Genomic DNA, 230,686 nt, shown 5'->3' on the forward strand with positions numbered 1-230,686 from the left:
GATCTCGCCATGGAAATCGTCGGTGAAATTACCGATGAGCATGACGCAGAAGTCGGCGATGCCATCGTGTCTGAAGGGGAAAACACCTGGACAATGGAGGGCGACGTTCACCTCGACGAGGTCAGGCGCATTATTGGTCACGACCTGCCGCGCGTTGATGTTGAAACAGTGGCAGGTATGCTGATCGCTGAGCTTGGCGCACTGCCTGGAGAAGGCGACACAGTCACCGTTGATCTACCTATCGATGCTGCCGAGCTGGTCTCCGACGAGCCGGTGAGATATCGACTCGAAGTTGATGTACTGCGTATTGAACGACATGTTCCGACTGAAGTTCGCATACGGCTGGTCAAAGTCTCTATGGCGGAGGAAGGGCAATGAATGATCCGCTGATAGTCACGATAGCAACAGTCGCGCTGATCGCTCTGAGTGGCTTGTTTGTTGTCATCGAGTTCGCGTTGCTCGGCGCTCGCCGGCACCGCCTTGAAGAGCTGGCCGTCAACAGTCCGTCTGCTCGTGCTGCGCTGCGCGGCATGAATGATTTGACGTTGATGCTTGCCGGTGCTCAGTTGGGCATCACGCTGTGTACTTTTGCCCTAGGTGCGGTGACGAAACCTGCGGTCGACTTATGGCTCGGCCCAGTGTTCATCGCGTGGGGCTTGCCTGAGTGGGCTGCTGGTGGCGCAGCTTTCGGCTTCGCGCTTTTCCTGGTGACATTCTTGCACCTGGTTGTCGGTGAGATGGCGCCCAAGTCCTGGGCCATTGCACACCCGGAAAGATCCGCTCTGGCAATTGGCATCGTTTCGCGCATCTATACCTGGCCGCTACGTCCGCTGTTGCGCTGGGTGAATCGAATCGCCAATCGTCTCGTAAAAGCCTCAGGTGTTGAGCCAGTTGAAAGCGCCGCAGTGGGTGGTCAGGATATTGAGACCATAAGGCAGCTCGTTGAGCATTCGGCGAAGGTCGGCACGCTACAGCCGCAGATGCAGCAGCAGATTTCAGGCCTGATCGACCTGGGCACTCTACCCGTCGAAGCTCTGCTAATCGAGGGAGAGGCGCTGGTTCACGTTACGCGGGATGCGACGGTGGCGGATGTCCGCACTGCGGCCATTCAGTCCGGGCACCTGCGCATTCTCGTGCTGGGAACCGAGGGCATACAACCCTCGGTGGTTCACGTACGCGACACCTTGCTTGAGCCAGAGACTCGGTTTGCGCATGAGCTTGCACGCGAAGCTTTTGTGCTTGATGCGAAAACCCCCGTCTATGAAGCACTTGCGCGCATGCGTAAATCGAGCATTCAGCTTGCTTTAGTCGTGAGCGCGGATCGCTTGCTGGGCGTTGTTACGTTGGCCGACATCCTCAAACGAGTGCTTCCTGCTGCCTCCAATACCTAACGGTCGCATGTATGTCATAAATGTTCGGGTGTTCCCGTAACCACTTGGCAGGTACATCTTGCTTGGTATAGACAGTTTTCAGCTTAGCTTCGTTGCTGATCGAGCTCATGACCCTATGCGGCTGAGCACGTATTGAAGCTGCTCACTGGTTATCTCTGGTTTAGGGCTGAATGACTTGAACGGCTGCTTCTGGCCGTTTTCTGCCGGTCGCAACAGGCAGCAATCGACCCATTGCTGTCGTTCGAGTTTCGTCGACTATCGTCTGTTTCGCAGCGGTAGCAGTCACCCGTTATGACGAGCTGGACGTGAGGTTCGGCAGGTTCGTGATATCGCCTTGATCTTTGAGCACCTACGTTAATGTGAACAGATCCTAGTCCAATTTAACGATTCCACACGGTGCTCCCCCGCGCACAGTGACTTGTACCGGCGCAAAGCCGCCCATCACAAAGCGGAGACATCAGATGAAAAGACTGCAAGGCCGTGTGGCCCTGATTACCGGCGCAGGAGCCGGCATCGGCAAAGGCCTGGCCCGTCGTTTCGCAGCCGAAGGCGCTTCGCTATGGCTGGCGGATATTAATGCTGCAGCAGGTGAATCCGCTGCAGCAGAAATCCGATCTGAATTTGGTGTGAAGGTAGGCTTTGCTACCACAGACGTGAGCGAACGCGCTGCTGTACAAGACATGGTGGGCGCAGCCCAACAACACTTTGGCCGTGTAGACATTCTCGTTAACAATGCCTGGGGCCGCCGCCCAAATAGCCCATCCGGCTTTGCGAGTGTGGATACGCTGACCGATTTGGACGCCGACTGGGCCTGGCGCATTGGCACGCAATCAGCACTGTGGGCCATGCAGGCGACATTTCCCGGTATGAAAGAGCGCAGCTGGGGCCGGGTCATCAATATGTGCTCGCTAAACGGCGTCAACGCCCACCCCTATTCGGTGGACTACAACATGGCCAAGGAGGCGCTGCGCACTCTCACACGCTCCGCCGCGCGCGAGTGGGCGGCCTATGGTATTTGCTGCAATGCCATTTGCCCCGGGGCAAACACCGAGGCATATCAAAAGTTCGCAACCGCCCAGCCTGACAACGCAGCCGATATGCTGCGGCTGAACCCCATGGGCTATATGGGCGACCCCGAGCGCGACATTGGCGGTGCAGCATTGTTTCTGGCCAGCGAAGATTGCCGTTATGTGACAGGTAATACACTGTTTGTCGATGGCGGCAGCCACATCAATGGCGTGCCCTGGTTGCCTAAGCAAAAGTAAATGCTTCTATTTTGATAGCTTGATATGAGTTATCTAACAGAGCACCCAACCAATTGAAACGCCAGCACTGTTCTAGGCCTGTTCACGAAAATTATGAGTACCTGCGGGAACGCTGACAATCCAGCATCCGCATGCATATCACTCGCGTTCAGTTCAAGCGTATCGCGAGCGCAATGAGGTGGAGCGCTTGTTTCGTAGGATCAAGGCATATCAGTTCAAAGCCGACAATGTCTGAAATACAGCCTGAAGCGGTCACTTAGCCAGCAGTGGCGATAGTCGGCTTCTGGCCGTTTTCCGCCCGTGACCAAGAGCCGAAATCGGCCCAGGCTGCGTGAAAAGCATGCGCCATTTCGAAGTGTGCGTTGCTACGTGAAATCTGCCAACGTTTGGTTAACCAGCAGACTGGAAATTTGCATAGGAACGCGCTTTTCGCTCCAGTCCTGACGGTCAAACCTGCTCCAAAACGTTTTCACACAGCCTGGACCAAAAGCAGTCAGTAAGAGCGGCAGCGACAAGGTCGAACTTCATTGCAAGGTCTGCCGGTAGCAGCGCTAGCTCACTGGAGTTAATACAGGTTCCCCCGCGAAATGAGTTGTCAAGTTGTTGAAAGTCAGATCCAGCATTGCATGAACTGTCGCATGAGTAGAACTGGCCATATGCGGTGTCAGCACCACGTTCGGCAAAGCTAGCAATGCCCGAGAAACGTGCGGCTCATCGCAAAACACATCGAGCCCCGCCGCGAGAATCTTGCGGTCGCGCAAGGCCTCGACAAGGGCATCTTCGTCGACGATGGAGCCGCGCGCAATATTGATCAATACACCGCAGTCGCCAAGCTCTGCCAGCACGGCCGCGTTGATCATGCCGTGAGTGTCGGAGCCACCGCTCGCGCACAACACCAGATAATCGACACTCGCCGCCAATGTTTGTACATCGTTGCACCAGCGATAGGGCACATCAGCCTTTGGCGTGCGCCCCGTATACGCAATGCTCATACCGAACGCCAGGGCTCGTAAAGCCACTGCTCTGCCAATACGGCCCAAACCGACGATGCCCATTCGCCCGCCAAACACCCGCGCAGTCATCGGATGGCGGCCGACTGTCCATTCACCTCGTCGCACAAATCGGTCGGCGGTTAGCACTTGACGTGCGGTACACAGCAACAGCGCGATGGCGAAATCTGCAATGTCTTCGGTGGACAGTCCAGGGGTATGGGTGACCCGGACGTTGCGTTCGCGCGCGGCTTCAAGATCTATTCCATCGTAACCGACACCCATCACCGAAATGATTTCCAGCGCTTGCAGTCGAGCGATCAATACGCGGGGTACGCTGGATTCGGCAGTCGCAACAATGCCTCGCACAGTGGGGGCCAGTTCCATGAACCGCTTTTCGTCAAGAAGCGAATATGAGTGACAGTCGAAATGCTCGCCCATGCGGATGATGAAATCATCGGGCAGGCGGGAAAGCAGTAGCAAAGTGGGTTTCATCGCGTTGTCATGTCTCGGCAAAGTACGAGGTATCAGCGGCGTGGACGTTTGTCATGCCGCCGCGACCGGTGGGAGGTTTATTCAAGAACGGTTGGATCGCGCCGGATTTCCTCGCGAGCCATGGCTTCCCACAGGAATGGGAACCCATTGGCATCGGTGCGCCCTCCGGTGGCGAGCGCGACGCTGGCGGGCAGCGGTGAGCCGCCGCCGAGCGTTTCGACATGCCAGGCCAGACGGCTGCGCCACTCCAGTGTGATCGCGCGCAGGTGTGCCTGGCGAATGCCGTTGGCCACCACCAGGACGCCGTGGTTGGCGAGCAACGCCCACTTTTGCGTTCCGAGAGCGTCCACGACGGCGCGGCCTCGTTCGGTGTCTTCAACGGTGCCCTGATACTCGTCATAGAGCACCGGGTCGGTGTCAACCAGGGCGGACGTCTGATCATAGATCGGTGGAATACGCCCGGCCGCCGACCACACTGATCCCCACTGCGGATGGTTGTGGATCACCACGCCGACATCATGCCGGGCGGTGTGTACATCAATGTGCAGGTTGATGGCCGGCGTGATGTTCCACTCCCCCTCGATCACCTTGCCTTGCGGATCGAGGCGCACGATATCCGAGGCGGTCACTTCCCCCCAGGTGAGTTCCCACGGATTGGCCAGGTACGTGCCGTCGTCCTGGCGAACGGTGATGTGGCCGGCGATATGGTCGTTATAACCCTCGCGATACAACACCCGACACAGCAATGCCACGGTCTGGTGGGGCGTCAACTCGGGCAGCAGCGCATATCGACCTGGCTTGGGAGCGAAGCGGGCCAGCAAATCCTGGTTAAGCGAGTCCTTCAACATAGCTGTTTCCTCTTGAGCCACTGTCACAAGCGGTGATTGACCAATCAATGAATTAACCGTGGAACGACCCGCGGGCGAAAACCGAGGTGCGCTGCATACGCCGTTGGTGCGGTTGATAGTCGAGGATGGCGTTGTGGAGAACGCTACGGTTGTCCCAGAGCACCATGTCGCCGACTCGCCAGCGATGGCGGAAACCGAATTGGACGTGTTGGCAATGCGCATGCAGGTAGGCAAGGATGGCATCGCCCTCGGAGGTGGCCAGACCGTCGATATGGGTGGTGTAGGTCGGGCTCAGGTACAGCGCCTTGCGACCTGTCACCGGGTGCTGGATAACCAGCGGATGCAGGTGCCGTCGGTTCGCTTTTATGACCTCGACATAGCGCTCGTGCGTGACGACGTTTTGGCGCAGCGCTGCCGTCATGGGGCCGTTCATGTCGTGCCAGCCACTGAGGCCTTCGAGGTAGTGCTTCATGCGCTCGGACAGCGCGTCGTAAGCCGTGGTCATGCTGATCCAGCAGGTGTCGCCGCCACACGGCGGCAGGATCCGGGCGTGGGTCATTGTGACAATTGGTGGGCTGGGCAGAAAACTCTCGTCGTGGTGCCACATATCAGCACGATCGCCCAGCTTGGAGTCGATCACGGTGATCTGTTCAAGGCCCTCGCCCAGGTTGGGATAGAAGGTGTGTACTTCTGGCTCACCGAAATACCGTGCAATCGCCAAATGTTGCTCGGGCCTTAGTTCCGGGACGTGCAGCACGATGGCTTCATGTTTGAAAAGAGCCGCCTCAAGCGCCGCCAGCGTTGCTGGCAAAATCAATGAAGTCGGATCCAAGTCAAGTACCTCGGCACCCAGGTTTGGACCAAGGGGCCGGACGGTGAAAGATGAAAGCATGGACAATCTCCCGATAGGGTTGAAACATCCGATCTGATGGGGCGCATTACTACGCGTCTGGACGATGTCTGGTTGACGAAAACGATCATACTCACGTCGCGACGGCTGAGATATTCGCATTCAACAAGTGACCACATATGTAGTTAACTGATTGATTTAGTTGAACAATATTAGATTGTTAGTACGGCGATAAATGCAGCACTCGGATTTCCATAAACAAGTCAGGAGATGAAACCACGATGAGCACAAAGTCCTCGCCGGCGCAGCTTCCCGCGTTACGCAAGCGTCCGACCCAATCACGCTCTCGTGCACTAGTCGACGCTGTGGAGCAGGCGTGCCTGCGGATCCTTGATGAGGCAGGCGAGAACGCGCTGACCGTCGCCCGCATCGCGGAAATATCAGGGGTCGCCGTCGGCTCGATCTACCAATATTTCCCCAACAAGGACGCGATCGTTGCCTTGCTGTACGAGCGCGTTCTCGACGAGGAATCCGAGGAACTACTGAGGGTGCGCGAAAGGCTGGTTGGCGTGCCATTGAGATCGGCACTGCGCGATATTCTGGCCAACATCATTCGTGTCGAAACGCGCCTGTTCAAATTGAACAACGCCTTTCACTTGCGTTACCACTGCGCCTTGCACCTGGGAATGTGGCGCGGCCCTTACCGCACGACGGGTGAATTCATCGAAGCGACCTGGCTGCCGCTCCTGCATCTGTACGAGCATGAGATCACCACAGAGCACCCTGCCTTGGCGGCTTATTTGCTAGGACAGGGGCTGCGCAGTGTAATCCGGTCGGTGTTGGAGGATACACCGGCACAGCTGGAACATCCGGCCTTGCTCGACAGCCTGGTCGCCATGGCTATCGGTTGCCTGCGTCCATCCGCATTCGACTGACAGGCGGCCCATATAGCAACGGGATTTTGTCAACATTCCTCACGCCGTACTTACCCTATGCTCCGTTATCAGCAGCTTCGTTCGCTTGTTTGACTCGGTTTGGCCTTCAGACAGCATCGGCTGCGGGATCGAATCAATGGAAAATAACCCCCTCAAGGGTTCGCTGGGTAAATGCCTGCCGGCTACGACCGACCGCTTTGGGTCCAGGCTGTGTGAAAACACGCTGGATTCATTGAAAACCGGGATTTGCTTGGATTGCCTGCGAAACCAGCAGACGGAAGCGCGAATTGCCCCAGTAAGCTACATAGGTGTTCGTAATGCTGTTTGGGCCGCGCCAGCGGCCCAAACAGCCGCTCACGGACGATCAAACGGCGGGATTCACGCCCTGATCGCCTCAAGCAGTCCTGCGATGCCGAAGATGCTCATCATTCGTTTGAGGTTGTAGGCCAGCACATGAAGGCTCATCTCAGTGCTTACCCGCGGAAGGGTTTTGGTCAGGAAGTGGGTACTTCCCATCCTGTATTTGAGCGTTCCAAAAGGATGTTCAACGGTCTGTCGGCGACGCCTCATCATCGTTGGATCATTTTCCAGCCGTACCTGCATCGCATCGACTACGGCTTCATGTTCCCAGCGCTTTATCCGGCGCTCCTTACCCGTCGTACACTGCTTCTGCATTGCGCAGGACTGGCAACCCGAGAACCAATAACAGTGCAGTAGCATGCCGTCTTCCATCGAAGAATGCCGCCGGGTCAGTAACTGTCCCGCGGGGCATCGATACTCGTCCGATGCAGTAACGTAGATGAAGTCCTGCTTACCAAATCGGCCTTCGGCTTTGCTGCCGGAAGTCAGGGGTTTCGGTACGAAGGTGGTGATGCCCGCCTGCTCGCAGGCAAGGATTTCCAAGCCTTTGTAATAGCCTCGGTCGGCCACCACCGTCAGCGACTCAGCGCCGATCTCTTCACGCGCTTGGTTCGCCATATTGCTGAGTTGCGCCCGGTCATTACCAACGTTGGTCACCTCATGGGCGATGATCAGATGGTGTTTGTCGTCGACAGCTGTTTGTACGTTGTAGCCAACCGTTCCGGTGCCTCGGCCGCTTGTGGCCATTGAGCGTGCATCTGGGTCTGTGAGGGAGATCTGCTGGTCTGGACTTTCGTGGAGCTGCACCTCGATGTCCTTGAGTTTCTGCATCTGCTTTTTCAGTGTTTCTATCTTTTCTTTAAGCCGCTCGGTTTTGGCCTCGGCCACTTCGGGCATTGCCCGATCCGCCGAATCCATCGCCGCCAGATATCGATCAATGCTCTGCTCGATCTGCTGCATGCGTGCCTTCACTTTGCCCTGGGTGAAGTTACGGTCGCGGTTGTTCACGGCTTTGAATTTGCTGCCGTCGATGGCGATGATCGATTGGGAGAAGAGATTGAGATTGCGGCAAAGCACTACGAATTGTCGGCAGACGCTGCGAATGGCTTTGCCGTTGTCTTTGCGAAAGTCGGCAATGGTTTTGAAGTCCGGAGCCAAACGCCCCGTCAGCCACATCAACTCGACGTTGCGCTCGGCCTCACGCTCCAGCCGGCGGCTGGACTGAATCCGATTGAGATAGCCGTAGATATAGATCTTCAACAAGATCGCTGGATGATAGGCCGGACGACCCGTTGCAGCAGGATCTACGCCCTCAAACCCAAGTGCGCCCAGATCGAGTTCATCGACGAAAACGTCGACCACACGGACTGGATTTTCTTGGGTTACGTAATCGTCCAGGCACTCCGGCAGCAGCGTCACTTGCGTCCGGGCCTCGCCTTCAATGAATCGCTTCATGATCGTCCCCGCTACGATCTCGACGATCAGAAGATTAGACAATTGCAGGTGTTTTCACACAGCCTGGGTCCTAAGCAGCCGCTGGACAGCCTAGTGGCTGGTAGCGTAGTCAGGCGTATGAATTGGAGGCGTTGCAATGACAACAATCGATGTGAAATCCCGATTCGAAGCAAAGCTTCTTCGCCCGGCAAAGCCTGGTAATGATGCATCCTGGGCGTTCGTAGTACTGCCAAGAGACGTGAGTGAACAGCTTCCGAGGCGAGGAAGGACGACCGTTGAAGGCACAATCAATGGGCACCCTTTCCAGGCAACCCTTGAGCCGGATGGTCAGTTGAGCCATTGGCTGCAGGTAAGCAGAGAGTTACTCGAAGCCGCGGGCTCGGTTGTTGGGGATATCGTTATGCTGGAGCTAACCCCTGTGAAGAAGGAACCCGAGCCTGACATCCCGGCAGATTTTCAGGAGGCACTGGCAGCCGCTCCTGAGGCTCGTGACGTCTGGAACGATACGACGACCATCGCACGAGTAGACTGGATACATTGGATTACTTCAGCCAAGCAACTCAAGACTCGCGCAAAACGAATTGGTGATGCCTGCGATATGCTTGCATCCGGCAAGAAACACGTTTGCTGTTTCGACCAGTCCGGCTACTACAGTAAGGCCTTCCGTGCGCCCGAGGCAGATGGAACACTCCGTTGAAAACGCCTGACAAATCGCCGCGAGCTGACCATCATCGAAGCTGACCTGCCTTAATATTCAAGGACCGGTCGGGCCTCCTCGGCGAGGCCCTTCACGATTTATCAGCGCCACCCATCAACCTCCATACACCCGCGCCATCTCCCCTCGCCGTTTCATCCGCGAAACAAATCCGCTGTTTCCCCTCATCAGGCGTTACCTGAACAGGCACCGCGCGCTCGCGTTTTTCCGGGCCTCGCACGATCGATGTGCAATTTCGTGCCAAATAGGAAACCGCGTTTCATATCTGAAACGCTCAAAATAATCTGAAATCTCCTTAAACATCTAATAACAAAGGAGTTTTTGACAAAAAACAAAACGTCCACAGCTCTGGCATTGTTCATGCACTAAACGGCGTATCACCTATAAAACAGACCAGAGACCCTTCCCAATGGCTGTGAACGAGATGTACGCCGTCGCCCCGCAATGGAATAAGCCCGCTCCCAAGGACAATCCGGAGCCCACCGAAATTGAATTCCGCAATGTCGGCAAATGCTTCCCGGCCAAGGGAAAGTCCGAAGCGCCGTTTGCCATTCGCGAGGTGAACTTCAAGATCCGCCGCGGTGAAGTGGTGTCGATCATCGGCCCTTCCGGGTGTGGCAAGAGCACCATCCTGAACATGGGTTCCGGGTTGTATCGCCCTACCGAAGGCGAAGTCTTCGTCGGCGGCGAAGCCGTGACCGGGCCGGTCCGCCAGGTGGCGTTCATGCTGCAAAAAGACCTGCTGATGCCGTGGCGCAGTATTCGCCGCAACGTCGAGCTGGGCCTGGAAATCCAGGGTGTGCCGGCCGCCAAGCGTCAGGCGGTGGCCAAAGATCTGCTCGATCGCTGCCACCTGCAAGGTTTTGCCGACCACTACCCCTTCCAGCTGTCGGGGGGCATGCGCCAGCGTGCTGCGCTGGCCCGCACCCTGGCCATCGACCCGCAGGTGCTGTTCCTCGACGAACCATTTTCGGCCCTGGATGCGCAGACCAAGATGATCCTGCAGCAGGACATGGCGCGGATGCTGTTCGATGAAAAGAAAACCGCGCTGTTCATCACCCATGACCTGATCGAAGCCATCGCCATGTCCGACCGCTTGCTGGTCATGAGCGCCCGCCCCGGCACCATCATCGAAGAAATCAGCGTCGACCTGCCGTTTCGCGACAACCCGCTGGAGCGCCGCAAGCTGCCGGAGATCGGCCCGCTGGCCGGACGCCTGATGGAACTGCTGAAAGTCGGCGAAGACACCGAACTGCATTGATCAACGCCCTTGTGGCCATCAACCTTTTCAGGAGTACTCATGCTCAAGTCTCTGTTTCAACGCTTCAGCCAGGCCAGCGCCGTCGCGCTCGGCCTGGGCCTGGCCTTCGCTGCCCAGGCGCAGTCGACCGACGTGACTTACCTGTTGCCGGCGCCGCCGAACCTGCCGGCGTTCGCGCCGTGGATCATTGCGCAGCAAAAGGGTTACTACGCCGCCCAGAACCTGAACATGAAGTTCATCGCGGCCAAGGGCGGTGTGGACGTGGCAAAGCAGATCGGTGCGGGTAACGCGATGCTCGGTGGCGCCCTCGGTGATACGCCCATCGTGGTACGGGCCAACGGCATTCCGGTGCGCAACGTCGCGGTGCTGGGCGCCGGCGGCGTCACCATGATTGCGACCAATGCGGCGCAGAACATCAATTCGATCACCGACCTCAAAGACAAGACGGTGACCGTGATGTCCTACTCCGACACCACCTACTACGCCTTGCTCGCTTCCCTGCGTAAAGCCGGCCTGAGCAAGAACGATGTGAACATCCAGGCCGCCGGGCCCGCCGGTGTCTGGCAATTGTTCTCGGCGGACAAAGCCGTGGCAATGGCCGGCGTGCCGGACTGGGTGATCAACGCCGAGGAAGCCGGGGTGAAGATCAAGCTGATCCCGCAAGCGCAGATCTTCGACAGCATGGCTCAGTCGATCCTCGCCTCCGACGATGCCATCAAGCATCACCCGGACATTGTTCGCGGCACGGTCCAGGCAACCCTGCACGGAATGCGCGACATCATTGAAGACCCCCGCGCGGCCGCCGTGACCTTTGCCAAGGCTGTTCCCGCTTATGCCGGCAAGGAAGATTCGCTGGAGAAAATCTTCAAGCTCTACGTCGAGCACGTCTATGCCAACCAGACCGTACCGGGCCGAATCGATCCGGTGCGCCTGGAAGCGGTCCGCCAGTTCTATGTCAGCGAAGGCATCGTCACCCAGGAGCCGAAGCTCGACGACCTGTACACCAACCAGTTCATCGACACCCAAACCGCCGCGCAATGACGGTCAGTGACAACAAGGTAACGACACGATGAAAAACCTCAATAACTCCATGCTCGGCAGCGTCGCCCTGCTGATCCTGTTCCTGGTGCTCTGGCAGTGGGGCCCGGGACTGCTCGGCATGCCCGAATTCGTCATGCCGCAACTGAGCCGGGTGGCCCAGGAAAGCGTGGTGATGTGGCAGACCGGCGGCCTGTTGCAGCACACCTTGATCACCGCGTTCGAGATCATCGTCGGCTTCGGCCTGGGCGCCCTGCTCGGCGTGGCCATCGGCGTGTCGCTGGGCCTGTCGCCCGCCGCAGAAGCCATGCTCTCGCCGTACATCCTGGCGCTGCAGATCGCGCCGAAAGTCGCCTTCGCCCCGCTGTTCGTGATGTGGCTGGGCTACACCATCTACCCGAAGATCCTGATCGCGATCCTGATCGTGTTCTTCCCGGTGATGATCAACGTGCTGTCGGCGATTCGCACCGTGGACCCGGACATGATCAACCTCGTGCGGACCATGAACGCCAGCCGCTGGCAGATCTTCCGCCTGGTGGAATTTCCATCGGCCATGGCCGCGCTGTTCTCCGGCTTGCGCATTGCCTCGACCCTGGCCGTGATCGGCGTCACCGTCGGTGAACTGGTCGGCGGCAACCAGGGCCTGGGCTTCCTGCTGGTGGATGCCGAAGGCCAGGGCAATACCGCGGGCGTGTTCGTCGCCATCGTCATGCTCACGCTGATCGGTGTGCTCGCTTACGGCGCGGTGGTCTGGGCCGAGAAACGCATCCTGCACTACATGCCCAAAGCCATGCTGAGTACTCAATGATGACGACCCTCACTCGTTTGCTCGAAGGCCGTCGCGTGCTGGTCACCGGGGGCGCCCGCGGCCTGGGTTACGCCTTCGCCCAGGCCATCGGCCGCGCCGGTGCCCGGGTAGTGATCGCCGACATTCTCGCCGAGCGCGTCCAGCAATCGGCCGCCGAACTGGTCGCTGAAGGCCTGAGCGTTTATGGCGTGACCGTGGATTTGGCGCAACCGGATTCGATCGAGGCCTGCATCGCCGAAACCAGCCGTTTGCTCGGTGGGCTGGACGGCCTGGTCAACAACGCGTCGATCACCAATTCCGGCGGCAAGACCTGCGAAGAGCTGAGCCTGGATACCTGGGACCAGGTGATGCAGGTCAATGTGCGCGGCACCTGGCTGATGACCAAAGCCTGCCTGCCGGCCCTGCGCGCCAGTGGCCGTGGCGCGATCGTCAACCTGGCGTCCGACACCCCGCTGTGGGGCGCGCCGAACCTGTTGGCCTATGTCGCCAGCAAGGGCGCGATCATCGCCATGACCCGTAGCCTGGCCCGCGAGCTGGGTGGCGACAACATCACGGTCAATGCCATCGCGCCTGGCCTGGTGCTGGTCGAAGCCACCGCCTACGTGCCCGAAGCGCGTCACCGCTTGTACAACGACCAGCGGGCGATTCAGCGCCCACAACTTCCCGAAGACGTCAGCGGCGCCGTGCTGTTCGCGCTGTCCGACCTCGCCCGTTTCATCACTGGACAAACCCTGCCGGTCAACGGCGGGTTCGTCATGCCTTGATCAGGAGACTGCCATGACCGATCTATCCGCCAACTTGAATGCCCACGCTGCTTCAGAGCAGGCCACCGCGAAAAGCTGGGAACAACCCGCCGGCAGCGACCTTGCAAGCTGGATGCAGACCCGCATCGCCCGCTACGAGACGCGCAAGTACGACTGGAACGCGCTGAAGTTCCAGGCCGACTACGACCCGAAATTCCGCCGCGCGCAGATGCGCTACATCGGCACCGGCGGCACTGGCGTGAGCACCGACATGAACACCATCCCGTCGGAGAACTTCACCTTCTCCACCATGGTGATTCCGGCTGGTCACGAAGGCCCGCCGCACCTGCACACCGACGTGGAAGAAGTGTTCTTCGTGCTGCGCGGCAAACTCAAGGTGGTGATCGAAAAGGACGGCGAGCGTTTCGAAACCATCCTCACCGACCGCGACGTGATTTCCGTGCCGCCCGGCGTGTACCGCGAAGAGATCAACATCGGCGATGAAGACGCGTTGATGTGCGTGATGCTCGGCGCGAAAAAACCCGTCACCCCGACCTACCCGCCAGAACACCCCCTGGCCTCGATCAAGCGCGGATAAGCCCATGTTGCACGCCATCGATACCCTCGCCCCGCCGCTCACGGCCGACCTCCAGGCCCAGTTGGCGCTGCACTTCCCCCAGCGCACGCTGGAGCTCGCAGGCGCCCGCCAGGCCGTGCGCGAATGCGGGGCCGGGCCGGCCATCGTGTTGCTGCACGGGATCGGCTCGGGCTCGGCGTCGTGGCTGCAAGTGGCGCAGGAGTTGGGCCAAAGTGCCCGGGTGATCGCCTGGGACGCGCCCGGCTATGGCGACTCTACGCCGCTCAGGGCCTTGGCCCCGGACGCTTCGGACTACGCCGAACGGCTGCTGCAGATGCTCGACGCCCTGGACATCCAGCGCTGTGTGCTGGTGGGTCACTCCCTGGGGGCGATCACCGCCACCGCGTTCGCCAGCGGCGTGCACCAGCAGCGCATCAGCCGCCTGGTCTTGATCAGCCCGGCCCAGGGCTACGGCCATCCGTCGCGCGCCTTGCAACGCCAGGACGTGCGCAACAAACGCCTGCGCGCCCTGGAGCAACTGGGCATCCCGGGCATGGCCGAGCAACGCAGTGCCTACATGCTCTCGCCCCACGCCAGCCCCAAGGCACAGGCCTGGGTGCAGTGGAACATGGCCCGGCTCAATCCCGAGGGCTATCGCCAGGCCATCGAGCTGCTGTGCGGCGATGACCTGCTGCGCCACGCGCCGCTGTCGATGCCGTGCGAAGTGCATTGCGGCGAAGCCGACGGCATCACCGCGCCCGAAAGCTGCCTGACCCTGGCCAAGGCCCTGGGCGGCACGTTCAACCTTATCGCCGATGCCGGGCACGCCAGCCCCATCGAACAACCTTGTGTGGTGGCGGGCCGTCTGGCCTGTGCCATCAAAGAATCCCTGACAGGTGCATCGCTATGAACGATTCAGATCTGCTGAAGGACGCTCAGGACAAATACATCGTGCCGGGCCTGGAGCGCGGCCTGCTGCTGCTCTGCGAGTTCAGCCGGCGCAACCGCACGCTGACCGCGCCGGAACTGGCCCGGCGCCTGGCGCTGCCGCGCTCGACGATTTTCCGCTTGCTGACGACCCTGGAAACCATGGGCTTCGTCACCCGCAGCGGCAATGAATATCGCCTGGGCATGTCGGTGCTGCGCCTGGGCTTCGAGTACCTGGCCTCGCTGGAGCTGACCGAACTCGGCCAGCCGCTGCTGGCCCGCCTGTGCGACCGCCTCAACTACCCGAGCAACCTGGTGGTGCGCGACGGCCGTTCGATCGTCTACGTGGCCAAGGTCTCGCCGCCGTCGGTGTTCTCCAGCGCGGTGAATGTCGGCACCCGCCTGCCCGCCCACGCCACGGTCCTGGGGCGCATCCTGCTCGAAGACCTGTCGCTGGCCGAGCTGCGCGAGCTGTACCCGGAAGATCACCTGGAGCAGTTCTCGCCCTGCACGCCGAAAACCGTGATGGAGCTGTTCGACATGGTCCAGGCCGACCGTCAGCGCGGGTTTGTCAGCGGTGAAGGCTTCTTCGAGTCAGCGATTTCGACCGTTGCCGCACCGGTGCGCGATCAATCCGGGCAGATCGTCGCGGCCCTGGGCGTGACCATTCCGACCACGCAAATCGCCCACGTCAACTTCAACGAATTGCTCCTGCAGGTGCGTCGCAGCGCCGACGAGCTGTCGCGGTTGCTCGACTACAACAGCGCGGCCGGCCACGACGGCCAGCAGCGCGTGACCGCCCTGATGAGGGATTGAGATGAGCCTCTATCAACTGCAAGACAGCACGGCCATCGTGACCGGCGGCTCCTCCGGGATTGGCCTGGCCTGTGTCGAGTTGCTGCTCGAAGCCGGCGCCGCCGTGGCCTTCTGCGGTCGCGACGAAGACCGCCTGCGTAGCGTCGAAGCCGACCTGCGCCAACGCTTTCCCCACGGGCGGTTGCTGGCCCGGGTGTGCAACGTGCTCGACGCGGATTCGGTCAACGCCTTTGCCGCCGCCAGCCTGGCCGCACTGGGCCCGGCCAGCGTGCTGATCAACAACGCCGGACAAGGTCGGGTCTCGACCTTCGCCGACACCACCGACAGCGCCTGGACCGAAGAGCTGAACCTGAAATTCTTCTCGGTGATCAACCCGGTTCGCGCCTTCAAGGCGCAGCTGCAAGCTCAACCGAACGCGGCCATCGTCTGCGTCAATTCGCTGCTGGCCAGCCAGCCGGAGCCGCACATGGTCGCCACCTCGGCCGCCCGCGCCGGGGTGATGAACCTGGTGCGCTCGATGGCCACCGAATTCGCCGTCGATGGCATTCGGGTCAACGGCATCCTGATCGGCCTGGTCGAGTCCGGGCAGTGGCGCCGGCGTTTCGAAGCCCGCGAAGAGCGGGAGCTGGACTGGAGCCAATGGACCGCCCGCCTGGCTCGACAAAAACACATTCCCTTGGGGCGCCTGGGCCTGCCGATTGAAGCGGCCCGCGCGATCCTGTTTCTGGCCTCGCCTCTGTCGGCTTACACCACAGGCAGCCATATCGATGTTTCCGGAGGCCTGTCCCGCCATGCGTAATGAAAATACTGTCACCGTTGGCGCTGCCATCACCGCGTTCCTCGAGCAATGCGAGGTCAAGGCCGCGTTCGGCGTGATCTCGATCCACAACATGCCGATCCTCGATGCGTTCGCCGTGCGCGGCAACATCCGCTTCGTCATGGCCCGGGGTGAAGCCGGCGCCACCAACATGGCCGATGCCTATGCCCGCACCACCGGTGGCCTGGGCGTGTGCCTGACGTCCACCGGCACCGCGGCCGGCAACGCCGCCGGAGCACTGGTCGAAGCATTGACCGCCGGCACGCCGCTGCTGCACATCACCGGGCAGATCGAAACGCCGTACCTGGATCAGGAATTCGCCTACATCCACGAAGCCCGCGATCAGCTGACCATGCTCAAGGCCGTGTCGAAGGCCGCGTTCCGCGTGCGCAGCGTCGAGACCGCGATCAGCACCCTGAAGCTGGCCGTGCAGACTGCACTGACCGCGCCTACCGGGCCGGTCAGCGTGGAAATCCCGATCGATATCCAGTCGACCTTTATCCCGATGCCCACCGACCTGTCGCCATTGCCGATCCCGGTAGCCGTGCCCGCGCCCGAAGCGCTGGACCTGGTCGCCGAACGCCTGGCCAGTGCCACTCGCCCGCTGCTGTGGCTGGGCGGTGGCGCGCGACATGCCGGGCCACAGGTCAAACGCCTGCTGGACATGGGCGTCGGCGTGATCACCTCGACTCAAGGTCGCGGCGTGGTCAACGAAGACGACGAACGCTGCCTGGGCGCGTTCTCGCAAAACAAACTGGTCGAGCAGTTCCTTCAAAGCTGCGACGCCCTGCTGATCGCCGGCTCCCGCTTGCGCAGCAACGAGACCTTCAAGTACGCGCTGAAGTTGCCGCGCAACACCTTGCGCATCGACGCCAACCCGGCCATCGAAGGGCGCAGCTACAACAGCGAGCTGTTTATCTGCGGTGACGCGGCGCTGGCCCTCGAAGGCCTGGCCGACCGTCTCGAAGGTCGCCTGCAGATCGACCCGACGTTCCTCGCCGAGCTCAAGGCCGTTCGCGAAAAATCCCGCACGCAACTGATCGCCGACCTCGGCCCCTACTCGGCCATGGTCGAACAGCTGCAAGCCAGCACCGGGCGCAATTTCTCCTGGGTGCGCGACGTCACGCTGTCCAACAGCATCTGGGGCAACCGCCTGCTGACGCTGTACCACGCACGCGCCGGCGTGCATGCCCTTGGCGGCGGCATTGGCCAGGGCTTGTCGATGGGGATTGGCGCGGCGGTCGCGGCGGCGGAAACGGCACCGGAGCGCAAGGTCTTCGCCCTGGCCGGTGACGGCGGTTTCATCCTTAACCTCGGTGAGCTGGCGACCCTGGTGCAAGAGAACGCCAACGTGGTGATCCTGCTGATGAACGACCAGCGCTATGGCGTGATCCGCAATATCCAGGACGCGGTCTACGGCAGCCGTCACTGCTACGTCGACCTGCACACCCCGGATTATTCCAAGCTGGCCGAATCGCTGAACCTGCGCCACGGCCTGGTCACCGACCTGAAGGATTTCGGCAAGGTCGTCGACGGCGCGCTGGCGCAACCCGGTCCGTTCCTGCTGGAAGTCGACATGCTCGCCGTCGGCAGCTTCGCCACCCAGTTCGCCGGCCCGCCCAACAGCGAAACCAAAGCGCAGAAAGCCACGGCTTGAGGACTTCGTCATGTTGCACATCACCATGATCGGCTGCGGCGCCATTGGCGTCGGCGTGCTCGAACTGCTGGAGAAAGACCCGCAGCTGTGCGTCGACTACGTGATCGCCTCGGCCGGTTCGGAAGCGCTTGTCCGTCAACGGCTGGCCAGTTTCAAACAACCGCCGCAGGTGCTGACGGCGTTGCCGGCCGATGCGCGCCCCGACCTGTTGGTCGAGTGCGCCGGCCATCGCGCCATCGAAGAACATGTGTTGCCGGCGCTGGAACGCGGCATCGCCTGCCTGATCGTCTCGGTCGGCGCGCTGTCCGAAGTCGGCCTGGTGGAACGCCTGGAAGCGGCGGCCGAACGCGGCCAGACCCGCATCGAATTGCTGCCCGGCGCCATTGGCGGCATCGATGCGCTGTCGGCGGCCAAGGTCGGCGGCCTGGACTCGGTGAATTACACCGGACGCAAACCGGCGCGCGCCTGGAAAAACACCCCGGCTGATCAGGCCTTTGACCTGGACAGCCTTACCGAAGCCACGGTGATTTTCCAGGGCAGCGCCCGGGAAGCGGCCCGGCTCTACCCGAAGAATGCCAACGTCGCCGCGACCCTGTCGCTGGCCGGGCTCGGCCTGGATCGCACCCATGTGACGCTGATCGCCGACCCGCTGAGCGAGGAGAACGTGCATCACTTCGAAGCCCGCGGTGCCTTTGGCGGTTTCGAACTGAGCTTGCGCGGCAAACCGCTGCTGGCCAACCCGAAGACCTCGGCGCTGACCGTGTACAGCGTCGTCCGCGCCTTGGGCAACCATGCCCATGCGATTTCGATTTAGGGGACAGTCGATGACTCTCGAACAGACTTTACCGATCTGCATTGCCGGCGACTGGCGCCTGGGGCGCGGCGAGCGCTACGCCACCTGCTACCCCGCCACCGGCGAGGCCGTCGCCTGGCTCAACGCCGCCAGTGTCGACGACGTCGAAGACGCTGTACAAGGTGCGCACCAGGCGTTTTTGCACAGCGGCTGGGCCCAGCGCAAACCCCACGAGCGCGCCAGCGTGCTGTACCGCATCGCCGAACTGATCCGCGCACGCAGTGAAGAACTGGCGCAATTGCAGCGCCAGGACAACGGCAAACCGATCAACGAAACCCGGGCGCTGGTGGCCAGCGCGGCCGGCACCTTCCAGTTCTTCGCCGCGGCCTGTGAAACCCTCGAGGAAACCATCACCCCGTCCCGTGGTGACTTCGTCAGCATGAGCGTCTACGAGCCGATGGGCGTGATCGCCGCGATCACTCCGTGGAACTCGCCGATTGCCAGCGAAGCGCAGAAGGTCGCGCCAGCCCTGGCGGCGGGCAACGCGGTGGTGATCAAGCCGGCGGAAATCACCCCGCTGCTGGCCTTGCAACTGGCGCGCATCTGCGAAGAGGCCGGGCTGCCGAAAGGCTTGCTCAGTGTGTTGCCGGGCAAGGGTGCGCTGCTCGGTGATGCCTTGACGCGTCACCCGCTGGTCAAGCGCGTGTCGTTCACCGGCGGCACCAGAACCGGCAAACACATTGCCCATATCGCCGCCGACAAGATGATGCCGGTGTCACTGGAACTGGGCGGCAAATCGCCGACCATCGTCCTCGATGATGCCGACCTCGACCACGCGGTGGCCGGTGTGCTGTACGGCATCTTCAGTTCGTCGGGCGAAGCCTGCATCGCCGGCTCACGGTTGTTTGTCGCCCGGGCGCTGTACGAACCGTTCATGGCGCGCCTGGTGGCTGCTGCCGCCGAACTGCGCGTCGGTGATCCGGCCGATGAACGCACGCAGATGGGCCCGTTGATCAGCGCCGGCCACCGCGAGTCGGTGGAGCGTTATGTTGCTCTTGGGATCGCCGAAGGTGGACGCCTGCTGCTCGGTGGCGAGCGTCCGAGCGGTGGCGTGTACGACCAGGGTTATTACTACCCGCCGACCATCCTCGAAGGCTTGAACAACAGCCAGCAGGTGTGCCAGGAAGAGATCTTCGGCCCGGTGCTGGTGGCCATGCCGTTCGATGACGAAGCGCAATTGCTCGAACAGGCCAACGACAGCCTGTATGCGCTCGCCGCCGGCATCTGGACCCGCGATTACAAGCGCGCCTGGGCCCTGGGTCGAAAAATCCAGGCCGGTACGGTGTGGATCAACACCTACAAGCAGTTCTCGATTTCCACCCCGTTCGGTGGCTGGCGCGACAGCGGTTTGGGCCGGGAAAAAGGCCGCCTCGGCATCCTGCAGTACATGGAACAGAAGAGCCTCTATTGGGGCATGAATCAACAGCCATTGGCCTGGGCCGGTGTGCAAACGGAGGGTGGGTTATGAGCGTTCTAGGTATCGATGAAGTCACCTACGGCGTCGAGGACCTCGCGACCAGCGTGCGGTTCTTCAGCGACTGGGGCTTGAACAAGGTCAGCGAGCAGCCTGACGAGGTGATTTTCGAAACCCTCAACGGTTGCCGCGTAGTGCTCGCCGACATCAACAAGGCTGGTTTGCCGCCGGCGATCGAAGCCGGTTCGACCGTGCGCGAAGTGGTCTGGGGCGTCGAAAGCGCGGCGGACCTGAAGCTGTACAGCGAGCGCATCGCCAACGATCCCGGCTTCATCGAAGCTGACGGGCGCATCGGTTGCACCGACCCCAATGGCCTGGCGATCCGCCTGCAGGTGACGCGCAAGCGGGAACTGCAGATCGAGTGCAGCGGCCACAACACCTGGCAAACCAAAGGCCGGATCAACAAGGCCGCGCCGATCTACGACCACGCCACGCCGATCGAAGTCGGGCACGTGGTGTTCTTCGTCAAGGACGTCAATGCCTGCGAAGCCTTCTACCACGAGCGTTTCGGCTTCCAGGCCTCGGACCGCTATCCGGACCGCGGCGCGTTCCTGCGCACCGCCGAAGAAGGCGGGCATCACGACCTGTTCATGCTGCAACTGCCCGCCCCTCGCGCCGGCCTGAACCACGTCGCCTTCACCGTGCGCGATGTACACGAAGTGTTCGGCGGCGGCATGCACATTTCCCGCCGCGGCTGGGCCACGGAAATCGGCCCCGGCCGGCACCCGGTGTCGTCGGCGTTCTTCTGGTACTTCAAGAACCCGGCCGGCGCGCTGGTCGAGTACTACGCCGACGAAGACCAACTGACCGGCGAATGGCAGCCACGCACCTTCGAACCCGGCCCCACGGTATTCGCCGAATGGGCGATCGCCGGCGGCATCGATGGCAATACCCGGCGCCAGCAACATGTCGAAGCGCCCCAGGGCAAGTTCCTTACCGACAAGCCGAAATCCTGAGCAGGAGTTGCCCATGTCTTCACTCAATATTGCGATTGCCGGTGCCGGTATCGGTGGCCTGACCGCCGCCATTGCCCTGGTCCGTGCCGGGCATAACGTCACCGTATTCGAACAGTCGAAAGCCTTTTTGCGGGTCGGTGCCGACATCAATCTGACGCCGAACGCCGTGCGTGCCCTGGATGGTTTAGGGGTCGGCGCTGCGGTGCGTATTCCTGCCGCTCGCCCCACGCACCGGATCAGCCGGATGTGGGACAGCGGCGAGGAAACCTCGCGCCTGGAAATGTCCGATGCCGCCGAACAGAAATACGGTGCGCCGCAGCTGACCATCCACCGCGCCGATCTGCTGACCGCGCTGGCGGACGTCTTCCCGCAGGAGCAGGTGAAGTTTGGCAAACGCGCCGAGCGCGTCGTGCAAACCGCCGACGGCATCGAGTTGCACTTCAAGGATGGCAGCCGCCACGTCACCGACCTGTTGATCGGCGCCGACGGCATCCATTCGGTGGTGCGTAATGCGCTGTTCGGTGACGAGCAACCGCGCTTTACCGGGGTGGTTGCCTACCGTGCCGTCGTACCTGCCGAAAGCGTGGCTCATGTGCCGAATATCCAGGCGTTCACCAAATGGTGGGGCCCTACCCCCGAAAGCCAGATCGTGACCTTTCCGCTGAACCAGGGCCGGGACATCTTCATTTTCGCCACCACCGCCCAGGACAGCTGGCATGAAGAGTCCTGGACCAGCGCCGGCGATGTCGACGAGTTGCGCAGCCACTATCAGGACTTCCATCCGGATGCCCGCGCCCTGCTCGATGCGTGCAACGAGGTGCTCAAGACCGCGTTGTATGAACGCGACCCGCTGCCGTTCTGGTCCAAAGGCGCGATGACCCTGCTGGGCGATGCCTGCCACCCGATGATGCCGTTCATGGCGCAAGGTGCCGGCCAGGCGATCGAGGATGCGGTGGTGCTCGCTCGCCATTTGCAAGACCTGACCGGCACCGCGCAGATCGCCGATGCCCTGCAGGCTTATCAGCAGGCGCGACTGCAACGTACCAGCCAGATCCAGATCGGCTCGCGCGGCAACCAATGGCTCAAGGAAGGCGGCAACGCCGACTGGGTGTATGGCTACGACGCCTGGGCCGTGCCGACATCAGACGCGGCCTGAACCGGGACACGAACATGAGCGAAGCCCTGCGTTTGCCGCCGAGCCTTCTGCCGAGCCTGCTGCCGACAACCAACGTCGAGCTCGAACGCTCGGCCTGGGGCGTGTTCAGCAGCGCAGTGTTCCCGACATACGACTTTATTCCCGTGCGCGAAATGATCCGCGAACGGGTATGCAATGGAGGTCAATGAGATGAGCAATACCGAACCCTACCTGCAGCCCCATCAGGCTCGCAAACGGCCCAACACCCAGTTCGAAGAGTTGCTCGGCGACTCCATCGAACGCGCGTTCGGCCATGGCGTGACCGAGCTGCCCGACCTGCTCGCGCACCTGAACCTGGCCGGGCCGCCCTGCCCGCTGACCACCGGCGAGTGGACTGCGGATGCCTATAAAACCCTGATGGCTCGGCTGGGCGAATGACCCGCCGGAGGACAATAAGAAATGAACATGAATACAACCGTCGATCCTGTTGAAAACCTCTTGGCCAACGGCTTGAAGAACCTTTGGTTCCCGGTGCTGCCGTCCGATCAGCTGGGTGAAAAACCGCTGTCGATCCGTCGCCTGGGCTACAAGATTGCCCTGTGGCGCGACAATGACGGCAGCGTGCATGCCCTGGAAGATCACTGCCCGCATCGCGGCGCGCCGTTGTCCCAGGGCCCGGTGCTGGGTGACCGCCTGCAATGCCCTTATCACGGCGTCGAAGTGCGCTGCGATGGCACCGTGACCAAAGTCCCCGGCAGCCCGGGTTGCAAACTCGAAGGCAGCCGCCCGACGCGGATGTTCCACACCCGTGAAGCCGCGGGCGCGATCTTCCTCTACAACGCCGCCGACCCACACGAGGACAGCCCGCCGGAACTGGTGCTGCCCGAGCAACTGACCTCCCCGCAGTGGAGCAGCTTCCTGTGTTATGCCGAGTGGAAAGGCGATTACCGCTACGTCATCGACAACGTCATGGACCCGATGCACGGCACCTACCTGCACAAGATGTCGCACTCCATGAGCGAAGGCGAAGCCACGGCCAAGTTCGTCACCCGCGACACCGACCACGGTTTCTTCTTCGAGAAGGAAGGCCAGCGCGGGGTGAATTTCGACTGGACCGAATTCATGGACAATACCTGCCACTGGCTGCGCCTGGAAATTCCGTACCCGAAAACCGGCGGTCCCGGTGGCAACTTCACCATCATCGGCAGCTACACGCCGAGCAGCCGTGCCTTGTCGGCGGTGTTCCACTGGCGTTGCCGCCCGCTGACCGGCTGGCAGCGTGACACCTGGCGCTTCCTCTACAAGAACCGTCTGGAAGCCCGCCACTGGGCGGTGCTGGAACAGGATCGGGTGCTGCTCGAGTTCATGGAACCGGACGCCAACCAGCGGGAGAACCTGTACCAGCACGACCTCGGCGTGGTGCGCCTGCGCCGCTACCTGAAAAATGCAGCCAAGGCCCAGCTGGAGCTGATCGACGCGAAGCAGTTGCCATGAACGTGTCCAATTCCTCCCCCCTCACCGCGCTCGTGCACACCCTGCGCTACGAAGCCGAAGGCATCATCAGCGTCGAATTGCGGCCGTATGGCGACACCGTCTTCCCTCCGTTCGAAGCCGGCTCGCACATAGACCTGCACCTGCCCAACGGGCTGGTGCGCAGCTACTCGCTGCTCAATTCGCCGAGCGATCGCGGCCGTTACGTGGTCGGCATCCTGCGCGATCGCAACAGCCGTGGCGGCTCGGAATTCGTGCATGGGCAATTGCGGGTCGGCATGCAACTGCCGATCTCGTCGCCGCGCAATAACTTCCAGCTCGACCTCAACGCCAGGCACAGCGTGCTGGTGGCCGGTGGCATCGGCATCACGCCGATCTACTGCATGTTCCGCCAACTGCTGGCCCTGGGAAAATCCGCCGAGCTGATCTACTGCGCCCGTTCCCGGCAGGAAGCCGCGCTGGTCGAAGAACTCAGCGGCCTGAGCGCCAAGGTGGTTTATCACTTCAACGATGAAAAAGGCATGCCGCCCGACTTGAGCGCCTACCTGGCGGGCCAGCCGGCTGACACGCATTTCTATTGCTGCGGTCCGACGCCGATGCTCGATGCTTTCGAAAGCACCTGCGAAGGCCTCGGTTATCCCCACGCGCATATCGAGCGCTTCACCGCAGCGGAGTTGCCACCGTCTGAAGATGCGCAGAGCAGTTACAGCGTCGAACTGAAAAAAACCGGCAAGACCCTGTCGATCGAGCCAGGCTTGAGTTTGCTCGACGTATTGCTCGAGGCGGGTTGCGACATTGAATACAGCTGTCGCGAAGGAGTCTGCGGTTCGTGCGAAACCCGGGTCCTGGAAGGTGAAGTCGATCATCGGGATGGCGTGCTGACCAAGGCCGAGCGTGCGGCGAATAAATCGATGATGGTGTGTGTATCGGGTTGCAAGAGTCGGCGGTTGGTTCTCGACTTATAACCGCTGTTCTATTTCATCCATTGAACAGGCCGACACTTTTGTCGGCCTTTTTTATGCGAGTCCACTGGTTTGGACGCCACCTCATTATCCAGCATGGGCACGGTCCCCCTGTAGGAGCTGGCTTGCCAGCGAAAGCGGCGGCACATTCAATATCAATGGCGACTGACACACCGCATTCGCTGGCAAGCCAGCTCCTACAGGGGATCAGTGCCATGTTCGGATTGAAGGCTGGCGCAAGACCTGTAGGAGCCAGCTTGCTGGCGATGATCGTTAACGATAACGCGTGAGATCTGGTTAAACGCGGCGCACTTGAGTCCATCGCCAGCAAGCTGGCTCCTACAGGGTATTGCGTCATCTGTGTTTCCTCGTGAAAGGCCTTTTTGTAGGCGAGTCGAGTAAGTGCGCACACATAACGTGCAGTTTCGTTACTCCTTGAAGCCCTCGTTTCACGGGCAATACAAGGAAATGCGTTTCCCATATAAACAATTGTTTTTACTGGATTTTATTCGGCAAAGAAGCACCGCCCAACAGTGGCATGGTTTCTGCTCTATTCCCCTCAAGTTCATAGGTCAGACGCCGTATCACCTACGAAACAGCAAAAAACAACAACGCACTCCAATACCGCAACACCCAAAGTCACTCGCCCATTGCCACTTTCAAGGCAAGCGGAAAAGTGTTGCCGGTCACTTTGTAGCGCCCACTATTGCAGGGGAAGTGAGCATGAAGAATTACGTGATATGTCTCGGGCTGATGATGACCAGCTGCGTCAGTTTCGCCGGCGAACCCGGCCCTGCCGCGCCCGTGACCTCGACCACCGGTAAAAAGCCGTTCCCGCATATCGCCTGGCGCAGCGACGATGGCCAGAGCAGCCTGGACATCGGCGGCGCCTTGCGCACCAACTACCGCGACGAGCATTGGGACACCACCGAAAACAATGGCCGCTTGCTGTTCGACACCTTCCGCATCGACGTGCAGGCGACTTACCAGAACTTGTTCAGCGATGTCGGCTACTGGTTTCAGGACGACGGCAAACGCTCCATCGATCGCGGCTTCGTCGGCTACCGTTTCAACAGCAATTCGAACCTGCAACTGGGCGCGCCGTTCAAGCCGTTCGGCCTGGAACCCTACCCGCAATTCGGCTGGAGTTATCACCTGCCGTTCTTCATGGGCTATGGCGTCAGCGCCGGTTCGGGTTTGAAGTACAGCTACAAGGACAAGGACTGGGATCTGCAACTGGGGTATTTCCCGCGCATGATGCCGTCGGACATTCGCTACTCGCCGGAAGTCGGCCGCTACGCCGACCTCAAGGACAACGCGATCCCCTTCACCCAGTCGCGCCAGGACAACGAGAAGCACAACCAGATCAATGCCCGCGTCGCGCGGACCTTTGTCAACGACGGCTGGAAAGCCGAGGTCGGGGCCTCGGTGGCCGCGGCCCAGCTGTACAACGCCACCACCCGGGACGACGGTGATTACTGGGCCGCTGGCATTCACGCCGTGATCAATGCCGGCCAATGGACCGTCAGCACCCAGGGCATCCGGTACGAGTACGACCCGAAAAATCCCGCCGGCGTCAGCAACGACTCGGTGTTGATGGGCGGCAACGGCCTGACGCCCGCGTACCTGATTGCCTCCAAGGCAACCATTGCTTCGCTGAACATCGGCTATGACATTGCGACGCCGAAGCTGGGGCAGTTGAAGAAGATCAAGCTGTACAACGACTACAGCCGCATGATGAAAGACCAGAGCGGTTGGGACGACTCGCAGATGTACACCGTCGGCGCGCAATTCCTGGCGATGCCGATCATGGCGTGGGTCGACCTGACCTGGGCGAAAAACGCCAACCCCTACGGCGGCGCGGAAAACGGTAGCGGCTTCACTAACACAAGCTCGATCGGCAGCAACGAGTGGTACTACCGGACCAACATCAACATCGGCTACTACTTCTGAGGGGTGTTGCCCTCTCCCCCGCGGGAGAGGGCAACCGCCAGGCTCAGGTGTGATGGATTTCCCGATCCTTGGTTTCCGGCAGGAAGAAGATACCCAGGATGGCCGTCATCACCGCGATGATGATCGGGTACCACAGCCCGTAGTAGATATCACCCGTGGCTGCGACCATCGCGAACGCTACCGTCGGCAGGAAGCCGCCGAACCAGCCGTTGCCGATGTGGTACGGCAGCGACATCGAGGTGTAGCGGATGCGCGCCGGGAACAGTTCCACCAGCCAGGCGGCGATCGGGCCGTAGACCATGGTCACGTAGATCACCAGGATGGTCAGGAGCAGCAGCACCATTGGGTAGTTGGTCTTGGCCGGGTCGGCCTTCTCGGGGTAGCCGGCTTCCTTGAGCGAAGCACCGAGGGTCGCGACGAACGCATCGTTTTTGGCCTTGAAATCGGCGGCCGGCATGCCGGTGCCCTCGAAGCTCTGGATGACTTTTTCGCCGATGCGCACCTGCGCCACGGTGCCAGGTTCGGCCTTCACGTTCTGATAGGGGATGGCCCGCTTGGCCAGCACGGTCTTGGCCAGGTCGCAGGAGCTGGTGAATTTGGCCTTGCCCACCGGGTCGAACTGGAACGAGCACTGGTCGGGATCGGCGATCACCGTGACCGGGTTCTTCGCCTGCGCGGCGAACACGTCGGGGTTACCGTACTGGGTCAACCCATGGAAGATCGGGAAGTAGGTCAGCGCCGCGAGGATGCAGCCGGCCATGATGATGCCCTTGCGGCCGATGCGGTCGGACAGGCTGCCGAAGATGACGAAGAACGGCGTACCGATCAGCAGCGAACCGGCGATCAGCAGGTTGGCGGTCTGCGGGTCGATCTTCAGCGTCTGCAGCAGGAAGAACAGCGCGTAGAACTGCCCGGTGTACCAGACCACGGCCTGGCCGGCAGTGCCGCCGAGCAGCGCCATGATGACGATCTTGAGGTTGTCCCAGCGGGCGAAGGATTCGGTCAGCGGCGCCTTGGAAGCCTTGCCTTCAGCCTTCATTTTCAGGAACACCGGCGACTCGCTGAGTTGCAGGCGGATGTACACCGAGACGATCAGCAGCAGGATCGACAGCAGGAACGGAATCCGCCAGCCCCAGGCCTCGAAGGCTTCGGTGCCGAGGATGGTGCGACAGGCGAGGATCACCAGCAGCGACAGGAACAGGCCGAGGGTCGCGGTGGTTTGAATCCACGAAGTGAAGTAGCCGCGCTTGCCCTTGGGCGCATGTTCGGCGACGTAGGTCGCCGCACCGCCGTACTCACCGCCCAGGGCCAGGCCTTGCAACAGGCGCAGGGTGATCAGGATGATCGGCGCTGCGACGCCGATGGTCGCATAGCCGGGCAGGAAGCCGACGATGGCCGTGGAGATACCCATGATCACGATGGTGATGAGGAAGGTGTGCTTGCGCCCGATCATGTCCCCCAGGCGGCCGAACACGATGGCGCCGAAGGGGCGTACGGCGAAGCCCGCGGCGAACGCGAGGAGCGCGAAGATGAACGAGGTTGTCTCGTTGACCCCGGCGAAGAAATGCTTGGCGATGATCGCGGCAAGCGAGCCGTAAAGGTAAAAGTCGTACCACTCGAACACGGTGCCCAGGGACGAGGCAAAGATGACTTTGCGCTCCTCCTTGGTAAGCCCGTGGTGGGGGGCGCTGCGCGCCGTTGTATTGTCGATTGCGGGCATAAGTCTTCTCCGTCTTTGTTGTTATTTACAGGCCGGAGTACCCCACTACCTTCTTGCCGCACCCTGGCCCTGGGGCTGATTTTCATCGGATTACGGATTGCGCAAAGCATGCACACAGGTTGACGGCCTCGCATTGCTGCAAGGCTTCCTGAAGCATAATCGGCTTCGTGCAGATATCCACTCGCCGGCGACAGTTACTTGCGCGACCTCGACCCTTTGCGGCCAGACACCCACACGGGCGGTCGAAGCGTTTCACCGATCCCCGTGCTTGGTGTTAAATAGGACGCTCAGGGTGTCAGCCCGGCCCTGTTGCGTAAATGCACTGCCTAGAGAACCGTTATGAGCCCGCATTTTAAGAACATTGATGTCCTTGCCTCCAGGCCCCAGCCTGATGAAAACACTCACCGTGTCGCCCCTGCGCAGTCGGCGGTAACCCCATGATCGAGGTCACCGAAGTCTCCATTGCCGAACTGCGTGCGGCGCTCGAATCCGGCCGGACCACCGCGGTCGAGCTGGTCCAGGCCTATCTGGCCCGGGTCGATGCCTATGACGGCCCCGCCACCCCCACCGCCCTCAACGCGATGGTGGTGCGCAACCCCGATGCACTCGAGGAGGCCCGGGCGTCCGATGCCCGGCGGGCCAAAGGCGAGACCCTGGGTCCGCTCGATGGCATCCCCTATACGGCCAAGGACAGTTATCTGGTCAAGGGGCTGACCGCCGCCTCGGGCAGTCCGGCATTTGCCAACCTGGTCGCTTATCGCGATGCGTTCACCATTGAACGGCTGCGCGGCGCGGGTGCGATCTGCCTGGGCAAGACCAATATGCCGCCCATGGCCAACGGCGGCATGCAGCGCGGGGTCTATGGTCGCGCGGAAAGCCCGTACAACGCCGACTATCTCACCGCCCCGTTCGCCTCGGGCTCATCGAATGGCGCCGGGACTGCCACCGCCGCCAGTTTCGCCGCCTTCGGCCTGGCTGAAGAGACCTGGTCGAGCGGACGCGGGCCTGCGTCGAACAATGGCCTGTGTGCCTACACGCCGTCGCGCGGGGTGATCTCGGTGCGCGGCAACTGGCCGTTGACCCCGACCATGGACGTGGTGGTGCCGTTTGCCCGCACCATGACCGACCTGCTCGAGGTGCTCGACGTGGTGGTCGCGGAGGATCCCGACACCCGCGGCGATCTGTGGCGGATGCAACCCTGGGTGCCGATTCCGAGTGTCGCCTCGGTGCGCCCGGCCTCCTATGCATCGCTTGCGGCGAATAGCGTTGCGCTGGCCGGAAAACGCTTTGGCGTGCCGCGCATGTACATCAACGCCGATCCCGAAGCCGGTACCGCGGATGCGCCGGGTATCGGCGGGCCGACCGGGCAGCGGATCAACACCCGGGCCTCGGTGATCGGTCTCTGGGAAGAGGCGCGCCAGGCACTCGAGGCCGCAGGCGCCGAAGTGCTCGAGGTCGATTTCCCGATGGTCTCCAATTGCGAGGGTGATCGTCCGGGCGCACCGACGGTGTTTACCCGGGGGCTGGTGTCCAAGGAGTTCCTGCATCATGAGTTGTGGGACCTGACGGCCTGGGCGTTCGATGATTTTCTGCAAGCCAACGGCGATCCCGACCTGAATCGCCTGGTGGATGTCGACGGGCCGCTGATTTTCCCCCACGACCCGGGGACCTTGCCCAACCGCGAAGGCGACCTGGTTGCGGGCATGGACGAGTATGTGCGGATGGCCGAGCGCGGCATTACCCCCTGGGACCAGATCTCCACCGTGCCGGATGGACTGCGCGGGCTGGAACAGACCCGTCGAATCGACCTGGAGGACTGGATGGATCGGCTGGGGCTCGATGCGGTGATCTTCCCGACGGTAGCCGACGTCGCGCCGGCGAATGCCGACGTCGACCCGCAGTCTGCGGATATCGCCTGGAGTAACGGCATCTGGGTCGCCAACGGCAACCTCGCCATCCGCCACCTGGGTGTGCCCACGGTCACGGTGCCGATGGGGATCATGCCCGACATCGGCATGCCGGTCGGGCTGACGTTTGCCGGTCGTGCGTATGACGATTCGACGTTGTTGCGTTTGGCTGCGGCGTTTGAGTCGACGGGAACCAAGCGCATGATTCCGCCTCGGACGCCGCCATTGGCCCGTGGCGAAAAATAGCAGCGGTGTGTTGGCTTGCCCCTGTCCAGGGCATTACACCGATCACCTGTAGGAGCTGGCTTGCCAGCGAAGGCGTCCGTTCAGCGAAAAATTAGTCGACTGACCCACCGCTTTCGCTGGCAAGCCAGCTCCTACAGGTGATCGGTATGCTTCACACATGCCAGGGTCGACCGACCCACCGCTTTCGCTGCGGTGCGGCGATCCGACAAGCCTGCTCCTACCGTGTGATCTGTCCGCTCCCTCCCGTTTTCAAGCCGCCGCCACCCGCTCACTGCAATTACTCACCTCAAATTGCCCCACCAGTTTTTGCAGTTTGTTGGCATTGAGCCTCACGGTTTCGGCGCTGCTCTGCAGCACTACCACCGTCTGGCGCATCTCGGTGGAAGACTGGTCGACCTGCCGGATCGTCTTGCCATAATCGAGGCTGTGCTTGTTGAGCTGCTGAATGATCGCAAACATGCTTTCCACGGCTTGATGCAACTGCACGTTTTCCGAGGAGGCATCTTCGGCCAGGCGCAGGCTGTTATCGACGTCCTTGACCCCCGCCTCCATGAAGCTCACGGCTTTTTGCGTTTCGCCCTGCAGGCCTTCGACCATCTGCCGGATATCGTCGGCCGCCCGTGACGTGCGTGAGGCCAGGCTGCGTACCTCATCGGCCACCACCGCAAAGCCGCGCCCATGCTCGCCCGCGCGCGCCGCCTCGATGGCGGCATTCAAGGCCAGCAGATTGGTTTGGTTGGTGATGTCGCTGATCAGGCTGGTGATGTTGCCGATTTGCGTCATCCGGCTGTCGAGCAACTGCACGCTTGAAGATGAACGCTCGACCACATCGCGAATCGACTGGGTGCCGGCCTGCACCGCGAGAAACTGTTCACGGGCACGGGTGACGACTTCGTCCATCACCTGCTTCATCTGCTCGGCGCTGGCCGAGGCTTGCTGGATCTCGCCCAACTGGTCTTCCACGATAATCATCATGTGACGCACCGCTTCGGCCACCTCGGCGGAGGTGATGCCGGCTTCCTGGCTGCGGCCGAGCATCATCTGATTGGTGGTGCCGACGTTGCGACTGGCCTTCACCACTTGCCCGACCACCGAGTCAAGGTGGTCGATGAAACTGTTGATCCAGCGCCCCATGTCACCGGTCTCATCGTTGGCCATGGTCGCGGGGTCCAGGCGCTGACGCAGGTTGCCCTCGCCCTCGGCGATGGTCCTGATCACACTCGTCATCCCGTCCAGCCGGGCCGCCAGTCGCTTGGGCCCCAGCTGACTGAACAGCAGCGTGGCGCCGACCATGCTCACCACTTCGACGGCATCGATCAGGCCCTGGGCCAGGCCACTGTAGTGCTGGACCAGGTAATTGCAGGCAAACAGGCCGGTCATGGTCGCCAGATAAGGCTTCATCAGGCCATGGCTGAGCGAGCGTCGGCGGTACACCTCCTCCAGGTCGGCCTCACACATCATGCCCCAGCGGTCAGGGGAGCCTGGCAACTGGAAGGTGACGCCCTTGCCGACCACGGGCACGTGCCGGTAATCCGAATAACCGGGATAGGTCACGAACAGGTTGGAGCCCTTGCGGATGGTCTCGCGTACTCCCGGGTGCAGTTGCTGGGTCGCCGGGTCGGTAAAGCGCAGTTCCAGCTCGGTGTGGCGCTGGATCTGCACGGTCTTCCACGGCGTGTGTACGCCGCTCTTGAGGTTTTCACCGTGGGTAAAGGTGCCGTCCTCGAAACGTGAGCGCGACAAGGCGGTCCCCGGTTGGATGGCGGGATCGAATCGTGACTGCGCCATGAACAGGTAGTTGTCGCCGGACTCGGCAAAAATGTGCCCGGCCTCGCGCTGGATCAGGTCGCCCAGCACATCGTTGGGCACGCGACCACAGAGACAGCCAACGACCTTTCCCTCGGCCTTCAGCGGCTGATAGAACATCAAGGTGACTTCATCGTGGAAGCGTGAAGACGATGGACCGATGGGCAAGGTCAGTGGATCGCAGTAAGGCCCCTGGAGAAACGGCGCCTTCAAACCTTCGGCCAATGCGCGAGTGTGCTCGACCCGGGTATTGACCCGTCGGCTCCAAGTCGAGGCGATGACGCGGCCGGCAGTATCAACCACAAACAACTCGGAAAAATCTTCCGCCTGGCGCAGCTTGTCCATCAACGGAGCGCTGTCGAGACAGGCGAAATCACGGCCGAGATGGTCTGCCAGTTCAGCCAGGTGTTCCCACTGCTCGCGGGTCCAGTTGTGCAGCAACTGCACGCGGGTTTCAGCGATGGCTTCGAAGGTTTGTTCGATCACCGGGTACGCCGACCGATTGAGCCGGCACGACCAGCCCATGGCGATTTTTCCGGTTTTGCCGAACCAGGGTAACCAGCTTTTCTCGCTTGGGGATAACGCCATGGCATTACTTGATAGCGACATTCAATTCACCCGCTGCGACACTCAGATGGCAAATTGATAGCAAATACCAGGCCAATTCGTAAGCAGGCTAATCATTGTGCCGACGCGCAGACAGGCGTTGTTTTTTGGCGCCGATGCGCAGGACGGCGGGATGCCCGGCCCATGCTTCAACTCAGTGCGTCAACCGCCATACGCTCCAGAAAGGCGCTGATCTAGCTGCGAACCCAATAACCCGGGCGGCCGTAGACCTCCTTGAGAAAGGCGATAAAGAACCGCACCTTGGCCGGCAGGTAATGTTGCTGGGGGTACACGCCCTGGATGTCGTAGCTGGGCAAGGCGAACTCATCGAGCACTGTGATGAGTTCGCCGCTGAGCAGCTCGCTCTGGATTTCCCAGACCGAACGCCAGCAAATGCCCAGGCCGCGCTTGGCCCAGTCAAACAGCAGTTCGCCATCGTTGCAGTACAGATTGCCGGCCACTTTGACCGCTACCTGCCGGCCGTCTTTCTGGAAGGTCCAGCCCCGGTGTTGCCCGCCCTGCAGGCTGAACGCCAGACAGTTGTGCTGAGCCAGATCGTCGAGGGTGTTCGGGGTGCCGTGGGTGGCAAAGTAACCCGGTGCACCGCAGACCACCCGCCGGTTGGCGGCCAGGGTGATCGCCACGTAATTGGGGTCGAGCACTTCACCAATGCGAATGCTCATGTCGTAGCCCTCACGCACCAGGTCGATGACGTTGTCGGTCAGGTCGAGGGACAGCTTGAGATCCGGAAACCGCGCCTGGAATTCCGGCGCATGCGGGGCCACATGCCGTCGGCCGAAGCCGGCCGGCGCGGTGATCATCAGGTGGCCGCGCACCGCGCCGCGGTTCTCGCCGATGCTCGCATCAATCTCGTCGAACGACTGCAGCAAGACCTTGGCCTGCTCCAGGTAGGCCTCGCCCAATTCGGTGAGCGTCAGCCCGCGGGTTGAACGATGGATCAGCTTGACCCCGAGTCGCTGCTCCAGGGCGGTCAGGCGCCGCCCCATGATCACCGGCGTCACGCCATCGGCCAGGGCCGCGGCCGCAAAGCTGCCACGGGACGCTACGAGCACGTAGCTGCGTAATTCCGTGTAACGATCCATTCGATACTCCTGATACCGACAGAAACGATAAAAGATCCAATTCACAAAAGAGGCTAACAAATGGAGGCTATCGATGTACAAAAAATATCGAATCCAGGAGAGCCCCCAATGCCCCTCATGAAAGCTATCGAAGCCGCCGTTCTGGTGATGCGCCGCGAAGGCATCGACACCGCCTTCGGCATTCCCGGCGCGGCGATCAATCCGCTGTATGCCGCGCTCAAGGCATTGGGCGGCATCGATCACGTGCTGGCCCGTCACGTCGAAGGCGCGTCGCACATGGCCGAGGGCTACACCCGCGCCGTGGCCGGCAACATCGGCGTGTGCATTGGCACCTCGGGCCCGGCCGGTACCGACATGATCACCGGCCTGTATTCGGCGTCCGCCGATTCGATACCGATCCTCTGCATCACCGGCCAGGCCCCGCGGGCCCGCCTGCACAAGGAAGACTTCCAGGCCGTGGATATTTCCCGGATTGCCGCGCCGGTGTGCAAATGGGCCACGACCGTGCTGGAACCTGGCCAGGTTCCCTATGTTTTCCAGAAGGCCTTCCAGATCATGCGCAGTGACCGTCCGGGTCCGGTCCTGATCGACTTGCCCTTCGACGTGCAGATGGCCGAGATCGAGTTCGACATCGACGCCTATGAACCCCTGCCCGTGATCAAGCCCAAAGCCAGTCGCCAGCAGGCGGAAAAAGCCATGGCCCTGCTCAATCAGGCCGAGCGTCCGCTGATCGTCGCCGGGGGCGGCATCATCAACGCCGATGCGTCGGCACTGCTGGTGGAGTTCGCCGAACTGACCGGTATTCCGGTGATTCCGACCCTGATGGGCTGGGGTTGCATTCCCGATGACCACCCGCAAATGGCGGGTATGGTCGGCCTGCAGACGTCCCACCGCTACGGCAACGCGACGATGCTTGAATCGGACGTGGTGATCGGCATCGGCAATCGCTGGGCCAACCGGCATACCGGCTCGATCCCGGTGTACACCGAGGGGCGCCGGTTCATTCACATCGACATCGAGCCGACTCAGATCGGCCGGGTGTTGATGCCGGAACTGGGCATCGTTTCGGATGCCGGCAGCGCCCTGCTCATGCTGCTGGAAGTCGCCCGTGAATGGCATACGGCCGGTCGCCTGAAAAACTTCGCCACCTGGCTGGGCAGTTGCCAGGAACGCAAAGCCCGTCTGCAACGCAAGACCCATTTCGACAACATGCCGATCAAGCCGCAGCGGGTGTACGAGGAGATGAATCGCTTTTTCGGCCAGGACACCTGCTACATCAGCACCATCGGCCTGTCACAGATCGCCGGCGCGCAGTTTCTTCACGTCTACAAGCCCCGCCACTGGATCAATTGCGGCCAGGCCGGGCCATTGGGCTGGACGATTCCGGCGGCACTGGGCGTGGTCAAGGCCGATCCGCAGCGCCAGGTCGTGGCGCTGTCCGGCGACTACGACTTCCAGTTCATGATTGAAGAGCTCGCGGTGGGCGCGCAGTTCAAGTTGCCCTACATTCATGTGGTGGTGAACAACTCCTACCTCGGGTTGATTCGCCAGTCCCAGCGGGGTTTCGACATGGACTATTGCGTGCAGCTGGCGTTCGACAATATCAATGCCCCGGAACTCGAAGGCTACGGCGTCGACCACGTCGCAGTCGCCGAAGGACTGGGCTGCAAGGCGCTGCGCGTGACCGATCCGGCGCATCTGCAGGCCGCCTTCGCCGAGGCCCGCGAGCTGATGGCCCAGTATCGCGTGCCGGTGGTGGTCGAAGTCATCCTGGAGCGTGTCACCAACATCGCCATGGGCACCGAGATCAACGCGATCAACGAATTCGAAGAATTGGCGCTGGTCCGCAACGATGCGCCAACGGCGATTTCGTTGCTCGATTAACTGCTGAACGCTCCCCTGTAGGAGCCGGCTTGCTGGCGAAAGCGGTGTATCAGTTGACATTGATGTGTCTGACACACCGCTTTCGCCAGCAAGCCGGCTCCTACAAGGGGGGACCTCACAAATTCAAGGGAGACCACCATGCCCCGTTTCGCAGCCAATCTATCCATGCTGTTCACCGAACAGGATTTTCTTGCCCGTTTCGAAGCGGCCGCCAAGGCCGGCTTCAGTGGCGTGGAATACCTGTTCCCTTACGAGTTCGGCTCAGCCGAGATCAAGGCCAGGCTCGACGCCAACGGCCTGACCCAGGTGCTGTTCAACCTGCCTGCCGGCGACTGGGGCCAGGGTGAACGCGGTATCGCCTGCCACCCCGACCGGGTCGAAGAGTTCCGTGCGGGCGTCGACCTGGCGATCGAATACGCCAAGGTCCTGGGTAATACCCAGGTCAACTGCCTGGCCGGCATCACCCCGGCGGATGCGGACGCGGCAACCGTGCGCCAGACCTTCGTCGACAACCTCAAGTACGCCAGCGCCAGGCTTGAAGCCGCGGGCATTCGCCTGGTCATGGAGATGATCAACACCCGTGACATCCCGCGCTTCTTCCTGAACACCACGGCACAGGCGCTGGAGATTCGCGAGCAGGTCGGCAGCGCCAATCTGTTCCTGCAATACGACATCTATCACATGCAAATCATGGAGGGCGATCTGGCCCGCACCCTCGAGGAGCAGCTGGCGCTGATCAACCACGTACAGCTGGCGGACAACCCCGGCCGCCATGAACCGGGGACTGGCGAGATCAACTATCGTTTCCTGTTCGAACACCTGGACCGTATCGGCTACAACGGCTGGATCGGCTGCGAATACAAACCGCTGACCACCACCGAAGCCGGCCTGGGCTGGCTGAAAACCCATAACGCGCTCTGACGCAATCCCCCTGTAGGCGCTGGCTTGCCAGCGAAGGCGGCCTCAAGCCTTGCAACGCTAATGCTGACGCCTTCGCCAGCAAGCCGGCTCCTACACAGGGGTTTGGCGTTAACCACCATTCACCTGTACGCAGGTGATCCCTGTAGGAGCTGGCTTGCCAGCGAAGGCGGCCTCAAGCCTTGCAGCGTCAATGCAGACGCCTTCGCCAGCAAGCCGGCTCCTACATAGGGGTTTGGCGTTAACCACCATTCACCTGTACGCAGGTGATCCCTGTAGGAGCTGGCTTGCCAGCGAAGGCGGCCTCAAGCCTTGCAGCGTCAATGCAGACGCCTTCGCCAGCAAGCCGGCTCCTACATAGGGGTTTGGCGTTAACCACCATTCACCTGTACGCAGGTGATCCCTGTAGGAGCTGGCTTGCCAGCGAAGGCGGCCTCAAGCCTTGCAACGCTAATGAAGACGCCTTCGCCAGCAAGCCGGCTCCTACACAGGGGTTTGGCGTTAACCACCATTCACCTGTACGCAGGTGATCCCTGTAGGAGCTGGCTTGCCAGCGAAGGCGGCCTCAAGCCTTGCAGCGTCAATGCAGACGCCTTCGCCAGCAAGCCGGCTCCTACATAGGGGTTTGGCGTTAACCACCATTCACCTGTACGCAGGTGATCCCTGTAGGAGCTGGCTTGCCAGCGAAGGCGGCCTCAAGCCTTGCAACGCTAATGAAGACGCCTTCGCCAGCAAGCCGGCTCCTACACAGGGGTTTGGCGTTAACCACCATTCACCTGTACGCAGGTGATCCCTGTAGGAGCTGGCTTGCCAGCGAAGGCGGCCTCAAGCCTTGCAGCGTCAATGCAGACGCCTTCGCCAGCAAGCCGGCTCCTACATAGGGGTTTGGCGTTAACCACCATTCACCTGTACGCAGGTGATCCCTGTAGGAGCTGGCTTGCCAGCGAAGGCGGCCTCAAGCCTTGCAACGCTAATGAAGACGCCTTCGCCAGCAAGCCGGCGCCGACAAAAGCAGTCCCCCATTTGTTTGAAGCAGCAACAAAAACACGAGGATTTCCCCATGGCTAATATCGGATTTATCGGCACCGGCATCATGGGCCTGCCCATGGCGCAAAACCTGGTCAAGGCCGGCCACCAGCTGTTCCTTTCCAGCCACCACGGCACCCCGCCCACAGCACTCACCGACACCGGTGCCCAGGTGTTGGCGACCCCCCGTGAAGTGGCGCGACAAGCTGAGTTCATCATTGTCATGGTGCCGGACACGCCCTATGTCGAAGCGGTGCTGTTCGGCAAGGATGGCGTCGCTGAAGGGACCGGCCCGGACAACGTAGTGATCGACATGAGCTCGATTTCCCCGTCAGCCACCAAGGCGTTCGCGGAAAAAATCGTCGCCACCGGCGCGCGTTACCTGGATGCACCGGTCTCCGGCGGCGAGGTCGGTGCCAAGGCTGGCACCCTGAGCATCATGGTCGGCGGCGATCAAGCCGTGTTCGACCGCGCCTTGCCGCTGCTGCAATGCATGGGCAAGAACATCACGCGGGTCGGTGGCAATGGCGACGGTCAGACCGCCAAAGTGGCGAACCAGATCATCGTCGCCCTGAACATCCAGGCGGTGGCCGAAGCCCTGTTGTTCGCTGCGAAAAACGGGGCCGACCCGGCCAAGGTCCGTGAGGCGCTGATGGGCGGTTTTGCGTCGTCGAAGATTCTCGAAGTCCATGGCGAACGCATGATCAAGGGCACATTCGATCCGGGGTTCCGCATCGCCCTGCACCAGAAGGACCTTAACCTGGCGCTGGAAGGCGCCCGCGAGTTGCACCTCAACCTGCCCAATACCGCCAACGCCCAGCAGGTGTTCAGCACGTGCGCGGCCCTGGGCGGCAGCCAATGGGACCACTCGGCCTTGATCAAGGGGCTGGAACACATGGCCGGTTTTTCCATCCGCGACGCCAAGGGCTGAAGCCGGCGACAGTCTAACAATCCGCCGGACTGGCGAATGCGGATGATCCGTGGCGAGGGCGCTTGATCGAAGACATCAACGCCCGCCTGGCGCGCGGAGAAACCCCACAGGGTTCCTGACCGCAATACCCCCCGATTATCGGTGTTGGACATAACTTTATGTCCAACACCGATCCCTGTAGGAGCAAGCTTGCTCGCGATGGACCTGAACGATGACGCTTGCTACCTGAATCCCCGTGGCGCCCTCCGGTTTTTCGCGAGCAAGCTCGCTCCTACAGGACCACGAAATTCAGTAGCCGCGCACCAACATCGCCTCCAGCGCCCTCTCCAACACCGACAACCCAATCTCCGGCCCATCACCGCAACGCGCAGTCCGGCGAGCACAATCGATCACCACCCTCACCCCTGTCCCCATCCGATCCCCTGGATACTTGCGCAGCATGACCTCAAGCGACGTCGCGCTCAGCCAGGTGTCACGATCCAATGACCAGCGACGATCGGCAAATTTGAACAGGCAGGTATCCTGCTCGGTATCAATGATGTGCGGCAAATACACCCAGTGACTATTGCCTGCCTCCCAAACCGCTGCCTCAACACGATAACGCCCCCCGGGAGACAGCGACAAAATTTCAATTTCATCCATAAACAACCCTCAAACACGGTCCGCTGCAGGAGCAAGCTTGCTCGCGATGGACGTCAACGATAACGCGTACTGTCTGGATGTACCCGGCGCCTGTTAGTTTTTCGCGAGCAAGCTCGCTCCTACAACGAAAAAAGGCGACGGATTTATTTTTCTATTGGAATCTGGAAATTCGACAGGCAGCAATCGGCAAAAAGCAGTCGTTTGGCACCGGACGCTGTCTTAACAGCGAGTAGGCCAAGGGGGAAACCATGACAACGCACACATTAACCATTGAAGACTTGCAGTTGAACGTTTCAATCCGCGGCCAAGGCTCACCGCTGCTCTTGCTCAACGGCCTGGGTGGTTTGATCCGTACCTTCGATCCGCTGCGCGATGAACTGGTGGACTACAGGACCATCACGCTGGACGTGCCCGGGGTTGGCAAATCGCAAACGCCCCGCTGGCCGATGCGTCTGCCGCGCCATGCCGACCTGATCGCTAAGATGCTCAAGCAATTGGGAATCGACCAGATCGATGTGTTCGGCCTCAGTTGGGGCGGTGCGTTGGCGCAAGAATTCGCCCTGCGTCATCCGAGCATGGTGCGCCGGCTGATTCTCGCGGCGACCTCGGCCGGCCCGGCGATGCTGGTGAAGCCCGCCGACATCCTGGATTTTTTTGCCCGGAGCAAAAGCGCCAAACTGCACAAACAGGAAGGCTCGCGCAACTCGATACAGACGCTGCTGCGCTTCGGTAGGGTGAACGGCATGCTCACGGTCAACCCGCTAACCTATTACCACCAGCTCACCGCCTTGGTCGGCTGGACCAGCCTGCTGCGGCTGTTCCGTCTGCGCCAGCGCACGCTGATCCTCGCCGGCGACCGCGACACCCTGGTGCGGTTGTACAACGCGCACATCCTGCGCCGCGCCATTCGCCATGCCGAACTGCACGTCCTGCAGGGCGAGGGGCATTTTTTCGTGGTGACCAGCCCCAGGCGAACCGCCGAAGCGATACGCGAATTCCTCTGCACTAGCACGGCGATGAAGAGCCCGCGCCGAACAGCCTGAGGAAGCTAGGGCGTAAAGCCCTAGCAGACAGCAGATGTCACTTTTTCTTTTTCGCCGGCTTCTCTGACTTCTTGGCCTTTTCTGGCTTGCTATCAGCTTTTTTTGCAGATTTCTTTGGTTCGGCATCTTTTTTCTTGTCTTTCTTTTCGGAAGATTTCGAAAGAGCCGAGGCCGCAGCTGATTTCTTTGGCGCTGATGACTTTTTGTCTTTCAAGTCCTTGCTGGCTTTCGAAGCGTCACCTTTGCTTTTCTTCTCGTCTTTAGCCACGTTGCCCACCTCTCGGAGTATGCCGGTATTGGCAAATTGCCTGCGGGATTATCCACAGGATGATCATTAGGCGAGCGCGTCCAGAAGCGGTTCAAATTTTTTGAAGCGTCGAGATTGGCTTTGGGTGATGCACCGATAGGCACCGAGGGCTGGACGGCTTGAATAGGTCATCAGCTACGGCTCGGGATCGCGAGTTCCGTAATTTCCTTCAGTAGCTCTGGCTGCCCATACCAAGACTCCGGCTTGGTGGTCGAGCATGACCCTTGATTTCGGGCACACTTGCAGGATCATTCAGGGAATCACTAAAAGGAATTACGATGCGATCGTTCAGCCGCAAGCTAGTCATGCTGTGTTTGGCCTTCTCGGTTCAAGGCGTTGCAGCGATTCAGGCAGCAACGGAGCCGCCGACCAGTGAGGCAAGTACTCCCCAGAGGATTTCCGTGCTCGCGGGCAAACTGACTTACACATTGCCGCAAGGTTACGTCGAGCGCGATTTGCCTGAGATTGACGCGCAGGCCAGAGCCAGAGGCATGACGGGCACGATGTACGTCAACGCCGCGCAAAAACGCATGGTGGTGGTGACCGAGACCCCGGTGCCGGAAGGATCGTTTGAGGGGGATAACGATGAGGAGTTTCTGCTGGGATTGGCAAACGGCACCATCAGCAAGCATGAAAGCGGCTACCAGGACTTCAGGATTCTGCGTGAGAAAGAGGTGGTCAAGAACAACGGTCTTGGCATTCTCGAGATTGATGCCTACGGCACACTGGGCAACGATCAGCTTCTCAACACCACGCTATTGGCGGCCTCTGGAAGGACGGCCGCTTATATTCACTTGATCTCACCGCGCGACACTCGCAAGACCCATATTGCATTGATCAAGGCGATCATTGGTGAATGACCGGACCCGTCGCTCTCCTGCCCACTCGTTAACCCTCACGATGCAACAATATGGGATGGGTGAAAGGGGAGCGTTGTCGGAGACCACCTGCTTTTCCGACGCACAACCTGTCCTTTTGGAATTACTCGTTAATCTTTCACCCATTGCAGCCGATGCCCCTAACTTAGGGCATAGGAGCAATACAGATGAGAAACAACCAACCGGTTACGCAGCGCGAGGTTGCCCTTGGACCTCAACAAAAACTCATCTCGACAACGGATGCACGAGGCGTCATCACGTACTGCAATGACGCCTTCGTTGATATCAGCGGTTTCAACAAGTCCGACCTGATCGGCGCGCCTCAAAACATCGTTCGTCACCCCGACGTCCCCTCCGCGATCTTTGCCCATATGTGGGGCGCGCTCAAGCTTGGCAAGCCGTGGATGGGCATCGTCAAGAACCGCGCCAAAAACGGCGACCACTACTGGGTCAACGCCTACGTCACGCCGATTTTCGATGGTCGTGAGGTGGTTGGCTATGAATCGGTCAGGGTCAAGCCGACGGCCGAGCAGATCCGCCGCGCCGAAGCCCTCTATAAACGCATCAGTCTTGGAAAATCAGCCGTCCCGGGCAGCGATCAATGGCATCCTGCCCTACTCGCCTGGTTGCCTGTTGTGACGGTCGGATTGGCGGGAACGCTGGGCGGCATGTTCCTCAGCGCGCCTGTGGCTTTCATTCTGGCTGTCGGGGTTTCGATTCCCATCGGGTTGCTTGCGGCCCGCAGGCAAAACCGAGGGGCGCTGCATCTGCTGGAATTGGCTGAGGCCTCTACCTCCGATTCGTTGCTGGCCAAAATGTACAGCGATGAACGCGGTTCTCAGGCACGCCTTGAAACGGCGTTTGTCAGTCAAGCGTCTCGGCTCAAGACCTGCCTCACTCGGCTGCAAGACACGGCAGAGCAACTGACCAGTCTGGCTGGCAGATCCGATGGCCTCGCCGCCGATAGCTCCCGTGGACTGGACCGCCAACGGGTCGAGACCGAGCAGGTGTCGGCCGCAGTCAATCAAATGGCGGCCACCACGCAGGAGGTTGCCAGCCACGTCCAGCGCACTGCCGACGCCACTCAAGAAGCCAATGTGCTGACCGGACGTGGACGCGAGGTGGCGCGGGACACTCGAGAAGCCATTCAGCGCCTCTCCGTCGTGGTGGGCGAGACAGGGCTGACGGTGGCGCAGCTGGCCAAGGACAGCAATGAAATCGGGACGGTGGTGGATGTCATCAAAGGCATTGCCGATCAAACCAACCTGCTCGCGCTGAACGCCGCCATCGAAGCCGCGCGCGCGGGCGACATGGGTCGAGGCTTCGCGGTCGTCGCAGATGAAGTGCGTCAGCTGGCACAGCGCACGACTCAGTCCACGATCCAGATCCATAACCTGATATCCAAGTTGCAGGTCTCATCCAGCAACGCGGTTAAAACCATGGAAAGCGGCCATCGACAGGCTGAAGAAGGCGTGGCGTGGGTGCTTGAGGCAGATAAGGCATTAGTCGGCATCAGTGAGGCCGTCGCGAACATCACGGACATGACCACCCAGATTGCCGCTGCGACCGAAGAGCAAACCGCCGTGGCTGAGGAAATCAGCCGCAATATCACGACCATTGCCAATCTGGCGGACCAGACATCTGAACAAGCCAGGCATTCGGCAGAGCTGAGCAAGGAATTGACCCAGACCGCTAAAACCCAGTATTCATTGGTCGAGCGGTTTAACCGATAACCCATCAATTTTCTTGAAAAAAGCCCGCTCCTGCGGGCTTTAAATTTTGCGCAAATCGATCCAAGCCCCAATCCTCCGGACTGCGGTTAAAATACCCGAGGCTCACTTCCCAGAGGATGACAAGACATGTCCCCGCACGACACCTCCCTGCAAGACAGCGCCGCGCCGGAAGGCGTGTGTTACGGCTGCGGCAGCAGCAACCCGCACGGGCTGCACATCAAGAGCTTCTGGCATGAGGACGGCGTGCACGTCATGGCCGAGCATGTGCCCGAAGCCAAGTACTGCGGCTGGCCGGACCTGGTCTACGGCGGGCTCATCGCAATGCTGGTCGACTGCCATTCGAACTGGACGGCGATGGCCTATCACTACCGGCAGGAACAGCGCGCGGCCAACAGCCTTGCGCGCATCAACTGCGTCACCGGCAACCTTGGCATCAAGTTCATCAAGCCGACTCCCATGGGCGTTCCGCTGACGTTGCGGGCGAAGGTCGAGGGTGAAGTCGGACGCAAGACCCGGGTGATCTGCGAGGTGTATGCGGGGGACCTGCTGACCGCGGTTGGCGACTCGGTTTTCGTTCGGGTCGATACCGGGCAGTTGGCCGATGCGGCTCACGGGCGCTAACCGGATTTATAAGCAGCCGGACCAATGGGCTCTGTTGATTAATCTGGCAGACGAATGCATCAGATCCATTTCAAACCATGATCAAGCGGTCCTGGCAAACATACTGCGGTAAATTCAGCGGTGCAAAACGCCGTCGAGGTGGCTTCGACGGCGTCTTGATTCAATTGCCCAGTTGCAATAAAAAGTCCTGGACATAGGGCACTACCGATATTCCGGCGTGGGCGGTGTTGGGAACTATGTCTTGTCGAACACGAATGTCATAGGCCTCAAGGTTGCGTGCCAGCGTGGCATTGCGCTCCACCCTTGTGCGCCCGGCGTCGTTGATCCCGTCCATGTATTGCACTGAACCAGGTGCGTAGTGGATCTCCCAGGTTTCCAGGTCCGCGGCACCCACTAACAGTTGAACATCGACTTCACGCAGCGCATCGAGATTCAGGCTCTTGCCGAAAATCGCCTCGATGCCTCCGGTACCCACCCACCAATCGCGTCCCTCATCGATCAAGGTCACCGACCCCGGTGCACCGATGGAAACGGAGCGCAGGCGTTCGGGGTGCAGGTAGTAAAACCGGTTGGCAAAGTGTCCCCCGCCCGAATAACCAAACAATGAAAACTTCCCGAACGAAGTGCTGAGCGCCTCGGATACTTCATCCACCATTGCCAGCAGGACTTCGTCATAACGAATGTCTCCTTCCTGAAGGTATTTGAAGCCATGGGGGTTGCCATCGCCCAGTGGACCTACCGGAAACAGCGGTGCGAGAATGATGTAGCGATTGAAGCGCCCAAACTCGGCAAACGCGTCCCGATACTCAACCATCGTGCGCCCGGTACCATGGACCGCAACCAGCAGACGATGGCCCTCAGGTGCCTGGTCGAAGGTTTGCGGAACATACAGGCAATAGGCAAAACGCGGATCCTTACGGCACGAAAAAATGGTCGTGCTACCTCGATAGTACATCTGACGATGCCGCGCTTCGGGGGTGTCTTGAGGGTTGCTCAACATTGTGAAACCTCGTTGATAATTGTGCCATTATTGAAAACTACAGCGGGTCAGGGTCATGCACGGTGGACGACTCACACACCCACTTTCCAAGTTTTGTGGAAGTCACCTTTGAATAAAAAAACGACTGATCGCAGCCAACTGGTGCTGCTGATTACAAACGACATCAATGTCGGTGTTCTTCCGACCGGCAGCTGGCTCAAGCAGATCGATCTCGAACACCGTTACGGCTGTACACGGCTGGACATCCGCCGCGCACTGGACCAACTGGTCCTCAAAAACATCGTCGAACACATTCCCAATCGCGGTTACTACGTGCACACGCCTGACCTGACCCAGGTATCGGATACCCGCGAAGTTCGGATCGCACTAGAATGTGCCGCCGTCGACCAGATGGACGTCACCGAGGAGCGTTTGCAGGCGCTGGACGTCATCGCGCAGCGCTTCAGCCGCCTGGTCAACGAAGGCACGATGCAAGAGTGCTACGTCGCGAACCTCGAGTTTCATCGCGGGATCTATGACATGTGCACCAACCGGGTAATGATCGAGTTCATCGAAGAAATTCGCAGCCGTCCCCCATCGTCTCCAGGCGGTACCTGGCGTACGCATCTGCGCGCCGAGCAGTCGAGCCGCGAACACTTCCAGATCCTTGAACTCCTGCGTAACGGTGACCGCGAACAACTCAAGCGACTGATCGCGGCGCACATCCGTCAAACCCCACTGGAGCAATGAGTTTCATGGCTTGATGCTGACACCCCACAGGCGCGGCTTCTGCCCGATCCAGGCGTCGTAGCCCTCTACGTTCTGATTCAGCGCAACGATGTCCAGGCCGTTGTACATGACGATCATCGGCACTTGATCGATGAAGCGCTCATGCAGTTGATCGAAGATCGACTGACGCTTGGCGACGTCACCTTCCATCAGTGCCTGGCTCAGCAACTCAATGGCCACCGGATCCTCCCAGACCTTGCGCGCCTCTTTGTCCTTGTTGCCTGTCACCTGCTCGAAACTCAGCGCCGGGTCGAAGCGCGCCGAATAGGTGAACGACATCGCCTGATAACGCCCGCTCTGGTAACGCTCAAGCTGAGTGCCCCATTCCATGACTTCAACCTGCGCGTTGATGCCGACCGCTTGCAGCATCGCCTGGGTAATAATGGCCAGGTCGTAACTGGGAACCATCGAGCGCTTGTTGGCGACGATCGTCAGTGGTTGGCCGCGATAGCCTGCCTCCTGGAGCAGTTGGGCAGCCTTCTGTGGGTCGTAGGTGAAGCCGCGCTGCTCGCTTGGGCCGTAGTAGTTGGAGGCTACGCTGATGATGGAGTTGTTGGGCACACCGAAGCCGTTGCTCGTCGTCGCGACCAATTGTTTGACATCGATCGCGGCAGCAATGGCCTGACGAATCCGCTTGTCCTTGAGCAACGGATCCCGGGTCTGGAACATCAGCACATTCATGGTCGCGCTTGGGTCTGTCGAGACCTTCAGCGTTGCGTGGGTCTTGATTTCGGGCAGGTCGGTTTCGGTGACTTCAGCCATGTCCAGGTCGCCCGAAAACAGCGCCGCCTTGACCGTCGCCTGATCGGGGATAATCACAAACCGTACTTCATCGGTCAGCGCGTTCTTGCCGCCGGTATAGCCATCGCGCGGGCCGGGCAAGGACTGATAGTCAGTAAATCTGGTCAGCGTGACGTACTGCCCACGCTTCCACTCGCTTAACTGATAAGGGCCCGTGCCTATCGGCGCCAGGAACTCACCCTGAGCATTGACCGAGGCTTTGTTGAGAACGCCAGTGCCGCCGCAGTCGGTACGCGCTAGCGTGGCGAGGAACATCCCGCTGGGTTTTTCCAGCGCCATCACCACGGTATGGTCATCCGGCGCCGTTACCTTGGCCACCTTGGTCAAGCCGCTGCCATCGAACTCCGGCAGGCAGCGCCACTGAGTCTTGGGGTCCATGTCCCGGTTCCAGCTCCATAGTACGTCGGCGGCAGTCAACGATTCGCCGTTATGGAACTTCACACCCTGGCGCAAGGTGAAGGTGTAGGTCAGACCATCGGCAGAGACATCGATCTTCTGTGCCAGCAACGGTTTGACTTCACCCTTTTCCCCATAGGCCACCAAGCCTTCGGTGATATGCAGCACGACCGCATCGGAACGGTCGTCACGATTTACCCCCGGGTCCAGGCTGCGAATGTCGGAGTTCATGGCCAGACGCAAGGTTTGCGCCTGGGCGATACCGCAACCGATCAGGGTCATCATGCCCAGCGCCAGCGCGTTTACTAAAAAGCGATTCATAAGCGAGTCCTTGATAAAGATGAAACAGGTTCGCGCCGCCCCAGGTACGACGGCCTTGATGTCCTTCATACCTCAGCACTGCTGCGCAATTGATAACTGCCATCGGCCAGTCTCACCAACGGATTGGCGGCAGCCAGCAGGCGATGGGTGAAGGCGTGTTGCGGGTTATCGAACACTTGTGCGGTGGTGCCGATTTCAACCAGTCGACCTTGCTGCATGACGGCCACGCGATGGGCAATTCGTTCCACCGCCGCCAGGTCATGGGAGATGAACAGACACGCAAAGCCGTACTGCTTTTGCAGCCGCTCGAACAACGCCAGGATTTGCTTTTGAATGGTCATGTCGAGCGCGGAAATCGGTTCGTCGGCGATGACCAGCTTGGGGTGACGAATCAGCGCCCGACCAATCGCCACGCGTTGCCGCTGACCACCCGAGAGCTGATGGGGGAAGCGGTCGGCGAAAAGCGGGTCCAGACCGACATCGTGCAGAATGGTGCGCACGCGCTCGGCACGCTGCTCGCGATCAAGGCCCGGCACATGGCGCAGCGGTTCCGCGAGAATTTCAGCAATTCTGGCTCGCGGATCGAGGGACGATACCGGGTCCTGAAAGATCATCTGGCATTGCAGTCGATGCTCACGGTTGGCGCTTTTGAGGATGTCGACGCCATCGAAAAAGATCTCGCCGGCAATCGGATTGACCAGCCCGACGACCGAACGGCCAAGGGTGGTTTTACCCGAACCGCTGCCGCCGACCAGCGCCAGCGTTTCACCCGCAGCGATTTGCAGACTGACCCCATCCACCGCGCGCTTGGCTTTACCGCGCCACAGGAAACCCTGGCGCCCCGGGTGCTCGATGGTGACGTTACGCATGTCGACCAACGGCGAGGCCAGGGGTGCGCTGTCAAGGTTGCCGCGGGTGGGCAGCGCTTCGAGTAATTGCCGGGTGTAATCGGCCTTGGGGCCTAGAAGGATCTGTTCGGTCGGGCCGCTTTCGATCGCTTTGCCGTTGCGCATCACCACCACTTTGTGGGCATGGCGCACCACCAGCGACAAGTCATGACTGATGAACAGGATTGCGGTGCCCTCCTCCCGCGTCAGTTCGAGCATCAGTTCGATCACGTCAGCCTGGGCCAGGGTGTCGAGGGCCGTGGTCGGCTCGTCGGCGATCAACAGTGCCGGGCGCAACAACATGACCGAAGCCAGCATGATGCGTTGTCGCATGCCCCCGGAGAACTCGTGAGGGAAGGCGTTCAAACAGCGTTGCGGGTCATCCATGCCAATTCGGCGCAGCATCTCCAACGACCGGGCAAGAATGGATTTTTCATCCAGATCGGTATGCAGGCGCAACCCTTCCGCCATCTGCCGGCCGATCGTCATTGTCGGGTTGAGCGAGACCATCGGCTCCTGAAACACCATCCCGATCTTCGAGCCGCGAACGTCACGCAACTGATCGTAAGGCAAGGAGCACAGGTCGGTATCGGCAAACTCGATTCGACCGGACGCGACGCGCATCGGTGGCGGCAACAGCCCGATGACAGCACGCGCCGCCATCGTTTTGCCGCTGCCGGACTCACCCACCAGCGCGACGATCTCGCCGGGTGCCATGTCGAAACTGAGGTGGTCAACCGCAAGCGCGCCCTCGGTGCCCACCTGGATGCACAGATTACTGACGCGAAGCAAAGGCTTGATGGTATCCATTAGCGACTCATCCGGGGGTCAAGGCGATCACGCAGGGCGTCACCGAATAGATTGATGCCGATCAGGGCAATGGAAATCATCAGGCCAGGGAAGAAGCCCAGCCACGGTGCAGTGACCAGATGCGGCCGGCTCGAGGCAAGCATGTTGCCCCACGTCGCTGCAGGCGGTGGAACGCCCAACCCGAGAAAGCTCAAGGCGCTCTCCGAGAGAATCGCCCAGCCAAACATGCTGGTGGCAAGGACAATCAACGGCGCGACGCAGTTCGGCGCGATATGCCGCCACATCGTGTACAGCTCACTGTTGCCAATGACCCTGGAGGCTTCGATGAACTCTCGTTCACGCAACGACAACACCGTGCTGCGCACCACCCGGACCACGGTGGGGATATAGGCCAGGCCCAGCGCCAGCACGATGCCGTACTGACTCGCGCCCACAATGGCGAGCAACCCCAGCGCCAGCAACATCCCGGGGAATGCCAGCAACGCATCGTTGACCATCATCAACAGGCGGTCCGTCCAGCCTCGCAGGTAACCGGCGAGCAAACCGAACAGCGTGCCGATGCCGATGGCCAGGATCACCGTCAACAGGCTGATCCACAGGCTGGTGCGGGCACCGATGATGATGCGGCTGAAGACATCGCGGCCGAACTCATCAGTCCCAAGGATGTGTGGCCAGGACGGCGCCATGAATCGGTTGGCCAGGTCCAGCCGCAGCGGGTCATACGGCGTCCAGACGATACCGGCCACCGCGAGCAGCACCAGCACCACCAGCAGGCTTCCGCCGATCAGCGCGTTGAACGGGAGCGGACGCTTGTGCCCGGTGACCTTCGGCACAGCAGTTGGCGGCACGGTCACTTCGCTTAAAATCTTCATGCTTTCACCCGAGGATCGAACAGCGGATACATCAAATCTACGAGCAGGTTGACCACCACGTAGACGAACGTAATGAGCAACAGGCAGCCCTGCAGTACGGGGTAATCACGCGCATAAATGGAGTCGACCATCAGGCGCCCGATGCCGGGAATGGTGAACACCGTTTCGATCACGGCGATCCCGCCCAGCAGGTTGCCGAGGATCAGGCCGATCAGGGTCCAGGTCGGTGCAAAGGCGTTGCGCAACGTATGGCGCCAAAGCACCGCGCGCTCCGACAAGCCTTTGGCGCGGGCATGAGCGATGTAGTCCAGGCGCAAGACTTCGATCGAGCTGGCCCGCTGCATCCGGATAATCACACCGCTTTCATGCAGCACCAGCGTGGTCACGGGCAAGATGATGTAGGCCAGCGCTTTGCCAAAATCAGCCGAAAACGGCACATACCCCACCACCGGCAACCAGCCCAGCTCCAGGCCAAACACATACAGCAGCAACAGGCCCATCCAGAAACCGGGGATCGACAGTAACAAGGTCGCGGTCGTCACCAGCCCCAAATCCACCAGCGAGTCCTGTTTCCACGCCGCCAGCATGCCCAGAGGAACGGCAATCACCGCCGCCAGCGCGACCGACGTCAGCACGATGGTCACACTGACGCTGAACCTTTCAAGCACCAGCGGCAAAACGGCTTCATGACTGGTGATCGAAAAGCCCAGATCCCCATGGAACACTGCCTTGAGCCAGATCAGGTACTGCGTGATCACCGGTTGATCCAGCCCGAGGGACTGCCGCATCTTGACCAGGCTGGCGGGATCAGCCATGTCGCCCAGCATCAAGAGCGCCGGGTCACCGGGTATCAGCCGGATCATTGCGAAGACCGCAATGGAGATCAGCAATAACGTCGGGACCGCCATGGCCAGACGCTGAATGATCAAACGAAACATGTGGGTTCCTCGATGTTGATACGCAGCCCTCAACAGGGCAAAACACAGGCTGGCAACGGGGTCGATGCCTACCAGGTGGCATACCGCGCGTAATCGGATTCCATCTCGAGACGGTACTGCCCGAATGTGCGGTTGATAGCCGGCAAGGAGGCAATTTCCATGAACCCACTGGCTGGGCGCATCAAAATCATCGCCACCGTAGCGGACAGATTGTCCTCGCCACTCGAGCTCGGACGTGGTGGCCGGCAGACCGCAAATGGCTTGCCGAAGTCATCGAAAAACGCGCTTTTCAGGTGTTCCAGCGTCAGGCTGCCATGAAATGGCTTGAGCAGTTTCTCGACCCGGATATCGCGATAAAAGCTTTCGGGCGCGCCACCGATGCCGGTGTTCTTCAGTTTGACCTGCGCCACCGCGCTGCGCCAATGGTTGGCATGCACCAATAGATCGTCGACCTCGAACAGCGGGAACACTTCATCGGGGGCACATTCGTAGTTGATGCCAAACCCGGCCGCATGACTGAGCATCATGTTGTTCGAACCCGACTTGGGCGTCACCGCCACGGCTTTCATCGACAAGGCGAAATGATTGGCTTCCAGCGCCTTGCGGCGGATAAGCGGCAACGGCACGCCAAGCGTTTGATAGTCACGATCCGATTCCAGGTTGTTGCCGGTGATCGCCGTGCCGATGGAGTTCATGCCCGCGCGGGCCAACCCGCCTGCTTCGGTGAACGTCAGCACATCCGGGCCGTCGTCACGACGAATGTGCAGGACCACGCCCGTCTGCGCGCACTCCATGCGCCAGTCCCAGTTCTGGCCGTGCAGTACTTCATTGTTCGCGGTGGCGCCTGGAAGGACGATGGCGCCGGTGCAGCCATCCAGTTCCGGTTTGTCCTGCATCGAACGCCGCCCCAGGTGAATAATCTCGGTACGGGCATTGATCATCACAATGGCCTCGAAGTCGTGACCTGAGCCTTCGGCTATGCCCCGCATCTCTTCCAGGTACTGCGGCTCGAACGCTTCAATATTGGGCATGAATTGATGGACCAAGCGCTTGATACCGGCCCAGTCATAACCCATGTCCAGCAGTTGCTGACCGTAGATTTCAATGCTGCGGGCAATGATCTGTGGGCAGGCTTTGCCGTACTGCACGCCTCGGGCAAACGGCCCGCCACTCAGTTCGATACACGGAAATAGATCACTCATGCCCTGCCCTCAAATAGGTTGAGCAAGACGTAGAGCAAGGATCAGACCAATTTTACAAAAAACCAATAAATATTGGCGCCAATTTAGATTCCAATAAATTATCGGCGTAAAAATGCACGGTTTTCGCTCAGGAAACTGGGTAGTAAATTCACAAGCGTGTAAAAAAGTGGCGCTGCTAACTGGGAAGTCTCACCAGACCAGCGCCAAGCAGAACCTTTCAAGAAATGACATCACCTAAGGCAGCTGAGCGCCGGCAAAAACCAAGCCCTTTCATGCATCTGTGGCGTATTTCGTGTTTCATGTCATAGGTCGAACCAGCCGCGGCTCAATCGAACAATCCAGCACTCTAATGATGAGAGGCACATCGGCTCGCGCGAAAACCCCGCACTCTGCGAAAAATCGGCTCAAACCCTTACAATCCTGGCTTTTCACCCAAACCTGACAGGCACCTAGGCCATGGCGCTCGACCCACCCACGATGTTGACACTCTCGATCGCCCTCGCCGCGGCCGCCGCGCTGTACCTGGCGATCGAGTGGCGCAGCATTCGCGAACCCTCGCTCCTGTTCTGGAGCGCGGGCTTTGCCACGATTACCCTGGGGTCGACCCTCGCCTTGCTGCGCATCAGCGGCCTGTTGCTGATCGGTATCTGGTTCGCCAACGGCCTGCTGGTGGCGGCCCACTGGTTTTTCCTGCTGGGCGTTGCGCGCTTCACGAAGGCGCGCCTGTCCCGCGCCTGGTCGCTGATTTTCGTCGCCTGGCCTGCCCTGCTGTTATTGCCGGACGAGCCGTCGTGGTCGAAGCTCATGCTGCTGGTGCAGTCGCTGTTGGTCGCGCTGTTGGCGCTCAGGGCCAGCTCCCTGCTGCGCCCCCATGGCAAGTCATTGAGCGTCGGGGCGGTACAGCTGCGTTATGTGCTGCTGATCCATGGCCTGTTCTATCTCGCCAAGGCGATAACGGCAGTCGTTCCGGGCACCTTGATCGACCTCGCCGCCTTGCGTGGCGAGATCATTCAGATCTCCCTGGTCGAGGGCGTGATGGCGATCATGCTGATCGCCCTGTCGATGACCGGTACCGAGCGCTACCGGCGGGAGAAGCACATCGCACGGCTGGCCGAACGTGATCCGTTGACCGCCCTGTACAACCGCCGCGCCCTCGAAATGCGAGCGCCGCGGCTGCTGGATACAGTTTCGACTGGTCGACCGGGCGCCTTGCTGCTGATCGATATCGACAACTTCAAACTGGTCAACGACCTGTACGGCCATACGGCAGGCGACCAACTGTTGGTCGCGCTGAGCGAGATGATTCGTTTGGCATTGCCCGAAAGCGCGCTTGCGGCCCGGCTGGGCGGTGACGAGTTCGCCATCCTGCTGGGTGACGCCTCTAATGAGCGAATCCTCGAACTGGGCAGCGCGCTACGGGACCGGTTTCACCAAGCGGCCTCGCAGGCCTTCGCCACGCCCGCAGCGGTAACCCTGAGCATCGGCGCCACGCTGTTCGACCATCCGCCGACCAGCCTGGCGGCACTGATCGAACAAGGCGACACCGCGCTGTATGCCTCCAAGCGTGGCGGACGCGACAGTATCCGCCTGGTCGACCGGACCCTGGCCAGCGTCGAGCCGCAGCGGGCACGTTGAATCGCTCGTAGTGGAGATCGTTGGCCGTGCTGGATGTCCCCGGCATGGCAAGCGCTGGCATCGACCGGTTGAATCCACAGCCAATAGCGGCCCTTCACGATGGGCCGCGCCTGCAGGTGACGTGACGAGCTGGATCAATACTCGGGTTGAAGCTATACCGAAAGGGTCAAGAGTGGGGATGGACCACACGCTCGATCAGCGACTGAGGAGAACTTCGCAGTGTCGAATCAGCTGGTCATACGCAACATGACCCGCCCCGAGCTGGACGAGCTCGTCGACTGGGCTGCCCGTGAGGGTTGGAATCCCGGGCTTCACGATGCCGAGCTGTTCTGGGCAACGGACCCTGCCGCCTTCATCGCGGCGTCCCGGGGCGGCGAATTGATCGGCGGCGGTGCCATCACCTCCTACAATGGCGAATTCGGTTTCATGGGGTTTTTTATCGTCCGCCCGGAATATCGCGGTCAAGGTCTGGGCAATACCCTCTGGCACGCACGCCGCGAGCGCCTCCTCGCCCGCCTGCGTCCAGGCGCGAACATCGGCATGGACGGCGTCTTCGCGATGCAGGACTACTACGCCGAGGGTGGTTTCGTCTTCTCCCATCGCAACATGCGTTTTCGTGCCGAGATCGCCGAACGCCCGGCGACCTCGCCGGTAGACGACCAGGACATCGTCCCGTTGGCCACCTTCCCGTTCGATCAGGTTGTCGATTACGACCGCACCTGCTTCCCTGCTGCGCGCACAAGCTTCCTGAGCGGGTGGATCGCCCAAGCCGATGCACTCGCCGTGGGTTGCCGGCGCGAGGGCAGGCTAAGCGGCTATGGCGTAGCAAGGCGCTGCCGGGAAGGCTACAAGATCGGCCCCTTGTTCGCCGATGACGCCCTGGCAGCCAATGCGCTCTACACGCGCCTGGCGGATTTTGCGCAGGGTGGCCCGCTGTTTCTCGATGCACCGCAGAATAACCCCGCCGCGATGGCGCTCGTGCACCAACAGGGCATGATCGAGGTGTTCGGCTGCGCACGCATGTACCTCGGCCCTCCTCCGGCGATCGCGCACGAACGCGTGTTCGGCGTCACGACCTTCGAGCTGGGCTGATGACCACAGGAAGGGTCAGCCAGAACACCCGCCGCCTGTTGCGTGAGGAAGGTGGGTTTCTCTATAGCTCGGACGCCTACAACGATGATCTGCCCTATAGGCTCCCAGGCTCGCCCGCCCACCTGGTAATCCCTTACACACGGGTCAACAACGACGCCCGCTATCTGCTGCCGAATGGTTTCGCCTGCGGTGAAGACTTCTTCCGGCTGCTCAAGGATGCTTGCGACTTGCTGTGGCAGGAAGGCGCGCAACACCCCCTTTCGAGTAACCCATCATGGTGACCCCGTATCTGATGAGCAGAGTTCGGGGAACACCCAACGGTCTATTCTTCAAGACTTGACTCCACTTGATCGGGGCGCTGATGCATGAACTCTCTCTGGATCGCACTGGCCATTTTTGGGTGCCTGGTTGCTGCCTCGCTTTTCATGATGCAGTGGTACCCTAAGCTGGCGTCCCACCACAGGGATGACGACACCAACACCGTCATTCGCCTGGTAGCCAACATTTTTGTGGTTATGACATCGCTGGTCTTTGGTCTGATGATCAATTCTGCCAAGAACACCTTCGAGGCCATTGATGCAAACATCCATGGGTATGCGACCAGCCTGATTATTTTTGATCGGACTCTACGAGGCTATGGAGATGCGACACAAGACACGCGCAATCGTCTGATCACCTATCTTGAGCGCGCTATCGAGAACCCGTATCGGGGAGACGAGGCGTTGCAGCATCGTAACAGCGAGGCGGCTAAATACCTGGATGACATAGGCAAGTCTTTGACCGATATAAAGCCCACGGATCGCTTCCATGAAACGATGCTTCAGGATATTCGTCAGCAGTACCATTCGCTCATCGAGCAACGCTGGAGGATCGTCGAGCAGTCAGAGGGAGCGATTCCCGGCCCTCTGATTGGGATGCTGGCTGCTTGGTTGACGCTCATCTTCGCCAGTTTTGGATACCGCGCTCCCCGTAACTCGATGGTGATAGGAATGTTCATCATCTCGTCATTGCTCATCGCGGCTTCTGTTTACCTTGTATTGGACATGGATGTGCCATTTCACGGGCCTATCCAGATATCCGACGAGCCTCTGCGCAGGGCGCTCGCCGTAATGCAGCTCTAGGGGGTTCATTGCGCACCCAATCCCCCGGACACCGATCCGGTGTCCCCATACAAACCCGATTCAAACACACTCAACGAAGCCGCCGAACGCGCCCTCGACTCCCACTGTCCGTCGACCGCCGACATCAAAGCCACCCAGCGCACTCCCAGTACCTTGTTTACGGTTGACCCGCAGGGATCATCTGGACGGCGGATCGCGCCACGCCCTGCTGGGTATTTCCAACAGCATCATGCTGGCGGAAATCACGGCGAACCGGATGCTGGATCAGATCGATCCGCCTGCTTGAGGCGAACGAGTCAGTCATGCCGGCTGTGCAGCGGTCCCTTTGTTTAGGGGGCCGCATTTCAGCGGATGGCATTCCGTCCAAAGCGGTGACCATTACGCCGACGCCTCACTCACTGCAGCGCGTTCGGCCACGTGCCGCAACGTGTCGAAATTGATATTGGCACCGGAGTCGATGGCGATCAGGGTCTGACCCCGGACACCTGTGCGCGCTACGTATTTCTTGATCCCGGCCACGGCCAAGGCACCGGATGGCTCGGTGATCGAGCGGGTGTCGTCGTAGATATTCTTGGTGGCGATGCACAGTTCATCGTTACTGACGGTGATCACCTCATCGACGCAGAACCGGCACACGTCGAAACCATGGGCACCGATCTGCGCGACCGCTACGCCATCGGCGAAGGTGCCCACGCTGGGCAGGACTACACGCTCATCGGCCTGTAAAGCAGCATGCAAGCAGGCGGAGTGTTCCGACTCGACGCCAATGATGCGCACCTCTGGCCGCAGGTATTTGACGTACGCGGCAATGCCGGCAATCAAGCCACCACCGCCCACCGGGACAAAGATTGCATCTAACGGCCCTTGATGCTGACGCAGGATTTCCATGGCGACAGTGCCCTGCCCGGCAATCACGTCCTGATCGTCGAAGGGCGAAACGAAGTGCTTGCCGGTTTGCTCGGCCAGCTTCAGCGCATGGGCCAAGGCCACCGGAAAGCTGGCCCCGTGCAGCACTGCCTCGGCGCCGCGACTGCGTACACCCAGCACCTTCAACTCCGGCGTGTTGGCGGGCATGACGATGGTAGCGGCGATGCCGAGTTCCCGTGCCGCCAGCGCCACGCCTTGGGCATGATTGCCGGCTGAAGCGGTAATCACGCCGCGTTGCTTCTGCGTAGCGTTGAAGTTCACCAGTTTGTTGTAGGCGCCACGGATCTTGAAGGAGAAGGTCGGCTGCAGGTCTTCGCGCTTGAGCAGGATCTGATTGCCCAAGGCCAGCGACAACGCCGGTGCCGGTTGCAGCGGTGTACAGATGGCGAGTTCGTAGACCGGCGCGGCGAGGATCTTTTTAACGTAATGCGCAAGCAGGGTTTGTTGGGCAGGCGTACTGGACATGAGGGTCTCCTGACATTGATCAGAGCCCCGAGACAGAAAAAGAAAACCCGCCTTCAGGGCGGGTTGGGTGCTGCAGTCGTGAGCTAGCCCGCCAAGTGAGGAATGGCGGTAATAATGCTTGGCTGGCAGCGCAATACAGTGGAAGTCATGCGCGAAAATTAGCCGGGCGACGGGGGCAAGTCAATGGCCTATTTCGCTGCCCCTCTTTTGCCTGCCCAACTGTTAACTGCTTAACTGTGCAACCTGGGCTGTCGGATCTCCCGGATCGCGGTGCACGCGATATCTTGTTGCTCCCTCAATCGGCAAACCCTCCAGGGCAATCAATGTTCAGCTCACTTGTATCGAATGGCCGACTGGTTACGCCTCAGCGACTGGAATGCATGACGCCATGGTGGAGCTTTACCAAAACAGTCCTGGCCGCGACCGCATTATCTTTGGTGCGTGACGGGCTCGTACGACTGGACGACCCCGTTCCAGGTCAGCCTTTCACGTTGCGCCAGTTACTGCGGCATGAGGCAGGTCTCGCCGATTATGGCGAGCTTGCGGAGTATCACGCTGCCGTCGCCAACAATGAGGCAGCCTGGTCAGCAAGTGAGATGATCCGACGTCTCGATGGAACACGACTGCGATACATCCCCGGCGCCGGTTGGCACTACTCGAATGTTGGCTATATGTTCATCGCCACCCTTATCGAACGGGTCACTGATCTGACGCTTGAAGAGGCAGTGGATCGATATGCACTAAAACCCTTGGGCCTGTCCAACGTCCGCTTCGCCACAACCAGAGCAGATCTACAGCAAACCTCCCCGCAAAATACATCGGACTATGACCCCGCGTGGGTTTATCACGGCTTGCTGATCGGGCCCATTTCGCAAGCGGCGCTGTTGCTTGATCGGGTGCTTGGCGGACACCTGCTCCCCACGGGACTGCTGCAGGAAATGCAGGCCGCGCGAACATTGGGTGGGCCGATTCCCGGTCGGCCATGGGTTACCCCAGGCTATGGACTGGGTGTGATGCAGGGTTCGATCGAGGGGGGCTTGACCCTGTGCGGACACACCGGCTGTGGACCTGGCAGCGTCATCGCGGTTTACCGCCTCTCGTGCGGTGGCGCCTCGGCGTGTTGTGCAAGTGTTGAGGCAGACGCCAATGAAGGTGCCGTCGAAGCGCATGTCGTTCGGCAATTGATCCAGGCCTTGCGTTAGGCGGTTGCAGGGGGCCACCTCTACCAAGCCCCTCCAGGGCAGACTCAGAACCGCTCCTCCGCGAACGGAAAGTTCGCCACTCCGGCAGCGCTTTGTCACGCCTCGAACTGATATGTTTTTTTTCAGTTGTGTTGCATATGGATTTTTATTGTGTCATTTATAGCCTCGCCGATCACAGGACCGATCCACCTCGCCAACCCGGATGGCGGGCGTCCGCTTCCCTCAAATGCCCTCAAGGAGTCAACAATATGAACAAGACAGAACTTCTAGGTGCGCTGGCGCTATGCGCTTTCAGCTTCCTGGCACAGGCCGACGAAGGCAGCCTGCGTATCGGCATCGAAGCCGCCTACCCGCCCTTCTCCTTCAAGACACCCGAGGGCAATGTCAGCGGGTTCGATTACGACATCGGCAATGCCTTGTGCGAAGAAATGAAGGTCAAATGCGAGTGGGTCATTCAGGAATTCGACGGCATGATCCCGTCGCTCAAAGTGCGCAAGATCGATGCCGTGCTGTCGTCGATGTCCATCACCGAAGACCGGATGAAGTCGGTGGACTTCAGCAAAAAGTACTACCACACCCCGGGCAAGTTCGCGATGAAGGCCGGCAACGTGATCAATGACCCGTTGGTGGACCTCAAGGGCAAGAAAGTCGGGGTGCAACGCTCCTCGACTTACGATCGTTTTGCCACCGAGCAACTGGAAAAAGCCGGCGTCGTCGTAGTGCGCTACGGCTCCCAGAATGAAGCCTTCCTCGATCTCGCCTCGGGTCGTCTGGACGCCACCCTCGCCGACATCGTCAATACCGATGAGAGCTTCATCAAGACACCCGCTGGCCAGGGCTTCGCACTGACAGGGCCCGACATCAACGACCCGAAGTATTTTGGCCGGGGCGCCGGGATCGCCGTGCGCAAAGGCGACAGCGCCAACGTTGCGCGCCTGAGCGCCGCGATCGACACCATTCGCGCCAATGGCAAGTACCAGCAAGTGATGGCCAAGTACTTCGCGTTCGATATCTACGGCGAGTAAGCCTTACCTTCAGCCCCGGCGCCGGCCCATTGCAGGCGTCTCCCGGGCATGTCTTGCGCGCCTCGCGGCGCTCGCTTGAGGAACTTCATCATGCTCCACGGCTACGGATCGAGCATTCTCGATGGCGCCTGGCTGACCATAAACCTGGCCTTGACCTCCATGTCCATGGCGATTGCCCTGGGGCTGATCGGCGCGGCTTTTCGATTGTCACCGCTGAAGTGGCTGGCCATGCTCGGGGAAAGTTACACCACGCTGATTCGCGGCATTCCCGACCTGGTGCTGATCCTGCTGATCTTCTACGGCGGCCAGGACCTGGTGAACCGCATGGCCCTGGCGCTCGGTTACACCCGCTACATCGACATCAACCCCTTTATCGCCGGGGTCTGCACCATGGGCTTCATTTTTGGCGCCTACCTCTCGGAAACCTTTCGCGGCGCCTTCATGGCGATCCCCAAAGGTCAGGCCGAGGCCGGCGTGGCCTATGGCATGAGCAGTGCGCAGGTATTCTGGCGAATTCTGGTGCCGCAGATGATCCGTTTCGCCATTCCCGGGTTCACCAACAATTGGCTGGTGCTGACCAAATCCACCGCGCTGATCTCGGTGATCGGCTTGCAGGACATGATGTTCAAGGCCAAGAACGCCGCGGATGCCACCCACGAGCCTTTCACGTTTTACCTCGCGGTGGCAGCGCTGTACCTGATGCTCACCAGCCTGTCCTTGCTGGTGCTGCGCTATCTGGAAAAACACTACTCGGTCGGCATCAAAGCCGCCGAATTGTGAGGGGAGCCCGCCCATGATTCTCGACTACAACCTGATCTGGGAAAACCTGCCGCTGTATTTCAACGGCGCCTTGTTGACCCTCAAAGTCCTGCTCATTTCCCTGGCCCTGGGTTTGGTACTGGCGATTCCACTGGCGCTGATGCGGGTGTCGCGATCGCCGCTGATCAACTTCCCGGCCTGGCTCTATACCTACGTGATTCGCGGCACGCCGATGCTGGTGCAATTGTTCCTGATCTATTACGGCCTGGCGCAGTTCGAAGCGGTGCGCCAAAGCGTGCTCTGGCCTTACCTCTCCAGCGCCACTTTTTGCGCCTGCCTGGCCTTCGCGATCAACACCAGCGCCTATAGCGCAGAGCTGCTGGCCGGCAGTTTGAAAGCCACCCCCCATGGCGAGATCGAAGCCGCCAGGGCCATGGGCATGTCACGCCTGACCCTGTATCGCCGGATTCTCATGCCGTCGGCCTTGCGCCGGGCCTTGCCGCAGTACAGCAACGAAGTGCTGATGATGCTGCAAACCACCAGCCTGGCCTCCATCGTCACCCTCGTCGACATCACCGGGGCCGCGCGCACTGTCAGCTCACGGTTCTATCTGCCGTTCGAGGCGTTTATCACCGCCGGCCTCATCTACCTCGTCCTGACCTTCATCCTGGTACGTCTGTTCAAGCTGGCCGAGCGCCGCTGGCTGGCGTACCTGGCACCCCGCAAGCACTAAGGAGCTGCTATGGAGAACATTCAATACCGCTTGCCGTGGAGTGCCTCGGGCACCGAACGCACGCTGACCCTGTTTCGTTTTGGCAGTGGATCACGCAAAGCGTACATCCAGGCGTCGTTGCATGCCGACGAGTTACCGGGGATGCGCGTCGCCGTCGAGCTCAAGCGCCGTCTTCTGGAACTGGAAGCACAAGGCCGCCTGACCGGGACGATCGAGTTGGTGCCAATGGCCAATCCGATCGGGATCGCCCAGATGTTCCAGGCCACCCATCAGGGGCGCTTTGAGTTCTCCAGCGGCAAGAACTTCAATCGCGACTTCCCGGCGTTGGTCGATGCCGTTGCACAGCTGCTGGAAGGCCTATTGGGAAACGATGCCGACGCCAATGTCGCACTGATCCGTCGCGCCATGGGCGATGCCCTGGCCGCCATGCCAGCACCGGACTCGGAGCTCGACGGCCTGCGCCGCCTGTTGCTGCAGCATGCCTGTGACGCCGATGTGGTGCTGGACCTGCACTGCGATTTCGAATCGATCATGTTGTTGTATGCGATGCCGCAACACTGGCCACGCTTGCAGTCGCTGGCCGCGCGCCTCGGTGCCGGGGTCACGCTGTTGGCCGAAGACGCGGGCGGCAGTGCCTTCGATGAAGCCTGCGCCATTGCCTGGTTACGCCTGGCCGAGCGCTTTCCTGCCGCCAATATTCCCCTGGCGTGCGTGGCCACCACCATCGAATTGCGCGGCATGGCCGACACCGAACGCGAGCAATGCGTCGACAGTGCACAGGCGATTCTCGGGTATCTCGCCGATCAAGGCCTGATCAGCGGCGACTGGCCAGCGGCACCGCCGAGCCATTGCCAGGCCATGCCATTCGCCGGCGCGCACTACGCCTGTGCGCCCCATCCGGGCGTGGTGAGTTTTCTGCAACCGCTGGGCGCGCAGGTCAAGGTCGGCGACCCGCTATTCGAAGTCATCGACCCGCTGACCGATCGGCATAGCGTAGTGCGCGCCAGCACCGACGGCATTCTCTATGCCCGCGAACGGCTGCGCTTTGCCCAGCCTGGATTGTGGCTGGCCAAAGTGGCAGGCGTCACCCCCATTCGCCAGGGTCGCTTGCTCAGCGACTGATTCCAGAGAGTTCAAACCATGTACAAACTTGAAGTTCAGGACCTGCACAAAAGCTACGGCGCACACCAGGTGCTCAAGGGCGTGTCCCTGCAAGCACAGGCCGGCGACGTGATCAGCATCATCGGCTCCAGCGGCTCGGGAAAAAGTACCTTCCTGCGCTGCATCAACCTGCTGGAGCAACCCAATGCGGGCACTATCGTGCTCAATGGCGAACCGCTCAAGCTGGCGGCCAACAAGCTTGGCGGGCTGAAGGCGGCCGAACCCAGGCAGTTGCAACGCATGCGCTCGCAGCTATCGATGGTGTTCCAACACTTCAACCTCTGGTCCCACATGAGCGCCTTGGAAAACGTCATGGAAGCCCCGGTGCATGTGCAGGGGCTGGGCAAGAAAGAGGCTCGGGAAAAGGCCGAGCACTACCTGGACAAAGTCGGGGTGGCGCACCGCATGAACGCCTGGCCGGCGCATATGTCCGGTGGCGAGCAGCAGCGCGTGGCCATTGCCCGCGCATTGGCGATGGAACCGCAGGTGATGCTGTTTGATGAGCCAACGTCAGCGCTCGACCCCGAACTGGTCGGCGAAGTGCTTAAAGTCATGCAGGATCTGGCGCAGGAAGGCCGCACCATGGTGGTGGTGACTCACGAAATGGGCTTTGCCCGCGAGGTGTCGAACCAACTGGTGTTCCTGCACAAGGGTGTTGTCGAAGAGCGCGGCGCCCCGCGCGAGGTGCTGGTCAATCCACAGTCCGAACGCCTCCAGCAGTTTCTGGCCGGGAGCTTGAAGTAAGGCCGTCGTCCACCCCTCCACTGCTCGGCGCTGCCCTCACAAGGTTGGCTTCGGATACACTCCAGCCAACCTTGTCAGGGCATCAGGCACAGCCCTTCTCTCACCTTCAGGAATTGTTGAGCCGGATATGCCCACCCCATCGAAAGACACCTCGGTCTATGCCGCGCCGGTCATGCGCAAACTGACGGAAATCGTTGCCGAACTGCCACCGTCGTTGCGCAAGGTGGCAGACTTTATCCTGCGTCACCCGCTCAAAGCCGCGACGCTGACCATCGAGGAGATGGCTCACGAAACATTGACCTCACCCGCCGCCGTCAACCGTCTGGCCAAAGCGCTGAACCTCGGTGGTTACAGCGGCATGAAGGCCGAGCTGGTCGCCACATTGCAGCAGATGGTGTCGCCGGTCGACAAACTGCGCAACGAACTTGCCCAGCGCCCGGGCGGCGCGTTTGGCCTGCATGAGCAACTCCAGAGCGCCAGCAGCAACCTGGCCACCGCAGCGACCAACAACCATGCCGACACCTTTGAAGCGTTCGTCACTCGCCTGACCACGGCACGTAAAATCTACATTCTGGGGTTCGGCAACAGTGTGTACTTCGCCGGCCTCGCCGCCTCGACCCTGATGCCCTTCTGTGCGGACGCCACGGCCATCAGCATGGAGGGCGGCAACGAAAATGCCGCCTACCGACTGGCCGCGATCACTGACCGGGACGTGTTGCTGGCGATCTCCCTGCCGCGCTACTCCCTCGACACCCTGCAACTGGCACGCTTCGCCAATGAACGTGGCGCATCGGTGCTGGCCATTACCGACTCTCCCGCCTCGCCGCTCACCGGCATTGCCGAGCACACCCTGTTTGCGCCTTGCGATCACCCGGTGCTGACCAGTTCCAACATCGCCGTGCTGGCCTTGATCGAAGGCTTGGTCGCCGGCGTGATGGCGCGCAATAAAGAAGCGGTCAAACTGGCAACCGAACTGACTGAAAGCGTGATGTCGTACCTGCACATCCCTGCCAGCGGCAAACCACCGAGAAAGTAGTTCCTCTTGTTCTCCGTCGGTCGCCTAAAGCTCCTCTTTTTGCCTCGGGGTCCAAACGTTGATGTGCGACTCTAACGCAGGCGTACAGCAACTGAGATCACCGCATGAGCACTCGAAGCCCACAGCCATCAACGGCCGTTGCTGGAATGACAATCATCCGGCATGGCACCCACAATTACGTGCTGCCGAAGTTTCACTGATGCGAAGGCGACGTGCGTAGGAGCGAGCTTGCTCGCGAAAAACTTCAGGACACCGCGGGGTGTCAGGAGGCCAGCGTCATCGTTGGCGACCTTCGCGAGCAAGCTCGCTCCTACAGGATTTCGCTTTATTCCAGGCAAAAACAAAACCCCTACCTGCAGTCGCAGATAGGGGTTTTGGAATTTAATCTTGACGATGACCTACTCTCACATGGGGAAACCCCACACTACCATCGGCGATGCATCGTTTCACTGCTGAGTTCGGGATGGGATCAGGTGGTTCCAATGCTCTATGGTCGTCAAGAAATTCGGGTACTGAGTCGTAGCCAGTCGGCTTCGCTTCAGCAAATCGGGTATGTGATAGCTTTCGGTGTTTAGTGAGATTCGAACTTTCGGTTCATTTCGTCTTCACACACCGCAATCTGGTCTCTTTCGTCTTTTCAACTAGGAGCATCAAATTGCTTGGGTGTTATATGGTCAAGCCTCACGGGCAATTAGTATTGGTTAGCTCAACGCCTCACAGCGCTTACACACCCAACCTATCAACGTCGTAGTCTTCGACGGCCCTTCAGGGGACTCAAGGTCCCAGTGAGATCTCATCTTGAGGCTAGTTTCCCGCTTAGATGCTTTCAGCGGTTATCTATTCCGAACATAGCTACCCGGCAATGCCACTGGCGTGACAACCGGAACACCAGAGGTTCGTCCACTCCGGTCCTCTCGTACTAGGAGCAGCCCCTCTCAAATCTCAAACGTCCACGGCAGATAGGGACCGAACTGTCTCACGACGTTCTAAACCCAGCTCGCGTACCACTTTAAATGGCGAACAGCCATACCCTTGGGACCGGCTTCAGCCCCAGGATGTGATGAGCCGACATCGAGGTGCCAAACACCGCCGTCGATATGAACTCTTGGGCGGTATCAGCCTGTTATCCCCGGAGTACCTTTTATCCGTTGAGCGATGGCCCTTCCATACAGAACCACCGGATCACTAAGACCTACTTTCGTACCTGCTCGACGTGTCTGTCTCGCAGTCAAGCGCGCTTTTGCCTTTATACTCTACGACCGATTTCCGACCGGTCTGAGCGCACCTTCGTACTCCTCCGTTACTCTTTAGGAGGAGACCGCCCCAGTCAAACTACCCACCATACACTGTCCTCGATCCGGATAACGGACCTGAGTTAGAACCTCAAAGTTGCCAGGGTGGTATTTCAAGGTTGGCTCCACGCGAACTGGCGTCCACGCTTCAAAGCCTCCCACCTATCCTACACAAGCAAATTCAAAGTCCAGTGCAAAGCTATAGTAAAGGTTCACGGGGTCTTTCCGTCTAGCCGCGGATACACTGCATCTTCACAGCGATTTCAATTTCACTGAGTCTCGGGTGGAGACAGCGCCGCCATCGTTACGCCATTCGTGCAGGTCGGAACTTACCCGACAAGGAATTTCGCTACCTTAGGACCGTTATAGTTACGGCCGCCGTTTACCGGGGCTTCGATCAAGAGCTTCGCGTTAGCTAACCCCATCAATTAACCTTCCGGCACCGGGCAGGCGTCACACCCTATACGTCCACTTTCGTGTTTGCAGAGTGCTGTGTTTTTAATAAACAGTCGCAGCGGCCTGGTATCTTCGACCGGCATGGGCTTACGCAGTAAATGCTTCACCCTCACCGGCGCACCTTCTCCCGAAGTTACGGTGCCATTTTGCCTAGTTCCTTCACCCGAGTTCTCTCAAGCGCCTTGGTATTCTCTACCCAACCACCTGTGTCGGTTTGGGGTACGGTTCCTGGTTACCTGAAGCTTAGAAGCTTTTCTTGGAAGCATGGCATCAACCACTTCGTGTTCTAAAAGAACACTCGTCATCAGCTCTCGGCCTTAGAATCCCGGATTTACCTAAGATTCCAGCCTACCACCTTAAACTTGGACAACCAACGCCAAGCTGGCCTAGCCTTCTCCGTCCCTCCATCGCAATAACCAGAAGTACAGGAATATTAACCTGTTTTCCATCGACTACGCTTTTCAGCCTCGCCTTAGGGACCGACTAACCCTGCGTCGATTAACGTTGCGCAGGAAACCTTGGTCTTTCGGCGTGGGTGTTTTTCACACCCATTGTCGTTACTCATGTCAGCATTCGCACTTCTGATACCTCCAGCAAGCTTCTCAACTCACCTTCACAGGCTTACAGAACGCTCCTCTACCGCATCACCTAAGTGATACCCGTAGCTTCGGTGTATGGTTTGAGCCCCGTTACATCTTCCGCGCAGGCCGACTCGACTAGTGAGCTATTACGCTTTCTTTAAAGGGTGGCTGCTTCTAAGCCAACCTCCTAGCTGTCTAAGCCTTCCCACATCGTTTCCCACTTAACCATAACTTTGGGACCTTAGCTGACGGTCTGGGTTGTTTCCCTTTTCACGACGGACGTTAGCACCCGCCGTGTGTCTCCCATGCTCGGCACTTGTAGGTATTCGGAGTTTGCATCGGTTTGGTAAGTCGGGATGACCCCCTAGCCGAAACAGTGCTCTACCCCCTACAGTGATACATGAGGCGCTACCTAAATAGCTTTCGAGGAGAACCAGCTATCTCCGAGCTTGATTAGCCTTTCACTCCGATCCACAGGTCATCCGCTAACTTTTCAACGGTAGTCGGTTCGGTCCTCCAGTTAGTGTTACCCAACCTTCAACCTGCCCATGGATAGATCGCCCGGTTTCGGGTCTATTCCCAGCGACTAGACGCCCTATTAAGACTCGCTTTCGCTACGCCTCCCCTATTCGGTTAAGCTCGCCACTGAAAATAAGTCGCTGACCCATTATACAAAAGGTACGCAGTCACCCAACAAAGTGGGCTCCCACTGCTTGTACGCATACGGTTTCAGGATCTATTTCACTCCCCTCTCCGGGGTTCTTTTCGCCTTTCCCTCACGGTACTAGTTCACTATCGGTCAGTCAGTAGTATTTAGCCTTGGAGGATGGTCCCCCCATATTCAGACAAAGTTTCTCGTGCTCCGTCCTACTCGATTTCATGACTAAGAGATTTTCGCGTACAGGGCTATCACCCACTATGGCCGCACTTTCCAGAGCGTTCCGCTAATCTCAAAGCCACTTAAGGGCTAGTCCCCGTTCGCTCGCCACTACTAAGGGAATCTCGGTTGATTTCTTTTCCTCAGGGTACTTAGATGTTTCAGTTCCCCTGGTTCGCTTCTTAAGCCTATGTATTCAGCTTAAGATACCTAACTTATGTTAGGTGGGTTCCCCCATTCAGACATCTCCGGATCAAAGTCTGTTTGCCGACTCCCCGAAGCTTTTCGCAGGCTACCACGTCTTTCATCGCCTCTGACTGCCAAGGCATCCACCGTATGCGCTTCTTCACTTGACCATATAACCCCAAGCAATCTGGTTATACTGTGAAGACGACATTCGCCGAAAATTCGATAATACTCAATTAAGAGCAACTCACAAATTTTACCTTAGCCTGATCCAACACCAGTGAAAGTGTTGTCCAGTCTATCTTTCTATCACATACCCAAATTTTTAAAGAACGATCTAATCAAAGACTAGAAATCAATATTCATCTGCGAATATTCATTTCTAAACTCTAACGAAACAGACAACCTGATGGATGTCTCTCGCCTCTACAGTGAATCAAGCAATTCGTGTGGGAACTTATGGAGCAGCTGATGTCGTCGATTAAGGAGGTGATCCAGCCGCAGGTTCCCCTACGGCTACCTTGTTACGACTTCACCCCAGTCATGAATCACACCGTGGTAACCGTCCTCCCGAAGGTTAGACTAGCTACTTCTGGTGCAACCCACTCCCATGGTGTGACGGGCGGTGTGTACAAGGCCCGGGAACGTATTCACCGCGACATTCTGATTCGCGATTACTAGCGATTCCGACTTCACGCAGTCGAGTTGCAGACTGCGATCCGGACTACGATCGGTTTTCTGGGATTAGCTCCACCTCGCGGCTTGGCAACCCTCTGTACCGACCATTGTAGCACGTGTGTAGCCCAGGCCGTAAGGGCCATGATGACTTGACGTCATCCCCACCTTCCTCCGGTTTGTCACCGGCAGTCTCCTTAGAGTGCCCACCATTACGTGCTGGTAACTAAGGACAAGGGTTGCGCTCGTTACGGGACTTAACCCAACATCTCACGACACGAGCTGACGACAGCCATGCAGCACCTGTCTCAATGTTCCCGAAGGCACCAATCCATCTCTGGAAAGTTCATTGGATGTCAAGGCCTGGTAAGGTTCTTCGCGTTGCTTCGAATTAAACCACATGCTCCACCGCTTGTGCGGGCCCCCGTCAATTCATTTGAGTTTTAACCTTGCGGCCGTACTCCCCAGGCGGTCAACTTAATGCGTTAGCTGCGCCACTAAGAGCTCAAGGCTCCCAACGGCTAGTTGACATCGTTTACGGCGTGGACTACCAGGGTATCTAATCCTGTTTGCTCCCCACGCTTTCGCACCTCAGTGTCAGTATCAGTCCAGGTGGTCGCCTTCGCCACTGGTGTTCCTTCCTATATCTACGCATTTCACCGCTACACAGGAAATTCCACCACCCTCTACCATACTCTAGCTTGTCAGTTTTGAATGCAGTTCCCAGGTTGAGCCCGGGGATTTCACATCCAACTTAACAAACCACCTACGCGCGCTTTACGCCCAGTAATTCCGATTAACGCTTGCACCCTCTGTATTACCGCGGCTGCTGGCACAGAGTTAGCCGGTGCTTATTCTGTCGGTAACGTCAAGACACCAACGTATTAGGTTAATGCCCTTCCTCCCAACTTAAAGTGCTTTACAATCCGAAGACCTTCTTCACACACGCGGCATGGCTGGATCAGGCTTTCGCCCATTGTCCAATATTCCCCACTGCTGCCTCCCGTAGGAGTCTGGACCGTGTCTCAGTTCCAGTGTGACTGATCATCCTCTCAGACCAGTTACGGATCGTCGCCTTGGTGAGCCATTACCTCACCAACTAGCTAATCCGACCTAGGCTCATCTGATAGCGCAAGGCCCGAAGGTCCCCTGCTTTCTCCCGTAGGACGTATGCGGTATTAGCGTCCGTTTCCGAGCGTTATCCCCCACTACCAGGCAGATTCCTAGGCATTACTCACCCGTCCGCCGCTCTCAAGAGAAGCAAGCTTCTCTCTACCGCTCGACTTGCATGTGTTAGGCCTGCCGCCAGCGTTCAATCTGAGCCATGATCAAACTCTTCAGTTCAAACATCTTTGGGTTTTTAAGAAACCCTAAACTTGGCTCAGCAATCGTTGGTTACATCTTTGATTTCTCGCGGAGTAACTTGTGATGCTGATAATCTTGTTGACTATCAGTCTGACTCCACAAGCACCCACACGAATTGCTTGATTCAATTGTTAAAGAGCGATTGGTTAAGATCTTTCGTCTCAACCGAGGTGCGCATCTTACAGCTCACCATCCTTAAAAGCAAATGATTTTTTCAACCAAATCAACTGCTTAGGCCAAGAACAACTTCGAGTTGCTCGTTAGCGGGAGGCAAATAATACAGTATTAAAGTACGTGGTCAACCCCCATCTGGAAATTCTTTCCCGCTGATTGCAGCCAATCGACAAAGGCCCTCATATGGGCTGGCTTGTCGGCATCGAGCGGTACTAAGGCGCAGCCACCATGCTCTGCCCGTCACGCACAAACAGGGGCTGACCAAGCCAGTCCTCCAGAATCGCAATTTGCCGGCTAACCGCGCCGTGAGTCAGGTTGTCCGGGTTGACGGTGCCCTTGCGTTCGCACGGCGGCGTGTCCGAACAAAAAGTGCCCCTCCTCTTCAACCGCCAGTCAGTCGGCATGGACAAGCCTGGTCGTCTGCGTAATTTCGACATCCTCGATATCGCACTCAACCCCCTCGCTTGATCCCAACACTCTTTAGCGCAGCGAAGACTGCGCGCCATGCAAGTGCCAAATGAATGCAGATGCGCTACAACAATACGTAGAACTCCGAGGTCTTCACAGGAAGCGAGCGAATGTGAATGAAACATAAACTCTGCGTCGCCAGGCTGGTTCGGTTCGCATTCGCCTCGCTCGTCATGGTAGCCCCCGGTGCAGTCGCAGAGGATCTCGAACCCAGGTCCTACGCCAATACGCCGGTTGGTATCAATTTCCTGCTCCTGGGCTACAGCGATCTGGACGGCAACGTGACGGCCAACCCCTCGATCCCGCTCGAGAATGCCAAGCTCAACATAAAGACTGTCGTGTTTGCCTTTGCCAGGTCCCTGGACGTCTGGGGCCGCTCCGGAAAGTTCGATATCGTCGTACCTGAGGCAAAGTTGACGGGCTCTGCCCTGCTCGCCGGCGAACCCAGGGAGCGTGAAGTGACCGGGTTGATCGATCCAAGACTGCGCTTCTCGGTCAACTTGTATGGCGCCCCGGCGATGTCCCTGGCTGAATTCCCCAGCTATCAACAGGATGTGATTATCGGCGCCAGCCTGGCGATCACGGCACCGCTCGGCCAATACGATGACAGCAGGTTAATCAATCTGGGCAACAATCGCTGGTCATTCAAGCCTGAACTCGGGATTTCCAAGCGCCTGGGGCAAGTGACCCTGGAATTATCCGGCGCGGGCACCTTCTACACCGACAATGACGAGTTACTCGGCGACCACGTACTGTCCCAGGACCCGATTTACCAGGTGCAGGGGCATCTTATCTATGCCTTCAGCAACGGGGTTTGGGCGTCGCTGGACGCGACCTGGTTCACTGGCGGGAGCACCTCGGTCGATGGCGTCGGCAACCACGACCATCAGGAAAACACACGCTACGGATGCACCCTCACGCTACCGTTGAACCGGAACCATTCGCTGAAGTTGAATGCGAGTAATGGCGGGCATACCCGCACGGGCAGCGAATACGATGCCGTTGGCATCATCTGGCAGTACCGCTTCGGTGGAGGGCTTTGAAACATCGAAACAGGGACGGATGTATTTCATGAACAAATAAATCCGTCCCCTGCCTCTGCAATCAATCTGCTCGAGGTGGTATGAACGCGACACACGCACACCCTCGATACCGCTCGATCAGTCAGACATTCTTCGCTCCCGGCCAGCCGGCCTGATGCAAGGCTTTGAGCAGGGTCTCGGCATCCAGGCCCGGCACGGCATGGCCGTTGCCTTCGGCGGTGTCGGCGGCCAGCAAGGCATTGATGATCGCTTCTTCCACGGCTTCGGTGGCGGCCAGGAACAACTCGCTGATGTGGTCGTTGTTGACCATGCTCAGGTTGTCGGTCGTCGGCGCGCGCTTGCTTTCATAAGCGGCCGGCGGCATTTGATTGCCGGTGGCGAAGGCGATGAAGATATCGCCGCTGTGGTCTTCATTGCCGCCGCCGGTGCGGGCCAGGCCAAGGCTCGCGCGTTGGGCGAGACGGGTGCATTGATGGGGCAGCAACGGCGCATCGGTGGCCAGGCAGACGACGATCGAGCCCATGCCTGGATGCGGCAAAGACGCTTTAAGGAACGGCGAGTCGGCCTGTTCCATGTAGCGTCCGACCGGGTAGCCGTCGACGCGCAGTTCGTTGCGGATGCCGTGGTTGGCCTGGACGATGGCGCCCACGGTCCAGCCGCCCTGGGCACTGCTCAGTCGCCGCGATGCGGTGCCGATGCCGCCCTTGAATTCATGACAGATCATGCCGCTGCCGCCGCCGACCGCACCCTCGGTCACCGGCCCGTCCACCGCGGCACCCAAGGCTTCGGCGACGTGTTCAGGTTTCACATGGAAGCCATTGATGTCATTGAGCAGGCCGTCGAAGGTTTCCAGCACCACCGGCATGTTCCAGTAGAGGCGCCCGTCATCCGGCTGCTGCTCCCGATCCAGCACAATCAGCGCATCGCGCACCACGCCCAGGCTGTGGGTATTGGTGAAGGCGATGGGACTGGTCAGCAGGCCGGCCTCGCGAATCCACTCCAGTCCCGTGGCGTCGCCGTTGCCGTTCAGTACATGGACGCCGGCAAAGCACGGTTGCTGGCTGGTGGAACCCGCTCGCGGTTCGATCACCGTGACACCGGTCAGGATGTCGCGGCCGTTGGCGGTGCGCCCTCGCACATTGCTGTGGCCGACGCGTACGCCGGGCACATCGGTGATGGCATTGAGGGGTCCGGGAAGCAGTTGGCCGAACCGAATGTTCAGGTCGCGGGCACGTGGTTTTATCGTCACGTTCATGATCTCTCTGTGTTGTTTGATGTGTTTCAGGAAGGGGCTTGGTCAGTCGGCAGCAGGGCCGAGCCTGCCAGTCAGGTCCCGGTCTTGACCGTGTTCCAGGCACGGGTGCGCACGCGCTCCATCTTCAGCGGCAGTGGTTCCAGCGGAAATAGCGTGTCCAACACTTGTTTGGACGGATACACACCCGGGTTGTCGCGGATTTTCTGCTCGACAAGTGCGGTGGCATCTTTGTTGGCGTTCGGATAGCTCAGGTAGTTGGAGGACTCGGCGATGACTTCGGGGCGCAACATATAGTTGATGAAGGCCAACCCTTGCTCCGGGTTCGGCGCATCGTTGAGCTGCACCAGACTCTCCACCCACACCGGGGCACCTTCGCGGGGAATGCTGTAGACGAGGTTGCGATGGTTGCCAGCCAGTTCGGAGGCTTTTTGCGCATCGGCGACACCGCCCGCCCAGCCCAGCACCACGCAGATGTTGCCATTGGCCAGATCGGAGATGAACTTGGACGAATCGAAGTAGACGATATGGGGACGCAGTTTCAGCAGCAGGGCCTGGGCTTTTTTGTAATCCTCCGGGTTCTGGCTGTTGTAAGGCAGTCCCAGGTAGTGCAATGCGATGGGAATGACTTCGCTGGGGGCGTCCAGCATGGCCACACCGCACTGACTCAGCTTGGCCAGGTTTTCTTCCTTGAAAATCAGGTCCCAGGAATTGACGGGCGCATCCGGGCCGAGTATCGCTTTAACCTTGTCCGCGTCATAGCCGATGCCCGTGGTCCCCCACAGGTAAGGGGCCGCATAGCTGTTTCCGGGATCGTTGCTGTGCAACTTGGCGAGGATGTCGGGGTCGAGGTGGGACCAGTTGGGCAACTTCGAGCGATCGAGTTTTTTCAGCACCCCCGCCTTGATCAGGTTCGGCAGCAGGTCGGCACTGGCAACCACGACGTCATAGCCGCTGCGGCCGGCCATCAGTTTGCTTTGCATCACGTCGCTATTGTCGAACACATCGTACACTGCGCCGATGCCCGCCTCTTTCTCGAAGTCTTTCATCGTGTTCGGGGCAATGTAGTCATACCAGTTATAGATGTGCACGCTGGATTTGGCAGGCTCGGCGGCCTGGGCGCAGGCCAGGCCGACACTGCACAGCGTGGCCAGGACGAATGGCATGTAGCGAGTCGCTTTCATCGGGATGCTCCAGAGCATTAGCGCCGGGTCCTGGGACACGAGCTCTGCTCCTGCTGGTGTGTGAATTATTGTTGTGGCAGGGTCAACATCGAATCAGGACGATGGGATAGCCCCCTCGCGCCTGGTTCAGGGGATCAGCAGTTCACGTCGACCATCACTGTGCTCAACCTGCTCGCCGATCAGGAACAGGCGGCGGTCACTGAGGTAGTCGTAGTCGCGGCGAGCGGTGCGCAGCAGGTCGAGATCCAGCGCTACCACCTGCCGACACTCTTCGCGCCCGGCTTCGAATAACATTCGCCCGAAGGGATCGATCGCTGCACTCCCACCGGCAAACACCAGCCCTTCATCGCCGTCGCCGACTCGATTCACCATCACCGCGAATGCCTGGTTTTCCTGGGCGCGAGCCATGATCGCAGTACGGTGGACAGGGCCGTAGGGATCCATATTGCCGTTAGTGACCAGGATCAGCTCGGCGCCGAGTTGGCCAAGGGCTCGAGCACTTTCCGGCAACTCGATGTCGTAGCAAATCAGCAGGCCGACCCGGACGCCCCTCCAGAGCGCAGTGGCATAACGGTCGCCCGGTTGGAACAGGCCGCGTTCCGACGGCCAGAGGTGAGTCTTGCGATAGTGCAAGGCGATCCCTTGTGGCGTGATCAACAGGGAGGTGTTGTAGAAGAGGCCGCCGTCAATCTCAGCCATGCCCACCACCACCGCGACGTTGCGTTCCCGGGCGGCGCGCTGCACCGCCTGCACACTCGGCCCGTCCAGGGGCTCGGCGACTTCGGCGAGCTGTTGCGCACTGGCGAACCCCATCAATTGGGTTTCCGGAAACACCAGCAGATCGGTATCCGCCGCGCAGGTAGCGATGGCCTGCAAGGTACGCTTCAGGTTATAAGCGGTATCGCCATCGCGACCGGTAAGTTGTACGAGTTCAATCTTCATCGATGATCCTTTCACGTGTTGTGGGCTCGCAATCGCCAAACTGAACAGCACCCGCCAGGGCTGGATGGAGTATGGAGAGCCGTAAAACGGAAAGTAATCACATCGATGGGGTAACCCCGTATGGGTAGAAGCGTGGGCATTACAGTGCAGGACATGGCCTGGCACCAGGCGATCGGCAGGCTGATCGAGACCCTTGACCGGCCTGGTTTCTGGCTGGCCCTGGTGCGTCAGCTGGACAGGTACATTCCGGTGGACAGTTGGGTCGTGCTGATTTTCAGCAATGGCCGGCCGCAGGTGCTCGCCGAATGCCCAGGCAAGGATGGCGGGCCAGATCCGCTCTTCCAGGATTACCTCAAGGGCCTGTACCTGCTCGATCCCTTTTACCTGGCCAACCGGGAAGCACCGCAGAACGGTTTGTTCTGGCTAGCCGACGTGGCGCCGGAGTGCTTCGAGCAGACTGACTACTACCAACGCTACTTCCGCCTCAATATCGTTGCCGACGAAGTCCATATCAACGTCCAGCTCGACGCGGAACGCACCCTCAGCCTGTCACTGGGCAGCGAGGCCCGGTTCAGTCCGGAGCAGACTGCCCTGCTCACCCTCATCCAGCCTTGGGTCGCCGCCCTGATGCGTCAGCGCATGGCATTCGAGCGGGAGGTGCTGGAGCAGGCCCCTTCGCCGACGCCACGCTGGCAGAACTGGCTCGACTCCACGGACCAGCAGTTGGACACTCCGCTGTCAGCCCGCGAACTTGAAGTCGGCCGGCTGATGCTCAGCGGCTGCTCGAACAAGGAGATCGCGCGCAAGCTGGCGATTTCCGCCGAGACGGTGAAGGTCCACCGCAAGCACATGTACAGCAAGCTCGGGATTAAGTCGCAGACCGAGCTGTTCTCCCTGTTTCTGAACGCGCAGGGCTGAATAGGTAACGCAGCGCTCCAGCGTGCTTGAGGATCACTCAGCCACCGCCTCTCGAACCATGTCGAAAAAGGTCGTCAGGATGCGTCGGGAACTCTGTGCGCGCAGGCACACCAATGTTTCGGTGAAGCGTTGCCGGCTATCGACGATCGGCAATCCGCACAGCCGCGAATCGGAGCCAAGTTCGGCCGCCGAGACAACCCCGACTCCCATACCGATCGCGACAGCCTCACGCGCCGCTTCACGCCCTTCCACTTCAATGGCCTTGCGAATGCTCAAGCCCGCCGCGGCCATTTCCTCCTCCAGGGACAGTCGCGTCACCGAGCCCTGCTCGCGCAACACCAGAGGCGTGTTGTCCAGATCGGCGAGGCAGATGGATGTTCGTTGTGCCCAAGGGTGGTCATGGGCGACGAAGGCGAGCATCGGGTCACTGCGCAGATGCAGCTTTAGCAGTCGGTCATCTTCGATATTGCGCCCCAGCAGCGCAATGTCTGCCTGGTGGCCGTACAACCGCTGCAGGACCTCATCGGTATTGGCCGTTTCAATCTTCACATCGACACCGGGATAGCGAGTGCAGAAGCGCGCGACATAGGGCAGCACATGCACTGGCGCATCGACGGCAAGGTTCAAGGTGCCAGTCGACAGGGTGCGATAGTCCATCAACATGTCGTGGGCATCGACACTGATATCGAACAGGCGCCGGGTCAGGCCGAACAACCGCTCGCCCACTTCAGTCAGGCGCACCTGGCGTTTGTCGCGGTAGAACACCATCACCCCGTAGTAGTCCTCGAGCTTGCGCACCTGATCGGACACCGCCGGTTGAGACAGGCAGAGCTGCTCGGCCGCGCGCGTGAAACTGCCATTCATGGCCACGGCGTGGAACGCCTTGAGTTGGGTATGGGAAATAGTCATCGGGGCGCCTTTACATAGGTTCAGCTTATTCGTGCATACGATAAATCGATTTTATTTATGAACGATGAACTGCAAGCATGGTTTTCGCAAGTCACCCGACCGCTGTTTGAACAGTGCCGCCCTCGTACCCCCTGCCCCGAACCGATCTACGGAGATGACCTCATGCGCCCCTACTGGCTCGATCAGGCCCTGAAAGCTCAACCCGACTCGCCCTGCCCGCCGCTGCGACAGGACACCCGCGCCGATGTCTGCATCGTCGGTGGCGGTTACACCGGTTTGTGGACGGCCATCATGCTCAAGGAACAGAACCCCGAGCTGGACGTGGTCATCGTCGAAGCCGACATCTGCGGTGCCGGTGCCAGTGGGCGCAATGGCGGCTGCGCACTGTCCTGGTCGGCCAAGTACTTCACCCTGGAGCGCTTGTTCGGCGTTGAAGAGGCCATACGTCTGGTCAAGGAATCGGAGCAAAGCATCTACGCCATCGGCAGCTTTTGCCAGAAGTACGCGGTTGATGCCGATTACCGTCTCGATGGCACGCTGTACACGGCGACCAACCGCGCTCAGATCGGCTCGACCGACGGAGTGATCGCGGCGCTGGAGCGCAATGGCATCAACTCTTTCTCCAAATGCGCGCTGGCTGACGCGCAGCGGATGGCGGGTTCGACCCGACACGTTGAAGGCTGGTTCTCGCCAGCGGCGGCCAGTGTGCAGCCGGGCAAGCTGGTGCGCGGTCTGCGTCGAGTCGCGCTGGAACTGGGTGTACGCATCTACGAAGGCTCGCCGATGACCGGTTTGGAAGAGGGGCTGCCAGCCATCGTCAACACGCCGAACGGGAAAGTGACTTGCGACCGGGTCGTGCTGGCGATGAACGCCTGGATGGCGCGAGCCTTTCCACAGTTCTCGCGTTCGGTCGCCATCGTCTCCAGCGATATGATCATTACCGAGCCGCGCCCGGACCTGCTCGAGCGGATCGGCCTGACCAGCGGGGTCACCGTACTCGACTCGCGCATCTTCGTGCACTACTACCACAACACCCCGGATGGCCGGATCATGCTCGGCAAAGGTGGCAACACCTTCGCCTACGGTGGGCGCATCCTGCCGGTTTTCGACCAGCCCTCGCCCTACAAAGGGTTGTTGCGCAACACCCTGGCGGAGTTCTTTCCAGACTTTGCCGATGTCGACATCGCCGCCACCTGGAACGGCCCGTCCGATCGCTCGGTCACCGGGTTGCCTTTCTTCGGCCGTATGGGTGCAAGCGCCAACATCTTCTATGGCTTCGGCTATTCCGGCAGCGGCGTCGGTCCCTGCCATATGGGCGGGCAAATCCTGTCGTCGCTGGTATTGGGGGCGGACAACCCCTGGACACGCTCGCCGCTGGTCCAAGGCCCGCTCGGCCATTTCCCACCGGAACCGATTCGCTACCTGGGCTCACTGATGGTGCGCAACGCCATTCGCCGCAAGGAGCATGCCGAGGACCACAACCTGCGCCCCCGTCGACTGGATGTGCGCCTGGCGAAATTCGCCGCGGCGGCCGGCAAGTCCGACAAGGGATAACGCACCGGTCACTCAGCGGAACATCAATCCGCACCAACATAAGACCCCACCCGGCTCGCGGCCAGGTGGGGTTTTATACGTGGAATCAACATTTCCACTTATAAGCTCAGCTTGTTATTGACATGTGATAAATCGATTTCAGTTATTTTTCGCCGAGTGTTTTTATTGGCCCATGCATCACTCCCCACAAAAACAACATCGCCGGAGAAGATCATGACCAAAGCTGAATTTCCGACCACACAGGCGCTGGCCACTCCAGCCCTGGGTGAACCCTACCTGCTGACCCCAGGCCCGTTGACCACGTCCAAAGCCACCAAGGAAGCCATGCTGCGCGACTGGGGTTCATGGGACGTTGCCTTCAATCAAGTCACGGCTGAAGTGCGCCAGAGCTTGCTCAGCATGGCGGGCGTACAGGACGACAGCTTCGCCTGCGTGCCATTGCAAGGCAGCGGCAGCTACTCGGTGGAAGCCGCCTTGGCCACTGCCATCCCTCGTGACGGTAAAGCGCTGGTGCTGATGAATGGCGCCTATGGCCAACGCGCCACCAAGACCCTGGAGTATCTCGGTCGCGCCTTCATCACCCTGGACAAAGGGGACTACCTGCCGCCGCAGGCCGAGGAAGTGGACGCCTTGCTCAGGGACAACCCGGACGTCACCAACGTCTTCATCGTCCATTGCGAAACCAGTTCCGGCATTCTCAATCCGCTGCGCGAAATCGCCGATGTGGTGAAGGCACATGGCAAGAGCCTGATCATCGATGCCATGAGTTCCTTCGGCGCCGTGCCGTTGACGGTCAATGAAATAGCGTTCGACGTGGTGGTGTCCTCTGCCAACAAATGCATCGAGGGTATTCCGGGGTTCGGTTTTGTCATCATCCGCCGCTCCGTACTGGAGGCCGCCAAAGGCCGCGCCAATTCCCTGAGCCTCGACCTGTACGAGCAGTGGGTGTACATGGAGCGCACCGGCCAATGGCGTTTCACGCCACCGACCCACAGCGTTGTAGCGTTCCATAAAGCCTTGGAGCAACACACTGCCGAAGGCGGCGTGCATGGCCGCCTGGCACGCTACACCCGCAATCGCGATGTACTGGTCGCCGGCATGCGCGAACTCGGCTTCAAAACGTTGCTTGAAGACCGTTGGCTGTCGCCCATCATCACCACGTTCTTCAGCCCGGAACATCCGAACTTCGAGTTCCAGCGCTTCTACGATGAACTCAAGGCCCGCCAGTTCATCATCTATCCCGGCAAACTGACCGTCGCCGAGAGTTTCCGTATCGGCTGTATCGGCCAGATCGACGAATACATCGTCCATCAATTGCTGCGCGCCATCGCCGACAGTCTCGTGGCGATGAACGTCGACATGCGCCTGCCGGCAGGCTGACCGCCCCCTTTAAAGGTCCTTGTCAATTCGAGCACAGGTGCAATGGGTAGCACCTCTGGACGGGGATCTTTTTTCAGAACAAGGATTCGATGACTTATCGCCAGGCACAGCCGGGCAGACGTCAGCGACCGCGTCAATTGAATACTGAAAGCCTGATGCCATCTCACTGCCATCTCATCGATGCCGTGTGCGTGGACAGATTTTCCGTACCGCAAACAAAAACAAAAACTTTGCGCTGTCTGGCACCACATACGGGATCAGAACACCATGAACAAGAACGCAACAAGTCCTCTCGCAACCGGCTGGAAATCGCTCCAGCGTTGGCGCGTGCAAGTTTTTCTCATCACTTGGGTGGCGTATGCCGGCTTCTACTTCACCCGCAAGGCGTTTTCTGTCGCCAAACTGGGTATTGGCGAAGACCCGGACTTCATGCTCGAAAAGGCCATGATGGCCAACCTCGATGCCCTCTACCTGACCGCGTATGCCGTGGGCCAGTTTCTCTGGGGCAACTTCTCTGACCGTTTCGGTCCGAGGGTCGTGGTACTGAGCGGGCTCGTCATCTCGGCGCTGGCCGCGCTGCTGATGGGCACCTACGCCACCTTGCCGATTTTCGCCTCCTGCATGCTGATCCAGGGCCTGGCCCAGTCCACCGGTTGGTCGGGTCTATGCAAGAACGTCGGCAGTTTCTTCAGCACCAGTGAACGTGGGCGCGTGCTGGGTTACTGGAGTACCTCCTACGCCTTTGGCGGTCTGGTGGCCACACCGTTTGCCGGTTGGTGGGCTTACAACGCTTACCACGACTGGCGTATCGCGTTCATCAGCAGTGCTGTGGTGGTACTGGTGATAGCGGTGTTGTTCTTTTTCCTGCAACGCAACCGGCCGGAAGACGTCGGCCTGCCTCCGGTCGAGATCGAAATCGAACCCGTCAGCAACGTCGTGGTGCCGCGCGAAAGCATGTGGGCGGGCTTGCGCACGGTGATGAAAAATCGAACCGTTCTGGTGCTCGGCCTGGCCTATTTCATGCTCAAGCCTGCGCGCTACGCCATCCTCCTGTGGGGCCCGGTAATTATCTACGAACGCATGCCCGAGATTGGCAAGGTAGCCTCCGCCATCGTCCCCACCTCTTTTGAACTGGCGGGCCTGATCGGTCCGATCCTTATCGGTATCGCCTCGGACAAGTACTTCGGCGCTCGCCGCATACCGGTCTGCGTCCTCAGCCTGGTGGTCCTGACTGTCTGCCTGGGGCTGTTCGTGCCCGCCATGCAGAGCGGCAGTCTCTACATGGTGGTCGGCCTGCTGTTCATGATGGGCCTGACGCTCTACGGGCCGGATTCGATGATCAGCGGCTCGGCTGCGATCGACTTCGGCAGCAAAGATGGCGCGGCCTCCGCCGCAGGCTTCGTCAATGGCTGCGGTTCGGTAGGTGCGGTCCTCGGCGGCTTGCTGCCGGGTTACTTCGACACCATCACCGTGTTCATCGTCTTTACCGCAGCGGCACTGGTGGCCAGCTTGATGTTGGTGCCCTTTTGGAACAGCCGCCCGAAAACATTGGAAAACAAAGAGTTGGTCTCGCCTGCGGTGCAACCGGTCATTGTCGGCACCAGTTCCTGAACTCGCACTCATTACTCCCCCATCACTGGAGCAATCACCATGCATTACAAACAACCTTCTCAACTGCAAGCCGTGGTTCTGGACTGGGCGGGCACTGTCGTCGACTTCGGTTCTTTCGCACCGACCCAGATTTTCGTCGAGGCCTTTGCCGAGTTCGGCGTTGCGGTTTCCCTGCAAGAAGCTCGCGGGCCGATGGGCATGGGCAAGTGGGATCACATCCGCACGCTGTGCAACGAGCCGCAGATCGCCGACCGCTACCATGCCGTCTTCGGCCGGTTGCCGACTGACGATGATGTCACCGCCCTCTACGAGCGCTTCATGCCGCTGCAGATCGAAAAGATCGCCCTGCACTCGGCGCTGATTCCCGGTGCTCTCGATACCATCAATGGCCTACGCGACAAGGGCCTGAAAATCGGCTCCTGCTCAGGCTACCCGGCCGTGGTCATGGAAAAAGTCGTAGAGCTGGCGCGCAAGAACGGCTATGTCACCGACCATGTGGTGGCGACCGACGAAGTGCCCAATGGCCGCCCGCACCCGGCCCAGGCCTTGGCCAACGTGATTGCGCTGGGGATCAGCGACGTCGCCGCCTGTGTGAAGGTCGACGACACCTGGCCCGGCATTCTCGAAGGTCGTAGCGCGGGTATGTGGACCGTCGCGCTGACCTGCTCCGGCAACGCACTGGGACTGACCTATGAAGAATTCAAGGATTTGTCCCTGGAAGAATTGGCCGAAGAACGGGCGCGCATCATCAAGATGTTCGAAGGGTCCCGCCCGCACTACCTGATCGACACCATCGTTGATTTGCCTGCGGTCATCGAAGACATCAATGCCCGTCTGGCACGTGGAGAAACCCCGCAGGGTTCCTGACCCCGTAGCGCTTGTACAACTGGCAGTGGCCGTCCCAAGGACGGTCACAACCCAAACAACCAGAGAACACCACCATGAACTACGCCCACCCTGGCACTCCCGATGCCATCGTTTCCTTCAAGTCCCGTTACGGCAACTACATCGGCGGCGAGTTCGTCGCGCCTGTCAAAGGTCAGTACTTCACCAATACCTCGCCAGTAAATGGCCAACCGATTGCCGAATTCCCGCGCTCCACGGCCGAAGACATCGAAAAAGCCCTGGACGCTGCCCACGCCGCCGCCGATGCCTGGGGCGCCACGTCCGTCCAGGCGCGCTCGCTGGTGCTGCTGAAAATCGCCGACCGCATTGAACAGAACCTGGAACTCCTGGCGATTACCGAGTCCTGGGACAATGGCAAAGCCGTGCGTGAAACCCTCAACGCCGACATCCCGCTGGCCGCCGACCACTTCCGCTACTACGCCGGTTGCATCCGCGCCCAGGAAGGCAGCGCCGCCGAGATCGACGGCAACACCGTGGCCTATCACATCCATGAACCGCTGGGCGTGGTCGGGCAGATCATCCCGTGGAACTTCCCGATCCTGATGGCCGCCTGGAAACTCGCGCCGGCCCTGGCCGCCGGCAACTGCGTGGTGCTCAAGCCTGCCGAACAAACCCCATTGGGCATCACCGTGCTGATGGAGCTGATCGGCGACCTGTTGCCGCCGGGCGTGCTCAACGTGGTGCAAGGTTTCGGCAAAGAGGCCGGCGAAGCCCTGGCCACCAGCAAGCGCATCGCCAAGATCGCCTTCACCGGCTCGACCCCGGTCGGCTCGCACATCATGAAATGCGCCGCCGAAAACATCATTCCGTCCACCGTGGAGCTGGGTGGCAAGTCGCCGAACATCTTCTTCGAAGACATCATGAAGGCCGAACCGTCCTTCATCGAAAAAGCCGCCGAAGGCCTGGTGCTGGCGTTCTTCAACCAGGGCGAAGTCTGCACCTGCCCGTCCCGCGCCCTGGTACAGGAATCGATCTACGACGAGTTCATGGCCGTCGTGATGAAAAAAGTCCTGCAAATCAAACGTGGCGACCCGCTGGACACCGACACCATGGTCGGCGCCCAGGCCTCCGAGCAGCAATTCGACAAGATTCTTTCGTACCTGGAAATCGCCAAGGGCGAAGGCGCCGAGCTGCTGACCGGCGGCAAGGTGGAAAAACTCGAAGGCAACCTGGCCTCCGGTTACTACATCCAGCCGACCCTGCTCAAGGGCACCAACAAAATGCGCGTGTTCCAGGAAGAAATCTTTGGCCCGGTAGTGAGCATCACCACCTTCAAGGACGAAGCCGAAGCCCTGGCCATCGCCAACGACACCGAGTTCGGCCTGGGTGCCGGCCTGTGGACCCGCGACATCAACCGCGCCTACCGCATGGGCCGCGCGATCAAGGCCGGGCGTGTCTGGACCAACTGCTACCACCTGTACCCGGCGCATGCCGCGTTCGGTGGCTACAAGAAGTCCGGCGTCGGCCGTGAAACCCACAAGATGATGCTTGATCACTATCAGCAGACCAAAAACCTGCTGGTGAGCTACGACATCAATCCGCAGGGCTTCTTCTAACCTCCGCAAGAACACCACAAAACCCTTGTAGGAGCAGCCGGTCGACGCTCGATTGCTCGCGATGGACGTCAACGATGACGGGGGCCGCCTGGATGTACGCGGCGCCCTCACGTCCTTCGCGAGCAAGCTCGCTCCTACATTTTTGCACCGCGTATCGCTGGGGGAACGCGCCTGTTCGGGTCAAGTAATCCTGCAAGATTGCCACCGCGGAATACGAAGGGTCAGGCCCGCAAAACCCTCAAAGCAACCGTTCAATGGCAGAATCTCCTGAATTTGATCGTTTTGGAGACCACCATGCTTGGAGCATTTGAACGAAGGCTCGACCCCTTTCCGCCTGACGAGGTACCACCGCCACCCGCGGGCCTGGCTCGGTTCCTGTGGGCGTGCACACGGGGCGCCCGCGGCTATATTCTTGCGTTTGCGCTGCTGAGTGCCGCTGTGTCGATCTACGAAGCGTGGCTGTTTGCTTTCCTCGGCCAGGTGGTGGATCTACTCTCGACCTGGAAGGCCGGCGGTGATGCGGCGGCGCAGGAAAGTCGGGTGTTGTGGGGCATGGGCATCGTCATGGTCACCAGTGTCGCACTGGTGGCGTTGCGCACCATGGTGCAGCACCAGATATTGGCGATCAACCTGCCGTTGCGGCTGCGTTGGGACTTCCACCGTTTGATGCTGCGGCAAAGCCTTTCGTTCTTTTCCGATGAGTTTTCCGGCCGGGTCACCACCAAGGTGATGCAGACGGCGCTGGCCGTGCGCGACGTGCTGTTCACCCTGATTGAGATTGCACCCGGGATCGGGGTGTATTTCATCGCGATCATTGCACTGGCCGGCGGCTTCGCACTGAAACTGATGCTGCCTTTCATTGCCTGGATCCTGTTGTTCGGGCTGGCCATGCGCTACTTCGTGCCCCGCTTGGGGAAAGTGGGCCAGGAACAGGCCAATGCACGCTCCTCGATGACCGGACGTATCTCGGACGCCTACACCAACATCACGACAGTGAAGCTGTTCTCCCACTCCAATCGTGAAGCGCACTTCGCGCGTGCAGCCATGGAGGATTTCAAGCAGACCGGCTTTCGCCAGATGCGCCTCGTAAGCCAGTTCGAGATCGTCAACCAGGCATTGGTGGTGGCCTTGATCATGGCTGCAGGTGGTTATGCCCTATGGCTCTGGCACCAAGGTGAGGTCGGCGCGGGTGCCGTGGCGGCAATCACCGCCATGGCGTTGCGTATCAATGGCATGTCGCACTGGATCATGTGGCAAATGACCTCGCTGTTCGAGAGCATCGGCACCGTGCAGGATGGCATGGCAACACTGACCCGCGGCCCCAAGGTGCAGGATGCGCCGGACGCGGGTATGCTGGTGACCTCCGGCGGGGCGGTCACCTTCGACAATGTCCGCTTCAACTACGGCGGCGAACGCCAGGTGCTCGATGGCCTGAGCCTGAACATTCGCCCGGGCGAAAAAATCGGTCTGGTGGGCCGCTCTGGCGCGGGCAAATCCACGCTGATCAACCTGCTGCTGCGCTTCTACGACGTCGACAGCGGGCAGATTCGCATTGACGGGCAAGACATCGCGCACGTCACGCAAGACAGCTTGCGCAGCGCCATCGGCATGGTCACCCAGGATACTTCCCTGTTGCACCGCTCCATTCGCGACAACATCGCCTACGGCCGCCCCGATGCGAGCGACGCGCAGATCCGCAGTGCCGCGGCCAGCGCCCAGGCCGATGAGTTCATCAGCCAACTGAGTGACCGACAAGGCCACAGCGGCTACGACACCCTGGTCGGCGAGCGCGGCATCAAGCTGTCGGGCGGCCAGCGCCAGCGCGTCGCGATTGCCCGGGTGATGCTCAAGAACGCCCCGATCCTGCTACTGGACGAGGCGACCAGCGCGCTGGATTCGGAAGTCGAAGTGGCCATTCAGGAAAGCCTCGATGAAATGATGCAGGGCAAGACCGTGATCGCTATCGCCCATCGGCTGTCCACGATTGCGGCCATGGATCGACTGATTGTCATGGATGACGGACGCATCGTCGAACAGGGCACCCACACCGAATTGCTTGCAAAAAACGGCATCTATGCGCGGCTGTGGCACCACCAGAGCGGCGGATTTCTGGGTGAGGACCGGGGGGTGGCCGAGGTCATGGATCAGGTATGAGCGTGAACGGCCCGGGGAATTCCCCCCGGGCAACGTCAAGGAGGCGATTGATGAGCTATACCCACTAATCTCCCATTGCAGTTCTTCAACCCGGGACGTTGGCAATGAAACGCAGAAACTCACTTGCAGCGCTAATGGTCTGCGCCAGCCTCTTCGGCTGCTCCACTTCATCAGACCATGGCGTGAGTATTCCTCTGGTTGCCACCCGGCAGAACGCCGGTCAGATCGGCAATGTAACCTTGACTAGCTGGAGCGATAATCAAACCGGATTCATTTTCTTCGTCAGTGGTGTTCCAGGCGGAACGTCCCTGCCCTTGCGCCTCTATACCTTCATCAATAAAGGCACCTGCCAGCAGCCCGGGCCCGTCGCCTACGCAATGAACGATCGTGTCAACACCGAACGCCAAGCCATACGCGGCTGGGCGTTCTCGAGAGGCGCACCTGTCGCACTGCCGGTCCTGCTGTCCGGTGAGTACTCCGTCGTCGTGCGCAGTGCACCGGACAGTGGCAACATCGATATTTTTTGCGCCGATCTCCGGCAAGGCGGCTCGGTGAATTAACCGCGCCCTCCCTGGCGCGGGCAAGTCCGCCTGGTCGTTCGCAAAGACCTCACTGCGCCAACTGCAACCGGCTTCGGCCGAGGCGCGACAAGCCGCCCTGCAAGACAAACGCAACCACCACCGTCGCCGGTGCGGAAAAGCTGCTCAGGCTGCCACCACAGAACATCAGTAACAGTCCCAGCGCAGTGGCGCCGAACCAGGCCGTCAAGCCCGCCGGATGGAACGCTGTCACCCGTTCGAGCGTCGCTGCATCGCAGCGCCCGTAGAGGATCTGCGCCAATGCCACACCGACCCAGGCCACGACGAAGATGCCCTGATACGCCAATGCTTTGAGCAGGTAGGCAAACACATCGGCGAGCATCAGGCCGTAGACGATCAACCCGACCGCCAAGGCCCACATCGCGTACGAACCGCGCAGGCCAAAACGTGCGAAGAACGCCTGCATGTTCAGCGTGGCCAGATAGTAATTGGCCGTGTTGATCCGGGTTTGCGTGGCCCAGACAAACAACAATCCCCACAAGCCCATCAGTTGCAAAATCGCCATCACCACCGACACTTCGTTCAGCGCCCCGTCATGGGGAATGCTGCTGACCAGATAGATGCCTGCCGCGCCGTTGAGCAGGAACGTCACCGCGTAGAACGGCATGCCGAAGTTCCAGCGCCCATGATACCCGGCGTCTTCAGGTTTTCCGAAACGGGCATAGTCGAAGGTGAACAGCATCAGCACCCAGACGCCCATGTAGGCCACAAAGCAATCCCACCAGCCAAATACGCTGGGTGTGGCCGGGCCGAAATCCAGCCATTGCGGCTGGTAGCCATAACGGCTGATCGACAGCCCCACCGCCACCAACAGGCCCCCCAGGTACACCGGCAGCAACACGCCGTTGAGCTTGTCCAGCCAGTGCTGCACGCTGCCCAGGATCATTGGTACGCTGTACAACACCACCAATAGCGCGGCCAACGGATAGACCAGTTCCGGGTAGAGGTGGTTGAGCGCCACGGCGATCACCGAACCCTCGAACACCGCGTAATAGATCGCCGTGGAAAAGAAGATCAAGGTCGCCAGGCAAGCGCCGGTGCTGCCGAACAACAGCCTTGAAAACAATGCCACCGACAACCCGCTGCGGATCGCGAAACGGCTGAGCACACTGTTGACCAGCCCGTAGCTGATCACCGACAACAGCATCCCGATCAGCGCATTGCGGGCACCGTAAGACAGGGCCAGTGACGCGCCGACCACGATGTAAAACATCGCGCTGCACACCGCCCACCAGGCCATGGTCAGCGACAAGCGGCCCATGCGCGCTTCGGCGGGAACGGGGTGATGGGCAGGGTCTTGCCCGGTTTGACTCGATTGCGATAAAGCAGCCATATGCGTGAACTCCAGAACCAGTCATAGGTTGAAGCGCGGGCAGCCGTCACCGCACCGAAGTGCGGCGTTGGCTTACCGTTTGGCATGACCCGCGCGATGCGGCGGGCAGAATCAGGAAGGGAACAGCTTGCTCAGGCAGCTGAGTTTTTTCTTATAGGATCGTCGCGCTTCCAGCGCCTCATCCAGGGTGACCGCCTGGAAGCGGGCCTTCTGGTTGGGTTGCATCTGGCCGATCAGGTCGAGGTCGGCGCTGATCACCGTGCCAATCATGGCGTAGCCGCCGCCGGACACCGCGTCGCGGTGCAACACGATAGGTTCAAGCCCGGCCGGCACCTGGATCGAGCCGATCGGGTAGCAACTGTCGACGATATTCGACGGATCCGAACCGGCACCGAACGGTTGTTCACGGGGCTGGAAAGTCAGTGCACTGCCGCCCTTGAAGCGATAGCCGATGCGGTCAGCTTCCGAACCGACCGTCCATGGCTCGGCGAAAAAGCTCTTCGCCGCACTGGAGGTCAGTCGCTCGTAATACAGACCCGGCACCACACGCAGGGTGATTTCGCCACCCAATGATTGCCGCAAAGCCATGGGCAAACTGGCCCCGGCACGGCTTTTACCGCTGGCGATACCGACGGGCAGTTCATCGCCGGCCACCAGCCTGCGCCCCTGAAAACCACCGAGTGCGCCCAACGCATAGGTGGAGCGACTGCCCAGCACCACCGGCACATCAATGCCACCGGCTACCGCCAGATAGGCCCGCGCGCCGGCCTTGGGGAAGTCAAAGCGCAGCACTTGCCCGGCCTTTACCGAGAATGCCGTGTCGTGGTGCATTTCCACACCATCGACTCGGGGCGTCATGTGCGCACCGCACACCGCCACCAATGCATCCTCCTGAAATTCCAGCTCCGGCCCCAACAGCGTGCATTCCAGCGCTGCCGCCCCTGCCGGGTTGCCGACCAGTTGATTGGCCGCGCTCAGGGCGTATTGGTCAAGCGCACCCGAGGGTGGAATGCCGAGGTGGTAGTAACCTTCGCGGCCCAGATCCTGTACCGACGTGGCGAGACCGGGTTTGAGTACCTTGATCATGCCAGCACCTCCTGCAACGACTTGGGATAGCCAACGGGGTCGGCCAGGAACGCGTCCAGCGAGAATTCCACCGGACGAATCCGCAGATCGAAGCGCCCCGCTTCCACTTCGGCGATGGCCTGGTCATAGGCTTCGCGGTCCATCGGTTTGAACTGGACGATGTCGCCCGGACGGAAAAACACCATGTGCTCTTTCAGGTACGCCAGGGTTTGCTGTGGGTCGTAGATCGGTGCCGGCGTGACACCAAACATCTGATAACCACCAGCGCCGCGCACCGAGTAGATGCAACCGAAGCAACCGCCGTGGCCAAGGGTCAGTTTCGGGGTGTCGGTACGGGGTCGCAGGTACTTGGGCACCTGCAGTTGACGCTCGCGCTCGACCATCTGGAACATGAACGGCAGGCCCGCGACGAAGCCGACCATCGAAACAAACCACGGCGCGCCACTGTGGGCAGCGATGAAGGCTTCGACGTCCGCCAGGCCGTTGATGCGCGCGGCGTACTCCAGGTCCGTGGCGCTCGGGTCCTGATGACGGTCGCGAAAACGCATCAGGGTTTCATGGGTCCAGGGATCGTTATAGAGCACCGGAATCTCGATGATCCGCGTCTGCAACGTGCGTTCGGCGACCGCGCCGGCCTCGGCGATTTTCACCGCTTCCAGCAGGTCGAAAGGCGCAATGCGATCCGGGTCGAACCGGATCTGGAACGAGGCATTGGCCAGGCACACATCAAGCACGCCATCCAGCGCCAGACGCTCCACCGCGCGGGTGACCGCCAGGCCTTTGAAGAAGGCTTCAAGGGACATGCTGTCGCTGACTTCGGCAAACAAATGTTCGTCGGCGCCAAAGCTGTAACGGATAGGCTGACTCATGCTTCACCTCCGCTGCGGCGCTCGGCCAGCCAGGTTTCCAGGGTGCCGGTGTGGAAGTCCGCGCTGTGCAGCCACGGTTGTTCCAGCAATTCGCCATGCAGCGCCAAGGTGCTGGCCATGCCGGTGAGTGTGGTCTGTTCCACCGCCGTGCGCGCGCGGGCCAGGGCTTCGGCACGGTCGCGACCGTGAACGATCAGCTTGGCCAACAGCGAGTCATAATACGGCGGCACGCGATAGCCTTGATAGAGGTGGGTGTCGACACGCACCCCCTGCCCTTGCGGCCAGACCAGCGCCTCGACCTGGCCTGGGCTCGGGAAGAAGTCCCGCGCCGGATCTTCAGCGTTCAGGCGCATTTGCAGCGCGGCGCCGTTGAGCCGGATGTCACTTTGCTTGAAGCCCAGCGGCTCGCCACCGGCGATGCGCAACATCGCCTGGACCAGATCGATCCCGGTGATCAGCTCGCTGACCGGGTGTTCCACCTGAATCCGCGTGTTCATCTCGATGAAGAAAAACTCACCCGTCGCATCGTCATACAGGTACTCCAGCGTCCCGGCACCCTTGTAGCCCAGGGACTCGGTGAGGCGTACCGCGCTGGCGCAGAGCGTCTCGCGTTGTTGCTGGCTGAGTACCGGCGACGGCGCTTCTTCAAAAATCTTCTGGCGCCGACGTTGCAGCGAACACTCGCGCTCGAACAAGTGCACGGCGTGCACGCCGTCGCCCAACACTTGCACTTCGATGTGCCGGGCCTTGCTGATAAACCGCTCCAGGTACACCGCGCCATTGCCAAATGCCGTCTGGGCTTCGCGCTGGGAACGGGGAAACTCTTCGCTCAGTTGCCGGGCGTTTTCAGCCAGGCGAATCCCCCGCCCGCCGCCACCGGCCGACGCTTTGATCAGCAGCGGGAAGCCGACGGATTCGGCCGCCGCGAGCGCCGACTCGACGTCAAACAGTTCGCCGGGGGACCCCGGCACCACCGGTACGCCCGCCGCTTGAGCCGTGCGGCGCGCCTCGGCTTTATCGCCCATGCGCCGGATCGTCTCCGGGCTGGGCCCGACGAAAATGGCGCCCGCCGCGAGGACGGCTTCGGCGAAATCGGCGTTCTCCGAGAGAAAGCCATAACCGGGATGGACCGCATTGGCCCCCGTGGTTTTCAAGGCTGCGAGCAATGCTTCGACGTTCAGGTAACTTTTGTCGGCGCGGGCGGGACCGAGCAAGTGCACCTCGTCGGCCATGCGCGCAGCCTGGGAGTCGAGGTCCGCTTCGCTGCACGCGGCAACGGTGGGGATGCCCAGTGCTTTGGCGGCGCGGATAATCCGCACGGCAATCTCGCCACGGTTGGCGATCAGTAATTTACGAATGCCTTGAGTCATGATCGCGCCCTCACTCGTCGTCGAGTGTTGCGACGACCTGACCCGGTTCCACCGGATCGCCGTCTTCGACCAGAAATGCGCCAAGGCGACCGGCTGTCCCGGCGGTCAGTTCGGAAAACTGCTTCATGACCTCGATCAGGCCAATCACCGTGTCGGCGTTGACCTGCGCGCCCTCCTCGACGAAGTTCGCCGATTCGGGGGTGGCTTTGCGGTAGAAGGTCCCGGGCAATGGGGTGATGACAGTGTGTTCGGCCATGTCTGTTCCTCTTGGAATAGTTGTAGAAAGGCAGGCAAAAATGAATTGGTGTTTAAACCCTGGCGTCTGTGTGCCGGGTGTTTCGTGCTGATTCAGCGGGGTGCGCGAACCTCGATCCCGGCGCTATCGAGTGCGTTACGCGTGGCTTCGACCAACGCCAGGGCGCCCGGCGTATCGCTGTGCAAACAGATGGAATCGAATTCGATCTTCAGGTCCTGACCCTCGACCGTGCGTACCACGCCTTCCTGACAGGCACGCAGTACCCGCGCGGCCACCTGGGCCGGATCGTAAGCGCGCACGTTGCGGGTGAAGACGATGGAGCCGCTGAGGTCGTACTCGCGGTCGGCGTAGAACTCGCGGATCACCGGTTGACCGAGTTCCTTGGCGACGCGCCAGATCACTGAATCGGGCATGCAATACAGCAGTAACTCAGGCTCCAGGCGTCGCAGGTTTTCCACCAGCAAACGGGCGGCCTCCTCATCCCGCGCCAGGTGCATGTAGAGCGCGCCGTGGGGTTTGATGTGTTGCAGCGCCACCCCTTGAACCCGGGCGAGTTCACGCAGGGCGCCCAACTGGTAGAGCATGTCGTCCACCAGTTCCTGGGCCGGTGCGTTGATGTGCCGACGGCCAAATCCCACCAGGTCGCGAAACCCTGGATGCGCGCCGATGGCTACGCCCAGGCGCTTGGCCTGTTCCACAGTGCGGCGCATGGTGCTGGGGTCCCCGGCATGAAAGCCGGTGGCGATGTTGGCCGAACTGATGAAGCCCATCAGCTCATTGTCGACGCCATCGCCGATGGTCCATGGACCGAAGCCTTCGCCCATGTCCGAGTTGAAATCTACTGCCTGCATGACACTTGCTCCCGACGCTTGTGACTTCATGCAAGCCACGTTAGATTCCTGCCAACCCCTTGGGAAGATCTATTATCAGATGGGCCATCTTCTGAAAAACAGATAGCCCGTGAAAAACAGATACCCCACCGTCCGGAGTGCTCATGTCACTGACCCTGCGCCAGGTCCGCTATTTCGTCGCCACCGCCGAGATCGGGCAAATTTCTCAAGCGGCCATTCATTTGAATATTTCCCAGTCGGCGGTGACCACGGCGATCAAGGAACTGGAAGGCATGCTGGGCACCCTGCTGTTCCAGCGTTCGGCCCAGGGCATGAGCCTGACCGACGCCGGGCGGCATTTTCTCAATCGGGCCTATGTGATCCAACGCAGCGTCGACGACGCGCTGAACAGCCCGCTGCCCGACGTCCGCGCCAGCGGGCTGCTGCGCCTGGCCGCCAGCTATACGGTGATCGGGTACTTCCTGCCGCACCATCTGCAACGGCTGGAACACTGGCACCCGGACGTGGCCATCGAAGTCCACGAACAAGAACGCCAAGCCATCGAACAAGGTTTGCTGGAAGGCCGATTCGACATGGCGGTGGTGCTCACGGCGAACCTCACTCACCCGGACATCGTCTCGGAAATTCTGTTCAACTCCGAACGCCGGCTCTGGCTGCCCAGCCACCATCCACTGTGCGAACGCTCCGCGGTCAGCCTCGCCGACGTGGCGAAGGAACCCTACATCCTGTTGACCGTCGACGAAGCCGAACAAAGCGCCATGCGTTATTGGGAACACGCGCACCAACAACCCAACGTGCGCGTGCGAACCAGCTCCGTGGAAGCGGTGCGCAGCATGGTTGCCAATGGCAGCGGCGTAGCGATCCTCTCGGACCTGGTGCATCGCCCCTGGTCGCTGGAAGGCAAACGCATCGAAACCCTGACGGTCACCGACAAGGTCACCCCCATGAGTGTCGGCCTGGCCTGGCATCGCGAGCGCAATTTCAGCCCGGCCATGCAAGCGTTCCGCAACTACTTCCACGATGCCTTTCTGGCGCCGCAACAGTTATCTGCGCGACGTTGAAAGAAGCGGATACCGAGGTGTTCCGGACACGGGCACGGCGAGCCGTCACAGTATCGAACATGCCTCATTCAGCGCTGGTCATGACCTCTCCGCAAGCTGGCTGAGGTCCAACACGTGGGCATGAACTGGACCTATGCAGACCGTCACAAGCGTCCGAATATGCCCTCTGCAATTTCCGCTGAAAATCAAAAATGGAGGAACGACCCGCTGCCTCGCGGCCCTGACGGGCAGCTGTCAATTGCATCTCATCATTACAATCATAGAGAGTGCAGAATGAAGTTCAGCTTTGTAGAAAACAGCCATCCGAGCCGTCGACGCGTGCTACGCGATGCCTTGACCTTGGCTTTGGCGGCCTCGCCGTTGGCAAGCCTGGCCAAGGCCGCCGCCGAACCCGAGGCGGCCGACACAAACGCCGAAGACGTGACCTTTGCGGCTGGCCCGCGACCGCTGGTGCAATATCCGCAAAAACGCCCGCTGACCCTGGTGACCACTCGCCCGCCACACCTGGAGACACCCTTCGCGGTCTTCAACGATGGGCCGATCACGCCCAACGATGCCTTTTTCGTGCGTTACCACCTGGCCAATTTCCCCACCAGTATCGATCCGGACAGCTACCGCCTGACGATCAAGGGCGCGGTCGACACGCCGCTGTCGCTGTCCCTTGCCGAACTCAAGGCCCTCGCCGAACCGATAGCAGTGGTGGCCGTCAACCAGTGTTCGGGGAACAGCCGGGGCTTCTCGATGCCGCGGGTGTTCGGTGCGCAGTTGGGAAACGGTTCAATGGGCAATGCCCGCTGGGTGGGGGTGTCGCTCAAGACGGTACTGGAAAAAGCCGGTGTGAAAAATGATGCCCGGCAAGTGACATTCCGCGGGCTCGACAAGCCGGTGCTGCCGAGCACGCCGGAGTTCATCAAGGCCCTGGACATCAGCCATGCCATGGACGGCGAGCCCATGATCGCCTGGTCAATGAACGGTACCGACCTGCCATTCCTCAACGGTTACCCGATACGCCTGGTGGTGCCCGGTTATTTCGGCACCTACTGGGTCAAGCACCTGAGTGAGATCGAAGTCGTCGACCACACCTACGAGGGTTTTTTCATGGCTAAAGGTTATCGCGTGCCGGACAACGACTGTTTTTGCATCGCCCCTGGCACCACGGCGGCGCAAACCCTGCCGATTGCCAAATTGCCGGTACGCAGTTTCATCACCAGCGTCAAACACGGCGCTGTGTTGCCGTTGAACAAAAGCGTGGAGCTCAAGGGCATTGCGTTCGACGGCGGTGCTGGCGTTAACAAAGTGGAGGTGTCGATCGACGGCGGAAAAAACTGGCGCGAAGCCAGGCTTGGGCAGGATCTGGGCCGTTTCTCCTTCCGCGAGTGGACGCTGCCGATCACCTTTCACCGCAAGGGCGCCACTGCGTTGATGGTGCGCGCCAGCAACCGTGCGGGCGAGACGCAACCGCTGCGAGCCGACTGGAACCCCGGTGGCTACCGCCGCCACGTCGTCGAAACCAGCCACGTCACCGTCGCCTGAGGAGGCCCGCATGAAACCCATGACCACCTTGCTGTGCGCGGCTCAGTTGTGTCTGGCTGGCATGGCCAGCGCCGCGCCCCTGTCGATCACCTTGCCGCCTGAAACGGCGGCGTTCAAGCCCAGTGCGCTGCCGGGCTATGCGTTGGCCCAGCAGAAATGTTCCACCTGCCATTCGGCCGATTACATCAGCTTCCAGCCACCCGGCTTGACCCTGGCGCAGTGGACGGGTGAAGCGGGCAAGATGCAGCACGTGTACGGGGCGCCGATCAGCGATCAGGAGGTGAAGATTATCGGCGCCTACCTGGCCGTGACCTACGGCAGTGCCCGGGCGAGCGATGCCGAGGTGCAGGCGGCGTCGAACCCGTCGGCGGGCCAGCCCCCGGCCGCGCCTGCAGCAACAGTCGACGCCATGGCCTTGCTCCAGGGCAACGGTTGCCTGTCCTGCCACGCGATCGATCACAAGGTTGTAGGCCCGGCCTATCACGATGTCGCGGCCAAGTACGGGAGCGATCCGCAGGCACTGGCCACGTTAACGTCCAGCATCCAGCACGGTAGTAGCGGTAAATGGGGGGAGATCCCCATGCCGCCTTACGCGCAGTTAAGCCCGCAAGATCTGCAAACCGTGGCGACGTTCATACTGCACCAGTAAGCCCAGACCAGGCTAACTAGCATTCATGCCGAGGCTGCTGCCAAAAGCCCCGGCAACGAATCCCAGATCAAGCTGACGCCCGCGAGCGCCATCAGTACGAAGACCAGCCAACGTACCGTGCGCGACGACAACTTCGGCGGATAACGGCGCACCAACCAACTGACCAGCACCACCAACGGCAATGCTTCGGCACTCAACCACAACGTGGACAGTTGCATCTGTCCTTGCGCTGCGACCAGGCCAAGGCGCGCCGCCGCGTTGGCGGAAAACACCGTGATCAGGGTATTGCGGATGATTTCGTAACCCAAGGGTTGGCGGTACAGGTGATAAACGATCGGCGGCCCGCCGCTGGAGAACAAGCCGTTGAGCAGTCCGCACAAGCCCCCGGCCAGCCAGAACGAAGGCTGCCGGGACAGTTGCGCTTTCGCTTTGTTTTGCACCACAAGCATGAGGCTGGCCGCGACGATCAGTATGCCGAGCAGCAGGCGAAGCCAGGTCAGCTGGCTACCACTCAACGCGCCGAGTCCCCACACGCCCAGGCTGACGCCAAGCAGACTGCTGAGCAACACGGGCATCAGCACCGCGCGGTCCAGCTGCGGTTTCGGCCCGCCCAGGGTACCCATGGCATTACCCAGGGTGAGGATACTGATCACCACCGCCACCTCGGACAGCGGCACCATGTGCAGGGACGCGACCAGGCCCATCAGGATCAGGCCGAAGGCAAAGCCGGTGAGGCTTTGGGCAACGGTGGCCAGGGCCACACAACACAGGAAAATCAGATGCACTTGCAGGCTCATGGCGCCTCTTTTGCAGCAGGTTAACCCAGCCTGCCGCCACACGGTGAGCGTGTCGGCGGCAGTCTGGTGATCGGGCGGGGTCGATGCATGTCATCCATGACGCGGGCTCATCCCAGCCACTTCACCGCCACCAAAATAATCGTCGCGAGAAATACGGTTTCACTGACGAGCAGGGTCGCCGGACGCCAGCCCACTTCCAGCAGCGCCTTCAGTGAAGTCTTCATGCCCAGGGCGGCGATAGCGGTCACCAGGCACCAGCGCGACACATCGCCGGCTAACTCCTGCACCTGCGTCGACGCGATGCCACTGCTGTTAATCGCGACAAACAGCACAAAGAAGATGATGAACAAGGGCAATGGCAGTGCCGGGCGCGGACCACCATCACCGCGCTTGCGCAGCAGCAACGACAGACTGAAGACGATCGGCACCAGCATAGCCACGCGCAACAGCTTGACCACGGTCGCGGTGTCGCCGGTTTCCTCCGACATGCTGTAGCCGGCACCGACCACCTGGGCCACATCGTGAATGGTTGCGCCGAGGAATATCCCGGCCTGATGGGCGTCCAGGCCGAGCCATTGGGCGATCGGCGGATAGGCAATCATCGCGATGGTGCTCAGCGCAGTCACGCTGATCACCGTGAAGATGATGTTGCGCTCGCTATCCTTGTCTTGCGGCAGTACTGCGCAAATGGCCAGCGCCGCCGAGGCGCCGCAGATGCCCACGCTGCCGCCGCTGAGAATGCCGAAATCCCGTGACTGGCCGAGTAGCCGGGAAAGGATGATGCCGAAGCTGATGGTCAGGAACACTGCACCGATCACCACCGCCATCAGCGTCCCCCCCAGCGAGAGAATCTGCTCGACGGTGATGCGCATGCCCAGCAACGCCACGCCGCCGCGCAGGATGGTGCTGGAGGTGAAACGGATACCCGCGACCGCCCGCCCCTCCTCGGAAAGAAAGCCCAGCGCCATGCCCAGCAACAGGGCCATTAACATCACCGGCGCACCGTAATGCTCGGACAGGAACGAGGCACTGGCGGCGACTACCATCGCGGCGATGATGCCCGGCAGCAGCAGGTTGAGTTTCTGCTGACGGCGTATCAACCAGGACGATGATGGCTGAGCCGTATCCGGCAACTGGCTGTGGACGGGGGGGATTGTGTGGTGCTGTTTTATTGTCATGTGGTCACCTACACCCTTTGGTTATGAATCACTGGGTTTCGATGCTAGAGAAAACTCCGCCCCCTCATTAGGACCACCTCAAGGCGGTCTTAGGGGCCAGCCGACACCTGCGTGTTTGGCCTGTAGGAGCCGGCTTGCTGGCGATGGCGGAGTGTCAGGTGAAAGTGATGGTGGAGGTGCGGGCCTTTTCGCCAGCAAGCCGGCGCCTACAGTGGCCAGGCGCTGGCCTGGCTCAGTCGGACAACTGCTGCAGGCGCTGCCGGGTTTCAGGACCGTAGTGCACGGCGGCCACTGGAATCCGATCGTCGATGGCGTTGCGGATCTGCTCGGCGTCGGCCTCGGTGAAGGCGCCGCACAGTTCGATCAATTGCACATGCCGGGTCAACAACTCCTGCGCCACCAGCACCGCTTCCTCGACGCTCGCAACGCCGCACAGGGTCGCGGCGAAGGTGTCGGACTCGAGGCGTCCGTTGTGGGTGAGGAATTGCATGCCTGGCGCCTTGAAGATAAAGCCATAACGTTGCACCGCCATCGTGGTTCTCCTTGGGTCTTGGGTTGCTTAGCCGGTCGCCAGCAAGCGGCTGCGCGACTGCCGACGGTAATCGATAAAAATCGAAGCCAGCGCGCAGGACGCCAGGCGCGCCTCCAACGGGTCGGCACGCGAGGTGAGAATGATCGGCACCCGCGCGCCCAGCACCAGGCCGGCGGCCGTGGCGCTCATGAAATACACCATCTGTTTGAACAGAAAATTACCGGCTTCCAGGTTCGGCACCAGCAGGATATCGGCATGGCCCGCGACCTCGCCGCGAATGCCTTTGATCCGCGCCGCTTCCAGCGACACCGCGTTGTCGAAGGCCAATGGACCCTCGACGCAGGCATCGCCCAAGGCACCGATCGCCGCCAGTTTGGCCAGCTCGGCGGCATCCTGGCTGGACGGCATGCTGCGCGTCACTTCCTCGGTACCGGACAGCACCGCCATGCGCGGCTTTTCATAGCCCAAGGCGTGCATCAGCTCGATGGCGTTGCGGGCGATATGGATCTTGTCGATGATCGTAGGCTGCACGTTGATCACCGCGTCGGTGATCGACAAGGCTTTGTCGCTGCCCGGCAGTGTCATATGAAACACGTGACTGAGACGACTGGCGCCACGCAGTCCGACTTCACGCTTGAGTACCGCACGCAGCAGGGTATCCGTGTGCAGATGCCCCTTCATGACCGCCTGCGCGTTACCGGCACCCGCCAGGATGCAGGCGACTTCGGCGCACTGTGCATCGTCACTGACGTGCATCAGGCGCAGGTCGTGCAGGTCCCAGTCGAGTTCTTCGGCCAGGGCACGGATCTTTGCCTGATCCCCGACCAGCACCGGCTCGATAAGCCCTTCATCGCAAGCCCGCCTGGCACTGCTCAGGCTCAGCAGATTGACCGGATTGACCACCGCCGTGACCACGCGCGGCAAGGCCTTAGCCCGATCAAGCAGGAACGCCGGGCATTCCCGTGGAATAGTGCTCAACATGCTTGGATTCCTTGTTGTTCACGGTAGAAACCGCGATCCCCTGTGGCGAGGGAGTTCATCGAATGCAGGTGACCGGCGCCAACCGGTCACCTCGGCGACTCAGACGTAGTCTTTGTACTTCTCGAGGAAGCGCACCGGCTTGGACAGCGCATCGCGACGGAACGGATCGCCCAGTTCGCGGGTACACATGATCTCGATCACCGTGGTCTTGCCGGCCTTTTGTGCCTCGCAAGCCGCTTTGAGCGCCGGGCCGACGTCTTCCAGACGGTCAACGGTGACGCCTTCGGCACCCATCGAGCGGGCAATGCCGGCGAAGCTCTGGTTTTCCAGTTCGCCTGCGACAAAGCGACGGTTGTAGAAGTCCACCTGGTTCTTCTTCTCCGCGCCCCACTGACGGTTGTGGAACACGATCGAGGTGACCGGGATGTTCTCGCGCACACAGGTCATGATTTCCATCATCGACATGCCCCAGGCGCCGTCACCGGCATAGGAGATGGCGGTGCGGTGCGGTGCGGCGACCTTGGCGCCGATGATGGTCGGCAGCGCGTAGCCGCAGTTGCCAAAGCTCATGGCGGCGAAGAACGAGCGCGGCTTCTCGAAGCGCAGGTAGCTGTTGGAGACCGAGTTGATATTGCCAATGTCCGTGGAGACCATGGCATCGGCCGGCATGGCTTTTTCCAGTTCACGCAGGACCTGGCGCGGGTGCAGGTAGTTGCCGTCCTCACCGCTCTGCTCCTTGATCATGTCCAGCGAGAATTCGTCCTTCTCGTGGATCCAGGCGCTCAACTCGGTTTCCCAATCGAATTTTTCCTTGGCGATTTCCTCGGCACGTGCGCCCTTGTTTTCCAGGCACTGCACGTCGAGGTTCTCCAGACGACCAAGCAGGTTGACCGCCGCGGCCTTGGCGTCGCCGCAGATACCGACGGTGATTTTTTTCACCAGGCCGAGCATTTTCGAGTCGCAGTCGATCTGGATCACCTTCGCCTGCTTCGGCCAGTAATCGAGGCCGTGCTGCGGCAGGGTGCCGAATGGACCCAGGCGAGTCCCCAGGGCCAGGACCACGTCGGCGCGCGACAGCAGTTTCATGGCGGCCTTGGAACCTTGGTAGCCAAGCGGGCCGCACCACAGCTGGTGACTGGCCGGGAAGGAGTCGTTGTGCAGGTAGCTGTTGACCACCGGCGCGCCGAGGTATTCGGCCAGCGCCTGACAGGCTTCGACGGCGTCGCCCATGACCACACCGCCACCGGAGATGATCACCGGGTTCTTCGCCGCCGCCAGAATCTTTGCAGCTTCGGCCAGGCTCTGCTCGCCACCGGCGCTGCGCTCGATACGGATCGGCGTGGGGATCTCGACGTTGATATCGCCGTAGAAGAAGTCTCGCGGAATGTTCAGCTGGGTCGGACCGTTTTCTTGCATCGCCCGATCGAAGCAACGGCCGGTCAGTTCCGCCATTCGCGCAGGGTTAGGCACATGGGCCTGGTACTTGGTGATGGTTTCGAAGAACGGCAGTTGCTGGGCTTCCTGGAAGCCACCGAGGCCCTGGCTCAACGAGCCCGTTTCGGGCGTGATCACCACCACCGGGCTGTGCGCCCAGTAAGCGGCGGCGATAGCAGTGACGAAGTTGGTGATGCCGGGGCCGTTCTGCGCGATGCACACGCCGTGTCGACCACTGACCCGCGAGAAGCCGTCGGCCATGTGACCGGCGCCCTGCTCGTGGACCACAGGGATAAAACGGATGCCGGCCGGAGCGAAGATATCCATCGCATCCATAAAGGCCGAACCCATGATGCCAAAGATGTCGGTGACGCCGTTGGCAACCAGTGTTTCAACCATTGCTTCGCTGGGGGTCATGCGTGGCATATCGATAATCCTCTCGTTGCTTAAGGTAAGGCGGCTGTGGCGCCAATGACTTGGGGCTAGAGTAGGAGTCGACGGAAATGGCAGATAGGACCAGTTGAAGACCAACTGTTAAGCCAGCTGGGTCCAGATTCGCCAGCAGGCACAGACGACCCGGGCAGGTGCACGACAGGCGTCGCACACGCCAAAAACCCGCGCCATTACTGGCGCGGGGCAGCGTCTGGAAAAGGGTCGGTCAGCTTATTTGCTGGATGAGCTCGGCAAGCAGTTTGATCCCCGGGCGGATGCGCTCGGCGGGAATCGAGGAGTATCCGAGACGGAAGTAGTTGAGCGGCGGTTGCTCACCGAAGAAATGAATATCGCCGGGCTCGATCAGGATGCCGTGCTCGGCGGCTTCCTTCTGCAGGCGTCGCGCATCCAGGCTGTCGGGCCCCTTGACCCAGTAGCAGGAGCCGCCGAAGCTCGGCTCCTTGGAGGATTCCGGCAGGTACTCACGCAGGGCCGCGCCCATTTGCTGATGACGCTCCTCGTACGCCCGCATCAGGCTCATGATCAACGCGTCGTGGTACCCGCGCTCGAGGAACAGCGCCACCGAGCGCTGATTGTTCGCCGCCGGATGACGCACCATCAATCGACGCAACGCCCGCGCCTCGCGGATCAGGGCTTCGGGCCCCACCAGATAGCCAACCCGCAGGCCGGGCGCCAGGGTCTTTGACAGGCTGCCGACGTAAAGCACCCGGTCATGCTTGTCCAGACTCTTGAGCGCCGGGATCGGGCTGCCCTTGAAGTTGGTCTCGCTTTCGTAGTCGTCCTCGATGATCAGAAAATCGTGCTCGTTGGCCCGCTGCAACAGTTCGTATCGGCGCTCCAGGGGCATGGTCACGGTGCTCGGGCACTGATGGCTGGGCGTGGTGTAGATAAGATCGCAGCCATTGAGCTCATCGGTCAGCATCAGGCCCTGGTTGTCCACCGCCAGCGGCTGGATTCTCGAGGGGTTGAGCGTGGCGATATTGCGGATGTCCATGTAGCCCGGCTCTTCAATGCCCATCAGGCTGTCGGGGCGCAACAACAGACGCGCCAGCATATACAGCGCGTGCTGCGCGCCCACCGTGACCAGGATCTGCTCAGGCGACGCCCAGACGCCACGACGCGGCAACAGGCGGGTCCTGATCTGCTCCATCAGCAGGGGATCGTCGTTATCGAAGCGGTCCGAGGCCCAGTCACGGATCGCCGGGATGCTGACCGCGTCGCGGCAGCATTCACGCCAGTTGGCGGTCGGAAACAAGGCCGGGTCAAACTGCCCGTAGATAAACGGGTATTTGTAATTCTGCCAATCCCGTGGCTTGCACATGTTGCGTTGCTGCGAGGGTTGCATGACGAGCCGTTGCGACCAGTCCAGCTGGGTGGTGGCGGCCTCGCCCTGGTCCGCACGCGGCGACTCGACTTTGTGACCCAAGATAGCCGGATTGACGTAGTAGCCGCTGCGCTCACGGGCTATCAAGTAGCCATCGTCGAGCAGGTGTTCGTAGGCCAGCACCACCGTGTTGCGCGCAATGTTCAGCTGTTTGGCCAGCTTGCGACTGGAGGGTAACGGGCTATCGAGCGGAATATTGCCGTTGAGAATCACTTGGGCGATCTGCTCGCGCAGTTGCTGTTGCAGGTGGGTGGATTTTTCGGCGGACAAATGGAACAACTGGAACATAGCGGCCTCGACTAAACGAACGACAAGCGCTGGCACCGCACACCACTCGGCCAGTCACTTCAAAATGCGCTTGCCGGCACAGCGCTAACGCGGCGATTGCCAGGCAGACTAGCAACAACGCCTCGGCAAGACTATCCAGCGCTCGACTTATAACGCTGCAGACACAGCAAGACCGGCCCCTCGACAAAACCAAGGGGCCGGTCCGCTCAGGGCGCAAGCGTTATGGCTGAGTTGCAAGGCGGCCAAAGGCGTTGTCCAGGGCGGTGATGATCACATCCAGCTCCTTTTGTGTGGCGATCAACGCCGGGGCGAAGCACAGCGTATTGTTGAGCTGCTCGAAGCTGCGGTTGGTACGCCCGATCATCACCCCCTGGCGCATGCAGTCGGCGGCGATGGCAATCGGCACGCTCTCCGGCACCGGCTCCTTCGTCTTGCGGTCCTTGACCAGTTCCAGGCCACAGAACAGGCCCTTGCCGCGCACATCACCAATGATCGGGTACTTGTCCTGCAGCTCACGCAGGCGACCCATGAAGTACTCGCCCATATGGGTGACGTTCGCCAACAAGCCCTCGTCCTCGATAATTCGCATATTCTCCAGCGCCGCCGCCGGGCCTGAGGTGCAGCCGCCGAAGGTGCTGATGTCACGGAAGTAGCCCATCCGGTCATCGGCCTCGCCCTTGAACGCTTCGAACACTTCCTCGGTGGTCACTGTGCAGGAGATCGCCGCGTAACCGCTGGCCACACCCTTGGCCATGGTGACGATGTCCGGCTTGATGCCGTAGTGCTGATAGCCAAACCACTTGCCGGTACGGCCCAGACCGCAAACCACTTCGTCAATGTGCAGGAGGATGTCGTACTTCTTGCAGATCGCCTGAATGGTCTCCCAGTAACCTTCCGGCGGCGTGATGACGCCCCCGCCGGCGGTGATCGGCTCGAGCACCACGGCCCCCACGGTATCCGGCCCTTCGGCAAGGATGACGCGCTCCATCAGCATGGCGGCGCGCACGCCATAGTCGGCGATTTCACCGAACTGCGAGCGGTATTCGCAGCAGTGTGGAAACTCGACGAAACCCGGGGTGAAGGGACCGTACTGGTTCTTGCGCTCGAACTGGCCGGTTGAACTCAGCGCCGTAATGGTCGTGCCGTGGTAGTCCCGCTCGCGGAACAGAATCTTGTGCTTTTTCCCACCGTACTTCTTGTGCGCGATCTGCCGCACGATCTTGTAGGCCTTCTCGTTGGCCTCGGAACCGGAGTTGGAGTAGTACACCCGGCTCAGGCCAGGCATCTTCTCGATCAGTTTCTTGGCGAACCGGGCGCCAGGAATGTTGCCCGCGGAGCCGGCGAAAAAATTCATCTGCACCAACTGATCGCGCACGGCGTCGGCAATACTCTCGCGGCCATAACCGACGTTGACGGTCCAGACACCGCCAGATACCGCATCCAGGAACTCGTTGCCCTTGATGTCCCAGACCTGCATGCCCTTGCCCTTGACGATCATCAGCGGGTCGTTCTGCTCCAGCGGTTTGTGCTGGGACAGGTGATGCCAGACGTGAGCGCGGTCACTGGCCAATGCCTCGACTGCGTCGTACTCGTGAGCTGTTGTTTTCATGCTGACCTCTCGACTGGTGCATTTTTATTGTGGGTCACCGGGCAGCAGACAAGCGCCAGGCACCGACATACGAAGGAGCAGTACTCGGCATCGCAACGCAGCACTGCCCGATCCACCCCTGGGGACGAAATTAAGAACAAGCAGCGCGCGCAGTTAGAACCAGTTATTGCCCACGCGTGATGCCAGCCATCAATCACCGCACTGGACCAGCGCCGCAGCCGCGACTGGCTCTTTCAAGCGCTGCGCCAGTCCCCTCACCCTGCGAGCACGACAGCCGTCACCTGCAGGAGAACCTGAATGATTGAAGTGGAGATCAACGGGGTGCTGATGAACACCGCGATTGCCGCGCGCGCTCCCCCCCATGGACGCCAGGCAGACCGGGCCCTTCGAACGGATATATCCATTTGATCCCGGACCACCTTGTCATTTGTCAAAGCTTGAGGCAGGGTCGATAACATTGACACTTCTGCCACAGGAGTCACCTATGTCAAAGCTATATCCCAGTATCGATCCCGACGGACTGATCGAGTACTCGGTGGTCTACACCGACCGCTCGCTCAACCACATGTCGCAGGCGTTCCAGGGGGTGATGAAAAACATTTCCAGCACCCTGAAACAGGTCTACAACGCCCAGGCCGTTGCGGTGGTCCCCGGCAGCGGCACCTTCGGCATGGAAGCGGTGGCGCGGCAGTTTGCCGGCGGCCAGCAATGCCTGGTGATCCGCAATGGCTGGTTCAGTTATCGCTGGAGCCAGATCCTCGAGATGGGCAACATCCCGGCGGCCACCACGGTATTGAAAGCGCGTCCGGTCGAGGCTGGCCGCCAAGCCGCCTACGCCCCACCGCCCCTCGACGAAGTGCTGGCAACCATTCAGGCGCAGAAGCCGCAGATCGTGTTCGCCCCCCACGTTGAAACCTCATCGGGGATCATCCTTCCCGATGATTACCTGCGCGCCGTCGGCGACGCCGTGCATGCCGTGGGTGGCCTGTTCGTGCTGGACTGCATCGCCTCGGGCGCGCTGTGGGTCGACATGCAAAAGTGCGCGATCGACCTGCTGATCAGTGCGCCGCAGAAGGGCTGGAGCGCGTCCCCTTGCTGCGCCCTGGTGATGTTCAGTCCGTTGGCCCTGGAGCGCATCGAGCAGACCCAGAGCAGCAGCTTCGCCTGCGACCTGAAAAAATGGCTGCAGATCATGCACGCCTACGAACAGGGCGGGCATGCCTACCACGCGACCATGCCCAGCGACGCGCTGGCGCGTTTCAGCGAAATAATGAAAGAGACCCAAGCCTATGGCTTCGACAAGGTTCGCGACGAACAGCAGGCGCTGGGCGACCGGGTGCGCGCCCTGTTGACCGCCAAGGGTATCAAGAGCGTGGCCGCAGCCGGCTTTGAGGCCCCTGGCGTCGTAGTCAGCTATACCGACGATGCCGAGATCAAGAGCGGCAAGAAATTTGCCGCGCACGGCCTGCAGATCGCCGCCGGCGTGCCGTTGCAATGCGACGAGCCGGCCGACTTCCAGACCTTTCGCATCGGTCTGTTCGGACTCGAAAAGCTGCACAATATCGAACGCACGGTCAGCACACTCGAACAGGCGCTGGACGAGGTATTGGGTAACTGAGCCATCCACAACCTGTGGCGAGGGAGCTTGCTCCCTCGCCACAGGTTGTGGCAGCCCTTAACAGATGTGTTGATGCCTATGCCCAGGAGGACAACCTGCGGCCAGCCCACGAATCGCTATCCCTTTAAACAGGTCGCCAGCCGCCACGACTGGCCGTATCGGGTGCCGGTAACTGGCCCCTCCCCAACACGGGCCACCTCCCTAGAATCAAGACTTCCTTTCCGGCCCCAAAGGCGATATTCATGACCGACCTGAACTTCGAACCTGCCAGCCGCCTGGTCCCTGTCCGGGAGTTGTTCGGTATCGACTCCAGCATGCGCGTCCCGGTATTCCTCACCCCGGACGAACATGTGCCGGAAGTCGACGCGGCTTATCGCTTCAACCCGGAAGTCACCCTGGCGATTCTCGCGGGCTTCACCCGCAATCGCCGGGTGATGCTGCAAGGCCTGCACGGCAGCGGCAAGTCGACCCATATCGAACAGGTCGCTGCGCGGCTCAACTGGCCTTGCACGCGCGTCAACCTGGACGGTCATATCAGCCGCCTGGACCTGATCGGCAAGGACGGCATCGTCTTGCGTGAGGGTAAGCAGGTCACCGAATTCCAGGAAGGCGTCTTGCCCTGGGCACTGCGCCGGCCCATGGCGCTGATCTTCGACGAATACGACGCTGGCCGCCCGGACGTCATGTTCGTGATTCAGCGCATCCTCGAACGCGACGGCAAGCTCAACCTGCTCGACCAGAATCTGCTGATCCATCCGCACCCCGCGTTCCGCCTGTTCGCCACCGCCAACACCGTGGGCCTGGGCAACCTGAACGGGCTGTACAACGGCACCCAGGTGCTCAATCAGGCGCAGCTGGATCGCTGGAACATCGTCGCCACCCTGAACTACCTGCCCCAGGCCGAAGAAGTCGCGATAGTCGCCGCGCGGGTGCCGCACCTGCTCGCCCGCCACGGCGAACGGTTGCTGACACAGATGGTGGCGGTGGCCGACCTGACTCGCCAGGGCTTCGCCAGCGGCGACCTGTCGACCCTGATGTCGCCGCGCTGCGTGATCTCCTGGGCGGAAAACATGGAAATTTTCAGCGACCCGGCGCTGGCCTTCCGCCTGTCGTTCCTCAACAAATGCGACGAAGCCGAACGGCCAATCGTCGCCGAATACTACCAACGCTGTTTCGACGAGGAGCTGGCCGAATCGGCGTTCCCCCTGCTGGCACTTGCTTGAACCCGTAAAGGAAGACCCCCATGACCCCACCGCCTCGCCGCGAGAAACGCCAGCAACAACTCGAGGAACTCTGCGCAGCGACACTGCGGGCACTGTCCGGTGAGCCACGCGTACGCTACCGCGGCGGCCGCCTGGAAGTGCAGGAACGGCACTTCCCGGTGCGCGCCCCGCACCTGCACCCAGACCCCGAGCACGATGAGCGTCAGGCCTGGCGCGGGGTGGCGGATAGCCTGGCGCTGCGCTTGAAGCACAGCGATCAGGCACTGGTCCGCCAGGTGCTCCCGGCGCAGCCCATCGCGCGCCTGGTGTTCGAACTGCTCGAGCAACTGCGGGTCGAGTCGTTGGTGGCCGACTGTCATCCCGGCGTGCGGCGCAATCTGTTGCAGCGCTTCGAGCAGTGGAGCCAGCAGTTTCTCGACGCCGGACAAGCCGAGGGACACGTCGGCCTGCTGCTCTTCACCCTGGCGCAGATGAGCTGGATGCTGCTGTGTGGCGGCCGCGCCGGGGAACAGACGGAAATGCTCATCGAAGCGCCACGCCTGAGCCTGCTCGGTCATTTCGGCGCGGCCTTCGGGCTGATGCGCCGCTGTCGCCATGACCAGCTGGCGTTTACCGGGCATGCCTTGCTGATTGCCGCCAAGGCACAGGAATTGATCGAGCACCTGGATGCCGAACTGCTTGGAAACGACGAGCGCAAGGTTTCGGACATCGCCGAGAAGACTCACCTGGCCTTCGCCCTGTTACTGGACGTGGATCAGGATGGCGAGGGTGAGGTCAACAGCAGCGGTACTGCCCAAGGCAATCCACGGGGCAGCAATAACGCCTTTACTTATCAGGTATTCAGCCGCGACTACGATTGCGAGCGTAACGCCACCCGCCTGGTACGGCCCGAGTTGTTGCGCGAACTGCGCCAGCGCCTGGACCGTCGCCTGGCCGGCCAGGGCCTTAATCTGCCGCGCCTGGCCAAGCGCCTGGGTGCCCTGTTGGCAGCGCCTCGTCGAGATGGCTGGGCCTTCGCCCAGACCGACGGACAGATCGATGCCGGCCGCCTCAGTCGCCTGATCATCAGCCCCGAGCAACGCGAGATTTTTCGCCACGAGCTCGAGCGTCCGCACAGTGATTGCCTGGTCAGTCTGCTGATCGACAACTCCGGCTCCATGCGCAACCACATCGAGAGTGTCGCCTTGCTGGCTGACGCCTTCAGTCGTGCCCTGGAACTGGCCGGCGCGCGCAGTGAAATCCTCGGGTTCACCACCGGCCAATGGAATGGCGGGCGCCCGTTGAAGCGCTGGCGCGCCCTGGGCCAGCCAGCCGATCCGGGACGACTCAACGAGCTTAGCCATCTGGTCTACAAGGATGCCGAAACGTCCTGGCGCCGCGCCCGGCCGACCATTGCCGCGTTGCTCAAGTCCGATCTGTTTCGCGAGGGCATCGACGGCGAGGCGCTGCTCTGGGCGCGTCAGCGGCTGCTGCAGCGCGACGCACGACGGCGCATCCTGATCATCATCTCCGACGGCTGCCCGATGGACAGCGCCACCCACCAGACCAACCGGCAGGACATCCTCGACCTGCACCTCAAGCAAGTGACGCGGCAGATCGAGCAGGAGGGCAGCATCGAGTTGTACGCCCTCGGCGTCGGTCTGGACCTGAGCCCCTACTATCGCCGGAGCCTGGAGCTCGATTTGTCGCGCAGCCTGGACAATGCGGTATTCGACGAAATCCTGCGCCTGCTCAACGGCCGCCACTGACCCCCGATGATGCCTCCCCAGCAGGGAGGCTCGGTGCGGTCCTGCTAATCCTCAACGTTGGTGTACTGCATTGCTCGCGGTTGGCGGGTGCCCGGCGACAATAAAAAAGTCGCCAATCGGCGACTTTTCTTGAAACCCTGACGAGTCAAAACGGCTAGCTGTTCGCCGGTACAACTTCCGGCAGGCCCTTGATCCGCCGCCAGATGCTGCGACTGATGAACGCCAACAGCAGAATCGCCAGGCTGGCGACGCCCAACGCCAGCGGCATGCGTTGCTCGGGGATGAAGGCCATGCCGGTCACGATGCCGAGCATGCCAAAGATGGCGACGTAGGTCAGGTAGGGATAACACCACATCCGGACCTTGAGTTTCTCCGGCGCCTCGCGTTCCAGCTTCGCCCGCAAGCGCAGCTGAGACAGGGCGATCAGCACATAGACGAAGATCGCCACGGTGCCATAAGAGTTGACCAGGAAGGCGAAGATGGTCTCCGGCGATATGTACGACATGATCACCGACAGATAGCCGAACAGCGTGCCGAAAAAGATCGCCCGGCGCGGTACGCCGCTCGGGGACAGCTTGGCCAGGCTGCGCGGTGCGTCACCGCGTTTGGTCAGTGCGAACAGCATGCGCGAGGACGCGTAGATGCCCGAATTCAGACAGGACAGCACGGCCGTCAGCACGATGGCGTTCATCACGTGCGCAGCCCAATCGAAGCCCATGGCTGCCAAAGCGCTGGAATAGGGCGTGAGCATGGCGGGCGAGTCCCAGGGGACCAGGGTGACCACCAGCAGGATCGAGCCGACATAGAAGAACAGCACGCGGGTGATCACCGAGTTGGTGGCCCGCGCGACCGAGCGTACCGGATCGGCAGATTCGGCGGCGGCCACGGTGACGATCTCCGCGCCGAAATAGAATCCGGTCGCCGCCACCGCGCCCGTCAGCACCGGGCCGATGCCGTTGGGCATGAAGCCGCCGTGACTGAGCATCGAACTCAGCCCGTGGTGGGTTTCGGTCGGCCACATGCCTAGCAGATACAGCCCGCCCAGCAGCAGGAAAACCAGGATCGCCGCGACCTTGATCGAGGAGAACCAGAACTCGAACTCGCCGAAGGAGGCGACCGAGCACAAGTTAGTGAGGGTCAGAATGATCATCAGCGTCAGGCTGATGCCCCAGGCCGGTACGTCCGGCAACCAGAACTGAATGAGCGAAGCGCCGGCCACGGCCTCAACCGCGACGACGATCACCCAGAAATACCAGTACATCCAGCCCGTGAGGAAGCCGGCCAGTTGGCTCGACTGTGGATGATCGGCCCAGGCCATGCGTGCATATTCATAGAAGGAGCCGACGGTCGGTATGGCGCAGGCCATTTCGCCGAGCATGCGCATGATCAGTATGACCAGTACGCCGGTGACCAGAAAGGAAATCAGGGCCGCGGGCCCCGCAGACTGGATGACCACACCGCTGCCGACGAACAGGCCGGCGCCGATGACACCACCGAGGGCGATCATGGCCATGTGGCGTTGCTTGAGTCCCGATTGCAGGCCTCCGTTGGAGCTTTCCGATCGGGTTTGTTGAGGTACGGACATGCTGCTCACCCCATTCGTTATTGTTTTAGGTTGAAAGGCAGTTCAGAAGCAGTCGGTCATCGATCCTTCATGGGGAGCGAATCTGGCTGCCTTCGCAGTGTCTTCCGGGCGTGCAGAACTTTTTAGGACCAATTGCGGCGCGCTGCTGGAGCCACGTCGGGAGGTTTGGCATTGAACCTTCATTGCAAACCGTGATCGCACAATGACTACGATCTGTCTCTGCGGTTCAAGGAAGAACAGGTCCATCAAGTCAAGCCAGGGAAAAGGAACGCATAGATGATTGTCGGAATCGACCTGGGTACCACCAACAGCCTGGTGGCTGTCTGGCATAACGACGCCAGTGTGCTGGTGCCTAACGCCCTGGGTCAGGTGCTGACCCCTTCAGTGGTGGGGCTGGACGACGAAGGCCGGATTCTGGTCGGCCAGGCTGCCCGCGAGCGCTTGCACACCCATTCCACCCTGACCGCCGCATTGTTCAAGCGTCATATGGGCAGTGCGCACACCGTGCAACTGGGTACCCAGTCGCTGCGCCCGGAAGAACTGTCGGCACTGGTGCTCAGGAGCCTGAAGGATGACGTCGAGCGTGCCTACGGCGAACCGGTGACCGAGGCAGTGATCAGCGTCCCCGCGTACTTCAGTGATGCGCAGCGCAAGGCCACCCGTATCGCTGGCGAACTGGCCGGGCTGAAAGTCGACAAACTCATCAATGAACCGACCGCTGCCGCGCTGGCCTACGGCTTGCCTCAGCACGGCAAGGAAACCTCGTTCCTGGTCTTCGACCTGGGCGGCGGCACCTTCGACGTGTCAGTCCTGGAACTGTTCGACGGCGTCATGGAGGTACGGGCCAGCGCCGGCGACAACTATCTGGGCGGCGAGGATTTCGACCAGGTGCTGGCCGAACGCTTTATCCAGACCCAGCGCGACCAGCCAGGATTTCCGCCGGCACCCACCATTGCCCACGCGCTGCGCCGCGAAGCCGAGCGAGTCCGCCAGGCGCTGGGGCAGGATACGACGAGCGAGTTTGTATTGCGGGTGGACGGGCAGCAATGGAAGCATGTCTTTTCCCAGGACGAGATGGCCACATTGTTCGCGCCCTTGCTCGAACGCCTGCGCAATCCGATTGAACGGGCCCTGCGCGATGCCAGAATCCGCATCAACGAGCTCGACGAAGTGCTGCTGGTGGGCGGCACCACCCGCATGCCGCTGGTGCGCAAACTGGCCGCGGGGCTGTTTGGCCGCTTCCCCTCCTTCCACATCAACCCTGACGAAGCCGTGGCTCACGGCGCAGCGATACAAGCCGCGCTGAAGTCCCGCAGTGCCGCGCTGGAAGAGGTGGTATTGACCGACGTCTGCTCCTACACCCTGGGTATTTCAACCTCGGTCCGGGTGGGCCAACACTATGAGGACGGGCACTACCTGCCGATCATCGAGCGCAACAGTACGGTCCCCGTCAGCCGGGTAAAGACCGTGTGTACCGTCCATGAACTGCAGGAAAGCGTATTGGTGAAGATCTACCAGGGTGAGAGTCGCCTGGTGCGTGACAACATCGCCTTGGGTGAACTGGAGATTGCGGTCCCGGCGAACACCGGTGGCGTCGTCGACCTGGACGTGCGCTTCACCTACGACATCAACGGCATTCTCGAGTGTCAGGTGCGCATTCCCATGACCGGTGAACAGCATGCACTGGTCATCGAGAACAACCCGGGGGTGCTCGGCAGCGAAGAAATTGCCCAGCGCCTGCTCGCGCTGGCCGAGCTCAAGGTGCACCCCCGCGAACAGCAGATCAATACGGTGCTGGTGGCCCGCCTGGAGCGTTTGTACCAGGAAAGCCTGGGCGAGCTGCGTGAGCAGATCGCCCATTGGGCCAACCTGTTTCAACAAGCACTGGCAAGCCAGGACGAGCGCCTGATCCGCCAGGCTCGCCATGATCTGAGCGGGCGCATCAGCCTGCTCGAAACCGGTGGCGGATACTGAGCATGGCGGCTGATTTCGATTGCTGGGAGGTCCTTGACCTGCCCGCCCGGTCCGACGAGCGCAGCATCAAGCGCCAATACGCCAAACTGCTCAAGGTCAGACGTCCGGACGAGGACCCCGGCGCCTTCCAGCAGCTGCGGGAAGCCTACGAGCAAGCCTTGCACAGCCTGCGCGAGGGTTGGGACGAGGTCGATCGGGATCCCGCTGACGTACCAGCTCGGCCCGCTGCAGAGAACCGGACACACCCGAGCCTGACGCCGACGCTGTCCCTGTACGAGCAGGCCGTCGGGCTCCTGGACGGATTTGAGGACCTGGCGGTTGATCGATACTGGACCGAGGCATCGGCCAGAGGCTGCGGCGCCGAGTTCGAACGGCTGCTGTTCCAACGTTGCGTGAACGATCCTGAAGCGCATTGGCACCTTCTGACATGGGGCATTGAACAGCGCCAATGGCTGACGCCCTGGCAACGGATCCCCGCCAGTGAATTTGAGCAGCACTGTCTGGCCCGCGCCCTCACGGCAGCGCTGTACCGCACGCTTGACCAGCAGTTGGCAACCGGCGAGGAACAGCACTTCTTCGACTGCCTGGAACACCACAGCCAACAAGCCTGGCTCGGTGATTTCGCTCGTCGCCAGGCGTTGCAGGTGCACGTCCTCACGCTGTTGGTGAATACCGAGGACTGGTCACCGTCCCTGTTTCAACGGGTGTGTCGATTGTTCGCCTGGAACGTTGAAGCGGCGGTGGTGCCCATTGCCCAAGAGCAGTGGCAAGCGCTGCACCGACGCTGCGAGCAGCAAACCTGGCTTGGCGAACTGCGCTCCTTGATGCAGCAACGCCAGCAACCTCCCAGTGCGCACGCCAACGCCGCCACGCTGTTCCTGCTGGCGACCCAACCGGCGCAGCAGGCGGAGCTGGCCGCAGGTTTCGTCGAGGCTGACTGGCAGGCCTGTGAAGAACTGGCAGCGACTTTTGCCACGCGTTTCCCCGACTTGCTGGGGATGTTCCCCAACCGTGATCCCTGGTTCTGGAAGGCACTCATCGCTCACAAGGACCCGCCCCATGGCGTGAAACGTGCGGCCTGCGTCTTGACCCTGACCCTTGCACTGAACAACCTGCCCGGTTCCGGCCCCCTGCTGACGCTGCTCATGCTGCCACTCTATGCACTGGGCGGCCTGTTGGCGGCGCAGGTCGGCAAATGGCTGCTCAGCCATTGGACCTCCTTGACGGACAACCTGCAGGACCTCGACCAGCGCGCCAGCGCCTGGTGTGCACAACACAAACTGACCGCGGATCGTGGTTACCGGGTGATCCGCAATGGCGGCCCGTTACTGGCACTCGCCGTTGTCATCTGGCACTGGCTTGGGGTACTGGGTCTGGCGACTTATCTGCTCAACGGGGCGATCGGCCTGCTGCAGCCCGCCCGCGCAGTCCCGGCGGACCGCCAATACCGCTGGCGAAAGCCACTGCAGGCGATCTATCGGATCGCCGGGCTCAGCCGGCTGCAATGGGTGTTCTGCGTGACGATGGTGATTGTCATTGGCTACGTGCAACTGCATATGCCCGGCACCCTGCTCACTCAAGGTCGATTGCGCTGAATATCGTGCGGGCGATTCATCAACTCAGGAGACATGGAATGTTCGAAAACATCAACGTAATGAGCGAACCAAGGGTGCTGTCGACCTACGACGGTGACGAACTCATCATTCACCCCGGCGATCCTGAGCGCATCTATGTGTTGCCGCGCCATAGCGAAGCCGCTCTGGTTGCCGGCCACGGGCTGGTGGCAGCCATTGAATGGCTGTGCAGTTCAAACGTTCTGACGGAAGCCTTTATTGAGCGGGATTTCGAACCGTTTGACAGTCGTGTGCCTCAGTAAGGGGCAAGGTGGGTCAATCAAGATCGTACTGGAACGACTACGCGGCGTGTGACCTTCCTGATTGGGACGCTCTGTAGGTGCCAGGACGCCGTATGACGAAACGAGTTTCCTGAATGCCTTACCGAGACCCAGCTCACCACTACTCAAGAACCTTTGACTAGCGCTCCTTTTGATGTAACAAAATATTTCAGCGAGGTTTACCTATAGACTAGCCCCTTATACGATGAAAGCCGCATTTACTGCTCTCCGTTAGGTTTGAGTCAACGATGATTAGACACTGAACGTGAACGGTGTAACAAAGCTATGATTTCTGGCCACGCAACGTTTGCGCGTGAAATAATAAACAGCAGCTGGATACAGGCGCGATTGTTTCTTGCACCTATCTCCAAGCTATTATTGAGTGTCTCAACGATGGGCGACACTGGTTTCCTGGCTGACAAAACTAAAGTTTTCAGCATTGTTCTAGTCAACTACAAAACACCCGAAATAACCAAAATATGCTTAGACCTATTGCATCAGCATGTGGGCAACAGCGGCGTCCCCATATGGGTGGTTGACAACTATTCCGCCGATGAAAGCACAGAGTACTTGCGGACACTTGACTGGATCAACCTGATCGAGCGAACCACTCCCGAACCGGAACAGGGCCATATCGCGCATGGCAAAGCACTCGACATGGCGTTGGCACGTATTGATACCGACTACGTATTTCTGCTGCACACCGATACGTTCATTTTCGATAAAAATGTGTTTCCGATGATGCTCAACAAATGCATGAAGAACCCGAAAGTCGTAGCCGTCGGTTGCGTAGAACAATTAAACCGCGGCACCACCAGAACCCTTTGGCGCTTCAGCTCACGACTATTCAAACACCACTTCAGACGCATGAAACTTTCCCTTGGACTACGCTCCAGAGAGCCAAAACCGTACAGGGAAGTTCACCTGAAGAGCTTCTGTACATTATGGAACTGCAAACTGATCAAACAGCACGACATGCATTTTTTGATGGATGATCGTGTACCTGGCTATACCCTCCAAGACCGCATGACCGAGCTTGGTTATGTCGTTGAACTTTTGTCGCCGCGTAAAATATTCAGTTATCTCGATCACATTCAGTCCGGCACTGTAGCTGCAGCCGGAGGCTATGAAACGACGCATAGACGAACCAAGATGTACAACGACCTCCTGGAGCGCCTGAACAAGGGCGACAGCAAAGGTCAAACATCGCAGACACGCAACAAGTAGTGTGGGCAACACTACTAAACGTCATCAATAGGTCTTTATGTTCAGGTTATTGGAGCGGTAATGACAGCCATCACTCAAACACTACCCATCACCCTCTCCCCGGAGCTTGATTTCGACCAGAACGCCGCCAGCACTTTCGGCCACTCGCTAGCCAGTAGCTATGTCCAGGCCACGCCATTTCCACACATCGTCATCGATAATTTTTTACCGAAAGACCTGATTGCGAGTATCTGCGCGCACTTCCCAGTCGAGCCAACCAACAACGAAATGCTCTACGAGCGTGGCTATAAAGGTCAGCACAAACGACAAATCAGCCCCAACGAATGCGATCCCTATCTGAAGACGGTTTTCAACGCCTTTAATTCGGCACCCATGTTGCAGTTTCTTGAAAAGCTGACGGGCATCGAAGGTTTGATACCCGACCCATACTTTACCGGTGGCGGACTGCATGAAACAAAAAATGGTGGTTTCCTGGGTGTGCACTCGGACTTCAGACTCAACAAAAAACTTAATATTGAACGCAGACTGAATGCCATTATCTATCTTAACGAAGACTGGCAAGAGGAATACGGCGGCAACTTGGAGCTGTGGGATGTCGACATGAAGACTTGTCTTAAAAAAGTCCTGCCAGTTTATAACCGCTGCGTCATTTTCAACACAGACAAAGACAGCAATCATGGGCACCCAGAGCCTTTAACGACTCCGCAGCACATCACGCGCAGATCTATAGCGCTTTATTACTACACCGCAGCAACCGTGGCGGCCGATCCCGCGCAAAGAAACAAAACCCATTACAAGCCAAGGCCCAAAGATCGTTTAAGCCTCAAGTACTATATGAGCAAGCTGATCAAGAAGAAAAACTGAACAATATCGCCAGACGATTGTTTTTTTTTGATTTTTCACCTACTCCAGAGGCTAGACACTCCGACTGTCGGCTTGGGGTCGATCCTGTTGAAAAAGCCAGACTTTCAGCTCGCCCGAACTCAGGCACGCCAACCACTGGAGAACCGCAACCAACCGCCGCAAGCTTGATGCGCTGAGCGCATTGGTAGCGCGCGGTCAGCTGCGGCCACACGTTGGCACCGTCTATTCACTTGCCCCCCCGTTCACAAAGAACGCATTGAAATGTTCCGACGTGCATTTGCCGAGGTCGCTCCTTTGCTCAGCCGCGCGAAAGGTACCCGCAGTCCAGCTGTAAAGCCCATGAAACAACAGCTTACAGTCGAGAAACTAAATACTGGATATTTAGCAATTCGTACCTACGCTCTTCCCGGGGGATCCCATTTTCAGGACGGTCGGGGGCTCGTCTCAGGGTACTCACGCAAGTGCGCAGGAGCTCGACATGAACCGGACAAAGTCATCAACGGCGTTCGCTGTATCAGTACTGTTGTCTGCAATGGTGTTCCCCGTCCTCTCTCAAGCAGCCGACAAAACAGTCCCCAACATTGTGGTCATCATGGGTGACGATATTGGCTGGTCCAACATCGGTGTGTACAACCAGGGCATGATGGCCGGTCGAACACCCAACCTCGACCAGCTCGCGGCCGAAGGCATGCGTTTCACCGACTACTACGCCGAGGCCAGTTGCACCGCAGGGCGGGCCAACTTCATTACCGGCGAACTGCCGATCCGTACCGGGATGACCACTGTCGGGCAGGCCGGTTCTCCCATTGGTATTCCCGCCGAAGCTGTCACCATCGCCACCACACTCAAGTCCATGGGTTACGCCACCGGTCAGTTCGGCAAGAACCACTTGGGTGACTTGAACGAATTCCTGCCGACCGTGCATGGTTTCGATGAGTTCTTCGGTTATCTCTATCACCTCGACGCCATGGAAGATCCGGCGCACCCCAATTATCCACAAGATCTTCTACCCACCGTCGGCCCGCGGAACATGGTTCACAGCTGGGCCACGACGACTGACGATGCGACCGTGATGCCGCGCTGGGGCAAGGTCGGCAAACAGAAAATCGAAGACGCCGGAACACTCTATCCGGAGCGGATGAAAACCGTCGACGACGAGATTCGCGACAAAGCTTTCACCTTCATCGACAAGGCCAGGCAGGACAACAAACCGTTCTTCCTGTGGCTCAATCCGACCCGCATGCACATCGTCACGCACCTGTCCGACAAGTACGAAGCCATGCGCAACGCGCAAAATGGCTGGTCGGAGCAGGAAGCCGGCATGGCGCAGCTCGATGACATCGTCGGCGACGTGATGGCCAAGCTGAAAAAAGACGGCATGGATGACAACACCATTGTGTTGTTCACCACTGACAATGGCGCGGAAAACTTCACCTGGCCGGATGGCGGCACCACGCCATTTGCCATGGGTAAAGGTACGGTAATGGAAGGTGGTTTCCGGGTGCCGGCGATCGTTCGTTGGCCGGGCAAAGTACCGGCAAACACGGTGGCCAATGGCATCATGTCCGGAATGGACTGGTTCCCGACCTTCGTCGCGGCGGCCGGCAACCCGAACATCAGCGCCGAACTGCTCAAGGGTAAACAACTGGGCGATACCACTTACAAAGTGCACCTGGACGGCTATGACCAAACACCGATGATCACTGGCAAAGGTCCGTCGAATCGCCATGAGATCTTCTACTTCGGCGAGAGCACGCTGGGCGCAATCCGTATCGATGACTTCAAGTACCGCTTCATTGACCAGCCTGGTGGCTGGCTAGGGGCGAAAACCACGCTGGACATGCCGATCCTGACCAACCTGCGCCTCGACCCGTTCGAACGCGCCGGATGGCCGCAAAACATGGCGGCCAATGGCTCGCTGGAGTATTTCGAGTGGTTCAAATTCCAGTTCTGGCGATTTGTGTTTGTGCAGCAGCAGGTGGTCAAACTGGCTGAAACAGCGGTTGAGTTCCCGCCCATGCAAAAAGGCGCGAGCTTCAACCTCGAAGCAGTCAAAGCCAGGATCGAAGCGGCCCGGGCGGCCATGGGCAAGTAAGCAGTTGAATTCGCGGGTGGCTAGCGCTCGCCACTCGCATTCATGACGGACATTTGCTGAGGTGACCCATGCAAATAAAAACATCCGCCCTGCCCGCCATTGCCCTGTGTGCACTGTGCAGTCAGCAAGCTTACGCCGGCGGCATCATGCTCTATGAAATCGGCACCGATAACGCCGGTTTGGCCAATGCAGGTGCCGCCGCCCGTGCTCAAGGCCCCTCGACCATTGCCAGTAACCCGGCGGGCATGAGTTATCTGCCCGGCACACAGATCACCGGTGGTTTGCAGATTCTCTACGGCGACCTGAGTTTCGATCGTGACTCAAATACCAACGGCACCGGCACTGGCAGTGGTAACGCCCTCGACCCGATTCCCGGGGGTGGCTTCTTCGTCAGCCATCAATTCGACGACTACTGGAGCATTGGTTTCGGCCAGTACGCTGACTTTGGCCTGGCGGCCAATTACGACAACGACTGGTCCGGGCGCTACTTCGCCCAAAACGCCAGCCTCGCCGGTTTGTCGTTTGTGCCCAGCGTGGCTTACCGCGTCAACGAGCAATGGTCGCTGGGCTTCGGCGTGAAAGCCATGTACGGCATGCTGCAAGCCCAAACCGCGATAGACCGCGAGCCTTTCGGCTTCACCGACCGCAGCGACGGCCAGTTCAAGTACAAAGACAACGATTGGGGTTTTGGCGCGAACGTGGGGGTGATCTATGCCCCGCAACCTGGCACCCGGATTGGCCTGGCCTACACCAGCAAGGTCGATCTGGACTTCGAGGACGGGCTTGACGTCAAAGGCAACGGACCCGTGCTGGAGCGCCTGGACGGCCTGAACACCCAACTCGACATGACGGTGCCGCAAACTGCAACGCTAAGTCTGTTCCAGCAACTCGACCCGCAATGGGCCTTGCTGGCCTCGGTCAACTGGCAGGACTGGTCAGAGTTTGGCGATATCTCGGTGCAAGTCGACACGACAGCGTTGGGCGCTAAAGCGACTACAGTCGACGCCCATTTCAAAGACACTTGGCAACTGGCACTCGGCGCGCAGTATCAGGCCACACCGCACCTGCTGTGGAACGTCGGTGTGGCGTATGACAGCAGCGCCGTTTCGGATGGCAACCGAACGTTTACCGTGCCCATGGGCGAATCCTGGCGCGTTGCAACGGGAGCCACCTATGCGCTGAACAAAGTCACCGACATCAACGTGAGCTGGGCCATGGTCTGGCTCGGCGATATGCCGGTGGACCAGACCAAATCCACGTCAGGCACGAGAACTTCCGGTCAGTTCGACAATGCCTGGATTCAAGCAGTGACCGGCAACATGACCTGGCGTTTCTGATGCCCTACTACCGAAAAACCGACTTAATCCATGGAGCACACACCACAATGAACCTGTCCCGAAAACTGTTTATCGGCGCTGCGCTGTCCAGCCTGCTGCTCGGCGGTTGCACCTCGAAAGTCACCGAGCGTGAGCAGTACTCCGGCTATCTGTCCAACTACAACAACTTGCAGCAGGTCACCACCACCAGCGGCGACACAGCCATGCGGTGGGTGAGCCCGTCCTGGAATCCAGATGCCTATAACACCGCGGCCTTCAACAAGCTGGAGCTCTACCCGGCGCCACAGCCCAACGAGCGGGTCAATCGGCAAACCCTGGACGAGTTGCAGAACTACATGACCAGCAAGGTCCAAGGTGTACTGGGCCAGAAATACCGGGTGGTGCCGAGCGCAAAATCAGCGCCGGCCGGTTCAAAAACGCTGATCATGCGCGCGGCGATCACCGGGGTGAATGCCGAGAACGAAGGTATGAAGTGGTATGAAGTGATTCCGGTCGCCGCCATCGTCGGCGGTGTTTCCGCCGCCACTGGCCACCGCGATCAAGACACCACACTGTTCATCGAGGCCGAGTTCATCGACGCGAGCAACAATCAGACGGTAGCCAAAGTCGTGCGCAAGGTATTCGGCAGCACACTGGAAAACACTAGCCAGAAAATCACCGCTAACGATTTCAAATCGGCAATCAATAAACTGACCAGCGATTTGCAGGCGTTCATCCGGTAAGAACAAACAGACTGTGCTACTCCGATAATGCTGCGCAACATTTGTAGAGGTCACCCGAGCGAACCAATGCCAGTACCACTCAGTGATGACCAACCTTTAATGGTGCAAACTGGCCTTACAGCTTGAACTGCGCGACCAGGTCCTTGAAGGAGATGGCCAGCCGTGCCAGTTCCTGGCTGGAAGCGCTGGTCTGGTTGGCACCTGCTGCACTCTGGGTCGAGTGGTCCTGGATGTTCAGCAGGTTGCGGTCCACTTCGCGGGCAACCTGAGCCTGCTCTTCGGACGCCGAGGCGATCACCAGATTACGCTCGTTGATGGTGACGACCATGTCGGTAATCTTCTCCAGCGCAGTCCCGGCACGCCGGGCCTGTTCCTGGGTGCTGGTGGCCAGCGACAGGCTCTTGCCCATGGCGATGACGGCCCCGTTGGCGCCCGATTGCACGGTATTGATCATGCCTTCGATTTCGACAGTCGAGGCCTGGGTGCGATGGGCCAGTGCGCGCACTTCATCGGCCACCACAGCAAACCCGCGCCCTTGCTCGCCGGCACGGGCGGCTTCGATGGCCGCGTTGAGCGCCAACAGGTTGGTCTGTTCGGCGATGCTGCGGATCACGTCCAGTACCTTGCTGACTTCCCGGATGTGCCCGGCCAGTTCGGTCACTGTCTCGGTCGACCCGGTAATCTGTTGCACCATGGTGCTGATGCCCTTGAGCGTATGGTCGACCTGAGCACGTCCATCGACGGCGTCTTCGGTCGCGGTTTTAGAGGCATCGGAGGTCGAGACCGCGTTACGTGCCACTTCCTCGACCACCGCGGTCATTTGATTGACCGCGGTGGCCGCCTGCTGGATTTCGTCATTCTGCCGTGTCAGGCCACGGGTGCTTTCCTCGGTGACCGCGTTCAGCTCTTCGGCGGCCGAGGCTAACTGATCCGAGGCCTTGGCGATCTCCTCGATAGTCTGTTTCAAACCGCCTTGCATATCCGCCAAGGCATTGAGCAGTTGCCCCGCTTCATCGCCACGGGCAGTGGAAATACGCTGAGTCAGATCGCCCGTGGCAATGCGCTGGGCACTCGCGACCGCCACTGCCAATGGGCGAGTGATCATGCGGGTAACCAGCATGCCCAGGACAGCGGCCACCACAAAGGCGATCACGATCCCGACCGACAGCATCAGCGTAGAGCTGACGTTGAGTGCTTGCGCACCCTCGGCACCCTGTTTGATCTGCCGATCGATCGACTGGAGCATGGCGTGCAGGCACTCGCGGGCCTCTCTGAATTCATCCAGGGATAGCGCGTTCAAGCGAGTGCGTGCCCGGGCAATATCGCCAGCGTTCAACAGTTCCAGGATCTGCCGGGTCGCGGCCACATAAGCAGGCCACAGGGCTTCGTACCGGTCCCCCGCCACCCGCTCATCCTCCTCCAGCGGTGTGCCGCGGTAGGTTGCGAAGGCTTGTTCCGCCCGTGCCTGCTCGGTCGCCAGGGTCTGCTGAATACGTGCCTTGTCCGCTTCAGACATGCCACTGGCCTCAGAGTCGAGCAACCGGTACAGCAGGCGGTTATGCGCGGTCAGACTGGCCAGGGTCTCGTTGGTGTTGCCCACCGAGACCAGACTGTTGGAAAAGGTCAACGACAGCGCAGTGGCCAAACGGCTGATCCCGACCATTCCCAACCCACCCACGGCCAAGGTGATCAGGGCGCAGATGACGAACGCGGTCAGCAGCTTGGTCGAAAACTTGGACGTGTTCAGAATGTTCATGCGACGAACTCGATGGGTTAGCCATTATTATTGTTTGAGGTGTACAGCTGACAGCCCCCACCAAGGCGCGCAGGCATCGGGCTTGACGGGATTTGCGCTGCACGACTTCGGTGAGACAGCCAGTATCGTCAAGCACCAGTCGACTGCGTCTCATTGAACGTCAGCGAGGTGGCATTTGATGACAGAGGGCTGGGCTTTCTCGAGAAGTTCACAGGGTGCACTGCCGGTCCTGACTTCCAGTGAGTACTGCGTCGTCGTGCGCAGTACCCCGGACAGGCAACAGCCCTACGGGGCTGCTGCCTGCTCGCCAGCCTGGTGAAGGAGGATTGCGAAGTTGCGATGAGGCTTAGGCGGCCTTGAAGCAGTACGCGGCCAGCTTGTTACCGTCCAGATCCCGGGCATAGGCGGCATACGCATCAGGTGCCCAGCCTCGAGGCCCGGGTGTGCCTTCGCAGGTGCCGCCGCAGGCCAGAGCCGCCGCGTGAAAGGCATCGATTGCAGCGCGATCCGGTGCTTCAAAGCTGACAGTGACCCCGTTGCCGACGCTGGCTGGAGCGCCGTTTGCCGGTTTCAATACGAAGAAGGACGGGGCACTCTCACCCCAGATCGATCCATTCTCATTCAGATCCGCGATGCGTTTGAGGCCGAGTGCGCCGAGTACATTGTCGTAAAAACTGCGGGCCTTTTGCAGATCGTTGGTACCGACGGTGACGTGAGTGAAGATGCTCATATTGATGCTCTCTTGGATACAAGGATGGGTATTGCAATTGGACCGGACGCTGCTCGATTGACGATGTACGCCGGGGCGGTTCTATCAGTGTTAAAAGTGAATGACGGTGCGTATGCTCTTGCCTTCATGCATCAAATCGAAGGCCTTGTTGATGTCTTCAAGCCCCATGGTATGGGTGATGAAGGTGCTTAGCGGGATTTCACCGGTTTTAGCCTTCTCGACATAAGAAGGTAATTCGCTGCGACCTTTGACTCCGCCGAAAGCGGAGCCGCGCCAGACACGGCCGGTCACCAGCTGGAACGGTCGGGTACTGATTTCCTGGCCGGCACCCGCGACTCCGATGATCACCGACTCGCCCCACCCCTTATGGCAACACTCCAAAGCTGCACGCATGAGATTGACGTTACCGATGCATTCGAAGGAGTAGTCCACGCCACCCTCGGTCATCTCGACGATCACCTCCTGGATGGGCCTGTCGTAATCCTTGGGGTTGATGCAGTCAGTGGCGCCCAATTGCCGGGCGATCTCGAACTTGGCCGGGTTGATATCGATCGCGATGATTCGACCCGCCTTGGCCATGGTGGCGCCAATGATCGCCGCCAGGCCGATACCGCCCAGGCCGAAGATGGCCACGGTGGCGCCCTCTTCCACCTTGGCCGTGTTGAGTACCGCACCTATGCCGGTGGTCACGCCGCAACCGAGCAGGCAGACCTTGTCCAGCGGCGCATCCTTGGGGATTTTCGCCAGGGAAATGTCCGGCAGCACGGTGTATTCGGAAAAGGTCGAGGTGCCCATGTAATGGAATATGGGTTGGCCCTTGTAGGAAAAGCGACTGGTGCCATCCGGCATCAGGCCCTTGCCTTGAGTGGCACGGATCTTCTGACAAAGGTTGGTCTTGCCGGATGTACAGAATTTGCATTCGCCGCATTCGGGGGTGTACAGCGGGATCACATGATCGCCCACTGCGAGGGAAGTCACCCCCTCGCCGATAGCCACGACGATACCGCCGCCTTCATGACCGAGAATGACCGGAAAGATACCTTCCGGGTCGGCACCGGACAGCGTAAAGGCATCGGTATGGCAGACACCGGTTGCGATGATCCGCACCAGCACTTCCCCGGCCTGTGGCGGTGCCACATCGACTTCGACAATTTGCAGGGGCTGATTGGCCGCGAACGCGACAGCCGCCCGTGATTTGATCTTATTCATAAAATTCCGCACGCAAAAAAGGCTGCCTCTAGATAGAAGCAAAGAAAAATCAGGAGTGATTTCGGTGTTGAGAAGGCGTTACCGCTGTTGGGCGTCCTTGCCCTGATTGCCGATTAAAGCGCTGCCTGGATTTTGTTGGCGACGGCTTCATCCACCCAGTTGCGCCACACCTCCGGGTGTTCCTTGAGGAAAATCCTGGCCAGCTTGGGCGATTCGATGCGTTCCCTGGTCATCCTCGCCAGGTTCTGATTCAACAGCTCGATGGGAATATTGACCTTCTCCAGCACTGCAACCAGCTCGGGTGCCTGCTCATGGAAGGCTTTGGAAATACCGACTTTGGTCACCACGGTTTTATCGACACCCGGCTTTTCTTCCAGCCGTATCGCATCGATCTGTCCCATCAGCGGCGTCGGTGACCAGTAGTAGAACAGCACCGGTTCACCGCGCTTGTAGCTGGACAGTACAGCGGCATCCAATGCAGCGCCTGTTCCCGGGCGGAAGTTGGTGAAGGTGTTTTCCAGACCGTAGTCTTTCAACATCTCAGTGTTTTCCTGTTCACAAATCCAACCCGCAGGACAGTTGTAGAAGCGGCCCTTGGACGGCTCTTCCGCGTCTCGAAAAACCTCAGGGTATTTGCTCAGGTCAGCGACCGTTTTAAGGTCCGGCGCTCGGGCCGGCTTGTTACGTTTTGCGTCCCCCTCAACCACATAACGCGGCACGTACCAGCCCTGGACGGCACCCATGATCGGTGAGCCAATCGCAACGACCTTTCCGGCCGCTGCGGCCTTTTTCCAGACTTCGCTACGCTCCATCCACTCTTCGCCGAATACCTGGATGTCGTTGCTGGCCAGAGCGGTCTCGAGAATGATGGTATTGCCGACCAACTGGTCGGTTGCACAGCCGTACCCTTCCTTGAGCACAATCATCATGATGTCGGTGAGCAGCATCCCGCTTTCCCAGTTCAGGCCGGCAAACTTTACCGGCTTGCCCGAATCACACCACCCTGAAGCCTGGCTTGAAGCACTGGCAGCGAGTACGCCAAGTGTGAGTAACGAGGCCAGCAAGTTCTTCCTGTATTTCATGATCAGACGCTCCGAAATTATTGTTGGGGGCAGCGAGCTGTCGCGTGCTGCACAGGCGGCAAACGAGACCCACGGATCGAACGTGGACAAGTGCCTGTGCAAACACGTGGAGCGAAGAAGTGTCGAGTGCTTTTATTGTGAGTGGCGCTGATCCTGAACCAAAGGCTCTACCGACGTACGTCCGTAAAACAATTTACGCGCATAGTCGCTGAATTCGACATTGGGCTGATCCACGTAAGCCAATACCGCGTTGAGCCTGAGCGTGTCCCCTGCCACCGGCGTCACCCGATGCAGTGAATAGCGGCCACGAAACAAAGTCAGGGTGCCGGGCACCTGAGGCAGCACCTCTATCTTCTGAGTGGCGGGGTTATCGAGGAATTGCCTGACCGCCTCATGGCAATCGTCGTGCTCGTTACGCAGCATGCGTACATACTCGAAATCCCCACCGGCACTCGCGGCCTGAAGTGACAGCGTCACGCTGAAGTCGGATCGATCGAAGTGCCACCCCAATTGTTGCCCTGCCGTAAAGCCCTGCAGGTTAAGCGCCGCCAACGGATCTGCATGGCGATAGAGCACGTCCAGATCCAATACATCTCGAATGAAAGACAGCACTTCGTCCGATTGGTAAATCTGCCTGATCAGATTGTCCGCCGGGATATCGGCGTAAGCGACCGTGTCTTTCTCGGTGTTCATCAACCGCCGCAGTGGATGCTCTGGATCGACGCTTTCGTCCTGAGGCTTGAAGTACACCGTGTGGTTTTCGCGGAAATGGAACATGCGTGGGTGCAGTGCAAGGGTTTGATCCGCCATCGTGCCGACCACTTCATCGCGGACGAACCCCGGGAAGATCGCAACGCCTTCCTCGCCGAGCAACGATTGACTTCGAGTGACCAGGTCCAGATACGCCGGGTCGGTTCGATCGGTGATGGGATAACGCTCAAGGTCGACGATATCGCCCAGAGTGACTGCAGGTGTGAAGGCAAGCTTTGTCATGTTTGTTGTTCTCCGATGGCGGTTGCTGAAACCAGATTGCACCGGAGCAAAAAACAAGTCACGCTCATAATATTACGCAAATTTGTGAATTATCTTCAGGTCGCTCCCCCTATGAGACTCACTCTGGATCACCTTGTGATGCTGAAAACCCTGTCGGAAGTCGATTCAGTGACAGCCGTTGCCGAGCGCTTATGGCTGACCCCCTCTGCGGTCAGTCACCGAATACGCGAGGCGGAACGGCGGCTAGGTGTGAGCCTGACCGAAAGATCGGCAGGAAAATTAAGACTCAGCCCTGCTGGCGTGCGCCTGGAACGAGCCGCCAAGGACATCATCGCGATACTCAATGAAGCCGAGTCTGAAGCGAGGTCCATGGCCGGAGGCGTTACGGCTTTTGTTCGTATGGGGGTGACCTCCTACGGCCCGTTTCGCTGGATTCCAAAATTCATCAAGCATTACTCAAGCCTGCGGCCGGATATTGAGATCACCCTGGTGACCGTGCCTCGCGATGACGTCTACGCGAGCCTGATGCAAGGACGGATTGACGTGTCCATCATTGATGACGGCATGGTGCCGAGTGGTGTAGCAAAACTGCCCCTTTTTCGGGACGACCTGATTGCGATCATGGCCACCGACCATCCCCTTGCGGGAAGGAAAAATATTTACGCCGAAGACTTCAAGACCTACAACCTGGTGACGTACTCGACCGATCGCGCGAGTGGCTGGGAATACGATCGGTTCTTCGCCCCCGCCAGCATCTTGCCGCGCCGCATGATCACGGTGGAATTGATCGAAGCCATCGTCGAACTCGTGCGCTCGGGCTACGGAATCAGCATATTGCAACGCGACCTGGTGACCCCCAGCCTCGAGCGCGGGGAGCTTGCGTGGGCCGCCCTGAATGACGGCCTCGACATCGCCTGGAACGCCATTGTTCGTCCCTCGGAACGGGAGGACAGTGAGGTCAATAAAATGGTGACGGAGCTGAGTGCCTGGATTAAAAATGCAGGGAACCCTGCGCACCGCTGATTCCGGCTGGTGCGTACTTCGATGCCCTCGACGAGAGCCTTGTCGTGCAGGCCCCCTTGATCCCTGGTTGAGAAATATCCTTACCAGATCGCAATGTCGTAGGTGAAATAAATCCGATTACTATCGCGGCCACGTGCGAAGTCCGCGCGATAGACATAATTACGCACTTTCACCCCCAGGCCTTTGAATGCACCGCTCTGGATGACGTAAGCCAGTTCAGTGTCACGTTCGGACTCTTTGATCTGGGTGTCGGACTTGCCATCGTTGCCCTTCAGGTAACGGGTCATGAACGTCAGGCCTGGTACACCCAAGGGCGCAAAGTCATAACCGTAGCTGAGCATCCAGGTTTTTTCGTCCTCTTCGATGAACTTGCCGATACCGACGTTACTGAACGAGTACACCGTTGCGCCACTGATGTAAGGCAGTCCTGCGGTACCGCTGAGTCTTTGATAACCGCCTCCAAAGGTGTGCCCGGCAACCGCGTAAGACAGCTGACCGCTGAGCATCTCGTTATCGATTGTCGAGGCGTAGGCACGTCCGTCGTCGTGGCTGTTGAAGTAGCGCAGGTCGCCCGTCAACATCCCGGGGCCTAACGGAAAATCGTGCTGGATGCCTGCAAAGTCCTGACGATAAAAGTTTTCCAGCTCGCCATGGAAGTAGCTCAAGCGCGTGTGCTTGCCGAGTGTGTAGTCGCCACCGGCGTAGGTGAAATTCCCGCCTTTGTCGCCGGTGTAACCATCGGCAACGATCGGTACGCTATCGGTGGAATCGCGCAGCTTGAAACGGTCCAGATGTCCCGCTGTCAGGGTCAGGTTATCGATGTCGGTGCTGATGACTTGCCCCCCCTGATAGGTCTGCGGTAGCAAGCGCGCGTCGTTGTAGATCAAAACAGGCGTCTTGGGCAGCAGCGTGCCGTACTTGAGCGTGGTCTTGGCCAGCTTGACCTTGGCCGCGGCCCCGGCACTGGCAAATTCGTCCGCAGCCCGGCCGTCGTCATGCACAGGAAGAAGCCCGGTGCCGCTGCGGCCACGCCCGGAATCGAGCCTGACTCCCAGCAAACCCAAGGCGTCGGCCCCGAAACCCACGACGCCGGGCGTGAAGCCTGACTGAAAATCCAGCAGGAAGCCCTGCGCCCACTCGGTGCGCTCGCTTTTAGCCGTGCTGGCCGAACGGGCACTCAAACCATGCTCATCACGAAAGTTTTCGTTGAAGTAGACATTGCGCAGCTGCAACTTCAGTTTGCTGTCTTCGATGAAATCGCTCGCATCAACACCTGCAATCGGCAACATCCCCAGAAGAGGTAAAAGCGCCCTGCGAGTCAGGAAATGGGTCATATCGAACTACTCTTGTTGTTGTTTTTCAGGATGCAGATATCCGCGCGCCGACGGTCGGGCGCGTGAAATGATCCAGTGGTGAGTCAGGGGTGAATCAGGGGTGAATCAGGCGAACAGCGTCAAGGCCCCGGTCAGCAAAGCCAACGCAGTGATCACCAGGGAAGTGAGTACCGCCCATTTCACGGTGGCACGCTGGAAGTCGCCGATATCGCGATCGACCATGCCCACCAGCAGCAGGGTCGAAGCGACAAGCGGGCTCATCAAGTGCACCGGCTGGCCCAGGACCGACGCCCGGGCAATTTCCACCGGGTCGATGCCGTAGGCCGCAGCTGCATTGGCGAGGATTGGTACCACGCCGAAGTAATAGGCGTCGTTGGACAGCACGAACGTCAGCGGCATGCTGGTAATCGCCACCACCAGCGGAAACAGGTGTCCCCAGGACGGTGGAATCCACTCCACCAGCGTCTGTGCCAAGGCATCGACCATTTTAGTGCCGGAGAAAATCCCGGCGAAAACGCCGGCGGCGAACACCAGCAGCACCACGGTCATGGCGTTGCCGGAATGGGCGAGGATGCGTTCCTTTTGAATGTCCAGTTGCGGGTAGTTGATCATCAGCGCCAGGACGAAACCGATCAGGAACAAAATCGCCGAATGGGCCAGGCCCATCACCAGCGCAATCATGACCCCGATCACTAGCAGCAGGTTCACATAGGCCAGCTTCGGGCGTTTGTGCGGAGTGTCTTCCAGAATGGCCTTGATGTAGCAATCGCCACCGCCGCTCTGAAGCAGGGTATTGCCGATCCGCTTGCGTTCGGCGCGCCCCAGCAGAAATGCCGTGAACACCACCCAGGCGGCGCCGCCGATCATGGTCGGCAACAACGGAATGAAATAGTCTCCGGCATCCACGCCCAGCGCAGCAATTGCCCGGGTCGCCGGGCCACCCCATGGGGTCAAGCCGCTCATGATGCTCAGCGACAGCATGGCAATCGTGGCCAGGATCATCGGGTTCATGCCGATGCGCTTATACAGCGGCAGCATCGCCGCACAGGTGATCATGTAGGTGGTGGTGCCATCCCCATCCAACGCCACAGTCAACGACAGCAGCGCGGTGCCGATGGCGATTTTCATCGGGTCGCCGTTGACCCGCTTGAGAATTTTGCGGATCAGCGGGTCGAACAATCCCGAGTCGATCATCAACCCGAAAAACAGAATCGCGAACAACAGCAGCGCGGCCGACGGTGCGACCATTTTCAGGCCGTCGAGCATCATTTTCCCGGTGGTCCCGCCAAAACCGCCAATCAGGGCAAAGACGATCGGCACCACGGTCAACGCAACGATCGGCGACAAACGCTTGGACATGATCAGGTAGGTGAACACTACCACCATGGCCAGGCCGAGTAAGGCGAGCATAGGGCATCTCTCTTGTTGTTATTGATGGCGAGACCGACGCACAGACGAACGATCCCGAGACTACCAGACGACGCACTCGGTGACGTCTGGTAGCGGGTTGTGACGAGCAGGTTTATGGGTAGCGGTATTAACCCTGTCTGGCGATTTCGGCAGGTTCCCAGGCCTGATCGTCTGCCAGTGGCGTCGGCGCTTTTCCGTCCAGGGTGGCGAGCAGGACCTGACGGTCACAGGCGTTCTCGGAAATCGAGATCACCACGGTCGCCACGGCGTTGCTTGCCAGGCTGGTCAGCGCACGTGCTTCGGACATGAAGCGGTCGATACCGATCAGCAAGGCCAGGCCTGCCAGCGGAATGTCATGGATCACCGTCAGCGTGGAGGCCAATGCCACAAAGCCGCTACCGGTGACCCCTGCTGCGCCCTTGGAGGACAGCAGCATGATTGCCAGCATGGTGAGGGTCTGCGTGAAGGTCAGGTCGATATTGCAGGCCTGTGCAATAAAGATTGCCGCCAGCGACAGGTAGATCGCCGTGCCATCGAGGTTGAACGAATACCCCGTCGGCAACACCAGCCCCACGACACCTTTCTTGCAACCCAGCGCCTGGAGTTTTTCCAGCATGCGCGGCATCACCGGTTCGGTAGAGGACGTCCCCAGCACCACCAAAAACTCTTCACGCAGGTAGCGCAGCAACTTCCACAGGCTGAAACCATGGGCGCGGCAAATGCTGCCAAGCACCACAAAGACAAAGAAACCGCAGGCGATGTACAACGTCATGATCAACTTCGCCAACGAACCCAGCGAGGTGATGCCGTACTGCCCGACTGTGAACGCCAGCGCCCCGAAGGCACCGATCGGCGCAAAGCGCATCAGGTAGGAAAAGATCTTGAAAACCATCTGCGATGCGGCTTCGAGCACATCGAGTACAGGCTTGCCGCGCTCACCCAGCGATGACAGGGCAAAACCGCAGAGCACGGCGATAAACAAGACGGGCAGCACTTCACCTTTGCTGAACGCACCGATGAAGGTGTCGGGGATGATGTGCATGAAAAACTCGACGACCCCAAGCTTGGCTGCCGACTCCGTGTATTGCGACAACCCTGCGGTGCTCAATTGGCTCGGATCGATATTCATGCCCGCGCCCGGCTTGAACAGGTAGACCGCCACCAGGCCGATGATCAGGCTGATCACCGTCAACCCGAGAAACAGCAGCATGGTCTTGCTCAGCAAGCGACCCAGGGAGCGTTTATCACTCATCCCGGCGATGCCCGTGACGATAGTGCAGAACACCACGGGGGCGATCATCATCTTGATCAGCTTGATGAAGGCATCACCCAGCGGCTTGAGGGCAATGGCCTGTTGAGCCCAGAAATGGCCAACAACGACACCCAGCAGTACCGCGCAGAGGATCTGGAAGTAGAGCGATTTTACGACTTTCATGGCATCACCCATTTTTGGAATTGTTCTGATGCAGGACGACAGTGACTACGCGGGACGACTACCCGGCGAGTCGTTGAGAAACCGGGGCGTAGACAAAGCCGGAAAACAACCTTCGCGCGGTACGAACCACCGAGGCACGGATCGTTTTACCGTCATTCCCGGTGTATGACAGTACGACGTCGATACCACCGCTCGGATGCTCGATTCGCACCTGTTGCAACCGCGGCTCAGCGGTGGAACCGAGCATCTGCGCGACCACACTGCCCTCGCTGACACAGGCCGTGGCCAGACCGATGGAACCGGTAATGGCCAGCGCTCGATGGCAGTTGTGCGGCATGAAGTAACGAACCTGCAACGTGCCTCCCGCCTTGGCTGGCGACACCAGTACAGGCTTGGGGATAACCTTGTCGCTGACATCACCCAGCCCCATGGCCCTGCCCGCCTGCAAACGCAGGGATTCGAGGCGCTGCAGAAAGTCTTTGTCGGCGTCCAGTTCGGCCGGTGTTTCATCACCACGCTTGCCCAAGTGGCACGCCTCGATAATGAGCATCGGCATCGCCATATCGATGCAGGTCACCGCGATGCCGTCGAAGCAATCCTGGGTGTTGCCGGTAGGAAACAGCTTGCCGGTCTTGCTGCCCGCCGCATCGAGAAATGTCAGTTGAACCGGCGCTGCGCTGCCCGGTACGCCATCGATGACGGTATCGCCTTCATAGCTGACTTTGCCGCCAGGGGTGTGCACTTCAGACGTGACGAAGGTGCCCGTGTTGAGATTGCGGATCCGCACGCGGGTGGAGTTGCCGCCTGCCTTGACCAGGCCCTGCTCGATGGCAAACGGCCCGACCGCGCAAAGCATGTTGCCGCAATTCGGCGCGGTATCGACCCGGCGCTGGGAAACCATGACCTGCACGAACAGGTAATCCACATCGGCATCCGGGTGCAGTGAAGGGCTGACGATGGCCACCTTGCTGGTCTGCGGGCTGCCGCCGCCGATGCCGTCGATCTCCAGCTCGTGACCGGAACCCATGACCGAGAGCAACAGCTCATCGCGTTGCTCAATGGACACCGGAAGATCCCAAGCGAGAAAAACCGGCCCCTTTGAGGTACCGCCGCGCATTAACACACAAGGAATACGTTGCATGGCCCACTCACTCTTGTTGATCAATCGGAGCAATTGATGTCTTGCAAACAAGAGTGACAGGGATGTAATGGTGTTTCCAATGCAAAGATCGGAGCGATTATTGCGTTTCACAAAAGAAATAACTAAGGTTAAACCACTCGATCAGTCCCCTTCCACGGCGAGACGACTAATGGAATATGAGCTTCAGGACATCCGATCTTTCGTGAAAATCGCCGAACTCGGCAGCTTCCACGAAGCGGCCGATGCGCTTCACCTTTCGCAACCCGCGTTGAGTCGGCGGATAAAAAAACTGGAAGAGGGATTGGGCACTGCCCTACTCGATCGGACCACGCGCAAAGTCAGCCTGACCAGCGTCGGACGTGATTTCTTGCCCAAGGCGCGCAGATTGCTGGACGATTTCGACGATTCCATTCTGAATATTCGCGAACTGGCAGAACGCCAGATCGGCCGTGTAACCCTGGCCTGCATACCCACCGCGGCGTTTTACTTTCTGCCTTCGGTGATTCGGATCTACAACGAACGCTACCCGAAAATCCGGATCCGCCTTCTCGACCTGAGCGCTAATGAAGGCTTGGAGTCGGTGCTCCGCGGTGAAGCCGACTTCGGTATCAACATGATGAGTGGCCAGCACCCCGACATAGAATTCGTTCCGCTGGTAAACGAGCCGTTCGTATTGGCATGCCGACGCGATCATGAGCTGGCGAAACGCGCCTCGGTAAGCTGGTCCGAGTTGAGCGACTACCGACTGATCGGAGTCGGGCGTCTGAGCGGCAACCGTATGCTCCTGGACCATGCGCTATCAGGGCTGAGCTGGCGTCCCCAATGGTTCTACGAAGTGCAGCATCTTTCTACATCGCTAGGATTGGTCGAAGCGGGTCTCGGGGTGTCAGCGATGCCGAGCCTGGCAATGCCCGCGGGCGATCATCCGACGTTGGTGAGCGTTCCGCTGATCGAACCTGTGGTCAATCGGTCGTTAGGGCTTGTCTATCGACGAGGCGCTTCACTCTCCCCGGCGGCAGAAAAATTCGTCTCGATACTGCTTGAACAGTGGCCGCAGTAACGTCCCCTAACGTAGCCTGATTTTGCAGAAGACGATGCAGCGGGGGGCGGTGCGGCGGTTCCTTTTTGGTTGGGGACCGAATTTCAGCGAATGGTCATTCCAATAACGAAACCAGCCGCGGCTCAATCGAGCCCTCAAGCACCTCAAGCAGCGCCAGCGTCACCGGCAGCTTGAACCTGCGCCGCCCCGCGCTGCCTGGGTTGAGGTACAGCCGTTCGCCGCGCCAGTCTATGCGCGGCTTATGCGAATGGCCGGTGATCACCAGCTTTATCCCGGCATCCAGCTCCGCCCGCACGTCGGCAATGTCATGCACCAACAAGGTCTGCTTTCATGTGCAGCTCCAGGGCAGGCTCATGATGATGAATACGGATTACCTGAGCCAGCGCGCTCGGGTCGCCACACTAAGCCTGGCCGTCACTTGACCAGGCGCTTTTCCTTGGAAGGCCTGTAGCCAAAATACGAGCTGTAGCACTTGCTGAAATGGCTGGGCGAAACGAACCCGCAGGCCACCAGCACGTCGACCTGGGACAGCTCGGTGTGCTGCAGCAGTCGACGGGCTTCGGTGATCCGCAGCTCCATGTAATAGCGCTGCGGCGTGGTGCCCAGTTGTTCCTTGAACAGGCGCTCGAGTTGGCGACGCGAGCGGCCGGCGTAGACGGCCAGTTGCTCCAGTTCCAGCGGCTCTTCGAGGTTGGCGTCCATCAGCTTCACCACTTCGCGCAAGGGCGCGCTGACGCAGATGTTTTCAGTGGGTTTGATGCGCCGGTAGCGCGACTCCTCGAACGCCAGGATGTCTTCGATGCCCTCGACCAGGGCTTTGTCGTGCAGGCCCTTGATCCAGTCCAGTGCCATATGGAATGCACCGGAGGGGCTGGACGCCGTGAGCCGGTCGCGATCGATGACATAGGGTTCGCTGCTGACCTGGGTCGCCTTGGCGATTTCGGCGAGCGCGGGGCGATGTTCGGGGTGGATTGCACAGCGATATCCGTCGAGCAGGCCTGCCCTGCCGAGGAACCATGCACCGTTCCACAATCCGGCCAGCGTGACGCCCTGGTCTGTCGCCGCTCGCAACAGGTTGATGAACTCCTCGTTCGCCTTCAGTTCTGTCCTGTAGCCGCCGCAGATGACCAGCAGATCCAGGTCGTGGATCGCAGCAGAATCGAGGCGTGCATCCGGGCGGATCACCAGCCCCAGGTCGCTGACGACTTCTGCGTCGTTCAGGCCGAACGTGCGCGATGAGAACAAGCCGGGGCGCAGCAGATTGGCGGTGACAATGGTATCCAGTGCCTGGGTGAACGCAGGCAGCGAGAAGTGCTCGAGCAGCAAAAAGCCCGCTCGAGTCATCTGCGCAGGCTGGCCAGGGCTTTCATTCAGGTAGCGGAGGTTTTTACCCTTCATGCCTCCGCTGAATTGACGTCGTTCGATCAATGTTCGACCCACTCGTTTACGTTAACCAGCCTGTCGCTTGGCGCGCCGGTAATGCGTTCATGCTACCTGCACCAGCGCAAAAAGCCCTAGCGCGATTATGCAACTGACTGCGCAAGTCAATCAGCCACCTTAACGGCCCTGCCACACCTGTGTTACACATCACCTGCCTGTGAATCCCGCGTCCAATGAGGTTGCCAATGCTCCATTCCCCACGCTTACCGCAGCTGCTGACCTGCGCCCTGCTCGGCTTGTTCGCTGGCGGCGCACAGGCCGCCACGCCCGGACCGGCGCCCGAGAGCCTGCAGCCGCTGCTGGCGACGATGAACGAGCGCCTGAACATTGCCGATCTGGTGGCGCTGACCAAGTGGGACAGTGGCAAACCGATCCAGGACAGTGCCCGGGAAGCGCAGGTCATCGCCGACGCGAGGAAGCTGGCCGTGGCGCGCAAGCTGGACCCGAACGACGTCGCCGAATTGGTCAGTGCACAGATGGAGGCCAACAAGTTGGTGCAGTACGGCCTGATCGCGCAATGGCATGCGGCGGGCAAGGCGCCTGACACGCCACGGCCGGATCTCGCCAGGCAGATCAGGCCTCAACTGGATGAGCTGCAGAACCGCCTGTTGCAGCAATACGCCAGGTTCGTGCCCTATCGCACCGACCCCAACTGCCAGGACTGGCTGGCCACGGCGCGATCCGGCCTGATCAAGGACGGTTTGCATGGCCAGGCACTGATACGGGCTACTGGCGAACTGTGTGTTGCTGATCGGTGAGAGTTCGTGGTTGATGCAGCCATTGACGGAGTTAATAGTCACCATTAACTCAATGAAGTTCTCTTAAAAACTCCGGGGCGTAACATCGCCTCCATACCAGACACCTACACCCCGGAGCACACAATCATGAAACGCCAAATCCTTCTCAGCCTCGCTTTCTCGGTTTTTGCAGTGAACGCTTTCGCCGCTACCTCCGCTCACCCGGTTGTCGCTGAGGGCGGCTCGGATCGGTTGATTGAGAGTCGTGTGGCTGAGGGGGGTCGGATCGGTTGATCGAGAATCGTGTAGCTGCTGATGGTTCGGATCGGTTGATCGAGAATCGTGTAGCTGCTGATGGTTCGGATCGGTTGATCGAAAATCGGGTGGCTGCTGATGGTTCGGATCGGTTGATCGAGAATCGCGTGGCTGCTGATGGTTCGGATCGGTTGATCGAAAATCGGGTGGCGGCTGATGGTTCGGATCGTCTGATCGAAAATCGGGTGGCTGCTGATGGTTCGGATCGTCTGATCGAAAATCGCGTTGCCGAAGGTGGTTCGGATCGGTTGATCGAAAGCCGTGCGGCATAAATGAATGGTTTTACCGCGACACCCAACGAAAAACCCGGCCTCGTCTGCCGGGTTTTTTATACCTGCAATAACCCGCAATTCATGGGATGCCCGGGCGATCGCCAAGATCACCGCCTTCGGTATCGACACAATCACCTGCATACAAACAGATTGGAAATCACCAAACCTGTAGGAGCCGGCTTGCTGGCGAAGGCGTCTGCATGGGTACTGCAAGGCTCGAGGCCGCCTTCGCTGGCAAGCCAGCTCCTACAAGGGATCACCGGTGTACAGATGGATTGTGGTCAACGCCGAACCCTGTAGGAGCCGGCTTGCTGGCGAAGGCGTCTGCATGGGCGCTGCAAGGCTCGAGGCCGCCTTCGCTGGCAAGCCAGCTCCTACAAGGGATCACCGGTGTACAGATGGATTGTGGTCAACGCCGAACCCTGTAGGAGCCGGCTTGCTGGCGAAGGCGTCTGCATGGGCGCTGCAAGGCTCGAGGCCGCCTTCGCTGGCAAGCCAGCTCCTACAAGGGATCACCGGTGTACAGATGGATTGTGGTCAACGCCGAACCCTGTAGGAGCCGGCTTGCTGGCGAAGGCGTCTGCATGGGCGCTGCAAGTCTTGAGGCCGCCTTCGCTGCGGTGCGGCCAATAATAAAAATACAGGAGTTGAAGATGTCTGGACTGAACCTGCATCCCCAAGCCGCAGCCTCTCTGAACCAGTGGCACGCCATGATCCGCAAGGGTGACTTGAGCGCCTTGCCTGAACTGTTGGACCCTCAGGCGATATTACGCTCGCCGATGGCGCACAAGCCTTACCCGGAAGCGGTCGTGGTCTCGAAGATTCTCAACACGGTCATCGAGCTGCTCGATGATTTTGTCTATCACCGGGAACTGGCAACGGCGGACGGCTTGAGCGTCGTGCTGGAATTCAGCGCCAACGTCGACGCAAAGGCGCTAAAGGGCATCGACATGATCCGCTTCAATGAACAGGGGAAAATCGTCGAGTTCGAGGTGATGGTCCGCCCCTTCAGTGCCTTGCAAGCCTTGGGCGAGCAAATGGGAAAACGCGTTGGCGCCTACCTCGCAACCCTGTAGGAGCTGGCTTGCCAGCGAAGGACGTCAACGATAACGCATTGTTCATTGGCTAAACGCGTCGCCCGTGCTGTCAGCGGTCGAACCACCACTCCCTCACGTTTAGCCCTCTCAATGCGGTTGAAAGGTCTGAAGATAAGCCAGCACATCTTCGACCTTTTCCCGATCGCTGAGCCCCCAGAAAATCATCCGGGTCCCGGGGACCACTCCCTTCGGGTTTTCGAGGTACGCGGTCAGTGTTTCGCGAGTCCAGACGATGCCGGCCGCTTTCATCGCATCGGAGTACAGGTAGTCCGTGGTGCTGCCTGAAGGCCGGCCGAAAATCCCGTTGAGCTGCGGACCAAAAGAGCCCCGCGCCGACTCCCCGACCTGATGGCAGCCACCGCAGATCCGCTTGAACAGTTTGCCGCCCGCCTCGGCATCGCCGGCCGCTTCGGCCTGGGCGCTGCAGAGTCCTGCGTTGAGCAGCAGGGCGAAGGTCAGTAAAGCGGCGTTCTTCATGTCGGTTCCAGGTGTCGTTCACAGCAAAAGCGGGCGGCTATTTCATCATGACTGGCTCCGGCACCAAAACTTAAATGCAAAAACGCCCTCCCCGGTCTCGGCGGTGAAAGCCAGTTGATCGCCTTGGGCTGCGCCTCCACGGCGAGGTGTCCGAATGATCGCGGTCGTCGGGTTTGGGGCCGCTGCGCGACCCAGCGGGAGCAAGCGCCCTCGCCACAGGGGTGCTCACCTGGCTTTCCCGCTACGTATAAGCCCCCACCACCCTCTTCACCTTCACCAACGCCTGGCGCAGCGTGTCCAGATCCACCGACCCCAACGCCAGACGGATCGCGTGGGGCACATGCACGGAGATCGCAAAAGGCTCGGCAATCGAGACCGCCACCTGTTCGCGCATCAGCTCCATGGCGATCTGGTCGGCCCGTGCGTCTTCCGGCAACGGCAGCCAAAGAAAATACGACGATGGATGACTGATGTAGCGAAGGCCCGCCAGCACTTGCGCGGCGATGGCTTGCCTGGCCTGCGCGTCCTTGCGTTTTTCCGCTTCCAGCTGCATGACGGTGCCATCGTCGAGCCACGTGCTCGCAATCGCGGTGAGCACGCCCGGGGTATTCCAGGTGGTGGCCCTGATCGTTCGCTCGAGGGCAGACACCTTATCCAGGGGCGCAGCGATGAAACCTACACGCAAGCCGGTGGCGACACTCTTGGATAACCCGGACACGTAAACCGTGCGCTCGGGGGCGAGATAGGCGATCGGAGGCGGCGGGTTTTCAGCGAGGAAGGCGTACGCGGCGTCCTCGATGATGAGCAACTCATGGCGGCGCGCAATCGTCACCAGGTGCCCGCGTTGCTCGGCACTCATCACCCATCCCAACGGATTGTGCAGCGTCGGCATGCTGTACACCGCCCGCACGCGCCGGCTCTGGCAGAGCTGTTCCAGAGCAGCGAGATCCGGCCCCTGTGCGGTCACGGGAATGGGCACGATTTCCAGGTGCAGGGCTTCGGCGAGCACCTTGAAACCGGAATAGGTCAGCGCATCGGCAGCAATCACATCACCGGGTTTGAGCAGCGCCATCATCGTCACGGCCAGCCCCTGCTGGGCGCCATTGACGATCAACACGTGCCCGGCCTCCACCGTCAATCCGCGAGCGCGCAGATGGCGTGCCACCGACGCCCGCTCATGCAATCGCCCGGCATGGGGCTGATAGCGCAGCAGCGCCTCCAGGTCACCCCCCGACGCCAATTGGCGCAGCGCACTGCGCAACAGCTCTGCCTGCCCCGGCAGCGACGGATAGTTGAAGTTGAGATCGATCATGCCGACCGCCACGTCTTTCTGGTCGATGCCCGAGCCCGGCGCCAGCGCGGTTTCCCTGACGAAGGTGCCGCGCCCGGTTTCGCCGCTGACCAGGCCCATGGCCTCGAGTTCTGCATAGACCCGGCTGGCCGTCACCAGCGCCAGGCCTTCGGTCGTCGCCAGTTGACGGTGGGTCGGCAAGCGCGTGCCGGGCAGCAGGCGCCCGGCGCGGATGTCCGCGGCAAAGCTGTCAACCAGCGACTTGTATCGGGAGCGAGGCATGGGCCGATGTATCCATGACAATATTTTGATTGTATTGATCTTCGATCATAGGATGGATCTCTGCAAACTTTTTGAGTGTGAACGCAATGGAACGGGCATCGAAGCTGCAAAACCTGGGGATGGAAAAGACCGCCAGCGGCTGGCTCAACGGGTTCATCGGCGTCCTGATCTTCAGCGGCTCGCTGCCTGCCACGCGGCTGGCCGTGCTGGAGTTCGACCCGGTATTCCTGACGGTGGCCCGCGCCACCATCGCGGGGCTTCTGGCGCTGTGCATGCTGCTGCTGTTCAAGGAAAAGCGTCCTGCCCGAGGTGATCTTCTGCCCCTGGCGATCGTGGCGCTGGGCGTTGTTGTGGGGTTCCCGCTGCTGACGGCGTTGGCGCTGCAGTACGTGACGTCGGCGCATTCGATCGTGTTCGTTGGCCTGTTGCCGCTCGCCACCGCGGCGTTCGGCGTGTTGCGCGGTGGCGAGCGGCCGCGGCCGGTGTTCTGGTTGTTCTCGGTGCTGGGCAGTGCGCTGGTGGTGGGTTTTGCCTTTTCCCAAGGCCTGACCGCGTCGCCGACGGGGGACATCCTGATGTTGCTGGCGATCCTCGCCTGCGGCCTGGGTTATGCCGAAGGTGCGAAGTTGTCGAGGACCTTGGGCGGCTGGCAGGTGATCTGCTGGGCTTTGGTGCTGTCGTTGCCGGTCATGGTCCCGTTGACCTGGTATCTGGCCCCGCCTTCGTTCTCGGGCATTACGACATCGGCGTGGGCCTGCCTGGGATACGTGTCGGTTTTCAGCATGCTGATCGGCTTCGTGTTCTGGTATCGCGGGCTGGCCCAGGGCGGGATTGCCGCCGTTGGCCAGTTGCAGTTGCTGCAACCGTTTTTCGGGTTGGCGCTGGCGGCGACGTTGCTGCATGAGCAGGTGAGCATTGGCATGTTGGGGGTGACGGTGGCGGTGATTCTTTGTGTGGCGGGGGCGCGGCGGTTTTCGAAGTAGGCGGGACCAGGGTATCTGTGGTTTGACCGCAGGCTTGCCTGAAGGCGTCATGTCAGTCGACATCGATGCCGAATGTCAGTACGCCTTCGCGGGCAAGCCCGCTCCCACAGGAATCGCTACCGTGCCACGAATATTGTGCCCAACACAAAACCCTGTAGGAGCTGGCTTGCCAGCGAAGGCGGTCTGATGATCGGCAGGTTTGTCTGATCAGATCCGCTATTGCCTTAACAACCGCTGCATGACGATGGTGCGTTCGGTCCCATGGAATTCATCCCGCACTTTCCGAAACCCCAGCGCGGCATAAAAGCCCTCTGCGGTGATTGAAGACGGCACGTGCAGAACATCAAGGCCCAATTCAAGGGCGGCCGAATGAATGACAGCCATAAGCTGCCTGCCGATTCCGGCCCCTTGGTATTGCGGGTCGACAAAGACACTTCTGACAACATCCCCATCCAGACTGGCCGTCGCGACGACACGTTGATCGACAGACGCCACATAAACCCGGCGCTGCGTCATCAACTCAATGATCCCCTGCGCGGAGAAGCCCTGCTCCACTCGCGCGATGACATCGGGTGGATAGTCCTGCGCATTGGACTCGTGCAGCGCGCTGATCACCACATGACTGATCGCTGCTGCATCGTCGGTTGTTGCGAGACGAACCTCCATTTTGCGTTCCCTCGCGACCTGTGATCTTCCAATCGTAAACGCATAAAAGCTCTCGGGATACGCTGATCCGATCATTTCATTTACGTCGGGAATGCCTCGCCGGACGCTCTGCATCCACATGGACGCGGAACACCTCGGGCCGCATTCCCACGCCGACGGTTCAACACCTCGACATGGGAATGGTCAGGTGGGTCAATCCTGCGGATCGACGTTATCCAGTGCTCGATTCACCGCCAGTTCCGCCAGCATGACGACCTGCTGAATACCCAGCATCGTGTTGCGCTGCGATCCTTCCAGGAACCCCGCGAAGTCACTGGCCATGACACTGGCGGAAGCCAGGGATTCACAGGCGTGCGCCAACAGGGTTTCGGTGCCGATGTCGGGGGCGATGACGAACATCGTGCTGGGTTTGTGCGGTGGGACGGCGTTTCGGAGGGGCTGGTGTTGGTCACAGTTTTTGGACGTGGATTGCGTTGCGGTTTCTGATTCCGGAGGACTGGGTGTCGATCTGATCATGGTGAAACTCCTAGAGTGATGGAGTCGCCACAGTCGCTGCTAAACGAATAGAGGTGGCGGCCGTACGCGGGTTAGCAGACCAGGACTCTAGAACCCGGCGCACCGAAGTGCCCCACGTAAAGCCGCCATAACAGGAACCTGCAGGTAAAAAACCTGAGCATGAAATGGACGCTGTGTGCCTAGAGTAGACCCGAGCTGCTAAACCCGATCGCTGATTTACAGCGACCCGCAGACGATAGAAGCCAGACCCAAGACGCACAAGCCGGCGGATTCTGTCTTAGGCGTAGGCATCTACGCAAGACGATGTAGCCTCCTGCCTACAACTCAGAAAGTTCCTACAGTCGCCCCTCCCCCACGCTCCGGCCTGCACCTCAAAAAATCGAAAAACATGCGATCACGTGCTGCAGAAATCGGCCAGACCCGGACAGGTTTATGATGCCTTGATATTCTGTGCAGCCGATCCACCATGGACACCCCACACATGGAAGTAGCCCCCCGGTTCATCATTCATGAAACCGCCCATTGGATTCTCAATCACCACATGTCGTCCACCCTTCCCGGCTATCTGATGCTCGGCTCAAGGGCGCACGTCCACTCGCTGGCTGATCTGCCCGACGATGCGCTGGCGGAAATGGGTGGCTTGCTCGCCAAGGTTCAGACAACCATTGAATCGCAGTTGAAACCGAAATGGCTCTACATCAGTCGATTCGGCCATGACCCCGGCTATCCTATCCATTTCCACTTCATTCCGGTGTATCACTGGATCGAAGATCTGTTCTGGAAAGATAAGAGATACAGGCTGCTGGAGACCTTCGCGACCAACGAAAACGCAACGTCGCTTACTGACGGAGCGGAACTGACGCTGTTCATCTGGCGCGAATTCGGGGAAAGCCCTGAGCCACCGCCCATACAAGGGCCTTCAACCGATCAAGTCATTGATCTGCTACGCAGACCGTTCAGATAGGACAGCACGGCTGTCGCATCGGGCGAAAGCAGCACCACACAACCAAGAGAGAGAAAAAAATGGTCACTTGTTATCTGAGATACGTGCTGGATCCCTACCAGATCAAAGCATTCGAACACTATGCGACGCTGTGGATTCCACTGGTTGAAAAATTCGGAGGCCAGCACCACGGCTACTTCCTGCCGTCCGAGGGCGCCAATAACATTGCCTTGGCGATGTTCAGTTTTCCAAGCCTTTCGGCGTATGAGCAGTACCGGCAAGACTCCATGAACGATCCGGATTGCATCGCGGCGTTCAAATATGCGGAGGACACAAAATGCATCCTCAGCTATGAGCGGTCTTTTTTCCGGCCGGTGTTTGGCAAACAGGCGTAGCAGCCAGCGGAATGTGGTGCTGCCATTCGAATTGACCCTGCGCGACAGCACTGCCGTGCTCGACAGCGACGCTTGATTCAGCCCTGTTTCAAATCCAGGCAATAGGTGTAGTAGCCCGTATCGCGCACATACCCCAGCGACTCATACAAGCGTTGCGCCCCGACGTTGTCCGTGGCCGTCTCCAGCACCAGGCCTTTCGCGCCGGTCATCAGCGCAAAGGCTCGGGCGGTGTTCATCAGCAAGGTCCCGACCCCGCGACCACGGGCTGCCGGGGTAGTGAACAGGTCGCTGAGCAGCCAGGTGCGATGCGCGTCGATCGAGGAGAACGTCGGGTACAACTGGACGAACCCCAGCGCCTCGCCACCGTCATCCTGGACGAAGAAGATTGCCGATTCGTCCCGGGCGAGGCGCTCGGCGATGAAATGGCGCGACTGGGTGAGGTTCGGCGGCTGGCCGTAGAAACCGCGATAGGCGTCGAAGAGGCTGGCGATTTTATCGAGGTGGGATGGGTCGGCGCGCAGGGCCTGGAGTGCCATGTTGATCGTCTCCGAACGGATTGATTGATCAGCGGAAAAGGGAAATGTAGATCAAAAAATCACAGCGTGCGGGAGCTCGTAGGAGCAAGCTCGCTTGTATGTTTAGACTTGAAGGGGTCGGCTGTCAGGACGCCTTCGCCGGCAAGCCGGCTCCTACAAGTTTGAAATGCACTCGGATCCGAGAGCCAGGTCGGCCCGCAGGCCGCCTCGCTTTGGCTTTGGCTTTGACGGTGCACGCCCCATCGAGAGGCTTCGTTCCGGTTCTGCGCAGTGGGCCCACGGAGCAGGACCGGAGCCTGGGCGAGGCACCGAACGACAGGGGCAAGAGCGCTTGGTTACTTGGCGCTTTTCCAAGTGACCCGCCGTAAGGGCGGAACCTTAAGTCGCCGTTACCGCAGAAACGGATAGGTCCCGGCCTTCAGCTCCGCTCGGCAACTACCGCCGGCGCTGATGCCTTGGCCAGCCCGTAATACAGAATCCCCGGCACCACCAACCCCACTATCCAGGAAATATCCACCCCGCCGAGCTGCGCCACCATCGGCCCCGAGTAGAATTTGGTGTCGACAAAGGGCAGCTGGACCAACACACCGAGACCATACACGCTGATGCCCAACAGGTTCCAGCGCCCATAGCGACCTTGCGGATCGGACAATGCCGCAATGTCGTAGCGCTCCTTGTTGATGAAGTAATAATCCACCAGGTTGATCGCGCTCCAGGGTGTGAAGAACGTCAGCAGGAACAGGATGAAATACTTGAAGGTGTTCAGGAACGAATGCTGCCCCAGCAGCGCCAGCGTGGTGGACGCGGCGACAATCACCAACACGAACAGCATGCGTTGCCGGGCGGTTATCTCCAGACGGCTACGAAAGCCACTGATGATGGTCGCCACGCACATGAAGCTGCCATAGGCGTTGAGGGTAGACACCGTGACCTTGCCGAACACCACGCTCAGGTACAGCAGCGAGGCCATCACGCCGGTACTGCCCAGCCCGACGATGGTCGCGACTTCATGCCCGCGAAAATTCGCGCCAGCCAGGGCTGCGGCGAACACCCCCAGCACCATTGAGGCCTGGGCGCCAAGCACCGTGCCCAGGCCGACGGCGGTGAAGGTTTTCCAGGACGCGGTCTTGCTGGGCAGGTAGCGCGAGTAGTCGGCCACGTAGGGTCCAAAGGCGATCTGCCAGGACGCGGACAGGGACACCGCCAGCAGGAAGGTACTCCAGCCGAAATGGCGGTTTTGCAAGAGCAGGCCGATATCGTTGAGGGTCATCAGCCGGGTAAACAGATACACGAACGCAATGATGCCCAGCACGCTGGCCACCTTGCCGACCAGGTGGATGACCCGATAGCCGAACATGGTCAGAAAGGCGATGCAGGAGGCAAAAATCAGGATGCCGGCGCTGTCGCTGACATCGATCAACTGGGCAATGGCCTGCCCCGACAGCACCGCGCCGGTGGCGCTGAAACCGAGGTACATCAGGCACACCAGCACGATCGGGATCGCGGCCCCATAGACGCCGAACTGCACGCGACTGGAAATCATCTGCGGCAGCCCGAGTTTGGGCCCTTGCGCCGCATGCAGCGCAACCACCGCGCCGCCGAGCAATTGGCCGATCAGCAAGCCGATGAGCGACCAGAACACATCGCCGCCCAGCACCACGGCCAGGGCGCCGGTGACAATCGCCGTGATCTGCAGGTTGGCGCCAAGCCACAGGGTGAACTGGCTGTAGAGGCTGCCATGACGCTCGGCCTCGGGAATGAAATCGATCGAACGGGTCTCGATCAGGGGACTTCGCTGCTGACTATCGCTGGCCTTGGTCATTGCGCTGTTTTCCTTTGCGGAGCTTGTTTTTATTGGGTGGGCTTGCAGGCTTAGAACGTCTTGCTGGCACTGGCGACCACCGTCGCCGTGCACAGATCGTCGTAGCCATACCAACCCGCGCATTCGCTTTTCGACAGGTCGGTATCGATGTAGCTGAGGCCCCAGGTCACGCCCACGAAGTCACGGCTCAACTTGGCTTCCCACTCGTAATAGGCCTCGCGGCTGTCGCCGTTGGTGGTCCAGTAGGCCGGGTCTTTGACATCGCCACGCCCCACGCGCACGTTCAGGCCCAGCTCGGCCGGCAAGGCGAACTGATAGCTGAGGTAGGTGTAAAGGGTGTCCTGGTCTTCGCCAAAGACGTTCGGCGTATCGTTCGAGTAGTGGGCGCCGAGCTTCACGCCATACAGGTCCAGGATGGCGTAGATTTCACTGAGGTTGAATTGGCCTTCCTTGGGATAGTCGTACTTGATGTAGCCCAGGTCGAGGCTGATGGCCTCGGTCGCCTGCCAGTAGTAGCCGGCGTAGTACTCGAGTTCCTGCCGGGTCTTGAACTCGCCGCCGAAATCGACATTCGAGGTCCAGGCGCCCACGTACAGGCCGCTGCTGTGCACCAGCGTGGCGCCGGCCTGAACCGCCGGATCGCCCAGGGTTTGCGAAATGCCACGAGTGCGGTAGTCGCTGAATACCCCCAGTGTCATGTCCAGGTTGAAGTCGTCATCGAGGGTCAGTGCATGGGTGGTCAAGGGGGCCAATACCAGACTGGCCAGGGCGAAGACTGAGCGTGCGTTCATACGAATCTCTTATTGTTATGGAGGGTGCGGGGAATGTCGGGCACGGCGAGGCCGAGCCCCTCGCCGTACGAGGAGCCGGTCATTTTTTCCGGTGCTGCGGTTGGGGTGTTCGTCAGGACGCGGGCGCGTAAACCTCTTTACCGGCGAAAAAGGTCTTCAGGACTTTGGTGTCGAACAGTTCGTCATCGCTGACCTTGAACACATCGCGGTCGAGAATGATCAGGTCAGCCTGTTTGCCAGGCGCCAGCGAGCCGATCTGCTGCTCCAGGCGCAGGGCTTTGGCGGCATTCAAGGTGTAGGCGTAGAACATGCTCTGGCGATCGATGCTTTCCTTGGCATTGAGCACGCCCAGCGGCCCTTTGCGCGTGCTGGCCTGGGCGATGGCGTTCCACGGGTTGGGGCTGGACACCGGCCAGTCACTGCCGCCGGCGATAACGGCACCGGCGTTATGCAGGGACCTGGCGGGGTACTGGTAACCGTAGGCAAACGCGCTGATATAGGGTTTGACCAGTTCGACGGTGTAACTCTCGCCGGTGGCCCACAGCAACTGCATGGAGGCGATCACACCCAACTCCTTGAAGCGCGCGAACTCTTTGGGGTTGACCAGTTGCAGGTGGCTGATGCTATGGGCCACCGGGGTCGGGTTGAGTGTGCGTGCGTAGGCAAAACCATTGAGTGACTCACGGACCGCGCGGTCGCCGACCGCATGCATGTGCACGATCCAGTCACGCTTCTCCGCCGCCACCACCAATTCACCGAAGTGCGCCGGGTCGATCAGCAGTTGACCGTTTTTCTGGCTGTTGTTGAAGGGCACGATGACCGCTGCCGTCTGCCCTGGAAACTCGAGAACGCCGTCGGCGAAGACCTTGATTCCGGGAAAGCTCAGGTTGGGGACGCCCTGAAATTCCTTCATCACCTTGGCCAGCACTTCCAGGTCGGCTGGTCGGCTTTTCGGGTTGGCCAGCAACAGCGCGGCCACGTGGGCGCTGAGTTCACCCTTCTGTGCCAGTTCGCGGTACAGCGGCAGCACCCCGTAACTGTGCTCGGTGGCCTGGAAATCGAACAGCGAATCGCCGCTGCCGGCATTCGCCGCCGCGTCCATCCAGGCGGTCACGCCATATTGATTGTTGACCTTCACCGCCTCGCGGGCGGCTTTCAACATGATCTCGGCGCTGGGCGCGGGGATCTGGCTGCGGACCTGGTCCCAGCGCGACTCGGCGAAATAGCCATTGGGGGTGAAATCCGCGTCGTGCCCGACGAAGCTGCGATCCTGTTCCGACAGGCCTTTTACCAGTGCCGCGTCGATCTTCAGGCGCTTGAGCATGGCGTTGTTGGCCCATCCGGTATGCCCGTCGATCCCGCTGAGGACCACCGGTTGCTCCGCCCAACGCCCTTGATTGAAACGCTGGCCGAGCTCACGGCTTTTGTCCCAATAGGCCGAACTCACCCCGGCAATGCTGATCACGTCACCGGCCCGCGCAATGCCCGCCTGATCCTGTTCGATGATCCACTGTTCAAGCTCGGGCAACGGCTTGACTTCATCCAGCAGGTTCGCGCCCATGCTGTCGAAGGCCGCCACCACCGGGTGACTGTGGGTATCGATCATGCCCGGCATCAGCACCTTGCCCGCCAGATCGATACGTTGCGTGCGAGCATCGGCCAGGGCGTTGATCTGGGCATCGGTGCCCGTCTTGAGAATCTTGCCGTCTTGCACGGCCACTGCCTGGACCAGTCCCTGACCGGGTTCGGCGGTGAATACCTTGCCGTTGAACAACACCAGGTCAGCGGCGGCCATCGCCGGTACCGAGGACAAAGCCAGGGCTGCGGCCAACAGAGTGGGAATGAATCGTTGCATCGGAATTCTCTCTTGTTTTTATTGGGCTGAGCGGGAAGCGGATGCCTGGGACAACACCTGCGGATCAAGGCCAACGAAAGGCGCCTTGGCCCACACGACCTTGCCGCCCACGACCGTCAGCAGCACTTGATTTCGCGCCAGGGCCTCCTCGGGAACCTGCATGAAGTTCTGGTCCAGGACGATCAGGTCGGCGAACTTGCCGACTTCGACCGAGCCGACGACCGCCTCCAGTTTCAGCTGCTCGGCGGCGTTCAGGGTGATACTGCGCAGTACTTCGTTTCGCGACAGGGCCGGGGCGGCATTCAACCTGCCCGCATATTCGGGGCCGTAGCTGTGCGGGTTCAGCGGATCGCCTGAGCGGGTGACACCGATCTTCAGCGCCAGGAATTCGTCGAGCGGGTCGACGGGCCAGTCGCTGCCATACGCCACACGGCCGCCGGCACGGGCGATGCTGCCGGAGGGTTCCATGCGGGCAAACCGCGCCGGCCCCAGATGCTCGTTGGTACCGTCGACCGTAGAGGGCGCCTGCTGGGCCCACTGGAAGGACATGTTGGCGCTCACGTCGAGCGCCTTGAAGCGCGCGTAGTCGGCAGGGTCCACCGACTCGTTGTGAGTAATGGCCGGGCGAAAGCCATTGCCAGGCAATTGCCGGCGCACGTATTCGATGCCGTTCAGCGAATCTCGCACCGCCCGGTCTCCGGTGGCGTGAAGGTGCGGATCGAGGCCGGCCTGCACGGCTTGCAGCAGCAGCGGATTGAGCACTTGCGACGGGAAGTAAAGCTCACCGGCGTTCTTGCCGGGGGTCCACTTCGGCGTCGTGCCGGTGCCGGCATTGCGCAGGTACGGCGCCAACATTGCGCCGGTGTCGGCCGGCGCGTTGATGATGCCGTCCATGAACAACTTGACGTGGCGCATGCTCACACCGGGCGCGGCCTTGGCTTCACCCTGGTCGTAGGTATCGGCCAAGGCCTTGGCCTCGGCGATGGTTTTCGCCGGGTCGGCTGCGGCGGCCGCAGGGTCCAGTTTGATCGCCAGCAAGGCCCGGGCGGTCAGCTCGCCCGACTGTTGCAACGTGGTGAACGCCTTGCCATTTTCCGGTCCGGACAGGGCATCGAAGAACGTGGTGATGCCTTGCTGGCGCATGGCGTCGAGCGCGGCGCGGGTCTGGTTGAGCTTCTCGGCGTCGGTGGCGGGCGGCACCACGGCGGCCATGGCATCGGCAGCGCCGTCTTCGCAGATGCCGGTCGGATTGCCGGCGCTGTCGCGCACATATTTGCCGTCCCCGGGATTGGCCGTGTGCTTGTTGATGCCAGCCACTTCCAGGCCGCGAGAGTTGGTCAACACGGTATGGAAGTCAGTGGAGCGGACCTGGATCGGGCGGCTGGTCTTGAGCGCGTCCAGCGTCGATTTGTCGGGGTCGCCGTCCAGTCCGTCCATGCCCATGCGATCCCAGCTGCCCACTTCCAGCCAGACATCGGGGCCTTTGCCCTGGTCCGCATCCAGGCACGCCTGAATGGTCTGCTGGAACACCTTGCGGGTCATCGTCTGGTATTTCAGGTCGCACAAGGTCATGGCGCGACCGCCATCCCCCGGATGCATGTGTGCATCGATGAAGCCCGGCATCAGCATGCGGCCGGCCAGATCGATCAGCTGTGTCTGCTTGCCGATGTACGAAGAAACCCCTGCATCACTGCCCACATAAACGATTTTTCCGCCCGCGACGGCGATCGCCTGCTGCACCGAGTTCTTACCGTCGACGGTGTAGACATAACCGTTGCGCAGCACCATGTCGGCGCCGGTCGAACCCTGGGTCTGACACCCCACCAGCGCCATGCCGGAAACGGCTGTGGTCGTGGCAATGGCGATAAATAGCCTGGACAATTTCAACTGCCTCACCTCTGTTTTTATAGTTTTAGAAGAGCCCGAACAGACTGCCGTGCAAACCCCTGATATGCAGGGCATACCCTATAGAGCACGGCGGTCGGATGGACCTCTACAAATGAGGGGGGTAAGGCAAATTGTTTCAACTGGTGGGCACCCAAATCGGCGGCATGCGAAGGCGGACATGCAAAAAGTCAAAAGATCTCAGCCTTCGCAGCGCCTACTTTCGGGAAACAAACTTGCCCTTTCGCGTTCCTTGCGGATAAATGGAGCGCGTTGCCTTGTCCAGATAACCACCCTGGCGCACAAAGCTGACCGCTTGATTGTTACGACGACTGCGCATCCAGGTGATCCATTGCAACAGTTCAAAGTGCCCCAGTTGATCGATAAGCAACAAAAACTGCTCACGCCAGCGTGTACTGCCGCCCATGCCCAACCCTGAGCGCCGCTTAAGGTCCTGGATACTTTGGCCATCCATCACCCCTTTCAGGAAATCGACCCAGAGTTCAGGCCGGATCATCCCAACCAGCGGTGTCCCGGACAGAATGGAAAAGCAGGTCACGCAGGGATCGCACTTGAACTTCGGGCGAATGCCTTTAATTCGATAGGTCCGCGTTCCCCCACACCTTGGGCACGTCGCGTGCTGTGCATTCAGCATCGTCTCGATCCAGGTGATGACTGCTTGCTGTTGCGCCGCGATGTGCTGGGGCGGTTGCAGGTTTTCCCGGTAATGGCGTGTCGTCCACCACTGATGCAACTCAGGGCACTCCTCAGCCATCACCTCCCGGACCGCCTGCCCCCAGCTGAAGTAGACCTTGTTGTTATGCCCAAACGAGGCGCGATCTGGACGCTGGACCAACCGGCCAGCAGGTACACCGCAAACGTCGACCACAGGTCCATCCGGTGCATGTTTGCAAAGGGGGAATCGCTCAAACTGTTGCAGCTCTTGCGACAGGAACCGCAGTAGTAGCGCGGGAGTCGTTGTCGGCCACGATTGTTATGAAGGGTCACGTTGGTATTGCCACACCACGGGCAGTACTTCACTCGCCGATGCGGCAATTCGTGCAGATAGCGGATCAACCGATCGGCTTCGGGGCGCAGGTTTGCCGGGAGGCATACGTCGTAATCGGGTAGTTCGCCGTGTCCGGGGATTGGTAGTGAGGGAAGTTGGGTCATTACAAACTCTATGACTGTTCCATAAGTAACATTGGTTCCGCCTGCGCAGCCAGTTCAGCGTTGCGTTTTGCTATGGCTTCTTCAAGTTCCGGGGAGCGTTTGGCCGACTGCTCGGGGGGCAAGGGTTTGGACCATTCGATGATGTCGGGATAGGACAGGTCTGGCGGATGAGAAAGCTTCAAATCCTGAAGTTTCTCTGCCAAATACGTCCCCAAAATCGTAATGCAAAATATTCCCCATAAAACGCCTAACAAGTTGCCCTTGCGCAAGTCGGTGATGATCGAACCAATTTGCGTTTCTTCATAAGGTGCAACGCCTACTCGACTTTCAGGGACAGCCTCCGCCCCAATCTCCATGTAACTGCGCATGCACTCCCACAACGCCATCGCCGTGGTGCCGCCTCCACAGTTGAAGCCCAGCGAAAAATGCTTGTTTTCTTCCTTGGCCTGCGGGTCCGGGTTTTCGAAACCGATGATCAGTAAACCCATCGTGGCTTTACCGGCCTGGCTGACCGACGACTGCTGGGTGGCGGCCGCCGTCACGGTTTCCCACGGGACGATCCAGTACTCGCCGTCGTCGCGGGGGACGCAGACTTCTCGGCGTTGGCGGTTGAAGCGTACCGGTAAAGGGACTTCGCGAAAGAGGCCTTGGATCAAAATCAGCGTCGGAACGCCCAAAATAACTGCCCCTAATATCAAAATACCTTGGCTGAAATCAGAGTCGAGATTTCGAGTAAAAAAAGACATGGCTAAAACCACCATCAACGACGGCCACATCGTCATCACCGCGGAACCGATGCTGTAGCTGCCAACATCGAGAAACACCTCGTTCTTGCGCCAGATGGTGTTGAGCACATCGGAGGGTTTTCTCCCCGTAGGGATGGGCAACGGCGCCAAATAATCGTGGCGCGAAAGCATCCGTTTTTTCGTGGTGCCTGCCGGGGGCGTGCTCATCGTTTGTCCTTGGGTTGCAGGTAAATGGCGCCGGGATGGTCCTCGCCGAGCGGGTAGTTCGGTACACGATCCAGTTGCGGTGTCGGGTCGGCCCACAGCGCTATCACGCCGGTGGTGTCATTCAGGGTAAAGGCAAGTCCTCGTTCACCGCCGATGAAGGTGCGAGCGCCGAGCATCGCGGTCAATGGCGTGCGATAACGCAAGCGCAGTGAAACAGTGCTGGGTGTTGTGCCCACGACGTTGGCCAGCTCTTTGAAGGGGCCACTCAGGCGCAAGCCCTGACCTTCCTGGTGCGGTATCCACTGACAGAGGCTGCTGGACAACCCATGAGGCGTCATGTCGCGCCAGGGGCGCGGGGCTTTGTAGCGGTGGATCGGGCTGTTTTTGATCAGGTCGGACAGCCTTGAGTATTCGTCGTCAAGCCAACTCTCGCTCTGCCTGCATGGCCAGTTCAGCGTTGCGTTTGGCGATGGCGTCTTCCAGTTCCGGGGAGCGTTTGGCCCACTGCTCAGGGGGCAAGGGTTTGGACCATTCGGTGATTTCGGGATAGGGCAAATCGGGCGGCGGTGATAACTTCCAGGCTTCCAACATCATGGCCAGTGGAGCACCTAGAAGTACGGCCGCAATGACCAGCCACAATGCTTTGCCAATTTCTTGCGCTATCAGGTATTGCCTGATGCCATCTACATATTCACAGCAGATGCCCCAAAAGACGTTTCTGCCGCGCAGCTTTTCTCGTCCGCCCTCAAAATCATTTGTGACTGGCAGAACCTCCGGGCCTATCTCCATATAACTGCGCATGCACTCCCACAACGCCATCGCCGTGGTGCCGCCGCCACAGTTGAAGCCTAACGAAAAATGCTTGTTTTCTTCCTTGGCCTGCGGGTCCGGGTTTTCGAAACCAATGATCAGTAAACCCATCGTGGCTTTACCGGCCTGGCTGACCGACGACTGCTGGGTGGCGGCTGCCATCACGGTTTCCCAGGGGACGATCCAGTACTCGCCGTCGTCGCGGGGGACGCAGACTTCTCGGCGCTGGCGATTGAAGCGTACCGGTAAAGGGACTTCGCGAAAGAGGCCTTGGATCAAAATCAGCGTCGGAACGCCTAAAATAACTGCCCCTAATATCAAAACACCTTGGCTGAAATCAGAGTCGAGATTTCGAGTAAAAAAAGACATGGCTAAAAACACCATCAGCGTCGGCCACATTGTCATCACCGCCGAACCGATGCTGTAGTTGCCAATATCGAGAAATACCTCGTTTTTGCGCCAAATGGTGTTGAGCACGTCTGAAGGTTTTCTCCCCGTAGGGATGGGCAAAGGCGCCAAATAGTCATTGCGCGAAAGCATCCGCTTTTCTGTGGTGCCTGCCGGTGGCGTGCTCATCGTTTGTCCTTGGGTTGCAGGTAAATAGCGCCGGGGTGGTCCTCGCCGAGCGGGTAGTTCGGTGCACGATCCAGTTGCGGTGTCGGGTCGGCCCGCAGTTCTATCACGCCGGTGGTGTCATTCAAGGTAAAGGCAAGTCCTCGTTCACCGCCGATAAAGGTGCGAGCGCCAAGCATCGCGGTCAATGGCGTGCGATATCGCAACCGCAGCGAAACAGTGCTGGGTTTTGTCCTCAATACGTTTTCGAGCTCTTTGAAGGGGCCGCTCAAACGTAAGCCCTGTCCCTCCTTGAACGGTATCCACTGACAGACGCTGCTGGATAACCAGTGAGGCGTCATGTCTCGCCAAGGACGAGGTGGCTTGTAGTTGTTGATCGGGCTGTTTTTGATCAGATCGCGGTAACCCAGGGTATCCACGGGATCACCGAGCATGCTCAGTTCCAGGTAAGCACTGCCGGGCTCTGCGCCAGGCAAATCGATGGTCAGGGCATTAATCGAACTGACGGAAGCAAGTCCGGATGGGCCATTGCTACTGCCCAGCACTGAGCTGCTTTGCATGCTGACCCGGGGTGCATACAGGATGAAGTACAGCCGGTCGAGTTCGTCCTGTTGGGCTTTGGGCGCGATAGGCGCCAGATCGATCGCCCGCGCTTTTGACCAGCAGCAGAAGTTCAGGAAGTTTTGCAGCGGGGTTTGCTTCAAGAGCGCGGTGATCAGGTGCAGCACGCCCAGCACGAGAATGAGCCAGTTCAACGGTCCCATGTACAGCATGTAACGCGAGATGGCGACTTCGACGGTTATTGAGCCTGCCAAGGCGCGGGCGGTGTAGCTCAACCCTAACATCGCTTGGGCGCCGAAGGCCGCTATTTGTCCACCGACTACGCTCTGGCGCATCCTCAGCCACGGATCGATTCGGTTTTGGGCGCTCTCGAGTTGTGTTTGGAGGGAATTGAACTCTGCGAATGCCGCACCGGCCGACAATCCGCCAATCACCCCACCAAACAGCGTAAGTGTAGGTGCGCTTCCGATCCTGCCATCAGGCAGCCGTACGGACATTTCTTTGACCCCAAACCCCTTCCGTACCTGATTATCAACCACCGCCACCAACGCCACCGCCGCATACAACGTCGCCGAAACCGTGTCATTCACCCGCCGGCTGTCCATCCCCTCCAACACCCCGGCCTGACTCAAATAGTTATGCGCATTCAGCACGTTCAACAGCAACGCCGCCAACGGCACCACCCCGCCGCTATTGGCCACCACTGGCGAATTAACAATCTGTGCCACACGCCCCGCACCAATGGCCTTCCCGGTCGCCTTCGCCCAGTCGCCCAGCGCTTCGGCCTGTTGCCCCATTAACTTCCACACCTGGCGGCCGGCCTCGGTGACGAACTGCAAACGCGTATTGCTGCCCAAACGCGCGGCGACAAAGACGCCCATCCAGGAGCGGCTGAAGGTGCCGTCACCCTGGAGCAACAACAACGAAGCCGCCAGCCGGTTGACCAGCACACTCCATTGGCTGCTCGCGTCGCGGGCCATGGCCGCGATGTCTTCCAGAACCACGGCGTTCAAGGGTGCCAAGGCCTGATGGGTGGCGCTGATGTTGTCCGAGGCCAGGGCGGCCATCAACTCGCCAAGGCGAGAGGTGCTGTTGACCGCCGTATCGATTGACGGGGTCCAGGCGTTGAACAGTTGTTTCAGGGCGCCGCCGTCGGGGGCTCGCACGTAATCGGCGTATTGCTCGGCGCCCTGGGCGCGCAGGCATTGGGCGGTCAGGCAGCCGGTGGCCAGTTCGGTCAGCCAATGGCGAGTGTCCAGGTCGGCGTAATCGACAAACCAGGTGCCGCTGACGGAGCGCTTGAGGTACACGCCCCGGTCGGCGAACAACGCGGTGTGACGCTGCTCGATCTGTTGGTAGTGCGCCGCTGCGGTCTGCGCGAACCAGGTATTCATCGCCTCGAGGTCGATGTACTCGCCGACCTTGGCACTGAAGAGATGGTTGTTGAGGTTGGCGTGCTTTTCGGCGCGGTATTCGCGGACGACGAATTCCACTTCGTTGTACAAGTCCGCCGGAATAAAGGCTCGTACCGGCGCGACGATGGCCGCTATACGCGCATCGCGGGCGGCAACTTCGGCCTGAGTGGGCTGGCCACCGTATTGACGGGCCCGGGTTTCGGCCTTGAGTTCCTCATCCAGCCGATGCTGGGTGTCGAGCATGACTTGGCCCTGTTCGGGCGTGAGGCTGATGTCGCGATCCTTGTAGCGGTAGCTGATGGACCCGGCCAGTTCGGCGCCATCTTCACTGATCAGGCTGCGCACGAACCCGCCGATGCTCAGGCGCAGGTTGTTATCACCTAGCCACTTTTCGTGACCCGCCTCGACCCCTTCCTGCTCGTGATTGATGTCACGCAGCACGCCCAGATCGTCATCGAGGCAGGCAAAAACGGAAAAAAGGTCCTTGGCGTGTGCCTTGGCGCTGTCCAACCACTCCTGAGTGCCCTGACCGTCCCAGGGTTCGGCGCTCCACTCGCCTGGCGGCTGGTCGCAGGCGCCGGGGTATTGGGCGATGGCTTTCTCACGCACGCGCCCGCGGTGCATGGCGTCGGTGTAGGCCTTGATGTTGACCGGGGTCGGGTCTTTCATCACGGTTTCGCCCAGCGCGCCGGTATCCTCAGCACTCCATCGCCGGTCAGCTTTCATGGCCTGGGCGAAGGTGCCGGGGATGAGTTCGGCCATGACCTCGGCGGCTTTTTCCAGCGACGGGCAATGCTCGGCTTGCAGTTCGTTGGCCACGGTGCGCAAGGCCACATGGCGCATGTGCGCACCGCGTTTGGCGCTGCTGTCGCTCAGCGATTGGCAGTGCTCGGGGTTCAATGGGAACTCGCTGTAGAGCATCCACGCGTCATGGATTTTTTCCAGCGCCAGGCCGGTCAATGTGCCGTCGAGCACCAAGGTCGAATCGGCATCGAGCGCTTGCTCTCTGAGCAGACCCGTCGGCGAAACGGCATAGCGTTTGAGGGGGCCTTTGTCCTGCCACAGATAAACAAATCCGGCCCGCAAGCGACGCGCCGCCATCGGACGGCTTTGCGTGTTCACGCCGGGAATGCAGCACGGATTGTCGGCCTTTTCTTCCGCCAAGGCATAGCGCACGGGGACCACGAACAGCTCGGATTGGCGGGCTGGGCACAGCGCCATCGGGCTGTTGATGTCGATATGAGGCTGAGCCTTGGCGGCGAGTTCGGCCTGAGCGGCTCGGTCGATCATTGCCAGTTTTTCTGCGCTCATACGCAGGACTCCTTGTCGGTGAGCTGCTGACGCGTCAGTTCGGCATTCAGGTTATCCAGGCGTTGCTCGGGCGATACCCCGGGCTCGGCCAACATGCTCCGGTAAGCGACGTGAGCCGGCGCATCGGGAAAGTCAGGGCCCAGCTCCGCGTGGAAGCGGGCCCAGAGCAGGACTTCATCGATGGCGCCGTAACCGTGACGCCCGGCACGGTGCTGGCACTGAGACGCCCACTGTTGCAGTGCAGAGGCATCCAGCCCTTGCAGGCAGTCAGGAAAATACTGCTGGCAATGTTCGATCAACCTTTGGGCGAAGCGCTGTCGTTGGGCGGTGCTCAGGTGCTCCAGTTGTTCCGGGGATAACAATAACCAGGGTCGATCCGCATACTGTGCAGCCGGTTGATCGGGGGTTTGCTGATGAATATCCAGTTCCGGTAGACGGATCAGTCGTACAGGCCCCATCAAGCGATCACGCTCGCAGGCGGGTAACTGCACTAACCACAATGCCGCGATACGAGGGTCGTGGTAACGGAACAAGACCGTGACACCCCCGTCGACACGAACGTGAATCAGGCTACGTAAATGCTCAAGCACTACAGCTTCTTGCTCCTCTGACTCCAGCCAGACACCACACGTCGCGCTCCAGTCCCGAAAAAAGGTATGCGCCAGCGGGCTATCAGGGGAAACAGGCACCAGTACCGGCCCGACTTCCTCCAATGGGCCATAGACGGTTGTCTGATAGAGCGATTGAAACGTTGTACCCCCCAGCTCGAACAGACGCTCGGGCAGACGTTCAATCTGGGCGCGATCCAACAGCAGGTAAGCCTGACTCATGCCGTCATCTCCGCCAGTTTTTGACACACGGCACAGATCGGTGCTGCCTGTTGTGCTGCCTGAGTCAATGCCAGTTTTTGCGTACCCAGGGATGGCGCAATCAGGGCCTGCGCAGCCACCGGAACCAATGACAGCGCGGGCTGCACAGGCACTCCGGGCACCGGAGCCCCACCCTGGACAATGGCCACACTGCTGAAAATTCCGCCCGAATTGATCACGATGTAGTGACCGCCGGCCTTGAGCGTCAGGCTCATCCCCGCATCGATCACCACGTTGGCCGCGGTGACGTGGGCCTGCGCACCGGCCTGGATCACCAAGGTGCCGCCTGCCGTCGTGCTGCTGTTGCCGGTGATGGTGATCAGTTCATCGCCGCCGATCACGGTGTTGCGCACGCCTTGGGTGGTGTGCAACTCGTCGCCCTTGATCAGGCTGGCGCTGTGGTGGTCCACCTGTTCGAAACGGTCGTTGCTGATCAGGCTGTGGCTGTCGCGAGTGATCTGTTCGCGACGGTCATTGCCAATTTTGGTGTCGCTATCGTTGAGGATCAGTTGCTCGATATCGCGCTGCGCCCGCAAGTAGATTTGTTCCTGCCCGGCGCGGTCGTCCAGCGACAGCTCGTTGTAACCCCCGGTGTGCGGGGAGCTGTGGCTGCGCAAGACGGTTTTGGTTTTGTGCTCGGGCAATGGATGCGCTGCGGAGTTGACTTTGTTGACCACACACCCGGTGATCAACGGTTGGTCGGGATCACCTTCCAGGTAGGTGACGACGACTTCCATGCCGATGCGCGGGATGGTCACCGCGCCAAAGTTTTCTCCCGCCCAACTGGATGAAACCCGCAGCCAGCAGCTGCTTTTTTCGCTGTTGAGTTCGGCCCGATCCCAAGGTAGCTCGACCCGGACACGGCCATGCTCATCACAATAAATCTCTTCGCCGGCAGGCCCGGTGACCCGGGCGGTCTGGCTGACCAGCGCCGGTCTTTGTGCAGGTATCGGTGGCCGATAAAACACGTCCCAGGGAATGGCGCTGAAACTGTTGCGATAGCCTTGGGTAAAGTCGTCTTCAGGTTTGACGTCGCTGGTGATGGCCTCTTCCAGTGATTGAGGTTGTCGCCCAACGTGATGAAGGCTTACCAGCAACCACAAATCGTTGCAGGTTTTGCGCGGGTGTTCGGTCAAGTCGAAGAAGTAACCGCTGCGCAGCGCGGGTTGATCACTCTTGCCCTCGGCCAACCGGTAATCGGCACGGTGCCGCTCCAAGGCTTGGCGAGCGAGTTGTTTGCCGCGGCTTTCGTTCTTGATGAACACCGGGTAACGATAGTCTTCCAGCTCAGGGCTGAACTCGGCGCTGAAGCGGCTCTCCAGCAGCAGACTCGGCCGTTTCAGGTCATAGTCCCGGCGCGTGACCGTGCTGGTGCGGGTGCTGAGACGCAGGGAAAACTGGCTGACGACCGGGTTGTCCGCCACCATGCCGGAGTCTTGCTGATAAGGGGTTTCGCCCAGTTTGGGGAACCAGGTCTGGTCGTCGCTGAACACCAGCAGATGACCGTCTGGCGAATGCTGATGATGCCAGGCGATGCCGTCCTCGGCGCACAGGCGCTGGACGAACTCGAAGTCGCTTTCCCCGTATTGCGTGCAGTACTCGCGCTCGGGACTGGTGCTGACATGGAAGGCAAACGCATCGGCCTGAATGCCGTGGCCCTTGAACACCTGAGCGATGATTTGCGGCACGGTCAGGTGCTGGAAAATCCGCTGGTTGTGGCTGAATTGCAGGTAGTGCAACGCCGGGACCAGGGTCAGGTGATAACGGGTCAGGCGCTTGCCGGCCTCCCCCACCAATACGTCTTCGATACGGCCATGAAGGCCTTCGCCATCAAGACCGAACTGGAGAAACGCGGGCTGGCCGAGCAGGCTCTCCAGATCGAAATCCGGGTGTTCGCTGACCAGTTCCACGTGGATCGCATACAAGGCGCTGATGGCCTCGACACCGTCAAAGGCGAGGACGTTGAAATCGTTACGAACCGTGGGGATGTGCAACGAAAAATGCGCCGTATTGGCCGACTGGAACATACGCTTTTCCTTAAGCAGAGAGGAAATGAAGCGCGATGTCCAAACCGTCCATGGTCTGTGCACGCGAAATTGGCGGGCACGTTAACAGCGAGGGAAAAAAATTAATGTAGGAAGGATCTGCGAATACAGTCTGAACTTTCCGTTTTTCAGAAAGCTGTTTCAGCGAAAACGGCCGCCGAACCGTGCATCAGCCCCGATCTTTCGGGGCTTTCCGGGGGGTTAATCGCGACGCACTGCATCCGTAGGCGAGGTCGGTGAACGCAGGGCAGAACCCAGTTCCACCTTGCTCTTCACACCGAGCTGCAAGTAGCAGTTGCGCAGATAAGTGCGCACTGTCGCAGGGCTCAAGGCAAGGATCTTGGCAATTTCCTTATAGGAATGGCCCGCCGCGAATAGCATCGCAGCAGTGCGCTCGCGCGGCGCCAGCACCGTCCCGCGCGACTGTGTCTCGAGCGACAGGATGACATGCTCCGCGTTAGGACTCAGCGTCAACACACAACGACCGAGACGCATCACACATGGCGCTTTTTGCAGTTGCGCGATGACTTGCGCAGGAAGTATTGAACCACTCCACCCGGGCAACTCGCGCTGAATGGCGGCGCAGAGCCTGGCCCCCACGTAGAGCAGGCTGCCATCCATGCGCGCAACGCCGAAGTCGGTTGCACCGTCGCCCGTGTCGAACCGGATCATGTCCTGGACCTGAAATCGCCACAGCTGCAACAGGTGATCGCAGAAGGCCGAAAACAAACCGGCCTCACTGTCGTTGAACACCGGTGCCTGAAGGCCACGGTAGAGGCAGACGAAGAACATCAAGCCGCTCTCGGGCAACTCGAACGTGATGCACATCAAGTGGTAGAGGTCATGGCGCCGGGCGAAGTCGTTCACTTGCTCGCAGGGGTCGGTGAACCCGCTGTCGCGCACGACCTCGCCGGGCTGGCTCAGCGTGTCATGGGAGAACCTGTCGCTGACCGCGACCTTGTGCCATTCGACGGCAAACAACTCGGGCAGATTGATTCGCCCGTGCATCCAGCTTTGCGGGGGCGCAGTGGCGTCGGACGTCGACATCTCGCCCCACCATGCCGACGCGAAGGGCACCAACCGGGCAAATGCCTGCAGGCCATCGGCAATGAACTGGGAGGCACCGCGATCCCGAGCCAGGCGCCCCAGGTGAAGCACACACTGATTGAACGCCTTCAGCGTTGCCATCGACGTCCCGACGCCGACCTCATCACCCGCCTCCATCGCTCTATACCCGTGCTGAATGGCCTGGGATGCGACCATGCCATGGCGCACCCATCGCGTCCAGCCGCCACCGCCGTTCTGCAGGCGTTTGGTCGGGCGGATCCTGCGCACCCCTGCCCCCTCCTTCCTCCGTTACCCGACCGAACGACTCAACCCTGGACCTGGTCAGTACATTCCTGACCGGGCTGATCGGGACTTTCGGTTCCTGATGCATATTTCCCTGGTCGGGATCACATCGATCCGCGACACCGGACTGCTCAGGCGTGCAAGGCGGGTATTGTGCTCGGCAATGATGTCATCGGCGGCCATGTTGTCGGTGTCGACGGTGGAATGGGCGTCGGCGGCGAGCACCACGTCATAGCCCAGTTTCAGGGCCTGGCGCACGGTGGCATTGACGCAATAGTCGGTTTGCAGGCCGCAGATGATCACGCGCTCGACGTCCCACTGTTGCAAGATTTGCAGCAGGCGGGTCTGGTAAAAAGAATCCCGGGCAGTTTTTCGTACTCGCAGATCTTCGGGTGATGTTTCCAGGCCCTCGACCAGTTGCCAACCTTCGCCACCGTGCTGCAGCAGGCTGCCCTTTTCTTCGTGTTGAATCAGGATGACCGGAATGCCTGCTACGCGTGCCTTGGCGCTCAGGCCATTGATGAGATCGATGACACGTTTGATCTCGAAGCATTCGTACTCGCCGACGCACAGCAAATGTTGGACGTCGATGATCAGCAGTGCAGTGGTCATGGTGACTTCCTTTAAATCTCAGTGGTTCAGGGGACGGTAAAACACGTCCCCTTATAAAAAGGGCCCCCTTTTAAAACGACCCTCAGTAACCGAGCGACAACCCGGTGTTACGCCGCGGATCGTTCGCCCCGTAGAAGCGGTTCTTGCCTACCGGCTTGCCCTCCAGCGAAGGCGCGCCGACCAGGATCGCCGCCAGGTGGTTGGCGTCCTGGGGACCGGCAAACTTGTGGCCCCAACTTTCCAGCATCTTCACCGTATCCGGGCTGGTGGTGAAGGTTTCCAGGTTGGTCTCTTCCGGCAACCACTGCTGGTGGAAACGCGGAGCGTCGACCGCTTCCTGGATGTTCATGCCGTAGTCGATCACGTTGAGCATGGTCAGCAGGGTCGCGGTGATGATGCGGCTGCCGCCGGGAGTGCCGACGACCATCACCACTTTGCCGTCCTTGGTGACGATGGTCGGGCTCATGGACGACAGCGGTGCCTTGCCGGGCGCGATGGCGTTGGCCTCCCCTTGCACCAGGCCGTACATGTTCGGCACGCCGATTTTCGAGGTGAAGTCGTCCATTTCGTCGTTAAGGATGACTCCGGTCTTGCTGGCCATGACGCCGGCACCGAACCAGTCGTTGAGGGTGTAGGTCACCGACACCGCGTTGCCCCATTTGTCGACGATGGAGTAATGGGTGGTGTTGCTGCCTTCGTGGGGCGCTACCCCGGGTTTGAGTTCGCGGGACACGCCGGCCTTTTGCGGATTGATCGCCGCGCGGATTTTGGTCGCGTAGTTTTTATCCAGCAGATGGGCGATCGGGTTTTTCACGAAGTCCGGGTCGCCGAGGTAGCTGTTGCGATCCACGTAGGCGTGGCGCATCGCTTCGATCTGGTAGTGCATGCCCTGGGCCGAGTGGTAGCCCAGGTCTTTCATCGGGTAGCCTTCGAGAATGTTCATGATCTCGCAGATCACCACCCCGCCGGAGCTTGGCGGTGGCGCCGACACCACGTGGTAGCCGCGGTAATCGCATTCGATCGGCGCCAGTTCGCGGGTCTTGTACTTGTCGAGGTCGGCCTGGGCGATGATGCCCTTGTTGGCCTGGCTGGAGGTGACGATGGCGTCGGCGACCCAGCCTTTGTAGAAACCGTCGGCCCCCTTCTCGGAGATTTCCCGCAGGGTTTTCGCCAGGTCCTTCTGCACCAGTTTCTGCCCGACCTGCATCGGCTCGCCGTTGCTCAGGAAGATCGAGCCGGAATCCTTCATGTCCTTCTTGAAGACGTCAGTGGCGTATTCCAGCAATTCGACATCGCCTTGCTCCAGCACAAAACCGTCTTCGGCGAGCTTGATCGCCGGGGCGATCACTTCTTTGCGCGGTTTGGTGCCGTACTTCTGCAGGGCCAGTTCCATGCCGGACACGGTGCCCGGCACGCCGACGGCCAGGTGACCGCGGGTGCTGAGGTCCGGGACGACGTTGCCTTCCTTGTCGAGGTACATGTCGGCGGTGGCCGCCAGCGGCGCTTTTTCACGGAAATCGAGGAAGGTCTTGCGCCCGTCCGCCAGCTGAATGGTCATGAATCCACCGCCGCCCAGGTTGCCCGCCGCGGGATAAACCACCGCCAGCGCATACCCCACCGCGACCGCGGCATCGACGGCGTTGCCACCATTCTTGAGCACATCGACGCCCACATGGCTGGCCAGATGCTGGGCGGTGACCACCATGCCGTTTTCGGCCGCGACCGGGGCCACGGAGGCCGCGTGGGCCATCAGGCAGCTCAGCGCCAACGAGGTCGCAATGAGCGATTTGGCAAAAGGTTCGAACTTCATGAGTCGGTCTCTTTTTGTTTTTTTGGCTCTGTCGAAAAAAACAGAGGAAACGGTCAGGAACAGTAGGCAAGTATGGCTGGGATTGCGTATTGCGCCTCCCCGTCGAGGCAGTATGCTTGGCCCCTTATCGACACTTGCGCGGAGGCTGTCTGCATGACCTGCACCTGCATGACCATGGCGTCGCCGGTTGGCGAGCTGAAGCTGGTGGCGAACGGTGCGCGACTGGCGGCCATCCTCTGGGAAAACGACAAGCCGAACCGAGTTCTGCTGGGGCCGATGAGCGAGGATCCGGATAATCCGATCCTGGTGCGCACCGCACGACAGCTGAAGGAATACTTCGCCGGCACACGCGATCGTTTCGAGCTGGAGCTGGATTTTGTCGGGACGCCGTTTCAGAAGAAGGTGTGGGCGGCGCTGTTGACCATTCCGTTCGGCGAGACTCGCAGTTATCGCCAGATCGCCGAGCAGATCGGCAACCCCAGTGCGGTGCGGGCCGTGGGCGCGGCGAATGGCAGGAACCCGATTTCGATTGTGGCGCCCTGTCATCGGGTGATTGGCGCGTCGGGAAAACTCACCGGGTTTGCCGGTGGGCTTGAGGCCAAGGAGTGGTTGTTGACGCTCGAGGGCGGGCAATGGGGTGGGACTGGAAGACTGGAAGGCTTTTGATTTCTGTAGGAGCGGGCTTGCCAGCGAAGGCGTTTTCATGGCCGATACAAGGCTTGAGGCCGCCTTCGCTGGCAAGCCAGCTCCTACAGGAGATCGTGTACACCTGTTCTTTTTCGTCAGAAGGCGCCCCTGTCAGACGAAAACGCCTTCAAGAAAGCTGGGCCTTGTACTCCTTCACGTATTGTCCGGCCAGGGTCTCTTTCTGTTTGTCGTCGAGTAGCTTGCCGGCCATCTGGAAAAACTTCTGCTCTTCTTCCTTCAGGTGGTGATGCACCTTTTCGCACAGCTTCTTCGCGGTCGCCAGCCAGGCCGGGCTGGACATCTCGGTCTCATCCAGCGCTTCCATCATTTCATCCATCTCGTGATGCTCGGCGATCGCATGGCGGCTGAGGTCGACGCCGTTGTCGAACTCCATCAGCGGGATGTAGAAGTGCCGCTCTTCAGCGGTTTCGTGGGCCTGGAGTTCCGACTTGAGCTGCTTGTAGGCCTCGACCCGTTCCGGGGTGTCGCCGCTGGTCCGGACCAGCGCATCGGCGTAGGCGCGTTGGCGGTCGTGGCTTTCGCGCAAGGCTTCAAAAATATTCACGGGTTGTCCTCATCGGCTGCGCTCTGGAATGACGCTGTCTAGGCTAGACATCTGCGCGGGAACGAGGGTTCCACCCAAGGACTGGAACACCGACCTCGTGCCGCGCTAGGCTTGGGAATGTTGTCCGCCCCGGCCATAAGGAAATAGCTCATGAAACTGCGAATCGAACAGTCGCAAAACCCCACGGATGAAGAGCGCCAGGCCATCCTGTTGCCGTTGCGCGCCTATAACGCGCAACAGGCCGGGGTCTCGACGCCAGAGCCCGTTGCCTTGCTGCTGCGCGATGAAAGCGGCGAGATTCTTGGCGGGCTCCACGGTCGAGTGTTTTACCAATGGTTGTACATCGACCTGCTGTCGGTACCGGAACAGGCCCGGGGACAGGGCATCGGTTCGACGCTGATGCAGATGGCCGAAGACCTGGCGCGGGAGAAGGCCTGTATCGGGGTCTGGCTCGACACCTTCGACTTCCAGGCGCCGGCGTTCTACAGGAAGCTGGGTTACAGCGAGTTGGGGCAGATCGCTGACTATCCGCCGGGGCACAAGCGCTACTTTTTCCAGAAGCGCTTCGCTTAGCCCTTGTAGGAGCCGGCTTGCTGGCGACGGCGGTGTGTCAGGCGACGTTGATGTCGCCGGTGATGGCCTCTTCGCTGGCAAGCCAGCTCCTACAGGGAATGGGCGTTGCCCGTCAGGTCAGAGGCAGGTCGCCAACGCCGCCAGCCGGCGCTTGGCGACAAAGTCATCCTTCTGCGCGTAGTAGTTCAACTGTGTTCCCGAGGCATCGGTGGTCACGTCGACAAAGGCTTCCGCCGAGCGCGTGTACACCGTGGACCCGCCCTTCTTGCCCGGCTGCAGATACGCACTGGCATCGACGCCGAACACCGCCTCGTCCTGCCAGGAAAACTGCACGCACTGGGCGACGACTTTCTCCGGCTTGTTCGAGGTCAGGGTCTTGTACGGGGTTCCAGTGCGGGCATCGTTCATTGCCGAGCCCGCACATCCCGCCAGCAAGGTTACAGCCAGCGCCACCATCAGAATTCGCATTGCGTTCGCTCATCAAGAAAAAGCGGACTGTATCACCGTGGCACGGCGTATCGTTCTGCTTTACTTCATTTATACCGCGACACCGGGTGCCGATTCGCGCACCCTGTCGCGCCATTAACGCTGCATCGCACATTTTTCTGGAACGACCCATGACACCCAACGCCGAATACTACAAACCAACCGCTGAATACGCCGACAAGCTGATCAGCCAGATCGGTCAGACGCCTTCCTGGATCGCCAAGCGCATCGGCGTCACCGACAAGCGGATTCGTTACATCCTCGACGGCGAACGTACCGTCAAAGGTGAAACCACGCCGATCCAGATGACCTACCCCGAGCAGTTTGCCCTCGAGTGCCTGGCCGCAGCGGCTAAAGCCAGCAAGAAGCAGTCTGTGTAATCCATTTTCAAGGAGCGACCATGGCGGCAAGCGAACAGCAACACGAGCAGGCACTGAAGAGGTTTCTCGATGAGCGCCCTGAACTGCGCGCCGAACTCGACAACCTCAACCCGCTGCTGGCCCAGGCCAAAGGCGAGACCCAGGCGCAGTACCGCGACGAGCGCCTGCACGAAGCCTTCGAGGCCGAAGCCGAGCGTCTCGGGCTGTTTGCCTGGGAACTGACCCTGCAGTTGACCGCCGCAACGCCTGAGGACTATCAGGCCCAGCGCATGGAAGTGCACAAGGAAGTGGCCGAAATGGCCGGTATGGACTGGCTGGAGTATTGCGAGTTATATGGCTTAGGCCAGTGACCCTCGCCGCTCAAGGATTTATCTAACGATGCTGCCTTCGACCTCCAGCACCCACGCCAGTCCGGGGCATCTGCATATCCAGAAATGGCGCGGACGCATCGGCCTGTCGCTGGTGGCCGCACTCTCGGTACTGGCCGGCATGACAGACGCCATCGGCTTCATGGCCAGCGGCGACTTCGTTTCGTTCATGAGCGGCAACACCACCCGTCTCGCCGTGGCCATCAGCGACGGCGACATGGGCCTGACCCTGCGCCTGACGATCCTCGTGGCCACGTTCGTCATCGGCAACGCCCTGGGCATCGTCGTCAGCCGTCTCGGCGGCCGGCGGGCGCTGCCCTTGCTGCTGTGCATCGCCACCCTGCTCTGCGGTGCCGCTGCCTGGCCGTATGAGGAACAATTGCCGGCGTTGCTGGCGGCGATCATCGCCATGGGCATGCTCAATGCCGCAGTAGAGGAAGTGAATGGCCTGCCGGTCGGCCTGACTTACGTCACCGGCGCCCTGTCGCGCTTCGGCCGCGGCCTGGGGCGCTGGATGCTCGGCGAACGGCGCAACGGCTGGCGGGTGCAGTTGATTCCCTGGGCCGGGATGTTTGCCGGCGCGGTGCTCGGTGCGGTGCTGGAGCATCATCTCGGGCTCAGGGCGCTGTTTGTCAGCGGGTTGCTGGCGGGGGGGATCGGGTTGCTGGCGTTGAAGATTCCGCGGCGGTGGCAGTTGGGGTATATGCCCCGCTGAGTGGGTGATTACCTGCAGTATTGATGTTGTCTGACAGGCCGCTTTCGCTGGCAAGCCAGCTCCTACAGGGGGTCTGTGGTGGATTTCAATGATATGTCCGGCACAAATCCCCTGTAGGAGCTGGCTTGCCAGCGAAGGGGACGCCTCGGTCTCAAAAAAACCCCCTTCGCCGCCCCGCCGATAAAGCTTTATCATGGCCGCAGTTTCGCTGATCGAGTCCGTCATGAAGTTCGCCATCGCGCTGTTTTCCGCCGCCCATGCGCCCTCCTCGCGCCGTGCCTTGCTGTTCGCCCAGGCTGCGCTGGCCGGCGGGCATGAGATTGTCCGGCTGTTTTTCTACCAGGACGGGGTCTACAACGCCTCCGGCAGCGTGGTCACGCCGCAGGATGAGCAGGACTTGCCCAGACAATGGCGCAACTTCGTCACTGAACATCAGCTCGATGGCGTGGTGTGCATCGCCGCCGCCCTGCGCCGTGGCGTGTTGAACGCAGAAGAAGCCGGGCGCTACCAGCGCGAAGCGGTTGCCGTGGCCGCGCCGTGGGAATTGTCCGGGCTGGGCCAGTTGCATGACGCGGTGCAGGACGCTGACCGCCTGATCTGTTTCGGAGGCGCGTGAAATGCCCAGATCCTTGCTGATTATCAGCCGTCAGTCGCCCTGGTCCGGGCCGAGTGCGCGCGAAGCACTGGACATCGTCCTGGCCGGCGGCGCTTTCGATTTGCCGATCGGCCTGCTGTTTCTCGATGACGGCGTGTTTCAGCTCGCCGCAAACCAGGACGCCAGGGCTCTGCAGCAAAAAGACCTGAGTGCCAACCTGCAGGCGCTGCCGATGTTCGGCGTCGAAGACCTGTTCGTCTGCGGCGACAGCGCGGCCGAACGCGGCCTGGACCCCAGGGCGTTATCGCTCGAAGAGGCCCAGGTGCTGACCGCCGGCGAAATCAGCGCACTCATTGACCGTTACCACCAGGTGATCACCCTCTGATGTCGACTTTGCACGTGTTGTCTCATTCCCCGTTCGGCGACGACCGCCTGACCAGCTGCCTGCGCGTGATCGGCGCCGCGGATGCGCTGCTGCTGTCTGGCGACGCGGCCTATGCCTTGCAACCGGGCACCGCGCCGTTCAATACCCTGGGCAGCCGCGGCCTGAAACTGTTTGTGCTGGCCGAAGACGCCCAGGCTCGCGACCTGCAAACGCCGGACTGGGCCAAGGCCATCGACTACCCGGCCTTCGTCGAACTGTCGATCCACTATGACAAGGTCAACAGTTGGCTATGAATGTCCTGACCGTGGGCGCTCGCGCCATCGAGCTGGACAAGGACGGTTTTCTGCTCGACCTGAGCGACTGGTCCCTTGAGGTCGCCAGCGCCCTCGCCGCCGCCGAAGACATCGAGCTGAGCCCCGAACACCGGGAGATCCTCGAATTGCTGCGCAGTTTCTACAGCGAGTTCCAGCTGTCCCCCGCCACGCGCCCGCTGATCAAGTACACCGCATTGAAGCTCGGCCCGGAAAAAGGCAACAGCCTGCACCTGAACCGACTGTTCAAAGGCACCCCTGCCAAACTCGCCGCGAAACTGGCGGGCCTGCCCAAACCGACGAATTGTTTATGACCGACTATCCTGCGCTGACCCTCGAAACACCCGCCGAGCACCCGTTCGCCCAGTTCGTGCGCATCCTCGGCAAAGGCAAGCGTGGCGCCCGCGACCTGACCCGGGTCGAAGCGCGTGAAGCCATGGGCATGGTGCTCGACGACAAGGTCGAGGACACCCAGCTGGGCGCGTTCCTGATGCTGCTGCGGCACAAGGAAGAAAGCGCACAGGAGATGGCCGGGTTCACCGAAGCCTTGCGTGAACGCTTGCAGGCACCGGCGTTGCAGGTCGATCTGGACTGGCCGACCTATGCCGGCAAGAAACGTCATCTGCCGTGGTACCTGCTGGCGGCCAAGTGCCTGGCGCAGAACGGTGTGCGGATCTTCATGCACGGTGGTGGCGCGCACACGGCGGGCCGGCTGTACAGCGAACAGTTGCTCGACACCTTGCAGATCCCGTTGTGCCGCAACTGGCAGCAAGTCGGTTCGGCACTCGATAACGGCGGCCTGGCGTTCATGCCGCTGATGGACTGGGCGCCGCAATTGCAGCGGATGATCGACCTGCGCAACACCCTGGGCCTGCGTTCGCCGATCCACTCCCTGGCCCGGATCCTCAATCCGTTGGGCGCTCGCTGTGGCCTGCAAAGCATCTTCCACCCCGGCTACCAGGCGGTGCATCGCGACGCCAGCGGCTTGCTCGGCGACACCGCGATCGTGGTGAAAGGCGACGGCGGCGAAATCGAGATCAACCCGGATGCCGACAGCCACCTGTACGGCACCACCGGTGGCGAGAGCTGGGACGAGGAATGGCCGCAACTGTCGACCCAGCGTCACGTCAAACCGGCCAGCCTCGATCCCGAGCATCTGAAAGCCGTCTGGCGCGGCGACGTGGTCGACAGCTACCCGCAGATGGCGCTGATCTCGACCATGGCCTTGGCCTTGCGCGGCCTCGGCCAGAGCCGCGAACAAGCCTTCGATACCGCCCAGCAGTATTGGGACGCGCGGGACAGATCGATTTAACCGATCATAACTGCCCAACCTTTGCGCTTTTAGTTCGAACCTATGCGAATAGACTCCTCTCCAACGCTTATCGGTTGAGGAGTCTGGAACATGGGTTTGTTAGTCGAAGGTCGCTGGCAGGACCAGTGGTACGAAAGCAGCAAGGACGGCGCGTTTCAGCGTGAACAGGCGCAGCGTCGCAACTGGGTGACCGCCGATGGCAAGCCGGGCCCGAGCGGTATCGGCGGCTTTGCGGCCGAGGCCGGTCGCTATCATCTCTACGTGTCCCTCGCCTGTCCGTGGGCCCACCGCACGCTGATCCTGCGCCAACTCAAAGGCCTGGAAAGCCTGATCGATGTGTCTGTGGTCAGCTGGCTGATGTTGGAAAACGGCTGGACCTTCGACCAGCACCTGGGTTCGACTGGCGACAAGCTCGATCACTTCCAGTTCATGCACCAGCGCTACACCGCCGATACCGCCGACTACACCGGCCGCGTCACGGTGCCGGTGCTGTGGGACAACCACCAGCAGCGCATCGTCAACAATGAGTCGGCGGAGATCATCCGCATGTTCAACAGTGCGTTTGATGACTTGACCGGCAATGATCTGGACCTGTATCCGGCGCCGTTGCGCAGCGAGATCGACGCGTTGAACGAGCGGATTTATCCGGCGGTGAACAATGGTGTGTATCGCGCCGGCTTCGCCATCTCGCAGACGGCTTATGAAGAGGCGTTCGATGAGTTGTTTGCCGAGCTGGATCGGCTGGAGCAGTTGCTGGGCGCCAATCGTTACCTGGCCGGTGAGTACCTGACTGAAGCCGACATTCGGCTGTTTACCACGATGATTCGCTTCGACGCGGTGTATTACGGGCACTTCAAGTGCAACCTGCGGCGGATCGCCGATTATCCGAATCTGTCGAACTGGCTACGGGAGATTTATCAGTGGCCGGGGATTGCCGAGACGGTGAACTTCGAGCACATCAAGAATCACTACTACGGCAGCCACAAGACCATCAATCCAACCAGCATCGTGCCGAAAGGGCCGGCGCAGGATTTCACGGCGCCCCATGATCGGGAGCGGTTGAGCGGGAAAGGGGTTTGGCGCAAGGCCGAGGTCTGACCTGAAGCATGGGGGTGGTTTTGAGGCCCCCTTCGCGAGCAAGCCCGCTCCCACATTTGACCGTGTTCTTCAGTTAGAACGCGATAAAATGTGGGAGCGGGCTTGCTCGCGAAGGGGCGCGACTCGTTTTCTAGACTTGCGCCTGAGCGCCCTCGAACCACGCCAGTTTCTCCCGCAGTTGCACCACTTCACCCACAATCACCAGCGTCGGCGCATGCACTTCATGCTCCGCCACCAGACGGGGTAAATCGGCCAAGGTGCCGGTAAACACCCGCTGATTGACCGTAGTGCCCTGCTGGATCAACGCCGCCGGGGTATCCGCCGCGCGACCGTGCTTGATCAACTGCTCGCAGATGATCGGCAACCCCACCAACCCCATGTAAAACACCAGGGTCTGCGCCGGCGCGACCAGGTCGGCCCACGGCAGATCGGTGGAGCCGTCCTTGAGGTGCCCGGTAACGAACCGCACCGACTGCGCGTAATCGCGGTGGGTCAGCGGGATCCCGGCATAGGCCGCGCAACCGCTGGCTGCCGTGATCCCCGGTACGACCTGGAACGGGATGCCATGGGCCGCCAGTTCTTCGATCTCTTCACCGCCACGGCCGAAGATAAACGGATCGCCGCCCTTCAGGCGCACCACGCGCTTGCCGGCCTTGGCCAGGTCCACCAATTGCTGGTTGATCTGATCCTGGGGCACGGCGTGATCGGCGCGGCGCTTGCCGACGTAAACGCGCTCGGCATCGCGACGGCACAAATCGAGAATCGCCGGCGCCACCAGGCGGTCATACAGCACCACGTCGGCTTGCTGCATCAGGCGCAAGGCACGGAAGGTCAGCAGGTCGGGATCGCCCGGCCCTGCACCCACCAAATAGACTTCGCCAGTGGCAACGGGCGCTTCGCCGTTGATTTTCGCCAGCATCAAGCGCTCGGCTTCGGCACCCTGCCCGGCCAGTTGCCGGTCGGCAATCGGGCCCTGGAACACGTCTTCCCAGAATGCCCGGCGCTGCTGCACATCCGGGAACAGGCGTTTGACCTGGCTGCGAAAACGCGCCGCCAGACCGGCCAGTTGCCCGTAGGTGGAAGGAATCCAGGTTTCCAGTTTGGCGCGGATCAAGCGTGCCAGCACCGGCGCATCGCCGCCGCTGGAAACCGCGATGATCAGCGGCGAACGGTCGACGATCGCCGGGAAGATCACACTGCACAGCGCAGGCGCATCCACCACGTTCACCGGCACGCAACGCCGATGGGCATCGGCGGAGACTTGTGCATTGAGTGGTTCGTCGTCGGTGGCGGCAATGATCAGCCCGCAACCATCCAGATCGGCCTCGACGTAACCGCGCACCCGGCACTCGCCACCGCTGCCGGTCACCAGTTCCCGCAGTTGCGGTTCGATCTCCGGTGCGACCACCCGCAGCAGTGCACCGGCTTCGGCCAGCAGGCGGGATTTGCGCAAGGCAATTTCCCCGCCGCCGACGACCAATACACGACTGCCGCGAAGGTTATGAAACAGCGGCAGATAGTCCATTTAGCCGATGACCTCGATGCCACCCATGTACGGTTTCAGCACCTCAGGCACACGGATCGAACCGTCGGCCTGCTGGTAGTTTTCCAGCACTGCCACCAGGGTACGACCAACCGCCAGGCCGGAACCGTTCAAGGTGTGAACCAGCTCCGGCTTGCCGGTTTCCGGGTTGCGGAAACGCGCTTGCATCCGACGGGCCTGGAAGTCGCCGCAGTTGGAGCACGAAGAAATCTCGCGGTATTTGTCCTGGCTCGGGATCCACACTTCCAGGTCGTAGGTCTTGACGGCGCTGAAGCCCATGTCGCCGGTGCACAGCGCCAGGGTGCGGTAAGGCAGCTCGAGCAGTTGCAGGACTTTCTCGGCGTTGGCGGTCAGGCCTTCCAGCGCTTCCATCGAAGTCGACGGCTCGACGATCTGCACCATCTCGACCTTGTCGAACTGGTGCTGGCGGATCATGCCGCGGGTGTCACGCCCCGACGCACCGGCTTCGCTGCGGAAGCATGGGGTGTGAGCGACGAACTTGATCGGCAGCAGTTTCGAATCGACGATTTCGCCGGCGACGATGTTGGTCAACGACACTTCGGCGGTCGGGATCAGGTACAGGTCGGCTTCGCCTTCGCGAGTGATCTTGAACAGGTCTTCCTCGAACTTCGGCAACTGACCGGTGCCTTGCAGCGCCGGGGCTTGAACCAGGTAAGGGGTGTAGGCCTCTTCGTAACCGTGTTCGCTGGTGTGCAGGTTGATCATGAACTGCGCCAGGGCACGGTGCAGGCGCGCAATCGGGCCACGCAACAGGGCGAAACGGGCACCGGACAGCTTGGCGGCAGTTTCGAAATCCAGCCAGCCGAATTTCTCGCCCAGGGCCACGTGGTCCTGAACCGGGAAATCGAACGCTTTCGGCGTGCCCCAGCGGCGCACTTCCACGTTGCCTTCTTCGTCGTCGCCGATCGGCACCGATTCGTGGGGCAGGTTGGGGATGCCCAGCAGGATCGAGTCCAGATCGGTCTGGATCGCGTCCAGCTCGACTTTACCGGCACTCAATTCGTTCGCCATGCGCTCGACATCCGCCATCAGCGGCGCGATGTCTTCACCGCGTTGCTTGGCCTGGCCGATGGATTTGGAACGCGCATTACGCTCAGCCTGCAGTGCTTCGGTGCGGGTCTGGACGGTCTTGCGCTGTTCTTCCAGCGCTTCGATGCGCGCAACATCCAGCTTATAGCCACGGGATGCCAGGCGGTCCGCTACGTCCTGAAGGTTGCTACGTAACAGTTTGGAATCGAGCATGTCGGTTTCTCGTTTATCAAAGTTTGGTCAAGGACAGGCCGGCCCAGGTGGCAAGCAGCCCGCCGAATACGCTGATCGCCGCATAGCCCAGGGCCAGCGGCACTTGCCCGCTTTCCAGCAAGCGCACCGTATCCAGTGAAAAGGATGAAAAAGTCGTCAGCCCCCCGAGGAAGCCGACAATCAACCCGGCGCGCACTTCGAAAGGCACCTCCGGGCGAATCAAAAACAGACCGTATAGAACGCCGATCAGCAGACAGCCCACGATATTAACGGCCAGCGTCGCGGTATAGAAGTGCCGCGGCCAATTAGCGTTGATCCAATTGCCGGTGGCGAAGCGCAACAGCGTGCCGGCGACGCCGCCAATGGAAACCGCAACGACCAGTGCAATCACTATTTTCTCCGCTGCCGGGGGCTGAGACGGTCAAGTTGCGCCAGGTGGTTGAGCTTTTCGCCGATCTTCAACTCCAGGCCCCGCGGCACCGGCTGATAGAAGGGTTGCGGCTCGAGTTCTTCGGGGAAGTAGTCTTCGCCCGCGGCGTAGGCATCCGGCTCATCGTGGGCGTAACGGTATTCGTCGCCGTACCCCAGCTGCTTCATCAGCTTGGTCGGGGCGTTGCGCAGGTGCAGCGGCACTTCCAGCGAGCCGTGTTCGGTGGCGCTGCGCATCGCGGCCTTGAAGCCCATGTACACCGCGTTGCTTTTCGGCGCGCAAGCCAGGTATGTGATGGCCTGGGCCACGGCCAATTCGCCTTCGGGGCTGCCGAGTCGCTCCTGCACTTCCCACGCCGCCAGGCACAGGCTCAGGGCCCGCGGGTCGGCGTTGCCGATGTCTTCGCTGGCCATGCGCACCACGCGCCGGGCCAGGTACAGCGGGTCGCAACCGCCGTCGATCATCCGCGCGAACCAGTACAACGCACCGTCGGGGTTGGAGCCGCGCACCGACTTATGCAGCGCGGAAATCTGGTCGTAGAACGCCTCCCCGCCCTTGTCGAAGCGCCGCCGGGTATCGCCCAACAGGCTTTGCAGCAGATCGACGCCGATCTCGCTGTGGTCTTCGGCCAGGTCCGAGGCATTTTCCAGCAGGTTGAGCAGGCGCCGGCCATCGCCATCGGCCGCCGACAGCAGCATCTGGAAGCCTTCATCACTGAGGGTCAGTTGGCGTTTGCCCAGGCCACGCTCTTCGGTCAGGGCGCGCTGCACCAGTTTGCGCAGGGCCGCTTCGTCGAGGCTTTTGAGCACGTAGACGCGCGCTCGGGACAGCAATGCGTTATTGAGTTCGAACGAGGGGTTTTCCGTGGTCGCGCCGATGAAAATCAGCGTGCCGTCTTCGACATAGGGCAGGAACGCATCCTGCTGGGACTTGTTGAAGCGGTGCACTTCGTCGACGAACAGGATGGTGCGTTTGCCGTATTGCCCGGCCTGCTGTTTGGCGATTTCCACCGCCTGGCGGATTTCCTTGACCCCGGCCAGTACCGCCGACACCGTCTCGAAGTGCGCGTCCGAGACTTCCGCCAGCAGCCGCGCCAGGGTGGTCTTGCCCACCCCCGGCGGCCCCCAGAAAATCATCGAGTGCAGGGCACCCTGCTCCAGGGCTTCGCGCAAAGGCTTGCCGCGAGCCAGCAGGTGTTCCTGACCGACGTACTCGTCCAGATTGGCCGCGCGCAAACGGGCGGCCAGGGGTTGAGCAATCGGGGCACTGCGAAACAGGTCCATCACTACTTATGAAACCTCACTGGGTCCTGGGGCCGATCATCCAACGTGCTAACACCACAATCCCTGTGGGAGCGGGCATGCTCGCGACTGCGCAGTGTCAGTCGACATCATGGTTGCCTGATACGCCGCTTTCGCGAGCAAGCCCGCTCCCACAGGTTAGCGTCTGATCTTTATTCCTGGATCACGTCGGCACCCTTGGGGATGACGAACTTGAACTTGGACGCCGCAATCGGCTCGTTCGCCTTCACCCCGGTGAACAGGATATTGGTGCGCTGGCCGACGCTGTCGATCAGTTGCATATCATTGACCAGACCATTGCGGAACGACAGACGCAGGCTGTCGAACAGCGTGTCCTTGGTTTTCGGCTTGAGGGTGAAGTCGATCACGCCGCCGGCTTCCTTGGCGCTGATATCGAAGCTCTGGCTGATCTTGGACACATCACCGGACAGCAGCAATGCCGGCGTCTGGGTCAGGCGCAGGTCGAGGGTCTTGATGGTGACTTGTTCCAGGTCCGGGTCCCACAGCGTGACTTTCTTGCCGTCGGAGACCATGGTCTGCTCGGCCGGCGCATCGGTGTGCCAGTAGAACAGGCCCGGGCGCTGCAACGACATTTCGCCGGCCGTTTCCTGCAACTGGGTGCCGCCACCGTCGAGGGTCAGCTGGGAGAAACGCGCGGTCAGGGTCTGGGATTTTTCCAGCAGTTGGGTCAGGCGCGCCACGTCCTTGTCGTCGGCGTGGGCCGAGAGCGTGGTCAAAGCCAGAACCGGCAGCAACAGCATGCGGATAAGACGCATGGGAGTCCTCTTGATATTCGTGGGAGTGCGGGTGGCGCCTCGTTGCGCCATCCCTTCAAATCAAATCAGTCACGCACCGGGCCGGGGGCCAGGACTTCACGGGAACCGTTGGTGTTCATCGACGTCACGACCCCGGCCATTTCCATGGCTTCGATCATGCGCGCGGCGCGGTTGTAGCCGATTTTCAACTTGCGCTGAACCGCGGAGATGGAGGCGCGACGGCTTTCCAGGACGAATTGCACGGCTTCGTCATACAGCGCATCGGTTTCCGGATCATCGTCGCCACCGCTGCTGCCGCCGTCGAAACCGCTGCCCGGCTCTTCGACACCGGCGAGAATCTCGTCGTTGTATTCCGGCGCGCCGCGCAGTTTCCAGGCTTCAACCACCCGGTGCACCTCGTCATCGGAGACGAAGGCACCGTGGACACGGATCGGCAGGCTGGTGCCCGGCGGCATGTACAGCATGTCACCGTGGCCCAGCAGTTGTTCGGCGCCACCCTGGTCGATGATGGTCCGCGAATCGATCTTGCTCGACACCTGGAACGCCATGCGCGTCGGAATGTTCGCCTTGATCAGGCCGGTGATCACGTCGACCGACGGACGCTGGGTCGCGAGGATCAAGTGGATACCGGCCGCCCGGGCTTTCTGGGCGATACGGGCGATCAGTTCTTCGACCTTCTTGCCGACGATCATCATCATGTCGGCGAATTCGTCGACGACCACGACAATGGTCGGCAGCTTGACCAGCAGCGGCGCTTCGTCGTGGATGCTTTCGCGCTTGAACAACGGATCGGTCAGGGGCTCGCCGGCATCCTGGGCTTCCTTGACCTTGGCATTGAAGCCCGACAGGTTACGCACGCCCATCTTCGCCATCAGTTTGTAGCGACGCTCCATCTCCGCCACGCTCCAGCGCAGGGCGTTGGCCGCGTCTTTCATGTCGGTCACCACCGGGCACAGCAGGTGCGGAATGCCTTCGTAGATCGACAGTTCGAGCATTTTCGGGTCGATCATGATCAGCTTGGCGTCTTCCGGGCCGGACTTGAACAGGATCGACAGGATCATCGCGTTCACACCCACCGACTTACCGGAACCGGTGGTACCGGCCACCAGCAAGTGCGGCATTTTCGCCAGGTCGGTGATGACCGGCTTGCCGCCGATATCGTGACCCAGGGCCAGGGTGACCGGCGACTTGAAGTTGTCGTACTCGGGGGTCGACAGCACTTCGGAGAAGCGCACGATCTGCCGGTCTTCGTTCGGGATCTCGATACCGACCGTGGTCTTGCCCGGGATCACTTCCACCACGCGCACGCTGGTCACGGCCAGGGAACGGGCCAGGTCTTTCGCCAGGTTGGAGATGCGGCTGACCTTTACGCCTGCCGCGGGCTGGATCTCGTAACGGGTAATGACCGGGCCCGGGTGAATCGAATCCACCGAGACTTCGACGCCGAATTCCTTGAGCTTGATTTCCAGCAAGTGGCCTACCGCAGCCAGGGATTCGGGCGAGTAATTGAGTTGTTTCTTTTCCGCGGGGTCGAGAATCGAGATTGGCGGCAAGGTGCCCTCGACGGCGCTGTCGACGAACAACGGCGCCTGCTTCTCTTTCTCCACGCGTTTGCTCGGCGCCGCGGGTTTCGGCGGCGCCGGCGCGATCACTGGCGGCACCTGCTTCTCGCGGTCCGACATGTGCTTGCTCAAGGCTTGCTCGCGCTCGATCAGGCGCTCCTTGACCTTGGCCTGCTCGCGCTTGTCGGTGACGCTCGGCGCCACCACGTCATGCACGCGTTCATCGACTTCACGCAATTGCGCAACCAGCTGCTTGCGTTCGACACGGGCGGCCCACCAGCGATTGGCCGCGCCCTGGACCAGCTCGAGCAGGTCCAGCGTGATCTTGCCGGTGACGTCCATCACCTTGAACCACGACAGGTCGGTGAACACCGTCAGGCCGAACAGGAACAGCGCGATGAACAGCAAGGTGCTGCCCTGGATGTTCAGGGCGTTCCTGGCCAGATCGCCGAGGCTTTCCCCCAAGGCGCCGCCAGCGCCGGCCGGCAGGCCGGTCGCCGCGTGGAAATGGATATGCGCCAGGGCTGCCCCCGACAATACCAGGAACACCAGGCCGATCAGGCGCCAGGAGAACAGCCAGCCGCTCCATTCCCAGGGTTCGTGGCGCTGACGGAAGATCTGCCAGGCCTTGACCGCCAGCAGCAGCGGGAAGATGTAGGCGAAGTAACCCAGCACCATGAACAGGATGTCGGCGCTGTAGGAACCGGCCGGGCCGCCGAAGTTCTGCACGTCGTCGATCTTGCTGTTGTGGCTCCAGCCCGGATCGTCCTTGCCATAGGTCAGCAAGGCCATCATCAGGAACAGGCACAGGGCACCGACGGCGATCAACGCACCTTCCTTGAGTCGGTAGTGCAATTGCTGGCGCCAGAGCGGAACGACGGCTGGTTTAGGTGCTGCGGTGGATTTCTTCAAAACGCTTCTTTTCCTGCGCCCGTGGCGCGTCCATCTGTTGAATGACTATAAAAAACTGCCCGATCCAGGCAGGTAAAAAAGTTAACAGGCGCAACTGGGACTACTTTTAACACTGCGCCCCGGTTTTTATAAACACGGCGCGCAATGCTTAATTTGTTACAAGCACGCCGACAGCAGGCATTGTACGGGTTTGTTCGTCCGATGCCATGCTTGCAGTCCCGGGTGTAGCATAGTCAACGGGACTTGCATGCAGTTCAATTTGAGCATGCATTCTCTTTCGTGACAAAGGCTTATGAGGTGTTTTTATGAGCGAAGCGAAGCATTCCCGCCTGATCATTCTGGGTTCCGGCCCTGCCGGTTACAGCGCAGCCGTTTATGCCGCTCGCGCCAACCTCAAACCCGTGGTCATTACCGGCATACAGGCAGGTGGCCAGCTCACCACCACTGTCGAAGTCGACAACTGGCCCGGCGACGTCGAAGGACTCACCGGCCCGGTGCTGATGGAACGCATGCAAAAACACGCCGAGCGCTTTGACACAGAGATTGTTTACGACCACATCCACACGGCCAAGTTGCAACAGCGCCCGTTCCAGCTCACCGGCGACAGCGGTACGTACACCTGCGATGCACTGATTATCGCCACCGGCGCCTCGGCGCAATACCTGGGGCTGCCCTCGGAAGAAGCCTTTGCCGGCAAAGGGGTCTCGGCCTGCGCCACGTGCGACGGCTTTTTCTACCGCAAACAGGTGGTCGCGGTGATCGGCGGCGGCAACACCGCGGTCGAGGAAGCCCTGTACTTGTCGAACATCGCCAGTGAAGTCCATCTGATCCACCGGCGCGACAAGTTGCGCGCCGAGAAGATTCTGCAGGACAAACTCTTTGAAAAAGCCGCCAACGGCAATATTCGCCTGCACTGGAACCAGCATCTGGAAGAAGTGCTGGGGGATGCCAGCGGCGTGACCGGCGCCCGCCTGCGAGACAGCCACAGCGGCGAAACCCGCGAATTGCCGCTGACCGGGGTCTTCATCGCCATCGGCCACAAGCCCAACACCGACCTGTTCCAGGGCCAACTGGAAATGCGTGACGGCTATCTGCTGGTCAAGGGTGGCAGCGAGGGCGATGCCACCGCCACCGCGATCCCAGGCGTATTTGCCGCCGGCGACGTGGCCGATCACGTTTATCGCCAGGCCGTCACCTCCGCCGGGGCCGGCTGCATGGCCGCACTGGACGCAGAGAAATACCTCGACGACATTCCCACCGTTTGACGGCACACTTCACGGCGGGCCTGACAGCCCGCCACTGCCCTCCCCTTCTGTAAAGCCCGGATGCCATGCTGACTTGGTTACAACGCAACACCCTGACCTTCCCGCCACTGGAAAAGGCCATGCGCGACCCCAACGGGCTGCTGGCAGCGGGTGGCGACCTGTCCGCCGATCGGCTGATCAAGGCTTATCGCCATGGCTGCTTTCCCTGGTTTTCGGAAGGCCAGCCGATCCTCTGGTGGTCGCCGGACCCGCGCACAGTGTTGTTTCCCGACGAATTGCATGTCTCGCGCAGCCTGAACAAATTGCTGCGCCAGCAACGCTACCAAGTGACCTTCGACAGGGATTTCGCCGCGGTTATCCGCGCGTGCGCCGCGCCACGGGAATACGCCGACGGCACCTGGATCACCGACGCCATGCAGGAGGCCTACCTCGAGCTGCACAAGCGCGGTTACGCGCACTCGGTGGAAGTCTGGGACCAGGGCGAGCTGGTCGGCGGGCTGTATGGCCTGGCCATGGGGCAGCTGTTTTTCGGCGAGTCGATGTTCAGCCGCGCCGACAATGCCTCCAAGTATGGTTTTGCCACCCTGGTGCGACATCTGGAAGACTCAGGCTTTGTGCTGATCGACTGCCAGATGCCGACCGACCATCTGCACAGCCTCGGCGCCCGGGCGATTCCCCGCCGCGAGTTCGCCGGTTACCTGGCGCGGCATCTGGACCAACCCAGCCGCGCCAGCTGGGTTTGCTGAGCGACTTTGGCCCACGTGGCTTACACTTATCCAAAAGCGCTTACACTTACTCAAAAGCTTATTGAGGGTTGATCATGACCGAGTTGGCGCGCTTGAAGTTTTATGCCACTCAGCCCCACTCTTGCAGTTATCTGCCCGAGGAGCAGGCCACGACCCTGTTCCTCGACCCTAGCCAGCCCATGGATGTGCATGTCTACGCAGACCTGTCGGAAATGGGTTTTCGTCGCAGCGGCGATCATCTGTACCGGCCCCATTGCCAGAATTGCAATGCGTGCGTACCGGCGCGCATTCCTGTGGCGCAGTTTTCCCCCAACCGTCAGCAGAAACGCATTTTCAAGCGCAATGCCGATGTGCAGGTACGTCCGGCCAGGCCCCAGTTCAGCGAAGAGTATTTCGACCTCTATCAGCGCTACATCGAGCAGCGCCATGCCGATGGCGACATGTATCCGCCGAGCCGCGATCAGTTTTCGACCTTCCTGGTGCGGGACCTGCCATTTTCCCGGTTCTATGAATTTCGCCTAGAAGGCCGGTTGGTGGCAGTGGCGGTCACCGACCTGCTGCCCAACGGTCTGTCCGCGGTCTACACCTTCTACGAGCCCGATGAAGAACGTCGCAGCCTGGGGCGCTACGCGATCCTCTGGCAGATCACCGAGGCCCGGCGACTGGGCCTGGAAGCGGTCTACCTCGGCTACTGGATCAAGAACTGCAAAAAAATGAGCTACAAGACGCAATATCGCCCGATCGAACTGCTGATTAATCAGCGCTGGGTGATCCTGAACTAGAGCAAGCCCTAAACCCCTTGGCTTAAACCCCATTTTTCGGGCACAATGCACGCCGCTTTTGCCTGGCGCAGTTGCACCGGGCCATTCATTGGACACCGAGGGCTTTACTGCATGTCGAAAGAAGACAGCTTCGAAATGGAAGGCACTGTCGTCGACACCCTGCCCAACACCATGTTTCGCGTGGAGTTGGAAAATGGGCACGTCGTAACCGCGCATATCTCCGGCAAGATGCGCAAGAACTACATTCGTATTCTTACCGGTGACAAAGTGCGCGTCGAGCTGACGCCCTATGACTTGAGCAAAGGGCGCATCACTTACCGCGCTCGCTAATCAGGTCAATACAAGACGCCCGGTTTATGCCGGGCGTTTTTGTGTGCGCGGGATTTGATGCAGCACGCCGACCCCATGTAGGAGCTGGCTTGCCAGCGAAGGCGTCGGCATGTCTTGTATTAGTGCTGCCTGATCCATAGCTATCGCTGGCAAGCCAGCGCCTACAATTGATCTCGGGTGTTCTCCAGACAGCAAAAAGGCGCCTCGCGGCGCCTTTTGCTGTGTAGCGGTTAACGTCAGGCCATTTCAGCCGTGGTTTCGAACTCGAAGGTCAGCTCGCCGTCCTTCAGGTCGATGTGCACCACGCCGCCATGGTCGGCCAGTTCGCCAAACAGAATCTCTTCCGCCAGCGGACGCTTGATCTTGTCCTGGATCAAACGCGCCATAGGTCGAGCGCCCATTGCCGAGTCGTAGCCACCGGCTGCCAGCCAGCTGCGCGCCGCGTCCGTCACTTCCAGCTGCACACGCTTGTCTTCCAACTGCGCCTGAAGCTCGGTAAGGAACTTGTCCACCACGCTCTTGATAACCTCATGGCTGAGGCGACCAAACTGGATAATGGTGTCCAGACGGTTGCGGAATTCCGGCGTGAAGCTCTTCTTGATCACTTCCATCGCATCGGACGAGTGGTCCTGATGGGTGAAACCGATCGAAGCACGGGCTGCGGTTTCGGCACCGGCGTTGGTCGTCATGATGACGATCACGTTACGGAAGTCCGCCTTGCGCCCGTTGTTATCGGTCAGCGTACCGTGGTCCATCACCTGCAACAGCAGGTTGAAGACTTCCGGATGCGCCTTCTCGATCTCATCGAGCAACAGCACGCAGTGAGGCTGCTTGGTGATGGCTTCGGTCAGCAGACCGCCCTGATCGAACCCGACATAGCCTGGAGGCGCACCGATCAAACGCGATACGGTGTGGCGCTCCATGTACTCGGACATGTCGAAACGCACCAGTTCGATCCCCAACGCCTTGGCCAGCTGACGCGCCGCTTCGGTTTTACCGACACCGGTCGGCCCTGCGAACAGGAACGAACCGACTGGCTTGTCAGGCGACTTGAGGCCGGCACGGGACAGCTTGATCGCGGTCGACAGCGAGTCGATCGCGGCATCCTGGCCAAATACCGTCAGCTTCAGGTCACGCTCCAGGTTACGCAGCAGCTCTTTGTCGGAGCTGGTGACGTGTTTTGGCGGAATCCGCGCGATTTTCGCGACGATGTCCTCGACCTGAGGCACTTCGATGCGTTTCACGCGCTTCTCGATCGGCTGCAGACGCTGATAGGCGCCCGCCTCGTCGATGACGTCGATGGCCTTGTCCGGCATGTGCCGGTCGTTGATGTAGCGCGAGGCCAGCTCAGCCGCCGCACGCAACGCTTCATCGCTGTATTCGATGTTGTGGTGCGCTTCGAAACGCCCTTTCAGGCCGCGCAGGATACCGATGGTGTCTTCCACCGACGGCTCCGAAACGTCGACCTTCTGGAAGCGCCGGGCCAAGGCACGGTCCTTCTCGAAGATCCCGCGGAATTCCTGGAACGTGGTCGAACCGATGCAACGGATATCACCCGACGACAGCAGCGGCTTGAGCAGGTTCGAGGCATCCATGACGCCACCGGACGCGGCACCCGCACCGATGATGGTGTGGATCTCGTCGATGAACAGGATCGCCTGCGGACGTTTTTTCAGCTCATTGAGCAGCGCCTTGAAGCGCTTCTCGAAATCGCCGCGGTATTTGGTCCCGGCCAGCAAGGCGCCCAGGTCGAGGGAATACACCACGCTGTTGGCCAGCAGGTCCGGCACCTGGTTGTCGACAATGCGCTTGGCCAGGCCTTCGGCAATCGCGGTTTTACCCACGCCCGCCTCGCCCACCAGCAGCGGATTGTTCTTGCGCCGACGCGCCAGGATCTGCGCGACACGCTCGACTTCCAGCTCACGGCCTACCAACGGGTCGATACGACCCTGGCGCGCGAGTTCGTTGAGGTTGCTGGCATAAGCATCCAGGGGATTGCCTGAAGAAGAAGACTCGCCGCCCTCGTCGTCCTGCATATCTTGCTCACCTTCAGAGTGATCGCCGTGCCCCGGCACTTTGGAAATGCCATGGGCGATGTAGTTGACGACATCGATGCGCGCGACGCTCTGCTGCTTCAGCAGGAACACCGCCTGACTCTCTTGTTCGCTGAAGATCGCAACCAGCACGTTGGCGCCGGTCACTTCGCGTTTGCCCGAGCTCTGTACGTGAAAGACAGCACGCTGCAGGACACGCTGGAAGCCCAGGGTTGGCTGGGTTTCACGATCCTCGTCATGGACGGGGATCAATGGCGTGGTTGAGTCGATGAACTCCTGCAGGTCATGCTTGAGTTTGTCGAGGTTTGCGCCGCAGGCACGCAAAACGGTGGCGGCAGCCTCATTGTCCAATAGGGCCAGCAGGAGGTGTTCGACGGTCATGAATTCATGACGCTTCGATCGGGCCTCCTTGAAGGCAAGATTGAGGGTGACTTCGAGCTCGCGGTTTAACATAGCTTCACCTCATACCCAAGTGGTCGGCGATTAACCGTCCTTCTCGATTTCACAGAGTAGCGGATGCTGGCTTTCCCTGGCGTACTGGTTGACCTGCATGGCCTTCGTCTCGGCGATGTCGCGGGTAAACACTCCACATACTGCCCGTCCTTCTGTGTGAACGGCCAGCATGACCTTGGTCGCCAGCTCGCGATTCAGGTTAAAAAACACCTCGAGCACTTCGACGACGAAATCCATCGGTGTGTAGTCATCGTTGAACAAAACCACCTTGTACATCGGCGGCGCCTGTAATGCAGGCTTTGCTTCCTGAACAGCAATGCCCGCTGAATCGTCGTCGTGTTCCTCCGGGCGATCCTTTTGGAGAGTCGGGCGATCCTGATTGAATGTTAGTCGAATCTGGCTGATTGCATGCATGGAAAGAAAGGTTCGTCAGTTGTGCGAATACAGTGGTGGGGGCGGCCATCGTCGATTTCAACTCCGACTGCCTGGTCACCTTGACTATCGGCAAAACGGTGTTACAACCAATAGAGCCCACAGTGGGTAAAAAAGGTCCGCGGAGTCAACCTTATTTCTAAGAAATGACTGCGCATGTACTGGATGATACTCCAGTGATGGAGTCTGTTGCAGAGGGATATGAGAATGGCGGTCGGCAAGGTGAAATGGTTCAACAACGCCAAGGGCTACGGTTTTATCAACGAGGACGGCAAGGATGAAGATCTGTTTGCCCATTACTCGGCGATCAAAATGGACGGTTACAAAACCCTGAAAGCCGGGCAACCCGTGACCTTCAACATCATCCAGGGGCCGAAGGGGTTGCATGCCGTCGATATCGCCGCTGCCGAGGCTTCGGCAGGACAGGCGCTGCCTGCCACGCAACAAGAAACGGTCTCGGGCTGACGCAACCAAACATCCAGTCATAAAAAAACCGCCCGACTCAATCACTTGAGCCGGGCGGTTTTTGTTACACCTTGATTCGCTTACATGTGCGAAATCAGTGCATCACCAAACGCCGAAGAAGACAGCAGCTTCGCGCCTTCCATCAGACGGTGGAAGTCATAGGTCACGGTCTTGGCGGAAATCGCGCCATTGGTGCCCTTGATGATCAGGTCGGCCGCTTCGGTCCAGCCCATGTGACGCAGCATCATCTCTGCAGACAGGATCAGCGAACCCGGGTTGACCTGGTCCTTGCCGGCGTATTTCGGCGCGGTACCGTGGGTCGCTTCGAACATGGCGATGGTGTCGGACAGGTTGGCACCCGGCGCGATACCGATACCGCCCACTTCGGCCGCCAGGGCGTCGGAGAGGTAGTCGCCGTTCAGGTTCAGGGTCGCGATCACATCGTATTCGGCCGGGCGCAGCAGGATCTGCTGGAGCATGGCGTCAGCGATGGCGTCCTTGACGATGACGTTCTTGCCGGTCTTCGGGTTCTTGAACTGCATCCACGGACCGCCGTCGAGCAGGGTTGCGCCAAACTCTTCAGCCGCCACTTCGTAGGCCCATTCCTTGAAGGCACCTTCGGTGAACTTCATGATGTTGCCTTTGTGCACGATGGTCAGCGAATCGCGATCGTTGTCGACCACGTATTGCAACGCCTTGCGCGCCAGGCGCTTGGTGCCTTGCAGCGAAACCGGCTTGATGCCGATACCGCAGTTTTCGTCGAAACGGATCTTGGTGACGCCCATTTCATCTTTGAGGAACTTGATGACCTTGGTCGCTTCCGGCGAGCCGGCCTTCCACTCGATACCGGCATAAATGTCTTCCGAGTTCTCGCGGAAGATCGTCATGTCGACGTCGCCTGGCTTCTTGACCGGGCTCGGCACGCCTTCGAACCAGCGCACCGGGCGCAGGCAGACATACAGGTCGAGTTGCTGGCGCAGGGCCACGTTCAGCGAACGGATGCCGCCGCCGACCGGGGTGGTCAGGGGGCCCTTGATGGAAACCACGTAATCCTTGACCGCGTCCAGGGTTTCCTGGGGCAGCCAGGTGTCCTGATCGTAAACCTGAGTCGCTTTCTCCCCGGCGTAGACCTCCATCCAGGAAATTTTGCGCTCGCCGCCGTAAGCCTTCTTAACAGCAGCATCGACAACCTTGATCATGACGGGGCTGATATCAACCCCAATGCCGTCGCCTTCGATGAAGGGGATGATCGGGTTATTAGGAACATTGAGAGAATGGTCTGCATTGACGGTGATTTTGTCGCCGACGGCTGGAACCTGAATCTTCTTGTAACCCATGCTGAACTCCATTGATTGGATTGAACATCTGGCTTGGTTCGAGCGTAACCCAGTTAATTCGGCGCGCAAACCCTATGTTCCACCCATCTGCCGCAAAGCTGTGCGGTTCGGGGCCTACAAGCCTGAAAGCAAAGGGAAAAGCGCCAAACTCAAGCACGGTGCAAGACTCTACGCCCCGCACTCCCCTGCGACCTTTAGACCAATGGACGTCAATCGATGTGTATGAACCATCGGCAGATTGCCAGCTACCTATGTATAATGCCGCCCGCTGACCACAGAGTCACGACGGCCGACCTCTCTGCAACTGGACTGTAGCCGAGACTTCGGACCCGAAAAAGCAGGACCGTTACCGCGGTCCACCCGCTTGACGCTCGACTGATGCACCCAACATCACCGCGCACAAATCTCGACATTCGGCTCATGGATGACTTTGAACGAACGCGCTTACCCGGCGCCCCTCGAGTTTTTCTGCGCATGCTTTAGCAAAGAAGAGAGAGTTAATCCGAATATGCCCACCCGCTCGAAGATCATCTATACCTTCACCGACGAAGCTCCCGCCCTCGCCACCTATTCACTGTTGCCTATCGTAGAGGCTTTCACCGCCTCCGCTGATATCGCCGTGGAAACCCGCGATATCTCTCTTGCAGGGCGCATCCTGGCCAGCTTCCCCGAGCAACTGGGTGACAAAGCCGTCGCCGACCACCTCGCCGAACTGGGCGACCTGGCCGTCACGCCTGAAGCCAACATCATCAAGCTGCCGAACATCAGCGCCTCGGTTCCGCAACTGCAAGCCGCGATCAAGGAACTGCAAGCCCAGGGCTTCGCAGTGCCGGACTACCCGGAAACCGTGACCAGCGACGCCGACAAGCTCGCCAAATCGCGCTACGACAAGATCAAGGGCAGTGCCGTGAACCCGGTCCTGCGCGAAGGCAACTCCGATCGTCGTGCGCCGCTGTCGGTCAAGAACTACGCGCGCAAGCACCCGCATAAAATGGGCGCCTGGGCTGCGGACTCCAAGTCCCACGTGGCACACATGAGCACCGGCGACTTCTACGGCAGCGAAAAAGCCGCCCTGATCGACGCCGCTGACGCCGTCAAAATCGAACTGATCGCTCAAGACGGCACCACCACCGTCCTGAAAGAAAAGACCACCGTGCAAGCCGGTGAGATCCTCGATTGCGCGGTCATGAGCAAAAACGCGCTGCGCAGCTTCATCGCCGCTGAAATCGAAGACGCCAAAGCCAAGGGCGTACTGCTGTCGGTCCACCTGAAAGCGACCATGATGAAGGTCTCCGACCCGATCATGTTCGGCCAGATCGTTGCCGAGTTCTACAAAGACGCCCTGGCCAAGCACGCTGACGTGCTGGCACAGATCGGCTTCAACCTGAACAACGGCATCGGCGACCTGTACGCTCGCATCAAGGCTTTGCCTAGCGATCAACAAGCGCAGATCGAAGCGGACATCCAGGCGGTGTACGCCGTTCGTCCGTCGTTGGCCATGGTCAACTCCGACAAAGGCATCACCAACCTGCACGTGCCGAGCGACGTTATCGTCGACGCCTCGATGCCGGCGATGATCCGTGACTCCGGCAAGATGTGGGGCACCGACGGCCAGCTGCACGACACCAAGGCGGTGATCCCGGATCGCTGCTACGCCACCATCTACCAGGCGGTGATCGAAGACTGCAAGCTGCACGGCGCTTTTGATCCGACCACCATGGGCAGCGTGCCGAACGTTGGCCTGATGGCGAAAAAAGCCGAAGAGTACGGCTCGCACGACAAGACGTTCCAGATCAAGACCAACGGTGTTGTCCGCGTTTCCGACAGCAAAGGCGGCCTGTTGCTGGAGCAGTCGGTTGAAGCCGGCGACATCTTCCGCATGTGCCAGACCAAAGACGCGCCGATCCAGGATTGGGTCAAACTGGCCGTCAACCGTGCTCGCGCCAGCGCCACGCCAGCGATTTTCTGGCTGGACCCAATGCGCGCCCACGACGGCGTAGTGATCGAGAAAGTTCAGGCTTACCTGAAGGATCACGACACCGCAGGCCTGGACATCCGCATCATGTCGCCAGTCGACGCGATGGCGTTCACCCTGGGTCGCACTCGCGAAGGCAAGGACACCATCTCGGTGACCGGCAACGTACTGCGCGACTACCTGACTGACCTGTTCCCGATCATGGAACTGGGCACCAGCGCCAAGATGCTGTCGATCGTTCCGCTGATGAATGGCGGCGGCCTGTTCGAAACCGGCGCCGGCGGTTCGGCTCCGAAGCACGTGCAGCAGCTGCTGGAAGAAAACTTCCTGCGCTGGGATTCCCTGGGCGAGTTCCTGGCCCTGGCCGCGTCCCTCGAGCACCTGGGTGTCACCTACGACAACCCCAAGGCGCTGGTTCTGGCCAAGACCCTGGATCAGGCCACCGGCCAGTTCCTGGACAACAACAAGTCGCCATCGCGCAAAGTCGGCAACATCGACAACCGCGGCAGCCACTTCTACCTGGCGCTGTACTGGGCCCAGGCCCTGGCCGCCCAGACCGAAGACACTGCACTGCAAGCGCAGTTCGGCGAGTTGGCCAAGACCCTGACCGAGAACGAAGCGACCATCGTCGCCGAGCTCAACGCCGTTCAGGGCAAGCCAGTGGACATCGGCGGTTACTACCACGCCAATGCCGAGCTGATCAGCAAGGCGATGCGTCCGAGCAATACTTTCAACGCGGCGATTGCTGCGTTGGTTTAAGGTTGTAAGGGAACATCACAAACCCCGGCCATGTGCCGGGGTTTGTGTTTGTGGCGTTCACACATATTTACCTGCCGAACCAGATCCCCCTGTTGGAGCTGGCTTGCCAGCGAAGGCGGTCTATCATTCAACATCTTCATCGACTGACCCACCGCTTTCGCTGGCAAGCCAGCTCCTACAGGGGGCCCGTGCTCCAACCTTCAACATTTGAGGAAGCTCTATGGACTGGAAACCCCACATCACCGTCGCCACCATCGTCGAAGACAGCGGCCGCTTCCTGATGGTCGAAGAAACCAGGCAAGGACGAACGGTACTCAATCAGCCCGCCGGTCACCTCGACCCGGACGAAACCCTGATTGACGCCGCCATTCGCGAAACCCTCGAGGAAACCGGCTGGGACGTCGAACCCACCGGCGTGGTGGGCATTTATCTCTACACTGCCCCGAGCAACGGCGTCACTTACCAGCGCGTCTGCTTCAGCGCAAAACCGCTCAAGCATCACCCGGACTATCAGCTGGATGACGGCATTGTCGGCGCAAAATGGCTGACGCGTGACGAACTGCTGGCACAGCGCGCAAACTGGCGCAGTGAGTTGATCATCCGCTGTATCGATGATTATCTGGACGGCAATCACTTCGGTCTCGAATTGATCCGCCCTTCTCTTTAGCCTTGCGGGCTTCAGCCTGCTAGAATCGCGTCCTTTTTCAAGACACTCATTGAATCCCTATGCGTGATCCAGCCCCTTCTGACACACAAAAGAAGCGCGTCATTGTCGGCATGTCCGGCGGCGTGGACTCTTCCGTTTCCGCTCTCCTGCTGATCGAGCAGGGTTATGAGGTGGAAGGCCTGTTCATGAAGAACTGGGAAGAAGACGATGGAACGGAATACTGCACCGCCATGGATGACCTGGCGGACGCCCAGGCCGTGTGCGACAGGATTGGCATCAAGCTGCATACCGCCAACTTCGCCGCCGAGTACTGGGACAACGTGTTCGAGCACTTCCTGGCCGAATACAAGGCCGGCCGCACGCCGAACCCGGACATCCTCTGCAACCGCGAGATCAAGTTCAAGGCGTTCCTCGACTACGCCATGATGCTGGGCGCCGACCTGATCGCCACCGGTCACTACGTGCGCCGCCGCGACATCGACGGTCGCACCGAGCTGCTCAAGGGCCTGGACCCGAACAAGGACCAGAGTTACTTCCTGCACGCCGTCGGCGGTGAACAGATCGCCAAGACCCTGTTCCCGGTCGGCGAGCTGGAAAAACCCGAAGTGCGCGCGATCGCCGAGAAACACCAGCTGGCCACCGCGAAGAAAAAGGATTCCACCGGGATCTGCTTCATCGGCGAACGCCGCTTCAGCGACTTCCTCAAGCAATACCTGCCCGCCCAGCCGGGCGAGATCAAGACCACCGAAGGTGAAGTCATCGGCCGTCACCACGGCTTGATGTATCACACCATCGGCCAGCGCCAGGGCCTCGGCATCGGCGGCCTGAAAGACGCCGGCGACGAGCCCTGGTACGTGCTGATCAAGGACCTGGAGCACAACGAGCTGATCGTCGGCCAGGGCAATGACCACCCTTATCTGTTTTCCCGCGCCCTGCTCGCCTCGGAGATCTATTGGGTCAACCCGATCGACCTGACCGAGCCGCGCAAGCTGACCGCCAAGGTCCGTTATCGCCAGAGCGACCAGCCCTGCACCCTGGAAAAGACCGCCAGCGGCTACCGGGCGATCTTCGACGACCCGCAACGCGCGGTGACCCCGGGACAATCGGTGGTGTTCTACGACGGTGAAATCTGCCTCGGCGGCGGCGTGATCGAAATCGCCGAACCCTGGACCAGCAAGAGCACCAGCAAGGGCCAAGCTCAATGAACCCGACCCAGGAGCAATTGACGGCACTGGGCGGGGTGTTTCTCGCCGCAGTGCTGGTCGACAAGATCGCCAAGACCGGCCAGACCACCGAAGCCGGCCTGACCTGCATGCTCGGCAGCCTGCTGATTCGCGACCCCAAGGACACCCTGGAAGTCTACGGCGGCGACGACCTCAATCTGCGTGAAGGCTACCGGGCACTGATTGGCGCCCTGGAGCGCGACCCCAGCACCCTTCAGCGCGAACCGCTGCGGTATGCGCTGGCCATGCTGGGCCTGGAACGCCAGCTGGCCAAACGTGGCGACATGCTGGACGAAATCGGCAAGCGCCTGCCGCAGATCCAGTCCCAGGTCGAACACTTCGGCGCGGCCCACGAAAACGTGATCGCGGCCTGCGGCGCGCTGTACCAGGACACCTTGAGCACCCTGCGCCAGCGGATTCAGGTGCACGGCGACATGCGCAACCTGCAGCAACCGAGCAACGCCTCGAAAATCCGCGCCCTGCTGCTGGCCGGGATTCGCTCGGCACGCCTGTGGCGGCAGCTGGGCGGCCATCGCTGGCAGCTGGTGATCAGCCGTCGCAAGTTGTTGAAAGAGCTTTACCCGCTGATGCGCAGCAGCTGAACCGCGCCCGCAACACCTTGAGTAATTTGTAACGCGTAAGACGCTGGTCAGTTGGCAACGGACCGGCGAATTTTTTCATGTATGATACGCGCCCCATTTCGTTGCCCGACTGTCCGAGAACACCCCATGCAGCTTTCTTCGCTCACTGCGGTTTCCCCTGTTGACGGCCGCTACGCCGGCAAAACCCAGGCCCTGCGCCCGATTTTCAGCGAATACGGCCTGATCCGTGCGCGCGTTCTGGTTGAAGTGCGCTGGCTCCAGCGCCTGGCCGCTCACCCAGGCATCAGCGAAGTGCCGGCGTTCTCCGCCGAAGCCAACGCGGTGCTGAACACCCTGGCGGAGAACTTCGCCCTGGAGCACGCCGAGCGCGTCAAAGAGATCGAGCGCACCACCAACCACGACGTCAAGGCCATCGAATACCTGCTCAAAGAGCAAGCGGCCAAGCTGCCGGAACTGGCTGCTGTCAGCGAATTCATCCACTTTGCCTGCACCAGCGAGGACATCAACAACCTGTCCCACGCCCTGATGCTGCGCGAAGGCCGTGATGACGTGATGTTGCCGCTGATGCGCCAAACCTGCGACGCCATCCGCGAACTGGCGATCCGTTTCGCTGACGTGCCAATGCTGTCGCGCACCCACGGTCAACCGGCTTCGCCGACCACCCTGGGCAAAGAGCTGGCGAACGTGGTTTACCGTCTGGAGCGTCAGATCGCCCAGGTCGCGGCCGTTCCGCTGCTGGGCAAGATCAACGGCGCTGTCGGCAACTACAACGCTCACCTGTCGGCCTACCCTGAAATCGACTGGGAAGAAAATGCCCGCGCCTTCATCGAAGACGAGCTGGGCCTGGGTTTCAACCCGTACACCACGCAGATCGAACCGCACGACTACATTGCCGAGCTGTTCGACGCGATCGCCCGTTTCAACACGATCCTGATCGACTTCGATCGCGACATCTGGGGCTACATTTCCCTGGGTTACTTCAAGCAGCGCACCATCGCTGGCGAAATCGGTTCGTCGACCATGCCGCACAAGGTCAACCCGATCGACTTCGAGAACTCCGAAGGCAACCTGGGTATCGCCAACGCACTGTTCCAGCACCTGGCGAGCAAGCTGCCGATTTCCCGCTGGCAGCGCGACCTGACCGACTCCACCGTGCTGCGCAACCTCGGTGTCGGCTTCGCCCACAGCGTGATCGCGTACGAAGCCAGCCTCAAAGGCATCAGCAAGCTCGAGCTCAACGCTCAGAAGATCGCTGCCGACCTGGACGCTTGCTGGGAAGTATTGGCCGAGCCGATCCAGACCGTAATGCGCCGCTACAACATCGAAAACCCGTACGAGAAGCTGAAAGAGTTGACCCGTGGCAAGGGCATCAGCCCTGAAGCACTGCAAACTTTCATCGACGGTCTGGACATGCCAGCCGCCGCCAAGGCCGAGCTGAAACTGCTCACCCCGGCGAACTACATCGGTAACGCTGTAGAGCAAGCCAAACGCATCTGATCGACCGCATTACCCTTTTGAGACGCCCGGCAGCGCCGGGCGTTTTTATTCCCGTCTGAAAAGTGCATTTTTTCAATAGGTTACACATGAATCCTGATATTCCTCTTCAACTTCTGGGCGGCATCACGGCGCGCGAATTCCTGCGCGACTACTGGCAGAAAAAACCCCTGCTGATCCGTCAGGCGATTCCTCAATTCGAAAGCCCGATCGACGCCGACGAACTGGCCGGCCTGGCGCTGGAAGAAGAAGTTGAATCGCGCCTGGTGATTGAAAACGGCGAGCGTCCCTGGGAGTTGCGTCGCGGCCCGTTCGCCGAAGACGAATTCAGCAAACTGCCGGAGCGTGACTGGACCCTGCTGGTTCAAGCGGTTGACCAGTTCGTTCCGGAAGTCGCTGAACTGCTGGAGAACTTCCGCTTCTTGCCGAGCTGGCGCGTCGACGACGTGATGATCAGCTTTGCCGCCCCAGGTGGCAGCGTCGGTCCGCACTTCGACAACTACGACGTGTTCCTGCTGCAGGGTCACGGCAAGCGCAACTGGAAAATCGGCCAGATGTGCGATTCCGACAGCAAGTTGTTGCAGCACGCGGACCTGCGCATCCTCGCTGATTTCGAAGCCACCGATGAGTGGGTCCTGGAACCGGGCGACATGCTCTACCTGCCGCCGCGCCTGGCCCACTGCGGCGTGGCCGTCGATGACTGCCTGACGTACTCGGTCGGTTTCCGCGCGCCAAGCGCCTCTGAAGTGCTGACCCACTTCACCGACTTCCTCAGCCAGTTCCTGTCGGACGAAGAGCGTTACACCGATGCTGACGCCCTGCCTGCGGTTGATCCACACCAGATCCAGCATGACGCCCTTGATCGCCTCAAAAGCCTGCTGGCCGAGCACATGAGCGACGAGCGTCTGCTGCTGACCTGGTTTGGCCAGTACATGACAGAACCGCGCTACCCGGAACTGGTGGTGGGTCCGGAAGAGATCGAGGAAGACGACCTGCTCGCGAGCCTGGAGCAAGGCGCGATACTGATCCGCAACCCGAGCGCACGCCTGGCCTGGTCCGAAGTCGATGACGACCTGTTGCTGTTTGCCAGCGGCCAGAGCCGTTATCTACCGGGCAAGCTGCGCGAGCTGCTGAAAATGATCTGCGCTGCCGACTCCCTGCACGCCGACAACCTGGTCGACTGGCTGAGCGACGAAGACGGTCGCGGCTTGTTGTGTGAACTGATCAAGCAAGGAAGCCTGGGGTTTGCCGATGAATAAGATTCACGTACGTGTCGCAGACTGGCAAAAGGACAACGCCGAGATCCGGCGCATTCGTGAGACGGTGTTTGTCGCCGAGCAATCCGTTCCGCCAGAACTGGAATGGGATGCCGATGATGTGACGGCCGTGCATTTCCTCGCCCTCGAAGGCGACTTTCCGGTCGGCACCGCCCGCCTGCTGCCCGACGGTCACGTCGGCCGGGTGTCGGTACTCAGGGACTGGCGCGGCTTGAAAGTCGGCGATACGCTGATGCATGCGGTGATCGGCGAAGCCGAGAAACGCGGGCTGAAGCAGCAAATGCTGAGCGCGCAAGTGCAGGCCACGGCGTTCTACGAGCGCCTGGGCTTTCACATGGTCAGCGAGGAGTTCCTGGAAGCAGGAATTCCGCATGTGGACATGGTGCGTCACTCGGCCTGATACCGAGTCGCACCCTTCGCGGGCAAGCCTCGCTCCTACAGGGATTACGCTAAACCTGTAGGAGCGAGGCTCGCCCGCGAAGAGGCCCGAAGAACACCCAAAAACGCCCCGCCATTGTCCAATGCCGGGGCGTTTTGCTGTCTACGATTCAACTTCCCCCCTGCCAGGCCGACAAACTGGCAATATCAAACCCTGTAGGAGCGAGCTTGCTCGCGAAAAATTCAAAGACGCCGAATTTTTCCAGACAGCACGCATCATCGTTAACGTCCATCGCGAGCAAGCTCGCCCCCACATAAAAACAAATCAGAAGGCCGGAGATAACGGACATGTCCCCACGCACCCTGCTCACCGCGCTGCTACTGACCTGCAGTGTCTCAGTCATGGCCGCCACCGAAATCGTGCCTCTGAACTACCACACCAGCGCCGACATGCTGCCGATGGCGCAAGACTTCATCGGCCAGGAAGGCCAGGTCAGCGCTTACGGCAATCAGCTGATCGTCAACGCCGATCAACGCAAGATCGACGAACTTAAGGCCCTTGTTGCCCAACTCGATACTGCGCCAAAACGCCTGCTGATCACCGTCGACACCTCCGAAAACAACGTCCAGAACGACCAGGGTTATTCGGTGAACGGCGCCAGGCCAAGCCAGACTCGCATCATCAGCCGCAGCACCGACAGCCGCGACGGCGGGATTCAGCAAATCCAGGCCAGTGAAGGCGCGCCGGCGCTGATCCAGGTCGGCCAGAGTGTGCCGCTGACCAGCACCCAGACCGATTCCTACGGTGACCTGCGCAGCCAGACCGAGTACCGCAACGTCACCCAGGGTTTCTACGTCACCGCCCGTGTCACCGGCGAAACCGTTCACCTGGCGATCAGCACCAATCGTGATCGCATCAGCCAGGAACGTCCCGATGTAGTGAATGTGCAAAGTACCGACACAACCGTCACGGGACGCCTCGGCGAGTGGATCACCCTGGCCGGCGTGAACCGCCAGACCCAGGCCGACAAACAGGCCCTGACCCGCAGCTACTCGACCCAGGGCCGGGATGACATGACCCTGCGAGTGAAAGTCGATACTTTGGACTGAATCACCGAAAACTGACTGATTAGTCGTATTAGACCAAAGATGTAGTGGCTCAAAAAAAGCACTACAAAACGTTTGACGATACAAAAAAGCAAAGGCATGATGGCCTCGCTCCCGCTAATCAGGGGCCCTGGCAAGGGCCTTCGAAGCGATGTTCGCACCTACCCCGCGAGCCGCTTCGTGTCTGTACCGCCCACAAGGTGTGTTTGACGAGGTTGCCGACTGGAACGAAGTTGTCCCGAGGGACGGAAGCGTAATTAGGTAACCCGGCACCACACTGTAGTTCGTATAAAGGCCCACGACGCCCGAATGCGCTCGCCAGTTCGCCCTTACCTGCTCACTTCCCCTCGAGCCCATCGTTCATCCCGTCGCCATCCCCGTCGAATCCGGCTTGACCACCTAAGCTTCTGGTCAGCGAGCATGAATTTTTCACCGCAGAACAACTTTCCGTAAAAGACGCGACGAGGTTTATCTCCATGGCACTGACACGCGAACAGCAAATTGCAGCCCTCGAAAAAGACTGGGCTGAAAACCCACGCTGGAAAGGCGTGACACGCGCTTACTCCGCTGCTGACGTCGTCCGCCTGCGTGGCTCGGTTCAACCTGAGCACACCTTTGCAAGACTCGGCGCCGAGAAGCTGTGGAACCTGGTGACCCAGGGTGCCAAGCCGTCCTTCCGCCCCGAGAAAGATTTCGTCAACTGCATGGGCGCCCTGACCGGCGGCCAGGCCGTACAACAAGTCAAAGCCGGTATCCAGGCGATCTACCTGTCGGGCTGGCAAGTCGCTGCGGACAACAACTCCGCCGAATCGATGTACCCGGACCAGTCGCTGTACCCGGTGGATTCGGTTCCAACCGTGGTCAAGCGCATCAACAACTCGTTCCGTCGCGCTGACCAGATCCAGTGGAAAGCCGGCAAAGGCCCGGGCGACGAAGGTTACATCGACTACTTCGCGCCGATCGTGGCTGACGCTGAAGCCGGTTTCGGCGGCGTACTGAACGCCTACGAGCTGATGAAAAGCATGATCGAAGCAGGCGCCGCCGGCGTTCACTTCGAAGACCAGCTGGCTTCCGTGAAAAAATGCGGCCACATGGGCGGCAAGGTACTGGTACCGACCCAGGAAGCTGTACAGAAGCTGACCGCCGCTCGTCTGGCAGCTGACGTGGCCGGCACGCCGACCATCATCCTGGCCCGTACCGACGCTAACGCGGCGGACCTGCTGACTTCCGATTGCGACCCGTACGACCAGCCATTCGTGACTGGCGAACGTACCCAGGAAGGCTTCTACAAAGTACGCGCCGGTCTCGACCAGGCCATCGCTCGCGGCCTGGCCTACGCGCCGTACGCCGACCTGATCTGGTGCGAAACCGCCAAGCCGGACCTGGACGAAGCTCGTCGCTTCGCTGAAGCGATCAAAAAGGAATACCCGGACCAACTGCTGTCGTACAACTGCTCGCCTTCCTTCAACTGGAAGAAAAACCTGGACGACGCGACCATCGCCAAGTTCCAGCGCGAATTGTCCGCCATGGGTTACAAGCACCAGTTCATCACCCTGGCCGGCATTCACAACATGTGGCACAGCATGTTCAACCTGGCGCACGACTACGCCCGCAACGACATGACTGCCTACGTGAAGCTGCAGGAGCAAGAGTTCGCCGACGCTGCCAAGGGTTACACCTTCGTGGCTCACCAGCAGGAAGTGGGCACCGGCTACTTCGACGACATGACCACCGTGATCCAGGGCGGCTCGTCCTCGGTGACCGCGCTGACCGGTTCGACTGAAGAAGAACAGTTCCATTGATAGGCGGCACCTGAACCAACGGCCGTTGCGGATCGAATAGACAGCTAACCGCAACGCCGCATATCTGACGCCCCGACTGGTTCGGGGCGTTTTTTTGCCCGGGATTTCCCCGCCTGACCTGACCACAATTCATCAGCACGCCGGTGATCATGCAGGAGCTGGCTTGCCAGCGAAGGCGTTCACTCATTCACCCCATGACTTTCGGGCCTCTTCGCTGGCAAGCCAGCTCCTACAGGGGGTCGTGTTGCAGCCATGATCACGAGGAAAAAAACATTGATCCGGAGCAGTTTCTTGCTCAGGAAAACAAGGTAAAACGACCCCGCCCACTACATGTAGTAACGCGCATATAAGACAACTTCCCACTCACCCATCCGCCAAACAGTTTAAAAACTACCACAAACAGTATTGATTATCATTTAGCTCGAAATATGTTCGTTACATTCCTTACAAAACATATTTAACGAAAACCCGCCTAATGCCCGCCACGCATGGGCTACAGGGCCCCGGAGGGGCGCGATGTCCTTATTTCACCCAATAATTTCGCTATCTGAATTTTACTTGCTCGGTGTTTAGCCATAAAATCAGCGGGATCGATTGCTGCGACATATCGTCACTGCGTTGTTTCTTTTTCAAGCTCAGAGACCTTTGCTCTCTGTTAAGGATTTCCAGCATGCCCGAAGCGACAGGACTCATGGCCCACAACTGGGGCTTTGCCATTTTCCTTCTGGGCGTCGTCGGCCTGTGCGCCTTCATGCTCGGCGTCTCAAGCCTCCTCGGGTCAAAAGCCTGGGGCCGCAGCAAAAACGAACCGTTCGAGTCCGGCATGCTACCTACAGGTGGCGCCCGCTTGCGGCTCTCAGCCAAATTCTATCTGGTCGCGATGCTCTTCGTGATCTTCGATATCGAAGCCCTTTTTCTCTTTGCCTGGTCTGTGTCCGTCCGCGAAAGCGGCTGGACCGGATTCGTCGAAGCTCTCGTTTTCATAGCAATTCTGTTGGCAGGTCTTGTCTACCTGTTCCGAGTGGGCGCCCTTGACTGGGCTCCGGAAGCTCGTCGCAAGCGGCAGGCGAAGCTGAAACAATGAGGCTTTGGCAATGCAATACAATCTCACCAGGATCGACCCCGATGCTCCTAACGAGCAGTATCCGATCGGCGAGCGGGAAACCGTTTCCGATCCGTTAGAAGATCAAGTCCACAAAAACATTTTCATGGGCAAGCTCGAAGACGTGCTTAACGGCACGATCAACTGGGGGCGCAAGAACTCCCTGTGGCCGTACAACTTCGGTCTTTCGTGCTGCTATGTGGAAATGACCACCGCCTTCACGGCGCCCCACGACATCGCGCGCTTTGGCGCCGAGGTTATCCGGGCATCGCCGCGCCAGGCGGATTTCATGGTTATCGCCGGTACCTGCTTCATCAAGATGGCGCCGATCATCCAGCGTCTCTACGAGCAAATGCTCGAGCCTAAATGGGTCATCTCCATGGGTTCGTGCGCCAACTCCGGTGGCATGTACGACATCTACTCCGTCGTTCAAGGGGTGGACAAGTTCCTGCCCGTGGACGTCTACGTGCCTGGCTGCCCGCCCCGTCCTGAAGCTTTCCTGCAAGGCTTGATGCTGTTGCAAGAGTCGATTGGACAGGAGCGTCGTCCGCTTTCCTGGGTCGTCGGCGATCAAGGCGTGTACCGCGCCGAGATGCCTTCGCAAAAGGAACAGCGCCGCGAACAGCGAATCGCAGTCACCAACCTGCGCAGCCCCGACGAAGTCTGATCCAGACCTGCTTCTTTTATAGAACGAGAACCTGGCTTCATTCTTTACGTTGACCGAAAGCGATAAAATAACCATGACTACAGGCAGTGCTCTGTACATCCCGCCTTATAAGGCAGACGACCAGGATGTGGTCGTCGAACTGAACAACCGTTTTGGCCCCGAGGCGTTTTCCGCCCAGCCTACCCGTACCGGCATGCCGGTGCTTTGGGTTGCCCGGGCCAAACTCGTCGAAGTCCTGACTTTCCTGCGCAACCTGCCCAAGCCGTACGTCATGCTCTATGACCTGCACGGCGTGGACGAGCGTCTGCGCACCAAGCGTCAAGGGCTGCCAAGCGGCGCCGACTTCACTGTGTTCTACCACTTGATGTCGATCGAACGTAATAGTGACGTGATGATCAAGGTCGCCTTGTCCGAGAGCGACCTCAGCGTACCGACCGTGACCGGCATCTGGCCGAACGCCAACTGGTACGAGCGTGAAGTCTGGGACATGTACGGCATCGACTTCAAAGGTCACCCGCACCTGACCCGCATCATGATGCCGCCGACCTGGGAAGGTCACCCGCTGCGCAAGGACTTCCCGGCCCGTGCCACCGAGTTCGATCCGTTCACCTTGACCCTGGCCAAGCAACAGCTCGAGGAAGAAGCCGCGCGCTTCAAGCCTGAAGACTGGGGCATGAAGCGTTCCGGGGCGAACGAGGACTACATGTTCCTCAACCTCGGCCCGAACCACCCTTCCGCGCACGGTGCGTTCCGCATCATCCTGCAGCTGGACGGTGAAGAGATCGTCGACTGCGTGCCGGACGTCGGTTACCACCACCGTGGTGCCGAGAAGATGGCCGAGCGTCAGTCGTGGCACAGCTTCATCCCGTACACCGACCGTATCGACTACCTCGGCGGCGTGATGAACAACCTGCCGTACGTGCTCTCGGTCGAGAAGCTGGCCGGCATCAAGGTGCCCGAGAAGGTCGACGTCATCCGCATCATGATGGCCGAGTTCTTCCGGATCACCAGCCACCTGCTGTTCCTCGGGACGTACATCCAGGACGTCGGCGCCATGACCCCGGTGTTCTTCACGTTCACCGACCGTCAGAAGGCGTACACGGTGATCGAAGCCATTACCGGCTTCCGTCTGCACCCGGCCTGGTACCGCATCGGTGGCGTCGCTCACGACCTGCCGCGGGGCTGGGAAAAACTGGTGAAAGACTTCATCGAGTGGATGCCACGGCGTCTGGACGAATACCAGAAAGCCGCACTGGACAACAGCATCCTGCGTGGCCGGACCATCGGCGTCGCGGCCTACAACACCAAAGAAGCCCTGGAATGGGGCGTCACCGGTTCCGGCCTGCGTTCGACCGGTTGCGACTTCGACCTGCGCAAGGCTCGCCCATACTCCGGTTACGAAAACTTCGAATTCGAAGTACCGCTGGCGGCCAATGGCGATGCCTACGACCGTTGCATCGTGCGTGTCGAAGAAATGCGCCAGAGCCTGAAGATCATCGAGCAGTGCATGCGCAACATGCCGGAAGGCCCGTACAAGGCGGATCACCCGCTGACCACGCCGCCACCCAAAGAGCGCACCCTGCAGCACATCGAGACCCTGATCACGCACTTCCTGCAAGTTTCGTGGGGCCCGGTCATGCCGGCCAACGAATCCTTCCAGATGATCGAAGCGACCAAGGGCATCAACAGTTATTACCTGACGAGCGATGGCGGCACCATGAGCTACCGCACCCGGATTCGTACCCCAAGCTTCCCGCATCTGCAGCAGATCCCTTCGGTGATCAAAGGCAGCATGGTCGCGGACTTGATCGCGTACCTGGGTAGTATCGATTTCGTTATGGCCGACGTGGACCGCTAAGCATGAACAGCACGCTTATCCAGACAGACCGTTTCGCCCTGAGCGAAACCGAGCGCTCGGCCATCGAGCACGAGTTGCATCACTACGAAGACCCGCGCGCGGCGTCGATCGAAGCCCTGAAGATCGTCCAGAAGGAACGTGGCTGGGTGCCTGATGGCGCTCTGTACGCCATCGGCGAGATCCTCGGCATCCCGGCCAGCGACGTTGAAGGGGTGGCGACGTTCTACAGCCAGATCTTCCGTCAGCCGGTCGGCCGTCACATCATTCGCGTCTGCGACAGCATGGTCTGCTACATCGGCGGCCATGAATCCGTGGTCAGCGAACTCCAGAGCAAACTGGGGATCGGCCTGGGTCAGACCACCGCCGACGGTCGTTTCACCCTGCTGCCGGTCTGCTGCCTCGGCAACTGTGACAAGGCGCCGGCGTTGATGATCGACGACGACACTTTCGGTGATGTGCAGCCTGCCGGCGTTGCCAAATTGCTCGAGGGCTACGTATGACCCTGACTTCCTTCGGACCTGCCAACCGCATCAAGCGGTCGGCCGAGACTCACCCGCTCACCTGGCGTCTGCGTGACGACGGCGAAGCCGTGTGGCTCGACGAGTACCAGGCCAAGAACGGTTATGCCGCTGCGCGCAAGGCTTTCGCCGACATGGCCCAGGACGACATCGTCCAGACCGTGAAAGACGCCGGCTTGAAAGGCCGCGGCGGTGCAGGCTTTCCCACTGGCGTGAAGTGGGGCCTGATGCCGAAAGACGAATCCATCAACATCCGCTACCTGCTGTGCAACGCGGACGAGATGGAGCCGAACACCTGGAAAGACCGGATGCTGATGGAGCAACTGCCCCATCTGCTGATCGAAGGCATGCTGATCAGTGCCCGCGCGCTGAAAACCTACCGTGGCTACATCTTCCTGCGTGGCGAATACACCACCGCCGCCAAGCACCTGAACCGTGCAGTGGAAGAAGCCAAGGCAGCGGGGCTTTTGGGTAAAAACATTCTGGGCAGCGGCTTCGATTTCGAGCTGTTCGTCCACACCGGCGCCGGGCGTTACATCTGCGGTGAAGAAACCGCACTGATCAACTCCCTCGAAGGCCGCCGCGCCAACCCGCGCTCCAAGCCGCCCTTCCCTGCCGCCGTTGGCGTGTGGGGCAAGCCGACTTGCGTGAACAACGTTGAGACCCTGTGCAACGTGCCGGCGATCATTGCCGACGGCGTCGACTGGTACAAATCGTTGGCCCGCGAAGGCAGCGAAGACATGGGCACCAAGCTCATGGGCTTCTCCGGCAAGGTCAAGAACCCGGGCCTGTGGGAATTGCCGTTCGGCGTCACCGGTCGCGAGTTGTTCGAAGACTACGCCGGCGGCATGCGCGACGGTTACAAGCTCAAGTGCTGGCAGCCAGGCGGCGCCGGTACCGGTTTCCTGTTGCCGGAACATCTGGACGCACAAATGTACGCCGGCGGCATCGCCAAGGTGGGCACCCGCATGGGTACCGGCCTGGCCATGGCGGTGGACGACAGCGTCAACATGGTGTCCCTGCTGCGCAACATGGAAGAGTTCTTCTCCCGTGAGTCGTGCGGTTTCTGCACCCCGTGCCGTGACGGTCTGCCGTGGAGCGTCAAGCTGCTGCGCGCGATCGAGAACGGTGAAGGGCAAGCCGGCGATATCGAGACCCTGCTGGGTCTGGTCGGTTTCCTCGGCCCGGGCAAGACCTTCTGTGCTCACGCACCGGGCGCCGTGGAGCCGTTGGGCAGCGCAATCAAATACTTCCGCCATGAGTTCGAAGCCGGCATCGCGCCCACCAGCGCCGTCGTCCCGCCTCTGGCAAGGCCGATCGTAGTCGGCGCTTAACGCTTTAAAAAAGGCGAAGGGTCCGTGCCCTTCGCTTTTCGTGCGATGACGCCGCAAGCGGCTGTGTTGATTCGCGCGGATAACAAGATTCCATTAGCCACGCCCGCTGACACCGGGCCAACGAAGAACTTTGAACCATGGCCACTATCCACGTAGACGGCAAAGAGCTCGAAGTCGATGGGGCGGACAACCTGTTACAGGCGTGTCTGTCGCTAGGCCTCGATATCCCTTATTTCTGCTGGCACCCCGCCCTAGGCAGCATTGGCGCTTGCCGCCAGTGCGCGGTCAAGCAGTACACCGACGAGAACGACAAGCGTGGTCGGATCGTCATGTCCTGCATGACGCCAGCGACCGACGGCAGCTGGATCTCCATCGACGACGAAGAAGCGAAAGTGTTTCGCGCCAGCGTCGTTGAATGGCTGATGACCAACCACCCCCACGACTGCCCGGTCTGTGAGGAAGGCGGTCACTGCCACCTGCAAGACATGACGGTGATGACCGGCCACAACGAGCGCCGTTACCGCTTCACCAAGCGTACCCACCAGAACCAGCAACTGGGCCCGTTCATTTCCCACGAAATGAACCGCTGCATCGCTTGCTACCGCTGCGTGCGCTTCTACAAGGACTATGCCGGCGGCACCGACCTCGGCGTATTCGGCGCCCACGACAACGTGTACTTCGGTCGCGTTGAAGACGGCACCCTGGAAAGCGAGTTCTCCGGCAACCTCACCGAGGTCTGCCCGACCGGTGTGTTCACCGACAAGACTCACTCCGAGCGTTACAACCGCAAGTGGGACATGCAGTTCTCGCCGAGCATCTGCCACGGCTGCTCCAGCGGTTGCAACATTTCCCCGGGCGAGCGCTACGGTGAACTGCGTCGCATCGAGAACCGTTTCAACGGTTCGGTGAACCAGTACTTCCTGTGCGACCGTGGCCGTTTCGGCTATGGCTACGTCAACCGCACCGATCGCCCGCGTCAGCCGCTGCTGGCCAACGGCGCCAAGCTGACCCTCGACGAGGCGCTGGATAAAGCCGCCGACCTGCTGCGCGGGCGCAACATCGTCGGTATCGGTTCGCCCCGTGCCAGCCTCGAAAGCAACTACGCGTTGCGCGAACTGGTCGGCGCCGAGCACTTCTACTCGGGTATCGAAGCGTCCGAACTGGAACGCATCCGTCTGGTGATGCAGGTGTTGAAAGACAGCCCGCTGCCGATCCCGAACATGCGCGACATCGAAGACCACGATGCGATTTTCGTCCTTGGTGAAGACCTGACCCAGACCGCCGCCCGTATGGCGCTGTCCCTGCGTCAATCGGTCAAGGGCAAGGCCGAAGACATGGCCGACGCCATGCGCGTTCAGCCATGGCTCGACGCCGCCGTGAAGAACATCGGTCAGAACGAACTGAACCCGCTGTTCATCGCCAGCCTGGCTGAAACCAAGCTCGACGACATCGCTGAAGAATGCGTACACGCAGCTCCAGACGACCTGGCCCGCATCGGTTTCGCCGTGGCTCACGCCCTCGACGCCAGCGCACCGGCCGTCGAAGGCCTGGACACTGAAGCACTCGACCTGGCCAAGCGCATTGCCGACGCCCTGCTCGCGGCCAAGCGACCATTGATCATTGCCGGCACCTCGTTGGGTTCCAAGGCGCTGATCGAAGCCGCGGCAAACATTGCCAAAGCCCTGAAGCTGCGCGAGAAGAACGGTTCCATCAGCCTGATCGTGCCAGAGGCCAACAGCCTCGGCCTGGCCATGCTCGGCGGCAACTCGGTCGACGAAGCGCTGCAAGCGGTGATCGATGGCAAGGCCGACGCCATCGTCGTGCTGGAAAACGATCTCTACACCCGCACTGATAAAGCCCGCGTCGATGCTGCCCTGAACGCCGCGAAAGTGCTGATCGTGGCCGACCATCAGAAGACCGCTACCAGCGATCGCGCGCACCTGGTCCTGCCAGCCGCCAGCTTCGCTGAAGGCGACGGTACGCTGGTCAGCCAGGAAGGCCGCGCCCAGCGCTTCTTCCAGGTCTTCGACCCGACTTACCTCGATGCGAGCATCCTGGTGCACGAAGGCTGGCGCTGGCTGCATGCCCTGCGCGCCACCCTGCTGAACCAGCCGATCGACTGGACCCAGCTGGACCACGTCACCGCTGCCGTGGCTGCAAGCACGCCGCAACTGAACCGCATCGTCGATGCCGCACCGTCCGCCTCGTTCCGCATCAAGGGCCTGAAACTGGCCCGCGAACCGCTGCGTTACAGCGGCCGGACCGCCATGCGCGCCGACATCAGCGTGCACGAACCCCGTACCTCCCAGGACAAAGACACCGCGTTTTCGTTCTCGATGGAAGGTTACTCGGGCTCGGTCGAACCCCGTCAACAGGTGCCATTCGCCTGGTCGCCGGGCTGGAACTCGCCGCAAGCCTGGAACAAGTTCCAGGACGAAGTCGGTGGTCACATCCGTGCTGGCGACCCGGGCACCCGCCTGATCGAAAGCACCGGTGATTCGCTGAACTGGTTCGCCAGTGTTCCACGTGCGTTCAACCCGGCTCCGGGCACCTGGCAGGTTGTGCCGTTCTTCCACCTGTTCGGCAGCGAAGAGAACTCTTCCAAAGCCGCACCGGTTCAGGAGCGCATTCCGGCCGCTTACGTCGCTCTGGCCAAATCCGAAGCCGACCGTCTGGGTGTCAACGACGGCGCCATGCTCAGCTTGAACGTGGCCGGTCAGACCCTGCGTCTGCCGCTGCGCATCAATGAAGAGCTGGGCGTTGGCCTGGTGGCATTGCCTGCGGGCATCGCCGGCATTCCGCCAGCAATCTTTGGCAAAACCGTTGACGGTCTGCAGGAGGCAGCTCAATGACCTGGTTCACGCCTGAAGTGATTGACGTGATCATCTCGGTCCTCAAGGCCATCGTGATTCTGCTCGCCGTGGTGGTGTGCGGCGCGTTGTTGAGCTGGGTCGAGCGTCGTTTGCTCGCCCTCTGGCAGGACCGTTACGGTCCGAACCGCGTCGGCCCGTTCGGCGCGTTCCAGATCGCGGCCGACATGATCAAGATGTTTTTCAAGGAAGACTGGACGCCACCGTTCGCCGACAAGATGATCTTCACCCTGGCACCGGTCGTGGCCATGAGCGCCTTGCTGATTGCCTTCGCGATCATCCCGATCACCCCGACCTGGGGCGTGGCGGATATCAACATCGGCATCCTGTTCTTCTTTGCCATGGCCGGTCTGTCGGTCTACGCGGTGTTGTTCGCCGGCTGGTCGAGCAACAACAAGTTCGCCCTGCTGGGCAGCTTGCGGGCCTCGGCACAAACCGTGTCGTACGAAGTGTTCATGGGCCTGTCGCTGATGGGCATCGTGATCCAGGTCGGCTCGTTCAACATGCGCGACATCGTCGAATACCAGGCGCAGAACCTGTGGTTCATCATTCCGCAGATCTTCGGTTTCCTGACCTTCTTCATCGCTGGCGTCGCCGTGACTCACCGTCACCCGTTCGACCAGCCGGAAGCGGAACAGGAACTGGCCGACGGTTACCACATTGAATACGCCGGCATGAAATGGGGCATGTTCTTCGTCGGCGAGTACATCGGCATCGTGTTGATTTCGGCGCTGCTGGTGACCTTGTTCTTCGGTGGCTGGCACGGTCCGTTCGGCATTCTGCCGCAGATCCCGTTCATCTGGTTCGCGCTGAAAACCGCGTTCTTCATCATGCTCTTCATCCTGCTGCGCGCCTCGATTCCGCGCCCACGGTATGACCAAGTGATGGACTTCAGCTGGAAGTTCTGCCTGCCGCTGACCCTCGTCAACATGCTGGTGACCGCTGCGATCGTGTTGCTCAACACGCCCGCCGTCGCGGCTCAGTGAGGATAGAGAATCATGAAGTACATATTTGACATCGTGCATGGCTTCTTCACCCAGCTTCGCAGCCTGGTGATGATTTTTGGCCACGCCTTCCGCAAGCGCGACACGCTGCAGTACCCGGAAGAAGCCGTGTACCTGCCGCCGCGCTTTCGTGGCCGTATCGTGCTGACCCGCGACCCCGACGGCGAAGAGCGTTGTGTAGCCTGCAACCTGTGCGCCGTGGCGTGCCCGGTCGGCTGCATCTCGCTGCAGAAAGCTGAAACCGACGACGGTCGCTGGTACCCGGAGTTTTTCCGTATCAACTTCTCGCGCTGCATTTTCTGCGGCCTCTGCGAGGAAGCCTGCCCGACCACCGCGATCCAGCTGACACCGGATTTCGAGATGGCCGAGTTCAAACGTCAGGACCTGGTGTACGAGAAAGAAGATCTGCTGATCTCCGGCCCCGGCAAAAACCCTGATTACAACTTCTATCGTGTTGCAGGTATGGCGATTGCCGGGAAGCCGAAAGGCGCCGCGCAAAATGAAGCCGAACCGATCAACGTGAAGAGCTTGCTGCCTTAAGGAAGAAAGATGGAATTCGCTTTCTATTTCGCATCGGGTATCGCGGTGGTGTCCACGCTTCGCGTGATCACCAACACCAACCCCGTGCACGCCCTGCTCTACCTGATCATTTCGCTGATTGCCGTGGCGATGACGTTCTTCGCCCTCGGCGCACCGTTCGCCGGTGTGCTGGAAGTGATCGCCTACGCTGGCGCCATCATGGTGCTGTTCGTGTTCGTGGTGATGATGCTGAACCTGGGCCCGGCCTCGGTTCAGCAAGAGCGCGTCTGGCTCAAGCCCGGTATCTGGCTCGGCCCGGTCGCCCTCGGCACCCTGCTGCTGGTTGAACTGCTGTACGTGCTGTTCAGCGACGCCAGCGGCCAGGCCATCGGCCACACCACCGTAGACGCCAAGGCCGTGGGCATCAGCCTGTTCGGCCCTTATCTGCTGGTGGTCGAACTCGCCTCGATGCTGCTGCTTGCCGCAGCCGTCACGGCGTTCCACCTGGGCCGCAACGAAGCCAAGGAGCAATGACGATGCCTGCTATCCCTCTGGAGCATGGTCTGGCGGTCGCCGGCATCCTGTTCTGCCTCGGTCTGGTCGGCCTGATGGTCCGGCGCAACATTCTTTTCGTGCTGATGAGCCTGGAGATCATGATGAATGCCTCCGCCCTGGCGTTCATCGTTGCCGGTAGCCGCTGGGGTCAGCCGGATGGACAGATCATGTTCATCCTGGTGATCAGCCTGGCAGCCGCCGAGGCCAGTATCGGCCTGGCGATTCTGTTGCAGCTGTATCGCCGCTTCCACACTCTCGATATCGACGCTGCCAGCGAGATGCGCGGATGAATCTTCTCTATCTGACTTTCGTATTCCCTCTCATAGGTTTCCTGCTGCTGTCGTTCTCCCGTGGACGCATCTCGGAAAACCTGGCCGCGCTGATCGGCGTCGGTTCCATTGGCCTGTCTGCCATCGTCACGGCTTATGTGATCTGGCAGTTCAACGTCGCCCCGCCTGAAGGCGGTCACTACACCCTGGTGTTGTGGCAGTGGATGGCGGTGGAAGGCTTTACGCCGAACTTCGCCCTGTACCTGGATGGCCTGTCCCTGACCATGCTCGGTGTGGTGGTCGGCGTCGGCTTCCTGATCCACCTGTTCGCGTCCTGGTACATGCGCGGTGAAGCCGGTTACTCGCGCTTCTTCGCCTACACCAACCTGTTTATCGCCAGCATGCTGTTTCTGGTGCTGGGCGATAACCTGTTGTTCCTGTACTTCGGCTGGGAAGGCGTGGGCCTGTGCTCGTACCTGTTGATCGGTTTCTACTACAGCAACCGCAACAACGGTAACGCCGCACTCAAGGCCTTCATCGTCACCCGGATCGGCGACGTGTTCATGGCGATCGGCCTGTTCATCCTGTTCCAACAGTTGGGTACGCTGAACATCCAGGAACTGCTGGTGCTGGCACCGCAGAAATTCCAGGCCGGCGACTTCTGGATGGTCATGGCCACCCTGATGCTGCTGGGCGGCGCTGTGGGTAAATCCGCGCAACTGCCGCTGCAAACCTGGCTGGCGGACGCGATGGCCGGCCCTACCCCGGTTTCGGCACTGATCCACGCTGCAACCATGGTGACCGCCGGTGTTTACCTGATCGCCCGTACCCACGGCCTGTTTTCCCTGGCGCCGGATATCCTGCACCTGGTTGGCGTTGTCGGCGGTGTGACCCTGGTCCTCGCCGGTTTTGCCGCACTGGTGCAGACCGACATCAAACGTATCCTCGCCTACTCGACCATGAGCCAGATCGGCTACATGTTCCTGGCCCTGGGCGTCGGTGCCTGGGATGGCGCGATCTTCCACCTGATGACCCACGCCTTCTTCAAGGCGCTGCTGTTCCTTGCATCCGGTGCGGTGATCGTGGCCTGCCACCACGAGCAGAACATCTTCAAGATGGGCGGCCTGTGGAAGAAACTGCCACTGGCCTACGCCAGCTTCATCGTCGGCGGCGCGGCCCTCGCGGCCCTGCCACTGGTGACCGCAGGCTTCTACTCCAAGGACGAAATCCTCTGGGAAGCGTTCGCCAGCGGCAACCAGGGTCTGCTGTATGCAGGTCTGGTCGGCGCGTTCATGACCTCGCTGTACACCTTCCGCCTGATCTTCATCGCGTTCCACGGTGAAGCGAAGACCGAAGCGCACGCCGGTCACGGCATCGCTCACTGGCTGCCACTGTCGGTGCTGATCGTATTGTCCACCGCCATCGGCGCGATGATCGTTCCGCCGCTGCACGGCGTGCTGCCGCAAAGCGTCGGCCATGCCGGCGGCGAAGCCAAGCACAGCCTGGAAATCGCTTCGGGCGCCATCGCCCTGGCCGGTATCCTGCTGGCCGCCTTGCTGTTCCTCGGCAAGCGGCGTTTCGTCACTGCAATCGCCAACAGCGGCATCGGCCGCTTCCTTTCGGCCTGGTGGTTCGCTGCCTGGGGCTTCGACTGGATCTACGACAAACTGTTCGTCAAGCCATACCTGGCGATCAGCCACGTACTGCGCAAAGACCCGCTCGACCAGACCATCGGTCTGATCCCGCGTATGGCCAAGGGCGGTCACACCGCCCTGAGCCGTACCGAAACCGGTCAACTGCGTTGGTACGCGGCATCGATGGCAGCCGGCTCCGTGCTGGTCATCGGCGCCATCGTGCTGGTAGCGGTCTGAATATGAACCTTGCGAACTTGCGAAAGGAATTGAGCCCGTCATGATTCTGCCTTGGCTAATCCTGATCCCCTTCATCGGCGGCCTGCTGTGCTGGATGGGTGAGCGCTTCGGCGCCACCCTCCCCCGCTGGATTGCGCTGATCACCATGTCCCTGTTGCTCTGCCTCGGCCTCTGGCTGTGGGCCACCGGTGACTATTCATTTGCCCCGGCGCCTGGCGCCGACCCGACCTGGGCGCTTGAGTTCAAGCACATCTGGATCGAGCGCTTCGGCATCAGCGTGCACCTGGCCCTCGACGGCCTGTCGCTGCTGATGATCATGCTGACCGGTCTGCTGGGCGTGCTCTCGGTGCTCTGCTCGTGGAAAGAAATCCAGCGTCACGTTGGCTTCTTCCACCTGAACCTGATGTGGATCCTGGGCGGTGTCGTCGGCGTGTTCCTCGCCCTCGACCTGTTCATGTTCTTCTTCTTCTGGGAAATGATGCTGGTGCCGATGTACTTCCTCATCGCGCTCTGGGGTCACAGTTCTTCGGACGGCAAGAAAACCCGGATCTACGCGGCGACCAAGTTCTTCATCTTCACTCAGGCTTCCGGCCTGATCATGCTGGTGGCGATCCTCGGTCTGGTTCTGGTCAACTTCAACGACACCGGCGTGATTACCTTCAACTACGCCGACCTGTTGAAAACCAAGATGTCGCTGAGCACCGAGTACATCCTGATGCTCGGCTTCTTCATCGCCTTCGCGGTGAAGCTGCCCGTCGTGCCGTTCCACTCCTGGTTGCCTGACGCTCACGCCCAGGCACCGACCGCGGGTTCGGTCGACCTGGCCGGTATCTTGTTGAAGACAGCGGCCTATGGTCTGCTGCGTTTCGCCCTGCCACTGTTCCCGAACGCTTCGGCGGAGTTTGCGCCGATCGCCATGACCCTCGGTCTGATCGGGATCTTCTACGGTGCGTTCCTGGCCTTCGCGCAAACCGACATCAAGCGTCTGATCGCCTTCTCGTCCGTTTCCCACATGGGCTTCGTACTGATCGGCATCTACTCCGGCAGCCAACTGGCGCTGCAGGGCGCGGTCATGCAGATGCTGGCGCACGGTCTGTCGGCCGCGGCACTCTTTATCCTCAGTGGCCAGTTGTACGAGCGCACCCACACCCGCGACATGCGTGAGATGGGTGGCCTGTGGTCGAAGATCGCCTACCTGCCGGCCCTCAGCCTGTTCTTTGCCGCGGCGTCCCTGGGCTTGCCGGGTACCGGTAACTTCGTCGGTGAGTTCCTGATCCTGCTCGGCACCTTCCCCTCGGCGCCTGTGGTTACCATCATCGCGACGTCGGGCCTGGTGTTCGGTTCGGTCTACTCGCTGATCATGATCCACCGCGCGTACTTCGGCCCGGCCAAATCGGACGCGGTACTGCATGGCATGGACGGTCGCGAAATGATCATGGTGGTCGGGCTTGCGGCGCTGCTGATCTACATCGGCGTGTACCCGCAACCGTTCCTCGATACCTCTGCCGCGACGATGCATGGCGTGCAGCAATGGCTCGGTACCGCCTTCACTCAACTCGCTTCGGCCCGGTAAGAGCGCTATGGAATTCACGACTCAACACTTTATCGCGCTAGCGCCGTTGTTGATCACCAGCGCCACGATCATCGTGGTGATGCTGGCGATTGCCTGGCGCCGCAACCACTCGCAGACCTTCCTGATTTCCGTGGCGGGTCTGAACCTGGCGCTGCTGTCGATCCTGCCAGCCTTGAAAGTCGCGCCTCTGGCCGTGACCCCACTGCTGCAAATCGATAGCTTCGCCTGCTTGTACATGGCGCTGATCCTGGTCGCCACCCTCGCTTGTGTGACCCTCGCCCACGCCTACCTCGGCGATGGCGGTTCGGGTTACCCGGGCAACCGCGAAGAACTGTACCTGCTGATCCTGATGGCCGCCGCCGGCGGCCTGGTGCTGGTCAGCGCGCAGCACCTGGCCGGGTTGTTCATCGGTCTGGAACTGCTGTCGGTACCGGTCTACGGTCTGGTGGCGTATGCCTTCTTCAACAAGCGTTCGCTGGAAGCCGGTATCAAGTACATGGTGCTGTCGGCCGCCGGTTCCGCGTTCCTGTTGTTCGGTATGGCGCTGCTGTATGCCGACTCCGGCAGCCTGAGCTTCAACGGCATCGGTCAGGCCCTGGCGGCCACCGGCCTGCCAAGCTCGCTGGCGCAACTGGGCCTGGGCATGATGCTGATCGGCCTGGCGTTCAAGCTGTCGCTGGTGCCGTTCCACCTCTGGACCCCGGACGTCTACGAAGGTGCTCCGGCACCGGTGGCCGCGTTCCTGGCTACTGCGTCGAAAGTCGCGGTGTTCGCGGTGATGGTGCGTCTGTTCCAGATCTCTCCGGCGGCGAGCAGCGGTGTGCTGAGCGACGTGCTGACCATCATCGCCATCGCGTCGATCCTGTTCGGTAACCTGCTGGCGCTGACCCAGAGCAATCTCAAGCGTCTGCTGGGTTACTCGTCCATCGCCCACTTCGGTTACCTGCTGATCGCCCTGGTGGCGAGCAAAGGCCTGGCCGTGGAAGCCATCGGCGTGTACCTGGTCACTTACGTGATCACCAGCCTCGGCGCGTTCGGCGTGATCACCCTGATGTCCTCGCCGTACAACGGCCGCGACGCCGATGCCCTGTACGAATACCGCGGCCTGTTCTGGCGCCGTCCGTACCTGACCGCCGTGCTGACCGTGATGATGCTGTCCCTGGCCGGCATCCCGCTGACTGCGGGTTTCATCGGCAAGTTCTACATCATCGCCACCGGCGTCGAGTCCCACCAATGGTGGCTGGTCGGCTCCCTGGTACTGGGCAGCGCCATCGGCGTGTTCTACTACCTGCGTGTGATGGTCACTTTGTACCTGATCGAACCGAACCTGCGTCGTCACGATGCGCAACTGCATTGGGAGCAACGTGCGGGCGGCGTGATGTTGCTGGCTATCGCCGCACTGGCGTTCTTCCTTGGGCTCTATCCACAGCCGTTGCTGAACCTGGTTCAGCAGGCGGGGTTGGCGGGTTGATCGTTTAGGCGGTACTCGGTAGTAAATAGAAACGGCACCTTCGGGTGCCGTTTTTGCGTTGTAGGATTTGTTACCGCTGCCCTGCCCTCCTTCTGCAATCCCCGAAAGCTCTCGCCGAATTGTCCGTTTCGTCCTACAGCCAGAATCAAGCACTTGGTACTACCTTGGAGACCAAACGCTGAATAGAGAAATCAACACGAGAATCCACAATGAAACGTGACATTTTTTCCGAACTGATGGATGGCCTCGAATCCTTGGCCGACGAGCGCCAAGGCAAGATCGCGCTGCGGACCCACAAGGTTCAGCTGCCAAAACTGGTACCCATCACTGCCGAGGAAGTGGTAGCCATCCGCCTACAACTCAACCTTTCCCGGTCGGTGTTCGCCATGTATCTGCGCACCAACACCCGAACCCTCGAAAACTGGGAACAGGGACGGGCAACGCCAAATGCCCAAGCCACGATACTGATCCGCTTGGTTGAACGCTTTCCACAAACCATCGAGCAGCTCGCCGCCCTGACCCGAGCGGTAGAGGCTGCACCACACAAATGACGAATTTTGTAATTTTTAAGCTTGAGGTGATCGCCCCAAAAATCATTCCAACTTCATCAGCCCATACGCAATGAATCCCCAAACAGCAATGCCAACCAGCATCACCGCTTTGATTTTCAGTAGCCGCTTTAGACTTGTCCCAATGGTGCACCAGGCTACGGCTGGAAATGCCGAGGGCCGTCTTTAACTTGGGGTGATCACCCATAAAATTACTCAAACTTCATCAGCACATAGCCAACCATTACCCAAATTGCACTAGCAACAAGCATCGCTACATCTGTTTGTAGAAGTCGTTTGAGATGAGGAGGGAAATTTTCGATATCGACGGGGTCCACATCGCCGATGCGGATATACGCCCTAGGCCACACCACCATCCCGGCAATCTTATTGATTAGTAAGTACCCTCCAAACCAACCCTGATTCCGCAGGCCGGGGCCCCAAATATAAATGTAACGACTGTTCTTTAAGGCTTGCATCATGGCGTCTAGATGACGCCGACTCAGGTATAGACTGAATACAATATGTACATAAATCAGCAGAATTGGGCCTGCTAGAAGCCAGAAAGCTAACCAAGTTGTCCAAAATCCCTCCCCTATCACTGATGTGTTTTCTCATACAAAATTTCACCAGCTCTCTCACCTCCCGTACCAACATAAGTCGTACCCACCCATGCGCCAACACCTATCACAGCCGCTACGCAGATAACTCCTCCAACTCCTGTAGAGACTCCAAGCGCCAAGCAGATCGGACCACTGGCATGTCGAGCTATCTCGCCACCCGCAATGCCACCACCGGTAGACCCAAAAAATTTACCCCCTTCAGTAAACTTTACCTTTCCACAAGCCTCTGCAGAGCCGGTATTACAAACCTCCTGAATACTCAACAGAGAAGACACCCCACCAATGCCAATGCCGATGTAACCACCACTCTGCATATATTTGGCTGCACGGCTGGTTGCATTCACATGGGTGGCATAACCTGGTATCTGGCCCGGCCCCCCGGCCTTATCCCAGTGATACACCAAGCTGCGACTGGAAATACCGAGAGCCGACTTCAATTTGGGATGATCACCCAAGGTCGTCTGCCCACGCAGGCGAGTGGAATTCAGCAGATGTGCATCCAGCTGGGCGAGCAGACGCTGCCGCTCGGCGAAGAACTGCGGCGATCTGAGGTGGCCGTGTTGGCGATAGGTGTCCTGATGCAGGCGCTCCATGGCTTGAAGGGTATCGCGCAGGCTGGTCAGGTGTTTTTCCATCACCATCGCGCTGACGCCAAGCCAGGTCGAGGTCCGACCGGTAAAACTGGCGATTTCAGCAGCGTGACGGAACATGAAATCGGCTTCCTCCGGTGTCAGGGGATCAAGGTCAGCCTTGACCTGTTGAGCAGTCTGCATCAGCAGCGCTTCCTGATAGGTGCAGGAGGTGTTATCCGGATCGCTCAGCACGATCATCGAACCTGCTTTGAGGTCGCCTGACCTGGGGTTGAGCGCGTGAAACTTGCTCATCACGGCCGGGTCGCGCGCGGGGAACAGCGTCGCTTCCAATGCTTCGCGAGTCATGCTTTTGGGTACGACATAGAAGCCAGGTTCCTGGGGCTCTACGCTGTTGAATACCGCTGGCGCTGGAGGGCTTGAAGGGACGAAACCGGATTGACGCGGCGCTACGGAATGCCGGGCCGCCGCAGGAGAGTTCGGTTGAGCGGCGCTATGTGTGGCATTCCGCGCGGGACGTGCTTCATTCTGATAGGTAGCCGTGAATACCGAAGGGATCAGTTGTGCTTTACAGGGACAATTGCTGTAGCTGTCCAGCGTGCCAGCCACGTGCTTGCCATGACTGATTATGTGCGAAACGCCACCGACGATTCGATAAGTCTTCCCGTCCTCTCCACAAGTGACCCGATCGCCTTCGCGAGCGTGAGCGAGGCCATACATCATGACTCTGGTATCGCCATCCAGGACTTTGCCACCGCAGGTGGTCTTGTCATTCAAGCCAATGAAATAACCTTCTTTCATTGATGTACTTCTCCATTTTCATGCGACTTAGCCCACGGTGTTTTCGACCGTAGATTGAGAATATTGCGCGACGACGAATAAGACGGTGGAACGCGTGCTGAAAGCAATCCAATGGCATAGTCAAATGAACGAATAGGAATTTTCGTAATAACAAACAACCAATTTCCTACAGCGGAAGTTTCAAAATGTAACTTTTCTTTAAAATGTAAGCGCGGTGTCTGTGTTGTTTCTTTCACGAGCGAGCGCAGCCCGATGGATAGACTAAACAACGACATCTTCCTGGACTGTGTGAAAACCCTACTGACCTGAGCGGCGCTCAAAGAAATTTAAACACTCATGTTTAATCGCTTCGAAAATTACTTCGTGAAAAGCCACAACACCTTGCGGCGTTACCTACAGGTAAGACAGAATCCGCCGGCTTGTGTGTCTTGGGTATGGGTTCTATCGTTTGCCGGTCACTGAAAAACAGTGATCGGGTTTGGTAGACCCGTAGCATCGACGCATAGCGTCACCCTTTACTGTCCAATGTTTGGGCGGTGTTTTTATGGTGGCCATGCGCAGGGCTCCTTCGGGGGCGCCGGTTACGATGCCCGGTCTACCAACCTTCGTATGGTCACCGCCTTCGTTTGGTAGCGAGGATGTGATTCCTTTTAAATAGCATCGGAGTTCCATCTATGTTCAAGGTCACACCCAATCCGCCGGACAGCGATCCGGCATCCCCGTACGAAACCCTCGAATCAAAAAAACTGCATGACACCACCGAGCACGCCCTCGACTATCACCCAAAGCCGGACGTCCCCATCATGGAAAACCCGCGCACTCCCGGCACCATGTTCATCGTCAACCCGGAACTCGATACCGAAACCCTGCTGGCCCATGCTTGCGAGTCGCTGGCCTCGGCCAACGTCATGACGATGGATTTGGCGGACCACACGGATGGGCCCAGGCGCAATACCCTATTGGGCATCGCGCAAGTCATCATGCTGGGTGAGCTGGCGGTGAACCGGGCGCTGGATCGGCTTGACCCGATTGAATAGTCCCGGCCGCAGTGGCTTCGGCTGAGCGTCATGAAATCAACGCGAGAACGAAAATGAAACGTGACAGCTTTTTTGAACCGGCAGAAGGCTTTGATGGGTTGGCTGTTGAGCGTCTGAGTGATGCTGAACCCAGTTACCAACGCATTGGAGCAATGAAAGTAAAACGGGTGATTCCCGAAGACTTCGACGCGCCATTATCCAACGAAATGCTTGATGCTTTTGAAGGCTCTTTGCGATCCCTATACCAGTAAATCAGCGGTGCAAAGGGCTGGAGAGCTTTGTGGTCCGGGATGACCTCTTCGCTGGCAAGCCAGCTCCTACAGGGATCTGTGGTGTTCGCACCCATGGTGACGACGCAAAACTGTGCTCAGTATTTGTTGTAGCACTTCATTGGCAAGCATTGGGGTTCTCAATGCTGGCCAATGAAGTGCTAGGTGCTCTCTGCCATTTGGCATTATAGTCAATGCCAGATGTCTTAGCGCCGGAGGCTACCATGAGTGCCAAGAAGAAAATAGAACCAACCGATGGAGCCCACGTAAGGGTTGATCGGGTCGGTACAGCTAAATCGCGCAACGCTGAAGCGGCCTTGGCGCTTTTGAAAAACAACCAGCCTGCGGTGGCATTGACTGATACACCTCGCGCCACACACATGGTTGCGATATTGCTCCACGGCGACGTGAGTGATGATCGTATGGAGATTTACAGGGCCGTAAGAAACGGTTTCCCGCTTCAGTCGGTGATTGACATGATTGAACACAGTGACGTTTACAAACGGTATGGCGTGCTGTCGAGGATCGTGGGCGCTTCTGATCGCACCCTGGCCCGACGGTTGAAATCCCCGGAAGAAGTCTTGACCTGCGAGCAAAGCACGCGCGCACTCTATTATGCCGAGGTGTTGGAGAAGGCCACCGATGTGTTGGGCTCGCGTGAGCTGGCCGAGCAATGGATGGTCAAACCTGCTCGCGGCCTGGATGGTGAGATGCCCATTGATTTGATTTCCAACTCGGTGGGTTATGAGCTGGTGACTGACTTTCTGACGCGCATCGAGTACGGGGTCTATTGATGGCTAAAGACCCTTTAGGCAGTGAGATTCACTTCTGGCGCCTTGACGCTGCTGAGTATGCCCCCACCTGGCATTTGGGTGTGGGAGCAGAAAAGGTGGGTGGACGCTGGAACCCTAAAGGCATGGCCACGGTTTATGCCAGCCTGGATGCCTCTACGGCCATTCTTGAGGTGGCCGTACACAAGGATTTCGATGCGCTGGATTGCAAGCCCCATCGCCTGACGCAGGCCCGTGTGCTGGACCCGTCCAGGATATATGTGGTGCAGCCCGACGGTATTGCAAACCCTAATTGGTTGGTACCCGGCACGCCTAGCCGCAGCCAGCAGCAGTTCGGTGCTGACCTGCTGAACCAGCATCCCTTTGTATTGGTGCCTTCCAGCGTGTCGCCGCATAGCTGGAATTTGCTGATGAACCCGCAAAAGGCTAATGGCTTGTACGAGCTGGTGATGCAAGAGCCTTTTGGCCTGGATGGTCGGCTTAATAAGCCTCAAGCCTGAAGAGCATCTTTTCCTCAAGTACCCAACGCACAGTCGATCAAAACCTGTGGGAGCGGGCTTGCCCGCGATGGCGTTGGAACAGGCGCAGGTGGTCTGTTGTCATGGCGAGTGTTTCAGGCTGGAGAGCTTTGTTGTCCGGGATGGCCTCTTCGCTGGCAAGCCAGCTCCTACAGGGGGCTGCGGCTGGACGAATGCATTCGTGGCGCGGCGCAGGGGTTGTGGCTGGATGAACGAACTGTAGCGCAACGCAAAACCTGTAGGAGCCGGCTTGCTGGCGAAAGCGGTGGCACAGGCACAAACAAAAACGGCACCTTCCGGTGCCGTTCGTATTTCAAGGTCCAGCCGGTTACTTACGCGCCGCCTCCCACGATTTCAGCAGTTCGGCATAACTCACGGTTTCCCCTTTAGGCTTCTCGTTCGCCAGTTTCGGCTTCGGTGCGCCTGGCTGATCGAACCAGTACTGCGCATCCCGCTCAGGATTCATTTTCGGTGCGCAGGTCGCTTGTGCCTTCGAACGTTCCAGACGGGTCATGATCGCGTCCTGATCCTTGGCCAGGCCATCCAGCGCCTGTTGCGGGGTCTTCTCGCCACTGGCGGCTTCGGCGATGTGGCTCCACCACAGTTGCGCCAGCCGCGGATAGTCCGGCACGTTGGTCCCGGTCGGGGTCCACTGCACCCGGGCCGGGCTGCGGTAGAACTCGACCAGGCCGCCGAGTTTCGGTGCCAGGTCGGTCATGGCTTGGGAGTTGATGTCCGATTCGCGGATCGGGGTCAGGCCGACGATGGTTTTCTTCAGCGAGACGGTTTTCGAGGTCACGAACTGCGCGTACAGCCAGGCCGCCAGTCGTTGCTTCTCGGGCGTGGACTTGAGGAAGGTCCAGGAACCGGCGTCCTGATAACCGAGTTTCATGCCCTCTTCCCAATACGGACCTTTCGGCGATGGAGCCATGCGCCACTTCGGCGTGCCGTCGGTGTTCATCACCGGCAGGCCCGGTTTGGTCATGTCGGCGGTAAACGCGGTGTACCAGAAGATCTGTTGGGCGATGTTGCCCTGGGAGGGCACCGGGCCGGACTCGGAGAAGGTCATGCCCGCCGCTTCCGGCGGGGCATATTTCTTCAGCCAGTCGACGTATTTGGTGGTGGCATAGACCGCCGCCGGGCCGTTGGTGTCGCCGCCCCGGGTAATGCTGGAGCCGACCGGATGACAGTCCTCGACGCGGATGCCCCACTCGTCCACCGGCAAGCCGTTGGGGATGCCCTTGTCGCCAGCGCCGGCCATGGAGAACCAGGCATCGGTGAAACGCCAGCCCAGGGACGGGTCTTTCTTGCCGTAGTCCATGTGCCCGTAGATGCGTTTGCCGTCGATTTCCTTGACGTCCTCGCTGAAGAATTTGGCGATGTCTTCATAGGCCGACCAGTTCACCGGTACACCCAATTCGTAGCCGTACTTTTCCTTGAATTTCGCCTTCAGGTCCGCCCGCTCGAACCAGTCGGCGCGGAACCAGTAGAGGTTGGCGAATTGCTGGTCGGGGAGCTGATAGATCTTGCCGTCCGGTGCGGTGGTGAAAGAAATGCCGATGAAGTCCTTGATGTCCAGGGTCGGCGAGGTGTAGTTCTTGCCTTCGTTGGCCATCAGGTCGGTGATCGATTCGGTCTTGCCATAGCGAAAGTGCGTGCCGATCAGGTCCGAGTCGTTGACCCAGCCGTCATAGATGTTCTTGTCCGATTGCATCTGGGTCTGCAGCTTTTCCACCACGTCGCCTTCCTGCAGCAGGTCGTGGGTCAGCTTGATCCCGGTGATCTCGGTAAAGGCCTTGGCCAGTACCTTGGATTCATATTCGTGGGTGGCGATGGTTTCCGAGACCACCTTGATGTTCATCCCGCGAAACGGCTCGGCGGCCTTGATGAACCACTTCAACTCCGCGAGCTGCTGCTCTGGCGTGAGGGTGGACGGTTTGAATTCGCTGCCAATCCATTTTTTGGCGGCGTCTTCATAGGCATCGGCCCAGGCCGCAGCGCTCAAACCGCTGAGTGCCAGCATGGCTGCCAATGAAACGCTATGTCGCAGCTTATTGTTTTTGTCGAACATAGAGACCTCCTGTTTAGGTTTCGGAGCAACGTTGCCGATCGATTTCGACTAGCCCCAACGCATCACAGCCAACAGCCACACCAGGGACACCGCGAACGCGACCCAGATGCTCCATTCGGTAGCGCCGATTACCAGCAAATGCAGGTAGGCGCTGCCGAGAAGACCGATAAACAGCCGATCGCCACGGGTGGTGGCAATCGGCAGGAAACCCCGCCGAGGGACACTCGGTGAGCGTAGCTCCCAGGTCGTCATGCCCACCAGGATCAAGGCAATGGCGCAGAAGAACGCCGCAGTGGGGACGGTCCAACTCATCCATTCCATCATCAGTTCCTCATACCCGGCCCAGGGCAAAGCCCTTGGCCACGTGGTTGCGAACAAACCAGATCACCAGCATGCCCGGCAGGATGGTCAACACCCCCGCCGCTGCCAGCACGCCCCAGTCGATGCCCGACGCCGAGACCGTGCGCGTCATCACCGCGGCGATGGGCTTGGCGTTCACCGAGGTCAGGGTTCGCGCCAGCAGCAGCTCGACCCAGGAAAACATGAAGCAGAAAAACGCCGTGACACCGATCCCGGAGCCGATCAGCGGGACGAAAATCTTGACGAAGAACTTGGGGAAACTGTAGCCGTCGATGTAGGCCGTTTCGTCGATCTCCTTGGGCACGCCGGACATGAAGCCTTCGAGAATCCACACCGCCAACGGCACGTTGAACAGGCAATGGGCCAACGCCACCGCGATGTGCGTATCGAACAGCCCGATCGAGGAATACAGCTGGAAGAACGGCAGCAGAAAGACCGCCGGCGGTGCCATGCGATTGGTCAGCAGCCAGAAGAACAGGTGCTTGTCACCGAGGAAACGATAACGCGAGAACGCGTACGCCGCCGGCAGCGCCACGCTCAGCGAGATCACCGTGTTCAGGCTCACGTAGTACAGCGAGTTGAGGTAACCGTTGTACCAGCTCGGATCGGTGAAGATCACCTTGTAGTTGGCGAAGGTGAAGTCCTGGGGAAACAGCGTCAGGCCGCCGAGGATTTCACCGTTGCTCTTGAAGGACATGTTCAGCAGCCAGTAAATCGGTACCAGCAGGAACAGGATGTAGATCAACAGCGGAATGAGCTTTCTTTTACTCATGGCGGACCTCAGCGGTTGGCGTCAGAGTGAGTCATGGCGGTGTAGAACAGCCAGGACACCAACAAAATGATCAGGAAATACACCAGGGAGAAAGCAGCAGCGGGTCCCAAGTCGAATTGCCCTACGGCCATCTGAGTCAAGGTCTGACTCAAGAACGTCGTGGCATTACCCGGACCGCCGCCCGTCAACACAAACGGTTCGGTGTAGATCATGAAGCTGTCCATGAACCGCAACATCACCGCGATCAACAGCACGCTCTTGAGCTTGGGCAACTGGATGTGCCGGAACACCGCCCAGGCCGAGGCCCGATCGATCCGCGCCGCCTGGTAGTAAACGTCCGGAATCGCCCGCAGGCCGGAAAAACACAACAGCGCCACCAGTGACGTCCAGTGCCAGACGTCCATCACCAGCACCGTGACCCAGGCGTCCATGGTGTTGGCTGCATAGTTGTAGCTGATGCCCATGGCATTGAGGCTCGAACCGAGCAGGCCGATGTCCGCCCGGCCGAAGATCTGCCAGATGGTGCCGACCACGTTCCACGGGATCAGCAGCGGAATCGCCAGGATGATCAGCACCAGCGACGACCAGCGGCCCTTGGTCGGCATGGTCAGGGCGATGGCGATGCCCAGGGGGATTTCGATCAGCAGCACGCACCCTGAGTAGATGAACTGGCGCAGCAGCGAATCATGCAAGCGAGGATCGAGCAGCACCTGGCGGTACCAGTCGGCGCCGACGAAGTAGCGGCTGGACTGGTCGAAGATGTCCTGCACCGAGTAGTTGACCACGGTCATCATCGGGATCACCGCACTGAACGCCACCAGCAAAAACACCGGCAACACCAGCCACCACGCCTTGTTGTTGTACACCTTGTTCATGACTGTGCCTCCAGCAAGTAATCATCGGCATACACCATCAACCATTGCGCCGGGAAGCTGATGTACGCCGTACCTTCTGGCACCGGCTTGTCTTCGGCCAGGCGCACTTTCAGCGGCGCGCCGTCGAGGTCCAGGGTCACGATCTTGTAGGTGCCCAGGTCTTCGACGTGTACGACTTGGGCCCGCAGCGCGTCATCGAAGGGTTCATCCCACACGTGGACGAATTCCGGCCGGATACCGACCTTCAGGCTGTGCCACTCGGACTCGGCGATGCGCTGTTGCTGTGCAGCGGACAGCGGCAAGTGAGTCGAGGCGAACCCGACGCCCCCCGGTTGCGGCGTCACCTCGATCAGGTTCATGCCCGGGCTGCCGATGAAATAGCCGACAAAGGTGTGGCTCGGGCGCTCGAACAGTTCCCGCGGCGTGCCGAACTGCACGATCTGCCCGCCGTACATCACCGCAATCTTGTCGGCAAAGGTCGAGGCTTCCAGCTGATCGTGAGTGACGTAGACCATGGTGATGTTGAATTGCTCGTGGATCTGCTTGAGCTTGCGCCGCAGCTTCCACTTCAGGTGCGGGTCGATCACCGTCAACGGTTCGTCGAAGAGGATGGCCGACACGTCATCGCGCACCAATCCCCGGCCCATGGAGACTTTCTGTTTTTCGTCGGCGGTGAGGTTGCGCGCCTTCTTGCTCAGCAATGCCTGGAGGTCGAGCACTTCGGCGATTTCCTGCACCTTGCTGTGAATCTTCGCCTCCGCCATGCCCTGATTGCGCAGCGGGAAGGCCAGGTTGTCGTACACCGTCATGGTGTCGTAGACCACCGGAAACTGGAAAACCTGGGCGATATTGCGCTTCTCCGGGGTCAGCGCGTTGACCACTTTGCTGTCGAACAGCACCTGGCCCTGGGATGGGCTGAGCAACCCGGAAATGATGTTGAGCAAGGTCGACTTGCCGCAGCCCGAAGGCCCGAGCAAGGCGTAGGCACCGCCCTGCTCCCAGACATGGTCCATCTCGCGGATCGCATAATCGTCGGGACCGGTCGGCGTGCGGATGTAGCTGTGGGCGAGGTTCTGCAAACGGATTTCGGCCATCAGGCAACCCTCGCGATACGGCGACCGGGCGCCTGGACCAGCCGCCCCTGCATATCGAACACAAACAGTTTATGGGTCGGTATGTAGATGCGAATTGGCGCGTCGACGTCGTATTCATGGACCCCGGGCAGGTGCAGCACCAGCAGGAAATGCTCGTTGCGCACGTGCAGGAAGGTTTCCGAACCGCTGATCTCCGCCACTTCGACGGTCACCGCCAGTTCCAGATCGTCATCGTTGCTGGGCACCAGCGAAATGTGGCTGGGCCGCACGCCGAAGCGGAACTCGCCCTCGCCCACCGGCCGCAGGTCCACGTTCAACGGAAAGTGCACGAAATTGGCGAAACTCACTTCGTTGCCGGCGATGCGGCCGGGCATCAGGTTGATTGGCGGCTCGCTGAACAGCTCGGCGGCCAGTACGGTCTGCGGCTGGTGATACACCGCCGAGGACTTGCCGCTCTGGATCACCCGACCTTCATGGAGAATGGTCGTGGTGCCGCCCAGGGCCAGGGCTTCGTTGGGTTCGGTGGTGGCATAGATGGCGATGGTGTGATGCGCCTTGAACAGCTCGCGCATCTCCTGGCGCAGTTCCTCGCGCAACTTGTAGTCGAGGTTGACCAGTGGCTCGTCGAACAGGATCAGCTCGGCGTCCTTGACCAGCGCCCGGGCCATGGCCGTGCGCTGTTGCTGGCCGCCGGAGAGTTCCAGCGGATAGCGCTGCAGAAATTTTTCGATGCGCAGCATCTTCGCGGTTGCCAGCACCTTGCTCTGGATCAGCTCGTTGGAAACACCGCCCTGGCGCAACGGCGAAGCAATGTTCTCGAACACCGTCATGGTCGGGTAGTTGATGAACTGCTGATAGACCATCGACACATTGCGCAGGCGCACCGGGCGCTGGGTGACGTCGACGCCGTTCATCAGGATGCGGCCGCTGTCGGGCTTGTCCAGCCCGGCCATCAGGCGCATGAGGCTGGTTTTGCCGGACAGGGTGCGGCCGAGCAAAACGTTGAAGGATCCAGGCTCGAAACTTAAGTTAGCATCGTCGATCCAGGTCTGGCCCTCGACGGTACGGCTGACGTGCTCCAGGGTTAATGACATGGCTCGGCCTTTTTATTATTGGAGTCAAGCGACCTGAGCGATAGAGCGACATTCGTGCCAGAAAATATAAGCGTTTGATCCGGTTTGAAAATTCCTCACAGAACGGAAAAACCGTGTTCATTGCTGAACAGAAATGAACAACCTTCACTGAACATTTGAACAACACGTCGATTGACAATGAACAATAGTGAACAACACTCTATGGACGCGTTTCGCATTCCCTGTAGGAGCCCGGCTTGCCGGCGAAGGCGATTTCGATGACGCCTTCGCCGGCAAGCCGGGCTCCTACAGGGAGGTGGCGCGTCAAAGACATCCCAGGCGAACGCTGTCCTTGTGCGCAATTCCATAAAAACAATAAAAGCCTGCTCAGAGATCGACTGCCATGGCCGCACCCGCCCTGCCGCTCTCCCATGACGCCATCATCCAGGACTCCTGGTCCCGTTGCCGCGCGTTCGGTCTCGATCATCAGAGCCCCCCGGCGTTCGATCAGCTGCCGCCCGAGGGCATCGCCCGGCTGCTGGAAAGCCAGCATTCACTGGTGCAGACCACCCATCAGGAAGTCCTGCCGTATTACGAGAACATCCTGAGCAATTCCAATTGCCTGATCATGCTCGCCGACAATCAGGGCCAGGTACTGACATCCTGGGGGACCCAGCGTTTTATCGAGCCCCGCCTGACCCGCGGTTTCAGCGCCGGCGCCAGCTGGATGGAGCGTTGCAGCGGCACCAATGCGATCGGCACCGCATTGGCCTGCGAGCAGGCGGTGCATATCGAACACGATGAACATTTCCTCAAGGCCAACCGTTTCATGACCGGTTCCGCCGCGCCGATTTTCGATGCCGAACGCAAGGTGATCGCGGTGCTCGATGTGTCCAGCGACAGCTACCTGCCGCCCTCGCACACCTTGGGCATGGTCAAGATGATGAGCCAGACCGTGGAGAACCGGCTGATCCTCAACCTGTTCCATGGCCAGCACTTTCAACTGACCTTCAACACCGGGCTGAACAACCTCGACAGCCAATGGGCCGGGCTGCTGATTTTCGATGAGAGCGGTCAGGTGCTGTCGGCCAACCGCCGGGCCGACTACCTGCTGGGTATCAGCCTGTCGCGGGTCAGTGTTGAAAGCTTGTTCAAGGTTGCGCTATTGGAACTGCTGAGCCAGCCCGAAGGCGTGCCATTTGCCCTGCAAGCCTCCGGACGCAACCGCTTTCAGTGCTTGTTGAAACGGCCGAAACAAGTACCGGTCCAGGCGCGGCTGTTTTCTGCACCCAAGGGCGCCGAACCCCCGGTGACTGCGCCTGCGGCAATCAGCCTGAACACCCTGCATTTCGGCGACAGCCGCGTGGAAAAAGCCGTGCGCCAGGCCGAGCGTTTGTTGGAGAAGGACATTCCGTTGTTGATTCACGGCGAAACCGGGGTCGGCAAGGAGGTGTTCGTCAAAGCCCTGCATCAGGCCAGCTCTCGCAGCAAACAATCGTTCATCGCCGTTAACTGTGCGGCGATTCCCGCCGAACTGGTGGAATCCGAGTTGTTCGGCTACGAGAAAGGCGCGTTCACCGGGGCCAATCAGAAAGGCAGCATCGGGCTGATTCGCAAGGCGGATAAAGGCACCCTGTTTCTTGATGAAATCGGCGATATGCCGTTGCCGACCCAGGCCCGATTGCTACGTGTGTTGCAGGAGCGTTGCGTGCAACCGGTGGGCAGCAGTGAGTTGTTCCCGGTGGATATCCGGATTATTTCCGCGACCAACCGCTCATTGCGCGAGCAGGTGCAGTTGGGGCGCTTCCGCGAGGATTTGTATTACCGGATTGGTGGTTTGACCCTGGAATTACCGCCGCTTAGGGAGCGCAGTGATAAAGAGGCCTTGTTCAAACGTCTGTGGGGACAGCACCGCGAGCCGAGCCAATGGGCCGGCTTGAGCAGAGAGGTATTGGAGTTGTTCGGCCGCCACCCGTGGCCGGGCAATTTGCGCCAGGTCAGCAGCGTGATGCAGGTGGCGCTGGCCATGGCCGAGGAACAACCGGTGCGGCCGGAACATTTGCCGGATGATTTTTTTGTCGATCTGGAGATGGAGCCGGTCGAGATGGAAGAACCCTTGGCGGTGGATTTGAATGATGTGGAGGAGTTGAATCGGCAGTTGCAGGCGCTGGGGGGGAATATCTCCCATCTGGCCCGCAGGCTTGGGGTTAGCCGCAACACCCTTTACAAGCGATTGCGCCAGACTGAATGACGAGTGAACTGCAGATGCGGTGTTCGGCTCGAGACCTTCGCTGGCAAGCCAGCTCCTACAAGGTCGCGTCGATCGCTAACATTGCGAACGACGCAATCCCTGTAGGAGCTGGCTTGCCAGCGAAGGCGTCAGCATTGTCGATACAGCACTCGCTGCCATACCCAAAAACAAAAACCCGCACAAGGCGGGTTTTGTTTTATAGCAATCGAGCAATCAATCAGCCAAACGCCAGGTCGTACCACCCTTGCCGTCTTCCAGCACCACGCCCATGGCGGTGAGCTGGTCGCGGATGCGGTCGGATTCGGCCCAGTCTTTACCGGCACGCGCCGCCAGCCGCGCAGCAATCAGCGCCTCGACTTCGGCTGCATCCACGCGCCCTTCGGCACCGGCCTGCAGGAAGTCATCAGCCTCCAGTTGCAACACACCCAGCACGCTGGCCAGCTCTTTCAAACGGGCAGCCAGACCGGCCGCTGCGTTCAAATCGCTCTCGCGCAGACGGTTGATCTCGCGCACCATCTCGAACAGCACCGCGCACGCTTCCGGCGTGCCGAAGTCGTCGTTCATCACCTGGGTGAAACGCTCAACGAAAGCTTCACCGCCAGCCGGCGCCACGTTCGGCAGGCCTTTCAACGCGTGGTAGAACCGCTCGAGGGCGCCCTTGGCGTCCTTGAGGTTGTCTTCCGAATAGTTGATTGCGCTGCGGTAGTGGCTCGACACCAACAGGTAACGCACGACTTCCGGGTGGTACTTTTCCAGCACGTCGCGAATGGTGAAGAAGTTGTTCAAGGACTTGGACATCTTCTCGCCATTGATGCGAATCATGCCGCAATGCATCCACGCGTTGGCGTAGGTCTTGCCGGTGGCCGCTTCGCTCTGGGCGATTTCGTTTTCGTGGTGCGGGAACTCGAGGTCGCTGCCGCCGCCATGAATATCGAAGGTCTCGCCCAGGCAGCAGGTCGACATCACCGAGCACTCGATGTGCCAGCCCGGACGCCCGTCGCCCCAAGGCGAAGGCCAGCTCGGCTCGCCCGGCTTGGCGCCTTTCCACAGCACGAAGTCCAGCGGGTCCTGTTTCGACTCGTCGACTTCGATCCGCGCGCCGATGCGCAGGTCTTCGATCTTCTTGCGCGACAGCTTGCCGTAGCCCATGAACTTGGCGACGCGGTAGTACACGTCGCCATTGCCCGGGGCGTAGGCGTAACCCTTGTCGATCAGGGTCTGGATCATGCTCTGCATGCCAGCGATGTGATCGGTGGCCCGCGGTTCCATGTCCGGCTTGAGGATGTTGAGGCGCGCCTCGTCCTCATGCATCGCGGTGATCATGCGCTCGGTCAGCACGTCGAACGGCTCGCCGTTCTCCTTGGCCCGATTGATGATCTTGTCTTCAATGTCGGTGATGTTGCGCACATACGTCAGGTTATACCCGCTGAACCGCAACCAGCGGGTCACCAGGTCGAACGCGACCATGCTGCGGCCGTGGCCAATGTGGCAGTAGTCGTACACGGTCATCCCGCAGACGTACATGCGCACATTGTTGCCATCGAGCGGCTTGAAGACTTCTTTGCTCTTGGTGAGCGTGTTGTAGATCGTAAGCACTGAGTGCTCCTTCCTTAACGCTGAATCACTGGCCCCACGAATCACGCAGGGTCACGGTACGGTTGAACACCGGACGACCGGGTTTCGAGTCCTTGATATCCGCGACGAAGTAACCTTCGCGCTCGAACTGGAAACGGTCTTCCGGCTGTGCATTGCCCAGCGAAGGCTCGGCACGACAACCGCTGAGGACTTGCAGCGAGTCAGGGTTGATGTTGTCCAGGAAACCGGCGCTGTCTTCGGCTTTCTCAGGGTTCGGCGAGCGGAACAGGCGATCGTACAGACGCACCTCGCACTCGACGCTGGCCGCAGCCGGTACCCAGTGCACCACGCCTTTGACCTTGCGGCCTTCAGGGTTCTTGCCCAATGTTTCTGGATCGTAGGAGCAACGCAGTTCGACGATGTTGCCATCGGCGTCCTTGATCGCTTCGTCGGCACGGATCACGTAGCTGCCGCGCAGGCGCACTTCGCCATTCGGCTCCAGGCGCTTGTAGCCTTTTGGCGGCTCTTCCATGAAGTCTTCACGGTCGATGTAGAGCTCACGGGCGAACGGCAGCACGCGCACGCCCATGTCTTCTTTCGGGTGGCACGCCAGTTCGAGGTTCTCGACCTGGTTTTCCGGGTAGTTGGTGATCACGACTTTCAGCGGACGCAGCACGCACATGGCACGCGGGGCGCTGTGGTCGAGGTCGTCACGGATGCTGAACTCGAGCATGCCGAAGTCGACCACGCCGTCGGAACGGTTGGTGCCGATCATTTCGCAGAAGTTGCGGATCGATTTCGGCGTGTAGCCACGGCGGCGGAAGCCGGACAGCGTGGACATGCGTGGATCGTCCCAGCCATTGACGTGTTTCTCGTCCACCAGCTGCTTGAGCTTGCGCTTGCTGGTGATGGTGTAATTCAGGTTCAGGCGGCTGAACTCGTACTGACGCGGGTTCGCTGGAACCGGCAGGTTCTCCAGGAACCACTCGTACAGTGGACGGTGGCTTTCGAACTCCAGGGTGCAGATCGAGTGGGTGATGCCTTCGATGGCGTCCGACTGACCGTGGGTGAAGTCGTAGTTCGGGTAGATGCACCACTTGTCACCGGTCTGGTGGTGGTGTGCGTGACGGATGCGATACATGATCGGGTCGCGCAGGTTCATGTTCGGCGAGGCCATGTCGATCTTGGCCCGCAGCACCCGTGCGCCGTCCGGGAACTCGCCGGCGCGCATGCGGGCGAACCAGTCGAGGTTTTCTTCCACGGAGCGATCGCGGAACGGGCTGTTCTTGCCCGGCTCGGTCAGGGTGCCGCGGTATTCCTTGGCCTGTTCCGGGCTGAGGTCGTCGACGTAGGCCTTGCCGGCCTTGATCAGTTCGACGGCCCAGTCGTGCAACTGGTCGAAATACTGCGAGGCATAGCGCACTTCACCGGACCATTCAAAGCCCAGCCATTTGACGTCGCTTTCGATCGCGTCGATGTATTCCTGGTCTTCCTTGGCCGGGTTGGTGTCGTCGAAACGCAGGTGCGTGACGCCGCCAAATTCCTGGGCCAGGCCGAAGTTCACACAGATCGACTTGGCGTGACCGATGTGCAGGTAACCGTTGGGCTCGGGCGGGAAACGGGTGACGATCTGCGTGTGCTTACCCGAGTCCAGGTCCGCCTGGATGATCGGGCGCAGGAAATTGACCGGCACGGCAGGGCCGGTCTTGGAATTCGAGGTAGGGTCGACAGTGGGCTTGCTCATAGGATCCTTGAACGTACAAGTGCGCGGCCAGTTGGCCAAATCAAAGCGGCGGTTAAAACAAAGGGGCTTATCATAGCCGATGCCGTCAAGTCGCTGACAGAGCAGGCCCGAAAACGGCTGCATTTAATCGGATGCAAATGAAAAACAGCCTCGAAATTCGCGCCCGGCACGCTAAACTGCGCACCTTGGCCAACATTGGCCGGACCGGTTGAGGGCTGCACAGCCCCGAAACCCGCGAATTCCCAGAAAACGCTTTACCTCATTAAGAGTACCGATCATGACCCAAGTCAAACTGACCACCAACCATGGCGACATCGTCCTGGAACTGAACGCTGAAAAGGCACCGCTGACCGTTGCCAACTTCATCGAGTACGTCAAAGCCGGTCACTACGAAAACACTGTTTTCCACCGCGTCATCGGTAACTTCATGATCCAGGGCGGCGGTTTCGAGCCAGGCATGAAAGAAAAGAAAGACAAGCGCCCAAGCATTCAGAACGAAGCCGACAACGGCCTGCCGAACGAGAAGTACACCGTCGCCATGGCCCGCACCATGGAGCCGCATTCGGCTTCCGCCCAGTTCTTCATCAACGTGGCTGACAACAGCTTCCTCAACCACAGCGCCAAGACCACCCAGGGCTGGGGCTAC

201 protein-coding genes, 3 rRNA genes and 7 pseudogenes (2 of these 211 only partly in view) are annotated in these 230,686 nt (G+C 60.1%); 122 read left to right on the plus strand and 89 right to left on the minus strand.

Features of this window, described 5'->3' with window-relative positions; translation table 11 throughout:
- The 3 genes from ELQ88_RS22905 to ELQ88_RS22915 all read left to right on the plus strand — a co-directional run.
- Window positions 1-378, plus strand: partial view of a hemolysin family protein gene (locus ELQ88_RS22905; RefSeq protein ID WP_128871864.1) — the end only. It extends 999 nt beyond the left edge of the window; only the last 378 of its 1,377 coding nucleotides appear in the window; the start codon falls outside the window, past its left edge; its stop codon occupies window positions 376-378.
- On the plus strand, window positions 375-1,391 hold the full coding sequence (locus tag ELQ88_RS22910) for a hemolysin family protein (RefSeq protein ID WP_128871865.1): 1,017 nt from the start codon (window positions 375-377) through the stop codon (window positions 1,389-1,391). The genes ELQ88_RS22905 and ELQ88_RS22910 overlap by 4 nt, the downstream gene beginning before the upstream one ends.
- Before the next feature lie 461 nt (window positions 1,392-1,852).
- Complete coding sequence (locus ELQ88_RS22915; RefSeq protein ID WP_128871866.1) at window positions 1,853-2,656, plus strand: SDR family oxidoreductase; 804 nt, start codon at window positions 1,853-1,855, stop codon at window positions 2,654-2,656.
- Between the two features lie 551 nt (window positions 2,657-3,207).
- Here ELQ88_RS22915 and ELQ88_RS22920 read toward each other — a convergent pair.
- From ELQ88_RS22920 to ELQ88_RS22930, 3 genes are all read right to left on the minus strand, one after another.
- Window positions 3,208-4,140: a 2-hydroxyacid dehydrogenase gene (locus ELQ88_RS22920; RefSeq protein WP_138967960.1), complete on the minus strand. Its 933-nt coding sequence runs from the start codon at window positions 4,138-4,140 to the stop codon at window positions 3,208-3,210.
- Between the two features lie 77 nt (window positions 4,141-4,217).
- Window positions 4,218-4,988 carry a class II aldolase/adducin family protein gene (locus ELQ88_RS22925; RefSeq protein ID WP_138967962.1) on the minus strand — a complete coding sequence of 257 codons (771 nt, stop codon included), beginning with the start codon at window positions 4,986-4,988 and terminating at the stop codon, window positions 4,218-4,220.
- A 52-nt stretch (window positions 4,989-5,040) separates the two neighbouring features.
- On the minus strand, window positions 5,041-5,880 hold the full coding sequence (locus tag ELQ88_RS22930) for a TauD/TfdA family dioxygenase (protein ID WP_138967963.1): 840 nt from the start codon (window positions 5,878-5,880) through the stop codon (window positions 5,041-5,043).
- A gap of 239 nt (window positions 5,881-6,119) precedes the next feature.
- Between ELQ88_RS22930 and ELQ88_RS22935 the strand changes: the two genes are divergently transcribed.
- Window positions 6,120-6,773 carry a TetR/AcrR family transcriptional regulator gene (locus ELQ88_RS22935; protein WP_228761556.1) on the plus strand — a complete coding sequence of 218 codons (654 nt, stop codon included), beginning with the start codon at window positions 6,120-6,122 and terminating at the stop codon, window positions 6,771-6,773.
- A gap of 378 nt (window positions 6,774-7,151) precedes the next feature.
- Here the strand turns inward: ELQ88_RS22935 and ELQ88_RS22940 are convergent, their stop codons facing one another.
- Window positions 7,152-8,588, minus strand: coding sequence for an IS1182 family transposase (locus ELQ88_RS22940; RefSeq protein ID WP_138967965.1), 1,437 nt, complete (start codon window positions 8,586-8,588; stop codon window positions 7,152-7,154).
- Window positions 8,589-8,724: 136 nt separating this feature from the next.
- On the opposite strand from ELQ88_RS22940, the gene ELQ88_RS22945 reads away from it, so the two are divergent.
- The 19 genes and pseudogenes from ELQ88_RS22945 to ELQ88_RS23035 all read left to right on the plus strand — a co-directional run bounded on the left by ELQ88_RS22945 (window position 8,725) and on the right by ELQ88_RS23035 (window position 26,771).
- Window positions 8,725-9,285, plus strand: coding sequence for a YdeI/OmpD-associated family protein (locus ELQ88_RS22945; RefSeq protein ID WP_138967967.1), 561 nt, complete (start codon window positions 8,725-8,727; stop codon window positions 9,283-9,285).
- Between the two features lie 442 nt (window positions 9,286-9,727).
- The gene (locus tag ELQ88_RS22950) at window positions 9,728-10,564 is read left to right on the plus strand and encodes an ABC transporter ATP-binding protein (RefSeq protein ID WP_064680755.1); all 837 of its coding nucleotides are present in this window, start codon (window positions 9,728-9,730) and stop codon (window positions 10,562-10,564) included.
- A gap of 39 nt (window positions 10,565-10,603) precedes the next feature.
- Window positions 10,604-11,605 carry an ABC transporter substrate-binding protein gene (locus tag ELQ88_RS22955; RefSeq protein ID WP_138967969.1) on the plus strand — a complete coding sequence of 334 codons (1,002 nt, stop codon included), beginning with the start codon at window positions 10,604-10,606 and terminating at the stop codon, window positions 11,603-11,605.
- 28 nt (window positions 11,606-11,633) lie between these two features.
- On the plus strand, window positions 11,634-12,410 hold the full coding sequence (locus tag ELQ88_RS22960) for an ABC transporter permease (protein WP_064678597.1): 777 nt from the start codon (window positions 11,634-11,636) through the stop codon (window positions 12,408-12,410).
- Window positions 12,407-13,174: an SDR family oxidoreductase gene (locus ELQ88_RS22965; protein ID WP_178084709.1), complete on the plus strand. Its 768-nt coding sequence runs from the start codon at window positions 12,407-12,409 to the stop codon at window positions 13,172-13,174. The genes ELQ88_RS22960 and ELQ88_RS22965 overlap by 4 nt, the downstream gene beginning before the upstream one ends.
- 112 nt (window positions 13,175-13,286) lie before the next feature.
- Entirely contained in the window at window positions 13,287-13,751 is a 465-nt protein-coding gene (locus ELQ88_RS22970) for a cupin domain-containing protein (protein ID WP_224791027.1), read from the plus strand.
- A 4-nt stretch (window positions 13,752-13,755) separates the two neighbouring features.
- A complete protein-coding gene (locus ELQ88_RS22975) occupies window positions 13,756-14,640 on the plus strand; it encodes an alpha/beta hydrolase (protein WP_138967975.1) in 885 nt (294 codons plus the stop codon).
- Entirely contained in the window at window positions 14,637-15,473 is an 837-nt protein-coding gene (locus ELQ88_RS22980; protein WP_138967977.1) for an IclR family transcriptional regulator, read from the plus strand. Before ELQ88_RS22975 ends, ELQ88_RS22980 begins: the two co-directional genes overlap by 4 nt.
- Before the next feature lies 1 nt (window position 15,474).
- Window positions 15,475-16,272, plus strand: a complete 798-nt coding sequence (locus tag ELQ88_RS22985; protein ID WP_138967979.1) for an SDR family oxidoreductase — start codon at window positions 15,475-15,477, stop codon at window positions 16,270-16,272.
- Window positions 16,265-17,947, plus strand: coding sequence for a thiamine pyrophosphate-binding protein (locus tag ELQ88_RS22990; RefSeq protein WP_138967981.1), 1,683 nt, complete (start codon window positions 16,265-16,267; stop codon window positions 17,945-17,947). Before ELQ88_RS22985 ends, ELQ88_RS22990 begins: the two co-directional genes overlap by 8 nt.
- Window positions 17,948-17,957: 10 nt before the next feature.
- The gene (locus ELQ88_RS22995; RefSeq protein WP_138967983.1) at window positions 17,958-18,761 is read left to right on the plus strand and encodes an aspartate dehydrogenase; all 804 of its coding nucleotides are present in this window, start codon (window positions 17,958-17,960) and stop codon (window positions 18,759-18,761) included.
- A gap of 10 nt (window positions 18,762-18,771) precedes the next feature.
- Window positions 18,772-20,268, plus strand: coding sequence for an aldehyde dehydrogenase (locus ELQ88_RS23000; protein WP_138967985.1), 1,497 nt, complete (start codon window positions 18,772-18,774; stop codon window positions 20,266-20,268).
- A complete protein-coding gene (locus ELQ88_RS23005) occupies window positions 20,265-21,230 on the plus strand; it encodes a VOC family protein (RefSeq protein ID WP_138967987.1) in 966 nt (321 codons plus the stop codon). The genes ELQ88_RS23000 and ELQ88_RS23005 overlap by 4 nt, the downstream gene beginning before the upstream one ends.
- Window positions 21,231-21,243: 13 nt before the next feature.
- Window positions 21,244-22,386 carry an FAD-dependent monooxygenase gene (locus tag ELQ88_RS23010; RefSeq protein WP_138967989.1) on the plus strand — a complete coding sequence of 381 codons (1,143 nt, stop codon included), beginning with the start codon at window positions 21,244-21,246 and terminating at the stop codon, window positions 22,384-22,386.
- A 26-nt stretch (window positions 22,387-22,412) separates the two neighbouring features.
- Window positions 22,413-22,574: pseudogene (locus ELQ88_RS34185) on the plus strand (hypothetical protein); the annotation flags it as partial.
- A 1-nt stretch (window position 22,575) separates the two neighbouring features.
- Window positions 22,576-22,803: a recombinase-like helix-turn-helix domain-containing protein gene (locus ELQ88_RS23015; protein WP_138967991.1), complete on the plus strand. Its 228-nt coding sequence runs from the start codon at window positions 22,576-22,578 to the stop codon at window positions 22,801-22,803.
- Between the two features lie 21 nt (window positions 22,804-22,824).
- Window positions 22,825-23,859, plus strand: coding sequence for an aromatic ring-hydroxylating dioxygenase subunit alpha (locus ELQ88_RS23020; RefSeq protein WP_138967993.1), 1,035 nt, complete (start codon window positions 22,825-22,827; stop codon window positions 23,857-23,859).
- A 2-nt stretch (window positions 23,860-23,861) separates the two neighbouring features.
- Window positions 23,862-24,821 (plus strand): PDR/VanB family oxidoreductase, encoded by a 960-nt coding sequence (locus ELQ88_RS23025; RefSeq protein WP_128871898.1) that lies wholly within the window; start codon window positions 23,862-23,864, stop codon window positions 24,819-24,821.
- Window positions 24,822-25,541: 720 nt separating this feature from the next.
- On the plus strand, window positions 25,542-26,771 hold the full coding sequence (locus tag ELQ88_RS23035; RefSeq protein WP_138967997.1) for a hypothetical protein: 1,230 nt from the start codon (window positions 25,542-25,544) through the stop codon (window positions 26,769-26,771).
- Window positions 26,772-26,814: 43 nt separating this feature from the next.
- On the opposite strand, the gene ELQ88_RS23040 is transcribed toward ELQ88_RS23035, so the two are convergent.
- The gene (locus ELQ88_RS23040; protein ID WP_138967999.1) at window positions 26,815-28,491 is read right to left on the minus strand and encodes an MFS transporter; all 1,677 of its coding nucleotides are present in this window, start codon (window positions 28,489-28,491) and stop codon (window positions 26,815-26,817) included.
- 437 nt (window positions 28,492-28,928) lie between these two features.
- Between ELQ88_RS23040 and ELQ88_RS23045 the strand changes: the two genes are divergently transcribed.
- Window positions 28,929-30,644, plus strand: coding sequence for an amidase (locus tag ELQ88_RS23045; RefSeq protein ID WP_138968001.1), 1,716 nt, complete (start codon window positions 28,929-28,931; stop codon window positions 30,642-30,644).
- A gap of 249 nt (window positions 30,645-30,893) precedes the next feature.
- Here the strand turns inward: ELQ88_RS23045 and ELQ88_RS23050 are convergent, their stop codons facing one another.
- Entirely contained in the window at window positions 30,894-33,059 is a 2,166-nt protein-coding gene (locus tag ELQ88_RS23050; RefSeq protein WP_138968003.1) for a methyl-accepting chemotaxis protein, read from the minus strand.
- 191 nt (window positions 33,060-33,250) lie between these two features.
- Complete coding sequence (locus ELQ88_RS23055) at window positions 33,251-34,159, minus strand: LysR family transcriptional regulator (RefSeq protein WP_128871890.1); 909 nt, start codon at window positions 34,157-34,159, stop codon at window positions 33,251-33,253.
- A gap of 108 nt (window positions 34,160-34,267) precedes the next feature.
- Between ELQ88_RS23055 and gcl the strand changes: the two genes are divergently transcribed.
- The 4 genes and pseudogenes from gcl to ELQ88_RS34795 all read left to right on the plus strand — a co-directional run.
- Window positions 34,268-36,043, plus strand: a complete 1,776-nt coding sequence (gene gcl, locus ELQ88_RS23060; protein WP_138968004.1) for a glyoxylate carboligase — start codon at window positions 34,268-34,270, stop codon at window positions 36,041-36,043.
- 138 nt (window positions 36,044-36,181) lie between these two features.
- A complete protein-coding gene (gene hyi / locus ELQ88_RS23070) occupies window positions 36,182-36,964 on the plus strand; it encodes a hydroxypyruvate isomerase (protein WP_128871891.1) in 783 nt (260 codons plus the stop codon).
- 1,057 nt (window positions 36,965-38,021) lie between these two features.
- The gene (locus ELQ88_RS23075; RefSeq protein WP_138968006.1) at window positions 38,022-38,918 is read left to right on the plus strand and encodes a 2-hydroxy-3-oxopropionate reductase; all 897 of its coding nucleotides are present in this window, start codon (window positions 38,022-38,024) and stop codon (window positions 38,916-38,918) included.
- Window positions 38,919-39,068: 150 nt separating this feature from the next.
- Window positions 39,069-39,194, plus strand: a pseudogene (locus tag ELQ88_RS34795) (outer membrane lipoprotein carrier protein LolA); the annotation flags it as partial.
- 12 nt (window positions 39,195-39,206) lie between these two features.
- Here the strand turns inward: ELQ88_RS34795 and ELQ88_RS23080 are convergent.
- The gene (locus ELQ88_RS23080) at window positions 39,207-39,560 is read right to left on the minus strand and encodes a hypothetical protein (protein ID WP_138968008.1); all 354 of its coding nucleotides are present in this window, start codon (window positions 39,558-39,560) and stop codon (window positions 39,207-39,209) included.
- Between the two features lie 248 nt (window positions 39,561-39,808).
- On the opposite strand from ELQ88_RS23080, the gene ELQ88_RS23085 reads away from it, so the two are divergent.
- A complete protein-coding gene (locus ELQ88_RS23085; RefSeq protein WP_138968010.1) occupies window positions 39,809-40,603 on the plus strand; it encodes an alpha/beta hydrolase in 795 nt (264 codons plus the stop codon).
- Window positions 40,604-40,640: 37 nt separating this feature from the next.
- Here the strand turns inward: ELQ88_RS23085 and ELQ88_RS23090 are convergent, their stop codons facing one another.
- Complete coding sequence (locus tag ELQ88_RS23090; protein WP_138968012.1) at window positions 40,641-40,880, minus strand: hypothetical protein; 240 nt, start codon at window positions 40,878-40,880, stop codon at window positions 40,641-40,643.
- 308 nt (window positions 40,881-41,188) lie between these two features.
- On the opposite strand from ELQ88_RS23090, the gene ELQ88_RS23095 reads away from it, so the two are divergent.
- The 3 genes from ELQ88_RS23095 (at window position 41,189) to ELQ88_RS23105 (ending at window position 44,142) form a co-directional block, all read left to right on the plus strand.
- Window positions 41,189-41,770, plus strand: coding sequence for a polyribonucleotide nucleotidyltransferase (locus tag ELQ88_RS23095; protein WP_138968014.1), 582 nt, complete (start codon window positions 41,189-41,191; stop codon window positions 41,768-41,770).
- Between the two features lie 185 nt (window positions 41,771-41,955).
- Entirely contained in the window at window positions 41,956-43,521 is a 1,566-nt protein-coding gene (locus ELQ88_RS23100; protein WP_138968016.1) for a PAS domain-containing methyl-accepting chemotaxis protein, read from the plus strand.
- Between the two features lie 126 nt (window positions 43,522-43,647).
- Entirely contained in the window at window positions 43,648-44,142 is a 495-nt protein-coding gene (locus tag ELQ88_RS23105) for a PaaI family thioesterase (RefSeq protein ID WP_138968018.1), read from the plus strand.
- A 160-nt stretch (window positions 44,143-44,302) separates the two neighbouring features.
- Here the strand turns inward: ELQ88_RS23105 and ELQ88_RS23110 are convergent, their stop codons facing one another.
- The gene (locus ELQ88_RS23110; RefSeq protein ID WP_138968020.1) at window positions 44,303-45,142 is read right to left on the minus strand and encodes an alpha/beta hydrolase; all 840 of its coding nucleotides are present in this window, start codon (window positions 45,140-45,142) and stop codon (window positions 44,303-44,305) included.
- Window positions 45,143-45,250: 108 nt separating this feature from the next.
- Here ELQ88_RS23110 and ELQ88_RS23115 point away from each other — a divergent pair, with 108 nt between their 5' ends.
- Window positions 45,251-45,871 carry a GntR family transcriptional regulator gene (locus tag ELQ88_RS23115; protein WP_228761557.1) on the plus strand — a complete coding sequence of 207 codons (621 nt, stop codon included), beginning with the start codon at window positions 45,251-45,253 and terminating at the stop codon, window positions 45,869-45,871.
- 3 nt (window positions 45,872-45,874) lie between these two features.
- On the opposite strand, the gene ELQ88_RS23120 is transcribed toward ELQ88_RS23115, so the two are convergent.
- The 5 genes from ELQ88_RS23120 to ELQ88_RS23140 form a co-directional block, all read right to left on the minus strand.
- Complete coding sequence (locus tag ELQ88_RS23120; RefSeq protein WP_138968024.1) at window positions 45,875-47,428, minus strand: ABC transporter substrate-binding protein; 1,554 nt, start codon at window positions 47,426-47,428, stop codon at window positions 45,875-45,877.
- Window positions 47,429-47,493: 65 nt separating this feature from the next.
- Window positions 47,494-49,125 (minus strand): ABC transporter ATP-binding protein, encoded by a 1,632-nt coding sequence (locus tag ELQ88_RS23125; RefSeq protein ID WP_138968026.1) that lies wholly within the window; start codon window positions 49,123-49,125, stop codon window positions 47,494-47,496.
- Window positions 49,125-49,997: an ABC transporter permease gene (locus ELQ88_RS23130; RefSeq protein WP_138968028.1), complete on the minus strand. Its 873-nt coding sequence runs from the start codon at window positions 49,995-49,997 to the stop codon at window positions 49,125-49,127. Before ELQ88_RS23130 ends, ELQ88_RS23125 begins: the two co-directional genes overlap by 1 nt.
- Window positions 49,994-50,935 carry an ABC transporter permease gene (locus ELQ88_RS23135; RefSeq protein ID WP_138968030.1) on the minus strand — a complete coding sequence of 314 codons (942 nt, stop codon included), beginning with the start codon at window positions 50,933-50,935 and terminating at the stop codon, window positions 49,994-49,996. Before ELQ88_RS23135 ends, ELQ88_RS23130 begins: the two co-directional genes overlap by 4 nt.
- A gap of 68 nt (window positions 50,936-51,003) precedes the next feature.
- On the minus strand, window positions 51,004-52,137 hold the full coding sequence (locus ELQ88_RS23140; RefSeq protein WP_138968032.1) for a C45 family peptidase: 1,134 nt from the start codon (window positions 52,135-52,137) through the stop codon (window positions 51,004-51,006).
- A gap of 456 nt (window positions 52,138-52,593) precedes the next feature.
- On the opposite strand from ELQ88_RS23140, the gene ELQ88_RS23145 reads away from it, so the two are divergent.
- The 5 genes and pseudogenes from ELQ88_RS23145 (at window position 52,594) to ELQ88_RS23165 (ending at window position 56,271) form a co-directional block, all read left to right on the plus strand.
- The gene (locus ELQ88_RS23145) at window positions 52,594-53,772 is read left to right on the plus strand and encodes a GGDEF domain-containing protein (RefSeq protein WP_138968034.1); all 1,179 of its coding nucleotides are present in this window, start codon (window positions 52,594-52,596) and stop codon (window positions 53,770-53,772) included.
- A gap of 219 nt (window positions 53,773-53,991) precedes the next feature.
- Window positions 53,992-54,864: a GNAT family N-acetyltransferase gene (locus ELQ88_RS23150; protein ID WP_138968036.1), complete on the plus strand. Its 873-nt coding sequence runs from the start codon at window positions 53,992-53,994 to the stop codon at window positions 54,862-54,864.
- Window positions 54,865-54,869: 5 nt separating this feature from the next.
- A pseudogene (locus ELQ88_RS23155) lies at window positions 54,870-55,121 on the plus strand (chitin deacetylase); the annotation flags it as partial.
- Between the two features lie 108 nt (window positions 55,122-55,229).
- Window positions 55,230-55,985, plus strand: a complete 756-nt coding sequence (locus ELQ88_RS23160; RefSeq protein ID WP_138968038.1) for a DUF4239 domain-containing protein — start codon at window positions 55,230-55,232, stop codon at window positions 55,983-55,985.
- A 39-nt stretch (window positions 55,986-56,024) separates the two neighbouring features.
- Window positions 56,025-56,271: pseudogene (locus ELQ88_RS23165) on the plus strand (hypothetical protein).
- 92 nt (window positions 56,272-56,363) lie between these two features.
- Here ELQ88_RS23165 and ilvA read toward each other — a convergent pair.
- The gene (gene ilvA / locus ELQ88_RS23170; RefSeq protein ID WP_138968040.1) at window positions 56,364-57,377 is read right to left on the minus strand and encodes a threonine ammonia-lyase, biosynthetic; all 1,014 of its coding nucleotides are present in this window, start codon (window positions 57,375-57,377) and stop codon (window positions 56,364-56,366) included.
- 323 nt (window positions 57,378-57,700) lie between these two features.
- Here ilvA and ELQ88_RS23175 point away from each other — a divergent pair, with 323 nt between their 5' ends.
- The 7 genes from ELQ88_RS23175 to ELQ88_RS23205 all read left to right on the plus strand — a co-directional run bounded on the left by ELQ88_RS23175 (window position 57,701) and on the right by ELQ88_RS23205 (window position 64,037).
- A complete protein-coding gene (locus ELQ88_RS23175; RefSeq protein WP_138968042.1) occupies window positions 57,701-58,579 on the plus strand; it encodes a serine hydrolase domain-containing protein in 879 nt (292 codons plus the stop codon).
- 248 nt (window positions 58,580-58,827) lie between these two features.
- On the plus strand, window positions 58,828-59,604 hold the full coding sequence (locus tag ELQ88_RS23180; protein WP_138968044.1) for an ABC transporter substrate-binding protein: 777 nt from the start codon (window positions 58,828-58,830) through the stop codon (window positions 59,602-59,604).
- 90 nt (window positions 59,605-59,694) lie between these two features.
- Entirely contained in the window at window positions 59,695-60,384 is a 690-nt protein-coding gene (locus ELQ88_RS23185; RefSeq protein ID WP_138968046.1) for an ABC transporter permease, read from the plus strand.
- A 13-nt stretch (window positions 60,385-60,397) separates the two neighbouring features.
- Complete coding sequence (locus ELQ88_RS23190) at window positions 60,398-61,096, plus strand: ABC transporter permease (protein WP_138968048.1); 699 nt, start codon at window positions 60,398-60,400, stop codon at window positions 61,094-61,096.
- 9 nt (window positions 61,097-61,105) lie between these two features.
- Window positions 61,106-62,218, plus strand: coding sequence for a succinylglutamate desuccinylase/aspartoacylase family protein (locus ELQ88_RS23195; RefSeq protein WP_138968050.1), 1,113 nt, complete (start codon window positions 61,106-61,108; stop codon window positions 62,216-62,218).
- 18 nt (window positions 62,219-62,236) lie between these two features.
- Entirely contained in the window at window positions 62,237-63,001 is a 765-nt protein-coding gene (locus ELQ88_RS23200; protein ID WP_128870411.1) for an ATP-binding cassette domain-containing protein, read from the plus strand.
- 127 nt (window positions 63,002-63,128) lie between these two features.
- Window positions 63,129-64,037, plus strand: coding sequence for a MurR/RpiR family transcriptional regulator (locus tag ELQ88_RS23205; RefSeq protein WP_138968052.1), 909 nt, complete (start codon window positions 63,129-63,131; stop codon window positions 64,035-64,037).
- Between the two features lie 215 nt (window positions 64,038-64,252).
- Here ELQ88_RS23205 and ELQ88_RS34800 read toward each other — a convergent pair.
- The 4 genes and pseudogenes from ELQ88_RS34800 to ELQ88_RS23225 form a co-directional block, all read right to left on the minus strand.
- Window positions 64,253-64,366 (minus strand): annotated as a pseudogene (locus ELQ88_RS34800) (outer membrane lipoprotein carrier protein LolA); the annotation flags it as partial.
- Between the two features lie 56 nt (window positions 64,367-64,422).
- Window positions 64,423-64,538 (minus strand): 5S ribosomal RNA (gene rrf, locus ELQ88_RS23215).
- A gap of 169 nt (window positions 64,539-64,707) precedes the next feature.
- A 23S ribosomal RNA gene (locus ELQ88_RS23220) occupies window positions 64,708-67,599 on the minus strand.
- Window positions 67,600-67,911: 312 nt separating this feature from the next.
- Window positions 67,912-69,448: ribosomal RNA gene (locus ELQ88_RS23225) — 16S ribosomal RNA — on the minus strand.
- The 16S, 23S and 5S rRNA genes sit together here, the layout of an rRNA operon.
- A 519-nt stretch (window positions 69,449-69,967) precedes the next feature.
- Between ELQ88_RS23225 and ELQ88_RS23235 the strand changes: the two genes are divergently transcribed.
- Together ELQ88_RS23235 and ELQ88_RS23240 are read left to right on the plus strand one after the other, a co-directional pair.
- Window positions 69,968-70,111: a hypothetical protein gene (locus tag ELQ88_RS23235; RefSeq protein WP_228761558.1), complete on the plus strand. Its 144-nt coding sequence runs from the start codon at window positions 69,968-69,970 to the stop codon at window positions 70,109-70,111.
- A gap of 116 nt (window positions 70,112-70,227) precedes the next feature.
- The gene (locus ELQ88_RS23240) at window positions 70,228-71,154 is read left to right on the plus strand and encodes a transporter (protein ID WP_178084710.1); all 927 of its coding nucleotides are present in this window, start codon (window positions 70,228-70,230) and stop codon (window positions 71,152-71,154) included.
- 121 nt (window positions 71,155-71,275) lie between these two features.
- On the opposite strand, the gene ELQ88_RS23245 is transcribed toward ELQ88_RS23240, so the two are convergent.
- From ELQ88_RS23245 to ELQ88_RS23255, 3 genes are all read right to left on the minus strand, one after another.
- Window positions 71,276-72,397, minus strand: coding sequence for a P1 family peptidase (locus ELQ88_RS23245; protein WP_138969568.1), 1,122 nt, complete (start codon window positions 72,395-72,397; stop codon window positions 71,276-71,278).
- A gap of 83 nt (window positions 72,398-72,480) precedes the next feature.
- Complete coding sequence (locus tag ELQ88_RS23250) at window positions 72,481-73,590, minus strand: polyamine ABC transporter substrate-binding protein (RefSeq protein ID WP_138969569.1); 1,110 nt, start codon at window positions 73,588-73,590, stop codon at window positions 72,481-72,483.
- A gap of 126 nt (window positions 73,591-73,716) precedes the next feature.
- Window positions 73,717-74,532 carry a carbon-nitrogen hydrolase family protein gene (locus ELQ88_RS23255; RefSeq protein WP_138968054.1) on the minus strand — a complete coding sequence of 272 codons (816 nt, stop codon included), beginning with the start codon at window positions 74,530-74,532 and terminating at the stop codon, window positions 73,717-73,719.
- A 132-nt stretch (window positions 74,533-74,664) separates the two neighbouring features.
- Here ELQ88_RS23255 and ELQ88_RS23260 point away from each other — a divergent pair, with 132 nt between their 5' ends.
- Entirely contained in the window at window positions 74,665-75,450 is a 786-nt protein-coding gene (locus tag ELQ88_RS23260) for a LuxR C-terminal-related transcriptional regulator (protein WP_138969570.1), read from the plus strand.
- 33 nt (window positions 75,451-75,483) lie between these two features.
- Here the strand turns inward: ELQ88_RS23260 and ELQ88_RS23265 are convergent, their stop codons facing one another.
- On the minus strand, window positions 75,484-76,359 hold the full coding sequence (locus tag ELQ88_RS23265; protein WP_138968056.1) for a LysR substrate-binding domain-containing protein: 876 nt from the start codon (window positions 76,357-76,359) through the stop codon (window positions 75,484-75,486).
- A 162-nt stretch (window positions 76,360-76,521) separates the two neighbouring features.
- Here ELQ88_RS23265 and ELQ88_RS23270 point away from each other — a divergent pair, with 162 nt between their 5' ends.
- The 7 genes from ELQ88_RS23270 (at window position 76,522) to ELQ88_RS23305 (ending at window position 86,080) form a co-directional block, all read left to right on the plus strand.
- Entirely contained in the window at window positions 76,522-77,913 is a 1,392-nt protein-coding gene (locus tag ELQ88_RS23270) for an FAD-dependent oxidoreductase (protein ID WP_138968058.1), read from the plus strand.
- Between the two features lie 213 nt (window positions 77,914-78,126).
- Complete coding sequence (locus ELQ88_RS23275) at window positions 78,127-79,293, plus strand: 2-aminoethylphosphonate--pyruvate transaminase (protein WP_128869549.1); 1,167 nt, start codon at window positions 78,127-78,129, stop codon at window positions 79,291-79,293.
- A 267-nt stretch (window positions 79,294-79,560) separates the two neighbouring features.
- The gene (locus ELQ88_RS23280) at window positions 79,561-80,904 is read left to right on the plus strand and encodes an MFS transporter (RefSeq protein WP_138968060.1); all 1,344 of its coding nucleotides are present in this window, start codon (window positions 79,561-79,563) and stop codon (window positions 80,902-80,904) included.
- Between the two features lie 39 nt (window positions 80,905-80,943).
- On the plus strand, window positions 80,944-81,771 hold the full coding sequence (phnX, locus tag ELQ88_RS23285; protein ID WP_138968062.1) for a phosphonoacetaldehyde hydrolase: 828 nt from the start codon (window positions 80,944-80,946) through the stop codon (window positions 81,769-81,771).
- Between the two features lie 74 nt (window positions 81,772-81,845).
- Window positions 81,846-83,366, plus strand: coding sequence for an aldehyde dehydrogenase family protein (locus tag ELQ88_RS23290; RefSeq protein WP_138968064.1), 1,521 nt, complete (start codon window positions 81,846-81,848; stop codon window positions 83,364-83,366).
- A 294-nt stretch (window positions 83,367-83,660) separates the two neighbouring features.
- A complete protein-coding gene (locus ELQ88_RS23300) occupies window positions 83,661-85,520 on the plus strand; it encodes an ABC transporter ATP-binding protein (protein WP_138968067.1) in 1,860 nt (619 codons plus the stop codon).
- A gap of 104 nt (window positions 85,521-85,624) precedes the next feature.
- Window positions 85,625-86,080: a hypothetical protein gene (locus tag ELQ88_RS23305; protein ID WP_138968070.1), complete on the plus strand. Its 456-nt coding sequence runs from the start codon at window positions 85,625-85,627 to the stop codon at window positions 86,078-86,080.
- Window positions 86,081-86,129: 49 nt separating this feature from the next.
- Here the strand turns inward: ELQ88_RS23305 and ELQ88_RS23310 are convergent, their stop codons facing one another.
- The 6 genes from ELQ88_RS23310 to ELQ88_RS23335 form a co-directional block, all read right to left on the minus strand.
- The gene (locus ELQ88_RS23310; RefSeq protein WP_138968072.1) at window positions 86,130-87,452 is read right to left on the minus strand and encodes an allantoin permease; all 1,323 of its coding nucleotides are present in this window, start codon (window positions 87,450-87,452) and stop codon (window positions 86,130-86,132) included.
- 111 nt (window positions 87,453-87,563) lie between these two features.
- Window positions 87,564-88,538, minus strand: coding sequence for a biotin-dependent carboxyltransferase family protein (locus ELQ88_RS23315; protein ID WP_138968075.1), 975 nt, complete (start codon window positions 88,536-88,538; stop codon window positions 87,564-87,566).
- Entirely contained in the window at window positions 88,535-89,407 is an 873-nt protein-coding gene (locus ELQ88_RS23320; protein WP_128869394.1) for an allophanate hydrolase subunit 1, read from the minus strand. Before ELQ88_RS23320 ends, ELQ88_RS23315 begins: the two co-directional genes overlap by 4 nt.
- The gene (locus ELQ88_RS23325) at window positions 89,404-90,777 is read right to left on the minus strand and encodes an acetyl-CoA carboxylase biotin carboxylase subunit (RefSeq protein WP_138968076.1); all 1,374 of its coding nucleotides are present in this window, start codon (window positions 90,775-90,777) and stop codon (window positions 89,404-89,406) included. Before ELQ88_RS23325 ends, ELQ88_RS23320 begins: the two co-directional genes overlap by 4 nt.
- A 10-nt stretch (window positions 90,778-90,787) precedes the next feature.
- Entirely contained in the window at window positions 90,788-91,033 is a 246-nt protein-coding gene (locus ELQ88_RS23330; protein ID WP_128869342.1) for an acetyl-CoA carboxylase, read from the minus strand.
- 92 nt (window positions 91,034-91,125) lie between these two features.
- Window positions 91,126-91,884: a 5-oxoprolinase subunit PxpA gene (locus tag ELQ88_RS23335; RefSeq protein ID WP_138968079.1), complete on the minus strand. Its 759-nt coding sequence runs from the start codon at window positions 91,882-91,884 to the stop codon at window positions 91,126-91,128.
- A gap of 143 nt (window positions 91,885-92,027) precedes the next feature.
- On the opposite strand from ELQ88_RS23335, the gene ELQ88_RS23340 reads away from it, so the two are divergent.
- The 3 genes from ELQ88_RS23340 (at window position 92,028) to ELQ88_RS23350 (ending at window position 95,127) form a co-directional block, all read left to right on the plus strand.
- A complete protein-coding gene (locus tag ELQ88_RS23340) occupies window positions 92,028-92,945 on the plus strand; it encodes a LysR family transcriptional regulator (RefSeq protein WP_138968081.1) in 918 nt (305 codons plus the stop codon).
- A gap of 273 nt (window positions 92,946-93,218) precedes the next feature.
- Entirely contained in the window at window positions 93,219-94,478 is a 1,260-nt protein-coding gene (locus ELQ88_RS23345; protein WP_138968083.1) for a molybdopterin-dependent oxidoreductase, read from the plus strand.
- A 10-nt stretch (window positions 94,479-94,488) separates the two neighbouring features.
- Entirely contained in the window at window positions 94,489-95,127 is a 639-nt protein-coding gene (locus ELQ88_RS23350; RefSeq protein WP_138968085.1) for a c-type cytochrome, read from the plus strand.
- A gap of 23 nt (window positions 95,128-95,150) precedes the next feature.
- Here ELQ88_RS23350 and ELQ88_RS23355 read toward each other — a convergent pair whose 3' ends face one another.
- The 7 genes from ELQ88_RS23355 to ELQ88_RS23385 all read right to left on the minus strand — a co-directional run bounded on the left by ELQ88_RS23355 (window position 95,151) and on the right by ELQ88_RS23385 (window position 103,783).
- Window positions 95,151-95,924 carry a TSUP family transporter gene (locus tag ELQ88_RS23355; RefSeq protein ID WP_138968087.1) on the minus strand — a complete coding sequence of 258 codons (774 nt, stop codon included), beginning with the start codon at window positions 95,922-95,924 and terminating at the stop codon, window positions 95,151-95,153.
- Between the two features lie 107 nt (window positions 95,925-96,031).
- Entirely contained in the window at window positions 96,032-97,102 is a 1,071-nt protein-coding gene (locus ELQ88_RS23360; protein ID WP_128871211.1) for a putative sulfate exporter family transporter, read from the minus strand.
- Between the two features lie 232 nt (window positions 97,103-97,334).
- Entirely contained in the window at window positions 97,335-97,634 is a 300-nt protein-coding gene (locus ELQ88_RS23365; RefSeq protein WP_138968089.1) for a DUF6506 family protein, read from the minus strand.
- Window positions 97,635-97,661: 27 nt separating this feature from the next.
- Window positions 97,662-98,615 carry a bifunctional enoyl-CoA hydratase/phosphate acetyltransferase gene (locus ELQ88_RS23370; RefSeq protein WP_138968091.1) on the minus strand — a complete coding sequence of 318 codons (954 nt, stop codon included), beginning with the start codon at window positions 98,613-98,615 and terminating at the stop codon, window positions 97,662-97,664.
- Between the two features lie 99 nt (window positions 98,616-98,714).
- Window positions 98,715-100,475 (minus strand): sulfoacetaldehyde acetyltransferase, encoded by a 1,761-nt coding sequence (gene xsc, locus ELQ88_RS23375; RefSeq protein WP_138968093.1) that lies wholly within the window; start codon window positions 100,473-100,475, stop codon window positions 98,715-98,717.
- Between the two features lie 232 nt (window positions 100,476-100,707).
- The gene (locus ELQ88_RS23380) at window positions 100,708-102,174 is read right to left on the minus strand and encodes a PLP-dependent aminotransferase family protein (RefSeq protein WP_128871208.1); all 1,467 of its coding nucleotides are present in this window, start codon (window positions 102,172-102,174) and stop codon (window positions 100,708-100,710) included.
- A 220-nt stretch (window positions 102,175-102,394) separates the two neighbouring features.
- Window positions 102,395-103,783 (minus strand): aminotransferase class III-fold pyridoxal phosphate-dependent enzyme, encoded by a 1,389-nt coding sequence (locus tag ELQ88_RS23385; protein ID WP_138968095.1) that lies wholly within the window; start codon window positions 103,781-103,783, stop codon window positions 102,395-102,397.
- A 484-nt stretch (window positions 103,784-104,267) separates the two neighbouring features.
- Here ELQ88_RS23385 and ELQ88_RS23390 point away from each other — a divergent pair, with 484 nt between their 5' ends.
- From ELQ88_RS23390 to ELQ88_RS23400, 3 genes are all read left to right on the plus strand, one after another.
- Window positions 104,268-105,401: an aminotransferase class V-fold PLP-dependent enzyme gene (locus ELQ88_RS23390; protein WP_138968097.1), complete on the plus strand. Its 1,134-nt coding sequence runs from the start codon at window positions 104,268-104,270 to the stop codon at window positions 105,399-105,401.
- A gap of 242 nt (window positions 105,402-105,643) precedes the next feature.
- Window positions 105,644-106,624 (plus strand): MoxR family ATPase, encoded by a 981-nt coding sequence (locus ELQ88_RS23395; RefSeq protein ID WP_138968099.1) that lies wholly within the window; start codon window positions 105,644-105,646, stop codon window positions 106,622-106,624.
- Window positions 106,625-106,644: 20 nt separating this feature from the next.
- Window positions 106,645-108,372, plus strand: a complete 1,728-nt coding sequence (locus tag ELQ88_RS23400) for a cobalamin biosynthesis protein CobT (RefSeq protein WP_138968101.1) — start codon at window positions 106,645-106,647, stop codon at window positions 108,370-108,372.
- A gap of 154 nt (window positions 108,373-108,526) precedes the next feature.
- Here the strand turns inward: ELQ88_RS23400 and ELQ88_RS23405 are convergent, their stop codons facing one another.
- Window positions 108,527-109,957 carry an amino acid permease gene (locus ELQ88_RS23405; protein WP_218190508.1) on the minus strand — a complete coding sequence of 477 codons (1,431 nt, stop codon included), beginning with the start codon at window positions 109,955-109,957 and terminating at the stop codon, window positions 108,527-108,529.
- Window positions 109,958-110,233: 276 nt separating this feature from the next.
- Here ELQ88_RS23405 and ELQ88_RS23410 point away from each other — a divergent pair, with 276 nt between their 5' ends.
- From ELQ88_RS23410 to ELQ88_RS23445, 8 genes are all read left to right on the plus strand, one after another.
- Window positions 110,234-111,931: a molecular chaperone HscC gene (locus tag ELQ88_RS23410; protein WP_138968103.1), complete on the plus strand. Its 1,698-nt coding sequence runs from the start codon at window positions 110,234-110,236 to the stop codon at window positions 111,929-111,931.
- Between the two features lie 2 nt (window positions 111,932-111,933).
- A complete protein-coding gene (locus ELQ88_RS23415; RefSeq protein WP_138968104.1) occupies window positions 111,934-113,526 on the plus strand; it encodes a J domain-containing protein in 1,593 nt (530 codons plus the stop codon).
- Between the two features lie 38 nt (window positions 113,527-113,564).
- Window positions 113,565-113,807 (plus strand): hypothetical protein, encoded by a 243-nt coding sequence (locus ELQ88_RS23420; RefSeq protein WP_138968106.1) that lies wholly within the window; start codon window positions 113,565-113,567, stop codon window positions 113,805-113,807.
- 411 nt (window positions 113,808-114,218) lie between these two features.
- Window positions 114,219-115,052 (plus strand): glycosyltransferase, encoded by an 834-nt coding sequence (locus ELQ88_RS23425; protein WP_138969571.1) that lies wholly within the window; start codon window positions 114,219-114,221, stop codon window positions 115,050-115,052.
- A gap of 60 nt (window positions 115,053-115,112) precedes the next feature.
- A complete protein-coding gene (locus tag ELQ88_RS23430) occupies window positions 115,113-115,916 on the plus strand; it encodes a 2OG-Fe(II) oxygenase (protein WP_128871196.1) in 804 nt (267 codons plus the stop codon).
- Between the two features lie 478 nt (window positions 115,917-116,394).
- Window positions 116,395-118,011, plus strand: coding sequence for an arylsulfatase (locus tag ELQ88_RS23435; RefSeq protein WP_138968108.1), 1,617 nt, complete (start codon window positions 116,395-116,397; stop codon window positions 118,009-118,011).
- Between the two features lie 68 nt (window positions 118,012-118,079).
- Window positions 118,080-119,348, plus strand: coding sequence for an outer membrane protein transport protein (locus ELQ88_RS23440; RefSeq protein ID WP_128871194.1), 1,269 nt, complete (start codon window positions 118,080-118,082; stop codon window positions 119,346-119,348).
- Window positions 119,349-119,395: 47 nt separating this feature from the next.
- Window positions 119,396-120,070: a DUF3313 domain-containing protein gene (locus ELQ88_RS23445; RefSeq protein WP_138968110.1), complete on the plus strand. Its 675-nt coding sequence runs from the start codon at window positions 119,396-119,398 to the stop codon at window positions 120,068-120,070.
- A 115-nt stretch (window positions 120,071-120,185) separates the two neighbouring features.
- On the opposite strand, the gene ELQ88_RS23450 is transcribed toward ELQ88_RS23445, so the two are convergent.
- From ELQ88_RS23450 to ELQ88_RS23470, 5 genes are all read right to left on the minus strand, one after another.
- Window positions 120,186-121,826: a methyl-accepting chemotaxis protein gene (locus ELQ88_RS23450; protein WP_138968112.1), complete on the minus strand. Its 1,641-nt coding sequence runs from the start codon at window positions 121,824-121,826 to the stop codon at window positions 120,186-120,188.
- A 346-nt stretch (window positions 121,827-122,172) separates the two neighbouring features.
- A complete protein-coding gene (locus ELQ88_RS23455; protein WP_128871192.1) occupies window positions 122,173-122,556 on the minus strand; it encodes a VOC family protein in 384 nt (127 codons plus the stop codon).
- A 90-nt stretch (window positions 122,557-122,646) separates the two neighbouring features.
- Window positions 122,647-123,765: an S-(hydroxymethyl)glutathione dehydrogenase/class III alcohol dehydrogenase gene (locus tag ELQ88_RS23460; RefSeq protein ID WP_138968114.1), complete on the minus strand. Its 1,119-nt coding sequence runs from the start codon at window positions 123,763-123,765 to the stop codon at window positions 122,647-122,649.
- Between the two features lie 113 nt (window positions 123,766-123,878).
- The gene (locus tag ELQ88_RS23465) at window positions 123,879-124,847 is read right to left on the minus strand and encodes a glycine betaine ABC transporter substrate-binding protein (RefSeq protein WP_138968116.1); all 969 of its coding nucleotides are present in this window, start codon (window positions 124,845-124,847) and stop codon (window positions 123,879-123,881) included.
- Window positions 124,848-124,979: 132 nt separating this feature from the next.
- Window positions 124,980-125,840 (minus strand): hypothetical protein, encoded by an 861-nt coding sequence (locus ELQ88_RS23470; RefSeq protein WP_138968118.1) that lies wholly within the window; start codon window positions 125,838-125,840, stop codon window positions 124,980-124,982.
- 111 nt (window positions 125,841-125,951) lie between these two features.
- On the opposite strand from ELQ88_RS23470, the gene ELQ88_RS23475 reads away from it, so the two are divergent.
- Window positions 125,952-126,863, plus strand: coding sequence for a LysR family transcriptional regulator (locus ELQ88_RS23475; RefSeq protein ID WP_138968120.1), 912 nt, complete (start codon window positions 125,952-125,954; stop codon window positions 126,861-126,863).
- Window positions 126,864-126,943: 80 nt separating this feature from the next.
- Here the strand turns inward: ELQ88_RS23475 and ELQ88_RS23480 are convergent, their stop codons facing one another.
- The 4 genes from ELQ88_RS23480 to ELQ88_RS23495 form a co-directional block, all read right to left on the minus strand.
- A complete protein-coding gene (locus tag ELQ88_RS23480; RefSeq protein WP_138968122.1) occupies window positions 126,944-128,197 on the minus strand; it encodes an OprD family porin in 1,254 nt (417 codons plus the stop codon).
- 105 nt (window positions 128,198-128,302) lie between these two features.
- On the minus strand, window positions 128,303-129,607 hold the full coding sequence (locus ELQ88_RS23485) for a citrate:proton symporter (protein ID WP_138968124.1): 1,305 nt from the start codon (window positions 129,605-129,607) through the stop codon (window positions 128,303-128,305).
- 127 nt (window positions 129,608-129,734) lie between these two features.
- Entirely contained in the window at window positions 129,735-131,054 is a 1,320-nt protein-coding gene (locus tag ELQ88_RS23490) for a dicarboxylate/amino acid:cation symporter (RefSeq protein ID WP_138968126.1), read from the minus strand.
- 46 nt (window positions 131,055-131,100) lie between these two features.
- A complete protein-coding gene (locus ELQ88_RS23495) occupies window positions 131,101-132,183 on the minus strand; it encodes a 4-oxalomesaconate tautomerase (protein WP_128871178.1) in 1,083 nt (360 codons plus the stop codon).
- 169 nt (window positions 132,184-132,352) lie between these two features.
- On the opposite strand from ELQ88_RS23495, the gene ELQ88_RS23500 reads away from it, so the two are divergent.
- Window positions 132,353-133,243, plus strand: a complete 891-nt coding sequence (locus tag ELQ88_RS23500; RefSeq protein ID WP_128871177.1) for a LysR family transcriptional regulator — start codon at window positions 132,353-132,355, stop codon at window positions 133,241-133,243.
- Between the two features lie 94 nt (window positions 133,244-133,337).
- Here ELQ88_RS23500 and ELQ88_RS23505 read toward each other — a convergent pair.
- A pseudogene (locus tag ELQ88_RS23505) lies at window positions 133,338-133,568 on the minus strand (metallophosphoesterase family protein); the annotation flags it as partial.
- Between the two features lie 89 nt (window positions 133,569-133,657).
- The gene (locus tag ELQ88_RS23510) at window positions 133,658-134,671 is read right to left on the minus strand and encodes a GlxA family transcriptional regulator (RefSeq protein WP_178084711.1); all 1,014 of its coding nucleotides are present in this window, start codon (window positions 134,669-134,671) and stop codon (window positions 133,658-133,660) included.
- Between the two features lie 197 nt (window positions 134,672-134,868).
- Between ELQ88_RS23510 and ELQ88_RS23515 the strand changes: the two genes are divergently transcribed.
- The 3 genes and pseudogenes from ELQ88_RS23515 to ELQ88_RS23525 all read left to right on the plus strand — a co-directional run bounded on the left by ELQ88_RS23515 (window position 134,869) and on the right by ELQ88_RS23525 (window position 137,083).
- On the plus strand, window positions 134,869-135,441 hold the full coding sequence (locus tag ELQ88_RS23515) for a chorismate mutase (protein WP_128871176.1): 573 nt from the start codon (window positions 134,869-134,871) through the stop codon (window positions 135,439-135,441).
- Window positions 135,442-135,567: 126 nt separating this feature from the next.
- Window positions 135,568-136,007 (plus strand): annotated as a pseudogene (locus tag ELQ88_RS23520) (hypothetical protein).
- A 653-nt stretch (window positions 136,008-136,660) separates the two neighbouring features.
- The gene (locus ELQ88_RS23525) at window positions 136,661-137,083 is read left to right on the plus strand and encodes a nuclear transport factor 2 family protein (protein ID WP_138968130.1); all 423 of its coding nucleotides are present in this window, start codon (window positions 136,661-136,663) and stop codon (window positions 137,081-137,083) included.
- 108 nt (window positions 137,084-137,191) lie between these two features.
- On the opposite strand, the gene ELQ88_RS23530 is transcribed toward ELQ88_RS23525, so the two are convergent.
- The gene (locus tag ELQ88_RS23530; protein ID WP_138968132.1) at window positions 137,192-137,581 is read right to left on the minus strand and encodes a cytochrome c family protein; all 390 of its coding nucleotides are present in this window, start codon (window positions 137,579-137,581) and stop codon (window positions 137,192-137,194) included.
- A 241-nt stretch (window positions 137,582-137,822) separates the two neighbouring features.
- Window positions 137,823-139,154 (minus strand): PLP-dependent aminotransferase family protein, encoded by a 1,332-nt coding sequence (locus tag ELQ88_RS23535; protein WP_138968134.1) that lies wholly within the window; start codon window positions 139,152-139,154, stop codon window positions 137,823-137,825.
- Window positions 139,155-139,240: 86 nt separating this feature from the next.
- Here ELQ88_RS23535 and ELQ88_RS23540 point away from each other — a divergent pair, with 86 nt between their 5' ends.
- Window positions 139,241-140,137, plus strand: coding sequence for a DMT family transporter (locus tag ELQ88_RS23540; RefSeq protein ID WP_138968136.1), 897 nt, complete (start codon window positions 139,241-139,243; stop codon window positions 140,135-140,137).
- Window positions 140,138-140,353: 216 nt separating this feature from the next.
- Here ELQ88_RS23540 and ELQ88_RS23545 read toward each other — a convergent pair whose 3' ends face one another.
- Together ELQ88_RS23545 and ELQ88_RS23550 are read right to left on the minus strand one after the other, a co-directional pair.
- Entirely contained in the window at window positions 140,354-140,803 is a 450-nt protein-coding gene (locus tag ELQ88_RS23545) for a GNAT family N-acetyltransferase (RefSeq protein ID WP_138968138.1), read from the minus strand.
- Between the two features lie 192 nt (window positions 140,804-140,995).
- A complete protein-coding gene (locus tag ELQ88_RS23550) occupies window positions 140,996-141,319 on the minus strand; it encodes a DUF6124 family protein (RefSeq protein WP_138968140.1) in 324 nt (107 codons plus the stop codon).
- Window positions 141,320-141,800: 481 nt separating this feature from the next.
- On the opposite strand from ELQ88_RS23550, the gene ELQ88_RS23555 reads away from it, so the two are divergent.
- Both ELQ88_RS23555 and ELQ88_RS23560 read left to right on the plus strand, forming a co-directional pair.
- Window positions 141,801-142,283, plus strand: a complete 483-nt coding sequence (locus ELQ88_RS23555) for an HIT family protein (RefSeq protein WP_138968142.1) — start codon at window positions 141,801-141,803, stop codon at window positions 142,281-142,283.
- Between the two features lie 59 nt (window positions 142,284-142,342).
- On the plus strand, window positions 142,343-142,657 hold the full coding sequence (locus ELQ88_RS23560; RefSeq protein WP_128869709.1) for an NIPSNAP family protein: 315 nt from the start codon (window positions 142,343-142,345) through the stop codon (window positions 142,655-142,657).
- 77 nt (window positions 142,658-142,734) lie between these two features.
- On the opposite strand, the gene ELQ88_RS23565 is transcribed toward ELQ88_RS23560, so the two are convergent.
- From ELQ88_RS23565 to ggt, 15 genes are all read right to left on the minus strand, one after another.
- On the minus strand, window positions 142,735-143,193 hold the full coding sequence (locus ELQ88_RS23565) for a GNAT family N-acetyltransferase (protein ID WP_138968144.1): 459 nt from the start codon (window positions 143,191-143,193) through the stop codon (window positions 142,735-142,737).
- Between the two features lie 418 nt (window positions 143,194-143,611).
- The gene (locus ELQ88_RS23575; RefSeq protein ID WP_138968148.1) at window positions 143,612-145,015 is read right to left on the minus strand and encodes a cytosine permease; all 1,404 of its coding nucleotides are present in this window, start codon (window positions 145,013-145,015) and stop codon (window positions 143,612-143,614) included.
- Between the two features lie 50 nt (window positions 145,016-145,065).
- Window positions 145,066-145,806, minus strand: coding sequence for a TorF family putative porin (locus ELQ88_RS23580; protein ID WP_138968150.1), 741 nt, complete (start codon window positions 145,804-145,806; stop codon window positions 145,066-145,068).
- 112 nt (window positions 145,807-145,918) lie between these two features.
- Window positions 145,919-147,661, minus strand: a complete 1,743-nt coding sequence (locus ELQ88_RS23585) for an amidohydrolase (protein WP_138968152.1) — start codon at window positions 147,659-147,661, stop codon at window positions 145,919-145,921.
- Window positions 147,662-147,679: 18 nt separating this feature from the next.
- Complete coding sequence (locus ELQ88_RS23590; protein ID WP_138968154.1) at window positions 147,680-149,548, minus strand: amidohydrolase; 1,869 nt, start codon at window positions 149,546-149,548, stop codon at window positions 147,680-147,682.
- A 214-nt stretch (window positions 149,549-149,762) separates the two neighbouring features.
- Window positions 149,763-150,434 (minus strand): transposase, encoded by a 672-nt coding sequence (locus ELQ88_RS23595; RefSeq protein WP_138968156.1) that lies wholly within the window; start codon window positions 150,432-150,434, stop codon window positions 149,763-149,765.
- Between the two features lie 292 nt (window positions 150,435-150,726).
- A complete protein-coding gene (locus ELQ88_RS23600) occupies window positions 150,727-151,671 on the minus strand; it encodes a hypothetical protein (RefSeq protein ID WP_138968158.1) in 945 nt (314 codons plus the stop codon).
- A complete protein-coding gene (locus ELQ88_RS23605) occupies window positions 151,668-152,009 on the minus strand; it encodes a hypothetical protein (protein WP_138968160.1) in 342 nt (113 codons plus the stop codon). The genes ELQ88_RS23600 and ELQ88_RS23605 overlap by 4 nt, the downstream gene beginning before the upstream one ends.
- A gap of 79 nt (window positions 152,010-152,088) precedes the next feature.
- Window positions 152,089-153,057, minus strand: a complete 969-nt coding sequence (locus ELQ88_RS23610; protein WP_138968162.1) for a hypothetical protein — start codon at window positions 153,055-153,057, stop codon at window positions 152,089-152,091.
- Window positions 153,054-156,341, minus strand: coding sequence for a toxin VasX (locus ELQ88_RS23620; protein WP_228761559.1), 3,288 nt, complete (start codon window positions 156,339-156,341; stop codon window positions 153,054-153,056). Before ELQ88_RS23620 ends, ELQ88_RS23610 begins: the two co-directional genes overlap by 4 nt.
- Complete coding sequence (locus ELQ88_RS23625) at window positions 156,338-157,171, minus strand: DUF4123 domain-containing protein (protein WP_138968164.1); 834 nt, start codon at window positions 157,169-157,171, stop codon at window positions 156,338-156,340. The genes ELQ88_RS23620 and ELQ88_RS23625 overlap by 4 nt, the downstream gene beginning before the upstream one ends.
- Window positions 157,168-159,237 carry a type VI secretion system tip protein VgrG gene (gene tssI / locus ELQ88_RS23630; protein ID WP_138968166.1) on the minus strand — a complete coding sequence of 690 codons (2,070 nt, stop codon included), beginning with the start codon at window positions 159,235-159,237 and terminating at the stop codon, window positions 157,168-157,170. Before tssI ends, ELQ88_RS23625 begins: the two co-directional genes overlap by 4 nt.
- 219 nt (window positions 159,238-159,456) lie before the next feature.
- Entirely contained in the window at window positions 159,457-160,479 is a 1,023-nt protein-coding gene (locus ELQ88_RS23635; protein ID WP_138969573.1) for a helix-turn-helix transcriptional regulator, read from the minus strand.
- 165 nt (window positions 160,480-160,644) lie between these two features.
- A complete protein-coding gene (locus ELQ88_RS23640; RefSeq protein WP_128869696.1) occupies window positions 160,645-161,217 on the minus strand; it encodes a cysteine hydrolase family protein in 573 nt (190 codons plus the stop codon).
- An 82-nt stretch (window positions 161,218-161,299) separates the two neighbouring features.
- Entirely contained in the window at window positions 161,300-163,027 is a 1,728-nt protein-coding gene (gene ggt / locus ELQ88_RS23645) for a gamma-glutamyltransferase (protein ID WP_138968168.1), read from the minus strand.
- A 153-nt stretch (window positions 163,028-163,180) separates the two neighbouring features.
- Here ggt and ELQ88_RS23650 point away from each other — a divergent pair, with 153 nt between their 5' ends.
- Entirely contained in the window at window positions 163,181-163,693 is a 513-nt protein-coding gene (locus ELQ88_RS23650; RefSeq protein WP_128869694.1) for a methylated-DNA--[protein]-cysteine S-methyltransferase, read from the plus strand.
- A 148-nt stretch (window positions 163,694-163,841) separates the two neighbouring features.
- Here ELQ88_RS23650 and ELQ88_RS23655 read toward each other — a convergent pair whose 3' ends face one another.
- The gene (locus ELQ88_RS23655) at window positions 163,842-164,279 is read right to left on the minus strand and encodes a hemerythrin domain-containing protein (RefSeq protein WP_128871287.1); all 438 of its coding nucleotides are present in this window, start codon (window positions 164,277-164,279) and stop codon (window positions 163,842-163,844) included.
- Window positions 164,280-164,429: 150 nt separating this feature from the next.
- Between ELQ88_RS23655 and ELQ88_RS23660 the strand changes: the two genes are divergently transcribed.
- Entirely contained in the window at window positions 164,430-164,852 is a 423-nt protein-coding gene (locus ELQ88_RS23660; RefSeq protein ID WP_128871288.1) for a GNAT family N-acetyltransferase, read from the plus strand.
- 117 nt (window positions 164,853-164,969) lie between these two features.
- Here the strand turns inward: ELQ88_RS23660 and ELQ88_RS23665 are convergent, their stop codons facing one another.
- Window positions 164,970-165,320 carry a hypothetical protein gene (locus ELQ88_RS23665; RefSeq protein ID WP_064678715.1) on the minus strand — a complete coding sequence of 117 codons (351 nt, stop codon included), beginning with the start codon at window positions 165,318-165,320 and terminating at the stop codon, window positions 164,970-164,972.
- Between the two features lie 149 nt (window positions 165,321-165,469).
- Between ELQ88_RS23665 and ELQ88_RS23675 the strand changes: the two genes are divergently transcribed.
- The 9 genes from ELQ88_RS23675 to ELQ88_RS23715 all read left to right on the plus strand — a co-directional run bounded on the left by ELQ88_RS23675 (window position 165,470) and on the right by ELQ88_RS23715 (window position 170,502).
- On the plus strand, window positions 165,470-165,718 hold the full coding sequence (locus ELQ88_RS23675; RefSeq protein WP_128871290.1) for a hypothetical protein: 249 nt from the start codon (window positions 165,470-165,472) through the stop codon (window positions 165,716-165,718).
- Between the two features lie 20 nt (window positions 165,719-165,738).
- Complete coding sequence (locus tag ELQ88_RS23680; protein WP_138968170.1) at window positions 165,739-166,068, plus strand: DUF6388 family protein; 330 nt, start codon at window positions 165,739-165,741, stop codon at window positions 166,066-166,068.
- 28 nt (window positions 166,069-166,096) lie between these two features.
- Window positions 166,097-166,801, plus strand: a complete 705-nt coding sequence (locus tag ELQ88_RS23685) for a YoaK family protein (protein WP_138968172.1) — start codon at window positions 166,097-166,099, stop codon at window positions 166,799-166,801.
- Between the two features lie 223 nt (window positions 166,802-167,024).
- Window positions 167,025-167,417, plus strand: coding sequence for a sulfurtransferase complex subunit TusD (gene tusD, locus ELQ88_RS23690; RefSeq protein WP_128871329.1), 393 nt, complete (start codon window positions 167,025-167,027; stop codon window positions 167,415-167,417).
- A 1-nt stretch (window position 167,418) separates the two neighbouring features.
- The gene (gene tusC, locus ELQ88_RS23695) at window positions 167,419-167,781 is read left to right on the plus strand and encodes a sulfurtransferase complex subunit TusC (protein ID WP_128871292.1); all 363 of its coding nucleotides are present in this window, start codon (window positions 167,419-167,421) and stop codon (window positions 167,779-167,781) included.
- On the plus strand, window positions 167,781-168,074 hold the full coding sequence (gene tusB / locus ELQ88_RS23700) for a sulfurtransferase complex subunit TusB (RefSeq protein ID WP_128871293.1): 294 nt from the start codon (window positions 167,781-167,783) through the stop codon (window positions 168,072-168,074). Before tusC ends, tusB begins: the two co-directional genes overlap by 1 nt.
- Window positions 168,071-168,406, plus strand: coding sequence for a TusE/DsrC/DsvC family sulfur relay protein (locus tag ELQ88_RS23705; RefSeq protein WP_138968174.1), 336 nt, complete (start codon window positions 168,071-168,073; stop codon window positions 168,404-168,406). Before tusB ends, ELQ88_RS23705 begins: the two co-directional genes overlap by 4 nt.
- On the plus strand, window positions 168,403-169,404 hold the full coding sequence (locus ELQ88_RS23710) for a glycosyl transferase family protein (protein WP_128871294.1): 1,002 nt from the start codon (window positions 168,403-168,405) through the stop codon (window positions 169,402-169,404). The genes ELQ88_RS23705 and ELQ88_RS23710 overlap by 4 nt, the downstream gene beginning before the upstream one ends.
- A gap of 90 nt (window positions 169,405-169,494) precedes the next feature.
- Entirely contained in the window at window positions 169,495-170,502 is a 1,008-nt protein-coding gene (locus ELQ88_RS23715; protein ID WP_138968176.1) for a glutathione S-transferase family protein, read from the plus strand.
- Window positions 170,503-170,632: 130 nt separating this feature from the next.
- On the opposite strand, the gene cysG is transcribed toward ELQ88_RS23715, so the two are convergent.
- From cysG to ftsK, 6 genes are all read right to left on the minus strand, one after another.
- Window positions 170,633-172,027, minus strand: a complete 1,395-nt coding sequence (cysG, locus tag ELQ88_RS23720; RefSeq protein ID WP_138968178.1) for a siroheme synthase CysG — start codon at window positions 172,025-172,027, stop codon at window positions 170,633-170,635.
- On the minus strand, window positions 172,028-173,308 hold the full coding sequence (serS, locus tag ELQ88_RS23725; RefSeq protein ID WP_128871296.1) for a serine--tRNA ligase: 1,281 nt from the start codon (window positions 173,306-173,308) through the stop codon (window positions 172,028-172,030). It abuts the gene before it with no gap.
- A 16-nt stretch (window positions 173,309-173,324) separates the two neighbouring features.
- Window positions 173,325-173,699, minus strand: a complete 375-nt coding sequence (crcB, locus tag ELQ88_RS23730; protein ID WP_128871297.1) for a fluoride efflux transporter CrcB — start codon at window positions 173,697-173,699, stop codon at window positions 173,325-173,327.
- A complete protein-coding gene (locus ELQ88_RS23735) occupies window positions 173,699-175,021 on the minus strand; it encodes a replication-associated recombination protein A (RefSeq protein WP_138968180.1) in 1,323 nt (440 codons plus the stop codon). Before ELQ88_RS23735 ends, crcB begins: the two co-directional genes overlap by 1 nt.
- Window positions 175,022-175,191: 170 nt before the next feature.
- Window positions 175,192-175,815 (minus strand): outer membrane lipoprotein chaperone LolA, encoded by a 624-nt coding sequence (gene lolA, locus ELQ88_RS23740; RefSeq protein ID WP_128871298.1) that lies wholly within the window; start codon window positions 175,813-175,815, stop codon window positions 175,192-175,194.
- Window positions 175,816-175,880: 65 nt separating this feature from the next.
- Entirely contained in the window at window positions 175,881-178,289 is a 2,409-nt protein-coding gene (ftsK, locus tag ELQ88_RS23745) for a DNA translocase FtsK (protein WP_138968182.1), read from the minus strand.
- 305 nt (window positions 178,290-178,594) lie between these two features.
- Here ftsK and trxB point away from each other — a divergent pair, with 305 nt between their 5' ends.
- The 4 genes from trxB (at window position 178,595) to infA (ending at window position 181,412) form a co-directional block, all read left to right on the plus strand.
- Window positions 178,595-179,554 (plus strand): thioredoxin-disulfide reductase, encoded by a 960-nt coding sequence (gene trxB / locus ELQ88_RS23750; protein ID WP_128871300.1) that lies wholly within the window; start codon window positions 178,595-178,597, stop codon window positions 179,552-179,554.
- Window positions 179,555-179,619: 65 nt separating this feature from the next.
- On the plus strand, window positions 179,620-180,300 hold the full coding sequence (gene aat, locus ELQ88_RS23755; RefSeq protein ID WP_138968184.1) for a leucyl/phenylalanyl-tRNA--protein transferase: 681 nt from the start codon (window positions 179,620-179,622) through the stop codon (window positions 180,298-180,300).
- 74 nt (window positions 180,301-180,374) lie between these two features.
- The gene (locus ELQ88_RS23760; protein ID WP_128871302.1) at window positions 180,375-181,082 is read left to right on the plus strand and encodes an arginyltransferase; all 708 of its coding nucleotides are present in this window, start codon (window positions 180,375-180,377) and stop codon (window positions 181,080-181,082) included.
- A 111-nt stretch (window positions 181,083-181,193) separates the two neighbouring features.
- Window positions 181,194-181,412, plus strand: a complete 219-nt coding sequence (gene infA, locus ELQ88_RS23765) for a translation initiation factor IF-1 (protein WP_002553999.1) — start codon at window positions 181,194-181,196, stop codon at window positions 181,410-181,412.
- A gap of 236 nt (window positions 181,413-181,648) precedes the next feature.
- On the opposite strand, the gene clpA is transcribed toward infA, so the two are convergent.
- Both clpA and clpS read right to left on the minus strand, forming a co-directional pair.
- Window positions 181,649-183,919, minus strand: coding sequence for an ATP-dependent Clp protease ATP-binding subunit ClpA (gene clpA / locus ELQ88_RS23770; RefSeq protein ID WP_007946437.1), 2,271 nt, complete (start codon window positions 183,917-183,919; stop codon window positions 181,649-181,651).
- A 30-nt stretch (window positions 183,920-183,949) separates the two neighbouring features.
- Entirely contained in the window at window positions 183,950-184,333 is a 384-nt protein-coding gene (clpS, locus tag ELQ88_RS23775; RefSeq protein WP_020799529.1) for an ATP-dependent Clp protease adapter ClpS, read from the minus strand.
- A gap of 225 nt (window positions 184,334-184,558) precedes the next feature.
- Here clpS and cspD point away from each other — a divergent pair, with 225 nt between their 5' ends.
- Window positions 184,559-184,816: a cold shock domain-containing protein CspD gene (cspD, locus tag ELQ88_RS23780; RefSeq protein ID WP_128871303.1), complete on the plus strand. Its 258-nt coding sequence runs from the start codon at window positions 184,559-184,561 to the stop codon at window positions 184,814-184,816.
- Window positions 184,817-184,896: 80 nt separating this feature from the next.
- Here the strand turns inward: cspD and icd are convergent, their stop codons facing one another.
- Window positions 184,897-186,153: an NADP-dependent isocitrate dehydrogenase gene (gene icd / locus ELQ88_RS23785; protein WP_010458895.1), complete on the minus strand. Its 1,257-nt coding sequence runs from the start codon at window positions 186,151-186,153 to the stop codon at window positions 184,897-184,899.
- Window positions 186,154-186,661: 508 nt separating this feature from the next.
- Between icd and ELQ88_RS23795 the strand changes: the two genes are divergently transcribed.
- The 7 genes from ELQ88_RS23795 to ELQ88_RS23830 all read left to right on the plus strand — a co-directional run bounded on the left by ELQ88_RS23795 (window position 186,662) and on the right by ELQ88_RS23830 (window position 194,550).
- Window positions 186,662-188,887, plus strand: coding sequence for an NADP-dependent isocitrate dehydrogenase (locus ELQ88_RS23795; protein ID WP_128871304.1), 2,226 nt, complete (start codon window positions 186,662-186,664; stop codon window positions 188,885-188,887).
- A gap of 220 nt (window positions 188,888-189,107) precedes the next feature.
- Entirely contained in the window at window positions 189,108-189,554 is a 447-nt protein-coding gene (locus ELQ88_RS23805) for an NUDIX hydrolase (protein ID WP_138968188.1), read from the plus strand.
- A 59-nt stretch (window positions 189,555-189,613) separates the two neighbouring features.
- On the plus strand, window positions 189,614-190,759 hold the full coding sequence (gene mnmA, locus ELQ88_RS23810; protein WP_138968190.1) for a tRNA 2-thiouridine(34) synthase MnmA: 1,146 nt from the start codon (window positions 189,614-189,616) through the stop codon (window positions 190,757-190,759).
- Complete coding sequence (hflD, locus tag ELQ88_RS23815) at window positions 190,756-191,379, plus strand: high frequency lysogenization protein HflD (RefSeq protein WP_064678738.1); 624 nt, start codon at window positions 190,756-190,758, stop codon at window positions 191,377-191,379. Before mnmA ends, hflD begins: the two co-directional genes overlap by 4 nt.
- A gap of 126 nt (window positions 191,380-191,505) precedes the next feature.
- Window positions 191,506-192,876 carry an adenylosuccinate lyase gene (gene purB / locus ELQ88_RS23820; protein ID WP_008146027.1) on the plus strand — a complete coding sequence of 457 codons (1,371 nt, stop codon included), beginning with the start codon at window positions 191,506-191,508 and terminating at the stop codon, window positions 192,874-192,876.
- A gap of 86 nt (window positions 192,877-192,962) precedes the next feature.
- A complete protein-coding gene (locus ELQ88_RS23825; RefSeq protein WP_138968192.1) occupies window positions 192,963-194,132 on the plus strand; it encodes a cupin domain-containing protein in 1,170 nt (389 codons plus the stop codon).
- Window positions 194,125-194,550: a GNAT family N-acetyltransferase gene (locus ELQ88_RS23830; protein WP_138968194.1), complete on the plus strand. Its 426-nt coding sequence runs from the start codon at window positions 194,125-194,127 to the stop codon at window positions 194,548-194,550. Before ELQ88_RS23825 ends, ELQ88_RS23830 begins: the two co-directional genes overlap by 8 nt.
- Window positions 194,551-194,698: 148 nt before the next feature.
- On the opposite strand, the gene ELQ88_RS23835 is transcribed toward ELQ88_RS23830, so the two are convergent.
- Entirely contained in the window at window positions 194,699-194,878 is a 180-nt protein-coding gene (locus ELQ88_RS23835; RefSeq protein ID WP_128871308.1) for a hypothetical protein, read from the minus strand.
- On the opposite strand from ELQ88_RS23835, the gene ELQ88_RS23840 reads away from it, so the two are divergent.
- From ELQ88_RS23840 to ELQ88_RS23915, 16 genes are all read left to right on the plus strand, one after another.
- Window positions 194,877-195,638, plus strand: coding sequence for a secretin N-terminal domain-containing protein (locus ELQ88_RS23840; protein WP_138968196.1), 762 nt, complete (start codon window positions 194,877-194,879; stop codon window positions 195,636-195,638). The genes ELQ88_RS23835 and ELQ88_RS23840 overlap by 2 nt on opposite strands.
- A 473-nt stretch (window positions 195,639-196,111) precedes the next feature.
- Window positions 196,112-197,437 (plus strand): isocitrate lyase, encoded by a 1,326-nt coding sequence (gene aceA / locus ELQ88_RS23845; RefSeq protein ID WP_045062291.1) that lies wholly within the window; start codon window positions 196,112-196,114, stop codon window positions 197,435-197,437.
- A gap of 670 nt (window positions 197,438-198,107) precedes the next feature.
- On the plus strand, window positions 198,108-198,521 hold the full coding sequence (locus ELQ88_RS23850; protein ID WP_003223812.1) for an NADH-quinone oxidoreductase subunit A: 414 nt from the start codon (window positions 198,108-198,110) through the stop codon (window positions 198,519-198,521).
- Between the two features lie 10 nt (window positions 198,522-198,531).
- The gene (locus ELQ88_RS23855; RefSeq protein WP_008146035.1) at window positions 198,532-199,206 is read left to right on the plus strand and encodes an NADH-quinone oxidoreductase subunit B; all 675 of its coding nucleotides are present in this window, start codon (window positions 198,532-198,534) and stop codon (window positions 199,204-199,206) included.
- 73 nt (window positions 199,207-199,279) lie between these two features.
- The gene (nuoC, locus tag ELQ88_RS23860) at window positions 199,280-201,064 is read left to right on the plus strand and encodes an NADH-quinone oxidoreductase subunit C/D (RefSeq protein ID WP_128871310.1); all 1,785 of its coding nucleotides are present in this window, start codon (window positions 199,280-199,282) and stop codon (window positions 201,062-201,064) included.
- Window positions 201,065-201,066: 2 nt separating this feature from the next.
- Window positions 201,067-201,564 carry an NADH-quinone oxidoreductase subunit NuoE gene (nuoE, locus tag ELQ88_RS23865; RefSeq protein ID WP_128871311.1) on the plus strand — a complete coding sequence of 166 codons (498 nt, stop codon included), beginning with the start codon at window positions 201,067-201,069 and terminating at the stop codon, window positions 201,562-201,564.
- Window positions 201,561-202,916: an NADH-quinone oxidoreductase subunit NuoF gene (gene nuoF / locus ELQ88_RS23870; protein ID WP_017339604.1), complete on the plus strand. Its 1,356-nt coding sequence runs from the start codon at window positions 201,561-201,563 to the stop codon at window positions 202,914-202,916. The genes nuoE and nuoF overlap by 4 nt, the downstream gene beginning before the upstream one ends.
- A 137-nt stretch (window positions 202,917-203,053) precedes the next feature.
- Window positions 203,054-205,768 (plus strand): NADH-quinone oxidoreductase subunit NuoG, encoded by a 2,715-nt coding sequence (nuoG, locus tag ELQ88_RS23875; protein WP_138968197.1) that lies wholly within the window; start codon window positions 203,054-203,056, stop codon window positions 205,766-205,768.
- Window positions 205,765-206,772: an NADH-quinone oxidoreductase subunit NuoH gene (gene nuoH / locus ELQ88_RS23880; protein ID WP_128871313.1), complete on the plus strand. Its 1,008-nt coding sequence runs from the start codon at window positions 205,765-205,767 to the stop codon at window positions 206,770-206,772. Before nuoG ends, nuoH begins: the two co-directional genes overlap by 4 nt.
- A gap of 9 nt (window positions 206,773-206,781) precedes the next feature.
- Entirely contained in the window at window positions 206,782-207,330 is a 549-nt protein-coding gene (gene nuoI, locus ELQ88_RS23885) for an NADH-quinone oxidoreductase subunit NuoI (protein ID WP_026345730.1), read from the plus strand.
- Between the two features lie 9 nt (window positions 207,331-207,339).
- Entirely contained in the window at window positions 207,340-207,843 is a 504-nt protein-coding gene (gene nuoJ / locus ELQ88_RS23890) for an NADH-quinone oxidoreductase subunit J (protein ID WP_007905076.1), read from the plus strand.
- A gap of 2 nt (window positions 207,844-207,845) precedes the next feature.
- Complete coding sequence (nuoK, locus tag ELQ88_RS23895) at window positions 207,846-208,154, plus strand: NADH-quinone oxidoreductase subunit NuoK (RefSeq protein ID WP_010458852.1); 309 nt, start codon at window positions 207,846-207,848, stop codon at window positions 208,152-208,154.
- Window positions 208,151-210,004 carry an NADH-quinone oxidoreductase subunit L gene (nuoL, locus tag ELQ88_RS23900; protein ID WP_128871314.1) on the plus strand — a complete coding sequence of 618 codons (1,854 nt, stop codon included), beginning with the start codon at window positions 208,151-208,153 and terminating at the stop codon, window positions 210,002-210,004. The genes nuoK and nuoL overlap by 4 nt, the downstream gene beginning before the upstream one ends.
- A 40-nt stretch (window positions 210,005-210,044) precedes the next feature.
- Window positions 210,045-211,577: an NADH-quinone oxidoreductase subunit M gene (gene nuoM / locus ELQ88_RS23905; RefSeq protein WP_128871315.1), complete on the plus strand. Its 1,533-nt coding sequence runs from the start codon at window positions 210,045-210,047 to the stop codon at window positions 211,575-211,577.
- Window positions 211,578-211,584: 7 nt separating this feature from the next.
- Window positions 211,585-213,048, plus strand: a complete 1,464-nt coding sequence (gene nuoN, locus ELQ88_RS23910) for an NADH-quinone oxidoreductase subunit NuoN (RefSeq protein ID WP_128871316.1) — start codon at window positions 211,585-211,587, stop codon at window positions 213,046-213,048.
- Between the two features lie 209 nt (window positions 213,049-213,257).
- A complete protein-coding gene (locus tag ELQ88_RS23915) occupies window positions 213,258-213,599 on the plus strand; it encodes a transcriptional regulator (RefSeq protein WP_138968199.1) in 342 nt (113 codons plus the stop codon).
- A 595-nt stretch (window positions 213,600-214,194) separates the two neighbouring features.
- Here the strand turns inward: ELQ88_RS23915 and ELQ88_RS23925 are convergent.
- Window positions 214,195-215,610 carry a PAAR domain-containing protein gene (locus ELQ88_RS23925; RefSeq protein WP_138968203.1) on the minus strand — a complete coding sequence of 472 codons (1,416 nt, stop codon included), beginning with the start codon at window positions 215,608-215,610 and terminating at the stop codon, window positions 214,195-214,197.
- A gap of 674 nt (window positions 215,611-216,284) precedes the next feature.
- Here ELQ88_RS23925 and ELQ88_RS23930 point away from each other — a divergent pair.
- The 4 genes from ELQ88_RS23930 (at window position 216,285) to ELQ88_RS23945 (ending at window position 218,207) form a co-directional block, all read left to right on the plus strand.
- Complete coding sequence (locus ELQ88_RS23930) at window positions 216,285-216,647, plus strand: DUF6124 family protein (RefSeq protein ID WP_138968205.1); 363 nt, start codon at window positions 216,285-216,287, stop codon at window positions 216,645-216,647.
- 53 nt (window positions 216,648-216,700) lie between these two features.
- Window positions 216,701-216,898, plus strand: a complete 198-nt coding sequence (locus ELQ88_RS23935) for a hypothetical protein (protein ID WP_138968207.1) — start codon at window positions 216,701-216,703, stop codon at window positions 216,896-216,898.
- A 242-nt stretch (window positions 216,899-217,140) separates the two neighbouring features.
- Window positions 217,141-217,710: an antitoxin Xre/MbcA/ParS toxin-binding domain-containing protein gene (locus ELQ88_RS23940; RefSeq protein WP_224790928.1), complete on the plus strand. Its 570-nt coding sequence runs from the start codon at window positions 217,141-217,143 to the stop codon at window positions 217,708-217,710.
- A complete protein-coding gene (locus ELQ88_RS23945) occupies window positions 217,710-218,207 on the plus strand; it encodes an RES domain-containing protein (protein ID WP_138968209.1) in 498 nt (165 codons plus the stop codon). Before ELQ88_RS23940 ends, ELQ88_RS23945 begins: the two co-directional genes overlap by 1 nt.
- A gap of 346 nt (window positions 218,208-218,553) precedes the next feature.
- On the opposite strand, the gene ELQ88_RS23950 is transcribed toward ELQ88_RS23945, so the two are convergent.
- From ELQ88_RS23950 to ELQ88_RS23975, 6 genes are read right to left on the minus strand one after another with little or no spacing between them, the layout of a single operon-like run.
- A complete protein-coding gene (locus tag ELQ88_RS23950) occupies window positions 218,554-220,296 on the minus strand; it encodes an ABC transporter substrate-binding protein (RefSeq protein WP_128871324.1) in 1,743 nt (580 codons plus the stop codon).
- 48 nt (window positions 220,297-220,344) lie between these two features.
- Window positions 220,345-220,617: a DUF2160 domain-containing protein gene (locus tag ELQ88_RS23955; protein ID WP_064678759.1), complete on the minus strand. Its 273-nt coding sequence runs from the start codon at window positions 220,615-220,617 to the stop codon at window positions 220,345-220,347.
- A gap of 10 nt (window positions 220,618-220,627) precedes the next feature.
- Window positions 220,628-221,428: a carbohydrate ABC transporter permease gene (locus tag ELQ88_RS23960; RefSeq protein WP_128871325.1), complete on the minus strand. Its 801-nt coding sequence runs from the start codon at window positions 221,426-221,428 to the stop codon at window positions 220,628-220,630.
- A gap of 8 nt (window positions 221,429-221,436) precedes the next feature.
- Complete coding sequence (locus ELQ88_RS23965) at window positions 221,437-222,303, minus strand: sugar ABC transporter permease (RefSeq protein ID WP_138968210.1); 867 nt, start codon at window positions 222,301-222,303, stop codon at window positions 221,437-221,439.
- On the minus strand, window positions 222,300-223,397 hold the full coding sequence (locus tag ELQ88_RS23970) for an ABC transporter ATP-binding protein (protein ID WP_138968212.1): 1,098 nt from the start codon (window positions 223,395-223,397) through the stop codon (window positions 222,300-222,302). The genes ELQ88_RS23965 and ELQ88_RS23970 overlap by 4 nt, the downstream gene beginning before the upstream one ends.
- The gene (locus ELQ88_RS23975; RefSeq protein ID WP_128871328.1) at window positions 223,397-224,491 is read right to left on the minus strand and encodes an ABC transporter ATP-binding protein; all 1,095 of its coding nucleotides are present in this window, start codon (window positions 224,489-224,491) and stop codon (window positions 223,397-223,399) included. The genes ELQ88_RS23970 and ELQ88_RS23975 overlap by 1 nt, the downstream gene beginning before the upstream one ends.
- Before the next feature lie 382 nt (window positions 224,492-224,873).
- Here ELQ88_RS23975 and ELQ88_RS23980 point away from each other — a divergent pair, with 382 nt between their 5' ends.
- Complete coding sequence (locus tag ELQ88_RS23980; protein WP_138968214.1) at window positions 224,874-226,721, plus strand: sigma-54-dependent Fis family transcriptional regulator; 1,848 nt, start codon at window positions 224,874-224,876, stop codon at window positions 226,719-226,721.
- 213 nt (window positions 226,722-226,934) lie between these two features.
- On the opposite strand, the gene cysS is transcribed toward ELQ88_RS23980, so the two are convergent.
- Window positions 226,935-228,317 carry a cysteine--tRNA ligase gene (gene cysS / locus ELQ88_RS23985; protein ID WP_128869402.1) on the minus strand — a complete coding sequence of 461 codons (1,383 nt, stop codon included), beginning with the start codon at window positions 228,315-228,317 and terminating at the stop codon, window positions 226,935-226,937.
- A gap of 25 nt (window positions 228,318-228,342) precedes the next feature.
- On the minus strand, window positions 228,343-230,040 hold the full coding sequence (locus tag ELQ88_RS23990) for a glutamine--tRNA ligase/YqeY domain fusion protein (RefSeq protein WP_138968215.1): 1,698 nt from the start codon (window positions 230,038-230,040) through the stop codon (window positions 228,343-228,345).
- Window positions 230,041-230,317: 277 nt separating this feature from the next.
- Here ELQ88_RS23990 and ELQ88_RS23995 point away from each other — a divergent pair, with 277 nt between their 5' ends.
- Window positions 230,318-230,686 carry the 5' portion of a peptidylprolyl isomerase gene (locus ELQ88_RS23995; protein WP_128869400.1) on the plus strand. 135 nt of this gene lie beyond the right edge of the window, so the window shows 369 of its 504 coding nt (coding positions 1-369); it begins with the start codon at window positions 230,318-230,320; the stop codon falls past the right edge of the window.

It is taken from the genome of Pseudomonas sp. MPC6 (assembly GCF_006094435.1).
Taxonomy (GTDB): Bacteria; Pseudomonadota; Gammaproteobacteria; order Pseudomonadales; family Pseudomonadaceae; genus Aquipseudomonas.

Bases quoted from the DNA above. Each gene is read 5' to 3' on its own strand.
- ELQ88_RS22965 (WP_178084709.1), top strand. From the start codon at position 12,407: ATGATGACGACCCTCACTCGTTTGCTCGAAGGCCGTCGCGTGCTGGTC.
- ELQ88_RS23970 (WP_138968212.1), bottom strand. From the start codon at position 223,397: ATGGCCGAAATCCGTTTGCAGAACCTCGCCCACAGCTACATCCGCACG.
- ELQ88_RS23500 (WP_128871177.1), top strand. From the start codon at position 132,353: ATGGAATATGAGCTTCAGGACATCCGATCTTTCGTGAAAATCGCCGAA.
- ELQ88_RS23830 (WP_138968194.1), top strand. From the start codon at position 194,125: ATGAATAAGATTCACGTACGTGTCGCAGACTGGCAAAAGGACAACGCC.
- nuoG (WP_138968197.1), top strand. From the start codon at position 203,054: ATGGCCACTATCCACGTAGACGGCAAAGAGCTCGAAGTCGATGGGGCG.
- ELQ88_RS23095 (WP_138968014.1), top strand. From the start codon at position 41,189: ATGCGATCGTTCAGCCGCAAGCTAGTCATGCTGTGTTTGGCCTTCTCG.
- infA (WP_002553999.1), top strand. From the start codon at position 181,194: ATGTCGAAAGAAGACAGCTTCGAAATGGAAGGCACTGTCGTCGACACC.
- ELQ88_RS23490 (WP_138968126.1), bottom strand. From the start codon at position 131,054: ATGGGTGATGCCATGAAAGTCGTAAAATCGCTCTACTTCCAGATCCTC.
- ELQ88_RS22950 (WP_064680755.1), top strand. From the start codon at position 9,728: ATGTACGCCGTCGCCCCGCAATGGAATAAGCCCGCTCCCAAGGACAAT.
- ELQ88_RS23485 (WP_138968124.1), bottom strand. From the start codon at position 129,607: ATGCTCGCCTTACTCGGCCTGGCCATGGTGGTAGTGTTCACCTACCTG.
- ELQ88_RS23445 (WP_138968110.1), top strand. From the start codon at position 119,396: ATGAACCTGTCCCGAAAACTGTTTATCGGCGCTGCGCTGTCCAGCCTG.
- nuoL (WP_128871314.1), top strand. From the start codon at position 208,151: ATGAATCTTCTCTATCTGACTTTCGTATTCCCTCTCATAGGTTTCCTG.
- gcl (WP_138968004.1), top strand. From the start codon at position 34,268: ATGCCCCTCATGAAAGCTATCGAAGCCGCCGTTCTGGTGATGCGCCGC.
- clpS (WP_020799529.1), bottom strand. From the start codon at position 184,333: ATGCATGCAATCAGCCAGATTCGACTAACATTCAATCAGGATCGCCCG.
- ELQ88_RS23465 (WP_138968116.1), bottom strand. From the start codon at position 124,847: ATGAAATACAGGAAGAACTTGCTGGCCTCGTTACTCACACTTGGCGTA.
- ELQ88_RS23945 (WP_138968209.1), top strand. From the start codon at position 217,710: ATGGCTAAAGACCCTTTAGGCAGTGAGATTCACTTCTGGCGCCTTGAC.
- ELQ88_RS23990 (WP_138968215.1), bottom strand. From the start codon at position 230,040: ATGAGCAAGCCCACTGTCGACCCTACCTCGAATTCCAAGACCGGCCCT.
- ELQ88_RS22990 (WP_138967981.1), top strand. From the start codon at position 16,265: ATGCGTAATGAAAATACTGTCACCGTTGGCGCTGCCATCACCGCGTTC.
- ELQ88_RS22975 (WP_138967975.1), top strand. From the start codon at position 13,756: ATGTTGCACGCCATCGATACCCTCGCCCCGCCGCTCACGGCCGACCTC.
- nuoH (WP_128871313.1), top strand. From the start codon at position 205,765: ATGACCTGGTTCACGCCTGAAGTGATTGACGTGATCATCTCGGTCCTC.
- aceA (WP_045062291.1), top strand. From the start codon at position 196,112: ATGGCACTGACACGCGAACAGCAAATTGCAGCCCTCGAAAAAGACTGG.
- ELQ88_RS23135 (WP_138968030.1), bottom strand. From the start codon at position 50,935: ATGTTTCGTTTGATCATTCAGCGTCTGGCCATGGCGGTCCCGACGTTA.
- ELQ88_RS23705 (WP_138968174.1), top strand. From the start codon at position 168,071: ATGAATGTCCTGACCGTGGGCGCTCGCGCCATCGAGCTGGACAAGGAC.
- ELQ88_RS23625 (WP_138968164.1), bottom strand. From the start codon at position 157,171: ATGAGTCAGGCTTACCTGCTGTTGGATCGCGCCCAGATTGAACGTCTG.
- ELQ88_RS23525 (WP_138968130.1), top strand. From the start codon at position 136,661: ATGTCTGGACTGAACCTGCATCCCCAAGCCGCAGCCTCTCTGAACCAG.
- tssI (WP_138968166.1), bottom strand. From the start codon at position 159,237: ATGTTCCAGTCGGCCAATACGGCGCATTTTTCGTTGCACATCCCCACG.
- ELQ88_RS23925 (WP_138968203.1), bottom strand. From the start codon at position 215,610: ATGAAAGAAGGTTATTTCATTGGCTTGAATGACAAGACCACCTGCGGT.
- ELQ88_RS23105 (WP_138968018.1), top strand. From the start codon at position 43,648: ATGTCCCCGCACGACACCTCCCTGCAAGACAGCGCCGCGCCGGAAGGC.
- ELQ88_RS23635 (WP_138969573.1), bottom strand. From the start codon at position 160,479: ATGGAGGCGGGTGATGAGGTCGGCGTCGGGACGTCGATGGCAACGCTG.
- ELQ88_RS23015 (WP_138967991.1), top strand. From the start codon at position 22,576: ATGAGCAATACCGAACCCTACCTGCAGCCCCATCAGGCTCGCAAACGG.
- ELQ88_RS23020 (WP_138967993.1), top strand. From the start codon at position 22,825: ATGAACATGAATACAACCGTCGATCCTGTTGAAAACCTCTTGGCCAAC.
- ELQ88_RS23400 (WP_138968101.1), top strand. From the start codon at position 106,645: ATGACCCCACCGCCTCGCCGCGAGAAACGCCAGCAACAACTCGAGGAA.
- ELQ88_RS23980 (WP_138968214.1), top strand. From the start codon at position 224,874: ATGGCCGCACCCGCCCTGCCGCTCTCCCATGACGCCATCATCCAGGAC.
- ELQ88_RS23530 (WP_138968132.1), bottom strand. From the start codon at position 137,581: ATGAAGAACGCCGCTTTACTGACCTTCGCCCTGCTGCTCAACGCAGGA.
- nuoE (WP_128871311.1), top strand. From the start codon at position 201,067: ATGAACAGCACGCTTATCCAGACAGACCGTTTCGCCCTGAGCGAAACC.
- ELQ88_RS23935 (WP_138968207.1), top strand. From the start codon at position 216,701: ATGAAACGTGACAGCTTTTTTGAACCGGCAGAAGGCTTTGATGGGTTG.
- ELQ88_RS23280 (WP_138968060.1), top strand. From the start codon at position 79,561: ATGAACAAGAACGCAACAAGTCCTCTCGCAACCGGCTGGAAATCGCTC.
- ELQ88_RS23365 (WP_138968089.1), bottom strand. From the start codon at position 97,634: ATGGCGGTGCAACGTTATGGCTTTATCTTCAAGGCGCCAGGCATGCAA.
- ELQ88_RS23835 (WP_128871308.1), bottom strand. From the start codon at position 194,878: ATGTCCGTTATCTCCGGCCTTCTGATTTGTTTTTATGTGGGGGCGAGC.
- ELQ88_RS23435 (WP_138968108.1), top strand. From the start codon at position 116,395: ATGAACCGGACAAAGTCATCAACGGCGTTCGCTGTATCAGTACTGTTG.
- ELQ88_RS23330 (WP_128869342.1), bottom strand. From the start codon at position 91,033: ATGGCCGAACACACTGTCATCACCCCATTGCCCGGGACCTTCTACCGC.
- ELQ88_RS23040 (WP_138967999.1), bottom strand. From the start codon at position 28,491: ATGCCCGCAATCGACAATACAACGGCGCGCAGCGCCCCCCACCACGGG.
- ELQ88_RS23055 (WP_128871890.1), bottom strand. From the start codon at position 34,159: ATGGATCGTTACACGGAATTACGCAGCTACGTGCTCGTAGCGTCCCGT.
- ELQ88_RS23475 (WP_138968120.1), top strand. From the start codon at position 125,952: ATGAGACTCACTCTGGATCACCTTGTGATGCTGAAAACCCTGTCGGAA.
- mnmA (WP_138968190.1), top strand. From the start codon at position 189,614: ATGCGTGATCCAGCCCCTTCTGACACACAAAAGAAGCGCGTCATTGTC.
- ELQ88_RS23075 (WP_138968006.1), top strand. From the start codon at position 38,022: ATGGCTAATATCGGATTTATCGGCACCGGCATCATGGGCCTGCCCATG.
- ELQ88_RS23660 (WP_128871288.1), top strand. From the start codon at position 164,430: ATGAAACTGCGAATCGAACAGTCGCAAAACCCCACGGATGAAGAGCGC.
- ELQ88_RS23960 (WP_128871325.1), bottom strand. From the start codon at position 221,428: ATGAGTAAAAGAAAGCTCATTCCGCTGTTGATCTACATCCTGTTCCTG.
- nuoC (WP_128871310.1), top strand. From the start codon at position 199,280: ATGACTACAGGCAGTGCTCTGTACATCCCGCCTTATAAGGCAGACGAC.
- clpA (WP_007946437.1), bottom strand. From the start codon at position 183,919: ATGTTAAACCGCGAGCTCGAAGTCACCCTCAATCTTGCCTTCAAGGAG.
- ELQ88_RS23430 (WP_128871196.1), top strand. From the start codon at position 115,113: ATGACAGCCATCACTCAAACACTACCCATCACCCTCTCCCCGGAGCTT.
- ELQ88_RS23000 (WP_138967985.1), top strand. From the start codon at position 18,772: ATGACTCTCGAACAGACTTTACCGATCTGCATTGCCGGCGACTGGCGC.
- ELQ88_RS23325 (WP_138968076.1), bottom strand. From the start codon at position 90,777: ATGACTCAAGGCATTCGTAAATTACTGATCGCCAACCGTGGCGAGATT.
- tusD (WP_128871329.1), top strand. From the start codon at position 167,025: ATGAAGTTCGCCATCGCGCTGTTTTCCGCCGCCCATGCGCCCTCCTCG.
- phnX (WP_138968062.1), top strand. From the start codon at position 80,944: ATGCATTACAAACAACCTTCTCAACTGCAAGCCGTGGTTCTGGACTGG.
- ELQ88_RS23425 (WP_138969571.1), top strand. From the start codon at position 114,219: ATGGGCGACACTGGTTTCCTGGCTGACAAAACTAAAGTTTTCAGCATT.
- ELQ88_RS23760 (WP_128871302.1), top strand. From the start codon at position 180,375: ATGACCGAGTTGGCGCGCTTGAAGTTTTATGCCACTCAGCCCCACTCT.
- ELQ88_RS23290 (WP_138968064.1), top strand. From the start codon at position 81,846: ATGAACTACGCCCACCCTGGCACTCCCGATGCCATCGTTTCCTTCAAG.
- ELQ88_RS23240 (WP_178084710.1), top strand. From the start codon at position 70,228: ATGAAACATAAACTCTGCGTCGCCAGGCTGGTTCGGTTCGCATTCGCC.
- ELQ88_RS22945 (WP_138967967.1), top strand. From the start codon at position 8,725: ATGACAACAATCGATGTGAAATCCCGATTCGAAGCAAAGCTTCTTCGC.
- icd (WP_010458895.1), bottom strand. From the start codon at position 186,153: ATGGGTTACAAGAAGATTCAGGTTCCAGCCGTCGGCGACAAAATCACC.
- ELQ88_RS23355 (WP_138968087.1), bottom strand. From the start codon at position 95,924: ATGAGCCTGCAAGTGCATCTGATTTTCCTGTGTTGTGTGGCCCTGGCC.
- ELQ88_RS23390 (WP_138968097.1), top strand. From the start codon at position 104,268: ATGTCAAAGCTATATCCCAGTATCGATCCCGACGGACTGATCGAGTAC.
- ELQ88_RS23975 (WP_128871328.1), bottom strand. From the start codon at position 224,491: ATGTCATTAACCCTGGAGCACGTCAGCCGTACCGTCGAGGGCCAGACC.
- ggt (WP_138968168.1), bottom strand. From the start codon at position 163,027: ATGAAGTTCGAACCTTTTGCCAAATCGCTCATTGCGACCTCGTTGGCG.
- ELQ88_RS23585 (WP_138968152.1), bottom strand. From the start codon at position 147,661: ATGCAACGATTCATTCCCACTCTGTTGGCCGCAGCCCTGGCTTTGTCC.
- ELQ88_RS23185 (WP_138968046.1), top strand. From the start codon at position 59,695: ATGCTCCACGGCTACGGATCGAGCATTCTCGATGGCGCCTGGCTGACC.
- ELQ88_RS23085 (WP_138968010.1), top strand. From the start codon at position 39,809: ATGACAACGCACACATTAACCATTGAAGACTTGCAGTTGAACGTTTCA.
- ELQ88_RS23600 (WP_138968158.1), bottom strand. From the start codon at position 151,671: ATGAGCACGCCCCCGGCAGGCACCACGAAAAAACGGATGCTTTCGCGC.
- ELQ88_RS23415 (WP_138968104.1), top strand. From the start codon at position 111,934: ATGGCGGCTGATTTCGATTGCTGGGAGGTCCTTGACCTGCCCGCCCGG.
- cspD (WP_128871303.1), top strand. From the start codon at position 184,559: ATGGCGGTCGGCAAGGTGAAATGGTTCAACAACGCCAAGGGCTACGGT.
- ELQ88_RS23145 (WP_138968034.1), top strand. From the start codon at position 52,594: ATGGCGCTCGACCCACCCACGATGTTGACACTCTCGATCGCCCTCGCC.
- ELQ88_RS23680 (WP_138968170.1), top strand. From the start codon at position 165,739: ATGGCGGCAAGCGAACAGCAACACGAGCAGGCACTGAAGAGGTTTCTC.
- hflD (WP_064678738.1), top strand. From the start codon at position 190,756: ATGAACCCGACCCAGGAGCAATTGACGGCACTGGGCGGGGTGTTTCTC.
- ELQ88_RS23360 (WP_128871211.1), bottom strand. From the start codon at position 97,102: ATGACAATAAAACAGCACCACACAATCCCCCCCGTCCACAGCCAGTTG.
- ELQ88_RS23460 (WP_138968114.1), bottom strand. From the start codon at position 123,765: ATGAATAAGATCAAATCACGGGCGGCTGTCGCGTTCGCGGCCAATCAG.
- ELQ88_RS23950 (WP_128871324.1), bottom strand. From the start codon at position 220,296: ATGTTCGACAAAAACAATAAGCTGCGACATAGCGTTTCATTGGCAGCC.
- nuoF (WP_017339604.1), top strand. From the start codon at position 201,561: ATGACCCTGACTTCCTTCGGACCTGCCAACCGCATCAAGCGGTCGGCC.
- ELQ88_RS23620 (WP_228761559.1), bottom strand. From the start codon at position 156,341: ATGAGCGCAGAAAAACTGGCAATGATCGACCGAGCCGCTCAGGCCGAA.
- ELQ88_RS22930 (WP_138967963.1), bottom strand. From the start codon at position 5,880: ATGCTTTCATCTTTCACCGTCCGGCCCCTTGGTCCAAACCTGGGTGCC.
- ELQ88_RS23535 (WP_138968134.1), bottom strand. From the start codon at position 139,154: ATGCCTCGCTCCCGATACAAGTCGCTGGTTGACAGCTTTGCCGCGGAC.
- ELQ88_RS23405 (WP_218190508.1), bottom strand. From the start codon at position 109,957: ATGTCCGTACCTCAACAAACCCGATCGGAAAGCTCCAACGGAGGCCTG.
- ELQ88_RS22925 (WP_138967962.1), bottom strand. From the start codon at position 4,988: ATGTTGAAGGACTCGCTTAACCAGGATTTGCTGGCCCGCTTCGCTCCC.
- cysG (WP_138968178.1), bottom strand. From the start codon at position 172,027: ATGGACTATCTGCCGCTGTTTCATAACCTTCGCGGCAGTCGTGTATTG.
- ELQ88_RS23050 (WP_138968003.1), bottom strand. From the start codon at position 33,059: ATGTCGCTATCAAGTAATGCCATGGCGTTATCCCCAAGCGAGAAAAGC.
- ELQ88_RS23320 (WP_128869394.1), bottom strand. From the start codon at position 89,407: ATGAGTCAGCCTATCCGTTACAGCTTTGGCGCCGACGAACATTTGTTT.
- ELQ88_RS23270 (WP_138968058.1), top strand. From the start codon at position 76,522: ATGCGCCCCTACTGGCTCGATCAGGCCCTGAAAGCTCAACCCGACTCG.
- ELQ88_RS23715 (WP_138968176.1), top strand. From the start codon at position 169,495: ATGGGTTTGTTAGTCGAAGGTCGCTGGCAGGACCAGTGGTACGAAAGC.
- xsc (WP_138968093.1), bottom strand. From the start codon at position 100,475: ATGCCACGCATGACCCCCAGCGAAGCAATGGTTGAAACACTGGTTGCC.
- ELQ88_RS23200 (WP_128870411.1), top strand. From the start codon at position 62,237: ATGTACAAACTTGAAGTTCAGGACCTGCACAAAAGCTACGGCGCACAC.
- ELQ88_RS23275 (WP_128869549.1), top strand. From the start codon at position 78,127: ATGACCAAAGCTGAATTTCCGACCACACAGGCGCTGGCCACTCCAGCC.
- ELQ88_RS22985 (WP_138967979.1), top strand. From the start codon at position 15,475: ATGAGCCTCTATCAACTGCAAGACAGCACGGCCATCGTGACCGGCGGC.
- ELQ88_RS23805 (WP_138968188.1), top strand. From the start codon at position 189,108: ATGGACTGGAAACCCCACATCACCGTCGCCACCATCGTCGAAGACAGC.
- ELQ88_RS23100 (WP_138968016.1), top strand. From the start codon at position 41,956: ATGAGAAACAACCAACCGGTTACGCAGCGCGAGGTTGCCCTTGGACCT.
- nuoM (WP_128871315.1), top strand. From the start codon at position 210,045: ATGATTCTGCCTTGGCTAATCCTGATCCCCTTCATCGGCGGCCTGCTG.
- ELQ88_RS23140 (WP_138968032.1), bottom strand. From the start codon at position 52,137: ATGAGTGATCTATTTCCGTGTATCGAACTGAGTGGCGGGCCGTTTGCC.
- ELQ88_RS23940 (WP_224790928.1), top strand. From the start codon at position 217,141: ATGAGTGCCAAGAAGAAAATAGAACCAACCGATGGAGCCCACGTAAGG.
- ELQ88_RS23310 (WP_138968072.1), bottom strand. From the start codon at position 87,452: ATGGCTGCTTTATCGCAATCGAGTCAAACCGGGCAAGACCCTGCCCAT.
- ELQ88_RS23840 (WP_138968196.1), top strand. From the start codon at position 194,877: ATGTCCCCACGCACCCTGCTCACCGCGCTGCTACTGACCTGCAGTGTC.
- lolA (WP_128871298.1), bottom strand. From the start codon at position 175,815: ATGCGTCTTATCCGCATGCTGTTGCTGCCGGTTCTGGCTTTGACCACG.
- ELQ88_RS23255 (WP_138968054.1), bottom strand. From the start codon at position 74,532: ATGAAGATTGAACTCGTACAACTTACCGGTCGCGATGGCGATACCGCT.
- ELQ88_RS23305 (WP_138968070.1), top strand. From the start codon at position 85,625: ATGAAACGCAGAAACTCACTTGCAGCGCTAATGGTCTGCGCCAGCCTC.
- ELQ88_RS23080 (WP_138968008.1), bottom strand. From the start codon at position 39,560: ATGGATGAAATTGAAATTTTGTCGCTGTCTCCCGGGGGGCGTTATCGT.
- ELQ88_RS23550 (WP_138968140.1), bottom strand. From the start codon at position 141,319: ATGATCAGATCGACACCCAGTCCTCCGGAATCAGAAACCGCAACGCAA.
- ELQ88_RS23340 (WP_138968081.1), top strand. From the start codon at position 92,028: ATGTCACTGACCCTGCGCCAGGTCCGCTATTTCGTCGCCACCGCCGAG.
- ELQ88_RS23930 (WP_138968205.1), top strand. From the start codon at position 216,285: ATGTTCAAGGTCACACCCAATCCGCCGGACAGCGATCCGGCATCCCCG.
- ELQ88_RS23685 (WP_138968172.1), top strand. From the start codon at position 166,097: ATGCTGCCTTCGACCTCCAGCACCCACGCCAGTCCGGGGCATCTGCAT.
- ELQ88_RS23450 (WP_138968112.1), bottom strand. From the start codon at position 121,826: ATGAACATTCTGAACACGTCCAAGTTTTCGACCAAGCTGCTGACCGCG.
- purB (WP_008146027.1), top strand. From the start codon at position 191,506: ATGCAGCTTTCTTCGCTCACTGCGGTTTCCCCTGTTGACGGCCGCTAC.
- hyi (WP_128871891.1), top strand. From the start codon at position 36,182: ATGCCCCGTTTCGCAGCCAATCTATCCATGCTGTTCACCGAACAGGAT.
- ELQ88_RS23045 (WP_138968001.1), top strand. From the start codon at position 28,929: ATGATCGAGGTCACCGAAGTCTCCATTGCCGAACTGCGTGCGGCGCTC.
- ELQ88_RS22960 (WP_064678597.1), top strand. From the start codon at position 11,634: ATGAAAAACCTCAATAACTCCATGCTCGGCAGCGTCGCCCTGCTGATC.
- ELQ88_RS23350 (WP_138968085.1), top strand. From the start codon at position 94,489: ATGAAACCCATGACCACCTTGCTGTGCGCGGCTCAGTTGTGTCTGGCT.
- ELQ88_RS23640 (WP_128869696.1), bottom strand. From the start codon at position 161,217: ATGACCACTGCACTGCTGATCATCGACGTCCAACATTTGCTGTGCGTC.
- ELQ88_RS23180 (WP_138968044.1), top strand. From the start codon at position 58,828: ATGAACAAGACAGAACTTCTAGGTGCGCTGGCGCTATGCGCTTTCAGC.
- ELQ88_RS23795 (WP_128871304.1), top strand. From the start codon at position 186,662: ATGCCCACCCGCTCGAAGATCATCTATACCTTCACCGACGAAGCTCCC.
- ilvA (WP_138968040.1), bottom strand. From the start codon at position 57,377: ATGTCCAGTACGCCTGCCCAACAAACCCTGCTTGCGCATTACGTTAAA.
- ELQ88_RS23440 (WP_128871194.1), top strand. From the start codon at position 118,080: ATGCAAATAAAAACATCCGCCCTGCCCGCCATTGCCCTGTGTGCACTG.
- serS (WP_128871296.1), bottom strand. From the start codon at position 173,308: ATGCTCGATTCCAAACTGTTACGTAGCAACCTTCAGGACGTAGCGGAC.
- ELQ88_RS23545 (WP_138968138.1), bottom strand. From the start codon at position 140,803: ATGGAGGTTCGTCTCGCAACAACCGACGATGCAGCAGCGATCAGTCAT.
- ELQ88_RS23540 (WP_138968136.1), top strand. From the start codon at position 139,241: ATGGAACGGGCATCGAAGCTGCAAAACCTGGGGATGGAAAAGACCGCC.
- ELQ88_RS23560 (WP_128869709.1), top strand. From the start codon at position 142,343: ATGGTCACTTGTTATCTGAGATACGTGCTGGATCCCTACCAGATCAAA.
- ELQ88_RS23470 (WP_138968118.1), bottom strand. From the start codon at position 125,840: ATGACAAAGCTTGCCTTCACACCTGCAGTCACTCTGGGCGATATCGTC.
- ELQ88_RS23315 (WP_138968075.1), bottom strand. From the start codon at position 88,538: ATGATCAAGGTACTCAAACCCGGTCTCGCCACGTCGGTACAGGATCTG.
- ELQ88_RS23610 (WP_138968162.1), bottom strand. From the start codon at position 153,057: ATGAGCACGCCACCGGCAGGCACCACAGAAAAGCGGATGCTTTCGCGC.
- tusC (WP_128871292.1), top strand. From the start codon at position 167,419: ATGCCCAGATCCTTGCTGATTATCAGCCGTCAGTCGCCCTGGTCCGGG.
- ELQ88_RS23010 (WP_138967989.1), top strand. From the start codon at position 21,244: ATGTCTTCACTCAATATTGCGATTGCCGGTGCCGGTATCGGTGGCCTG.
- ELQ88_RS23480 (WP_138968122.1), bottom strand. From the start codon at position 128,197: ATGACCCATTTCCTGACTCGCAGGGCGCTTTTACCTCTTCTGGGGATG.
- ELQ88_RS23005 (WP_138967987.1), top strand. From the start codon at position 20,265: ATGAGCGTTCTAGGTATCGATGAAGTCACCTACGGCGTCGAGGACCTC.
- ELQ88_RS23955 (WP_064678759.1), bottom strand. From the start codon at position 220,617: ATGGAATGGATGAGTTGGACCGTCCCCACTGCGGCGTTCTTCTGCGCC.
- ELQ88_RS22970 (WP_224791027.1), top strand. From the start codon at position 13,287: ATGCAGACCCGCATCGCCCGCTACGAGACGCGCAAGTACGACTGGAAC.
- ELQ88_RS23455 (WP_128871192.1), bottom strand. From the start codon at position 122,556: ATGAGCATCTTCACTCACGTCACCGTCGGTACCAACGATCTGCAAAAG.
- ELQ88_RS23410 (WP_138968103.1), top strand. From the start codon at position 110,234: ATGATTGTCGGAATCGACCTGGGTACCACCAACAGCCTGGTGGCTGTC.
- ELQ88_RS22915 (WP_128871866.1), top strand. From the start codon at position 1,853: ATGAAAAGACTGCAAGGCCGTGTGGCCCTGATTACCGGCGCAGGAGCC.
- ELQ88_RS23195 (WP_138968050.1), top strand. From the start codon at position 61,106: ATGGAGAACATTCAATACCGCTTGCCGTGGAGTGCCTCGGGCACCGAA.
- ELQ88_RS23825 (WP_138968192.1), top strand. From the start codon at position 192,963: ATGAATCCTGATATTCCTCTTCAACTTCTGGGCGGCATCACGGCGCGC.
- ELQ88_RS23915 (WP_138968199.1), top strand. From the start codon at position 213,258: ATGAAACGTGACATTTTTTCCGAACTGATGGATGGCCTCGAATCCTTG.
- ELQ88_RS23580 (WP_138968150.1), bottom strand. From the start codon at position 145,806: ATGAACGCACGCTCAGTCTTCGCCCTGGCCAGTCTGGTATTGGCCCCC.
- ELQ88_RS23110 (WP_138968020.1), bottom strand. From the start codon at position 45,142: ATGTTGAGCAACCCTCAAGACACCCCCGAAGCGCGGCATCGTCAGATG.
- ELQ88_RS22980 (WP_138967977.1), top strand. From the start codon at position 14,637: ATGAACGATTCAGATCTGCTGAAGGACGCTCAGGACAAATACATCGTG.
- ELQ88_RS23650 (WP_128869694.1), top strand. From the start codon at position 163,181: ATGACCTGCACCTGCATGACCATGGCGTCGCCGGTTGGCGAGCTGAAG.
- ELQ88_RS23250 (WP_138969569.1), bottom strand. From the start codon at position 73,590: ATGAAAGCGACTCGCTACATGCCATTCGTCCTGGCCACGCTGTGCAGT.
- ELQ88_RS23420 (WP_138968106.1), top strand. From the start codon at position 113,565: ATGTTCGAAAACATCAACGTAATGAGCGAACCAAGGGTGCTGTCGACC.
- ELQ88_RS22940 (WP_138967965.1), bottom strand. From the start codon at position 8,588: ATGAAGCGATTCATTGAAGGCGAGGCCCGGACGCAAGTGACGCTGCTG.
- nuoJ (WP_007905076.1), top strand. From the start codon at position 207,340: ATGGAATTCGCTTTCTATTTCGCATCGGGTATCGCGGTGGTGTCCACG.
- ELQ88_RS23605 (WP_138968160.1), bottom strand. From the start codon at position 152,009: ATGACGCCTCATGGGTTGTCCAGCAGCCTCTGTCAGTGGATACCGCAC.
- ELQ88_RS23395 (WP_138968099.1), top strand. From the start codon at position 105,644: ATGACCGACCTGAACTTCGAACCTGCCAGCCGCCTGGTCCCTGTCCGG.
- ELQ88_RS23300 (WP_138968067.1), top strand. From the start codon at position 83,661: ATGCTTGGAGCATTTGAACGAAGGCTCGACCCCTTTCCGCCTGACGAG.
- ELQ88_RS23965 (WP_138968210.1), bottom strand. From the start codon at position 222,303: ATGAACAAGGTGTACAACAACAAGGCGTGGTGGCTGGTGTTGCCGGTG.
- ELQ88_RS23370 (WP_138968091.1), bottom strand. From the start codon at position 98,615: ATGTTGAGCACTATTCCACGGGAATGCCCGGCGTTCCTGCTTGATCGG.
- ELQ88_RS23190 (WP_138968048.1), top strand. From the start codon at position 60,398: ATGATTCTCGACTACAACCTGATCTGGGAAAACCTGCCGCTGTATTTC.
- nuoN (WP_128871316.1), top strand. From the start codon at position 211,585: ATGGAATTCACGACTCAACACTTTATCGCGCTAGCGCCGTTGTTGATC.
- tusB (WP_128871293.1), top strand. From the start codon at position 167,781: ATGTCGACTTTGCACGTGTTGTCTCATTCCCCGTTCGGCGACGACCGC.
- ELQ88_RS23385 (WP_138968095.1), bottom strand. From the start codon at position 103,783: ATGAAAACAACAGCTCACGAGTACGACGCAGTCGAGGCATTGGCCAGT.
- nuoK (WP_010458852.1), top strand. From the start codon at position 207,846: ATGCCTGCTATCCCTCTGGAGCATGGTCTGGCGGTCGCCGGCATCCTG.
- ELQ88_RS23130 (WP_138968028.1), bottom strand. From the start codon at position 49,997: ATGAAGATTTTAAGCGAAGTGACCGTGCCGCCAACTGCTGTGCCGAAG.
- ELQ88_RS22910 (WP_128871865.1), top strand. From the start codon at position 375: ATGAATGATCCGCTGATAGTCACGATAGCAACAGTCGCGCTGATCGCT.
- ELQ88_RS23575 (WP_138968148.1), bottom strand. From the start codon at position 145,015: ATGACCAAGGCCAGCGATAGTCAGCAGCGAAGTCCCCTGATCGAGACC.
- ELQ88_RS23035 (WP_138967997.1), top strand. From the start codon at position 25,542: ATGAAGAATTACGTGATATGTCTCGGGCTGATGATGACCAGCTGCGTC.
- ELQ88_RS23735 (WP_138968180.1), bottom strand. From the start codon at position 175,021: ATGGACCTGTTTCGCAGTGCCCCGATTGCTCAACCCCTGGCCGCCCGT.
- ELQ88_RS23555 (WP_138968142.1), top strand. From the start codon at position 141,801: ATGGAAGTAGCCCCCCGGTTCATCATTCATGAAACCGCCCATTGGATT.
- ELQ88_RS22955 (WP_138967969.1), top strand. From the start codon at position 10,604: ATGCTCAAGTCTCTGTTTCAACGCTTCAGCCAGGCCAGCGCCGTCGCG.
- ELQ88_RS22995 (WP_138967983.1), top strand. From the start codon at position 17,958: ATGTTGCACATCACCATGATCGGCTGCGGCGCCATTGGCGTCGGCGTG.
- ELQ88_RS23265 (WP_138968056.1), bottom strand. From the start codon at position 76,359: ATGACTATTTCCCATACCCAACTCAAGGCGTTCCACGCCGTGGCCATG.
- ELQ88_RS23380 (WP_128871208.1), bottom strand. From the start codon at position 102,174: ATGTTCCAGTTGTTCCATTTGTCCGCCGAAAAATCCACCCACCTGCAA.
- ELQ88_RS22935 (WP_228761556.1), top strand. From the start codon at position 6,120: ATGAGCACAAAGTCCTCGCCGGCGCAGCTTCCCGCGTTACGCAAGCGT.
- ELQ88_RS23850 (WP_003223812.1), top strand. From the start codon at position 198,108: ATGCCCGAAGCGACAGGACTCATGGCCCACAACTGGGGCTTTGCCATT.
- aat (WP_138968184.1), top strand. From the start codon at position 179,620: ATGCTGACTTGGTTACAACGCAACACCCTGACCTTCCCGCCACTGGAA.
- ELQ88_RS23205 (WP_138968052.1), top strand. From the start codon at position 63,129: ATGCCCACCCCATCGAAAGACACCTCGGTCTATGCCGCGCCGGTCATG.
- ELQ88_RS23855 (WP_008146035.1), top strand. From the start codon at position 198,532: ATGCAATACAATCTCACCAGGATCGACCCCGATGCTCCTAACGAGCAG.
- trxB (WP_128871300.1), top strand. From the start codon at position 178,595: ATGAGCGAAGCGAAGCATTCCCGCCTGATCATTCTGGGTTCCGGCCCT.
- ELQ88_RS23675 (WP_128871290.1), top strand. From the start codon at position 165,470: ATGACACCCAACGCCGAATACTACAAACCAACCGCTGAATACGCCGAC.
- ELQ88_RS23335 (WP_138968079.1), bottom strand. From the start codon at position 91,884: ATGCAGGCAGTAGATTTCAACTCGGACATGGGCGAAGGCTTCGGTCCA.
- ELQ88_RS23120 (WP_138968024.1), bottom strand. From the start codon at position 47,428: ATGAATCGCTTTTTAGTAAACGCGCTGGCGCTGGGCATGATGACCCTG.
- ELQ88_RS23345 (WP_138968083.1), top strand. From the start codon at position 93,219: ATGAAGTTCAGCTTTGTAGAAAACAGCCATCCGAGCCGTCGACGCGTG.
- ELQ88_RS23160 (WP_138968038.1), top strand. From the start codon at position 55,230: ATGAACTCTCTCTGGATCGCACTGGCCATTTTTGGGTGCCTGGTTGCT.
- ELQ88_RS23125 (WP_138968026.1), bottom strand. From the start codon at position 49,125: ATGGATACCATCAAGCCTTTGCTTCGCGTCAGTAATCTGTGCATCCAG.
- ELQ88_RS23175 (WP_138968042.1), top strand. From the start codon at position 57,701: ATGTTCAGCTCACTTGTATCGAATGGCCGACTGGTTACGCCTCAGCGA.
- ELQ88_RS23495 (WP_128871178.1), bottom strand. From the start codon at position 132,183: ATGCAACGTATTCCTTGTGTGTTAATGCGCGGCGGTACCTCAAAGGGG.
- ELQ88_RS23665 (WP_064678715.1), bottom strand. From the start codon at position 165,320: ATGCGAATTCTGATGGTGGCGCTGGCTGTAACCTTGCTGGCGGGATGT.
- ELQ88_RS22920 (WP_138967960.1), bottom strand. From the start codon at position 4,140: ATGAAACCCACTTTGCTACTGCTTTCCCGCCTGCCCGATGATTTCATC.
- ELQ88_RS23565 (WP_138968144.1), bottom strand. From the start codon at position 143,193: ATGGCACTCCAGGCCCTGCGCGCCGACCCATCCCACCTCGATAAAATC.
- ELQ88_RS23710 (WP_128871294.1), top strand. From the start codon at position 168,403: ATGACCGACTATCCTGCGCTGACCCTCGAAACACCCGCCGAGCACCCG.
- ELQ88_RS23515 (WP_128871176.1), top strand. From the start codon at position 134,869: ATGCTCCATTCCCCACGCTTACCGCAGCTGCTGACCTGCGCCCTGCTC.